Origin of the sequence: Kitasatospora sp. NPDC053057, from assembly GCF_044546945.1 — a bacterium.
In the GTDB taxonomy this organism is placed as follows: Bacteria; Actinomycetota; Actinomycetes; order Streptomycetales; family Streptomycetaceae; genus Kitasatospora.
Genome location: NZ_JBITZP010000018.1, coordinates 1 through 172443 on the forward strand (window position 1 = coordinate 1; position 172443 = coordinate 172443).

Below are 172443 nucleotides of genomic sequence, written 5' to 3' on the forward strand. Positions count from 1 at the left end.
CGTTTGCGGCCCCGTTCTACAACGGCGCCAGGTGTCAACGGGATTTCGCGTGTTGGGTGTCCCGGTCGGGCGGGGGGGCGGGGGTTTCGAGACGTCCCCCCCCCCGCGCCGGAAGGCCTTCGCCTCACGCGGCCGGCGCCGGTCGCCCGGAGCCGGCCCGCGACACGCCGACCCACGTGCCCGAACGGCCGTAGACCCTGATAGTCGGGAACGGTACCGAACCGGACCGTGCGGCGCTCCGCCGGAGTAGCCGGGCGGGCGCGTGCGCTCAGGCGGCGTGCAGGCTCAGCTGCTCACAGACCGGGGGCCTGGAAGTCGTTCAGGAACCAGAAGGGGGCGGCGTACCAGATCAGGGCGATCGTGGTGACGAGGACACCGCCGGCCAGGGGGAGTGCCCAGCCGGGCCAGCGGCGGTGCCGGACCACGATGACCTTGGCGACGAAGGCGCCGTAGAGGAAGCAGCCGGTGAGCGAGTGCAGCGCCACACGGGTGTCGGTGAATTGGACGCCGTAGGCGGTGATGCAGTGCCGAGCGATGGGCAGGGAGAGGAGGAAGGCGGTCAGGCCGATGAGGCGGTGCGTGGTGTGGACCCGGTGCGGTGCGGCTCGCAGCGCGGGCAGGCGGCCGTAGATCCACAGGGCCAGGAGTAGCTGGATCAGCGCCAGTCCCAGGAGTGCCGATCCCAGTTGGGCTTTCAGCAGCTGTGCGTCAGTGCCGCGATTCCCGAAGAGGCTGGTCTCGTAGTCGGGGGTGTGTACCCGGCCGTACCAGAAGAGGCCGGCTACCACCGCCACGGGCAGGAGGAGCCACAGGGTGTCATGGAGGCGTCGGTGGCCGGCGGGGGGAGCGAAGCCCTCCACGTGCTCGGCCGCCGCCGCTCTCGATTTCACCGCCGCCGCCAGCGAGGGTTGCCAGGCCACGACGATCAGCAGGGTGAGCGCCTCGGCGATGAGGCTGAGCACGGCCTGCGGGGCGGGTTGCAGGCCGTCCTCGGAGAACCCGAACAATCCGGTGGTGCGGGATGCGGCGAACCCGACGAGCGTGCAGATGGCGTTCGCGGCAGCGGCGATTCGCAGGAGCAGGGGTGCCGCCAGCAGAAGGAGTGCGGCCGCCGCGAAGGCGGTACTGGCCTGCAGCAGGAACAGCGGGCCGATGACGTGGACGAGGCGGTATCCGTCGATGTAGAGCTGGGCGTGGATGTATCCGCTCGCCGCGAGCGTGGCGGCGAGCGCCAGACGCAAGGCGACGGCGGGCAGGCTCCGGGTGTTCATGCGAGCTTTTCGTCCTTGACGGCCAGTGCGTGGTTGCCCTGCCAGTAATTGACGGTGCGGATGCCGAGTGCGTCCTTGAGGCGTCCGGCGGGCAGCACCTGCGGAAGCGGGGCGGGGCCCTGGCCGGGTTTGGGGAACGGGTAGCAGGTGGGGCGGGCCGAGTGGAAGGTGATGTTGCCCTCGGTCTTGCTGAACAGCTGGTGGACGTGCCCGTTGAGGCACGTGACCGAGGAGAAGCGGCGAAACATCGACAGCAGCTGCACCGCGTCGTCGGTGCCCCAGCCCCACGTCGGATACATCGCGAACAACGGGATGTGACTGAAGATCACGATGGGGGTGTCCGACGACAGACCGGCGATGTCCTTGCGCACGAAGTCGATCTGGTCGTTGCCCAGGTGGCCGAGTTGCTCCAGGTGCAGCGTGTTGACCAGCGCGATGAAGTGCACACCGTGGGTGTCGAAGCTGTACCAGCCGTCGCCCAGGGTGTTCTGGCCGAAAGCCTGCCGGTAGGCGCGTGGTCCGTTGTCTCCGATCGAGTCGTGCTCGCCCGGCACGGTGAAGACCCGGTCGGTGTCCAGTTGCGACAGCATCTGCTTGACCTGATCGAACTGGGCGGGGGTGGAGAGGTGCGTCAGGTCGCCGCTGTGCATGACGAAGTCGGGTCGGAAACCGAGGGAGTTGACGTGGTCGATCGCTGTGGCGAACGTCCCGGTGACGTCCATGTTGGCCGGGCCCTGGAAGCCGATGTGGCTGTCGGAGACCTGCACGAACCGCAGGTCCGCGCTGCTTGCCGGGGCCGCGTTCGCCGATCCGGGGATATGACTGATCACCTCTCCCGCGGCGACCGTCAGGACGACGGCACCACCGAACCAGGCGGAGTGCCGCACGAGCTGCCGGCGGGTCATGCCGTGCTCGCCGCCGCCGTCGGAGTCGTGTGTGTCCTCGCTCATGGCGTCACCTCGACGGTGGCGGTCATGAACGGATGGATGGTGCAGTAATAGGGGTAGGTGCCGGGTTGGGTGAACGTGTAGCTATAGGTGTCGTTGGTGGCCAGGGCCGCCGACTGCAGTGGCCCGCCCGATCCTTGCTTGCTGGTGACGGTGTGAGCGTCGGGGTCGGTGTTGGTCCAGGTCACCTTCGTGCCCGCCTTGACCGTCAGAGTGGGCGGGGAGTACGCGAAGTTCTTGATCGTCACCGCGTTGGCGGCCGCTGGAGCGGACGGCTGGCCGCTGGCAGGTGAGGGCGAGGACGTGCTCGGTGATGCGCTGACAGCGGCCGTACCGCTCGTTCCGGAGGCACCGGGAAATCCCGCCAGGGACGTCTGGCCGGGTCCGGGACTCAGAGCGCCGGTGGGTCCGGGGTGGGAGGATCCGCCGCACGCGCTGAGCAGTCCGAGTGCTCCGGCAACGGCGACAGCGGCCAGACACACCGTACGCGACCGCCGGACCGGCGGAGAGGAGCTCGCATTCATGACCATCGTTCCTTCTGCGCGTCCCCGGCCGCACGGGCGGGTGACATCCAGGACCAGTCCGGGATCGGTCGTCTCGGACAGACAGACGACCGCGTTACACCCGCCGGGGGATGCCGGAAGGGGGTGCGACCCGGCGGGTCACTCTATGTGAGCGGACAGCGCATTCCATGGAGCGAAACGAATGCCCCGGCGGAGTCCCGTTGTTTCACCCTGGCGGCGGGCAGTGGGACGCTCAAGCAGGTGAGGGACGTTCGGGCCGCTCGCAGGCCCTGGCAGCAACGCGGGCTTCGAGGATGCTCGAAGCCCGCGCCGAAGTGTCCGTCCCTCAGACGCCGTTGAGGGCGTAGTTGCGGAAGGTGGCCAGCAGGGGCAGGACCTCGGTCTTGCTCGGGTCCTCCGTGACGGCGCGCATGGCGTCGATGACGGTGTGGGCGATGATCTTGGTGACGGAGAGGTCGTCGGGCGCGGCGACCGTGCCCCAGGCCTTGAGGGTCTGGGTGAGCAGGGCGCTCATCCGCGCGCCGATGTTGGCGCTGACGGCGTCCGACAGCTCGGCGATCTCCTCGTCGCTCATGCTGGACCGCAGGCCGAAGGCCAGCGCCATCAAGGTGTCCATCGCGTGCTCGCCGTACTCGGCGACCAGCGCCGGCAGCGACCGCTCGTCAGCCCCGCCCGCCGCAAGGGCGGACAGGGCCTCGTCGTCGTCCTTCCACGCCGCCTCCAGGGCGGCCAAGGCCCGCAGGGCCTCGTCCATGGTCAGCCCGTCTGTCATGCCTGGAACGGTATTGAGCCGGTACCCCATGACGCACGGTTTGGGCGCCGGGATCACACCTTCGAGGGAAGCGGACCCTGTTCCGGTCGATGGACGTGTGCGAAGTGCTCCGCGTCCCAGTTGCCGCCCAGCTCAGGGGCGAGGGCCGAGAGCGCAAGGGTCGCGAAGTCCTCGGCCGCGCCCGCGCGTTCCGGCAGGGCGCCGAGCAGCGGGGCGCCGGCCGAGCGCGGCAGGTCGGCGAGGTTGCAGCGTTCGGCGAGGCCGGGGGTGGTCGGCCAGGAGCCGACCAGGACGCCGGCGAGCGGGAGTCCGCGGGCCGCGAGGGCTTCCGCCGTGAGCGCGACGATGTTCAGGGTGCCGAGCCCGGCGGAGGCGACCAGCAGCACTTCGGCCGGAAGACCGGCGTCGAGGACGGCGCGGGCCTGGTCGGCGAGCGTACGGCCCTGGTCGTCGTAGCGGACCAGCAGGCCGCCCGCGCCCTCGACCAGCACGAGGTCGTGGGTGGCGGCGAGTTCGGCGACCTCGGCGACGACCTCGGCGGGGGAGAGGTAGGGCAGGCCGGACCGCCGGGCGGCGGTGTCGGGGGCCAGCGGCTCGGGGTAGCGCGCCAGCTCACTGAACGTCAGTTCGCCTGCCAGGCGCCGCACTTCGGCCGCATCGCCCGGCTCGCCGGGAGCCACGCCGGTCTGCCCGGGCTTGAGCACGGCGACCTTCCGCCCGGCCCGCAGCGCCGCCGAGGCGACGGCCGCCGTGGCGACGGTCTTGCCGACGTCCGTGTTGGTGCCCGTCACGAACAGGATGCGCGCGCTCATCCGGCCACCGCCGCGGCGGTCACGGCGGCAGCGATCCGTGCCACGTCCTCGTCCTCCGTCACGTAAGGGGGCATGGTGTAGATGAGGTCCCGGAACGGCCGCAGCCAGACGCCCTCGCGGGCCGCCGCCTCGGTCGCCGCCGAGACGTCCACCAGGTGGTCCAACTGCACCACGCCGATGGCGCCTTGGACCCGTACGTCGCGAACACCCGGAACGTCCGAGGCCGCGGCGAGGCCCTCGACCAGCCCGGTCTCGATGCGCTTGACCTGTACCGCCCAGTCCTGCCCGAGCAGCAGGTCCAGCGAGGCGTTGGCGGCCGCGCAGGCCAGCGGGTTGCCCATGAAGGTCGGCCCGTGGGCCAGTACCGGCATCTCGCCGCGGCTGATCCCGTCGGCGATCTCGCTGGTGCACAGGGCGGCGGCGAGCGTCAGGTAGCCGCCGGTGAGGGCCTTGCCCAGGCACATCACGTCGGGGGAGACGCCCGCGTGGTCGGCGGCGAACAGTGCGCCGCTACGCCCGAAGCCGGTGGCGATCTCGTCGAAGACCAGCAACACCCCGTACCGGTCGCAGAGTTCGCGCAGCATCCGCAGGTACGCGGGGGAGTGGAACTGCATCCCGCCCGCGCCCTGGACCACCGGCTCGACGATGACGGCCGCCAGCTCACCGGAGTGACGCTCCATCAACTCCTCGAAGTGCGCCGCGTATTCAGGATCGAGCGGCGCGTCGAAACCGGCCGGCGGCTGCGGTGCGAAGAGCTGCCCGGGCAGCACCCCGCCCCACAGGTGGTGCATCCCGCTGTCCGGGTCGCAGACGGACATCGGATGGAAGGTGTCGCCGTGGTACCCGCCGCGCCAGGTGAGCAGCCGGCGCTTCTCCGGCCGTCCGATCGACTGCCAGTACTGCAGGCACATCTTCATGGCGACCTCGACCGCCACCGAGCCCGAGTCGGCCAGGAAGACGTGCTGCAGCGGCTCCGGGGTGATCTCCACCAGCTTCGAGGCCAGCCGGACGGCGGGCTCGTGGGTGAGCCCGCCGAACATCACGTGACTCATCCGCCCCAGCTGCTCGCGCACGGCCTCGTCCAGGACCGGGTGCCGGTAGCCGTGGATGGCCGCCCACCAGGACGACATCCCGTCGACCAGCTCGCTCCGCCCGTCCGCGACGGGCTCGGCGAGGCGCAGTCTGACTCCCGAGGCGGATTCGACCACGTACGGGGTGACGGTGCCGGGCATCGGGCCGTACGGGTGCCAGACGTGCGCCCGGTCGAGGGCGAGCAGCGTGTCCGCGGACAGCTGGGACATGGTGAGGTCTCTCCGAAGGGTCAGGCGCCGAAGGGTCAGGCGTTGGGCGCGAGTTCGGTGCCGGCGCCGCGGCGGCGGACCTTGACCAGGTCCTCGCGCAGCCCGTCGTTGCTCTCCTCGACGCTCTCCGCGACCGGGGTGGCCTCGGGTGCGCCGTGGCTGTGCCCGCCGCCGCACGGGCCGCAGCCGCCGCCGCTGCCACAGGCGGAGGCGGCGGTGCCGCAGGAGCCCGCGGCGGCAGCCGCCTCGGCGAGGTCGGCGCGGTGGCGCGGCAGGGTGGCCTCGCCGGCGCCCTCGACCTCGAAGCCGGCGTCCTTGATCATGTCGAGGTCGGCCTGACCGGCCTGGCCCTCGCTGGTGAGGTAGTCGCCGAGGAAGATCGAGTTGGCGATGTGCAGGCCGAGCGGCTGCATCGAGCGCAGGTGCACCTCGCGGCCGCCGGCGATCCGCACCTCGGTGTCGGGGTTGACGAAGCGGACCATCGCCAGGATGCGCAGGCAGCGCTGCGGGGTGAGGTTCCACTCCTTGGCGAGCGGGGTGCCCTCGAAGGGGATCAGGAAGTTGACCGGGACGGAGTCCGAGCCGAGCTCGCGCAGTGCGAACACCACGTCGACCAGGTCCTCGTCGCTCTCGCCCATGCCGGCGATCAGGCCGGAGCAGGCGGACAGCCCGGCGCCGTGGGCCTTCTGCACGGTGTCCACCCGGTCCGCGTAGGTGTGGGTGGTGGCGATGTCGCCGTAGGTGCCCTCGGAGGTGTTGAGGTTGTGGTTGTAGGCGTCGGCGCCGGCCGCCTTGAGCCGCTCGGCCTGGTTGTCGGAGAGCAGGCCGAGGCAGACGCAGATCTCGACCTCGGGGTCGGCGTCCTTGATGGCGGCCATGGTGTCGGTGACCCGGTCGATGTCACGGTCCGTCGGGCCGCGGCCGCTGGCGACCAGGCAGACCCGCTTGGCGCCGCCGGCCACCCCGGCGCGGGCGGCGTCGGCGGCCTGCTCCGGCTTGAGCCAGGTGTACTTGAGGATCTCGGCCTTGGAGCCCAGCCGCTGCGAGCAGTAGGAGCAGTCCTCGGGGCAGAGCCCGCTCTTCAGGTTCACCAGGTAGTTGAGCTTGACCCGGCGGCCGAACCAGCGGCGGCGCACCTTGCCGGCCGCGGCGACCACGTCGAGCAGCTCGTCGTCGGTGGTGGCGAGGACGGCGAGGGCTTCCTCGCGGGTCGGGATTTCGCCGCGCAGGCCCTTGTCGGTGAGGGTATCGAGCAGATCCATGGGGCCGATCCTGCCTGCTGGCGTCGGAACGGCGCCAGAGCAAACCCACCAGAAGATCCCCAGAAGGATGTGCCGATTGCCACAGTGTCGAAGCTCACGGCGTCGGCGCTGGTCACGCGCTTGACGGGGGCCCGGGAACGCGGTTACCGGCGGGTAGCGCGGGGGCGTGCGGGGAGAAGATCGACAACCCCCCACCCCGTGACCCAGGCCACCCGCGGGGTGCTTAGAATCTGCGCCATGACCACGCAGGGGGAGCGCACCCCGACTCCGGGAGAGGGCCAGGACGGCCGGGCAGGGCGGCGGACCGGCGGGGGCGCCGAACGGGCCGTCGGCATCGAGCGCAGGCGCGGCCGGCGGCTGAGCGGCCGCCGGGCGGTCGGCTGGATCGTCATGGTGGGCGTGGTCGCGGTCGGCGGATGGATCATCACCCGCCCGATGCCCGGCGACTACATACCTGGCCTCGGCCCCTCCACCAAGGACTCCGCCCGCACGCCCCCGGTGGTGGGCAACCCGCCGCCGACCACCGACCCCGAGGCTCTCAACGCCGGCAACCTGTTCCCCGCCCAGCGCCCGGTCGAGGTCGCCGGCTACAAGGCCCGGCGCGGCGGCATCCGGCAGGGCGAGAAGTGCGACGAGGTGCTCCAGGACCGTACCCAGGAGCTGCTCAAGGACAGCGGCTGCCAGGCCTACCTGATCGTCAGCTTCACCGGCGTCGACCACCCGGTGCGCAGCAGCGTCACCCTGCTGCGCTTCGCCGACCAGGCCGCCGCCGCCAGGGCCGCCGACACTCTGCGCGGCAAGCCCGGCGTGGTCGCCTTCATGCTCGCCGACACCAACATCGCGCCCGCCCCGTCCGCCGGCAGCGCCAAGCCGGGCAGCGAGGCCCGGGTCGAGGCGGTCGGCCACTACGTGACCGTCACCAGCTCCCGCCCCGGCGACGCCCGCCCGGCCGACACCGCCTCCTTGAACCCGGCGCCGTCCACCCCGGCGCCGACCGCATCCGGTTCAGGCGGTGAGCCGAACCTGGACGAGGCCACCCGGGCGCTGTCCTATGCGGCGGGTCAGCCGTTTGTGTGGATGTGACAAACGCCAAGGGGCCCGGCGCGCGCCGGGCCCCTTTTGACGTTCACTCAACCGTCGATCCTGACGGAGGGTCAGCCGTCGAGCCGGTCCACCGCGGTGACCCGCAGCACCGCCCGGCCCTCCTCGTCGGAGCCGTACAGGTCGACCTCGGCGCTGATGCCCCAGTCGTGGTCGCCCTCCGGGTCGTCGAAGATCTGCCGGACCTTCCAGGCGGAGTCCTCCTCCTCGATGATCAGCATCTTGGGGCCGCGCGCGTTCGGACCGGTGCCCAGGTCGTCGTACTCGTCCCAGTAGCCGTCCATGGCGTCCGCCCAGCGGTCCGCGTCCCAGCCGTACTCGCCGTCCAGCCCGCCGAGTTCGTCCCAGTGCTCCAGCGCGCACAGCTCGACCCGGCGGAACATCTCGTTGCGCACCAGCACCCGGAAGGCGCGGGCGTTGGCGGTGACCGGCGCCGGCTTGTCGTCCAGGGTGACCTCGGCGGTGGCCGCCTCGGTCGGGTTGGCCAGCTGCTCCCACTCGTCCAGCAGGCTGGAGTCGACCTGGCGGACCAGCTCGCCGAGCCAGGCGATGACGTCCTTCAGGTCGTCGGTCTTCACGTCCTCGGGGACGGTCTGCTCCAGCGCCTTGTACGCCCCGGCCAGGTAGCGCAGCACGATGCCCTCGGTGCGCGCCAGCTCGTAGAAGCCGACGTAGTCCGAGAAGGTCATGGCCCGCTCGTACAGGTCGCGGACCACGGACTTGGGCTGGAGCTGGTGGTCGCCGATCCACGGGTGGGCCCGGCGGTACACCTCGTACGCGTGGGTGAGCAGCTCCTCCAGCGGCTTCGGGTAGGTGATCTCCTGGAGCCGCTCCATCCGCTCCTCGTACTCGATGCCGTCCCGCTTCATCTCGCCGACGGCCTCGCCGCGCGCCTTGTTCTGCTGGGCGGCGAGGATCTGGCGCGGGTCGTCGAGGGTCGCCTCGACGACGGAGATGACGTCCATCGCGTAGGACGGCGAGGTCGGGTCGAGCAGCTCGAAGGAGGCCAGCGCGAAGGTGGACAGCGGCTGGTTGAGCGCGAAGTTCTCCTGGAGGTCCAGGGTGAGGCGGACGATCCGGCCCTCGGCGTCCGGCTCCGGCAGCCGCTCCACCACGCCGCCCTGCAGCAGCGAGCGGTAGATGGCGATCGCGGTGCGGATGTGCCGGCGCTGGGCGGACTTGTCCTCGTGGTTGTCGGTGAGCAGCTTGCGCATCGCCTCGAAGGCGTTGCCCGGGCGGCCGATCACCGACAGCAGCATCGCGTGGCTCACCTTGAACCGGGAGACCAGCGGCTCCGGGTCGGCGGCGATCAGCTTGTCGAAGGTCTCCTCGGTCCAGCCGACGAAGCCCTCCGGGGCCTTCTTCCGCACCACCTTGCGCTTCTTCTTGGGGTCGTCCCCGGCCTTGGCGATCGCCTTGTCGTTCTCGATCACGTGCTCCGGCGCCTGGGCGACCACCTGGCCGACGGTGTCGAAGCCGGCCCGGCCGGCCCGCCCGGCGATCTGGTGGAACTCGCGGGCGCGCAGGATCCGCACGCGCTGTCCGTCGTACTTCGACAGGGCGGTGAACAGCACCGTGCGGATCGGCACGTTGACGCCGACGCCGAGCGTGTCGGTGCCGCAGATCACCTTCAACAGGCCTGCCTGGGCGAGGCGTTCGACCAGCCGGCGGTACTTCGGCAGCATGCCCGCGTGGTGCACGCCGATGCCGTGGCGGACGTAACGCGACAGGTTGCGGCCGAACTTGGTGGTGAAGCGGAAGTTGCCGATCAGGTCGGCGATGGCGTCCTTCTCCGCCTTCGAGCACATGTTGATGCTCATCAGCGACTGCGCCCGCTCCACCGCCTCCTTCTGCGTGAAGTGCACGACGTAGACCGGCGCCTGGCCGGTCTGCAGCAGCTCCTCCAGGGTGTCGTGCATGGTGGTGCGGCGGTACTCGTAGAACAGCGGGACCGGGCGGGTCGCGTTGCGCACCACCGTGGTCGGGCGGCCGGTGCGGCGGGTCAGGTCCTCCTCGAAGCGGCGGACGTCGCCGAGGGTCGCCGACATCAGCAGGAACTGCGCCTGCGGCAGCTCCAGCAGCGGGATCTGCCAGGCCCAGCCGCGGTCCGGCTCGGCGTAGAAGTGGAACTCGTCCATCACCACCTGGCCGATGTCCGCCCGGGTACCGTCCCGCAGCGCGATCTGGGCCAGCACCTCGGCCGTGCAGCAGATGATCGGCGCGGTCGGGTTGACGCTCGCGTCACCCGTCATCATGCCGACCTGCTCGGTGCCGAACATCTTCACCAGGTCGAAGAACTTCTCCGACACCAGCGCCTTGATCGGCGCGGTGTAGAACGTCCGCTGCCCCTCGGCCAGCGCCGCGAAGTGCGCACCGGCTGCCACCAGGGACTTCCCCGAGCCGGTCGGCGTCGCCAGGATCACGTTGTTCCCGGAGACCAGCTCGATCAGCGCCTCCTCCTGCGCCGGGTACAGCGTGATCCCGCGCTCCTCCGCCCAGGCTGCGAAGGTCTCGTACAGCGCATCGGGGGTGGCGGGCTTCGGCATCAGATCAAGGAGGGTCACCCGGCTATCTTGCCTGCTCGCCGCCACCCCGGGCAAAGCCTCCGAGCGGCGGGAGGCGGGGCCCGGGTTGTCACGACCGGCCAGTGGGCCGCGCCGATCATGTGCTGAGTGGCACATTGAACCCCGTTCGCGGGGCGTGCCAGAGTGCCGGACATGACCCTCCCCCTCACCTCCGCATCGCACACCGCGGCCGAGCTCGCCCCCGCGCACGTCTTCGACTGGCTCGACGAGGCCGCCGAGCTGCGTGCCGACGCCGGGCTGACCCGTACGTTGCGCAGCCGGGCGGCGGAGGATCCGGTGCTGGACCTGGCCGGGAACGACTACCTGGGGCTGACCAGGCACCCGGTGGTGACCCGGGCGGCGGGGGAGGCGGCGCTGCGGTGGGGCGGCGGGGCGACGGGGTCGCGGTTGGTGACCGGGACGACGGCGCTGCACACCGAACTGGAGGAGGAGCTGGCCGAGTTCTGCGGTGTGGAGGCCGCGCTGGTGTTCTCCTCCGGGTACACGGCGAACCTCGCTGCGCTCACCGCGCTGACCGACCCGGACACCCTGATCGTCTCCGACGCCTACAACCACGCCTCGCTGATCGACGGCTGCCGCCTCGCCCGGGCCGACGTGCACCGGGCCCCGCACAGCGACCCGGCGGCGGTCGCCGAGGTGCTGGCCGGGCGGGCGCAGCGGCGGGCGCTGGTGGTCACCGACTCGGTGTTCTCGGTGGACGGGGACGCGGCGCCGCTGCGCGGGCTGTCCGAAGCCGTCCGGGCGCACGGCGCCGCGCTGCTGGTGGACGACGCGCACGGGCTGGGCGTGCTCGGCCCCGGCGGGCGCGGCGCACTGGCGGCGGCCGGGCTGGCCGGGCAGCCGGACACCGTCGCCACGGTGACGCTGTCCAAGTCGCTCGGCTCGCAGGGCGGCGCCGTGCTCGGCCCGCGCCGGGTGATCCGGCACCTGACCGAGACCGCCCGCACCTTCATCTTCGACACCGGCCTCGCCCCGGCCGCCGCCGGTGCCGCCCTCGCCGCCCTGCGCCTGCTGCGGGCCGAACCGGAGCGCGCCGAGCGGGCCCGCGAGGTCGCCCGCACCCTCGCCGCCCGCCTCACCGCCGCCGGTCTGCGGGCCTGCGAGCCGGACGCGGCCGTGGTCTCGGTCCGCGCCCCCGGCCCGGAGGCCGCCGTCGCCTGGGCCGCCGACTGCCGCCGGGCGGGCCTCGCGGTCGGCTGCTTCCGGCCCCCGTCCGTCCCGGACGGCGTCTCCCGGCTGCGGCTGACCGCGCGCGGGGATCTCACCGACGCGCAGATCGCGGACGCCGTCCGGACCATCGCCGAGTTGGCCCCGGCGGGCGCGCGCGGCTAGGCCTTCAGGTTTCGACGCGATCCGGGCCGCCGTCCGCCAGACGACGGCCCGGATTCGTTGCTGTTCCGGCCGTTCCTACGAAGTGCCGGCGCGCTGGCGGTGCTGGGCGGCCTTGGCGCGGTTGCCGCAGCCCGACATGGAGCACCAGCGGCGGCGGCAGCCGGGCGACTTGTCGTAGTACCGGGCGCTGCAGCCGTTGCCGGTGCAGATCTTGAGCCGGCGGCGGTCCTCGCCGCCGAGGAGTTCGGCGGCGTCCACGGCGATCCTGGTCAGGGCCGTGGTCGCGTCGGCGGGCCGGGGGGTGTGCCGCAGGGTCGGGAGGCCGTCCTGGACGGTGAGTCGGGGCGGGTGCTCGGCGGCCCTGGCCAGCCAGGAGTTGATGACCTCCGCCGCCTCCTCCGGGAAGGGGGTGCCGCCGACGACCGCCCGCAGGCCGGCGTCGACGGCTTCCCGGAGCCGTACCGCCTGCTCGCCCGACTCCCGCTCGTCGCAGCGGGATTCGCGCTCCTGGCGGTGCTGTGCACGTTGGCCTCCGGCGGGCAGCGGGTGGGCGAGCAGGGCGAGGAGGCCGAGGCGCCGGTCGAAGCGCGACGCCCGCAACGGGTAGGTGACTGAGTTCCCGGGGCGCCGGGGCCTCCTCGGCCGAAAGCCGTTCGGCGGAAGAGGCCCCGGAAGGCAGGATGGCGGCATGCCTGATCTGCTCTGGGACGACCACGTCGCGTGGCTGCTCGATCCGGCCCGCGATGGCTGGTTGCCGGACGGGTACGTCGCGGACACCACGCCGGCGGACTGGCAGGCCGTGCTGGACCTGGTGGTGGAGCGGGGCTGGGAGCGGACGTTCGTCGTGGGCTGCTTCGAGATGCCGTTGCCGCCGGCCGCGGAGGTCCTGTCCTGGCCGTCCGGTGCCGCGCGCCCGGTGCTGAGCGTGCGGCCCGGCCCGGGGGTCGGGGTGGTCTTCCGGTTCCGCAGCGCCGAGCGGATCGACTTCGACGTCGACCTCGCCCAACTCCGGGGCCAGGAAGGGCTGGACGCGCTGTGCGGCTTCCTGGCCGCGGTCGGACGGCGGCTGGGCAGGTCGGTGCCGACGTACGCCGAGGGCGGCAGTGGTCCGTTCCTCGGGTACGACTGCGAAGCCGACCGGGTCCTGGTGCGCTGACGTCGAAAGGCCCTACGGCTGCCCGACCACCAGCAGCGCCTCCGCGCCGACCGGTCGGTAGCCGGCGGCCTGGAAGGCGCGGACGCTGGGGGCGTTGCCGGGGGCCTGCTGGGCCCAGACGACGGCGCCCTCCGGCAGCAGGTGGCGGGCGGCGATGGCCAGCGCGCGGCCGAGGCCGCGCCCCCGGGCCTGCGGGTCGACCTCGACGGCGGCCTCCCAGCGCCCGGCCACGCCGCGGCCGAGGATCAGCACTCCGCCGTCGGCCTCGTACACCCGGACGTCCTCGCGGTAGCGCAACGCCCGTACCACCCGGGGGTGTTCGCGGTCCTCGACCGGGGTGAGCGGCAGCGGCGGGGCGCCGGGGAGGCGGTCGGCGACGGTGAGCAGGTCGATGTTGTTGACGGTCCGCCCGGTGCGCTCGGCGAAGGCGGTGAGGAAGGGCGGGCAGAGCGGCGCGGACAGCGGGTCGCCGCCGGCGGCGGCGAGCGTCTCGCGCACCCAGTCCGGGTCCTCGTCGGTGAACACCACGGCGTGCGCCGCGAAGGCCGCTACCCCGGCCTCACGCGGCGACGGCTGCGGCACCACCGTGACCGCCCCGTCCGGCGGCGGGACCACTCCGCCCGCCGCGTCCGCCAGGATCTCCGCCAGCCCCCGCACGCCCATGCCCGTCCCCTCCCGAAAACCGTCCCGCTCAGTTGATCACCGGTCGCGGCGATACGCCAGCAGGTATCGCCAGAACAGCAGCCGGCGCACCCGGAACCCCGGCAGGTGCTGCTCCGCGTACGCCCGGATCTCGGGCAGGGAGGTCTGCGGCATCGTGACCGGGGCCCGTACGCGGGACGGCGGCGCGCCGCGCTCGCGCAGGTGGACGACGAGCCGGCAGAGCGCGTTCACCGGCACCGCCGCCAGGCTGATCAGCCGGTCCCCGGCGGTGGTCTCCCGGTAGCAGCCCAGCACGACCAGCACCCCGCCGGGCGCCAGGGCGTCGCGCAGCCGGGCGAGGGTGTCGAGCGGGAGGTGGTGGAGGCTGGCCAGGCAGGAGATGAAGTCGTACTGGCCGGGCGGCAGTTCGAGCGCGGTGAGGTCCGCCTGCCGGAACTGGATCCGCGACGAGTCGGTGCCCGACCGGGCGGCGGTGAGCACAGGCTCGTCGCGGTCGACGGCGTCCACCTCAAGCCCCCGCCGGGCGAGCGCCCGGGCGAAGGTGCCGGTGCCGCAGCCGACGTCCAGTGCGCGGCGCGCTCCGGGCGGCAACGAGCGCAGCAGCAACCGGTGGTAGTGGTCGTTGTGGTCGAAGGGCATCCGGTCAGACTAGACCGACTTCCTGCGGGCCCGGCTCGGCTGGACCCGGGTCGGTTCGCCCGCGGCCTTCGGATGGTCGGGCGGGTAAGGGAGTTCGCCGAGGCCCTCGTCGTGCAGCTGCTTCTCGTACAGCTCCAGCAGGCCGTCCAGCCGGAACGCGTGGCCGTCCATCTCCGCGGTGAGGTCGCCGAGTTCGGCGAAGCGGGCCGGTACCGTCCGCAGGTCGAAGTCCTCCGGGGCGGCGTCGTCCAGCTCCTCCCAGCGCAGCGGGGTGGAGGCGGTGGCGCGGGGGCGGGCGCGCAGGGAGTAGGCGGAGGCGATGGTGCGGTCGCGGGCCATCTGGTTGTAGTCGACGAAGATCCGCTCGCCGCGCTCCTCCTTCCACCAGGCGGTGGTGACCTTCCCGGGCATCCGCTGCTCCAGCACCCGGCCGAGGGCGATCACGGCGTGCCGGCCGTCGGTGAAGGTCCACTCGGGCACCAGCGGGACGTAGACATGCAGGCCGCGCCCGCCGGAGGACTTGGGCCAGCCGCGCAGTCCGTGCTCCTCCAGCAGGGCGCGCAGTTCGTGGGCGGCGCGGACGGCGTCGTGGAAGTCGGTGCCGGGCTGGGGGTCGAGGTCGATGCGCAGCTCGTCGACGTGGTCGGTGTCGGTGCGCCGGACCGGCCAGGGGTGGAAGGTGAGGCAGCCCAGGTTGGCGGCCCACAGCACGGCGGCCGGTTCGGTGGGGCAGATCTCGTCGGCGGAGCGGCCGCTGGGGAAGTTGATCCGGGCGGTGGGCAGCCAGTCCGGCAGGCCCTTGGGAGCGCGCTTCTGGTAGAAGAACTCGCCGTCGACCCCGTCCGGGAAGCGCTGGAGGGTGGTGGGCCGGTCCCGCAGTCCGCGCAGCACCCCGTCGGCGACGGCCAGGTAGTACTGAGCGACGTCCAGCTTGGTGAAGCCGCGCTCGGGGTAGTACACCTTGTCCGGGTTCGACAGCCGGACGGTACGCCCGGCGACTTCCAGTTCGACGGCTGAGCCCATGCCCCTCACGGTAAGGGCGTGGCGCCCGGCGCGCGCCCCGAGCCCGTTGGCGCGAGGCTGGGACCCATGGACCTGCCAGTGATGCCGCCGGTGGCGCCGATGCTCGCCAAGTCGGTGGCCAAGATCCCGCCGGGGATGCAGTACGAGGCCAAGTGGGACGGCTTCCGCACGATCGTGTTCCGCGACGGCGATGAGGTGGAGCTCGGCAGCCGCACCGGCAAGCCGCTGACCAGGTACTTCCCCGAGCTCGTGGAGGCCTTCCGGCGGGAGCTGCCGCCGCGCTGCGTGCTGGACGGCGAGGTGGTGATCGCCCGGGACGGGCGGCTGCGCTTCGAGGAGCTGCTGGAGCGGATCCACCCGGCGGCGAGCCGGGTCAGGCTGCTCGCCGAGCAGACGCCCGCCTCCTTCGTCGCCTTCGACCTGCTCGCCCTCGGTGACGACTCGCTCGTCGACGAGCCGCTCTCGGTGCGCCGCCCGGCGCTGGAGGCGGCGCTGCGCAGGACGAAGGACCCGGTGTTCACCGCCCCCGCCGCCACCGACCTCGGCCTCGCGCAGACCTGGTTCGCCGAGTACGAGGGTGCCGGGCTGGACGGGGTGGTGGCCAAGCCGCTGGACCAGCCGTACCGGCCGGGGGAGCGGACCATGTACAAGATCAAGCACGAGCGCACCGCCGACTGCGTGGTGGCCGGCTACCGCGAGCACAAGAGCGGGCCGGTGGTCGGCTCGCTGCTGCTGGGCATCCACGACGAGCAGGGGAGGCTCCAGCACGTCGGAGTCTGCGCGGCATTCCCGATGGCCCGCCGCCGTGAACTGGTCGAGGAACTGGCCCCGCTCCGGATGGACGACCTCTCCCAACACCCGTGGGGCGCCTGGGCGGAGGAGTCCGCGCACGCCGAGGGCCGGCTGCCGGGGGCGGTCAGCCGCTGGACCGGCGGCAAGGACCTGTCCTGGATCGCGCTGCGCCCCGAGCGGGTGATCGAGGTGGCCTACGACCACATGGAGGGCAGCCGCTTCCGGCACACCGCGCAGTTCCGCCGCTGGCGGCCGGACCGCACGCCGGAGAGCTGCACCTACGAGCAGTTGGAGGAGCCGGTCTCGTACGATCTCCGCGAGGTGCTGGGGATCTGACGAGACGCCAGAGGCCCGACCCGGTACGACGGGTCGGGCCTTCGCCGGGCGAGGTGGACGGTCAAGCCCGCACGGTGGAGGGGAAGTGGCCGGACGGGAGCGAGGGCGAGCCACTGCCGGAGGCCGAGGGGGAGCCGGAGGCCGAGCCGGGACCCGAGGCCGAGCCGGAGGCCGAGCCGGGAGCCGAGGCCGAGCCGGAGGCCGAGGGGGAGCCGGAGGGCGAGCCGGGAGTCGAGGGCGCGGGGGTCGCGGGCGGGATGGAGTAGACGTTCTTCGGGGAGACGATCTTGGTGATCTCGTTCGCGAACAGCGAGGACGGCTCCGAACCCTGGTACAGCACATCGGTGTTGAGCAGCAGCACCAGGGTGCTCTGGGCGTCCGGCAGGTAGACGGCCACGCTCTCGTAGCCCGGCATCGAGCCGTTGTGCCCGATCCAGCCGTTGTTGTTGAACAGCCCGAAGCCGTAGGTGACGCCCGGGTCGCCGGTCGGCAGGGTCTTCAGTCGCTCGGCCTGGCTGGCCGGACTGATGATCGCGCCGGTGGCCATGGTCTTGGCCCAGCTCTGCAGGTCGGCGAGCTGGGAGATGACCGCCCCGGCGGTCCAGGCCCAGGACGGGTTCCAGTTGGTGGCGTCCTGGATGTCCCCGTTGGGCGTCTGGTCGGTGTAGCCGTGGGCGTGCGGGTCGGGGAGGGTCCCGTCGGTGGGAAAGCTCGTCTTGCCCAGCGAGGCGGGCGAGAACACCTGGGCCTGGAGGAAGTCGCCGGCCGACTGCCCGCCGACCTTCTCGATCAGCTTGCCCAGCAGGATGTAGTTGCTGTTGTTGTACTGGAACTTGGTCCCGGGCGGGAACACGGCGGGGTGCTTGTAGCCGTAGGCGAGCAGCTGGTCCGGGGTGAACACGTGCTGCGGGTCGTTGATCAGGGTGTTCACGAAGTCCGGGTCGGAGCTGTACGGGAACAGGCCGCTGCGCATGTCGCCGAGCTGGCGGACGGTGATCCCGTCGCCGCCGGGGACGCCGTCCACGTACTTGGAGATCGGGTCGTCCAGGCTGACCTTGCCCTGGTCCACCAGGCGCAGCACCGCCGTCGCCGTGAACGTCTTGGTCTCGCTGCCGATCCGGGTGAAGAGCCCGGGGTCCATCGGTGTCCTGGCGGTCTTTTCGGCGACGCCGAAGGACTTCTGGTAGTTGCCGCCGGGCGTGATCAGTCCGACGGAGATGCCGGGGACGGAGGTCTGGCTCATCACCCGCTGGATCGCCGCGTCCAGCCGCGAGGTGACGTCGGAGGTCAGCGGCACCACCGCGCCGGAGGACGCGTTCCCTGGGCTCGGCGAGGCGGTCGCGGACGGGCTGAGCGCGGCGGGTTCGGCGGTGACGGCAGGGCCGGCGCCCTGCTGGGGGGGCTTCGAGTCACCAGAGCAGGCCGTGCCGGCGAGCAGGCCGGACAGGGCCAGGGCGGCGGCGGCCGCGCGGCCGGCGGTGCGGGGAGCGGCCGGGCGCGGCCGTCGGGTCTTGGTCATGTGTCGAGGCGCCTCTCTGGGGCGAAGGGCCCCGGAGCGCCTGCTCCACGGGGCCGCACGGGAGCGTCGCCACCGTAAGCACCGGCCTCGAACACCCGCGCGCCGATCGCGGCCCGGCTGGCCCGAACGGACCCAACCCCCACCCGAGTGGCCCGTCCCGCTGGCGGCGCGTTGTCAAGTACCCGGGCCCGACGGCCGGTTGGTGTCGCCACCGGCGCCCCGCGCTCGGCCGGACGGGTGAGCACCGGCATGCCGCAGCCGCCCCCGCCCCCAGCTCGGGCACGATCGTTCAGCCCAGCTGTGGCCGCCCTTAAGAATTCCTCGATGGACCGCACCCCCTCCCACCAGGCAGATTTCTGCCTGCCGGAACGTGCCCGTCAGGAGCGGCCGAACCGCGCCCCTCGGCCTTGCTCGTATCCGAAGGCCGTCCCCGATCCGCACGTCAGGAGCCGTCGCCCGTGAAGGCACTCGTCAAGCAGAACGCCGAGCCCGGGCTCTGGCTGATGGACGTCCCCAAGCCCGAGATCGGCCCCGGTGAGGTGCTGATCAAGGTGCTGCGGACCGGCATCTGCGGCACCGACCTGCACATCCGCAAGTGGGACGGCTGGGCGCAGCAGACCATCAAGACCCCGCTCGTCCTCGGCCACGAGTTCGTCGGCGAGGTCGCCGAGATCGGCGCCGGCGTCGCGGACATCGCGATCGGCGACCTGGTCAGCGGCGAGGGCCACCTGGTCTGCGGCAAGTGCCGCAACTGCCTGGCCGGCCGCCGCCACCTGTGCCGCAACACCATCGGCCTGGGCGTCAACCGCGACGGCGCCTTCGCCGAGTACGTGGCCCTGCCCGCCTCCAACGTCTGGGTGCACCGGGTGCCGGTCGACCTCGACGTGGCCGCGATCTTCGACCCCTTCGGCAACGCCGTGCACACCGCGCTGTCCTTCCCGCTGGTCGGCGAGGACGTGCTGGTCACCGGCGCCGGCCCGATCGGCATCATGGCCGCCGCCGTCGCCAAGCATGCCGGCGCCCGCAGCGTGATGATCACCGACGTCTCCCCGTACCGCCTCGACCTGGCCCGCCAGGTCGGCGTGACGCTGGCGCTCAACGTCGCCGAGCACACCATCGAGGAGGGCCAGCAGAAGCTGGGCCTGCGCGAGGGCTTCGACGTCGGCCTGGAGATGTCCGGCCGCCCCGAGGCGATGCAGTCGATGATCGCCAACATGACCCACGGCGGGAAGATCGCCATGCTGGGCCTGCCGGCCGAGCAGTTCCCGGTCGACTGGGCCTCGATCGTCACCTCGATGATCACCATCAAGGGCATCTACGGCCGCGAGATGTTCGAGACCTGGTACGCGATGTCCGTGCTGCTGGAAGGCGGCCTGGACCTCAGCCCGGTGATCACCGGCCGCTACGCCGCCACCGACTTCGAGGCCGCCTTCGACGACGCCGCGAGCGGCAACTGCGGCAAGATCATCCTCGACTGGACCGCCTGAGCACCCCGCTGACGCCAAAGGAGCCTGTTGTGTTCGACAACGTGCGCGCCGACATCGCCACCACCCTCGACGAGATCCGCGAGGCCGGCCTGTTCAAGCCGGAGCGGATCATCGGCACCCCGCAGAGCGCGGCGGTCACCGTCACCGGTGGCGGTCGCCCGGGCGAGGTGCTGAACTTCTGCGCCAACAACTACCTCGGCCTGGCCGATCACCCCGAGGTGCTCGCCGCCGCGAAGGACGCGCTGGACCGCTGGGGCTACGGCATGGCCTCGGTCCGCTTCATCTGCGGCACCCAGGACGTGCACAAGGAGCTGGAGGACCGCCTCTCGGCCTTCCTCGGCCAGGAGGACACCATCCTCTACTCCTCGTGCTTCGACGCCAACGGCGGCGTCTTCGAGACGCTCCTGGACGCCAATGACGCCGTCATCTCCGACGCGCTCAACCACGCCAGCATCATCGACGGCATCCGGCTCAGCAAGGCCCGCCGCCACCGCTACGCCAACCGCGACATGGCCGACCTGGAGCAGCAGCTCAAGGAGACCCAGGACGCCCGCCGCCGCCTGATCGTCACCGACGGCGTCTTCTCGATGGACGGCTACGTCGCCCCGCTGCGCGAGATCTGCGACCTGGCCGACCGCTACAACGCCATGGTCATGGTCGACGACTCGCACGCCGTCGGCTTCGTCGGCGCCGGCGGCCGCGGCACGCCCGAACTGCACGGCGTGATGGACCGGGTGGACATCATCACCGGCACCCTGGGCAAGGCGCTGGGCGGCGCCTCCGGCGGCTACGTCGCCGCCCGCCGCGAGATCGTCGCCCTGCTGCGCCAGCGCTCCCGCCCGTACCTGTTCTCCAACTCGCTGGCCCCGGTGATCGCGGCCGCCTCGCTGAAGGTGCTCGACCTGGTCGAGCAGTCCAACGAGCTGCGCGAGAAGCTGGCGGCCAACACCGCGCTGTTCCGCAGCCGGATGACCGAGGCCGGGTTCGAGATCCTGCCGGGCGACCACCCGATCGCCCCGGTGATGATCGGCGACGCGGCCAAGGCCGGGCGGCTCGCCGAACTCCTGCTGGAGCGCGGCGTGTACGTGATCGGCTTCTCCTACCCGGTCGTCCCGCACGGCCAGGCCCGGATCCGGGTGCAGCTCTCCGCGGCGCACTCCACCGAGGACGTCGAGCGCGCCGTCGCCGCCTTCGTGGACGCGCGCGCCGCGCTGGGGGAGTGATCCTTCGATAGACCACCCGCGGGCCGGACCGCTCGGAACCGGTCCAGCCCGCGGGCTCACAACGTCCGTGCGGCGGTGGCGAATCGATTCACCACCGCCGCACGGCCACCAACCACCTGCCCCACCCTCCCGCTTCGGGGGTGGGACGCCGGCCCGCACCGGCGTCCCACCCCCGTTCGCGGTTCCTGCCGCAGCCGCAGCCGCCGCCACCTCACGTTACCGGCCAGTAATTTGGCTGATCATCACCTCCCCCGAGCTGTCGTCGGCTCGTTAGGCTCGCCGCGATCACATCGGGTGAACCCAGGGAGCAGAGCGTGATGGCACGACCCAACCGGACCGGCGGACACCGGGCATTGAGCGCCGTTCTCGTCGCGGCACTCGGGCTCGGCGCGGGGGCGGTGGCGGCCCAACCCGCCGTCGCGGCGCCCGCGTTCGGTGCTGCGTCGGCGTCGGCGTCATCGTCGGCGTTCGGAGGCTTCCGGCTGGCCGACATCACCGCCGCGGACGGAGTCGTCCTCAAGGCCGACGTGTTCACCCCGCCCGCCGGGACGCCTGGCGCGGACGCCCAGGGGCAGTACCCGGTGGTGGTGCAGCCGGCAAGTTGGGGGCAGAACGACCTGGAGTACGTCGCCCAGGGGCACCGTTTCGCGGCCGCCGGGTACGTTGTCGTGACGTACACCGTGCGCGGGTTCTGGGGTTCGGGCGGGGAGGTGGACGTCGCCGGGCCCAAGGACGTCGCCGACATCTCGACGGTGATCGACTGGGCGCTCGCCCACACCCCCGCGGACCCCGACCGGATCGGCATGGTCGGGCTGTCGCTCGGCGGCGGCCTCACCCTCCTCGGCGCCGCGTTCGACCCGCGGATCAAGGCCGTCGCCTCGCTGAGCGGCTGGGCCGACCTGACCGACGCGCTGTACAGCGGGCAGACCCGGCACACCCAGGCCGCCACCAGGCTGGCCACGATCGAGGGCCTGACCGGCCGCAAGAGCCCGGAGTTCGCGACCGCCCTGGACGATCTGTTCGCCGACCACGACCTGCCCGAGGTGGTCAAGTGGGCGAACGTCCGCTCACCGGCCACCTACCTGGACCGGATCAACGCCCACGGCACCGCCGTCTACCTCGCCAACGGCTGGAGCGACAGCTTCTTCAACCCCGGCCAGATGACGGACTTCTACCAGAAGCTCACCGTCCCCAAGCGCCTCGAACTGCGCCCCGGCGACCACGCGAGCCAGGAGTTCACCGGCCTGCTCGGCTTCTCCAATGCCACCTGGGACGGCGCCCGCACGTGGCTCGACCGCTACCTCAAGGGCGCCGCGGGCGCCCGCGACGGAGTCGACCTGGAGGTCCGCCCGACCGGTGCCCACGAGGCGTACCCGGACTGGAGCTCCGCCGGCTCCCGCACCGAGCAGCTGACCTTCGGCGACACGTCCACCGTGCGCGGCGACGAGCCCTCCGGTGCGAGCGGCGGCATCGTCCTGCTCTCCGGCCTGGTCGACCAGTGGCTGCACCAGCCGCCGACCGCCCTGGTGCCCCTGCTCGACCGCGACGCCGCCGCCGTCCGGCGGTCGGAGCGGTACTGGCAGGGCCTCTCCGTGCGCGGAGCCGTCCGGGTGCACAGCACCGTCACCGCCTCCGCGCCGCAGGGCACGGCCGTCGCCTACCTCTACGACACGGACGCCCTCGGCGTCGGGCGCCTGATCGCGCACGCCCCGCAGAGCTGGAGCGGACGGCCGGCGGGGCAGCCCTTCCCGCTGGACGTCACGCTGTTCCCCACCGCGTACGACCTCCCGGCCGGCCACCGGCTCACGCTCGTGCTCGGCACCCACGACGACCTGTACGGCGGCGAGACGCCGAAGGGCAGCACGGTGACCTTCGGTCCGGCGGAGGTCTCGCTGCCGGTCCGCTGAGGCCCCGGCGCCCACCACGGTCCCGCCACGGGGCGGGCCGTTGGTCAACAGCTGAGATGGATTCGATCAGGAAATACGTCAACTGCCGTAGACGGCGCGGGGGCGGGTGGCGGCCCGGCCCCGCGCCGGGGCGGGTCACAGCCGGCGCAGGAAGACGTCCAGGTAGGTGCTGGTGTCACCCGGCACCAGGTTGGCGTCCTCCGCGGTGAAGACCACGGTGTCGCCGGTGGCGTCGACGTACGGGCTGTCGGAGCCGCCGGTGCTCTGCGAGCCGTCCTGGGCGGCGCTGACCCGCTCGATCCGCCCGGTCCGCAGGTCCCGGCGGAACACGTCGTTCTGCTGGTTGGTGTCGTCGGGCACCAGGTTGTCGGCGCCGGAGTCGAAGTAGACCCAGCGGCCGTCGGAGGTCATGGCGGGGTCGTAGGCGCCCTCGGTGGTCGTGGTGCCGGGCAGGAAGGTGTTGATCCGGGTGATCGTGCCGGTGGCCAGCTCGCGGGCGTAGAGGTCCATCCGGATGCCGTGCGAGCCGGGCCGGCCGGCGACGTAGACCGGCAGGCCGTAGAGGGCGAAACGGCCGTCGGGGCTGATCCGGGCGTCGCCGCCGGCGCCGCGCAGCTCACCGGTGGTGTCGTCCAGGCTGGCGCCGGTGATCTTGCCGGTGTCGGCCTTCCAGACGTAGTACGGGTAGAAGCGGGGGCCGGCCAGCAGGTCCGCGGTGCCGGTGGCCGCCGTCGGGGTGGTCGCGGCGGGCTGCTGCGGGACGAGGTTGCCCGCCCGGGAGGTGAAGCCGACGGTGGCGCCGTCCGCGCTGATGGTCGGGCGGAAGGAGTTGTTGTCGGCGGTGGTGCCGTCGAAGCCGGTGGTGATCAGCCGGGTGGTGTGGGTCCAGCGGTCGGTGACGAAGACGTTCTCCTTGCCGCGGCGCACCCCGGGGGCCAGGTCGGTGCGGTTGGAGGCGTAGGCGACGTAGCGGCCGTCCCGGCTCAGGGTGGGGCTGTCGGCGCTGCGGATGGTCTCGTCGTCGCCGGTGGTGAGGCTGCCGCCGGTGATCAGCTCGGTGTGGCCGGTCCAGCGGTCGCGGACGTAGACGTCGCCGGCGTGCTTGGCCTGGCCGGGCACCACGTTGGTGGCGGTGGTGCTGAAGGCGACGTACCGGCCGTCGGCGCTGATCGAGGCGTCCGAGGTGGCGGCGTTCAGCGGGGAGCCGTCGTCGGCCACGCTGGCCCGCTCGATGTGGCCGTTGCGCAGGTCCCGGACGTAGACCTCGCTGGCGTTGGGGGTGCCGTCGACGGGCAGCAGGTTGGTCGCGGTCGAGGAGAACAGCGCGGAGCGGCCGTCGGCGCTCAGCCCGAGCGCGTACGAGTAGCCGTTGAGCTGCTCGCCCTTGGTGCCCTCGCTGACCCGGGCGGTGTCGCCCTTGGGCGGCCGGGCCTCGGCGGCCGGCACCACGGCACCGACCGCGAGGGCGGCCACCAGGACGCAGCCGGTGCGGGCCAGCCGGCGGCGGGAACGAGCGGTGGTCATGGAAATCCTCCCCGGATGACGAGTGCCGGGCCCTCGAATCCCCGTGAATCCCCAGCGGCCCGGCTCGGCCACGAGCCAAGCGCCGATCGAGCGCGACGGTCAACGGGCCGAAGCGATCTCCGCCGGAAATACGCCACCGGTGGTACTGCCGCCCGCGGACCCACCCGGAGGCGCCCGCGGACCCACCCGGACGTGCCCCCGGACTCAGCCGGACGGGTCAGCCGCGGCACGCTGGCAGAATTGGCCTGTGATCGACGCACGACGGCTGCGGACCCTCCGGGCCGTGGCGGACCACCGCACCGTGACCGCCGCGGCGGCCGCCCTCTACCTGACCCCCTCCGCGGTCTCCCAGCAGCTGGCCGCCCTGGAGCAGGAGACCGGCCACGACCTGCTGGCCCGGGAGGGCCGGGGCGTGCGGCTGACCGCCGCCGGGGAGATCCTGCTCGGCCACGCCGACGCGGTCCTCGCCCAGCTGGAGCGCGCCGAGGCCGACCTCGCCGCGTACAGTGCGGGCGTCGCGGGCGAGGTCACCGTCGCCTCCTTCGCCACCGGCATCTCGCACGTGCTGGCCCCGGCGATCGGCCTGCTCGCCGGGCGGGCGCCGGGCGTACGGCTCAAGGTGCTGGACGCCGAGGGCGACGCCAGCCTGCCGATGGTGCTGGACGGCCGGGCCGACCTCGCGGTGGCCGTCGAGTACCGGGGCGCCCCGCGCGCCGACGACGCCCGGCTCACCCGGGTCCCGCTGTACGCCGAGCCCTTCGAGGCCGTCCTGCCGCTGGCCCACCCGCTGGCCGCCGAGTCGGGGCCGCTCGCGGTGGCCGCGCTCGCCGACGAGCCGTGGATCGGCCCGTACCCGGGCAACCCCTGCCACGACGTGGTCCTGCTGGCCTGCGAGCACGCCGGCTTCCAGCCGCGTCTGCTGCACTCCTCGGACGACTTCCGCGCCGTCGTCGCCCTGGCCTCGGCCGGTTCGGGCGTCGCCCTCGTCCCGCGTTCGGCGCTGCGCGGGGTGGACCTGGCCCGGGTCGCGGTCCGGCGGGTGGACAGCGAGCTGGCCACCCGCCGGGTCTTCGCCGCCGTCCGGGCCGGCGCCGACGGGCATCCGCTGATCCGTCCGGTCCTGGACTCCCTCGCCGAGGCGGCCGCCTCGGGCGCGTGACGCCGGTGTTCTCCGCGGAACGCAGCCGGAGGCCGCTGAACGGAGGCGGGCCGCCGCGTCGCCTGCCGACTCCGTGCGCCCAAGTCCCGCCCTGTAGGCGGGCCTTGGGCAGTCCCACGGCGCGCGGGGGCCGACGCCGCGGGTCGGCGAGCGTCGGGTTCTCCCCGCCGCCCCCAGCGGGCGAATGCGGCGGCCCGATAGGGTCGGGCAAAGGGTTCGTGTGCGAGCGGGGAGGGGAAGCGCCATGTCGGTTGCCGTGTGGGCGGCCCTCCGCCGCCGGCCGTCGGCCTTCCTGTGGTCGTGGTGGCCGCTGCGTGCCTGGGCGTTCCTGCTGACCGGCACCGTCCAGGGCGCCGTCTCGCTGCTGGTGCTGGCCGCGCTGCTGTTCGTCGGGGTCGGGCTGTCCCTGTTCGGCATCGGACTGGTGGTGCTGGCCGGGGTGGCCGTGCTCGGGGTGCCGCTCGCCGCGCTGGAGCGGCGCCGGCTGCTCCTGGTCGAGCCCGTCCCGCTGCCCGACCCGCACGGATCGCTGCCCGGCGCGGGTGCGGCGGCCTGGCTGCGGACCCGGCTGAAGGAGCGGGCGACCTGGCGCGAGCTGGCGTACCTGCTGATCCACACCGTGCTGTTCACGGCGAGCGGCCTCGGTTTCGTCGCGCTGCTGGGCCTGTCGCTGATGCTGCTGGCGACGCCGGTGATCGTGTGGGCGATCAGCCCGGACACCGTGATGCTGATCCCCGGCCGGCCGATCTCGGAGCCGCTCGCCGCGCTGCCCGGCAGCGCGGCGGGAGTGGTCGGGCTGGTGCTCTCCGCCTACGCCGGGTGCCTGCTGGCCGGGGCCCAGGTGTGGACGGCACAGTTCCTGCTGGCGATGCGGGACGAGGACCTCGGCGGCCGGGTCGTCGAACTCACCCGCTCCCGGGCCCGGTTGGTGGACGCCTTCGAGGCCGAGCGGCGCCGGATCGAGCGCGACCTGCACGACGGCGCCCAGCAGCAGCTGCTCGCCCTGAGCATGACCCTGGGCCTGGCCGAACTGGAGCTGCGCGGGCAGCACCCGGCCGCGGCCGGGCTGGTCACCCGGGCCCGCGGCGAGGCCAAGCAGGCCCTGGAGCAGCTGCGCACCCTGGTGCGCGGGATCCATCCCCAGGTGCTGACCGACCACGGGCTGCCCGCGGCGGTCGCCGAGGTGGCGCTGCGCAACCCGATCCCGGTCACCGTCGACATCGACCTGCCGCACCGGCTGCCCGGCCCGGTGGAGACGGCCGCCTACTTCACCGTCCGGCACACCAGTACCACCTGTGCCCGACCGCTCCCGGAGCCCGGTGGGCTTGGTGAGTGAGCACCCGTCCATTCCAGCCGCGCGGGGAGGTGACGTCATGACAGCCAGGTTGAGACCCGGTGGTCGGGTTTCCCCTACCATCCGTGCCCGCGGGGCCCCGTGATCGTGCCCGAACCGTCGCGGCGGGACCGCGTAGGGTGGCGGGAAGGAAGCCCGGCCGCACCCCCCAGGAGACACCTCATGCCCTCGACCGCTGTTCCCGCCGGCCCGCTGCCGGTCGGGGTGATCGGCCTCGGCGACATCGCGCAGAAGGCGTACCTGCCGGTGCTCACCGCCGTGCCCGGGCTGGACCCGCGGCTGATGACCCGGGACCGGGCCAAGCTGGACCGGCTGGGGGAGACGTACCGGATCGACGCCGAACGGCGGTTCGCCGACCTGGGCGAGCTGATCGACAGCGGCATCCGGGCCGCCTTCGTGCACGCGGCCACCGACCAGCACGTGCCCATCGTCGAGCGGCTGCTCGGCGCCGGGGTGGACGTGTACGTGGACAAGCCGCTGGACCACACCCTGGACGGCGCCCGGCGGCTGGTCGACCTCGCCGACCGCACCGGCCGCTCGCTGATGGTCGGGTTCAACCGGCGCCACGCGCCCGGCTACGCGCAGGCGCTGGAGCGCCCGCGTGACCTGATCGTGCTGCAGAAGAACCGCGAGGGCCTGGCCGAGGCCGCCCGGACGCTGGTCTTCGACGACTTCGTGCACGTCGTGGACACCCTGCGGTTCCTGGTGCCCGGCGAGGTCGAGCACGTGGACGTCCGGGCCCGGAAGGACCGGGACGGCCTGGTGGAGCACGTGGTGCTCACGCTCGGCGGGGAGGGGTTCACCGCGCTGGGGATCATGAACCGGGTCTCCGGCTCGACCGAGGAGGTGCTGGAGGTCTCCGGCGGCGACTCCAAGCGCGAGGTGCGCAACCTGGCCGAGGTGATCGACCATCGCGGCCAGCCCACCGTGCGCCGGCGCGGTGACTGGGTGCCGGTGGCCCGCCAGCGCGGGATCGAGCAGTGCGTCCTGGCCTTCCTCGACGCCGTGCGGGCCGGGAAGACCCTGGACGCCCACGACGCGCTGCGCACCCACGAGCTGTGCGAACTGATCGTGGAACGCATCGAGGCGGTCTGACCGGCCGGGCGGGGTGCGGCGCTTCATCGGCATGTCATCGGCCGCTGCCATGGTTCGTCCGTTGACCTGGGCCGACCGCGTGCCGCGACCGAGCGGGCGGGTCGGCCAACCTCGTGGGGAGGATCGAATGCAAGCTCGAAGGATCGCTGCCGCGTCGGCCGGACTCCTGCTGACCGTCGGACTGACGGTGGCTCAAGGAGCGACCGCACAGGCGGCCACCACGCGCGTGACCGCCCCGTGTGAGGGCACCTACACGATCGTCGTCGGGGGCACCGGCAGCTCGTGGAACAAGGACGGCTTCTCCGGCAACATCCAGCAGCACGTCGGGTACCCGACCCAGATCCCCAACGGCGCCAGCACGCGGGCGGGTGTCGACGAGCTGAACCGGCTGGTCCGCGACCAGCGCGCCGCGTGTCCGGGCCAGCACGTCAAGATGGCCGGGTACTCCCTGGGGGCCGGGGTGGTGCACGTCTGGGTCACCGAGAACTGGCAGACCTTCGACAACGTCAACGCCATCCTCATCGCGGACCCGAAGCGCCAGGGCCCTCCCGGCGCCAACGGCGGCGCGGTGCCCTTCGGTGGCATCATCGGCGCGCCGCTCGCCGGCGCCGACCGGTTCTTCGGCAACGTGCCGGTCAAGACGATCTGCCACTGGGACTACGTCTGCGACGAGTCCGCCGGCATCTGGACCTATCCGGCCAACCACGTCAACAACTACCCCGAAGATTTCAACATGGACCACCACAACGACAGCGCCAACGAGCAGTGGTACAACGGCGCCTGGTACCCGGCGAGTTGGTAGTCGTCGGCCGCCCGTCGGCCCGATCCTGAGCCGCGCTCCCACGCCACCCGCCGGGGGGCGGGGGAGCGCGTCATCGGGATGTCATCACCCCTCCCTAACGTGGCCGCGTACGGACAAGACCCGGACCGGCAGGGAGAGGACGGACCGATGGCGCTGAGCGCACTCGAACGGGAGGGCCCCGAGCGGAGGGGGCCCGGGCGGAGGGGACTCAAGCGGAGGCTGGCGGTGGCGGCCATCGCCGTCGTGCCGCTGCTGGGCCCGACGGCGGCCGCCGGATCGCCGGCCGTCGCACCGGCGCCGGACAAGCCGACGATCCGCTACACCGAGTACGGCATCCCGCACATCATCGCCGCCGACCTGGCGGGGCTGGGGGAGGGATACGGGTACGCGGCGGCCAAGGACAACATCTGCACCCTGGCCGACACCTACCTGATGGTCAACGCCCAGCGATCCCGCTACCTGGGCCCGGACGGCAAGGCGAGCCCCGGCCAGAACCAGAACACCACCACCAACCTCAACAGCGACCTGTACTTCCAGCGGATCAACGACAACCGCGTGGTGGAGGGGCTGATCGACCAGCCCGCGCCCAAGGGCCCGGAGCCGGAGGTCAAGGAGGCCATCCGCGGCTACGTCCAGGGGTACAACCGGTACCTGGCCGAGACCGGCGTGAACAACATCTCGGACCCGGCCTGCCGCGGCGCGGCCTGGGTGCGGCCGATCACCGAGCTGGACGTCTACCGGCACGCGCACGCCGAGATCATCATGGGCAGCGCCGATCCGCTGCTGGACGGCGAGGTGAACGCCGCGCCCCCGGGGGCCTCGGTCGCCGCCCAGTCGAGTGGGGCCCAGCCCGTGCCCTCCCCGGAGGAGACCGGCAACAGGATCCGCGAGGCGATGGCCGCCGCCCGCCAGCAGGGCGGCATGGGCAGCAACGCCCTCGCCGTGGGCTCCCAGGGCGTCTCCGGCGGCACCAGCATGCTGCTGGCCAACCCGCACTTCCCCTGGCAGGGCAAGAACCGGATGTGGCAGGCCCAGTTGACCATCCCGGGGCGGTTCAACGTCTCCGGGGCCAGCCTGCTCGGCCTGCCCGCCGTGAACATCGGGCACAACGACGACGTCGCCTGGACCCACACCGTCGCCACGGTGGCCCCGTTCGGGCTGTTCGACGTCCAGGTGGACCCGCTGCACCCGACCAACTACCTGGTGGACGGCACCTGGCAGCCGATGACCTCGCAGCAGGTCGGCGTCGACGTGCTGAACCCGGACGGCTCCGTCGGCAGGGTCACCAGGACGCTCTGGTCCACCCGGTACGGCCCGATCACCACCTCGATCCTCGGCAACCCGCTGCCCTGGGTGGTGAGCGCGCATGCGGTGCGCGACGCGAACATGGACAACCTGCGGGCGTTGAACACCTGGTTCCACCTCGACCAGGCCAAGGACGTCAACGACGTGGTGAACTCCCTGGAGACCACGGAGGGCGTCCCCTTCTTCAACACCGTCGCCTCGGACCGCAAGGGCAACGCGCTGTACGCGGACATCCAGGCCGCCCCGAACATCACCGACGCCCACGCGCAGTCCTGCCTCACCCTGACGGGTCAGGTGCTGTTCAACCAGCAGCTGCGGCTGCCCAACGTGCCGCCGGTCTCCATCTTCGACGGCAAGCGCAGCGAGTGCGACTGGCCGAACGACCCGAACGCGGTCGCGCCCGGACTGATGGACCCGCACGCGCAACCGCGCCTGATCCGCTCCGACTTCGTGGGCAACGCCAACGACAGCGCCTGGCTGGCCAATCCCGAGCAGCCGCTGTCCTTCCCCCGGGTGATGGGCGACACCGCGCAGCCGCGCTCGCTGCGCACCCAGGAGCTGATCCTGACCGCGCAGAACCGGATCAACGGCAACGACGGCCTGCCGGGCCGGGGCTTCACGCCGGAGAACATGCGGCAGCTGCTGTTCGCCGACAACAGCAGGGCGGCCGACCTGGCCCTCAACGCCACGGTGAGCGCCTGTCAGGGCGCGCCGTTCGGGCTCGTCCTGGTGGACGGGAACCTGGTCAACATCAGCGAGGCGTGTCCGATCCTGGCCGCCTGGAACCACAAGTACACGGCGGACAGCCGGGGTTCCTGGCTGTTCGAGAACTTCTGGTTCTACCTGACCAACGGGCAGGCGATCGAGAAGCTGCCGTGGCGGGTCCCCTTCGACCCCAAGGACCCGGTGCACACGCCCAATTCGCTGGACGCCGGGAACGACAGCGTCCGCAACTCGCTCGCCCGGGCCGTCCTCGCGCTGCGCAACGCGGGCATCGCGTTGAACGCGCCGCTGTCGGACGTCCAGAAGGTCACCCGCAACGGCGAGCAGATCCCGATCCACGGCTCGATCCACGAGCTGGGCGTGCTGAACGTGGTCACGCCCGGCACGGTCGACGGCAAGCTCGACATCACCTTCGGCTCCAGCTTCATCCAGGAGACCAGGTTCACCGCCGACGGCCCGCCCGAGTCCGCGTCCGTACTGGCCTACTCCCAGTCGGCCAACCCGAACTCGCCGCACTACGCCGACCAGACCAAGCTGTTCTCGGCCGGCCAGTGGGTGACCGAGCGGTACACCGAGGACCAGATCGCGGCCTCCCCGGCGCTGGAGGTCAAGGTCCTCGACTGAGGCCGCGCCGCGCACCACCACGACCACGACCACGAGGGGGAACACCGTGACGAGGACACTTCACCGCTGGCGAACGGTGGTGGCCCTGCTGGCCGCCGTCGTCGGCTTCATCGGGACGGCCGCCACGGTCGCTCCCGCCCGAGCCGCCGGCACGGGCGCACCGCCGCGGATGACGGACGGGTTCGGCCTGACCCAGGTCGACCCGACCGTGGGCGGTCCCACCGACTTCTACCTCACCGTGACCACACCCGAGGTCACGGGCAAGCACCACATCAAGATCATCCTGCCGAGCGGCTACTACGACGACCCGGCCCGGCGCTACCCGGTGCTGTACTTCCTGCACGGATCGCCCGACGACCCGATCCGGCAGAACTACCCGGCGCTGACGACCTCCAACGCGATGATCACCGTCATCCCGGACGGCGGCGCCCGCGGCTGGTACGCGAACTGGCTGAACCAGAACACCCAACTCGGGGCCCAGAACTGGGAGAACTTCCACCTCAACCAGGTGATCCCGTTCATCGACGCGAACCTGCGGACCATCCCCACGAGGAAGGCCAGGGCCGTCGCCGGGGTCTCGATGGGCGGGTTCGGCGCCCTCCACTACGCCCAGGACCACCCCGAGCTGTTCAGCCAGACCGCGTCCCTGTCGGGGGACATCGACCTGTCGGCCGACTCCATGGACCTGCGGCTGGCCGTCGTCGCCTCCCTCATCGACGGGCAGGGCGCGATCTGCGGCTCGTCGTCCGGGGTCTGCGACCCCGACAACGACCCCTACAAGCCGGGCGTGGACAGCGACGCCCTGTTCGGCTCGCCCTACCCGGTGTTCAACGCGGACTGGCGGTGGAACGCGGCCGACCCGTCCCAGCACATGGACAAGCTCGCCGGCGTCGGGGTCTCCATCTACGTGGGCAACGGCCACGGCTCGCCCACCGACCTGGAGTTCTGGCTCGAAGGCGCGTCCAAGCACGTCAAGGACCACATGGACGCCCTGGGCATGCCCTACTACTACGTCGACTACGGCGACGGCTCCGCCTGGGGCGGCCAGTGCAACGGCGGCCACAACGGCGGCTGCTGGGAACAGGACCTCCGGGACCTGATCCCCCGGCTGGAGCGGGCCTTCGCCTCCTGACCGCGTCACGGAGCCCGGGGGCTCCACCGGGCTCCACCGCGCTCCACCGGGGAACCGTCCCGGTGGAGCCCGGCGTCCGACCGGTCAGCGCGCTGCTCCGGTGCGGTCCGGGCCCGCCTGGGCGCCGCGCAGGATCAGCTGGTGCGTGCGCCGCAACACCGGACTCGGCGGCACCCCCAGGTCCTCGGCGAGCCGGCGGCGCGTGCGGTCGAACACGGCCAGTGCGTCGGCCTGGCGACCGCCGCGGTACAGCGCCTCCATCAGCATCGCCGCCACCGGCTCGTTCAGCGGGTGCTCGGCGGACAGCGCGACCAGCTCCGCGATCGCCCCGGTGAACTGGCCCAGCGCCAGCCGCCATCGCGACCGCCGCTGGGCGACGGTGATCCGGCGCTCGGTCAGTCGTACCCGCTCCAATTCGGCGAGCGGGCCGGGCAGTCCGGCCAGCGGCTCCCCGCGGAACAGGTCCAGCGCCTGGGAACAGAGGCGGACAGCCTCGGGCAGATCGCCCGCCCGATCAGCCGTACCGGCGGCGCCGACCAGGGCCTCCATGTCGGCGAGGTCCACCTCGGTGGCGCCGACGGCCAGTCGGTAGCCGTACCGGTCGTGTTCGATCACCGAGCCCGGGCAGTCCCCGGTCCGCAGGGTCTTGCGCAGCCGGTAGACGTGGACCGGCACCACGTTGGTGACCGGCGGCTCCGAGCCCCACACGCCGTCGAGCAGCTCCTGCCGGCTGACGGTCCGTCCCCGGTGGAGCGCCAGCGCCGCCAGCACGGCCTGCTGGCGCAGGTGCCCGAGGTCGAGGGGCCGTCCGTCGTGCCAGGCCCGCAGCGGTCCGAGCACGGAGATCCGCACCTTCGGGCCGGCCGTCCGGCCGCCGGTGCCCCGCGGCACCGGGTCCGCGCCCCGGGTGCGGGGGCCGCGGCCGGGGGCGACGAGTCCGCAGTCGAAGGCGTGGACGATGGCGGCGGCCCGGTCGCGCAGGCCGAGCTTCCCGAGGATCCGCGCCAGGTGCCCGGCCACGTCCTCCTCGGAGACGCCGAGGGCGGCGGCGACCTCGTCGTCCCGCAGGCCGCAGCCGACCGCATGGAGCACCTCGCGCTCCTGCTGCCCGAGGACGGCGGCGCTCGGCCGGGTCGTGGTGGCGGTCGACGGCATCGCTGCTCCCTGCGCTCCGGGCCCGCCGGTCCGGCGGACGCCGTCGACAAGCTAGCCGGGGGCACGGCGGGCCCGGAATCCGGAACGATCCGGAGGAGTGCGCGGAACGGCCCGCGCCGGTACCCGTCGGTACGCGCCGGTTCCCGTGGCGATCCGCCGTGCAGGTCAGGGGCAGTCGGCGAGGGTGGGGCGGTCCTTGGTGCGGACGGCGGGCAGCCAGGCGGTGGTGGCGGGGCCGGGGAGGTGCACGCGGTACCAGAGGGTGGAGGAGCTGTCCTCCTCGTCGATGATGGGCAGGCCGGTGGCGAGTTGGCAGTCGGCGTCGAGGGTGTCGTTGTGCCAGACGCGGGTGGGGACGACGTTCTCGGCGGTGTAGGGGCGCCGTGGGTCGACGGCGAGGCCCAGGCTGCACGCCGGGTCGCGGTCGGTGCGGTCCCGGCAGCCGCGTTCGGCGTTGAAGACCCGGATCCGTCCGGGGTGTCCGGCCTGGTCGGAGTGCGGCCAGAGGGCGGCGACGGTGGCAGTGGCCGCGGCGCAGGCGGCGAGGGCGAGCAGGCCGGCGCGCACGCGCGGGCGGCTCCGGCGGCGCGGACGGCGGCCGGACTGGTGGGCGCGGATGCGGGCGAGCAGGCTCTCGGCGGTGTGCGGGGCGCGGGCGGCGTGGGTGGGAGCGAGGCAGTCGGCGGCGAGGGCGCGCCAGAACGGGGGGACGTCGGGGGCCAGCCGCAGGGCGGCGCGGCCCTCGGCGTACTGCTGGGCGGCGGCGCTGCGGGCGGTGGGGGTGGCGCCGGGGAAAGGCGGGACGCCGGCGGCGAACACCTCGTGGATCATGATGCCGAGCGCCCAGATGTCGGCGGTGGCGCGGATCTTGACCCCGTGCTCGCCGAGCGGCTCCTTCCAGCGTTCCGGCGGGAGGTAGTCGGGGGTGCCCATGGGGGCGCAGTGGCCGTGGGTGCCGGTGAGTTCGATGGCGAGGCCGAAGTCGGACAGGCGCACCTCGCCGTCGCGGCCGATGAGGACGTTCTCGGGCTTGAGATCGGTGTGGACCCAGCCGGAGCGGTGGAGGTGGGCCAGGCCCTCGCAGATGCCGGCGATGATCCGGCCGCCCAGGGCCTCGTCGACGGCGGTGGCGAGCAGGTCGCGCAGGGTGCCCCGGGCGCGTTCCATGACCAGGACGATCGCGCCGTCGAGCGCGGGGTGGTCGGGGGCGGTCAGGGTGAGGGTGTCGAGCAGCGGGACCAGCCGGGGGTGCGGCGCGGTGCGGGCCAGCTCGATCTCGCGGCGGGCGGTTTCGGCGACGTTGCGGGCCTGGCGGGGAGCGAGTCCGGCGGTCGGCAGCACCTTGAGTGCGACCGTGTCGTCCACCTCGGGTGCGTCCTCCGGTTCGGACCGCGTGGCTCGGTGGGCGGCGTAGACCGTCGCCCAGCCGCCTTCGCCGATGGGTTCGACGACGGTCCACTCGCCGACCCGGTGGCCGGGTGGCAGCAGTTCCTCGCCGTCCCCGTGGAAGGCCGGGTCGTGCGGCATCGAGGTCCCTCCCTACCGTCCGGGCTCGGCGGCTTCGGGACGCGGCAGCAGCGCGAGGTGCTCCTCGCGGACGATGCCGAACTTCAGGGCGAGTCCGACCACCGCCTCGCGCTTGCCGTTGCGGCGCTCCGTGCGGTCCGTGCCGTCGGGCACGTCGATGCGGAGCTTCTCGTCGGCGAGGTAGTCGATGTGCGAGCTGACCGCGCGGGCGGTGAGCCGGGCGCAGGCCGGGTGGCTGCGCAGCCGCGCGACCACCTGGGGGGTGGTGGGCACGGCGGCGGGGGAGCGGTCGCGCAGCCACGGTTCGCAGAGCGCGACCAGAACCAGGAAGTAGGTGGCGGTCTCGTCCAGGGAGTACGCCGTCATGGTGCGGCTCTCCCAGGAGCCGACGCGGGCGTGCGGGTCCAGGTAGACGTGGTCGGGCGCGAACACCTGGAAGGACAGCGGCGTCTCGCGCCGCGAGGGCAGCACGACCCGGGAGAACTCGAACGGGATCGGTGCGCCGATCCGCCGGGGCGGCACGCGCAGGTACTCGCCGGCGCCCTCCGGGTTCTCCACCAGGTAGGTGTGGGTGTTGCTGAGGTTGCTCAACTGCCAGTGGTCGTCGGTCGCGTGGATCTCCCCGGCGAGTCGGGAGACCGTCTCGTCGCCGAACCGGAGCTCCACCGGCGTGGTGGCGGAGCCGCGGCCGAAGCGGGCCCGCTCTCCCGGACCGAGCCGCAAGGTGACCGCTTCGGCACCGTTCCCCTCCGGCAGGTGGACGAGAATCCCGCTCACCGTTCCTCCGTCCCGCGCACCGCTCCCCCGTTTCGCCTTCCGGCCCTTGCCGGACGGACGAACGCTACCTCTTTGAGCATGACAATAAACCGTATGGTGACACAGACCATTTGACGGCGAGTCAGCGGGACGGATGCGGAACGGGTGGACAGGGCGGTCAGCGCCCCGGGGCGGCACGGCCCGCAGGCGGGAGCACGACTGCTCCCGCCCGCGGGTGACCGCCGTGGTGATCAGTTGACGGCCGGTCCGGCGGTGGTGTTGAGCCAGGCCCAGTCGGACCAGGTGGAGAAGCCGGTCTGCCACTTGTGGTAGACGCCGGCGCTGCTGGCGCCGAAGACCTCGATCCGTCCGTCGGCGTCGGCGGTGGCGAAGATCTCGGTGCCGCCGCCGCCGAAGGTGTCCCACTGGCCGTAGGACGCGTTCACTCCGGTCTGCCAGATGTGCTGCGCGGTCGTGCCGTTGATGGCGAACGCCTCCACCCGGCCGTCCGGCGAACGCTCACTGCTGATCCGGGAGTCGGCCGGTCCGCCGGCTGCTTCCCAGTCGGACCAACCGGTGGGGCTGGTCTGGTACTTGTGGAAGATTCCGGCCGGGCCGGAGGCGAGGACTTCGAGGCGTCCGTCCTGGTTGTGGTCGACGGTGAGGGCGTGTCCGCCGCCGCCGAAGGTTTCCCAGTTGGACCAGCCGCCGTTGACGGCGGTCTGCCACTGGTGCTGGAAGGTGCCGCTGTTGAGGGCGAAGACTTCGAGTCGGCCGTCGGGGGCCTTGCCGAGGCGGACCTCGCTGTCGGCGGGTCCGCCGCCGGCGGTCTCCCAGTCGGACCAGCCGCTGTTGGGCGCGGTCTGGTACTTGTGGAAGATTCCGGCCGGGCCGGAGGCGAAGACCTCCAGTCGGCCGTCCTGGTTGGCGCCGACGGCGAGGTCGTGTCCGCCGCCGCCGAAGGTCTCCCAGTTCGACCAGGTGCCGGAGGGCTGGAGCTGGTAACGGTGCTGGAGGGTGCTGCCGTTGAGCGCGAAGACTTCGAGGCGGCCGTCCGCGTCCGGGCCGATGGCCAGTTGCGCGCCGCCGGGGCCGCCCAGGGACTCCCAGTCCGACCAGGCGCCGTTCACCGCCGTCTGCCAGGCGTGCGAGACGCCGTTGGCACCGGCCGCGAACACCTCCAGGCGGCCGTCCGCCGACCGCGTGGACACTACCCGCCCGGACTTCGCCGGATACACCAGCGGCGCCGGGCCGGGGTCGTGGTGGCCGAGCCGGTCCGCGGCGGCCTGCGCCGCGCTCAGGTAGCGCTGGTGCGCGCCCTGGTTGTAGGTCGACCAGGGCTGCCAGTTGGTGCCGCCGTTGGAGATGCGGTACGCCGCGTTGGCGTTGCACTGGGCGTCGAAGGCGCAGGCGTCGCTGACCTCGGGGTGCCAGTAGTCGTTGATCTCCCACAGGCCGCGGTCGCGGGACGGCGGGGTGTTGTTCTGGACGTTGGACGCCAGTGGGTCGCAGCTGGACTCGGCCATGCCGACGGCGATCGCGGTCACCAGGGCGTCGCCCCGGAAGCCAGCGTCGTAGCCGACCTCGGCGCACAGGTCGATGCCGGTGGCGGCCGGCGCGGGCGTGGCTCCGGCGGGGACGGTCGGCACGGTGACCGGCAGCAGCAGGGAAGCGGTGGCCAGGGCCAGGCGCGAGGCGCGGAGGGAGAGGGAGGGGAACACCGGGGTGCCCCTCACGCCTTGCGCAGGCGGTCGATGATGCCGTCGATGTCCTGCCGCGTCAGGTCGGGCCGGATGACGTGGCCGCCGGGCACCTTGCGGAAGTTCGCCTCGACCCTACGGGTGGGGTGGTGCGCGGTCAACGTGACCTCCTGGGAACGCGTGACGGCGGTCCGTCCGGACCGCCCGGTGTCGAGCGGTTGGGACGGTAGCCACGCGCCGCGCCGCGCAGAACCCGGAACCATACGGACTGACAGGAGCGGACCGGGCGTACTCGCGCCGCACCCACGAGCTGTGCGAGCCGACCGTGGAGTGGATCGGGCAGCCGGGCAAAGGCGGGGTCACGCCGGGTGAAAGCCAGGAGGAGCCTGGTGATGGACTGAATTGACGCTTCGTCAAGTCACCTGGCCGGAACCGACAGTTCACTGACGCGGTCTTGTCGGGGCACTCTCTACCTCTGATCTCGGCCGGTGCTCCGGATCAGGCCGTGAGCCCGCGGCTATAGTGCCTCCGCTGCCGGTGGTCGCCGGCAGCGGAGGCACTTTCGTAGCACGGGGGACGGCATGGAGTACCGGATCGAGCGGATCGGCCGGGAGGACTGGCAGCGGCTGCGCACCATCCGGCTGGCCCAACTCCTCGACACACCAATGGCGTTCGGTGAGCCCTACGAGTACGCCCGGATCCAGGGCGAGGGCAACTGGCGGGCCCGGACGGACTGGCTGAACGAGCCCGGCCGGATCGGCCTGGTCGCCGTGGACGAGACCGACCAGTGGGTCGCCACCATGCTCTCGACCCCCAGCATCAAGGTCGAGACCGTCGACCTGATCGGCGTCTGGGTCGACCCGGCGCACCGCGGCCGCGACCGCGGTGTCGCCGACACCCTGCTGGACGCCGTCATCGCCTGGGCCCGGGACGGCGGCGCCAAGTGGATGCTGCTCGGCGTGCACGAGGTCAACCACCGCGCCGCCGCCTTCTACCGGCGGCGCGGCTTCACGTACACCGGCGGCGAGACGCCGTACGTGCTGGACGAGGAGGCCCGGATCCTGGAGATGCGCCTCCCGCTCGAATAGGGCCCCTCAGCCGGTCACGTACTGCGCCAGGTGCTCGCCGGTCAGCGTCGAGCGGGCCGCGACCAGCTCGGCCGGGGTGCCCTCGAAGACCACCCGGCCGCCGTCGTGTCCGGCGCCCGGGCCGAGGTCGATGATCCAGTCCGCGTGCGCCATGACCGCCAGGTGGTGCTCGATCACGATCACCGACTTGCCGGAGTCCACCAGCCGGTCCAGCAGGCCGAGCAGCTGCTCGACGTCCGCCAGGTGCAGACCGGCGGTCGGCTCGTCCAGGACGTAGACCCCGCCCTTGTCGCCCATGTGGGTGGCCAGCTTCAGCCGCTGCCGCTCACCGCCGGACAGCGTGGTCAGCGGCTGGCCGAGGCTCAGGTAGCCGAGGCCGACGTCGGCGAGCCGCTCCAGGATCCGGTGCGCCGCCGGCAGCTTCGCCTCCCCGGCGCCGAAGAACTCCTCCGCCTCGGTCACCGACATCGCCAGCACCTCGCTGATGTCCCGGCCGCCCAGCCGGTACTCCAGCACCGAGTCCTGGTAGCGCCTGCCCTCGCAGTCCTCGCAGGTGCTGGCCACCCCGGCCATCATCGCCAGGTCGGTGTAGACCACGCCCGCGCCGTTGCAGGCCGGGCAGGCGCCCTCCGAGTTGGCGCTGAACAGGGCCGGCTTCACGTCGTTCGCCTTGGCGAAGGCCTTGCGGATCGGGTCGAGCAGCCCGGTGTAGGTCGCCGGGTTGCTGCGCCGGGAGCCCTTGATCGCGCCCTGGTCGACGTACACCACGCCCTCGTCGGAGGCCCCTGTCCGTCGACCCAGCGAGCCGTGGATCAGCGAGCTCTTGCCGGAGCCCGCGACCCCGGTGACCACGGTGAGCACCCCGAGCGGCACGTCCACGTCCACGTTCCGCAGGTTGTGGGTGTCCGCGCCGCGGATCGCCAGCTTGCCGGTGGGCGTGCGGACTGCCTCCCGCAGCGAGGCCCGGTCGGACAGGTGGCGGCCGGTCACGGTGCCGCTGTCGCGCAGCCCGGCCACGCTGCCCTCGAAGCAGACCGAGCCGCCCGCCGCACCGGCCCCGGGGCCGAGGTCCACCACGTGGTCGGCGATCACGATCGTCTGCGGCTTGTGCTCCACCACCAGCACCGTGTTGCCCTTGTCCCGCAGCCGCAGCAGCAGGTCGTTCATCCGGCTGATGTCGTGCGGGTGCAGGCCGGTGGTGGGCTCGTCGAAGACGTACGTGGTGTCGGTGAGCGAGGAGCCCAGGTGGCGGATCATCTTGACCCGCTGCGCCTCGCCGCCGGAGAGGGTGCCGGAGGGTCGGTCCAGCGAGAGGTAGCCGAGGCCGATCTCCACGAAGGAGTCCAGGACCTGCTGCAGCGCGGTGAGCAGCGGCGCCACCGAGGGCTCGTCCAGTGCGCGGACCCAGTCGGCGAGGTCGCTGATCTGCATCGCGCAGGCGTCGGCGATGCTGAGCTTCTGGATCTTCGAGGAGCGGGCGGCCGCGCTGAGCCGGGTGCCCTCGCACTCCGGGCAGGCGGTGAAGGTGACGGCGCGCTCCACGAAGGCCCGGATGTGCGGCTGGAGGGCGTCCTTGTCCTTGGACAGCATGGACTTCTGGAGCTTGGGGACCAGGCCCTCGTAGGTGAGGTTGACCCCGTTGACCTTGACCTTGGTCGGCTCCCGGTACAGGAAGTCCTGGAGCTCCTTCTTGGTGTACCTGCGGATCGGCTTGTCCGGGTCGAGGAAGCCCGAGTTGGCGTAGACGCCGACCGTCCACCAGCTGTCCGGCTTCCAGCCCGGGATGAGGATCGCGCCCTCGGTGAGCGACTTGGTGTCGTCGTACAGCTGGGTGAGGTCGATGTCGGAGACGCTGCCCCGGCCCTCGCAGCGCGGGCACATGCCGCCGGTGATGCTGAAGCTGCGCCGCTCCTTGACCGTCTTGCCGCCGCGCTCGACGGTCACCGCGCCGGCGCCGCTGATCGAGGGGACGTTGAAGGAGAAGGCCTTGGGGGAGCCGATGTGCGGGGTGCCGAGCCGGCTGAACAGGATGCGCAGCATCGCGTTGGCGTCGGTGGCGGTGCCGACGGTGGAGCGCGGGTCGGCGCCCATCCGCTGCTGGTCGACGATGATCGCGGTGGTCAGCCCCTCCAGGACGTCCACCTCGGGGCGGGCCAGGGTGGGCATGAAGCCCTGGACGAAGGCGCTGTAGGTCTCGTTGATCAGCCGCTGGGACTCGGCGGCGACGGTGTCGAAGACCAGCGAGCTCTTGCCGGAGCCGGACACCCCGGTGAACACCGTCAGCCGGCGCTTGGGGATGTCGACGCTGACGTCCTTGAGGTTGTTCTCGCGGGCGCCGTGCACCCTGATCAGGTCGTGGCTGTCGGCGACGTGCGGCTCGGCCATCGTTCTCTTCGCTCCCTGGCGGTCGGGCGGGCTCTCCGGGCGGACGCATCGGGGCCCGCTCCGGCCTGTGGCGGTCGGGGCGGGCCCGGGCGACTCAGCGCACTTCGTTGAAGCGGACCATGTTGCCCGCCGGGTCGCGGAAGGCGCAGTCGCGGATGCCGTACGGCTGCAGGGTCGGCTCCTGGACGAGCTCGGCGCCGCCGGACTTCAACCGGTCGAAGACCCCGTCCAGGTCGGCGGTGGCGAGCACCAGCCGGGCGTACGTTCCCTTGGCCATCATCTCGGTGATGGTACGCCGCTCGTCCTCGGTGATGCCCGGGTCCGCGAACGGCGGCTCCAGCACCAGCGAGACGCCGGGCTGGTCCGCGGGCCCGACGGTGATCCACCGCATCGGGCCGCCGCCGACGTCCTGGCGGACCTCGAAGCCGAGCAGGTCCCGGTAGAAGGCGAGGGAGGCCTCGGGGTCGGTGTGGGGGAGGAAGGTCCAGTGAATGGTGATGTCGTTCATGACCGCAACGCTAGGCGCGGCCCCCGGGCGGGCGCTTCTCGAATCCTGATCGGTCTCCGGCGGGGCGCCTCCCGCACCTCTGTGAGGGCGCTCGCCCGACCCCCCGATCGGGCGAGCGCCCGCTGCGGAGCGCCCGCTATCCGGTGCCCGGGCGAGCGCCGGGCCCGCCGCTCAGGCGCGGCAGCGCAGCAGTTCCAGCGGCGGGTGGGCGAGCGCGTCCGCCCAGAAGTCCTCGCCGAACTCGCGCAGGCCCTCCTCGGAGATCCGCAGCGGCACCCACTCCAGGTCACGGAACCCGGCCGCCCGCAGGGACTGCTCGTAGACCTCGCGGCGCGGACACGTGGCGACGATGCTGATCGGCTGGGGGTCGAGGAGCGCGGTGACCCGCACCCGAGGACCGGCCTCGGCCTCCTCACCGGTCGGCTCGCAGCGGAACCCGTACCGCTCCAGGGACGCGCAGTCGAACCGGTAGTCCGGCTTCTGGGCGAACACGAAGAACTCCCCGCCCGGCACCAGACTGCGGTGGATGTTGCGGCACATCCGCTCCAACGCCGCCACGTCCTCGGCGTAGTTGAGGCACTGGACCGCCAGCCCGACGTCGAACTGCCGCTCCAGCTGCCGCAGTTCGGCCACGTCGCCGACCTCGTAGCGCAGTCCCAGCGGGTCGCGTCGCTCCAAGGCCTCTGCCGCGGAGATCATTTCGGTGGAGATGTCGATCCCGAGCACCTCCGCGGCGCCGCGCCGCCGGAGTTCCCGGCTGTAGAAACCGGTGCCGCAGGCCAGGTCGAGGACGGTCTTGCCGCGCACGTCCCCGACCAGGGCCAGGACGCTCGGCACCTCCCCGTACCGCACCAACGGCAGGGCCTTGAAGCCCTCGAACGCCTCGCCGATCCGGTCGTACTGCTGCACGCTCATCGCGCCGTCCTCCCCTGTGGTCGGCCCTGTTCGGCCGTCTGTTGCGGCCACGGCCCGGGACGCGCCGTGGCCTCCGCCGGGAAGTCTTCCGCAGCCCGGCGGGGCCGGCGTACTGGCAGAAGCCACGAATCAGCGGCGGCGGGCGAGGTGCGCGGTGATGTCCGCGTCCAGTTCGACGCGCTCCGGCAGCACCGCCAGGATCCGGCGGAACACCTCGTTCCGGGCGTCCTCCGGCAGCACCAGGTAGGCCGAGACGGTCGACAGCAGGCCGACGTACTCCTCCGCACTCCTCGTCAGACTCCGCTCGATCACGGCCTGTCGGACGTCGGTGAAGAGCTCGCAGCGCTGCAGCTCGGTGCCCGGCCACCGCAGTTCCTGCCCCGGTGGCGTCCCGTCCGGGGCGAGGAGCTCGTCGCTCTCCAGGAACGGCGCGCGCCGCCCGGACGGCCTCCTCGACGGCCGGGTCGCCTTGCCCGTCCCTGCGTCGACCTCCAGGGCGCTCCGTACCGGCCGGCCCGCGTACTGCGCGACGAGGTCGAAGAGCTTCGCGGGATACCCGGGCCGGTACCGCTCGTAGGCGTCCGCCACCGTTCCGAAACTCAGCGCACGTTCAGGCATTCCGGACACCCGGCAGCGCCAGCCACTCCTCCCACGTGATGTCGCGCCCCAGGAAGCGCGGCCGCCGGAACGGCCAGTCGGCGGCGATCCACTGCGGCACCAGCGCGTCCAGCGCCCGCTCCACCTCGCCGCCGACCAGCTCGTCCACCACCCACCAGGAGATCTCCCCGTCGGCACCGGCCCGCTCCGGCGGGTCGATGTACACGCACCCGCGCACCGCCGTCTCGGCCCGGTCCAGCAGCACGTAGTTGAACGACTCGTGCGCGGCGATCTCCCGCTCGTGCCGCGCCAGATCGATCCGGTTCGCCTCCGCCGTCATCGACTCCGACGGCCACCCCCAGGCCGGCCCGAAGGTGCCGAACAGCCGCTCGCGCGAGCCCATCACAGCCGGATAGTCCATCGGCGCATCCGCCTCCCGGATCGGCCGCAGATGGTGCGCGCCGCCGGGCAGCGGAACGTGGACGGGGTGGACGAAGTCAGCGGGCAGCCAGGTCATGCCGGCGAGGCTATCCAGCGGCGAGCGGTCGGCGCACGGAATATCGTTCCCGACCCGGGAGTGACGCGGCGTTAAAACAAGCAGGCATGATTGCTTTTTTCCTTGGCCGGTGCCACGCTGCTGCCCGGCGACATGCGTGCGGGGTGTCGTCAACCCACCGGCAGGGGAGGCGCTTTGGCGCGCACGGGCTCGGTACTGCGGATCGGCAACGCCTCGGGGTTCTACGGGGACCGCTTCGCGGCGGTGCGGGAGATGCTCACCGGCGGGCCGCTGGACGTGCTCACCGGGGACTACCTCGCCGAGCTGACCATGCTGATCCTGGCGCGGGACCGGCTGAGGGATCCGTCGCTCGGATACGCCCGGACCTTCCTGCGGCAGATGGAGGAGTGCCTCGGCCTGGCCCAGGAGCGGGGCGTGTCGATCGTGGTGAACGCGGGTGGCCTCAACCCGGCCCGACTCGCCGACCAGTTGCGGGAGTTGGCGCACCACCTGGGCGTCCCGACCGCCGTCGCCCACGTCGAGGGCGACGACCTGCTGCCGCGCCGGGCCGAACTCGGGCTGCCCGATGGCGCCCTGGCCGCCAACGCCTACCTCGGGGGGTTCGGGATCGCCGCCTGCCTGAGTGGTGGCGCGGATGTGGTGGTCACCGGACGGGTGACCGACGCCGCGCTGGTCGCGGGGCCCGCGATCGCCCACTTCGGCTGGACCGCCGCCGACCTCGACGCCCTCGCCGGGGCGGTGGTGGCCGGGCACGTCCTGGAGTGCGGCGCGCAGGCCACCGGCGGCAACTACGCCTTCTTCCGCGAGCACGACGTGGACCACCCCGGCTTCCCGCTGGCCGAGCTGCACGCGGACGGCTCCAGCGTGATCACCAAGCACCCCGGCACCGGCGGCGCCGTCACCATCGGCACCGTCACCGCCCAACTCCTCTACGAGACCGGCGGATCGCACTACCTCGGCCCCGACGTCACCGCCCGGCTGGACACCGTCCGGCTCACCGAGGACAGCCCGGACCGGGTGCGGATCGACGGCGTGCGCGGCGAGGCCCCGCCGTCCACCCTGAAGGTCGGCTGCAACCGGCTGGGCGGCCACCGCAACGAGGTGGTGTTCGTCCTCACCGGCCTGGACATCGAGGCCAAGGCCGCCCTGGTACAACGCCAGTTCGCCGCCGCCCTGCCGCCCGAGGCCCGCCCGGCCGAGTTGCGCTGGACCCTCGCCCGCACCGACCACCCGGACGCCCCCGCCGAGGAGCCCGCCTCGGCTCTGCTCCGGCTGACCGCCCGCGACCGGGACCCGGCCAAGGTGGGCCGCGAACTGGGCAAGGCTGCCGTGGAGTTGGGCCTCGCCGGTTACCCAGGCTTCCACCTCACCGCCCCACCCGGCCCGGGCGCGCCGTACGGGGTGTTCACCGCCGCGTACGTGGACGCCCAGCTGGTCGAGCACACCGCCGTGCTGCCGGACGGCCGCCGGATCGCCGTCCCGCCCGCCCCGCTCACCGGCCAACCCGTCGATGTGGAGCAGGAGTTGCCCGAACCGCTGCCGCCGGGCCCGACCCGCCGCGCCCCGCTCGGCCTGCTGCTCGGCGCCCGCAGCGGCGACAAGGGCGGCGACGCCAACCTCGGCGTCTGGGCCCGCACCGAGGACGGCTGGCGCTGGCTCGCGCACACCCTCACCGTCGACAAGCTGCGCGAACTGCTCCCCGAGACCGCCGAGTTGCCCGTCACCCGGCATCTGCTGCCGAACCTCAGGGCGGTCAACTTCACCCTCACCGGCCTGCTCGGCGAGGGCGTCGCCGCCCAGCACCGCTTCGACCCCCAGGCCAAGGCCCTGGGGGAGTGGCTGCGCTCACGCCACGCCGACCTACCGGAGGTTCTGCTTTGACCGCCCTGCCCACCCGTGTCGACCCGGCCGGGCCCGAGTACGCCGAGCACCGGGCCGCGATGATCGCCAAACTGGCCGCGCTGGACGGCGAGCACGCCAAGGCGCTGGCCGGCGGCGGCCCCAAGTACGTTGAGCGCCACCGCAAGCGCGGCAAGCTGCTGGCCCGCGAGCGGATCGAGCTGCTGGTCGACCAGGACTCGCCGTTCCTGGAGCTGTCCCCGCTGGCGGCCTGGGGCAGCGACTACCCGGTGGGCGCGGCGCTGGTCACCGGCATCGGCGTGATCGAGGGCGTCGAATGCGTGATCACCGCCAACGACCCGACGGTGCGCGGCGGCGCCAGCAATCCGTGGACCCTGCGAAAGGCGCTGCGGGCCAACGAGATCGCGCTGGACAACCGCCTCCCGCTGGTCAACCTGGTCGAGTCCGGCGGCGCCGACCTGCCCAGCCAGAAGGAGATCTTCATCCCCGGCGGTGCACTGTTCCGCGACCTCACCCGGCTGTCCGCCGCCGGAATCCCCACCGTGGCCGTGGTGTTCGGCAACTCGACGGCCGGCGGCGCCTACGTGCCGGGGATGTCCGACCACACCGTGCTGGTCAAGGAGCGCGCCAAGGTCTTCCTCGGCGGCCCGCCGCTGGTCAAGATGGCCACCGGCGAGGAGGCCGACGACGAGTCGCTGGGCGGCGCCGAGATGCACGCCCGCACCTCCGGCCTGGCCGACCACTTCGCGGTGGACGAGGCGGACGCGCTGCGGATCGCCCGCCGGATCGTCGCCCGGCTCGACCACCGCAAGCCGGGCCCCGACCCGGACCGGTTCGCCGAGCCGCCGAAGTACGACGAGGAGGAACTGCTCGGCATCGTTCCCGGCGACCTCAAGGTGCCCTTCGACCCGCGCGAGGTGATCGCCCGGATCGTCGACGGCTCCGACTTCGACGAGTTCAAGCCGCTCTACGGCACCAGCCTGGCCACCGGCTGGGCCCGGTTGCACGGCTATCCGGTCGGCATCCTGGCCAACGCCCAGGGCGTGCTGTTCAGTGCGGAGTCCCAGAAGGCCGCCCAGTTCATCCAGTTGGCGAACCAGCGGAACACCCCGCTGCTGTTCCTGCACAACACCACCGGCTACATGGTCGGCAAGGACTACGAGCAGGGCGGCATCATCAAGCACGGCGCGATGATGATCAACGCCGTCGCCAACTCCACCGTCCCGCACCTGTCCGTGCTGATGGGCGCCTCCTACGGGGCCGGCCACTACGGCATGTGCGGCCGGGCGTACGAGCCGCGCTTCCTGTTCTCCTGGCCGAGCGCCAAGTCCGCCGTGATGGGCCCGCAGCAGCTCGCCGGGGTGCTGTCGATCGTCGCCCGCCAGTCGGCCGCGGCCAAGGGACAGCCGTACGACGAGGACGCCGACGCCGCGATCCGGGCGATGGTCGAGCAGCAGATCGAGGCGGAGTCGCTGCCGGTCTTCCTGTCCGGCCGGCTCTACGACGACGGCGTGATCGACCCGCGCGACACCCGTACGGTGCTCGGCCTGTGCCTGTCCGCGATCCACAACGCGCCGGTCGAGGGCGCGCGCGGCTACGGCGTCTTCCGTCTTTGAGAGGGCTACCGACCATGACTCCCAAGACTTCGATCGGCAACCTGCTGGTCGCCAACCGGGGCGAGATCGCCCGCCGGGTGTTCCGCACCTGCCGGGAGCTCGGCATCGCGACCACCGCGGTGCACTCCGACCCGGACGCCGGCGCCCCGCACGTGCGGGAGGCCGACGCCGCCGTCCGGCTGCCCGGCGCCGCGCCCGCCGACACCTACCTGCGCGGCGAGCTGATCGTGCGGGCCGCGCTGGCGGCCGGGGCCGACGCCGTCCACCCGGGGTACGGATTCCTCTCCGAGAGCGCCGAGTTCGCGCGGGCCGTGCTGGACGCGGGCCTGGTGTGGGTCGGCCCGCCGCCGGCCGCGATCGCCGCGATGGGCTCCAAGACCGCCGCCAAGCGGCTGATGGCCGGTGCCGGGGTGCCCGTCCTGGGCGCGCTCGACGAGCCGACCGAGGCCGACCTGCCGGTGCTGGTCAAGGCCTCGGCGGGCGGCGGCGGCCGCGGCATGCGGATCGTCCGGAACCTCGCGGACCTGCCTGCCGGGATCGAGGCCGCCCGGGCCGAGGCGGCCAAGGCCTTCGGCTCGGACGAGGTGTTCTGCGAGCGCTACCTGCCCACCGGCCGGCACGTCGAGGTCCAGCTGCTGGCCGACGCCCACGGCACGGTCTGGGCGGTCGGCGACCGCGACTGCTCGCTGCAGCGGCGGCACCAGAAGGTGATCGAGGAGGCCCCGGCCCCCGGCCTGCCGGCGGATCTGCGGGCCGAGTTGCACGCGGCGGCGGTGAACGCCGCCCGGGCGATCGGCTACGTCGGCGCCGGTACCGCCGAGTTCCTGCTCGGCGAGGACGGGCGGTTCTTCTTCCTGGAGATGAACACCCGCCTCCAGGTCGAGCACCCGGTCACCGAGGCGGTCACCGGCCTGGACCTGGTCGCGCTCCAACTCGCCGTCGCCGAAGGGGAGAAGCTGCCATCGACCACCCCGCCGCCGACCGCCGGCCACGCGATCGAGGTCCGGCTGTACGCCGAGGACCCGGCCAAGGACTGGCAGCCCGCCACCGGCACCCTGCACCGGCTGGAACTCCCCGTCGAGCACACGGAGTTCACTGACGGCGCGGTGCGGCTGGACTCCGGTGTCGAATCCGGCAGCGAGATCACCCCGCACTACGACGCGATGCTCGCCAAGGTGATCGTCCGGGCGCCGACCCGCGCCGCCGCCGCCCGCCGGCTGGCCGACGTGCTGGCCCGCGCCCGGATCCACGGGCCCGCCACCAACCGGGAGTTGCTGGTCCGCGCGCTGCGGCACCCGGCCTTCCTCGCCGCACGCCTGCACACCGGCTTCCTCGACGAGCACGCGGCCGAGCTCACCGCCCCCGACGGCAAGGGCGCCGGGCGCGCCGCCCTGGCCGCCGCCCTCGCCGACGCCGCGACCCGCCCGGCGGCCCTGCCGTCCGGCTGGCGCAACCTGCCCTCCCAGCCCCAGTCCAAGCGCTACCGGGCGGCGGACGGAGGGGAGTTGGAGGTCCGCTACCGCCGGACCAGGGCCGGTCTGGAGGCCGATGACCACCCGGACGTCGAACTCGTCGAGGCCGCGGCGGACTTGGTCGTGCTGCGCGAGGGCGCGGTCCAACGCCCGTACGCCGTCGCCCGCTACGGCGACCGGGTGTACGTCGACACCCCGACCGGCAGCACCGCGCTCACCGCGCTGTCGCGCTTCCCCGACCCCACCGCGCGGACGGAGCCGGGCGCACTGCTCGCCCCGATGCCCGGCACCGTCCTGCGCACGGCCGCCGACGTCGGCGACACCGTCACCGCCGGGCAGCCGCTGCTCGTGCTGGAGGCGATGAAGATGGAGCACCGCGTCACCGCCCCGGCCGACGGCATCCTGGTCGAACTCCGCGTCACCCCCGGCGAACAGGTCGAGCTCGGCACCCTGCTCGCCGTCGTCAAGTCCCCCGAAGCAGTCTGAGCAGGCCCTCCGAACGAAGCTGCGCAAGCCCCCCAAGAAGCCTGAGGAAGGACCCCCGCATGTCCGGCATCGGCAGTCAGCTCCTCGAAACCCCCGAACGCACCGCCCTGCGCAAGGCCGTCGGCGACCTCGGCCGCCGCTACGGCTCCGCCTACTACCTCGCCAAGGCGCGGGCCGGTGAGCCCGCCGACGAACTGTGGGCGGAGGCCGGCAAGGCCGGCTACCTGGGCGTCAACCTGCCCGCCGAGTACGGCGGCGGAGGCGGCGGCATCAGCGACCTCGCCATCGTCCTGGAGGAACTCGGCACCGCCGGCTGCCCGTTGCTGCTGCTGATCGTCTCCCCGGCGATCTGCGGCACGGTGATCGCCCGCTACGGCACCGAGGAGCAGAAGCAGCGCTGGCTGCCCGGACTGGCCGACGGCAGCCGCCGGATGGCCTTCGGCATCACCGAGCCGGACGCCGGCAGCAACTCGCACCGGATCTCCACCGTCGCCCGCCGGGACGGCGAGGACTGGCTGCTGACCGGCCGCAAGGTGTTCGTCTCCGGCATCGACCACTCGGACGCCGTGCTGTTCGTCGCCCGCACCGAGGACGCTCGCACCGGCAAGCTCAAGCCCTGCCTGTTCGTCGTCCCGCGCGAGACCCCCGGGTTCGAGTACCGGGCCATCCCGATGGAACTCGTCGCCCCCGAGAAGCAGTTCCAGGTCTTCCTGGACGACGTCCGGCTGCCCGCGGACGCCCTGGTCGGCGACGAGAACGCCGGCCTGCTCCAGCTGTTCGCCGGCCTCAACCCGGAGCGCATCCTCACCGCCGCGTTCTCGCTCGGCCTGGCCCGCCAGGCGCTCGGCAAGGCGGTGGAGTACGCGAAGACCCGCACCGTCTGGTCCACGCCGATCGGCGCCCACCAGGGCCTGGCGCACCCGCTGGCCCAGTGCGCGGTGGAGATAGAGCTGGCCCGGCTGATGACCCAGAAGGCCGGGCTGCTCTACGACGCGGGCGAGGACGTCGCCGCGGGGGAGGCCGCCAACATGGCCAAGTACGCCGCCGGCGAGGCCGCCGCCCGGACGGTCGACCAGGCGGTGCAGACCCTCGGCGGCAACGGCCTCACCCAGGAGTACGGCCTCGGCGCCCTGCTGGCCGCCACCCGGGTCGGCAGGGTCGCCCCGGTCAGCCGGGAGATGGTGCTCAACTACGTCGCCCAGCACACCCTCGGTCTGCCGAAGTCGTACTGATCCGGCGAACTGGTCTAGCGGCCCCCTCTAGCGGACCCCCGACAGGTGGGCGAACACCACGGTGTTGGACTCGTAGCCGGTCTTCCGGTCGAATTTCCCGCCGCAGGTGATCATCCGCAGCTCGGCCCGCTCGGTGGCGCCGTACACCAGGGCGTCCGGGAAGTCCCGCTTCGGGAAGACCCGGACCGAGTCCACGGTGAACACCGCCGTGCGCCGGTCCTTGCGGGTCACCTCGACGGTGTCGCCCGGGCGCAGCAGTCCGAGCCGGTAGAACACGGCTGGTCCGGTGTGGTTGTCGGCGTGGCCGACGACCAGGGCGTTCCCGGCCGCGCCGGGCGAGGTGCCGTCCCGGTACCAGCCGGCCAGGTTGCGCTGGTCCATCGGCGGGGTGTTCAGCTGCCGGGCGGCGGTCAGCCCCAGGCCGGCCACCGGGGCGTCGACCTTGATCGAGGGGATCCGGATCCGGGTCGGCACCGAGGCCGACAGCGGTGGGAAGGCGGGTTTCGGGGTCGGGGCCGGTTTCGCGGTCGGTGACGGCCCGGCGGTCTGCGAGTCGGCGGGGGCGGGCGGCAGCGGCGGCCCGTTCCGGCCGGTGGTGCCGTCGTGGACCAGCCAGGCGCCGCTCGCCGCCAACGCGAGCGCGGCGACCCCGGCCCGCCAGGGGCCGGGGCCACCGCGCGGCGCGCGGGTGGGGCGGTCAGGACTCGGCATTGCGCCCGGGGCGGCGGCGCATCGCGCGGAGGCCCAGGCCGCCCGCGCCGATGACCAGTGCGACGCCGCCGAGCACCTCGGCGGCGTCGGCGCCGGAGGTGCCGCCGCCACCGGTGCCGACCCCGCCGTGCGGTCCGCCGCTGGGCGAGGGGTTCGGCGAGTGGCCGGGGGACACCGAGGGCGAGTGCGAGGGAGACGGGGAGGAGGTGGCGCAGGAGACCTCGAAGACCTTCTGCTTCGCCGTGCCGCTCTCACCCGCGAACGTCCATTCGAGCTTGTAGTGCCCGTTCGGAAGGGTGAACACGCTGGTCGCGCCGGTGCCGTTGGTGAGGGTGATGGATCCGGCCAGCACCAGTGCGGTGCCGGTCGGCGGGTTCTGCTCGATCGTCCAGTTGACCCGCTGGACGGTGTCGAAGTTGAAGGCGTCCAGGTAGAACTTGCAGACCTTGGTCTGGTTGCTCTGGTCGGTCACCGGAGTGGTGCTCTCGTGCACCTTGACGTCGCCGTTGTCGCCCGGTGCGGCCAGCGCGACCGGCGCGGCACCGAGGGCGAGCGCGGCCGCGGCGGTGGCGGTGGCGAGCAGGCGGCGGGCGGACGGCAGGGTGGCGGGGGTGGGTCTCACGGGGGGTTGCGCCAGGGTCCGGGGCCGCACCCGGGGGCGGGCGGCCGTGGTGCAACACCGTCCGGGTGGGCGCCCCTCGGAGCAACTGCGCCACGCGTGCTCCGGCTCCGGTTCCCCACAATGGCCCAGCCACCCCCCTGACGGTCCGTATGCTCCTGAACGCGCCCCGAAACCAACTAGTTGTCGCGTCAACTTCCTTGCTGGAGGCATGCCTTGGTGTTCCGAAGCGAGTTCCCGGACGTCCCCGACGTCGACCTGCCGATCCATGAAGCGGTGCTCTCGTCGGCCGCCCGGTACGGAGACCGGACGGCCCTGATCGACGGCCTCACCGGGGAGCGGGTCAGCTACGCCCGGCTCGCCGCCTCGGTCGAGCGGGTCGCCGCCGGGCTGGCCGAGGCAGGGGTGCGCAAGGGCGACGTGGTGGCGCTGTTCAGCCCCAACTCGATCGCCTACCCGACGGCCTACTACGGCGCCACCCGGGCCGGCGCCACCGTGACCACGGTGTCCTCGCTGAGCACCCCCGGCGAACTGGCCGGCCAGCTGGGCGACAGCGACGCGCGCTGGCTGATCACCGTCTCGCCGTTCCTGCCGGCCGCCCGGGCGGCCGCCGACCTGCTCGCCGCCGCCGGCCGCCCGCTGACCGGGACGGTCGTCCTGGACGGCGCCGAGGGCCACCCCTCGCTCGCCGACCTGCTGGCCGCCACCGGCCCCGCCCCCGAGCCGGCCATCGACCCGGGCCAGGACATCGCCGTCCTGCCGTACTCCAGCGGCACCACCGGCCTGCCCAAGGGCGTGATGCTCACCCACCGCTCGATCGCCACCAACCTCGCCCAGACCGACGCCCTCTACCGCCCCGCCGTGGGCGAGCGGGTGCTCGCCGTGCTGCCCTTCTTCCACATCTACGGCCTGACCGCGCTGCTCAACCAGCCGCTGCGGTGCGGCGCCACCGTGGTCGTGCTGCCCCGCTTCGACCTGGAGCAGTTCTGCCGCGCGATCGAGCAGCACCGGGTGCAGGGCCTGGTGGTCGCCCCGCCGATCGTCCTCGCGCTGGCCAAGCACCCGCTCGTGGACCGCTTCGACCTCTCCTCCGTCGAGTACCTGCTGTGCGCGGCCGCCCCGCTGGACCAGGAACTCGCCGAGGCCTGCGCCCGCCGACTGGGCCTGCCGCACCTGCTCCAGGGCTACGGGATGACCGAGCTGTCGCCCGTGACCCACGTGGTCTCCCCGACCGAGCCGGACCCCTCGCCCGGCTCGGTCGGCCGGATCGTCCCCTCCACCGAACTGCGGGTCACCGCCCTGGACGGCTCCGACGACGACCTCGGCCCGGGGGAGCAGGGCGAGCTGCTGATCCGCGGCCCCCAGGTGATGAAGGGCTACTTCGGCCGGCCCTCCGACACCGCCGCCATGGTCGACGCCGAGGGCTGGCTGCACACCGGCGACATCGGCTACGTGGACGAGCGCGGCTACCTGTTCGTCGTCGACCGGGTCAAGGAGCTGATCAAGTACAAGGGCTACCAGGTCGCCCCCGCCGAACTGGAGGCCGTGCTGCTCGGCCACCCCCAGATCGCCGACGCCGCCGTGATCGGCGTCCCCGACGCCGACGGCATGGAGTGCCCCAAGGCCTTCGTGGTCCGCGCCCCGGGCAGCGGCCTGACCGCGGAGGAGGTCACCGGCTACGTAGCCGGGCAGGTCGCCCCGTACAAGAGGGTGCGCGCGGTGGAGTTCGTGGACGCCGTCCCCAAGTCCGCGGCCGGCAAGATCCTGCGCCGCGAACTGCGCGCCCGCGAGGCCGCCCGGGCCGGAGCCGCCGCCTGAAGGCCGGGGCCCCCGGCGGACGAAGACCGCGGCCGGTCTGTGAGGATCTACCCGCCGCGACCCCACCCGAACAGACCCCATCGATACAGGAACCGCCACCCGCCATGACCAGCCACCCCGCCGTCCGCACCCCCCAGCAGGAGCGCAGCCGCGCGACCCGGGCCCGGCTGCTCGCGGCCGCCGTGGACTGCCTGGCCGAGCTCGGCTGGCAGGGCTCCACCGTCACCGTGGTCGCCGAACGGGCCGGCGTCTCCCGGGGCGCCGCCCAGCACCACTTCCCGACCCGCGAGGACCTCTTCACCGCGGCCGTCGAGCAGGTCACCGCCGAGCGGCTGGCAGCCGTCCGCGCCCACGCGGACGACCTGCCGGCCGCCAGCCCCGACCGCACCCGGGCCGTGGTCGACATGATCGTCCGCCTCTACACCGGCCCGCTGTTCCGCGCCGCCCTGCACTTGTGGACCGCCGCCGCCACCGAGGAGGGCCTGCGCGAGCGGATCATCGCCCTGGAGGGCCACGTCGGCCGGGAGGCCCACCGGGCCGCCGTGGAGTTCCTGGACGCCGACGAGAGCCGCCCCGGCGTGCGCGAATCGGTGCAGGCCACCCTCGACCTCGCCCGCGGACTCGGCCTGGCCAACCTGCTCACCGACGACAGCCTTCGACGTTCCGGGGTGATCCGGCAGTGGGCGGGCGTTCTGGAGAGTACGCTGCGGCCGGTACGCCCATGACGCCCGTACAACCGAGCGACCGGAGGCCCCCTGACCAAGGGGTCGCCGGGCGGCGGATGTCCGTGCAGTCTGGAGAAGAAACCCGGCCGGCACGGACCGTGAGGCCCATCCGGCCGGGCACGAGCCGAACCGGGGTGCTGCCTGAATGCACGGACACGAGTGGGAAGCGACCGCCGCCGCCGGCCCCGCGCCGGACGACGATCCCGCACGCCCGGAAGGCCACCGCCTCGTCCCGCTCGCCACGGCCCTGCTCCAGGCCGACGGACTGATCCTGCACTGGAGCGAGGACGCCGAGGCCCTGCTCGGCTACCCCGCCGAGGAGGCCGTCGGCAGCTACGCCGCCCAACTGCTCACCGACGAGACCGACCGCCCCGCCGTGCTCGGCCTGTTCCAGCAGATCATGGCCGGCAGCGGCGCCTCCTTCGTCTTCCCGGTCCGCCACCGCGACGGGCACCGGGTCGAGCTGGAGTTCCGCACCTACCCGATCGCCGGACCGGCCGGCACCCTGCTGCTGCTCGCCACTGCCTCGGACACCCGGGCCATCCACGCGATCGAGGCCGACCTGGCCGTGCTGGACGGCATCTTCGGCCGCTCCCCGATCGGCATGGCCGTCTACGACACCGAGCTGCGCTTCGTCCGGATCAACGAGGCGCTGGCCCGGATGAACGGCGTCCCGGTCGCCGCCCACCTCGGCCGACGGATATCCGCCGTGCTGCCCGGCATCAACACCGCCGAGATCGAACAGACCATGAGACAGGTCCTCAAGAGCGGCAAGCCCGTGGTCGACGCCCGCTCGCACGGCCGCGTCCCCGGCGACCCCCGGCGGGACCACGCCTGGTCCGCCTCCTACTTCCGGCTGGAGGACTCCACCGGCAAGGTCTTCGGCGTCTGCTCCTCGATCATCGACGTCACCGAGCGCTTCCAGGCCGAGGCCCGCGCCGCCCGCGCCCAGGAGCGGCTCGCCACCATCGCCGAGGCCACCGCCCGGATCGGCACCACCCTCGACCTCCAGCGCACCGCCGAGGAGCTGATCGAGGCGGTCGTCCCCCGGTTCGCCGACTTCGCCACCGTCGACCTGCTGGAGCCGGTGCTGCGCGGCGCCGAGCCCACCCCGATCCCCTCCGACCGCTCCGTCACCCTGCGCGCCGTCGCCGTCGGGGAGAACTACGACACCGGCCTCGCGCACGCCGTGGACGTCGTCGGCGAGACCTCCGAGTACGCCCCCGACCGCAGCTACACCCAGTGCCTGCGCAGCGGCCGGCCGCTGCTGCGCAGGCACGTGGACGAGGAGGTGCTGCGCGGTCTGGTGTCCAGCGAGGACCGGGTCGCCCCCGGGATGGCCGCCGGCATCCACTCGTACCTGATGGTCCCGATCACCGCCCGGGGCATGGTGCTCGGCGGCTCCGAGTTCATCCGGATGCGCAACCCCGAGCCCTTCAACGAGGCCGACGTCGCACTCGCCGAGGAACTCGTCGCCCGCACCGCCCTGGCCCTCGACAACGCCCGGCTCTACCGCCGCGAGCGGGAGACCGCCCTCACCCTGCAGCGCAGCCTGCTGCCGCAGGAGATCCACCGCACCCTCGGCCTGGAGATCGCCTACCGCTACCTGCCCAGCAGCGTGGTCAGCGAGGTCGGCGGCGACTGGTTCGACGTGGTGCCGCTGTCCTGCGGGCGGGTCGCCCTGGTGGTCGGCGACGTGATGGGCCACGGCATCCGGGCCGCCGCCACCATGGGCCAGCTGCGCACCGTCGCCCGGACCCTCGCCACCCTGGACATGCCGCCCGAGCAGGTCCTCACCCGACTGGACGAGACCGCCTCGGGGATCGGCGAGGGCCAGTTCGCCACCTGCATCTGCGCGGTCTACGACCCGCTGGAGCGCACCGTCCAGGTCGCCTCGGCCGGGCACCTGCCGCCGGTCTGGGTCGGCACCGACGGCGTGGCCCGCAGGGTCGAGGTGCCGCCGGGCGTGCCGCTGGGCGTCGGCGGGGTCGCCTTCGAGTCGATCGGGTTCACCCTCCCCGAGGGCGGCATGCTCGCCCTCTACACCGACGGCCTGGTCGAGCGGCGCGGCCAGGACCTGGACCACGGCATCGACCTGCTCGCCCGCACCCTGGCCGGGCCCGGCCGGACGCTGGAGGAGACCTGCGACGCCGTGATCGGCGCCCTGGTCACCGACGGCACCGAGGACGACATCGCGATGATCATGGCCAGGGCGCTGCCGGTGCCCGCCGACCGGATCGCCACCCTCCCGCTCACCGGCGGCGGCAAGCTCCCCGGCAAGGCCCGCCGCTTCACCCGCGCCACCCTGGAGGCCTGGGGCCTCAGCGCGCTCTCCGACTACGCCGAACTGCTGGTCAGCGAGCTGGTCACGAACGCCCTGCTGCACGCCGAGGCGCCGCGCCGACTGCGGCTGTTCCGCGACCGGGTGCTCACCCTGGAGGTCTCCGACGCCGGCGGCCAGACCCCGCAGCTGCGCCCCTTCGCCGAGCAGGACGAGGGCGGGCGCGGGATGTTCCTGGTCAGCGAGCTGGCCCAGCGCTGGGGCAGCCGGCTGACCATGGACGGCAAGGTGGTCTGGGCCGAGCTGGAACTGCCCTTCGGGGCCTCGTAGCCGATGCCCCCGGGGGCGAGAACGGCCGTTCCCGAATCGGGAACGGCCGTTCTCCTCCGCTCTCTACGCGTGCACCTGCTGCGGCTGCTCGGGCCGGGCGGCCTCGACCGGCTCGACCGGCTCGGCCGGCGTCGGCGCGGACCGCCCGCGCAGCAGCCACCAGGCCAGTGCGGCGGCGCCGACCAGCAGCACCCCGGCCAGCAGCCCGGCGCTGTTCATGCCGTGCACGAAGGAGTCCTTCGCGCTCGCCAGCAGCGGCTGAGCCAGCTCCGGCGACAGCCCCTGCGCCGTCTCCACGGCCGCGCCCAGCGACTCCCCGGCCCGGGCGGCGACCTCCGGGGAGGCCCCGGCCGGGACGGACAGCCCGTTCGCGTAGATCGAGCCGACCACCGAGCCGACCAGCGCGATGCCGAGCGCCGTGCCCAGCTCGTACGCCGTCTCCGAGACCGCCGAGGCGGCCCCGGCCTTGTCGGCGGGCGCGGCGGTCAGCACCAGGTCGGCGCCGAGCGTGTAGACCACGCCCTCGGCGGTGCCGGTCACCAGGAAGGAGACGGCCAGCAGCAGGTAGGTTGTGTCCTGCTCCAGCCAGCCCAGCGCGCCCGCGGCCAGGCCCATCGCCAGCAGGCTGACGGCCAGCGCCCAGCGCGCGCCGAAGCGCCGGGCGATCCGGGCGGTGAGCAGCCCGCCGGCCACCGAGCCGGCGAAGGCCGGCAGCTCCGCCAGGCCTGCCTGGAGCGGCTGGTAGCCGCGCACCAGCTGGAGGTACTGGGAGACCACGAAGATCACGCCGGACAGACCGACCAGCGAGATCAGCGAGGCCGTCACGGCGGCGGTGAACCGGCGGTCACGGAACAGCCGGACGTCCAGCAGCGGGGTCTCCAGCCGCAGCTGGCGGCGGACGAAGAGGGTCAGCGCGGCGGCGCCCAGCAGGAAGGTGACCGGGACGTCCCAGCGGGCGAGGCCGTGCGCGGCGCACTCCTTGATCGCGTACACCACGCCGATCACCCCGGCCATCGACAGCGCGACGCTCAGCACGTCCCAGCGCCCCGGCTTCGGGTCCCGGGACTCGGGCAGCAGCCAGGCGCCGGACACCAGCAGCAGGATCAGCACCGGGATGTTCAGCAGGAACACCGAACCCCACCAGAAGTGCTCCAGCAGCAGCCCGCCGACCACCGGCCCGAGCGCGGCACCGGCGGTGGCGGCCGCGCCCCAGATGCCGATCGCGGTGGCCCGCTCCCGGTCGTCCGGGAAGAGGCTGCGGATCAGCGAGAGGGTGGAGGGCATGATCGTCGCCCCGGCGACGCCGAGCAGCGCCCGGGCCAGGATCAGCCAGCCCGGGCCCGGCGCGTACGCGGCCAGCAGCGAGGCGGCGCCGAAGGCGGTGGCGCCGGTCAGCAGCAGCTTCTTGCGGCCGATCCGGTCGCTCAGGGCGCCCATGCTGACCAGCAGGCCGGCCAGCACGAAGGAGTAGGAGTCGCCGATCCAGAGCAGCTGGGTGCCGCTGGGGCGCAGCGTCTCGCTGATGGAGGGGAGGGCGAGGGAGAGCACGGTCGCGTCCAGGGCGACCACGGTGACGGCCAGCACCAGGACGGCGAGGCCGGTCCAGCGCTGGCGGGCGGTCAGGGCGGCGGTACTGCTCATGCGCCCACCCACCTCGCTGCGCTCGGCAGACGCTTCGCTCGATGCGCTGCCCTTGATGATTCGCTCGCTCATGGGGTATCGGTTTCCGGTTTCCGGTCCGAGGTGTGATGGGTCGAAGGAACGGGGTCCCGGCGCAGCGCGCCGCCGAGGAACAGCTCGGCGAGCGAGAAGGCGGCGTCGCGCGGGGCGAGCCGGCCGTCCTGGATGGCCCAGCCGATCCCGGCCACCAGGTCGAAGAAGGCCTCGCTCAGCCAGGCGGCGCTCAGTTCGATCCGGAAGACGCCCTCGCGCTGCCCGCGCAGGAAGAGCGCGTGCAGCCGGTCGATCTGGACCTCCCAGAGGTCGTTGATGTCGTCGTGGTCGTAGAGCTGGTTCTCGCCGGCCAGGAAGGCGCAGAGCATGGCGTCCGGGACGGCGGCGTCCACCAGGCGGCGCAGCGCCGCCTGGGCGTCGCCCTCTTCGACGGCGGCGGTGTCCAGGGCGGCGGCGAAGCGCTGCAGCCCGAGCAGGCCGACGTCGCGGATCAGCGCGTCGCGGCCGGGGAACAGCCGGTGCAGGGTGGCCCGGCTGATGCCCGCGGCGCGGGCGATCTCGTCCAGGTGGGCGGTGGGGCGGCGGGACAGCACGCCGACGGCGGCTTCCAGCACGGTGTCGCGGTCGGTGGCCATGGGTCGAGTGTAAGCCAAGTGAGACATCTATGTCTCAGAATTATTCTCGGGGACTCACCTGAGTCATTCGCTAACCGCGTCCGGACGGCAAAAACCGGGGACGGCTGGTGTGCCGTCCCCGGTGGAGTGCTGCGGGCCGTTCGGCCCGCGCTGTTCCGGTCAGCTCTGGTTGTAGAACCCGGTCTCGTCGAGCGGGCGGTCGATCACCATCACCTCGACGTCCGCCGGGGTGAGCAGGAAGACCCGGCGGGCGATCCGCTCGATGCCGCCCCGGGTGCCGAAGATCAGCCCGGAGGCGAAGTCGACCATGCGCTTGGCCTCGGCCTCGTCCATCTCGGTGAGGTCCATGACCACCGGGGTGCTCGCCCGGATGTGCTCGCCGACCGTGCGGGCCGCCTCGAAGCCCGTCGGCCGCAGGGAGACGATCTTCGCGGGCGCGGGGACGGCGGGCACCGTCTCCTGATCCACCCACTCGTCGTCGTACACCGCGGCCGGGTAGTTCCCGGAGGGCATCAGCCACCCGTTGTGGTGTTCGTCGCGAAGTGCTCCCATGCCGCGCCTCCCTGCCTCGTCCCGTCTGGTCCCCCCGGGGTGCGTGTCCTTTTTGACACGTCATCCACTCGTCGGAACTGTCCGAGTATCGCACTGTTCACCGGTCCCGTGCCCGCTCGCGGCCTCCGTACGAGTCGTGCCGCACCGGAACCCCGGGCGAACCCGGGTGAAGACATCGACGCGGCGCAGCTCGGTACGGTTGCGCGCGTAGACCATATCGGTAGCGGTCGCCGCGTAATTGACCTTCTGTCAACAATGCAGAAACGATTTCACTCGCCGGTCGAGCCGTCCACCAGTTCGCGCAACAAATCCGCATGCCCGTTGTGTCGCGCGTACTCCTCGATCATGTGGACGAGGATCCAGCGGAGCGTCACCTCCTCGCCCCGGCGCAGCCGCTTGCCGACGGTGTCCAGCGGGAGACCGGCCGACGCCCGGCGGGCGGCCTCGATCTCGGCGCGCCAGGTCGCGAAGTCGGCGGCGACGTCCGCGGTGTCGACGCGGTCGAAGTCGCCGTCCGGGTCCGCCTCGCTCCAGTAGTGGCCGGTGGCGACCTCCTCGCCGAGCAGGATGCCCTGGAACCAGTGCCGTTCGACCTCGGCCATGTGCCGGACCAGGCCGAGCAGGGAGAGCGTGGACGGCGGGACGGAGCGCAGCCGCAGCTGGTCGTCGGTCAGACCCTCGCACTTGAGGGCGAGCGTGCTGCGGTGGTAGTCGAGCCAGGAGGTGAGCATGGCGGCCTCGTCGGCGGCCATCGGCGGGTCCACCCGCGGGGTGAGTTCGGTCATGCCGGACATCCTGATCCCCGACGGCCCACGGTGCGACCGATTTGTCAGGCGGTCCTGGCCCGGCGGCGGGCGGCGGCCGCCCGCCAGAGCCCGACCAGGCTGCCGACCACGAGCAGGGCGATCACCCCGGCGGAGACCAGGAAGGCCGCCGAACCGGGCTGGTCCGCGCTGGCGGCGGCGATGACGTAGACGGCCGTGGTCGGGACGACGCCGATCGCGGTGGCGAGGAGGAAGGGGACGAAGCGGACCCCGGAGAAGGCCGCGCCGTAGTTGCCCGCCTGGAAGGGCAGACCGGGGAGCAGCCGCAGCACCAGCACGCTGCGGAAGCCCTGGTCGGTGAAGCGCTGGTCGAGGGCGCCGAGCACCTTGCCGCGCAGGTAGGGCTTCAGGGCCTCCCGGCCCAGGCCCCGGCCGAGCGCGAAGGCCATGGCCGCGCCCAGGGTGGTGCCGAGCACGGCGAGCAGCACGCCCTGCTGGACGCCCAGCAGCAGGCCGGCGACGGCGTTCAGCGCGGGGCGCGGCACGAAGGCGAGCGTCCCGATCGCGTAGACGAGGGCGAACAGCGGGGCGAACCAGTAGCCGGGCATCCGGTCCGCCAGCCCGCCCGAGAGCAGGTCCGTCGGGCTCCACAGCAGCAGCGAGCCGGCGCAGGCCCCCAGCAGCACCACCAGCAGGCCGAACCGCCACCAGGCCGAGCGGGCCGGGCGGGCCGGGTGCTGCGGGTCGTGGGCGGCGGGTTCGGCGGGCTCTTCGGTGGTCGGCGCGGCGGAGGCGGTCAGGGCTGCGGGCACCGCCAGAGCCTAACCCGTCCCCGGAGCGGGCCGGTTCGTCGGTCGGGTCGGTTCGTCGGTCGGTCCGGTCGAGGCTCGACGCCGGTGATCGTGATCGGCATGATGGCGGACGGGGATCTTGCCGCGGTCGTACTGGCCGGCTGTCCGGCTGGGCCCACAGCTGGGTGGGGCTGGCCACACTCCTGGCCCGGGCCGGGGCGGACGGGGGTTCCGCGCGGTGCACAGTGGGTGCACCGACGGAAGGCGAGGAAGGGCCATGGGGAAGTTCGGCCGGTGGGCGGCGGGGGCCGCGACGGGGTTCCTGCGGGCGGTCGCGGTCGCGGCGGTGACCCTGCTGGTCCCGGCCGTGTGGGCGGGCGCGGTGGCGCTGGGGTGGTCCTGGGGGCCGGCCAACCCGTGGTCGTGGCTGCTGCCGCTGGTGCTGGTGTGCGTGGGCACCCTCGCGCTGAGCCGCCCGGTGTGCCGGTCCGTGCGCGCCCTGGTCGCGCGCTGGGGCGGCACCGTTCTGCCCGCCGGCTACCGGCAGGCCCCGCCGGTGACCCGGATGTCCACCGGGTTCTGGTGGAACGGCTTCACGTACGAGAAGACCCGCCGCGACGCCCTGATGGACCAGCACTGGAGGGTCCGCTGGCGCGACCCCGCCAACCTGCGCGACCTGCGGTTCGTCGCGGTCGCGGCGCTCACCGCGGGCCCGGTCGCCGCGCTGCCGCCGGCCGCGCTGGCCGCGGCCGTGCTCGGGTTCGCCCGGCCGCAGGCCACCGCCCGGCTGGTCGGGGCGCTCGGCGTACTGCTGGCCGTCGGCAGCGCGCCGTACGCCTGGCGGGTGGTGACGCCGGTGGCCGAGCGCTTCCTGCGGCCCTCGCGGGCGATGGCGCTGGCCGAGCGGGTGGCGGAGCTGACCGCCCAGCGGGCGGACGCCACCGTCGCCCAGGCCGCCGAGATCCGCCGGATCGAACGGGACCTGCACGACGGGGCGCAGGCCCGGCTGGTGGCGCTCGGGCTCTCGCTGGCCACCGCCCAACGGCTGGTGGAGCGCGACCCGGAGCGGGCCAAGGCGCTGATGCGGGACGCCCAGGACGGCGCGAAGGCCTCGCTGGCCGAACTGCGCGACCTGATCCAGGGCATCAGCCCGCCGGTGCTGACCGAACGAGGACTGGTGGACGCCGTCCGCGCCCTCGCCCTGGACCTGCGGCTGAAGGTGACGGTCGACGCAGCGGCCCTGGTGCGGGTGGACGCGCCGATCGAGTCCGCCGTGTACTTCGGTGTCGCCGAGCTGCTCACCAACGCCGTCAAGCACGGCGGGGCGACCCGGGCCGGCGTCACTTTCCGCCAGGACGAACACGGGCTCGTCGTCGAGGTCGAGGACGACGGCTCGGGCGGTGTCCGGGAACGGCCCGGCGGCGGGCTCGCGGGCCTGCGCCGCCGCCTCGACGCCTTCGACGGCTCCCTTGAGATCACCAGTCCGCCCGGCGGACCGACCCACGTCAGGATGACGGTGCCATGCGAATCCTCGTAGCCGAAGACCTCTACCTGCTGCGCGAGGGGATGGTCCACCTGATCGAGGCGTGCGGGCACGAGGTGGTGGCCACCGCCTCCACCGGGCCCGAGACGCTCGACGCGCTGCTGGCCCACCGCCCGGACGTCTCCGTGGTCGACGTCCGGATGCCGCCGACCCAGTCGGACGAGGGCCTGCGGGCGGCGCTCGCGGCCCGCCGCGAGCTGCCCGGGCTGCCGATCCTGATCCTCTCCCAGCACGTCGAGCAGCTGTACGCGCGGGAGTTGCTGGCGGACGGCTCCGGCGGGGTCGGCTACCTGCTGAAGGAGAGCGTGTTCGACGCCGACCAGTTCATCGGCTCGCTGGAGCGGGTCGCGGCCGGCGGGACGGCGATGGACCCGGCGGTGATCGCCAAGCTGCTGTCCGCGAGCCCGCCGGAGCGGGGGCTCGGCCAGCTCACCGAGCGCGAGTACGAGGTGCTCGGGCTGATGGCGGAGGGGCTCTCCAACCAGGCCATCGGACGGCGGCTGTTCCTGAGCGACAGCGCGATCAGCAAGTACACCACCTCGATGTTCGGCAAGCTCGCCATCGCCGATGACGACGACACCAACCGGCGGGTCCGGGCCGTCCTCACCTACCTGAACCAGCCGTGACACTCCGTTCGGCGCGCGGGGCGGTCCGTCGGTGGATGGTCCCGCCGGGGGCGTACCAGCCGGCCTTCGTCCGGACGGCCGGACTCCGGTCCTGAGCGTGGGACGTCTGCGGGGCGGCGACGGCGCGGACGCTGGAGCGCGCCCGACGGCCGGCGACATCAGCGGGAATTCCCCGGTGAATTGTCGATCATATTGTGGAGAGATCTTTTCCGGACGTGTTTTTCGGTGACATCGCGGCCGCATTGCCGTCGGTGGAATTCGGTTCGGCCCGGCGCAGTGCCCCGGCGCTCAGCAGCAGGGCGAAGGCGAGCAGGGTGACCAGTCCGAAGGAGACGGTGAGCGAGGTGGCCTGGGCGAGGGTGCCGATCACGGCGGGGGCGATCAGGCCGGAGGTGTAGGTGACGGTGGCGACGCCCGCGATGGCCTGGCTGGGGTTGCCGCCGATCCGTCCGGCGGCGGCGAAGGCGAGCGGCACGATCACCGCGACGCCGACGCCGATCAGGGCGAAACCGGGGATGGCCAGCGCCGGGTGGTCGGCGGCCACCACCAGGACGCCGCCGAGGGTGGCGATCGCCCCGCCCAGCCGGGTGGCCGGGACGGCGCCGAGGCGGCGGATCACCGCGTCCCCGGCCAGGCGGCTGACCGCCATGGTGAGCGAGAAGGCGGTGTAGGAGGCGGCCGCGAGGGTGGTGGAGGCGCCGGTGATGTCCTTGAGGTAGACGCCACTCCAGTCCATCGAGGCGCCCTCGCCGAACACCGCGCAGAAGCCGACCAGCCCGATCACCAGCGAGCTGCGCGGCGGCAGGGCGAAGCGCGGCGGCTCCTCTGCCTCCTCGGGCGCCCGCAGATCCGGCAGGCTCCGGCAGATCGGCTGGGCGAGGGCGAGCAGCACCAGTGCCGTGACGGCCAGTTGGAGCCGGGCGTCGAGGTTCAGGTGGGCGGCCAGGATGCCGAAGCCGGAGGCCAGCAGGCCGCCCGCGCTCCACATCCCGTGCAGCCCGGACATGATCGACCGGCCGAGCCGCTGCTCGATCTCCACGCCCTGGGCGTTCATCGCGACGTCCGCCATGCCCGCCGTGGCGCCGTACGCGAGCAGCACCGCGCACAGTGCCGGCAGCGAGGGGGCGAGCGCGGGCAGGGTGAGGGCCAGGCACCAGAGCGAGATCAGCCCGCGCACCGCGGCCCGGCCGCCGTAGCGGTGGACGAAGCGCCCGGCGAGCGGCATCGCGAGGGAGGAGCCGATGGCGGGCATCACCAGGGCCAGGCCGAGCTGGCCGGGGGAGAGGTCCAGCCGGTCCTGGATCCACGGGATGCGGGTGACGAAGGTGCCGCTGACGGCGCCGTGCACGCCGAAGACCAGCGCGATGCTCAGCCGGGAGCGGCGTGGGTCGGCGAGTGGTTCGGGGGTCGTGACTGTCATGCGGCGTTCCCTCCCGGTCGCGCGTGGTGGGGCGCGACGGTGCCCTGTGGGTGGTCTACGTGCAGGCCGATGGGTCCGCGCGGCGGAGTCGTCCGTCCGGCGGATCGTGCGATCGGTTCGATAAATTATCAGGAAGGGACCCTGATAGAAACACTCTGGAAGGATGATCGGCCATGACCACCGCGCGTACGGCCACGCCGAGCACCGCCCGGGCGATCAACGACCGGCTGGCGCTCAACCTCCTGCTCGAACAGGGCCCGCTCACCGCGACCGAGCTGCGCGACCTCACCGGCCTGTCCCGGCCGACCGTCGCCGACCTGCTCGACCGCCTCCAGCGCACCGGCCTGGTCGCCGTCGTCGGCGAACGCGGCGAACAGCGGCGCGGCCCCAACGCCCGGCTCTACGCGCTGGTCGCCTCCCGCGCCCACATCGCCGCCTTCGACGTTCGCGAGGGAGGTGTCAGCCTGGTCGTCGCCGACCTCGCCGGGCGCACCCTCGCCACCGCCGAGGTGCCGGTGGAGGCGTCTGCCGAGGGCGCTGCCGGGCCGTCGGCCGAGAGCGCGGCCGGGACGATCGTCCGCACCCTGCTGGAGACCGCGCGCGGCGCCGGCGTCGAGCAGCTGCACACGATCGCGGTCGGCGCCCCCGGCCTGGTCGACCCCGCCACCGGCCGACTGCACAGCACCGGCAAGCTCCCCGGCTGGCACGCCGAACTCCTCGCCGCACTACGGGAGTTGCCCGGCACCGACGTCATCCTGGAGAACGAGGTCAACCTGGCCGGCCGGGCCGAGTACCGGGTCGGCGCCGCGCGCGACCGCGACACCTTCGTGCTGATGTGGCTCGGCCACAGCGTCGGCGCCGCCGTCATCCTGGACGGGCGGCTGCGCCGCGGCTTCTCCGGCGGCACCGGCGAGATCTGCTTCCTGCCCGTCCCCGGCACGGTCGGGCTGCCCACCGCCGACAGTTGCGAGGGCGGCTTCCACGGCCTGGTCGGCAGCGCCGCCATCTGCGCACTCGCCCGGGCCCACGGGCTGCCCGCCGACCCGGCCGGGGACGCGTCGGCCGCCGAGGCCGCCGTGCGCGCCGCACTGGCCGCCGGCACGGCGGGTGAAGCGTTCCTGGACGAGCTGGCCGAGCGGATCGCGCTCGGCGCGGCGGCGCTCTGCGTGGTGCTCGATCCCGGCTGCCTGGTGCTCGGCGGCGAGATCGGCCGGGCCGGCGGCGCCGAACTGGCCGGCCGGGTCGAACGGCGGCTGGCCGGGTTCTCCCCGCTGCGCACCGAGGTGCGGGCCGGTACGGCGGGCGGCGGGGCGGTGCTCGCCGGGGCGGTCCTCACCGCCGGGGACGCCGTGCGGCGGGACCTGTTCGGCGAACCCTAGCGTCCGCGCCCGTGGGCTGGTCCGGGGCCGTTTCCCGTCGGCGTCCCCGGTACGGCAGGATGGCGGACGGGGGGCGCGTACCCCGTACCTCGAACCACCGTCAGGAGTCGCACATGGGCCAGCCCGAGGTGCCGGTGAACCCGTACCGCATCGGTGAGGCGGCGGCGCTGCTCGGCGTCAGCGCGGACACCATGCGGCGCTGGGTGGACGCCGGGCGGCTCGCCGCCGTGCGCGACGAGCACGGGCACCGGATCATCCCCGGCGCCGAGCTCGCAGCCTTCGCCCGCGAGCTGGCCCGGCCGGAGAACGCCGAGGCAGAGGGGCGACCGTCCTCGGCGCGCAACCGCTTCCCCGGGATCATCACCCACGTGGTGCTCGGCGACGTGGCCGCGCAGGTGGAGGTGCAGGCCGGGCCGTTCCGGGTGGTGTCGCTGATCAGCCGGGAGTCGGCGGAGGAGCTGAACCTGGTGCCGGGCGCGCCCGCCACGGCGGTCATCAAGTCGACCAATGTGATGATCGAACGGCGCTAGCCCCTCCCCGCCGATACCCGCCGACGACGAGTCCCGACCGAGAGGCCCGGATGCCGCCCCCGCACCTGCCGACCACCCAGAGCGCCGTGTTCGCGATCGAAGCGGTAGCCGCCCGGCACGGCCGTACCGTGCGCGCCCAGCACGACATCGGACGCGACCAGACCTTCGCCGGACTGGTCGGCCACGACGACGGACCGGACGCCATCCCGCACGAGGCGCTGCTGGAGTTCGACGGCAGCCCGCGGACCGCCGTCCGGCTGTTCAGCCACGACGAGGTGACCGTGACCGTCGAGGGCATCCCCTTCGACGTCCCGCGCGACAGCGTCCCGGCCTTCCTGAACTCCGTCTGGTCCGGCCTGGTACACGTCAAGGCGCGGACCTTCCCGCCCTCCACCACCCTGATCGTCACCGTCCCGGGGGAAGCCGGCTACCGCGAGGCCCTCGGCGTCCACGACCTCACCCCCTGGCTGTCCGGAAGGATTCGATGAGCCCCGCCGACCCCGCCGCCCCCGCCGACCGCCGTCCGGTGCTCGCCGTCGCCCACCGCGGCGACCCGTACCGCCACCGCGAGAACACCCTGCCCTCCGTCGAGTCCGCGCTCGCCGCGGGGGCCGACGCCGTCGAGGTGGACGTCCAGCTCACCCGCGACAAGGTGCCGGTGCTGCTGCACGACCCCACCCTGGAACGGCTCTGGGGCGACCCGCGCTCGATCGGCCGGGTCACCACCGAGCAGCTGGACGAGCTGCGCCAGGGCGCGCTGGCCGTCCCCACCCTCGCCGAGGCGATCAAGGCCGTGGCGGCCGCGAACGGCCCGCGCCTGCTCATCGACCTGGACGAACCCGGCCCGGCCGCCGCCACCTGGTCCGTCGTCACCGAGCTCGGCGCCGAAGGACTGGTCGCCTTCTGCGGCTCCACCACCGCCATGCTCGCCGTGCGCGAGCTCAGCCCGGACGCCGAGATCGCGCTCACCTGGAAGCAGCCCCGGATGCCCTCGCCCGCCCTGCTGCGCGACCTGCGCCCGCGCTTCCTCAACCCGCCGTTCGGCCTGGTCACCCCCCGGTTCGTCGAGGCCGCGGCGGACGAGGGGCTCGCCGTCTCCACCTGGACGGCCGACCTGCGCCGCACCATGCGCCGACTGCGCGACACCGGGGCCGCCTCCATCACCACCAACCGGATCTCCGTGCTGCGCTCCGTCGTGGACGGCCGCCGGTGACGGTGCTCGGCACCCGGGCGCTGGGCCGCGCCCTGCTGGCCCGTCAGCACCTGCTCGCCCGTACCGACCGGGCACCCCTGGAGGTCATCCACCACCTCGGCGGCCTCCAGGCCCAGGCCGTCCCCCAGCCGCCGTACCTCGGGCTGCTCTCGCGGCTGGAGGGCTTCACCCCGCCGCAGCTCACCGAGCTCATCGAACAGCGGGCGGTGGTCCGGATCGCGCTCCAGCGCGGCACCATCCACCTGGTCACCGCCGAGGACTGCCTGACCCTGCGCCCGCTGCTCCAGCCCGTCCTGGACCAGGCGCTGCAGAGCACCTACGGCAAGCGGCTGGCCGGGCTCGACCTGGCCGCGCTGGCCGCCGAGGCCCGCACCCTGGTCGAGGAGGAGCCGCGCACCTTCCAGCGGCTCGGCGCGCTGCTGGCGGCCACCCGCCCGGACCGCGACCCGGCGGCGCTGGCCCAGGCCGCACGGTGCCTGCTGCCGCTGGTCCAGGTGCCGCCGCGCGGGCTGTGGGGGCGCGGCGGCCCGGCCGCCCACACCACCGCCGAGGCCTGGCTCGGCCGCCCGCTCGACCCCTCGCCCGCGCTGGACGGCCTGGTGCTGCGCTACCTCGCGGCCTTCGGCCCGGCCAGTGCGGCGGACCTGAGGAAGTGGTGCGGCCGCACCGGGCTCGGCCCCGTGCTGGGGCGGCTCGCGCCGCGGCTGCTGACCTTCCGGGACGAGCAGGGCCGGCTGCTGTACGACCTGCCGCAGGCACCGAGGCCCGAGCCGGACGCCCCGGCGCCGGTGCGGCTGCTCGCGCCGTTCGACAACCTGCTGCTCTCGCACGCCGACCGGAGCCGGGTGCTGCCGGAGGAGTACAAGAGGCGGGTGATGACCCAGAACGGGCTGGTGCTCGGCACCCTGCTGGTGGACGGGCTGGTCGCCGGGACGTGGCGGCTGACGGGGGATCAGGAGGTGGCCGTCCAGCCGTTCGTCCGGTTGGCGCGGGCGGACCGCGAGGCGGCGGAGGCGGAGGCGCAGCGGGTGCTGGCCTTCGCGGGCGGGGGCGGGTCCGGGGCGGTGCGGATCGAGGCGGTGGGCTAGCCGCCACAACGGGCGGATCGTCAGATTCTCTGTTGAGATGGGTCGGTTCGGACTCAACGACGACCCCCGCCGGAGGCTGCCGTGTCCGTGGAGCGCCCGCCCGGTGGGCAGCCCGACCACCGCAGGCCGTACCTGATGCTGCCGCCCGCCGTGCGGTGGGCGGCGGCCTGGTCGGTGGCGGTGATCCTGCTGATCACCGTCGGCTCCCTGGTGGTCTTCGCGCTGGTCGAGCTGCGGGCCGCCACCGTGCCGTTCATCCTGGCGCTGCTGGGGGCCTCGCTGCTCCATCCGGTGGTGCCCTGGCTGGTCCGGCGGGGCGTGGGCCGGAGCCTGGCGGCCGGGCTGACCTGCCTGGTGCTGGTGGTCGCGGTGGTCGGGGTGATCGCCCTGCTGGTCAACTCCCTGGTGCACAGCGCCCCGCAGATCGCCGCCTCGCTCCCGGCCGCCGGGCAGCGGCTGGCCCAGTGGCTCGGGCCCTTCGGGGCGAAGATCCAGCACGCGCTGGAGAACGCCAAGGGCGAGACCAACTCGCTGGTCTCGACGCTGACCAACGGCGTGCTCTCGGGGCTCGGCCTGCTCACCCAGCTGATCACCGGCGGGGTGCTGGCCCTGGCCCTGGTGTTCTTCTTCCTGCGCGACGGCCACCGCACCGGCGACGCCATCCGCGCCACCGTGCCCGGGCGCGGCGCCGACACCGTGGTCGCCTGCGCCGACCGCGCCTTCGACGCGATGGCCGGCTTCATGCGGGGCACCACCCTGATCGCCCTGATCGACGCGGGCTTCATCACCATCGGCCTGCTCGCCCTCGGCGTCCCCGGCGCGCCGGGCCTGGGTGCGCTGGTCTTCATGGGGGCGTACATCCCGTTCGTCGGGGCGTTCCTGTCCGGCACGGTGGCGGTGCTGGTCGCGCTGGCCGACGGCGGCCTCGGGACGGCGCTGTGGGCGCTCGGCGTGGTGCTGACGGTCCAGATGATCGAGGGCAACATCCTCCAGCCGGTCATCCAGAGCCGCACCGTGGAGCTGCACCCGGCGACCATCATGGTCGCCGTGGTGGCGGGCTCCGGCATCGCGGGCATCATCGGCGCCCTGCTGGCGGTGCCGGTGTGCGCGGCGGGCATGGGCGTGATCTCGGTGCTGCGGGGGCTGGCGGACGGGCGCGAGTAAGTCGGTTGCCCAGGAAGGGCGGGTGTGCGAGCATCGCTAATGCGACGAGAGTCGCGATAGGGATGGAGGGGTGCGGGTGGAACTGTTCGAGGTGGCCGGCGCGGGGGACGGTCCGTACGGGGTGGTGGTCGGGCCGGACGGAGGTGTGTGGTTCACCCTGGTGCACGCCGGGGAGGTCGGGCGGCTGGCCGCCGACGGGGCGGTGGAGCGGTTCGGACTGGGGGCGCCGGGGTGCGGGCCCTCGGTGATCACCGCGGGGCCGGACGGGGCGCTGTGGTTCAGCCGGATGCGGGACCACCGGATCGGGCGGATCACGATGGACGGCGAGGTCTCGTCCTTCGGGCTGCCGACCGGGAACGCCGGGCCGTACGGGATCGCCGCCGGACCGGACGGGGCGCTGTGGTTCACCGAGCTCAACGCCGATCGGGTCGGGCGGATCACCGTCGAAGGAGAGGTGACCGAGTACCCGCTGCCGTCGGCCGGGGCCTTCCCCTCGCTGATCACCGCCGGGGCGGACGGCGCGCTGTGGTGCACCCTCAACCAGGCCGACGCGATCGCCCGGGTGAGCGTCCGGGGCGAGGTGACCGTCCACCGGCTGCCCACGGAGGGCACCGCGCCGGTCGGCATCACCGCCGGGGCCGACGGGGCGCTCTGGTACGTCGGGATCGGCGGCGGACTGGTCGGGCGGATCACGGTGGACGGGCAGGTGACCGAGTACCCGCTCGCCGACCGGGCGGCCAAGCCGCACGCGATCGCCGCCGACCCCACCGGCCGGCTGTGGTTCACCGAGTGGGGCGCCGGCCGGATCGGCGTGCTCACCCCGGACGGACGGCTGGACGGCCACCCGATCCCCGGCCCCGGCGCCGAACCGCACGGGATCGCCGTCGGCCCGGACGGGGCGGTGTACGCGGCCCTGGAGCGCGGGCAGATCGCCCGGCTGGCGGGCTGAACCCCGTGCCGGGGCAACGGGCGCGCAGGCGCAAGCAGGCGGAGGAACGGCAGCGCTGGATCGAGAAAAGCCGCAATGGGGTCGTTGGGCCCTGGGCCCGTACCGCCACCCGGGGGATGATGCGGTGGGCCCCGCTGTTCGTGTGCGGGGGTGACGAGGGCGGAGCCGCGTGATGGCGACCATGGCGGAGGGTGCCGGGGCTTCGGCGCCGGTCCGGGTGTTCCTGCTGGACGACCACGAGGTGGTGCGTCGCGGGGTGCACGACCTGCTGGACGGCCAGCCGGACCTGATGGTGGTCGGGGAGGCCGCGACGGCGGCACAGGCACTGGTCCGGGTACCGGCGCTGCGGCCCGACGTGGCGGTGCTGGACGTCCGGCTGGGCGACGGGGACGGGGACGGGGTGACGGTCTGCCGTGAGCTGCGGTCGCGGATGCCCGACCTGGCCTGTCTGATGCTGACCTCCTTCGACGACGAGGAAGCGCTGCTGGACGCCGTGATGGCGGGCGCCGCCGGGTACGTGCTGAAGCAGATCAGCGGCACCGACCTGGTCGCCGCCGTCCGGACCGTCGCCTCCGGCCGCTCGATGCTCGACCCCGGCGCGGCCACCCGGCTGCTGAACCGCCTGCGCAGCGACGCCGAGCCGGCCCGGCCGGTGACCGCCGGACCGGGCCTGACGGCGCGCGAGCAGGAGGTGCTGGCGCTGATCGGGGAGGGCCTGACCAACCGGCAGATCGGCGAGCGGCTCTACCTCGCCGAGAAGACGGTGAAGAACCACGTCTCCCGGCTGCTCGCCAAGCTCGGCGTGGAGCGCCGGGTGCAGGCGGCGCTGATCGCCACCGAGTTGCGGCAGTCCGCCGCCGTCCAGTCGTCCCCGCTGCGCGCCGGCCGGGGCCGGCCGACGGGCTGAGGGGACTGGCGCCGAGCATCGTGGTGGGGGCGATTTTGAGCCCCAACTCCTCTAGCAATGCGGTGAGTTCGGTGTGCTTGTCGCCGAGGTAGCGCGTCACGACCCTAGCGGCGCCTCCCACACCAGCCGGGTGCCGCCGCCCTCGCCGTCCGCCGGGCCGAGGGTGAGGGCCCCGCCGGCCCGTTCGGCGCGCTCGGCGAGGTTGCGCAGCCCACTGCGCCGGCCTCCCTCGGGGATGCCGATCCCGTCGTCCTCGACGCTGAGCACCACCCGCCCGGCCAGGGCGCGCAAGGTCACCTCGACCCGGGTGGCGCGGGCGTGCCGGGAGGCGTTGCTGAGGGCCTCCGCCAGTACGGCGACCACGTGTTCGGCGAGTTCCTGCGGGACGTCGGTGTCGAGCAGGCCCTCCATGCTCAGCCGGGGCGCGAGGCCGAGCGGGCCCTGCGCCTCGGTGACGACCCGGGTGGCGCGGGCGCGCAGGCCGCGGTCGGGTTCGCTGTGGGCGCGCAGGCCGAAGATGGTCGAGCGGATGATCTTGATGGTCTCGTCCAGGTCCGCCACCGCGCGGGCGACCCGGTCGGCGGCGGCCGGGCTGTCGATCAGCCGGCCCGCGCTCTGCAGCGTCATCCCGGTGGCGAACAGCCGCTGGATGGCCAGGTCGTGGAGGTCCCGGGCGATCCGGTCGCGGTCCTCCAGCAGGTTCAACTGCTCGGCGTCGCGCCGCCGTTCGGCCAGCTCCAGGGCCAGCGCCGCCTGGTCGGCGAAGCCCAGCAGCGGGCCGGTCTCCTCCGGTCCGAAGACGGGCTGCCCCTGCGCCCGGGCCAGCAGCAGCACGCCGCGCCCGTACCCGGTGCCGGTGCCCAGCGGCACCGCGACCGCCGGGCCCAGCCCGTCGAAGCGGCCCGCCGGACCGGCCGCGAAGCGCGCGTCGGAGGCCAGTTCGTCGCTGGTCACCGGCGAGCCGGAGGCGTACGCGGCGCCGGAGAGCGTGCCGTCCACCGGCACCGTCACCCCGAGCCGGGCCGGGGGCTCGGCGCCGAGCGCGACCTCCACCGCCAGCTCCTCGGCCCGCTCCTCCGGGCCGGCCAGCGCCACCGAGACGTCCGCCAGCTCGGCGCCGGCGATCTCCCGGGCCCGGCGGGCGATCAGCTCGACCACCTCCAGGCGCGGCGCGCCCGACAGCAGGCTGCGGGTGATCTCGGTGCTCGCCCGCAGCCAGCGCTGGCGCAGCTGCGCCTCCTCGTACAGCCGGGCGTTGTCGATCGCGACCCCGGCCGCGACCGCGAGGGTGGCGATCACGGCCTCGTCGTCCTCGTCGAAGTCCAGCCCGCCGCGCTTGTCGGTCAGGTAGAGGTTGCCGAACACCTCGCCGTGCACCCGCACCGGCACCCCCAGGAAGGTGTGCATCGGCGGGTGGTCGGGCGGGAAGCCGACCGAGGCCGACCGGCCGGACCGGCTCGGGCGCAGTCCGACCAGCGGGAATGTCGTGTCCACACGGTAGTGCCCGGGTGTCGGCGGGGTGGAGGCCGGGGTCGCCCGTAGTGTTCCGGCCGTCGGGTCTTTCGTCCCGCGGGCAGGGGGCTTGCGGCCTCTGGTGGCGGGCCGTCGGCGGACGACAGGGTGGGAGCAGAGCGGACGGGGCGTCAGCGCGCGCCGTCCCCGGCACCGAACAGTGGAGGAACTCTGATGACGTCAACCGTGGTGGCCGGGGTCGACGGCTCGCCGGCGAGCACCGCCGCCGCCCAGTGGGCGGCCGAGGAGGCGCGGCGCCGCGGGGCGACGCTGCGACTGGTGCACGCCTGGCCGTGGCTGACCGACGGGGTGTCCTCCTTCGCCGAGTCCGACGACCTGCCGGCCGCCGCCCAGCGCATCCTGGCCGAGGCCGCCGACACGATCCGCGAACCGCACCCGGAGCTGACCGTGCACACCGACGCGGTGCTGGACGCCCCGGTGGACGGGCTGGTGGCGGCCGCCGCGGAGGCGGACCTGCTGGTGCTCGGCTCGCGCGGGCGCGGCGGCTTCACCGGGCTGCTGCTCGGCTCGGTCAGCATGGCGGTGGCCGGGCGCAGCGACACGCCCGTGGTCGTGGTGCGGGAGACCGGAGCCGGCCACGAGCCCTCCGGCGAGGTGGTGGTCGGCGTCGACGCCCACACCCCCGAGGAGGCGGTGCTCGCCTTCGCCTTCCGCGAGGCCGCCCTGCGCGGCGCCCGGGTCCGGGCGGTGCACGGCTGGGACCTGCCGCCGCTGTTCGGCTACGCGGGCGGGGCCGTACCGGCGGGGGAGATCGAGCAGTTGGAGGCGCTGGAGGCGAAGCTGCTGACGCTCGCCCTGGCCGGGCAGCGCGAGCAGCACCCGGCGGTCGAGGTGGTCGAGGACGTCCGGCTGGGTGCCGCCCGCGGCCTGGTAGAGACCTCCGCCGGGGCCGCCCTGGTGGTGGTCGGCCGGCGCCACCGCCCGATCGAGATCGGGCCCCGGCTCGGCCGGGTCGCACACGCGGCGCTGCACCACGCCGAGGCGCCGGTCGCGGTCGTCCCGCACGACTGACGCGGACGGCCCGGTGGGCGAGGAACCCGACCGGTTCCTCGCCCACCGGGCCGTCGGCTCAGCGCGGGCGCTCGCCCGGCGGCAGGACCCTGGCGGTCAGCCGCAGTGGCGGGCTGTGCCGGAAGGTGAGGGTGAAGCCCACCCACTGGCCGGGCTTCAGCGGGGGCGGGGCGGCGATCATCAGGTCGGCGTCCTCGGGGGACATCGCCAGTTCGCCCCGGCCGGGGACGGGCAGGGCGGAGACCGGCTCCCAGCGGCCCGCCGCGCCCTGGTGCAGGTGGCGCTTCAGGGTGATCGGTCCGCCGAACTCCCAGCTGGCGCCCGTCAGTTCGTCGGGGACATCGCCCGGGTTGCGGATCGTGAAGAAGGCCGCGGTGGCCGAGGCCGCGCCCGCCGTCGGCTGCAGCAGCCAGCCGGCCTCGGCCTCCATCGGGCGGGGGCCGCCGGCGCCGCCGACGGCCGTCCAGCCGGTGAGCAGGGCCAGCGCGAGCGCCGCCGCACCGACCGGCGGGCCGGCCAGCTTGAGCCGCTCCGCCGCCTTGCTGCGCTCCGCCATCTTGAACCGCTCCGCCGCCTTGCTGCGCTCCGTCACCTTGAACCGCTCCGCCGCCTTGCTGCGCTCCGCTGCCCTCACCGCCGGGCCCCCTTACGCTGCTGCCCGCGCCCCGGCTCCCAGGTGCGCAGCCGCAGGCTGTTGCCCACCACCAGCAGGGAGCTGAGCGACATCGCGACCGCCGCCAGCATCGGGTTCAGCAGCCCGACGGCGGCCAGCGGGATCAGCACCAGGTTGTAGCCGAAGGCCCAGAGCAGGTTGGCCCGGATCGTCGCCAGGGTCTGCCTGGCCAGCCGCACCGCGTCCACCACCGCCTCGATCTCGCCGCGCACCAGGGTCAGCCCGGCCGCGCCGATCGCGGCGTCGCTGCCGGAGGCCAGTGCCACCCCGAGGTCGGCCGAGGCCAGGGCGACCGCGTCGTTGACGCCGTCGCCGACCACCGCCACCGTCCGCCCGGCGGCCCGCAGTTCGGCCACCACCTCGGCCTTGCGCTCGGGCGAGGCCGAGGCGTGCACCCGCTCGATGCCCAGCTCGGCGGCGACGGCCCGCGCGGCGCCCGGGCCGTCGCCGGTCAGCAGGACGGTCTCCAGGCCCATCCCGCGCAGCCGGTGGAGGGCTCGCCAGCTGCCCGAGCGCAGCGTGTCGCCGACCGCCAGTACGGCCGCGGCCCGTCCGTCCAGCTCCACCAGTACGGGGGTGCGGCCCGCGTCCCCGGCCGCCGTGACGGCCCGGGCGAGCTCCGAGGGCAGGGCGGCGCCGTCCGGCCGGACGGCCCGGACCGACCGGCCCTGGATCGTGCCGGACACCCCGAGCCCGGTCGTGGCGGCGAAGCCGTCCACCGGCGGCAGGGCCCCGCAGCGCTCCCGGGCGGCCGCCGCGACGGCCCGTCCGATCGGGTGCTCCGAGCGGTGCTCGACCGCGCCCGCCAGCCGCAGGACCTGCTGCTCGGTGAAGCCGTCGGCGACCGTCACCGCCGCCAGCTCCATCCGGCCGGTGGTCAGCGTGCCGGTCTTGTCCACCACCACGGTGTCCACCCGGCGCAGGCTCTCCAGCACCTCCGGGCCGCGCACCAGCACACCCAGTTCGGCGCCGCGGCCGGTCGCGGCGAGCAGCGCCGTCGGGGTGGCCAGGCCCAGTGCGCACGGGCAGGCGACCACCAGCACGGCGACCGCCGCCGTCACCGCCGCCTGCGGGGCCGCGCCCGCCCCCAGCCAGAAGCCCAGCACGCACACCGCGACGGTCAGCACGCAGGGCACGAACACCCCGGCGACCGCGTCCGCCAGCCGCTGCGCCCGGGCCTTGCCGGCCTGGGCGTCGGCCACCAGCGCGGTGATCCGGGCCAGTTGGGTGTCGGCGCCGACGGCCGTGGCCCGTACCACCAGCGCCCCGCCGACGTTCACCGTGGCCCCGGCGACCCGGTCCCCGGGGCCGACCTCGACCGGCACGCTCTCCCCGGTGAGCAGGCTCAGGTCGAGCGCCGAACCGCCTTCGACCACCACCCCGTCGGTGGCCACCCGTTCGCCCGGCCGAACCACGAACTCCTGCCCGGGCAGCAGGAGTTCGACCGGTATCAGATGCTCCTCACCGTCCTCCGCCCGGACGCACACCTGCTTGGCGCCCAGCTCGGCCAGCGCCCGCAGCGCGGACCCGCTGCGTCGCCGCACCCGGCCCTCCAGCAGCCGCCCGGCCAGCACGAACAGCGGCACGCCGACCGCCGCCTCCAGGTACACGTGCGCCGCGCCGCCGCCGTCGGCGGTCAGCGAGAACGGCATCCGCATGCCCAACTGCCCGGCCCCGCCGAGGAACAGCGCGTACGCCGACCAGCCGAAGGAGGCGACGACCCCCAGGCTGACCAGGGTGTCCATGGTCGCCGCGGCATGCCGCAGCCCCTGCAGGGCGCGTCGGTGGAAGCCCGCCGAACCCCAGGTCACCACCGGGACGGCCAGTGCGAAGCACACCCACTGCCAGGCGGTGAACTGCAGCGCGGGCACCATCGACAGCACCAGCACCGGGACGGCCGGCAGGGCGGTGACCAGCAGCCGCCACCGCTCGTCCGGCTCCTCCTCCGCCAACCCTCCGGGCACCCCGGCCGACGCCAACTCGGCCGTGTAGCCAGCCCGTTCGACCGCCGCGACCAGCTCCTCGACGGACACCCCGGCCGGATGCAGCACCCGGGCCCGCCCGGTCGCCAGGTTCACCCCGGCCGTCACCCCGTCGATCCGGCCCAGCCGTTTCTCCACCCGGCCGACGCACGCGGCGCAGGTCATCCCCCCGACCGCCAGATCGGTGGACACCAGCGCCCCGGAGTCCGCCCCCGCGACCGGGCTCACCGCATCCCGCCCATGTCGTGCCCACCCATCCCCGGCGACGCACCACCACCCCGGCTCGGCGTCAGCCCCGGAGCCACCGGCCCCGCCTGCCGCCCCACCCCGTACGCCACCACGAAGACCACCACCAGCAGCAGGGCGAACCCCGCCAACACACTCAACGGCCGGACACCCGGCGATTTCGCACTCACGCCCCACCAGTCGGACGACCGGAGCGGTTGGTTCCCGTACCTTCCGAAATCCCGGGAACCCGGACACTCCGGGGCCCGGTCGTGCCCGCGCCCAACTCACCTACCCGGGTGCGCAGTTCGCGGTCGGCGGTGACTACCAGGCAGGCCCGCGCCGGATGTTCGGCGCGGGCCTCGCGGACCAGTTCCACGATCCGGTCGTCCCCACTGCCGTCCGCCGACACCACTTGGACCTCGGGCAGACCGGTGACCCCCCGGGCCGCGCCCTCGACGACCAGCACCACCTCCAGCGGGCCGGGGTGCCCCGGCAGGCCCCGCGCGGCGACGCCGACCAGGGAGTCCCGCAGGCGTTCCGCGGCGCCGCGCCGGTCGCGCCACCAGCCGTCCGGGACCGAACCGACCACGTTCGCGCCGTCCACCACCAACAGGAGCGGCGGCGCGGCCTCGTACTGTTCCATGGCCGCCAAGCCTGCCACGGCGCGCGGCGGCCGGGCGTCACCGGACGGCAGCGGGCCGGGCCGACGCTCAGCCGAACCGGCGACACCGGCGGCATGTCCGCAGGCGCCTGCCGGGCGCCGGTGCGGCGGACCGGTAGGCAACGGGCCCATGGAAACCCGCATCGACGAGATCGCCGAACGCATCTACCGGGTCTCGACCCACGTCCCGGAGATCGCCCCGCCCGCCGGATTCACCTTCAACCAGTTCCTGGTCGACGCCGAGGAGCCGCTGATCTTCCACACCGGGATGCGGCAGCTGTTCCCCGTCGTGTCGGAGGCGATCGGCCGGGTGGTGCCGCTGGAGCGGTTGCGCTGGGTGACCTTCGGGCATGTCGAGGCGGACGAGTGCGGGGCGATGAACGAGTTCCTGGCGGCGGCGCCGCACGCCAAGGTGGCGCACAACACGCTGGGCTGCCTGGTGTCGTTGAACGACCTGGCCGACCGCCCGCCAGTGCCGATGGACGACGGCGAGGTGCTGGACCTCGGCGGGCGGCAGGTGCGTCGGCGGCTGCGCAACATCAATACCCCGCACGTGCCGCACGGCTGGGAGGCGCGGGTGCTGTTCGAGGAGCAGACCCGCACCCTGTTCTGCGGGGACCTCTTCACCCATCTCGGCAACGGCCCGGCCGTGACCGGGGCCGACCTGGTCGAACCCGCGCTGCAGGCCGAGCAGCTGTTCCGCCAGACCTCCTGCCTGACCGCCGCCACCGCCGCGCTGCGCGCCCTGGCCGAGCTGCGCCCGCGCACCCTGGCGGTGATGCACGGCTCCTCCTTCCAGGGGGACGGCGAGGCCGCCCTGAACGCCCTGGCGGACGCGATGGAGGAACGATTCAGCCCGGAGTGGGAGTTCGCCGGCGTGCCCAGTGTGTCGGCGAACCCGCACCCGTAGGGCGGTCAGTCCGCCAGGGTGATCCGGATGCCGACGGTGCCGCGCTCGCCGCGGCGCAGTCGGCTGCCGAGCAGGGTGAGCACGCCGAGCAGGCCGTACTTCTGCCGCAGCAGGGTGCGGTAGGCGGCGGTGCGCTCGGGGCCGAGGATCTCGGCGGTGGCGGGGTACTGCTCGCCGGTCGGGTTGCCCTTGACGTCGCAGGGGCCGACCAGGACGTCGGCGCGGTTGCGGATCCGCTTGACCTTCCAGGAGTCCGCGACGGTCCAGATACCGAGGGCCTCCCCGTCGCGGACCACCCACACCGGGGTCGGCACCTGGGTGCCGTCCCTCTTGTAGGTGGTGACGAGCAGGTAGCTGCCGGAGGAGAGGCTGACGATCCGGGCGAGCCGGTCCGAGGCGGCGGGGTCGGGCGTGGTCATGGCCGGAATTCTAGGCCCTGATGCCTGGGAGCTACCCCGATCAGCCGGCCCGGCCGGAGCGGCGGCCCAGCAGGGCGCGGGCGCGGCGGGTCAGCCGCCGGTGGCTGCGGCCGCCGACGCCGGTGGAGCCGATGCCGATGGTCCCGGCGCCGGTGGGACCGCCGACGATCCTGATCGCCGTCGGTGCGGCAGACGCGGCGGAGGCGGCGGCGCGGCGGCGGGCGACGGTGTGGGCGGTGCCCCAGACGGCGAGACCGGTGGCGATCACGGCCCCTGACCACAGGGCGGGAGCCAGCCCGGGGCTGCCGTGGAGGACGGGCGGGCGGGACCACGGCGGCAGCGTGGCGTCGCCGGCGGCCTGCGGGGCACCGCCGGACGGGGTGCCGGCCGTGCTGGCCGTGGCGCCGGCGGCGGCCTTCGGGGCGAGGTCCTCGACCAGCTGCCCGACCGGCTGGACCTTGCCCGCGGCCGCGAAGCCCCAGTCGAGCAGGCTGGCGGCCTCGTCGTACACCTTGCCCTGGGCCTGGGGGTGCATCACCGTCACCAGCAGGGTGCGGCCGTCGCGTTCGGCGGCGCCGGTGAAGGTCGCGCCCGCGTTGGTGGTGTAGCCGTTCTTGACGCCGATCAGGCCCGGGTACTTGCCGAGCAGCCGGTCGGTGTTGGCGATGTCGAAGGTGGTGCGCTGGCCGGTGGTCTTGTCCAGGCCGCCGGGGAAGCGCGCGGTGCGGGTGGAGCAGTAGGAGCGGAAGTCGGCGTTGCGCAGCCCGGCGCGGGCGAACAGGGTGAGGTCGTACGCGGACGAGACCTGGCCGTCCATGTCGTAGCCGTCGGGGGAGATCACCTTGGTGTCCCGGGCCTGGAGCGACTGGGCGCGGGCCTGCATCTCGCTGACGGTCTGCGGGACGCCGCCGTTCATGTGTGCCAGGACGTGCACGGCGTCGTTGCCGGAGCTGAGGAAGACGCCCCGCCAGAGGTCCTCGACCCGGTACGGCAGATCCTCCTTGACGCCGACCAGGCTGCTGCCGACGCCGAGGTTGGCGAGGTCGGCCGCGGTGACCTGGTGCTCCATCGAGCGGTCGAACTTGGGCAGCACGGTGTCCGCGAACAGCATCTTGAGGGTGCTGGCCGGGGGCATCGGCTGGTGGGCGTTGCGGGCGGCCAGCACCTCGCCGGTGCCGGCGTCGGCGACCAGCCAGGAGCGGCCGGTCAGTTCGCGGGGCAGGGCGGGGGCTCCGGCCAGCGGCGCGACCTGGACGTCCGAACGGCCCAGCCGCTCCCCGCCGACGGCGGAGGAGGCGGTGTCCTGGGCGAGGACCGCCGGGGCACCGGCGGCGAGCACCAGGGCCGAGGCGGCGGAGGCGGCCGCGATCCTGGTGACGGACGGTGACTTCTGCTGCACACGCTTTGGCTGCACACGGCGAACGTACCGGCGCCGCCGCCGGGCCGCCGTGCCTGCTGCTCCGTCCGGAGCCACCGGCCCCTTCCGGAGCCCGTGAGCCCTTTGCGGAGCTCGCCCGCCCCTCCGGAGCCCGCCCGCCCCTTCCGGTGCCCGTGTGTCCAGTGGCACGACCCGGGGAGGGGGCCGCGACTTTGGTGATCGCCGGTCGCGCCGAAAGTCGGTTGGGCGGGCGGCGGCGGGTTCCTAGGCTCAGGGGTATGAAGAACCTGCTCGGCTACCTCGGTTTCGTGCTGATCCTGGGCGGCGGCTCCGGCCTGCTGTCCGACCGGCTCGGGGGTTTCCGGCTGTTCGGGTTCGTCCGCTTCCTGGTGCCGGACGGCCACGAGACCGCCGGGTACGCCGTGCTGCTGGTGCTCGGCGTCCTGCTGGCGATCCCGGCCGCCCGCCAGGGCTGAACCAACACGCCCGCGAGGGCTGACCCGGCAGGCCCGCGAGGCACAGCGCCGGGCCCCCAGGCTCAGCGCCCGGCCCCCGAGGCCACCCCGTCGAGCAGCACCGCGAGTCCGGTGCGGAAGGCCTCCCGGCCGCTGTCCTCGGGCGCGCCGCCGCCGGTGCTCTGCAGGGCGGTCAGCAGCGGGAAGCGCTGCGGGAAGTCCGGTGCCAGTTCGGCGAGTCGGGCCGAGCGGGCGTTCCACCAGTCCTCGTCGGCGACGCCGGTGGCGGCCGCCGCGCCGCGCGCGTCGGCGGTGGTGGCGGCCGTGCCGCGGACGAACTGCCAGAGCGCGGCGACCGCCCCGCGCAGTTGGTCCGGGGCCAGTGCGGCCGGCTGGAGGGCGGTCAACAGGCTTTCCATGGCGGCGAGTTCGGCCGGGCCGAGGACGGGGCGGGCCTGTGAGACCTGGAGCACCCAGGGGTGGCGCAGGTAGCAGGCGTACAGCTGCTCGGCCCAGGCGGTGACGGCGACCCGCCAGCCGTCCGACAGCGGGAGTTCGTGCGGGAGTTCGGCGAGCGCGCGGTCGTGCATCAGGTCGAGCAGTTCGGCCTTGCCGGGTACGTAGGTGTAGAGCGCCATCGCGGTGCGGCCGAGCCGTTCGCCCACGGCGCGCATCGACAGGGCGGCCATCCCCTCGGCGTCGGCCACCGCGATTCCGGCGGAGACGATCGCGTCCACACTCAGGCCCGGTTTCGGGCCGCTGCGCCCGGTGCGCGGTTCCTCGGCCCGGCCCCAGAGCAGGGCGAGTGAGCGATCGGCGTCTCCCTGCCCGGCGTAGACGGTCATCCAGGCAACTCCTTATGGCGTAAAGTAACCACCCGGCGGCAACTCTTTATGCCGTAAGGTTATCAGGATTCCGTACCGAAGGGGTTTCGCGATGACACTGCCCGTCACCTTCGTCGAGGTCGTGGCGGTCGACCGGATCACGCCGCGCACCGCCCGGGTCACCTTCGAGGCCGAGGCCCTGGCCGACACCGTCGGCACGGCGCCCGACCAGCAGCTCAAGCTCTGCTTCCCGCGCCCCGGGCAGCGCCGGCCGGTGCTGCCCGCCCAGCAGGACGACCCGATGGGCTGGTACCAGGCCTACCTGGCGATCCCCGAGGCCGAGCGCCCGCTGCTGCGCAGCTTCACCCTGCGCCGCCGGCACCCCGGCACCCGCCGGATCGAGGTCGACTTCGTGCTGCACGGTGACACCGGTCCGGCCGCCGCCTGGGCGCTGCGGGCCGCGCCGGGGGACCGGCTCGGACTGGTCGGACCGTCCGCGCTGTACGCCCCGCCGGTCCCGTTCGCCGAGGCCGCGGCGGAGGCCGACTGGGTGCTGCTGGCCGGGGACGAGACGGCGCTGCCGGCCATGGCGACGCTGCTGGAGGCGCTGCCCGAGGGGGTGCGGGCACATGCCTGGATCGAGGTCGCGGATCGGGCGGAACGTCAGGAGCTGCGGAGCCGGGCCGAGCTGGAGGTGCGGTGGCTGTACCGCGACGGCGCGGCCCCGGGCAGCGTGCTGACCGAGGCGTTCCGGGGCGGCGTGCTGCCGGGCGGTCAGCCCTTCGTCTGGCTGGCCGGGGAGGCGGGGGCGGTGCGGGCGGTGCGCCGGTGCCTGGTCGAGGAGCGGGGGGTGCCGAAGGAGGACATCGACTTCACCGGGTACTGGCGGCACCGACTGACCCAGGACGACGCCCCGACGGCCGAGGACCTGGCGGACGCCCGGGAGCGGCTGGCCGCCTTCTCCTGACGGACGGAAACCGTCGGGCGGCCGGGGTGCGTGGACGAACTCCCCGGCGCCCGCTCGGCGGCGCCGCAGTGCGTTGTTTCGACCGTGGTCGACGGGGAAGGAAGGGTCGCAGTGTCGACAAGTAGGCAGCCGGTGGCGAGGTTCCGCCTGTGGCCAGAGTTCGCCACTGGCACTTTTGCTGGTCGATCGGTCAGTTCTCACCGTTCTCTGACCGTCCCTGATCGGTGAAAAAGGGGCGGACGCGGCCGGATTTATACTGTGTACTTTACTTTCCGATGGTCATTTTTACTTTCTGATGGGGATTTCCCCCCTTGTCGTGGTCGTGTCGGATGCGCTGGAATGCGACCGCTGTCGGGACGCGCGGTCCGGGGCACACGCGTCCGACCAGGATCCGGGTACGCTCAGCCGTGCAACCTGACGTCTCATCAGACGAAAGGATGTCCATTGATCGGCTGGCGCAAGACCCAGCTAGCAGCCGCCGTCACCGTCACCGCCGCGTCCATGGTCCTGAGCCTCGGGACCATCGCGAGCGCAGCTCCGGCCCAGGACCCGCAGAACGCCCAGGCGGCGTCCTCGGACGGGGCGCCGGCACCGGTGATCGTGATCCTGAAGGACCAGATAGCGGACACCCCGGCCGACCACGGCCACCTGGGCGCCCGCCAGCAGAAGACCGCCAGCTCGCAGGCGCCGCTGCTGGACAAGGTCAAGGCCAACGGCGGCACCAACGTCAAGAGCTTCGTGGTCGGCAACGCCTTCTCGGCCACGGTCAGCCCGGCCCTGCGCGCCTCGCTGCAGGCCGACCCGGCGGTCGCCTCCGTCGTCGCGGACACCCAGGTCCAGGTCGCCCCGGTCGCCGCGGCCAAGGCCAAGAAGGACGCGGACACCGCGGCCGCCGCGTCGGGCGACTCCGCCGGCGCTTCGAAGGCCGTTACGGGCAGCAACGGCCAGGCCTCCCAGGAGAACGCGACCAACACGGTCTGCCCCTCCGACCCGGCCAAGCCGCTGATGGAGCCCGAGGGCCTCTACTCGGTGCACGCCTACACCGGCAACGGCAACCCCGGCGTGGAGAACCTGGCCACCGGCAAGGGCGTCAAGGTCGCCTACATCGCCGACGCGCTCGACCCGGACAACCCGGACTTCATCCGGGCCGACGGTTCGCACGCCGTGGTCGACCACCAGGACTTCTCGGGTGAGGGCTGGAACACGCCGAGCGGTGGCGCCGAGGCCTTCGGCGACGCCTCGGCGGTCATCGCCCAGGGCCGTCAGACCTACGACGTCTCGCAGTGGGTCAACGCCTCGCACCCGCTGCCGGCCGGCTGCAATATCCACGTCCGCGGCCTCGCCCCGGACGCCGACCTGGTCGCCCTGAAGGCCGGCGGCGAGATGATGTCCAACTCGTCGATCCTGCAGTCCATCGACTACGCGGTGCGGGTCGCCCACGTGGACGTGCTGAACGAGTCCTTCGGCGGCAACGTCACCCCGGACAGCGGCGCCCACGACACCATCGCGCTCTTCAACGAGCAGGCCGTCAAGGCCGGTGTCACCGTCGCCGTCTCCACCGGTGACGCGGGCCTCAGCGGCACCATCGGCACCCCGGCCACCGACCCGTACGTGATCTCGGTCGGTGCCTCGACGGACAACCAGAACTACCAGCAGACCGGTTACGCGGCCTCCAAGTTCTCCAACGGGACCTGGAGCAACAGCCGGATCTCCGCGCTGTCCTCGGGTGGCTTCACCCAGGCCGGCCGGACCCTCGACCTGGTCGCCCCGGGCGAGTCGGACTGGGCGCTGTGCACCGCCGACACCTCCAAGTTCGCGGACTGCACCAACTTCAACGGCAAGCCCACCAACATCCAGTCGTTCGGTGGCACCAGCCAGGCCGCCCCGTTCGTCACCGGTGCCGCGGCCCTGGTCATCCAGGCCTACCGCGACACCCACGGCGGCGACTCGCCGTCCCCGGCGCTGGTGAAGAAGTTCATCACCGGCACCGCCACCGACCTCGGCGTTCCGGCCGAGGAGCAGGGCGCCGGCCTGCTGAACGTCCGGGCCGCCGTCGAGGCCGCCCGCGGCTACGACGACGGCGACGGCACCGACGGTGCCCGCACCGTCGTGGTGAACACCGGCCAGGTGAGCATCTCCGGTGCCCCGGGCTCGACCCACACCGCCGACGTCTCCGTCACCAACACCAGTGACGAGACCCAGTCGGTGAGCGCCACCACCCGCAGCTTCGCGCCGCAGGCCAACAACCAGCAGACCGTCAAGCTGGACTCGGCCGCGACCGACACCTTCAAGTACGCCACCAACGGTGTCGACTGGGTGCAGAAGCAGGTCAAGTTCACCGTTCCGGCCGGTGCCGACCGCCTCGCGGCGTCGATCGCCTGGCACGGCGGCCCGAACCCGGTCACCAACGGCCCCGTGGTCCGCATGACGCTGCTCGACCCGTCGGGCCGCTTCGAGACCAACACCCGTCCGCAGGGCGGCGCCACCCCGGCCAACTACGGCCTGGTCGACGTCCCGCACCCGGTCGCCGGTGAGTGGACCGCGGTCCTCTACACCCCGGCGGGCAAGGCCGGTTACACCGGCGACGTCCAGTTCGGCACCTCCACCCAGCGCGCGGTTCCGGCCGGCGCGGTGAGCCCGAACACCACCGACCTGCAGCCCGGTGAGACCAAGACCCTCAAGGTCCAGCTCACCACCCCGGCGACCAGCGGTGACAGCAGCGAGGCCGTCGTGGTCTCCAGCTCGAACGGCAACACCACCAGCGTTCCGGTCGTGCTGCGCAGCCTCGTCCCGGTCAAGGACGGCAAGGGCACCTTCACCGGCACCATCACCGGTGGCAACGGCCGCGGCTCCTCGCCGACGCAGATGTTCGCCTACGGCTTCGACGTCCCGAAGGGCCAGAAGGACCTGCGGGTCGGCGTCACCGTCGCCAAGGACGCGAACCTGTTCATGCAGGGCGCGCTGATCAGCCCGAACGGCACCCCGGTCGACATCGAGGGCAACGCGCTGTTCGACGCCCAGGGCAACGTGACCGCCTCGGCCAACGGAGTCTCGGCCACCACGGTCAACCCGGCCGAGGGCCACTGGCGCTTCGTCCTGAACGTGCTCGGCCCGGTCAGCGGCCAGGAGCTCTCGCAGGACTTCGCCGGCACCATCGCGTTCAACCAGAACCAGGCCACCGCGGCCGGTCTGCCGAACGACGCGAAGACCAAGCTGGAGGCCGGCAAGCCGGTCACCGTGAACGTCAACTACACCAACAACACGGTCGCCACCCAGTCGATCGCGGCCGAGGGCCGCCTCGACAAGCGCGTCGACCTGCCGCTGGTGCCGCAGGGTTCCTCGGCCAGCGTCAACCTGCCGCTGAGCCTCACCTCCGCGGTGCCGAGCTTCCTGGTGCCCCCGGGCACCGACCAGCTCAAGGCCGTGGCGGCGTCCTCGACGCCGGCGCAGATCGAGCTGAGCGCCACCACCGCCTCGCCGGACCTCTTCGGTGACCTGAAGAAGGCCCAGGACGGCTCGGCCATCTCGGTCGTCACCGACAAGGGCACCGCCGAGCAGCAGGTCGTCCCCGGCGCCTGGAGCACCTTCGTCCAGCAGATCGGCCCGTTCGGCCCCGCCGGCGCGCCGAAGGGCACCTCCACCATCACCGCCACCGCGCACACCCTGGCGTTCGACCCGGCGCTGACCTCCAGCACCGGTGACCCGTTCGCCTCCGGTGTCAACGCCTCGGCCCCGGCCGCCGCCCCGGTGACCGTCGCCCCCGGCGCCACCGGCTCGCTGCAGGTGACCGTCACCCCGACCGGCCCGAAGGGCAGCACGGTCAAGGGTGTGCTCTACCTGGTGTCCGGCCCGACCTTCGTGCCGACCGCCAACAACAGCCTCGGCACCACCGGTTCGGTGCTCGCGGCCATCCCCTACAGCTACACGGTGAACTGACGCTCAATCAGTTCAGCGCTGCATAGCTGAGGCCGAGGCCGTCCCGGAATTCCGGGGCGGCCTCGGCTGTTTCGGCTTCCAGGACGTTCCGGACCCGCCGCGTTGGGCAGGTTCGAAACGAACTGACCTTCTGTCGGGCCGAACCGGGAGCTGAAGTTGAACGACGCGATCAAGCACAGTCACGTCGAGGTGAACGGCGTACGGCTGCACCTCGCGGAACAGGGTGAGGGGCCGCTGGTCCTGCTGCTGCACGGCTTCCCGGAGAGCTGGTACTCCTGGCGGCACCAGTTCGCACCGCTCGCCGCGGCCGGGTACCGGGTGGTCGCCCCCGACCAGCGCGGCTACGCCCGCAGCTCGCAGCCGGAGGACGTGGACAAGTACACCCTGCTGCACCTGGTCGGCGACGTTACCTCGCTGATCGGCGCGCTCGGCGCCGAGCAGGCCGTGGTCGTCGGGCACGACTGGGGCGCGCCGGTCGCCTGGGCCACCGCGGCACTGCGGCCGGACCTGGTGCGCGGCGTTGCCGGGCTGAGCGTGCCGCCGCTGCCGGCCGGACCGGGGCCGCTGCAGGCCGCGCGGGAGAACTTCGGCGAGGGCTTCTACCAGATCTACTTCCAGGAACCGGGCCGTGCCGACGCCGAGTTGGCGGCCGACGTGAAGTCCAGCCTGCGCCGCATCCTGTGCGGCATCCTGCCCAGCGGCGAGCCGCGACCCTGGGTCGTCCCCGAGGGCGCCAAGCTGCTGGACACCGTCCCGGAACCGGAGCGGCTGCCGGACTGGCTCACCGACGCGGACCTCGACGCGTTCGCGGCCGACTACGCCCTGCACGGCGCGCGGGCCTTCACCGGGGGGCTCAACTGGTACCGCAACATCGACCGGAACAACGAGCTGCTGACGGCGTTCGTCGGCCGGCGGATCGAGGTTCCCGCGCTGTACGTGGCCGGCGAGCAGGACCTGGTGAACGCGATGATCGCGCCCGAGGTGGTGGCGTACCTGCTGAAGGAGCTGACACCCAGGCTGCACCGGCACGTCCGGCTGCCGGAGACCGGGCACTGGACGCAGCAGGAGCGCCCGGCCGAGGTGACCGCGGCGCTGCTGGACTTCCTGAAGAGCCTGGACGGTTAGGGCCTGTCCGGCGGTATTTGCCCTAGCCGCCCCGTCCGGCCTGGTCGCCGTTCCCCGCGCGGGCGGTGACCGGGCCGGTCTCGTAGGCCGCCCCCCCCGCGACGGGGCCGGGCTCTGGACGATCCCTAGACGGGCAGCAGGCGGGCGATCAGTTCGCCGAGGCGGCGGGCGTTGCGGCAGGAGTGCATCTCCACGACACCCGCGTAGGCCGGGGCGGCGGAGTCGCCGGTCGACCAGAGCGCGGGTTGTTCGGGGTTGAGCCAGAAGACCCGCCGGGCCCGGCCGGCGATCCGGCGCAGGGCGTCGAGGTTGGGGTCGCGGTGGTTGTTGCGGGCGTCGCCGAGGACGAGCACGCAGGTGCGCGGGCCGACGGCGTCCAGATGGTGGTCGGCGAACTCGCCGAGCGCGGAGCCGTAGTCGCTGTTGCCGTGGTAGCCCATCACCTTGGCCTCGGCGAGGATCCGCGCGGCGAGGCGGGCCGGGTCGTCCTGGCCGCGCCGCAGCAGGTCGGTGACCTCGGCGGTGCGGTTGACGAACGCGAACACCCGGACCTTGCTGAACTGTTCGCCCATCGCCTGGACCAGCAGCATGGTGAAGTCGGCGAAGCCCGCCACCGAGCCGGACACGTCGCACAGCAGCACCAGCTCCGGCCGGGCCGGGCGGCGCAGCCGGTACGCCGGGCGCAGCGGGACGCCGCCGGTGGTGAGCGAGCGGCGCAGGGTGCGGCGCAGGTCGATCTGCCCGCGGGCGGCGCGGCGGCGCCGGGCGGCCAGTCGGGTGGCGAGTTTGCGGGCGAGCGGGTGGACGGTGCGGCGCAGTTCGGCGAGCTGCTCGCGGCCGGCGTACAGGAAGTCGATCCGGTCGGCGGTGGGGGCGACGGCGCGCTCCGCGATCCGCTCGGCTCCGCGCAGTTCGGCGACCCGGCGGCGGGCCTCGCCGGTGACCAGGGCGCGGAAGTCGCGGATGCGGCGGCGGACCTCGTCGGCGAGGACGCGGTCGGAGAGGTCGGGATCGGCCGGGTTCTCCCGCAGGGCGGCGAGGATCCGGGCGAGCAGGGTCTCGGGGGAGAGGCGGCCGAGCGCCTGGTGGGCGGACCAGCCGTCCGATCCGGGGGTGCTGCCGGTGCCGTACCGGCCGAAGGCCTCGATCACCTCGCCGGCCAGCCGGGCCTGGGCGGCCCGGTCGTCGGCGGCGAGGGCGGCGGCGAGGCGCTCGCGCAGCTGGTCGCGCAGCGGGTCGGGGCGGCCGAAGCGGGGCGGCTCGGGGTCGTCCGGTACGGGTGGCGGGTCGGTGCGCAGGGCTTCGGGGGTGCCGACGCCGAGCGGGAAGAACAGGTCGAAGGTGGCGTCGAAGACCGTCCGCTGGCCGTCCGAGCGCAGCAGGGCGGCGGCCAGGCCGGCCCGCATCTGCTCGCGGTCGGTGAAGCCGAGCACGTCGAGCACGGCGGCGGCGTCCACCGTCTCGGCCGGGCCGATCCGCAGGCCGTGCCCGCGCAGGGCGCGGACCAGGCCGGTCAGCCGGGCGGCGGTGTCGGTGGGGCCTTCAGCGGTCATGCGAGGGTGAGCTTCTGGGCGGCCTTGCGGATGTCGTCCTGGTGCTTGAGGATCACCCCGAGGGTGTCCCGGACGACGGCCTCGTCCAGGGTGTCGGCGCCGAGCGCGAGCAGGGTGCGGGCCCAGTCGATGGTCTCGGCGACGGACGGCGCCTTGCGCAGTTCCATGGCGCGCAGTGCGCCGACCACCCGGACCAGCGAGGCGGCCAGGGTGTCGTCCAGGCCGGGCACCTTGAGCCGGACGATCTGTCGCTCCAACTCGGCGTCCGGGTAGTCGAGGTGGAGGAAGAGGCAGCGGCGGCGCAGTGCCTCGGAGAGCTCGCGGGTGGCGTTGGAGGTGAGCAGTACGAAGGGGCGGCGGCTGGCGGTGATGGTACCGAGCTCGGGGACGGTCACCTGGAAGTCGCTGAGCACCTCCAGCAGCAGCGCCTCGACCTCGACGTCGGCCTTGTCCATCTCGTCGATCAGCAGCACCGTGGGCTCCTCGCCGCGGATGGCGGTGAGCAGCGGGCGGGTGAGCAGGAACTCCTCGCCGAAGATGTCGCCGCGGGCCTGGTCCCAGCCCTCGTCGCGGCCGGCGGTGATCCGCAGCAGCTGCTTGGCGTGGTTCCACTCGTACAGGGCGCGGGCCTCGTCGATGCCCTCGTAGCACTGCAGCCGCACCAGTCGGGCCCGGCCCAGTTCGGCGACGGCCTTGGCGAGTTCGGTCTTGCCGACCCCCGCGGGGCCCTCGACCAGCAGCGGCTTGCCGAGCCGGTCGGCCAGGAAGACGGTGGTGGCCACGGCGGTGGAGGCGAGGTAGCCGGTCCGGGCGAGCCGCTCGGCGGTGTCCGCCACCGATGCGAAGAAGCCCGTGCCGTCGCCGTTCCCGCTGCTGCCGCTGGTCATCTGACGCGCCCCGTTCCGGTTCGCCGGGCCGTTCCGTCGGGCCCGCGCGGCGCCACCCTACCGGCCGGTCACCTGCTTGTCGCGGGGGTCGGCGCGCGCGGTGGAGCGGCGTACGGCGGGGTGCTGCCCGCCGTCCGCCGCTCCGGTGGATCCGCAGGTCCGGGGCGTCAGTTGACGTACAGGACCGGGTTGCCGGCGGCCGAGCTGTCGGTGACCGGGCCGTAGGTGGCGCTGAAGTAGCCGGTCGAGAAGCACAGGCCGGGTCCGGAGACCAGGGTGGCCGGCTGGTTGGCGAAGCTGATGGAGTTGTCGCTGTTCGAGGTGGAGCCGGTGATGCCGTTGGGGCTCTGGTAGACGCAGCTGATGGTGCCCAGGAGGGTGTTGAGCACCACCGTGATGCCCACCGGGCCGGCGCTGGTGCCGTTGAGCGAGACGCCGCCGGAGCCGGAGGTGACGGTGTTGGTGTACGGCAGGCTGGTGGCGGTGACGCTCTGCACGCCCATGACGCCCAGGACGCTGGAGGTGCAGGAGTCGAAGGACTGGCTGTTGAGCTGCTCGGTCGCGCTGCCGGGGGCGGCCGGGTTGGACGTCACGGTGGCGGAGAACGAGGAGTTGGCACAGCTGACGCCGTTGGTGCTGCCGGCGCCGTCGGTGAAGGTGGCGGCGGTGCCGGAGGCCAGGTTGGCGACCAGGGTGTCGCCGACGGCGATGGCCGGGCCGGTCGCGCTGCCCTGGGTCATGACGGCGGCGGCGTCGGCCTGGGCGGGTGCCACGGCGGCGCCGGTGAGGGCGATGGCGGCGAGGGATGCGGCTGCGAGCGTGCGACGGATGCGCATGAGGGTGCCTCTCTCCGTCCGGGGACGGGTGGGGGAATCCCCGCGTGTGGGTGTGGTGGTGTGCACGGCGGGGGAGGTGCATGGCGTACCGGAGGCCCGGCGGACCGCGGGTAGGGGCGGGCCCGGCGCCACGGGCCCGCTCGTGCGGTACGGCGGTGTTGCGTGCGGTGCGGCGGTGTTGGAGTCGGCCGGTGGTGGCCTGCGCACCGACCGGTTGGAAACCTGGCAGTGTTGTAAACCGGGCGTTGCGTCAATGTCAATACAGGACACAGGAGTTGGTGATGGATCCCAAGCACCTCCGGAGTTCCGACGTGCTCCTTCTGCCGGGTGCCCGGACCGGCCGCGATCCGGCCAGGTCGATCAAGCCGGGCCCGCGTCGGCTGCCCGCCGGAGTGGTCGCCGCGACCCAGCGCGAGCGGCTGCTGGACGCGCTGGTCCGGACGGTGGCCGAACGCGGCTACCAGCACGCGACGGTGAGCGACATCTGCCGGGCGGCGGGGGTGACCAGGCCGGTCTTCTACGAGCTGTTCAGCGGCAAGGAGGACGCCTTCCTGGCCGCGCACCGGTACGGCACCGGGGTGGTGATCCGGCGGATGGCGGCGGCCTTCGCGGCCGAATCCGACTGGTGTGCCGGGATCCGGCAGGCGCTCGGGGCGATGCTCCAACTCCTCGCCGGGACACCGTCCTTCGCGACCATGGCGGTGATCGAGATCGAGGCGGTCGGGCCCGCCGGTCGACGGGAGCGTGATCAACTCCTCATCCGTTTCCGGGCGTTCTTCGCCGAGGCGCCCCAACTCCCGGGCGGCGTAGGGGTGCAGGAGATGGTGGACGCGGTGGTCGGCGGCGTGTACAGCGCGGTCTACGGCCGGATCGCCTCCGGCCACACCGATCAACTGCCGGAACTGCTACCGGTGTTGAGCATGTTTTGCCTCGCGCCCTTCCTCGGGCCCGCCGAGGCGGACCGGCGGCTCGGGTCGAGGATTGGTGAAGATCCTTCGTGCACCCGTATTGACCCGGCCACTACCGGGCAGTAGCTTCCGAGTTACTCACCGCGCCCCTACCGGACCCACCCCGCCGCCGGGCGGCGGACGGCCCAGCCGGGACGCGCAACGCTGTCCGCGCCAGGGCAACGTGCCAGTGCCTGCACACCCATTCCATCCACAGGGAGCACACATGGCCATGTCCGAGGACGCCGCCGCCGCGGCGGAAACCCCGACACCGACCGGGACCAGAAGAGGCCGGGTACGGATCAAGCGCACCGCCCTGATGGCCGTACCGGCCGTCGCGGTCGGGGGCATCCTGATGACCCTCACCGCCCAGGGCGTGCTCGCCGCGCAGTTCTCCATCTCCGGCATGCCGTTCACCATCACCGCCGACAAGCTCGACGGCGACGGCTTCGCCCAGTTCGGCTCGCTGGACCACATGATCCCCGGCAGCCCCAACCAGGGGCACACCGGCGGTCAGGTGCTGGTCGCGGTGTCGGCGATCAAGACCGCAGAGATCACCAACCTGTGCCAGAGCGTCGACCTCGGTGGCGTCAACCTGGTGATCCACGCGGGCGACAACGGCACCCCCGTCTCCGCCTCCGACCTCACCACCGACTCCGATCTGCTGTCCGGCGACGCGGAGTTCAAGAACATCGAGATCGGCGGCGACGCCAGCACCTACACCAAGGCCGGCGACGTCGGCAAGGGCGGAAAGGGCGTCTTCGGCCAGCAGGCCGACCACGTCCAGCTGACCCACCTCAACCAGCACAACTACGCGAGCACCGCCGTCGGGTTCAAACTGCCCAACCTGCGGCTGAGCTTCAGCTCCAAAGGCTGCTGAGCATGACGGAGTCCGTACCGGAGCCGGCCGCGACCGGCGAGGGCGCAGTGGCGCGGAGCGAGGCGGTGACGGCCCAGGGGACGGCCGCCACCCCCGCCGCGGCCGCCACCCCCGCCGCGGCCACCACCCCCGCCGCGGGCCCCGCCGCAGCTCCCGCTGCGTCCGAATCGTCCGCTCCGACCGCTGCGCCCGCGAGCCTCGCGGGCCCGGTCAGGCGTGACTGGCGGGGCAGACGACCGTTCTGGGGCGGGCTGCTGGTGACGCTCGGCGGCGCCGAGATCCTGTTCACGCTGTGGGCCCCGCTGCCCCTCCTGCTGCACATCTCGCTGGTGGGCCTGGCGGGGTACCTGGTGCCGTCGGTGATGCTGCTGTGCGGCCTGCTGATCCTGTTCAACCCGACGCAGCGGCTGTTCTACTCCATCCTCGCGGTGCTCACCTCGCTCGCCAGCTGGGTGACCTCCAACCTCGGCGGCTTCCTGATCGGGATGCTGCTCGGGGTGGTCGGCGCCTGCCTGACCTTCGGGTGGCTGCCCGACCAGCCGCTGCGCCGTGGGCGGCAGCGGCGGGAGGACCGGCGCGCGCAGCGCCGGGCGGCGGGGGCCGGGGTCTGACGGCAGCGGGGTTCGCCGGGCGCCATCGGCGGCGCCCCGCGCGACTGGTGGTGGGAGAGCACCGGTTGCGCGGGGCGTTCCGTCCGGCTGCGCGCCTCGCTGATCGGCCGTTGGCGCGGTGCGGTTCGACCAGGTGCTCGCCCGGTAGCCCTCGCTCGCCGGTAACGCCGCCTACCGGTAGCAGTAGGAGTCCGAGGAGGCGTCCCCGCCCGCCAGGTGGGTCTGGTGGACGCGCAGCCCCCGGAAGTCGTCACCGTGCGGGAAGAAGCGCTCGTCGATGCTGAGCCCGCCGGTGACCGGGTCGGCGTCCAGCTTGACCAGCCAGGGCGAGATGCCGTCCGGGTAGAACTGGTCGTCCCAGGCGCCGTAGAGGGAGTTGGTGAGGTAGAGCCGCCGCCCGTCCCGGCTGATCTCCACCATCTGCGGCGCCCCGTTCAGCGGCCGCCCCGGCTCGGCCGGGTGCGGCGTCCGGGCGGTGACCCCGCCCAGGCGCACCGAGGAGGCCAGCCGGGGGTGGAACGGGTCCGAGACATCGTACTGGAGCAACTCGCCGGTGCCCCACGCCGACACGTACAGCCAGCGGTCGTCCACCGACAGGTTGATGTCCGTCACCAGCGGCGGCACCGCCCCGAACGGCCGCAGCGCTGGCGGCAGTTCATCGGCCGAGGCGGGTTCGGCCGGGATCTCGATCACCTTGCGGGCGGTGAACGCCGGGCCCTCCCGGTACCAGAGCCACACCGAGGAGGAGAGGTCCTCGACGTTCACCACCACACCGGCGAAGCCCCACTCCGCCTGCGGGTCGTGCGCCGGGCGCAGCTCCAGCACCATCTGGTACTGGTCCCCGAGGTCGACCCGCTGGAGGTGCCGCCCGGTGCCCAGCTCCCAGAAGTGCAGCGCGTGCCCGTACTTGCGGCCGAGCAACTGCTCGGGCAGCACCCCGTCCTCGACCATCCACGGGGTGCCCCACTCGCTGGTCACCCCGACGTTCGTCCCGAGGTGCCACCAGACGTCGTAGGCGAAGTGCTGCGGCCCGCGTTCCGTCTCCCAGGGGCGCAGCACGTCGAAGGTTGTGTGGTCCAGCAGCGCCACCCCGCCGGGCCCGTCGCCGCCGTCCCCGTCCCCGAGGCAGGACAGGAAGACGCCGTCCGGCCCGCAGTGCAGGGTGTGCGGCCGCGAGTAACCCGCCTTCGCCGCAAGCTCCTTGGCCTCCACCGTCTTGACCAGCCGGGGCCGGACCGGGTCCGGGCGGGTGTCCATCACGTGCAGCCGCGACGACCGCAGCCCCGGCAGCAGCAGGAACCGCCGCTCCGGGTTCTCGTGGCAGGCGTGCGCCAGGGCGCTGGAGCAGGCGTTCCACCCGAAGTGGTGCAACTCATCACCCAGGGTGGGCAGTTCGGCGAAGTTGAGCACCTTCCCGTAGCTCGCCGACTCCGGATCGGTGTCGACGGTGAGCAAGGCGTCCGGCCGTTCCCCCGCCCGGTCGAACCCGGCCACATACGCCAAGGTCTCCGGCGGCGCCGCGATCGCCTCGGCGGCCGACCGGTAGAGCGACGAATCCATCTTTTCTCCCCAACTCGCCGTGTCCGTCCGGGCAGCGTTCCACACGACCACCGGCGCACAGCAGGCGCACGAGAAGCGGCCAGGAGGCGCGGACGACTACCGTGACCGGGTGCACAACAACATCCGCGCGGGGGGATCCGCGGCACCGCCACCCAGATCGAGACCGAGACCGCGAACGTGACGATCGGCGCCCGCCCACCCGCGATCGCCGGCCTCCTGCTGCTCCCGTCCACGTTCACCGGCCGTGACCAGGCCCTCACCGCCCTCGGCCGTCCCGAGGACACTGCGGACGCCCATCGCCGGATGGAGCGCGCGCCGGCAGCTGCCGACGGTTCACCCGTCGAAAGCATTGCGATGATCACATGGCACCAGGCCGTGGATGCCCCGGACCGCAATGGATGAGCCAGTACAGTCAGGCCCATGGAGTTTCGGGAAGACATCCTGGGTGCCCCCTACGAGGCGGCGGAGCTGGAGCTGCGGCCGGATGACGAGGGGGCGGTGTGCGCGACCCTCGTGCGGCGGCTGGTGCCGGGGGCCGAGCGGGCCGTGCTGTACATCCACGGGTACAACGACTACTTCTTCCAGACCAACCTGGCCGACTACTACGCCGCGCTCGGGTTCTCGTTCTACGCCCTGGACCTGCGCAAGTACGGGCGCTCACTGCGGCCGCACCAGTCGCCGAACTTCGTCCGGGCCCTCGCCGAGTACGACGAGGAGATCGACGAGGCGGTCCGGATCATCCGGGATGTCGACGGCCACCGGCAGCTGCTGCTGAACGGGCACTCGACCGGCGGCCTGGTCGGCGCCCTGTGGGCGGGGCGCCGGGCCGGGCGGGGCGTGGTGGACGGGCTGTTCCTGAACAGTCCCTTCCTGTCGATGCCCGCCGGGGCGGCCGTGCGGACCGCCGGCGGCCCGGTGGTGACGGCGATCGGGCGGCTGAAGCCGACCCGGGTCCTGCCCTCCTCGCTCAACCCGCACTACACCCACAGCCTGCACCGGGACCACAAGGGCGAGTGGGACTTCGACCTCAGGCTCAAGCCCGCCGAGGGCTTCCCGCTGTACGCGGGCTGGCTGTCCGCGATCCACCAGGGCCACCGGCAGCTGCGGCACGGGCTGGGCATCGACGTGCCGGTGCTGCTGATGGCCTCGACGAGGTCGATCTCCACCACCACGTGGCACAACGCCCTGCACCACGCCGACGCCGTGCTGCGGGCCGACGACATCGCCGCGCAGGGGCCGAAGCTGGGCCGCCACGTCACGGTCGTCCGGATCGAGGGGGGCATGCACGACCTGGTGCTCTCCGGCGAGGCGGCCCGTACCAAGGTGTTCGCCGAACTGGACCACTGGCTCGCCGCCTACCTGGACGTCCGGCCGGTGGACGTCCGGCCGGTGGACGTCCGGCCGGTGGGGGAGAACGCGTGACGGACGGACCGGCGACGGACGGACCGGCCACGGACGAGCCGCTGCCGGTCGGCCGGAACACCGACCTCGGCTTCGCCAAGCTGATGCCGGACATCGACCGCGACGGCGGCTGGCTGCTCACCCTCGACGGCACCCCGCAGTCGTACGTCAACCTGGCCGACCCGACCCACCTCGAGTTCGAGTACACCCGGCGGATCGGCCACCTCGCCGACGCCCTCGCCCCCGCCGGCCGTCCACTGGACGTGCTGCACCTGGGCGGCGGCGCCCTCACCATGCCGCGCTACCTGGCCGCCACCCGTCCCGGATCGCGCCAGCGGGTGGTGGACGTGGACGGGCCGCTGCTCGACCTGGTCGCCGAACACCTGCCCTGGCAGGGCCCCGGCGCGGACATCACCGCGACGGTCGGCGACGCCCGGGCCGCGCTGGCTGCCACCCCGGCCGGCTCGCAGGACCTGGTGATCGCGGACGTCTTCCACGGCTCCCGCACCCCGGCCCACCTCACCTCGGTGGAGTTCCTGCGGCTGGCCGCGGCCGCCCTGCGCCCCGGCGGCTGCTACGCCGCCAACCTGGCGGACGGCCCGCCGCTGGCCTTCGCCAAGGCCCAGGCGGCGACGGTGCGGTCGGTGTTCCCGTACGTCTTCCTGGTCGCGGAGGCGCCGGTGCTGCGCGGGCGCCGGTACGGCAACATCCTGCTGGCCGGCTCCACGGCCCCGCTGCCGACGGCGGAGCTGACCCGCCTGCTGGCGGGCGACATCTTCCCGGCCCGGCTCACCGAGGGCGAGGAGCTGGCCGCGCTGGTCGGCCGGACGGCCCCGGTCACCGACGCGGACGCCACCGACTCCCCGCCCCCGCCGGACGGCGCCTTCAGCGTCGGCTGAGGCGTCGAACTCGTCGGCGCGTTCCGCTGGTTCAGGCCGTGCTGTCGACGCCGTCCAGGTTGTCCAGCACGGCGCGGAGGAGGCCGGGGAAGCGCTCGTCGAATTCCTCGGCGCGCAGCCGGGCGCTCTGCTGCTGCCCCTGGTGGGTGCGGAGGATCAGCCCGCACTCGCGCAGGACCCGGAAGTGGTGCGAGGCGTTCGACTTGCTGATGCCCAGGGCGTTGTAGATCACCGAGCACTCGGTCTCGCCCTGCCGGGCCAGCAGTTCGACGATCCGCAGCCGCAGCGGGTCGCTGAGACCGTGCATGGCCGCGGCCAGGCTCACGTTGGCCAGTTCGGCGTGGAACGCATCTCGCATGGCTCGATTCTAAGGGGGGCTTTCCAATGGTTCAACGAATCTTGTACCGTCAAACCATGAATCCACGGATCCACCTCCTCGCCCTGGGCACGTTCACGGTGGGCACCGAGGGCTACGTGATCGCCGGAGTGCTCCCGGACGTCGCGCACGACCTGCACACCTCGGTCTCCGTGGGCGGGCAGATGGTCACGGTGTTCGCGCTCGTGTACGCCCTGGCCGGCCCGCCCCTGATCGGCCTGTTCCACCAAGTCCCGCCCAAGCGGCTGCTGATGGGGGCCGCCCTCTTCTTCGCCGCCGCGAACGCGCTCGCCGCGCTCGCACCCGACTTAGCGGTACTGACCGTCGCCCGGGTGCTCGCCGCCCTCGGCGCCTCCCTCTTCGCGGCCCCCGCCGCCGCCACCGCGGCCGCGCTCTGCGCCCCCGAGGAACTGCCCCGGGCCATCTCGGTGACCGCCGGCGGCAACGCGGTGGCACTCACCCTGGGCGCCCCGATCGGCACCGTCATCGGCTCGGCGCTCGGCTGGCGCGCCTCGTTCTGGTTCGTGACGCTCCTCGCCGTCGTCACCGCCGTCGCCGTCTGGACCGGCCTGCCCGACGTCCCACCGGGCGGCAACTCCGCCGCCGGACGGCTCGACCTGCTGCGCCGCACCCCGATCCGCTGGGGCCTGCTGACCACCTTCGGGCTCTTCCTGGCCGCCTACTGCGTCTACACCTACCTGGACCCGGTGGCACACCGGGCCACCGGGCTCGGCAGCAACGGCGTGGCCGCGCTGATGATCGTGTTCGGCGCCGGCGGCCTGCTCGCCGGACGGGCCGTCAGTCGCCTCATCGCCAGCCACGGCGTCGCCCCCGTCCTGCGCGGCGCCCTCACACTGATCACCGGCCTGCTCGCGGTGCTGACCGTCACCACCGTCTCCCACACGCCGCTGCTGTCCACGGTGATCTCCTTCCCGCTGATGTTCGCCTTCGGCTCTGCCTGGTGGTCGGGCGGCATCAGCCAACAGACCCGCCTGGCCGGCCTGGCCCCGACCCAACGCGCCCAGGCCCTGGGCCTGCACTTCTCGGCCCAGTTCCTCGGCGTGGCCGTCGGCGGCGCCCTCGGCGGCCTCGCCCTGTCGGGAGTCGGCCCCACCGCCGTGCCCATCGTCGGCGCGGCCATCGCCCTGCTCACCCTCCTGACCATCCGCCACGTCACCCCCACCGCCGACCCGGCACCCGCCCGCGAGACCCAGGTCATCCGGTGACCCGGGCGTCCCGCAAGTGAACCGTCGGGAGGCCCGAAGGCTGACGGCCGCCGCCCAAGCGGACTGGCACAAAGGCCACGCCTGCGGCCGGCCCGGCGGCTGATGGCCGGTGTCCGAACGAATGTGCTCAGTCGGGTACGCGGACCCAGGCTGGGTGCCGCCACCTCGTCGCGCAGCCAAGGGCCCCGCCATCGCCGGAGGCCCTTGGCTGCTACGACAAGGTCGGGACTTGAACTCGAATCACCCGGGCGGCCTTCAGGGGACCATGACCCGGCGTCCGCGGGTGTGGCCGGCTTGGCTGTCGATGTGCGCCGCCGCGGCCTCGGCGAGGGTGTACGACTTCTCGACCGGGATGTGGAGCTTTCCCCGCGAGATGAGGTCGGCGGCCACGGCGAGCGCTGCCGGCATGCTCCCCGGCACGCCGGAGAAGCGGACACCGAGTCCCGGCGCACCGAGATCGGCGATGGTGATCACCTTCTGCGGGTTCCCGGTCAGTTCGACGAGCTCGCGGATCACGCCCGTGCCGGCCAGATCGAGGGCCGCGTCGACGCGGCCGAGCTGCCGCACCCGCTCGACCCAGCCCTCGCCGTACGTCGTCGGGAGGGCGCCCAGGCTGCGCAGGTAGTCCTGGTTCGCGGCCCCGGCCGTGCCGATCACCGTGATGCCGCGGTCGCGGGCGATCTGCAGCACCGCTGAGCCGACGCCGCCGGACGCGCCGCTGACCAGCAGCGTCTGCCCGGGCTGCACGCCGACCTCGCGGATGATGCGCAGCGCGGTCTCCACCACGGAGGGGTATCCGGCCGCCTCTTCGAACGTCAGCCCCTCGGGCGTGCGGGCCCAGGCCGACAGCACGGCGAACTCGGCGTAGGTGCTGGAGCCTTCGCCGAACACGTGGTCACCGACCTCGACTCCTTCGACGCCCTCGCCGACCTCGTCCACCACCCCGGCGGCGTCCTGCCCGACTCCGGAGAGCAACTCGGTCGGATGGGCCCCCAGCTTCTGGCCTTCGCGGATCCTCCAGTCGACGGGGTTCACGCCCGCCGCCCGCACGGCGATGCGTATCCGGCCCGGGCCCGCGTGGGGCTCCTCGGCGTCGATGAGGCGCAGGACGTCCGGACCGCCGAACTCGGCGAAGCTCACTTTCTTCATGCGGTGGACCGTAGCACTAACAGTTAGCGTTTTGGAACTGTTGCAGGTTCGTACCTGATAGTGTCAGCTCATGACCGAGCCGCCCGGACGCCGTGAGCGCAAGAAAGCCGCGACCCGCCAGAAGATCGCCGACACCGCCCTCCGACTCTTCCTGGAGCGCGGGTACGAGGCGGTGGGCATCCGTGACGTGGCCGCTGAGGCCGACGTGGCCGTCACCACGCTCTTCTCCCACTTCGCCTCGAAAGAGGCCCTGGTGTTCGAGCGGGACGACGACTTCGAGCAGCGCCTCACCCAGGCGGTCACCGGCCGGGCGCCGCACGAGCCGCTCATCCCCGCGCTGCGCCGCGAGATCCACGCCCTGGTCCGGCACTGCACGGCGGACAGCGCCGCCCCGATCTGGCGCATGATCGATGAGTCCCCCGCCCTGCGGGAGTACGAGGAGTCGATGAGGCTGCGCCACGCGGAGTCGCTGGCAACGGCCATCGCCGCCGATCCGGGACTGTCACAGACCACGACGGCGAGCCGGACGATCGCGAGGTTCGTGATCGACGCCTACTCACTGGCCCGCGAGGCCCCGGACCCGGACGCCGCGTTGGACGAGATCTTCCGGATGATCGAGGCGGCCTGGGCCGTCACCCGGCCCTCCGGACAACCCGTCGGCACGGCCGGACCGTAGCCAGGACCCGGCCCCCGCCGCCTGGGGCCGGGCGGTTCGGCGCGTCGGGGGGAAGGGGGGCGCGGGGTGGGTGTCAGAATCGGCGGGTTCGGGCCGGGGTTGTCCACGGAGGAGTCGATATGAGCGGCGCGGAACGGCCGGAGTTGGGGCAGGTGCCGGAGACGGCGCTGTGGACGCTGTGGCACCGGGCGCTGGAGGCGCGCCGGCCGGACGCCGTGCTCCACGACCCCAAGGCCGTCGAGCTGGTCGACCGGATCGGCTACCCCTTCGCGGAGCGGTTCGGCGCCAGCGGAATCCAGGCCCAGCTCCAGGCCCTGCGCGTGGCCTGCTTCGACCGCGAGGTGACGGACTTCCTGGCACGGGAGCCGCGCGGCACCGTGGTCTGCCTGGGCGATGGCCTGGAGACCCAGTACTGGCGGGTCGACAACGGGCGGGCCCGCTGGCTGAGCGTGGACCTGCCCGACTCGGTGGCGCTGCGCGAGGAGTTGCTGCCGCCCGGCCCGCGTCAGCGCTACCTGGCCGCCGACGCCACCGAACTGGGGTGGGCCGACGAGGTGGACCGCGACCGTGAGGTGCTGATCAGCGCACAGGGATTGTTGATGTACCTGCCGCCGGCACGGGTGAGATCCCTGATCGCGGGCTGCGCGGAGCGGTTCCCGGGCGGTTCGCTCGTGCTGGACGCCGTGCCGCGCTGGTTCGGCCGACTCACCCTGACAGGGAAGATGCGTGGCCACGGGTACCGGGTGCCGCCGATGCCGTGGGCGATGGACGCGGATGAGCGGGACAAGCTCCGCACCGCCAGTCCGGCGGTGGTGGCGGTGCGGGACGTCCGGCCGACCGGCGGACGCGGACTCCTCGGCGCCCTGCTGCCACTGGCCATGACCACCCCGCCACTGGCCACCCGCCGTCTCTCCGTCACCGTCCTGAACTTCGCCGAGCGGACCGGGCAGGCATAGCCGGGACGGGACGGGTCAGCCCATGGTGAAGACGAAGCTGTCGGAGTTGTAGTAGTCCGGCAGGTGCACCAGGAGCGATCCCGGGCGCGGGGGGTCCGCCTTCGGCCAGTCCTGCGGGCCCAGCAGGTGCGCGGAGTAGTCGCTGGCGGGGACCCGTGGGACGAACATGAGGCGGAAGGTGCCCTCCTGGGCGTCGGGTGCGAACCGCCAGAGCTGCTCGGCGCGCCCTGCGTCGGACCGGCAGGTCTGGAGGGTGACGGTGACGTTGTTTCCGCCCGCGGTGGTGCCGTCGAGACAGGTTCCGGTGGCCGTGTTGCGCAGCTGGTAGCTGTCCTGTCCGGCCGGTAGCCGTTGCCAGTGCTGGGCGGCCTGGCCGTTGCACTGCTGGAGCTGGAGCTGAACGGGGCCGGCGGCCTGGGTGCTGGTCGCGAGGCCGATGCAGAGCCCCGAGCTGTGGTTGACGAGCGGAAGCCCGGCGGCGATCGGTGGCGTGGGGGACGGGGAGGTGTCGACCGACGTGGCGGCTGCCGGCTGCGCGGCAGGTGCGGGGGTGCCGGTGGGCGCCGCGGCCGAGGGGGATGCGGTAGGCGAAGCGGTGGCCATCGCGGCGGAGCCGATTTCCGGCGACTCGCCGTCGAAGCCCTGGGCCGGGAGCGTCCTGACGGTGGCGGACAGGGTCGGGGCGTCGACCGGCAGGGGGTGTTCGCCGGCCCCCTCGACCGTGCTGAGGAGGAGGCCGGCGATGGCGAGTGCGGCGAGGGCGCCGGCGGTGGCCGAAGCAAGGGGTATGAGCAGCCGTCGGCCGGTGCGACCATCGGTGCGCGCCGGTCGGCGCAGGCGCCGGCTGCGGTCGTGGGCGACGGGCGCGGCACCGTCGGATTCCGAACCGCTGGGCTGGTCCGGGGGTTGCTGCTCGGGTGCGAGGGCCGCGGCCGATGGCGATGGCGATGGCGATGGCGATGGCGCCGCTTCCCACAGCACCAGTGCCCTGAGCAGGGCGGGTCGCTGCCAGGTGCGAATGGCGTCCAGGTCCGCCCGCAGACTTCGGCAGCTCGCGCACCCCGCGAGGTGGCGGTCGAGTTCACCGGCTTCGCCGCCGCCGGCGTGGCGGACGTGGTCGCCGAGTCGTGCGGCCAGGTGTCGGCAGGAGCGCTGAGGAGCGCGGGAGGCGTACGCCTGGAGGCAGGCGTCCTGGAGGCGACGCCCGGCGGGGCTGTCGGTGTGCGGGGCGGGTGACCCGGTGGTGTCGTCGAGGTGCCGCCACAGGTCTTCCTGCCGTGCGGCGGGCAGGCTTTCGAACGCGGCCAGGATGAGCGAGTCCGCTTCCGCCGCGGCGAGCGCCGCGCGCGCCGACGCGTCCGCGCCCCCCGACGACGCCGACGCGTCCGCGCTCCCCGCGCCCTCCGGCGCGTCCGCGTCGTCGGGCCTGGGAAGCCTCGTGAGCCAGGCGGTGAAGGCCGGGCTCAGTTCCGGTCCACGTCCCGTGTCGGCCCACTCGGCCGCCGTCCTGGTCACCTCGGCCAGCAGACGCAGGCGCCCCGGCGCCGGGTCGCCGGTGGAGCCACCGGCTTTCGCCGCTCGCTGCCACGCGTCGTTGGCGAGCTCCTGGGCAGCGCGGCTGTCGGCGCAGCACGTCCTGGCGTACGCGGACACGGCTTCCCGGTGGTGGCGCGCAGGCTGGGTGATGGTGGGCTCGTCCGGCTGCGGGCGGCCTGGAATTCGGTCGGCCGAATCGGCTTCCGGGATCGTCGCGGTTCCCGAATGTGGCATTTTCACTCCTGAGCATGCCGGTGGGAAGGCATGTGGTCGAACAGTCACTGCTCGGCCCCGGGCGCGGAGGTGGGCCGGGTGCCGCGGGCAGACCGGAGAATGCCGCGGGTTGGGCACCCGCTCCGGCGCATGACCAGTGGTTTATCACGGCGGTGGGGAAAAAATGATCATCAGTCAGTTCACGAAGTAGAAAGAAGTGTGAGACGTTCTGTCAGCAAAGCGTTCGTCCGCAACAGTTCGGGCGGCGTGCGTGCACGGGAATTGAGCCCGGCCGCGTCCGGTGCTCAGCCGTGTCGGCTGCGTGGTTTCTGCGCTCCCCGGCGGCGGGTTCGGTGCCAGGGGCGACGCGAGGGTCGCCGGTGTTCGGCCGCCAGCGCGAGGTCCACCTCCACCCGTGCTCCGCCCAGCGGGCCGCCCCCGATGCGGAGGCGGCCCCGGGTCGATTCGGCCGCGCTGCGCGCGATGTCCAGCCCGAGGCCGGTCGATCCGGCGCCGCTGGCGCCCCGGGAGAGCGCGGCGACCGGATCCGCGATGCCCGGCCCGTCGTCCTCGACCACGAGGACGACGCTCTGCGCGGTCCGCCGTACGCTCACGGCGAAGCGGGTGCCGTCCGGGGTGTGCCGGAAGACGTTGCCCACCAGCGCGTCGACCACCGCGGCGACGTGGTCGCCCGGAAGCTGCACGGGCGTCGGTTCGTCCGTCGCCTCGAAGGTGCAGACCCGGCCCTGTTGCTCGGCGAGGACGGCCCAGAAGCCGACCCGGTGGGCGGCGACCTCTGACACCTGGCAGGACTCGTCCGGGGCCGGGCCGGTCAGCCCGGTGCCCGGGGCGCCGGTCGCGGTGCCGGAGTGCGCCCCGACGGGCCTGGTGGACAGGGGCGTGCGGGCGGCGACGATGATCGCGTCCAGTTCGTCCTCCAGTTGTTCGACCGCCTTCGCCAGCTGGGGTGCGGCCGGTGCGGGGCCGATCCGTTCGGCGGCGAGGCGCAGCGCGGTCATCGGGGTGCGGAGCCGGTGCGACAGGTCGGCGACTAGCTCCCGCTCGGTCGCCAGCAGCTGCCTGACCCGGTCGGCCATGGTGTTGAAGGCGTCGCCGGCCGCCCGGAGTTCGGGCGGGCCGGCGGGTTCGACGCGGACGGCGAGGTCGCCCGCGCCGAGGGCTGCCGCCGCGTGGGAGAGCTTGCGCGAGGCGCGCACCAGGCGGGCGCCGAGTCGGTCGGCGACCAGCACCGATCCGATCACCAGGCCGGTGGCGAGCAGGGCCATGACGGTCCAGGCCCGGGTCAGTCCGCGGTTCAGCTCGGTGTCGGGCACGAACTCCTCGATGACGGCGACCTGGTCGTGGTCCAGCAGGACGGGCTGGAGGTAGTCCCGGCCTCCGGGAACGTCGCCGGTCAGGGCGGTCCTGCCCTGCACCGCCCGGTCCAGCAGCTGGGTGCCGGCCCGGGTGGTGCCCAGTAGGCTGCCGTCGGGCAGGTGGATGCAGAGCTGGCCCGTGGTGTCGGTGCGGGCCACCGCCGCGGCGAGACCGGCCTGGTCGGGGCCCAGTGCGAGCAGCGGAATCGCGGAGTCGACACGCTGTTCGGCGGCGAGCATCGCCTCGGTCTGGACGTGGGTGCGCAGCAGCAGGGCGAGCGGGACGAGGAACGACACGGTGACCAGGACCGTCACCGCGAGCGCCACCGTGGCGAGGGCGGATCTCACCGGGGCGACACCAGCTTCACTCCGACGCCCCGGACCGTGTGAAGGAAGCGCGGGCGGGCCGCGCGCTCGCCCAACTTCCGGCGCAGGCAGGACAAGTGGACGTCCACGGTCTGCTCGTCCACGTACGGCTGCCGCCACACTTCGGCGAGCAGCTGCCGTTTGGAGACGACCCGGTCGGCGTTCAGCGCCAGGAACGACAGCAGGTCGAACTCACGCCGGGTCAGGCCTATCTCGCGGCCGGCCAGGTGGACGGTACGGGCGAGCGGGTCGATCCGCAGCTCGCCCAGTACCTGCGGCCCGCGATCCGCGTCGGGGGCCCCGCCGCTCCGGGAGCCGAAGGCGTGGGCCGGGCCCGCGCAGCGACGCAGGACGGCGGTCAGCCGGGCGAGCAACTGCCCGCCGGAGAACGGCTTGACCAGGTAGTCGTCCGCGCCCGCGTTGAGCAGCTTGATGATCTCGGCGTCGTCGTCCCGCGCGGTCGCGACCAGCACCGGGACCTGGGACAGTCCGCGGATCATCTTCAGGGCGTCGGCGCCGTCGAGGTCCGGCAGGCCGAGGTCCAGCACCACCGCGTCCGGCTGCCACTGGGCGACCTCGCGCAGCGCGCCGAATCCGTCGGGGGAACTGCGCACCACCAGCTGATGGCCGGCCAGCAGCTCGATCAGGGAGGCGCGGATGGCGGGGTCGTCTTCCACGACGAGGACGGTCGTCATGGCGCACACCGTAGCCGACGGGCGGAGCCGGTCGAGCTGACTTCGAACCGGTGGGCGGGCAGGGGCGGGCGCACCCGGGGCGGCCGGCCGGCCAGGGCTCCGGATGCGATGCGTTTTTGCTGGTCAGACGGGGTGTGGGGGCGGGAGTTCGGGGAAGTTTAGCCGAGTCTTAGCTGTTCCTTAAACAGCGGTCCGGCAGACGGCTCCGGCCTTGCTCGTGTAGGGGACCGGTGGGCGCCGCGGGTGCCGCGCCCACCGGGGGGGATGCCCGGCCGGGCCGGTCAGGACACCTTGAGGGCGGTGTCGTCGATCACGAAGCTGGTCTGCTCGGCGCCCGTGGCCTCGACACCGGTGAAGGTGATCGTCACCTTCCGGCCTGCGAAGGCGGAGAGGTCGAAGGTCTTGTGGACGTAGCCGTCGGCGGCGTCCCGGTTGGTGTAGGTGGCCAGGGTGGTCGAGTTGGCGGTGACGGTCAGGGTGTCCGCGCCGGTGGACGGGTTGTTGCTCTCGACGTGCAGCCAGAAGCTGAGGACGGCCTTGCAGCCGGCCGGGACGGTCACCTGCTGGGAGAGAGTGTCGGTCGCGGGGGAGAAGTAGCCGCCGAGCCAGGCCTCCCAGTTGCCCGAGTGGGGCTGCCTCCCGCCGGTGTCGATCACGGCGGGGGTGGCCGTCCAGGGCGAGGCGTCGCCGGTCTCGAAACCGGGATTGCCGAGCAGTTGCGCCGGGGTGCAGGTGGCGGACGGCCGAGTGGGGCTCGGCGCGGCGGTCCGGGTCGCGGTGGGCTTCGCAGTGGCGGTGGCGGTGGCGGTGGGCCTCGCAGTCGGGGTGGAGCCGGCGGTGGGGCGGGTGCTCGGGGTGGTGGCGGTCGGTGTCGGCTGCCGGCAGCCCAGGGTGGTGACGGAGGCGGCGAGGCGCTGGGTGAGGAAGTCGAAGAGGTTCTGGCCGTCCTGGGGTGAGGGGACGGCGGCGGTGAACTGCTTGTCCAGGTCGATGCGTTGGGCGCCGAGGGTGGTGAGGTTGGTGCAGTAGGCGGTCGGGTCGCCGTTGGCGGCGGTGCCGAGTGCGGGCTGGTCGACGCCCGCCCGGTAGAGGTTGGTCTTGTTCCGGTTCTGCTGGTTGTTCTCGTTGGTCATGGGGTCGCTGAGGGGAACGATCGCGACGGGCGCCGCCTGGAACTTGGCGGCCTGGAGTTCGTTGAGCGCGAGCGAGGTGACCCTGCTGCCGGGGTCGGCGAGGTCGGGGGCCGTCCACGGGGTGCAACCCAGGGCGGGGTCGAGGAAGTTGTCGAGCAGCAGGTTGTCGCTGCCGTTGAGCAGCGCGGTGGGTTGCGCCGCCCCTCCGCCGCCCATGGCGGCGAGGTTCTTCGCGTTCTTCTGGGCGGTCGTGCCCTGGGCGGTGGCCAGGTACTCGGTGGTGACGTTGTCGCTCTGGTCCTGGTCGACCACGCCGAAGTCGCGCGTGGTCGGGCAGGGCCTGCCGTCGCGGGCGGTGCCCAGCGGCGGGACCGCGAGCCTGCCCGCCGCCTCGGCGGCGTTGGCGGCGGTGAAGAAGGCGGGGGCGTTGCAGTAGGCGAACTGGCCGAAGGGCTGGCCCCCCGGCGTGCCGCCGACGCACTTCCCGGCGGCGGTCTGGCCGGTCAGGGTCAGGACGTTGCCGTTGTAGCCGAACCAGATCCCCACCACGGCGTTCGCGGGCAGTACGGGGACGACCGGCGCCACGGCGGGGACGGTCCCCTGGTCGATGACCAGGGGGCTGTAGACGGAGACCGCGCCCGTGGCCGGGTCGAGGACGGTGGCCTGGACGAAGGCCGACTGGTTGCCGTTGGACTCGTGGCAGGCGCCCTGGGCCGGATCGGCGGCCTCCAGTGTGTAGGGCGTGGCCAGGCCCTGGGCGGTGAGCGGGTTGGCCGGGACCTTGATGGTGCAGTTCGGGTTGGGCTGGACCGGCGCCGCGGCTTGCGGGGCGGCCGGCGTGGTGGCGGCGAAGGAGACGCTCAGGAGGGCGACGCCCGTGCTGAGTACGGCGGCGAGGCCGAGTCCGAGCCTGGTCACCCGGCGGCTTCGGCCGCGAGAACGGTGATGAGCTGATCGTGAAGTCATGTGAGACCTCCGGCAGGTGGCCGTGACGGCGCGATGAGGGGAGTGGGGAGCAGCCGCACGTGGACCGGTACTCGGGTTCCACGGGGAAGTCCGCGTCGGGGACGGCAGGCGGAGAGCTGTTCTCAACCTGCCCAGGCCCCAGGTGAGTTCGATCGTACGAGGCGGGACGTGCGGATTCCTCCGGCGACGGGATCCCCTAAAAGTCGCCTAAGGAACAGCTCATCCGGCGGACCGTCGTCGGTGCTGCGCGGGGCTCTGGGGCACCGAAGTGAGCCCGGCGTGAGCGCTCCCTTAGGGAAACCGAAAGTTCCGCGCTGACGGTGTTTCCGACGGGCCGACGGGCCGTACGGTCTCTCTCACCGAGCCCGGCACCACAGGCATCACGGCGACCGCGGTGGTGCCGCTTTCCAGCGCGGCTGTCGAATCCCCTCGTTCGGCCCAGGCCACGTCGGGCAAGCAGACCGCACCCGCGTCGCTGGAGAGCGGCCCGTCGGGCCGCCCCGCGGCCGTCGGGTCCGGCCGGCCGCCGGTGCAGCAGGCAACCGGGCAGGCGCAGACGGGCGACGAGAACTCCTATCCGTTGGCCGCTGCCGGATGACCACCGAGGCCGGACCGGCCCCGCCCCGCTGGTCGGATTCGGTTGGCTCCGGCTCCGGTTCCGGCTCGTACCGCACTCACAGCACTCATCGGAATCGCTCATCCCGAAGGGACCGCAGCATGGAACTCTCATCCCGGACCACTTCTCTCCGCCCCCGCGGCGGAGGCGGCCGAGCGCTCGGCCGCCGACGGATCTCGTACCTCCTCCTCGCCGTCGGGACCTCGCTGCTGGCCGTGGCGTGCACTCCCACCGTCCCGACGGCCGCTCCGTCCGCCGTCCCGTCCGCCGCACCGACGCCGTCGGATGCCGGGACCAACGACATGCCGCCCGCAGCGCCGAGCGACGCACCGTCCGGGATGCCGGCCTCCGAACCCGCGGGAACGCCGACCGGGATGCCTGCCGTCACGCCGACCGGAATGCCCGCCACCACACCGGTCGGAATGCCGACGACGAAGTCGGGCGGAAAGCCCACCAGGCCGCCCGGCCCGCCCACCGCTCGGCCGACCACCGGGCCGGGTGATCTGCCGACCGCCATGCCGACGTCCGGCCGGACCGATCCGTCCACCGGCATGCCGACTCCGGGCACGACCCGCCCGCCCACCGGCATGCCGACCGCGACGGGCGGCACCCCCACGCCGGTCTACGGCGGCCACTGGTAGAGCGGCGCCCGCCAACCGCCCACCTTCATGCGCACCGCGTCCACGCCGACCGCCGTGCCGCCACCTCTCTTGGACAAGGACAGAGCTTGAGGAATTCGACGAGGCCACGCCGCCGGTCCCCGCGGTACACCGCGGTGAGACTTCGCGCGGCCGCCGCCGGCACCGCACCGGAGCTGCCGAAGCCCCCAGGGTCGATCCTGGCCGCCGCCGCCGCCGTCGTGGTGGTGCTCGCCGTGGTCGCCACGGTGCTGCAGGCGCTCCAGCTCCCCGCGACCGCGCACAACCGCAGCGGCACGGAGGCGGTGCACCGGTTCGTCGACTTCTTCTTCGGCGTGCTGACGCTGATGGCGCTCAGTGGCAGCGTCACGCTCGGACTGCTGGCCGCCGAGCGGAGGCTGCTGACGCCGCGCCACCGGGTCGCCGTGCAGGCGCTGCACCGCGCCGTCTCGGTGGCCGCGGTGGTGACGCTGGTGATCCACATCGCCGACAAGGTTGCCGAGGGGCACGCCGCTCCGGCGGCGGCGGTGGTGCCGTTCGCCTCCGGCACCAGCTTCGTGGTCGGCGTCGGCACCGTGGCCGGGGAGCTCCTGGTCCTGGCCGCGGTGACCGGCGCCCTGCGCGGCCGCTTCGCCGACGACCCCCGTCTCACCCGGCTGTGGCGACCGCTGCACTGGGTCGCCTACGCCTCGTGGCCGCTCGCCCTCGCGCACGGGCTGGAGGCCGGGCGGCCGGCCAGGGCCTGGGTGGTGTGGTCGTACGGCATCAACATGGCCGCCGTGGCGCTGGTGCTGCTCATCAAGTTCCTGCACGGAGCGGGACGCAACACCACCGGCATCGGCGTCAACCGCCGCCTGATGGCCGTGGACCTGATCGGTACGGGGGAGGAGGCGGACCGCCCGCCGATCGGCGACCAACTGCCCGTCTTCGGCGAGTCCTCCGCCCTGCTGGCCCTGGACGTGGAGGTACCGGACGCCCGACCGGCGGTGACGCCGGAATCCGCGCCGGTGGCCACCGCTTTCGCCCCGCCGCTCACGGACCCGGCCGCCATGGCGTGGGACACCGGCGAGCTGAACGCCCTTCTCGACGCCGGCCGTCAGCAGTACCTTGCCGAGCAGGCGGCCTTCCAGCAGCGGCACCTGGCCGAGCAGACGGCGTTCCAGCAGCGACTGCCGCCGCAGCAGGCGCAGTTCACCGCGGATGTCTGGTACGCCGGTGAACGCGTCGCGATGCCCGGCGTCGGGGGCCAGCAGTACCGCGTCGAGCCGACGTGGTACCCGCAGCAGGCCGAGTACCTGCAGCCGCAGCCGTATGCCCGGCCGTACCCGCCCCAGACGTTCACCGAGTACTCCGGCTACCTGGCCGACTACCCCGGGTACCCGCAGGGCCCCGACACCGCCACGTCGTTCCCGCCCGCAGAAGCGGCCTGGTCCAGCCCTGGTTACTGGTACCAACCCGTGCAGACCCAGCCCTTCGAGTCCGGCGCCGACTCCTGGCAGGACCGATGACGGCCGCCGGCACGGAAGGCCCCGAGGTGATCCGGATGGGTCCGCCCCGGCTCACCGCCGGGCTCGACCAGTACATCCGGATGGGCTACGAGGCCCATCTCGCCGTCCACGGCCCGCTGCCCCGGTACGGCGCGCCGGAGCTGGTCGAGCTGGCCCGGCGGATCGGGTTGAGCGGCAAGGGCGGCGCGGGCTTCCCCTTCGCCCGCAAGCTCCAGGCGGTGATCGACTCCGCCCGGCGCCGGCGCCTGCCCGCGGCCGTCGTCGTCAACGCCACCGAAGGCGAGCCGGGCAGCGCCAAGGACCGGATGCTGCTCGCCCGCGCCCCGCACCTCGTCCTGGACGGCGCGCTGCTGGTCGGCGAGGCGCTGCGCGCCGAGAGCGTCGCCGTCGGCGTGGACGAGGGCAGCCCGGGTGTCGCCTCGATGCCCTCGGCGGTCGCGGAACGCCGCTCCCGGCTGCCGATCCGGGTCGTGCAGCAGCCGGCCCGCTTCGTCTCCGGCGAGTCCGGTGCGCTGGTCCGCGGGATCAACGGGCTGGTCGCCCTGCCGCCGAGCCGCAAGGTCCGCTCCTCCGAGGGCGGGGCCGGGGGCGTCGACGGGCTGCCGACGCTGCTGTCCAACGCCGAGACGTACGCCCAACTGGCCGTCGCCGCCCGACTCGGAGCGGAGGCGTACTGCGCCGTCGGCCCGGCGGACGAGCCGGGAACGGTGCTGCTCACGGTCAACCGCCCGGGCGCCCGCCGGCCCGTGGTGGTGGAGGCCCCCGCCGGGACCCCGCTCGGCGCGGTGCTGGACGCCTGCGGGACCGGGCCGGGGCAGGGCGTGCTGGTCGGCGGCTACCACGGGATGTTCCTGGACGCGGCGTCGGCGGCGTCCGCTCCCTGCTCGCGGGCCGGGATGCGGGAGTCCGGCGGAACGTTCGGCGCCGGGATCGTCATCCCGCTGCCCGAGGACACCTGTCCGCTGGGCGAGGCGCACCGGATCGTCCAGTGGCTGGCCGCGGAGTCCGCGGGCCAGTGCGGTCCCTGCCGACGCGGACTGCCGGAGCTGGCGCGGGCCTTCGGCACGATGGTCGTCGGCGGCGGCATCCGGGCGGTGGAGGAGGTCCGCCGGCTCGCGGCCTCGGTGGTGGGTCAGGGAGCCTGCTCCCACCCCGACGGCTCCGCCGGGTTCGTCCGGTCCGCGCTCAGCGCGTTCGCCGAGGACGTCCGCCTGCACACCGAGCGCGCCGGGTGCGGGCGGCGGGTGCGCGCCGTGCTGCCGACCGCACCCTGGAGCCCGGACCGGGACGCTGCCCGGGTCGGACGGGTGAGCCTGAAGGTGGACTGGGCGCTGTGCGACGGACACGGTCTGTGCGCGGACGTCGCCCCGGAGCTGATCGCCCTCGACCGGCACGGCTTCCCCGTGGTCGGTGAGGGCCCCGTGCCGGTCTGGTCGCTACTGTCCGTCAAGCGCGCGGTCAACCGGTGCCCGGCGCTGGCCCTGCGCCTCACCGCCCCCGGGTCCTGAACCGGGCGGCTGACAGGATTCTTCCTCCAACCGGCCGACGGGCGAGCAGGAGCAGGAGCAGGAGCAGGGAGCACGGGCCGGTGGTGGATCATGCAGGGCTCGGCGGGGGCCGCAAGGAGTTTTGCCTAATCTTGGAGAAAGGCTCGTCAGGCTGGAACTATTGGCGCGGGGGCGCACGTCGTAACCAGGGTGATCGGCCAGGGGGACGGGCCGCCCGGCACGTTAGGCTGCGCCCCGGGGGGAGCGGCCAGGGTGCCGCCATCGGACTACCGCCGGGACGGGTGTTCGGCTCCACGGGGAGCCGGGGCCGTTCCGACCTGCCACGGAGGTGCTGGCCTTGCACATCGACGCCTGGATCGAGAGCGTCCCACCGACTGCGGTGTACGCCCTGATCGGTCTGATCATCGGGATCGAATCGCTGGGCATCCCGCTCCCGGGTGAGATCGCGCTGGTCACGGCGACCCTGATGGCGGTCAAGGGCGTGGTGAGCCCGTGGGGGATCGCGGCCTGCGCCATCGCGGGCGCGATCATCGGCGACTCGATCGGGTACTCGATCGGCCGCAAGGGGGGCAAGCCGCTCTTCGAGAAGCTGGGGCGGAAGTTCCCCAAGCACTTCGGGCCCTCGCACCTGGTCACCGCCGAGCGCTCCTTCCAGAAGTGGGGCATGTGGGCGGTCTTCTTCGGCCGCTTCATCGCGCTGCTGCGCATCTTCGCCGGTCCGCTGGCGGGCGCGCTGAAGATGCCGTACTGGAAGTTCCTGATCGCCAACATGCTGGGCGGCGTGATCTGGGCCGGTGGTACGACGCTGCTGGTCTACAAGGTGGGCAAGGCCATCGAGCCGTGGCTGTCCCGGTTCTCCTGGGCGGGTCTGGCGGCGGCCGTGGTGGTGGGTGCCGTCTCGGCGTGGGTGATGAAGCGCCGGGCCGCGAAGACCCACGCGAAGATCGAGGCGGAGGAGGCGGCGAAGGCCGCCGAGACCGCGAAGGCCGCCGTCGCGGAGTAGTACGGAGAGTGACGACGGCTGTCCCGGCGTCGTCGGGCCCCCGGAGTAGCATCGGCTGGAACCTGCCGATCTTGCACCACTGGAGGGCCCGATGACGCAGTCGACGCAGCAGACGTGGAACGCCGTGGACGCGTACTTCGCCGAGCAGCTGGTCGGGCACGACCCGGCGCTGGAGGCCGCCACGGCGGCCGCCGACGCCGCCGGGCTCCCGAAGATCGCGGTGGCGCCCAATCAGGGCAAGCTGCTGCACCTGCTGGCGCTGACCCAGGGGGCGCGCCGGATCCTGGAGGTCGGCACGCTCGGCGGCTACAGCACGATCTGGCTGGGCCGGGCGCTGCCCGCGGACGGCACGCTGATCTCCCTGGAGCTCGATCCCCGGCACGCCGAGGTGGCGCGTGGCAACCTGGCCCGCGCCGGGCTGGGGGAGGTCGCCGAGGTGCGGGTCGGCCGGGCCGCCGACTCGCTGGCGGCGCTGGTGGAGCAGGGCGCGGAGCCCTTCGACGTGGTGTTCATCGATGCGGACAAGCCGAGCAACCCCGAGTACTTCCGCCGGGCGCTCCAGCTGACCAGGCCGGGTTCGCTGATCATCGTCGACAACGTGGTGCGCGGCGGTGCGATCGCCGACGCCGCCAGCACCGACCCGGCGATCGTCGCCACCCGCGCCCTGCACGAGCTGATCGCCGCCGAGCCGAGGGTCACCGGGACGTCCGTCCAGACGGTCGGCAGCAAGGGCTACGACGGGTTCACGCTGGTCCGCGTGCAGAGCTGAACCACCGCAGGAACGCACACACAGGAACGGAGACATCGTGCGGATCGGACTGCTGGGCACCGGCACCTGGGCCGAGCGGGTGCACGCGCCCGTGCTGGCGGAGCACCCCGGGCTGGAGTTCACCGGCGTCTGGGGCCGCCGGCCGGAGGCGGCCGAGGCGCTGGGCGCGGCGCACGGTGTGCCCGGGTACGGCGACCTCGACCGGCTGCTGGCCGAGGTGGACGCGGTCTCCATCGCGCTTCCGCCGTCCGTTCAGGCGGGCCTCGCCGTACGGGCCGCCGAGGCGGGCTGCCACCTGCTGCTGGACAAGCCGGTCGCGTTCACCGTGCCGGACGCCCACGCGGTCGCCGAGGCGGTGCGCAAGCACGAGGTGGCCTCCGTGGTGTTCTTCACCGTCCGCTTCGGCGGCGAGCAGATCCCGTGGATCGAGCGGCAGACGGAGCTCGGCGGCTGGTTCACCGGCCGCTCGGACTGGCTCGGCTCGGTGTTCGCGCCGGGCAGCACCAGCCCGTACGCGTCCTCGCCGTGGCGCCGGGACAAGGGCGCGCTGTGGGACGTCGGCCCGCACGCGCTGTCCGTGCTGCTGCCGGTGCTCGGCGACGCGACGCAGGTCACCGCGGTGGCCGGGCCGCTGGGCACCGTGCACCTGGTGCTGCGGCACGACGGTGGCGCGTCCAGCACGCTGGCACTCAGCCTGACGGCTCCGCGCGCGGGCGGCGGCGTCACGATGGAGCTGCGCGGCGAGCACGGGGTGGCGCAGCTGCCCGAGCGAGGCGAGGCCCCGACCGTCGCCCTGCACCGGGCGGTGGACGCCCTGCTGGCCTCGGTCACCTCGGGTGAGCCGCACCCCTGCGGGGCGGACTTCGGCCTGCGGGTGGTGGAGGTCCTGGCGGGCGCCGAGCGCTCGCTGGCCGACGGCGGCCCGGTGGCGCTGTGAACCCCCTGGACCTGGACCATGTCGTCCCGGGGCAGCTGCTGCGCTGGAACTTCCACTTCGGCGGGCAGCTGACCAGCTGCCTGCCGATGCGGGTGGTCGAGCGCGGCCCGGACGGGCTACTGCTCTGTCTGGCGGCCCGGTCGCCGCTGTGGAAGGCCGAGCTGCCCGGCGGGCGGCACATCCGGGACATCCCGCCGGAGAGCCACCCGGCCGGCGGCTACCCGCTGGTGGCCGGAGAGTGGGACGCGGTCAGCGCGCTGATCCACCAGCCGGCCGGTGAGCCGTACGCGGTCTGGTGGATCTTCAAGCCCGGCACCGGCTTCTCGCACTGGTACGTGAACCTGGAGCGCCGGGAGTACCGGGGCGAGGAGATCGACGTCCACGACCTGGAACTGGACCTGGAGGTGGACGCCGAACGCCGCTGGCGCTGGAAGGACGAGGAGTCCTTCGCCGCCAAGACCGGACACCCGGCGTTCTGGAGCGCCGCCGAGGCCGGTGCGATCCGGGCGGGCGGCGAGGCGGTGGCGCGGTTGGTGGAGGCGGGGGCCTTCCCCTTCGACGGCACCCACCGCGACTTCGCCCCGCCCGCCGACTGGCCCCTCCCGGAGCGGCCCGCCCGGCCGTACTAGTCGGCGTCAGACCGGCGGCAGCGTGGGCCGGGAGTTCTCCGGCCGGCGGTCGGTGGGCCGGGCCGGCGGGATGACCGGGGCGTGGAAGTCGCGCGGGCCGGTCCACAGCGCGGGTACGGAGTCGCTGCGGCGGGCGAGTTCGTACGCCAGGGCCTCGTAGTTGACGCGCCAGCCGTGGAAGTGCCGCCAGGCGTCCTCGACCGGGCGTTCGCGCGGGAAGCCGGCGGCGGTGATCATGGCGACGGCGCCCAGGTACTCGGCGTAGGTGAGGCGGATCGGGGTTTCCGGATCCGGGTCGTCGTCGAAGCCGACGCGCAGCGAACGGCCGATGTCGCGCATCGCCGTGAAACCGGCCCGGATCACCAGCCGGGCCTCGGGCGGGGCCGAGCGCGGGCAGAGGGCGAGGTGCAGGGCCGCGGCGTCCATCACCGCGATCAGGCCGACCACCCAGCTGCGATTGGGCTGCGGGGAGCGGAAGGACAGCAGCACCGGGTAGTTGGAGTGGCTCTCGCCGATGTCGGCGGCGAGGCGTTCCCAGTCGCGGTAGAGCTGGGGGAGCGCCGTCTCGGTGTCGACCAGGGACTGGCGGGCGAGCAGTTCCGGGCCCCAGGCGGGCTCGCCGGCCCGGGACTGGAGCAGTGTCACCTCGGTCTCGCGCCGCTGGTAGGCGGCGTACAGGGTGGGCAGGTAGGCGATCTGCAGGGCGATCACCAGGGGCCCGCTGGCGGCGGCCAGGAAGTCGATCGCGGACAGCTGCAGCCGCTCGCCGCTGGCGTAGCCGAGGGTGAAGAGGCTGGATCCGGCCTCCCGGATGGACACCGACCAGCTGAGCTCGGAGGTGCCGTGCAGCAGCAGGGTGTAGGCGAGCAGCATCCCGCTGAGCCACACCCCGAGCATGCCGAGCAGCACCAGCGGCGCCAGCCAGGTCAGCGCGCGGTCCTGCGCCCGGTAGTTGCCGAACGGCGCGGCCCACAGCCGCAGCACCGTGCGCAGCACCCGCCAGAGCCGGTGCACCAGGGCCGAGTAGAGACCGCGCGGGACGACCAGGGTGCGCAGGATGCTGCCCACGACGAGCAGGAGCAGCAGCACGCCGAGCAGCGTGTGGATCAACCTCATGACGCCATTGTGGGGGTAGGCCGCAGGGGGCGCGGGGCCGGGCGCCCCGCTGGTGGCGGTCGTGTCCGGACCCTCCGATCGGGTGTCGCGGAGGGGTTCCGCACGGGTTCCACAGAGGTTCCTCATACCGCTATGAGCATGATCACACCGGTTTCGCCCGTCCATCGGACCGGTCAATCGGCGTCTAACCCAGTGGAGGGGTCTGTCCCACGAGCGAAGCGGAGAGCGGCCTGTGAGTGAACACCAGGATGGGGAAACCGGGGAGCGGACGGCCGGGCGCCGACGATGGCGTGTGCTGCGGCGGATCGACTACCCGCGCGGCGGGCGGCGCGGGGTGCGCCGCTGGCTCCCGTCCTGGCGGCAGCTGCTCGTGGTGGTGGGGGTCCCCGTGGTGGTGCTGACGGGGCTGGGAGCCTGGTTCTACGCGACCACCGAGGTCCCGGAGGACCTGAACTCCTTCGCCACCCAGCAGAACAACGTCTACTACTGGGCGGACGGCACCGAGATGGCCCGGATCGGCGACACCAACCGGCAGGAGGTGCCGCTGGACCAGGTGCCGGAGTCGGTGCAGTGGGCCGTGCTGTCCGCCGAGAACGAGACCTTCTACACGGACCCGGGGATCTCCCTCAAGGGCATCAGCCGCGCGGTCTACGAGATGCTCTCGGGCGGCGACACCCAGGGCGGCTCGACCATCACCCAGCAGTACGTGAAGAACATCTACCTGAACCAGCGTCAGGACGTCTCCCGCAAACTCAGCGAGATGGTCATCGCGATCAAGCTGGACCAGCGGATGAGCAAGCGGGACATCCTGGCCGGCTACCTGAACACCAGCTGGTTCGGGCGCGGCAGTTACGGCATCGAGCGCGCCGCGGCGGCGTACTACGGCAAGGACGTCTCGCAGCTGAACCCGAGCGAAGGCGCCTTCCTGGCGGCCCTGTTGAAGGGGGCCGGGCAGTACGATCCGGCGCTGAGCGAGGCCAACCACGAGCGGGCCGAGGAGCGGTGGTCCTGGATCCTGGACCGGATGGTGGACGTCGGAAAGCTGTCCGCCGCCGAACGCGCCAAGTACACGGTGTTCCCGGAGCCCAGGCCGCAGCCGAAGGCGGCCGGGCTGAGCGGGCAGGTCGGGTACCTGGTGGACATGGCCAGGAGCTACGTGGAGAGCCACAGCGACATCACGCCCGCCCAGTTCGACCTCGGCGGCCACCAGATCTTCACCACCTTCGAGAAGCCGAAGGTCAACGCCCTGGCCACGGCGGTGCAGGAGGCCACCAAGGGCATCGACCCCGGCAGCCGGGAGGCCGACAAGCTGCTGAAGGTCGGAGCCGCGTCGGTGGCCCTCGACGGACGGATCGTCGCGCTCTACGGCGGCCCCGACTACCTGAAGCAGGGCTTCAACAACGCCAACACCTCGACGGTGCCGATGGGTTCGGCCTTCACCCCGCTGGTGTACGCCGCCGGGCTCAGCCAGGGCGTGCAGCGCCAGCGCGGCGGCAACCGGACCCCGGTGACGCCCGGCACCACCTACGACGGCGACAACGGGGTGAACGTGATGACCCCGGAGGGCCCGTACTGGGGGCGGGACGGGAAGATCGTGAAGACCGCCAACGACGGCAAGCGGAACTGGGGCCCGGTGACCCTGCGCAGCGCCGTGGAGCAGTCCGTCAACGGGCCGATGATGCAGCTCGGCATGGACGTCGGCCTGGACAAGGTGCAGGAGACCGCCGCCGCCCTGGGCCTGCTGCCGGACAGCATGGGCGAGTTGGTGCCCGCCTTCGGGGTCGGCAACTCCAGGCCGAGCGCGATCCGGGCCGCCGACGCCTACGCCGCCTTCGCGGCCGGCGGCCGCCACACCGACCCGTACTCGGTGCTCAGGATCACCCGCAACGGAACGCAGCTCGAACTGCGGCTGCCGACCGCCGCACAGGCGCTGCCCCCGTCGGTGGCGGCGGACGTGGACACGGCGCTCAAGGGGGCGGTGCGCGGCGGCAGCGCGCAGGCGGTGGCGGAGGCGGGCTCGGGCCTGGCGGCCAAGCCCGGCACCACCGCGGACCGTACGGCCGGCTGGACCGTCGGCTACAACGGGCAGCTGTCGACGGCGGTCACGGTCTTCCGGGCGGACCTCAAGGACATGAAGCTGCTCTCCCTGGAGGGCCTCGGCGGGGCCGCGCCGGACACCCCGGACTCCGAACTGCCGGGCCGGATCTGGACCTCGTACATGAAGGACGCGACGAAGGACGCGGCGAAGGCCGCCGGGCAGCGGTAGAGGCCCGCAGGACACTAGGGGGTGGGCGCGGGCACGTAGGTGTAGGTCGCGGTGGCGGTGCCGGCAGAGGTGATGACGGTCAGGTTCGCGGGACCTGCCGTCCCAGGCGGGGACTGGAGAGTGAGGATGGTGTCCGAGATGACGTTGAACGCCACGGGCACACCGCCCAGGGTCACCTGGTTGGTTGTCGTGAGGCCGGTACCGGTGAGGGCGATCGGTGTACCGCCGGAGACCGGTCCGGAGCCGGGGCTGAGGGCCGTCACCGTGGGGGCGTCCAGATAGGTGTAGGTGAGGTTGCGGGCCGTTCCGCCGGCGGTGGTGACGCTGACGGGGACGGACCCTGCGGCGGTGCCCGGCGGGGTGGTGACGGTCAGCTGGGTGTCGGAGACCACGGTGGGACGCGCCGGGGTCGCCCCGAAGGTGACCGATTGGGCGGTCCGCAGGCCGATGCCGGAGATGGTGACGCTGGTGCCACCGGCGATGGGCCCGGATATCGGGTCGATGCCCGTCACCGTCGGAGGGGGGACGTACTGGAACAGCGCCTGGTTGCTGGTACCCCCGGGCGTCACGACCGTGACCGGGACCGTACCGGAACCAGGTGGGCTGATGACGGTGAGCTGGTTGGCCGTGTCAGCGATGACGGACGCCTGACGGGGACCGAAGTTCACGGCGGTGGCGGCCGCCAGGTTGACCCCGGTGATGGTGACCACGGTGCCGCCTTCGATGGGGCCGGCATTCGGGCTGATGGCACGGAGCTTCTCGATCACGGTGACGGCGTTCGCGCCGTTGTCGGTCACATAACTGGACAGCCCGTTGGGAGTGATGGCCACCCGGGAGGGGGAGGCGCCCACAGTGAGGCTGTCCGTCACGGTGTTGGTGGCCGTGTCGATCACGCTCACCGAGTTCGAACCGAAGTTGACCACCCAGATCTGGGAGCCGTCCGGGCTGCTCGCCGCGCCGGCCGGGTTGGTGCCCACCGGGATGGGGGAGCCGACCACGGTATCGGTGGCCGTGTCGATCACACTCACGGTGCCGTCGCCGTTGTTCGCCACATAGACGTGGCTCCCGTCCGGGGTGACCGCCACCCCGATGGGGTTGGCACCGACCGTGATGGTGGCGGTGACCGTGTTGGTGGCGGTGTCGATGACGCTGGCGGTGCCGGAGCCGTGGTTGGCGACGTAGCCGAGCGTCCCGTCGGGTGTGAGTGCCACCTCGAACGGACTGCTTCCCACCGTGATGGTGGCGGTGACCGTGTTGGTGGCAGTGTCGATGACGCTGACGGTGCCGGAGCCGGCATTGGTCACGTAGGCGCTGGTTCCGCTGGGACCGAGGGCCACACCCACGGGGCCGGCGAGACCGGGGATGGTAGCGACCGTGGTGAAGAACGCGGTGTCGATCACGCTCACGGTGCTGTCGCCGTTGTTGGCGACATACGCGTGTCGCCCGTTCGGTGTGATGGCGATTCCGATGGGACCGGCTCCCACAGGCACGGTGGGACCTTCCACCAGTGGTCCCCAACTGAGTATCGCAGGCATGACGTTCCCCTTCGTTCACGGGGCCGTCGACCGCTGTCGGCCGCCGCGGACGCGGCAGCCGACAGCAGACCAGAAATCCTCACCGGGGCGCCCGCAGCTGCCGAACCGGGAACACCGATGTCTCCGGATGGTTCGACCATGTCCCCCGGCAAGGGATGGGCGGCCCACCGGATGTACTTGCTCCAAGTAGCGCGCTGATAGCGCTGGCTGACTAGCAGAATGGTCGCATCTCATCCGTTTGGCCGAGTGCGCGCGTCCACCGCACGCTGTCCGTGCGCGACGGTGACACCCGGTCACCTCCTGTCGGCTGTCCTGGGCCGTCGAGGAGGTCTTCGGCGTCGGGCCGGACCTACTCAACGACGACCGGCTCGCCCGCGCGCTGGACGCCATCGCCCCGCACCTGGACGAGGTCACGGCTCCATCAGCGTCCAGGCGATCGCGGAGCTCGGCATCAACATCACCCAGCGGACCTCACGGCGGCGACGATACGACGGGAACTCACCGCCATCGCCGGCGAACTGCACTGCACCGCGGTACGGATCACCGGCGACGACATGGCCAGGATGCGGCAGGCCGCCGAGACGGCCGTCGCGCTCGGCCGCCCGGCCGTGCCTCCTGCTTCTGGTCGGCCACCGCGGGCCGTGCCGCCGTCACTTCACCAGGCGGGACCAGTCGGCCGGCTGGCCGGGGTCGAGCTGGCGCAGCTTGTCGAGGACCTTCGGGTCCTGGGCGTCCAGCCAGTCGGCGACCTGGCGGAAGGAGACGCAGCGGACGCCGTCCCGGTGGCAGACGTTCTTCACCACGTCCTCGATGGCCTGCATGTAGATGCCGCCGTTCCAGTCCTCGAAGTGGTTCCCGATGAACAGCGGGGCCCGGCTGCCGTTGTAGACCCGTTCGAAGCCCGCGAGGTAGCTGTCCCGGGCCTCCTTCTCCCACTCGTCGAACTTCTTCGGGTCGCCCTTGGTGGTGTTCCCGGACTGGCCGGCGAGGAAGTTGAAGTCCATCGACAGGCCCTGGCTCTCCCGGGCCGGGAAGGGCAGCATCTGGAGGGGGAAGTTCCAGAGGCCCTCCTTCTTGCTCGGCCAGACCTGGAACTCGCCGGGGGAACTGGCGTCGTAGCGAAAGCCCGCCGCCTTCTCGGCCGGGAGGAGGTTCTTCTGCCCCTCCAGGCAGGGGGCGCGGCCGCCGGCCAGCTCCTTGGTGTAGTCGAAGGGGAGCGGCGGGAGCTCCTTGTAGCCGGTGTTGGTCTTCCAGTTGGTGACGAAGGAGACGGCCTGGTCCAGCTCGCTCTTCCACTCGTCGGTGCTCCAGTCGCCACCGCCCTTCTTCCCGCAGAAGTGCCCGTTGAAGTGGGTGCCGATCTCGTTGCCGTCCAACCAGGCCAGGCGCAGCTGCTCCAGGGTGTCCTTGATGTGGGCGTCGGTGGCGTAGTCGATCGAGGCGGTGCCCGGGTCGTGCTGGGGCGGGTGGTAGAGGGTGCGCTTGGACTTGGGCAGGGTGTAGATGCCGCTCAGGAAGTACGTCATCTGCGCGTTGTTCTCCGCGCCCAGCTTGCGGAAGCGGGAGAACAGGTGGTCGTCACCCTCCAGGCCACCGTCCCAGGAGAAGACGACGAACTGCGGTGGCTTCTCGCCCGGTTTGAGCTTCTCGGGCTTGGGCTGCTTGGGCTGGGGGCCGGTGTAGGAGGTGGAGCCGTCACCGATGACGTGGACCTGGCCGTCCCAGGTCGGCGTCGGGGTGGGAGTGGGGGTGGAGGCGCCGGCGGGTTCCGGCTCCGGCTCCGCTTCCGGGGCTGTGGGATCGGGGGCGGCGGCGTTCGGTCTGCCCTGTGAGAAGGAGTCTCCCGTGGTGAGCGTGAGGGACGCGACGACCCCCACGGCCAACAGGACGGCCGCACCGCGAGCAGTCCGCACCGATTCCCCTTCTCTCGACCTGCAGTTCGATCAAACAGAACACTCATTTGATCGATGACTTGTGAGGCGGAAAAGGTTGCACGATTCGCGGAGAAAGTTCCCCGCGCTGCGGAGGCTGCCCGCCCGCGGCAGGCAGCCTCCGCTTTGGCACTACTGGGTGAAGTTCACGTCGATCACCTGGTAGAAGGCGTGGCCCGTGTCGGCCACCTCCCACACACCGAGGATCACGTGGTAGCCGGAGCGGTTCGGCAGCTTGACCGGGTGCGGCTTGTCGAGATGCGGGTCGTCGTGGGCTTCCGGCATCTTGTCGTACGGCATGTCGCCGTACGGCTTGTAGGTCGCGAACGGTTCACGCTCGAACTGGGCGCGGCTCAGCGGAGCACTCGGGTCCCAATCCTCCTTGGTCACGAAGTAGTTGTAGCGGCGCGTCCGGTGCTTGGCCGAGAAGCCCCACTGGAAGGGCACCTCGACGCCCGCCCGGAGATCGACCTTCGGCCAGTCCCGCACCTCATCGAGCACCGCGCCGGCCGGCTCGCTTCCGCCGCTGGCGATCTTCCCGTCCGGCGGCACCACCTTGGGGCCGCTGGGGATGTCCGTCGGCACGTCCGGGTCCGGCAGCCCCACCTGCGTCGCCGGGAAGAACTTCCCGGCTTCCAGCCCGTTGGACGGCCAGCCGCCCTTGAAGTGAATGTCGGCGCGCGAGCGAGGATTCGTCAGCCGCCCGTGCCGGGGGGCCGCCTCACCGTTTTTTGCTGCCATTTCCATCTCCTCTCGGAGCCGATGCGCCGGGCAGGGGCATGACAGCTCGGCGGGCAGGATGCACCAGCGCGGGAGCAATCATTCGTTGCCCGGCGGAATTTGATGCTTCGTAGGCTACCCGTCCGATCTCGGCGGACGTCGTCACGCCACTCGCAAGAGCTTGTCGTGTTGTGGAATCGGCGGGCGCGGGCCTAGTTGCTGAGGCTCTGGCGGAAGTCCTCGGCGGCGGCGCGGGTGTAGAAGCGCCTGATGCGGGAGGAGGAGCCGGGCGCGCGCAGGTAGGCGTGGTGCGTCGGGTCCCAGAGGCCCCAGCTCTCGACCTGGAGGAAGTGCGGGCTCATGGTGTCGATCAGGCGGATCTCGTAGTGGCCGGTGGTGGGGGTGTTGGTGCGGGTCCAGGCGTGGGCCTGGGCGTACGAGTAGAAGCGGAGCGGCTCGTCGGCCGGGGGGAGGGCCTTCACGAGGTAGCCGGTGGCGCGGTCGCGGACCACCCAGGCCTGGTAGGAGGTGCCGGGCGGGGAATCGGCGGGGACGATGGCGTAGCGGTCGGTCATCGCCGGGCCGCCACCTGGATGAAGCCCGAGGCCTTCTCCACGCGCTCGGCGAACTCGTTGAACTCGCCGTCGATGGGGGAGATGGTCGCCCTGGTGGGGACGAGGATCGCGCCGGCTCGGTGGTCGATGAGGCGCTGGAGGGCGGCCCGGAGCATGGGCCGGTGCTCGGGCCCCTTCGTGTCGGCTTCGTCGTCGACGACGATGAGGGAGATGTCCCAGTTGAAGGTGTTGGCGTAGGACTCGCACATGCGCAACTCGCGCTCGGGGAAGGCGGAGTTGGTCTTGGCGAGGTAGACCACCACCTCAACTCGGCTGGTGTGCGGGGGCTGGGGGCAGGACATGGCTGCTCCTCTCCGTAGTTGGGAGACTACCGGGAGTGCTTACTGTCCGCTAAGCTTGGCAATCGTTCAACTTGCCTGCGTTTCAAGTGGAATCGGGTGTGAGCCGTGAACCGCAAGGAGCTTGACCCAACGGCATCCCCGCGCGAGTCCTTCGGAGCGTTGCTCCGCAGCTCGCGCGAGGCACTGGGCTGGACCCAGCAGGATCTGGCTGCGGCGATGGGTTACTCGGACAGTTACATCTCGGCCGTGGAAACAGGTCGCAAATCCACCAGCCGGGACTTCGTCAGAGCGGCCGACAAGGCACTCGGGACGGGCCAGACGCTTGAGCTGATGTGGGTCGGGATGCGAAGGAAGGGGTTTCTGGAGGGGTTCCCCGAGCATGCTGCGCAGGAGGCTCGTGCGTCCGAAGTGCGGATCTTCGAACCCAACCTCATTCCTGGGCTCTTCCAAACCAAGGCGTATGCTTCCGCGATCGAGGCCGGAGCGGTGCAGCGAGGAAGTAGCACGCAGGACCAGGCTGAGGAGCGAGTGAGGTTCCTCGCGACGCGACAGCGACTCCTCAAGCGCGCCCAGCCTCCAGTGGTCCATGCGGTGATAGACGAGAGTGCCATCCGGCGACCGGTGGGGGGTAGCGCGACCATGTGTGCGCAGCTTGATCACTTGGCTGAGATGGCGACCAGGCCTCATGTGATCTTCCAGGTGGCCCCGTTCAGCCTGGCTGAGCACGCCCCGTTTCGTTCCTTCGTCACTTTGTTGACGTTTGCCGACCGTTCTGTGGTCGGCTACACGGAAACGGCGGATCACGGCTTTGTCGTGCGGGAAGACAGGACTGTCAGGGCGTGGGAAAAGGCCTACGATCGGTTGCAGGTGGAAGCGCTGACCCGAGCCGCATCCCTTGACCTGATTCGCAAGGCCCGAGAGGAACTTTGATCCATGACCCGCCCAGACCTGTCCCGCGCTTCCTGGTTCAAGTCGTCGCACTCCGGTAACGGCGGTTCCTGCGTAGAAGTCTCGCCCGACTTCCCCGGTGTCGTCCCGGTTCGCGACTCGAAGGACCCTGAAGGCCCGGCGCTCCTCTTCCCTGCCGAGGCGTGGAAGTCCTTCCTCGCCGCGACCATCTCCGGGGAGTTCGGCGACATCTGACCGTACGCCGATCAGCAAGCGCTCGGCCGGCCCCCGGTCGCCTCGCGGTGCAGGGCCTGGACGATCTGCGCGAGGGCCGGCGGGCGAGGGCCGGGAAGGCGGGCGAGGACGACCCGCCGGTGTTCGGCGGGGCCTCCGTGGACCTCGACCAGCCGGACGCCCGCGGGGACCGCGTCGGCGAGCCCCGCGGGTACGGTGGTGATGCCGCAGCCTGCCGCCACCAGGTGCAGCTTGGTCAGCCAGTCGCGCGCGACATGAGCGATGCGCGGTCGCCCGGGCAGACCCGGCCAGACACCCATCATCGGCTCGGCGGCGGGACTGGAGGAGCCGGCGATCCAGTCCTGCTCGGCCAGTTCCTCCAGGTCCACCGCGGCTCGGTGGCCCAGTGCGCCGTCGGCCGGCACCGCGAGCAGGAGCTTCGTCTCCAGGAGGGTCTCGCAGTCCAGCCGCGGAGTCTGGTCGTCCAGGGGCCGGTAGGGCGGTCGGACCGCCACGATGGCCAGGTCGATCGTGCGCGCCCGCAGCGCGCGTACCAGCGCCGGGGTGGTGGCCTCGCGTGTCGTGACGCGGATGCCGGGTTGGGTGCGGCGTAGTGCGGCGAGCGTGCGCGGCAGGATCAGCGCTCCGGCGCTGGGGAAGCTGCCGAGTCGCACGACACTTCGCTCGGGTGCCAGGCCCTTCAGCTCGCGCTCGGCCGCGGCGAGCGCGTCCAGTGCGACGACCGCGTGCCGCAGCAGGGTCAGGCCGGGCGCGGTGAGGGCGACGCCGCCGGGTCGGCGGTCGAACAGTTTCACTCCGGCGGCGCGTTCGAGGGCGGCGACCTGCCGTGACACCGCGGACTGGGTGTAGCCGAGTTCTGCGGCGGCCGCGGTGAAGCTGCCGCGCTCGGCGATCTCGCGCAGGACCCGCAAGCCGGTCAGTGAGGGCTCCATGACGTTCATGCATGCCCACCATGCCAGACTTTCGCTGGCCGCATGGAGGGGCTCTGCCTAGCGTTGTCCGTGTCAGCCGCGCCGAACCGCGCCGGCACCCATCCCACTTCCGTCGAGGAGCACCTCCATGCCATTCGTCGAGATCTACCTGCGCAAGGGCAGGACCCCGGAGTTCCGCAAGGCCGTCTCGGCCGCGGTCCACGCGTCGATGCAGGAGGTGTTCCGGATCCCGGAGGACGACTACTTCCATGTCGTGCACGACATGGAGCCGGGTGACATCCTGCACGAACCGATGTTCTTCGGCATCGAGCGCAGCACCGACTCGGTGATCATCCGTATGACCTTCAACCGCCGACCCCCAGCTCAGAAGGCGGCACTGTTCGAAGCCGTCGCCGACCGCCTCGCGGCCACCACGGGGCTGCGCCGCCAGGACATTCTGATGACCGTCCTGGAAACCGCTGCGGAGAACTGGTGGGTGGAGGGCCGGACCATCGACCCCGAGACCGGGTTCGACACCCGGATGAGCCCCGAGGCCATGCGGGCCGGCCGAGTCGGCTGAGCCACGGGATCGACCTTCCGCCACGGCCCCCGGACTGGCCAGTCCGGGGGCCGTGGCATTGACAGGGGACCTCCTCCGGCTGAATGCTAAGCAAGCGCTTAGTCATCCCTTTGCCACCCGAGGAGCCGCCCGATGCCCGAGACTCCCGCCGATCCGCCCGGCCTGGATCTGGGCCGCCTCCGTTCCCACCTGGACCGGGAGCTGCCCGACGCCCTCCACGGGCCGCTGCGGGCCTCGCTCATCGAGGGTGGCCGCTCCAACCTCACCTACGTCCTCAGCGACGACTCCCGCCGCTGGGTGCTGCGCCGTCCGCCGCTCGGGCACGTCCTCGCCACCGCCCACGACATGGGCCGCGAGTACCGGGTCATGTCCGCCCTGCGCGACACCGACGTCCCCGTACCGCACATGCTGCTGATCGACCACGAAACCGACGTGCTCGGCGCCCCCTGGTACCTGATGGAGCACGTCACCGGCATCGCGCACCGCGACCGCGGGACGCTGGCCGCCCTGGGCGAGCACCGTGTGGCGGCCCTCGGCCGCAGCCTGGTCGAAACCCTCGCCGCCCTCCACAGGATCGACCCGGCCGCCGTCGGCCTCGCCGACTTCGGCCGCCCCGACGGATACCTGGAACGCCAGCTGAGCCGCTGGTCCAAGCAGCTCGCCGCCTCCCGCAGCCGTGACCTCCCCGACCTCGACCGGCTGCACGCCCTCCTCTCCGAGCGGCTCCCCACCTCGCCCGCGCCCGCCCTCGTGCACGGCGACTACCGCCTCGACAACGTCCTGGTCGACGACTCCGACACGATCACCGCCGTCCTCGACTGGGAGATGTCCACCCTCGGCGACCCGCTCACCGACATCGGCCTCCTGGTGATGTACACCGAGCTGGCCGGCGTCGGCGGCGGCATCATCCCCTCCGCGATGACCGCCTCCGGCTTCCCGAAGGCCGACGAAATCGTCTCGTACTACGCAGAGTTGACCGGCCGCCAGGCCGCCGATCTGGACTGGTACGTGGCCTTCGCCTCCTTCAAACTGGCCGCCGTTGCCGAGGGCATCCACTACCGCTTCCAGCAGGGCCGCACCCTGGGCGCCGGTTTCGAGCGCGCGGGTGAGATGGCCCCGATCCTCGCCCGGCACGGGCTGAGCACCCTCAAGGAGAGCTGAATGGACTTCGCCTACGACGCCCGGACGAACGAGCTCCGCGAGCAGCTGCTCGCGTTCATGGACCAGCACGTCCACCCCGCCGAGCCCGTCCTGGCCTCCCAGCTCGCCGACCCCGCCCGCGAGCCCTGGGCCGTCCCGCCCGTGGTCGCCGACCTCCAGGCGGAGGCCCGCAAGCAGGGCCTGTGGAACCTCTTCATCCCGGGCGAGCACGGCGCCGGCCTCACCAACCTCCAGTACGCGCCGCTCGCCGAGATCACCGGCCGCAGCATCCAGCTGGCCCCGCCCGCGCTCAACTGCGCGGCCCCCGACACCGGCAACATGGAGCTGCTCGCCCAGTTCGGCAGCGCCGAGCAGAAGGAGCGCTGGCTGCGCCCCCTGCTGGATGCCGAGATCCGCTCCGCGTTCGCGATGACCGAGCCCGAGGTCGCCTCCTCGGACGCCACCAACATCGCCACCCGGATCGAGCGCGACGGCGACGAGTACGTCATCAACGGCCGCAAGTGGTACATCACCGGCGCGATGAACCCGGACTGCAAGCTGTTCATCGTGATGGGCAAGACCGACCCGACCGCCGAACCGCACCGCCAGCAGAGCATGGTGATCGTCCCGCGCGACACCCCGGGCGTCACCGTCAAGCGCGGCATGACGGTCTTCGGCTACGACGACGCCGACCACGGTGGCCACGCCGAGGTGCTGTTCGACGACGTCCGCGTCCCGCTGGAGAACCTGATCGGCGAGGAGGGCACCGGCTTCGCCATCGCGCAGGCCCGGCTCGGGCCCGGCCGGATCCACCACTGCATGCGGGCCATCGGCATCGCCGAACGCGCCCTGGAGCTGATGTGCCGCCGCGCGAGCGAGCGCGTGGCCTTCGGCCGTCCGCTGGCCGAGCAGGGCGTGGTGCAGGACTGGATCGCCGAATCCCGGGTGCGGATCGAGCAGTTGCGGCTGCTCGTTCTCAAGACCGCCTGGCTGATGGACACCGTCGGCAACCGTGGTGCCCACACCGAGATCCAGGCCATCAAGATCGCCACCCCGCGCACCGTCGAGTGGATCCTCGACAAGGCCGTCCAGGCGCACGGCGCCGCCGGGGTCAGTCAGGACACCCCGCTGGCCCAGCTGTGGGCGGGCAACCGCACCCTGCGCCTCGCGGACGGGCCGGACGAGGTGCACAAGCGCTCGCTGGCCCGACGGGAGCTCAAGCGGTACCGGTAGAGCAGGAATTGATCCCAGGACTGAGCCGACGGTGGTGGCGAGGGAGTCCGGGTCTGGTGTCACGGCCGATCTCCGGACTCCTCGCGTCATGTCGTGCGTGCCGCTGAGCAGGTCCTGCATCCTTCGTAGGAGACGGGGGCGGGACCCTGGGCCGATGTCTGACTGATCGGCACGGCCGTACGTTGATGCGCATGGAGATTCCCGAGCAGTACAAGTACGCCGTCATCCCGCACGTGATGATCGATGGAGCCGCTGAGGCGATCAAGTTCTACGCGGCCGCATTTGGAGCCTCCGAGCTCGTCCGGCTCGACGGCGATGACGGGCGAATCATGCATGCCGAGATCAGTGTTCACGGCTCCACCCTCATGCTCGGTGACGCCGATGCGCCGTTCTCGCCGCCGGGTGCCGGTGGTCCGTCCGTTGCTCTGCACGTCTACGTTCCGGACGTCGACGGCCTGACCACCCAGGCCGTGGCCGCCGGCGCCGAACTGCTCTCACCGCCGACCGACATGTTCTACGGTGCCCGGCAGTCGATGCTCCGTGACCCGTTCGGTCACATCTGGATCTTCCTGACGCCCATCTCCTGAGCCCGGACCGGTACCGGCCCGGGCAGGCCGACCCCCGGTATCAATCATCTAGTCTGACGAGATGACCGAGACCCTGATGAACCGCTATCGCCAGGCCGTCCAACCGCTGCTGGAGCCGGGCGAACAGCTGGTGGACGTGGCGAAGGTGATCCCGGTGGCCGGCGCGGAGGGGATCGGGGACGGGGCCGGGGCGGCGATCGGCAACGCGCTGGGCCGGATCGGCGCGGTGACCGGGGAGTCGGGCAGCCTCGCGCGCAGCTTCCCGCACGTGGAGGGCGGGGTGGCGGCCAAGCTGCTGGTGGTCACCGACCGCCGGACCGCGTTCGTCACGGTCGGGCCGGACATCCGCAAGACCGGCCGACTGCTGTGGCACGTTCCGCGCAACGCGATCCGGCGGGTGGAACGGCGCCCGCGCCTTCAGGCCATGGCGAGGTTCCGGCTGCGCTTCGCGGACGGCTCGGCGGTCTCGATGTACACGATGCGGCGCCGCACCGTCGAGGCCCTGGCCGACCACCTCGGGCGATGAGGCCCGTAGGGGTGGGGAGCTGCTCGGGATTTGGTCAACTCTATTGGGCATTAAGGTCTTTGAGTTGGTGTTATGTTCAATGTGTGAATCTCAAGGAATGGGCGATGGCGAACGGTGTGCACCCGCATACCGCCTATCGGTGGTTCCGTGAGGGGACGTTGCCGGTGCCTGCTCAGCGGGTCGGGCCGCGCACGATCCTGGTGAACATCGAGGCGAATACCATGCCGGAAGCGGACGGCGGTCTGGGACTGTATGCCCGCGTCTCCTCGCATGACCAGAAGTCCGATCTTGAGCGGAGGGTGGCCCGGCTGCCTCGCTGGGCCGCGACCACGGGACGCCCGGTGGTCCGGGTTGAATCCGAGATCGCGTCGGGTATGAACGGTGCCCGGCCGAAGGCGAAGCGACTGCTCTCAGACCCTGCCGTGACCGCGGTGGTGGTAGAGCACAGGGACCGGCTTGGCCGGATGAACGTGGAGCTGATCGAGGCCGCCCTTGCCGCATCGGGCCGTCGGCTGGTCGTGCTGGATGACGGCGAAGTCGAAGACGATCTGGTGCGGGACATGGTGGAGGTGCTGACCTCGTTCTGTGCCCGCCGCTACGGGCGCCGGTCGGCGAAGAACCGTGCTCGCAAGGCTCTGGAGGCGGCTGAGCATGGCTGAGCCGACCAGGAAGCCGCTGCGGCAGATCGCCCGGCCGTTCGTTGTCGACGGGCCGTGCGGCGTGAGCATCCGCGATCGTCTCAAGGGCCTGACCGGCGAGGACGAGAAGGTCTTGCGCCTGGTCGGCGAGCACATGGGCCAGTTGTCTTCCCGCGACCTGGCCCGCAGGTGCCGTGACGGCCTGGACCACTCCACGGACACGTGGGCGGCCCGTAAGAGGGAACTGACGGCGCAGTCGTCATCCCGCTGGGCCGGTTCGGTCACCTCCAGCACCCACGACCAGTGGGGCCTGTCCCGCCGCGCGCAGCATGCTCATCTGCAATCGCTGGACAGCGCTGTGCGCACGGTGCGGCACCGCTTGTCGCTGCCGGTCGGGGAGAAGGGAAGCCGGGGCAAGCCCGGCGGCTACCGCTCCAAGCATGAGTGGTTCGTCAAGACGCGCCGCCTGGCGATCCTGGAGGACGAGTACGAGCGCGTGGCCGCCGAGCGGGAGGCCGGGCGGGTCTCGGCGGTGCGGGGCGGTAGGCGACTGCTCAAGCAGCGCCACAACCTGGAGGCGGCGCAGAAGAGCGAGCCGCAGTGGCGTACGGAGTGGCAAGCTGCCCGATGGTTCCTGACTGCTGACGGCGAGTCCGGCAAGCGCTTCGGCAACGAGACGATCCGCATCACCCCGGACGGCGGGGTCAGCATCAAGCTGCCCGCCCCGCTCGCAGATCTGGCCAACGCCAAGCACGGCCGCTACGTGCTCACCGCGAAGGTATCGTTCCCGCACCGGGGCGCAGAGTGGCACGACCGCGTCACCGCGAACCGGGCCGTGGCCTACCGCATCCACTTCAACGCCACCTCCAGCCGCTGGTACCTGGATGCGTCCTGGACCCGCAAAGACCTGCCCGTCGTCCCCCTGGACACCCTGCGGGCCGGTGGCGTGATCGGCGTGGACACCAACGCCGACCACCTGGCCGCGTGGTTGCTGGACGAGCCCGGCAACCCGACCGGCGCACCCCGCCGTTTCGACTACCACCTGTCCGGCACCGCCACCCACCGCGATGCGCAGCTGCGCCACGCCCTCACCGGCCTCCTGCACTGGGCCAAAGCGACTGGCGTGCAGGCCATCGCGATCGAAGACCTGGACTTCACCGACTCCAAGACCCGCGAGAAGCATGGCCGGAAGAAGAAGTTCCGGCAGCTCATCTCCGGCATCCCCACCGGCAAACTCCGCGCACGCCTGCTGTCGATGTGCGCCGAGGCCGGTGTCGGCGTGATCGCCGTCGATCCCGCCTACACCTCGATGTGGGGCGCGGAACACTGGCAGAAACCCCTGGCCGGCAAAAGACGACAGACTTCCCGACACGCCGCCGCCTCGGTGGCGATCGGTAGGCGCGCCCTCGGGCACGCGATCCGGCGACGGACGGCACCGCCCCGCCAGCACCAGAGTGATGCCGGCGGGCATCGGACCGCCCAGGCCAGACCGCTTGACCGTGGACGTGAGGGAACCCGCCCCCGCGTACCCGGACCACGGACACGATCCGTGCAGCCGGACGCGGAGCGAACGCGGGCAACCAGCGCATCCAAAACCGTTCGGAATGCGCCAGATGACCAGGACTGGGTCCAAGACTCACTCCTGCTCACTGATTAGGAACGGTGTCATACCGAAGTACTCAGAGGGACTTGGCTCCTCGGTATGACGGCTTCGGTTTGCCCCGCCCGTAGCGTCTCCCTCGTCAACGGAGCACGACGAGGAGGCGGCAATGGGCAGGCGGGGACGGGCGGTGGCGGCGGTACTGCTGGCGGCGTCGGCGGCGCTGGGGGTGGCGGGCGCGCCCGGGGCGGTGGCGGTGCCGGCGGACGGCGGCGGTGGACACCAAACCACGGCGTGGCTGCCGCAGCCGACCGGGCCGTACCCGATCGGGACCACCTCGCTGCACCTGACCGACGCCGGGCGGGAGGACCCCTGGCAGCCCGGGCGCAAGCGCGAGCTGATGATCAGCTTCTGGTACCCGACCGCCCGCCCGGCCGCCGGGGAGCAGCGGGCCCGCTACATGGTGCCCGCCGCCGGGGAGCACTTCGGCGGCGACACCGGCGTGGGGAAGCTCAACTACGGTGTCCAGCCCGGCAGTACGGACTGGTCGGGCATCCTCACCCACGCTCGGCAGGACGCCCCGGCCCGCCCCGGCGGACCGCGCCCGGTGGTGCTGTACTCGCCCGGGCTCGGCGACCCGCGCAGCTGGGGCACGGCCCTGGTCGAGGACCTCGCCTCGCGCGGCTACGTCGTCGTCACCATCGACCACACCTACGAGGCCTCCGAAGTCGCCTTCCCCGGAGGCGACCTGGCCACCTCGGTGTTCCCCGCCATGCTGGGGCAACCCGGCCTGGACATCGGCGCCGTGCTGCGCAAGTCGCTGAGCACCCGGGTCGACGACACCCGCTTCGTGCTGGACGAACTCGCCGGGCTGCGCCGCGTCCCCGGCCTGCCGACCGGCCTCGCCGCCTCGCTGGACCTCGACCGGATCGGCATGGTCGGCCACTCTGCGGGCGGCTTCACCGCCCTGCAGACCATGCACGACGACCCGCGGATCGCGGCCGGGATCAACATGGACGGCCAGATGCACTTCCCCGGCCCGGACGGGCAGACCGGCGTCTTCCTGCCGAGCGTCGCCCAGGACGGCCTGGACCGCCCGTTCCTGCTGATGGGCACCCGGAGCGAGGACTCCGGCAGCTACCACGGGCAGCCCGGCTGGGACGCCCTCTGGCAGCACAGCACCGGCTGGCGCGCCGACCTCACCCTGGACGGCTCCCGGCACGGCTCCTACACCGACGCGGAGTCCCTGCTGCCCCAGCTCGCCCGCCAGGGCGCGATCACCCCGGACGAGCTGGCCGAGGAGGTCGGCACCATCCGCCCCGACCGCGCCGAACTCGCCACCCGCTCCTACGTGGCGTCCTTCTTCGACCGCTGGCTGCGCGGCCACGACGACCACCTGCTGGACGGGCCCTCGGCGCGCTTCCCGGAGATGACGTACGAGCGGTAGGGCGGGCAGGCCGATACGGCTCCGGGCCACCGTCGGCGGACGGTGGCCCGGTCCCGTCGGCTCAGGAGTGCAGGTGCGCCGCGACGTACGGGACGGCGATCTGGTCGATCCCTCGGGTGCGGCCGAAGGCCGGGTGGACGTTCACCTCGAAGACCACGCCGCCGCTCTCGGCAGCGAGGTCGACGCCGGCCAGCGGGAGCCCCAGGGACTTGGTCGCCAGGATCGCCAACTCCGCGAGACCCGGCGGGAGTTCGTCGGTCTCCAGGAGGATGGAGACGGCGCCCTGGCACTCGTTGCACGGCGCGTCCGGGTCTGCCTGGACGTGCTCCGTCGCGCGGACGACCCGGCCGCCGAGGACGACCACCCGGTACTGGTGGCGGCGCCCGTCGGCGATGAAGTTCCGGGCGTCCTGGGCGATCAGCCAGTCGGTGCCGAGATCCGCGTAGTGCCGTGCGGCGGCGGCGAGTTGGGTGCGAGTGGTGATGTGGAAGACGTCGTCGCCGCCCATGCCGACGCACGGCCGGGCCCAGACGTCGCCGCCGAGCCGCTCGAAGGCCTCGGCGGCGGCCTCCGGGCTCGGCCGGGAAAGCGTGATCGTCGGCATCTGCGGCACGCCGTCGCGGGTGAAGCGCTCGACCGTGCGGTCCTTCTCGGTCGCCGCGCGCCAGGCCTCGACGTCGGTGCCGAGCGAGCGGACGCCGGACGCGCGCAGCAGCCGCTGGCAGTGCGCGAAGGCGGGGCGCCGGTGTGGCGGGATCTCGTAGACGACCACCGCGTCCGTGGTCACGACGCGTCCCTCGGCCTCCAGGCGGACGGTTCCCCCGCCCTCGGCCTCGATCCGGCCGGTGCCGTTGACGCCGCCGGTGCCGTCCGTCATGAAGTGCCGCGCGTCCATCAGGACGGGCTCGCGGCCGGTCAGCCGCCGGGCGGCGGTGGCCATCGCCGCCCGGGTGCCCTCGGTCGAGCTGTGATCGGTCAGAAGAACGAGATCTCGTCGGCCCATGCGGCCATCGAAGCGGTACGTGCCCGTACCCGACAAGGATGCCTTGCGAGCCACCCGCGGGACGCTCTGGCCGAAACCGCCCTGCCGTCAGTCGACGGTGAGCACCAGCCTGCCGACGGCGCGCCCGGCCTCGCCGAGCTCGTGCGCCCTGGCGGCCTCTGCCAGCGGGAAGACGGCGTCGACGTGGACCTTCGGCAGGCCGGTCCCGACCAGCTCGGTGATCGCCGGCAGCGCGTGCCGGTCGGCTCGAGTCCGGAGAGCCTAACCAAGTTGCGTTTTTAACCAAGTAAGGATTTTATGGATGGCATGAATCTCACAGTCACTCCTCCCGTGCTCGTCACCGGGGCGACGGGCCGGATCGGCCGCATCGTCGTCGACCGACTCCTCGAAGCGGGCGTGCCGGTCCGCGCCCTGACCCATCGTTCCGAGGCGGCGGCGACGCTGCCGGCGCAGGTCGAGGTCTTCACCGGCGACCTGACCGTGCCCGAGTCGCTCGACCCGGCACTGAAGGGCGCCGGTGCGGTCTTCCTGGTCTGGACCGCCCCGCCTCGGACCGCCGCGGCGGTCATCCAGCGGCTGGCGGCCAACGTGCGGCGGGTCGTCTTCCTCTCCTCCCCGCATCAGACGCCGCACCCCTTCTTCCAGCAGCCCAATCCCATGGCGGCGCTGCACGCCGAAATCGAGCGGCTCATCGCGGCCACCGGACTCGAGTCGTCGATCATCCGGCCGGGGATGCTCGCGTCGAACTCGCTGGCCTGGTGGGCGCCCGCGATCCGGCTCGGCGAGGTCGTCCGATGGCCTTACGGTGCCGCGGAGACGGCACCGGTCGACGACCGCGACGTAGCAGCCGTCGCGGCACGGACGCTCTGCCAGGACGGGTACGCCGGAGGTGACTACGTCCTCACGGGCCCCGAACCGCTGACCCAGACCGCACAGGTGGCCGTCATCGGTGACGTCCTGGGGCGCCGGATCGCGTTCGAGGAGATGACGCCGGACGAGTTCCGAAGCCTGTCGGAGGATGCGGCGCTCAGCCCGGCCGTCGACATGCTGCTCGCCGCCTGGGCGGCGGCGGTCGGACCGCCCGCACACGTCACCACTGCGGTGGCCGACATCCTCGGCACGGCCCCGCGAACGTTTCGTCAGTGGGCCGCCGACCACGCCACCGCGTTCGCGCAGGGTTCGTGACCACCTCGACCGCGGCCGGCCGCGTCGTTCCCCGCTGGTAGTGCTCCGCTAGCGGATCTCCGCGCCGGGGTTGGCGTCGTCCCACTCCTGCCGGGAGGTGAGGATCGCGTCGTGGTGGGTGTAGGACCAGTCGACCATCGCCCGCACCAGGTGGGTGAGGCTGTGCCCGAGCGGGGTCAGCTCGTACTCGACCTGTGGCGGGACGGTCGGGTGGACGGTCCGGGAGACCAGGCCGTCGCGCTCCAGGCGGCGCACCGTCAGGGTCAGCATCCGCTGGGAGATCCCCGGCAGGGCGCGCTGCAGTTCGCGGAACCGCCTTACGCCCTGGGCGAGTTCGACCACGGCCAGGACCGACCAGCGGTCGCCCAGCCGGTTCAGCAGGTCGCGGATGCCGCAGTCGACGCCCTCGTCGCACCAGACCACCGGACGGGGAGTGGTTACCGCGGTGTGCCCTACTGACATGGAAGTGCCTCCTTACTCCGGACGCCCAGGCTACCGAGGATGGTCACGTCTTCAACGACCAGCCATCTGGAGGAGAAACATGCTGCTCGTCACCGGTGTCAACGGAGGTCTCGGCGCCCTCGTCCTGGAGCGCCTCGCGGGCCGTGCGGATGTCGTCGCCGGGAGCCGGACGCCCGAGAAGGTTCAGGGTGAACAGCCCGTCCGGCTGGTAGACTTCGACCGGCCCGAGACCCTGGCCGAGGCCTTCGAGGGCGTCCGGACGCTGCTGCTGATCTCGGCTGGCGCCGCCGAGGACGACGTGGTGACCGCCCGGCACGGCGTGGCGATCGAGGCGGCCGAGAAGGCGGGCGTCGAGCACGTCGTCTACACCAGCCTGTCCGGCGACGGCGACCACCTGCCCTACGCGCTGGCGCACCGCTGGACCGAGCGACGGCTGCGCGAGTCCGGCACCCTGCGCTGGACGGTGCTGTGCAACGGCCTCTACGCGGAGCTGCTGGCCGCGATCGCCGCGCCCGGCCTGGACGGGGTGATCACGGCGCCGCTGGGCGCCGGGCGGCTGGCGGCGGTGGCCCGGGCCGATCTCGCCGAGGTGGCGGTGAACGTCGCCCTGGCGCCCGCCGGGCACGCGGGCCGGACGTACGAGCTGGTGGGGGAGCGGGCGGTGGGCGGTGCGGAGGTGGCCGAGGTGCTCGGCGCCGAGTACCGCCCGGGCCGGCTGACCGAGGCCCGGACGGCGGTGGCGGCCTCGGACGCGTTCGACTTCCAGGTGCCGATGGTGGTGGGTACCTACTCGGCGATCGCCCACGGCTTCCTGGCCGGGCCGGGTGGGCCGGGCGACCTGGCGGCCCTGCTCGGTCGCCCGCCGCGCCCGGCCCTGGAGGTCATCGCCGGGCGTCAGTCGTAGCGCGCTGGGCGTCGATCCGGGCGTGGGCATCCGGCCAGGGGATCGGGAGCTGTTCGACCGGAGCGTCCCAGAAGGTGAAGGTGGACTCCCGCATGGTGGGGCGCAGGCCCCGCATGACGCTGCGGTGGGGCTCGGCGGTCGCGAAGGCGTTCAGGGCCTCGCGGCTCTCCCAGGCTGAGAGTGTGTAGAAGGTCCGATTGAGGGGCCGGGCGATCAGCGAGCCGCCCAGGGCGCCGGGTGCGGTGCGCAGTTGGCGCCAGACGGTCAGCGACCGGGCGAAGAAGCGCGGGACGTTGGCGAGCGACCGCACCTCGAACCGGGAGGCCATGACGACCGCCCGGGTGCCGGGGGCGGCGGGATTCGGCGTGGTCCAGGGCAGCGTGGGCATGGCTGACACTCCTCGTCGGGCAGAGGCGGAGGACGGAGGATGCGACACTGGGTAGTGGCACTATCTATGTTAGACAGTGCTGGTATCCAAAGGCCAGACGAAAGCGAGAACGGGTGTGCGCATCTCCGAACTGAGCCGCCGCAGCGGGGTCCCGACCGCGACCATCAAGTACTACCTGCGCGAGGGTCTGCTCCCGCCCGGTCGGGCCGTCGCCGCCACCCAGGCCGAGTACGACGAGAGTCACCTGCGCCGGCTGCGCCTGGTGCGCGCGCTGATCGGGGTGCGGGGCCTGAGCGTGAGCGCCACCCGGGAGGTGCTCGGCGCGGTGGCCGCGCACGCGGGGGAGCGGCACCAGGTGCTCGGGCTGGTGCTCGGGGCGCGCCCGGTGGACGAGGAGGAGGAACCGGCGCCCGCCCCCGGCGCCGCCGAGGTGGACGCGCTGATCGGCGAACTCGGCTGGGAGGTATCCGAGCACGCCCCCGCCCGAGCCGTGCTCGGCGAGACCCTGGAGACCCTGCGCTCGCTCGGCGCGGAGCTCGACCGCCCCGCACTGCTGGGCTACGCCGAGCTGGCCGAGCGGACCGCCGTCCTGGACCTCGACCAGCTCGACCCGGACGCCGACCCGCTGGAGCAGGCCGAGCGTGCCCTGTTGCGGACCGTCCTGCTGGAACCGGCCCTGCTCGCGCTGCGGCGGCTGGCCCAGGAGAACGAGTCCGCCCGCCGCAACGCCTGACCGTCAGTCCCCCAGAACGGCGATCCGGCCGGTGCTGCGCCCGTCGGCCACCAGCTGGACGGCCTCCGCCGCCCCGGCCAGCGGCACCCGGGCGCTGACCAGCGGCCGGACCACGCCCTGCTCGGCGAGCTTGGTCAGCTCGTCGTGGGCGGCCCGGACGGCGCGCGGGTCGTGGGTGTTGTAGAGGCCCCAGTGCAGGCCGAGGATCGCGTAGTTCTTCACCAGGGCGTGGTTGAGCGCCGGCGCCGGGATCTGCCCGGCGGCGAAGCCCACCACCACGATCCGGCCCTCGAAGGCCACGCACTTGGTGGAGCCGGTGTAGGCCTCGCCGCCGACCGGGTCGAAGACCACGTCCGCGCCGCGCCCGCCGGTGAACTCCTTGACGGCGGCGACGAAGTCCCCGGCCGTCCGGTCGACCACCAGGTCGGCGCCGAGCGCGCGGGCCGCCTCCGCCTTGGCCGGGCCGCCGACCACGGCGACCACCCGGGCCCCGGCGGCCCGGCCGAGCTGGACGGCCGCGCTGCCGACCCCGCCGGCCGCCGCGTGCACCAGCAGGGTCTCGTCGGCCCGCAGCCGGGCCCGGCGGTGCAGGGCGAACCAGGCGGTCTGGTAGCCGATGTGCAGCGCCGCCGCCTCGGCGTCGTCCAGCGCCTCGGGCGCCGGGAAAGCGGCCGCGGCGTCCAGCAGCGCGTACTCGGCGAAGGCGCCGTGCGGCAGCACCGGGTTGCCGATCAGCCGCTCGCCCCGCCGGGCGCCGTCCGCGACCTCGCCGCACAGCTCCACGCCGGGGGTGAACGGCAGCGGCGGACGGACCTGGTACTGCCCGCGCACCATCAGCGCGTCCGGGAAGTTCACCGCCGCCGCCCGGACCCGGACCAGCAGCTGCCCCGGGCCGGGCACCGGCCGCGCCGCGTCCTCGGCCAGCCGCATCACCGCGGCCGGCTCGCCGAGCTCGTGCACCTGCCAGGCCCTCACAGCGCCCCGCCCTTCTCCAGTTCCTGCTGGAGCCGGTTCATCCCGGCGATCCAGCGGTCCGGGTCGGTGGCCCGGACGCGGTAGTACTCGGCGGTCTCGGGGTGCGGCAGGATCAGGAAGCGCTCCTCGCGCAGCCCGTCCAGCGCCGCCTGGGCGACGTCCCCCGGATCCAGGGCGGTCGGCGCGAGCAGCGCCTCGCCGACCGGGCCGGTGGAGGCCAGCATGTCGGTGCGCACACCCTGCGGGCAGAGCGCGTGCACCTTGACGCCCCGGTGGCGGTAGGTGGCGGAGAGCCACTCGGCGAAGGCGAGCGCGCCGTGCTTGCTGACGGCGTACGGCGCGGAGCCGAGCATGGTGAGCAGCCCCGCGGCGGAGACGGTGGCCAGGAAGCGGCCCTGGCCGCGCTCCAGCCAGCGGGGGAGCAGCAATTCGGCGGCCCGCACGTGGGCCAGCACGTTGACCTCCCAGGCGCTCGCCCAGGCCGCGGCGGGCGCGTCGGCGCCGCCGACCGGGGCGACGCCCGCGTTGGCGCACCACACGTCGATCTCGCCGAGCTCCGCGCGGGCCCGGCCGACCAGGGTGGCCAGACCGGCGGCGGAGGCGGCGTCCCCGGGCAGGGCGGCGCCACCACAGTCTTCGGCGACCGCGTGGGCGGCCTCGGCATCCAGGTCGTTGACCACCACCCGGGCGCCGGCCGCGGCGAAGGCCCGGGCCAGCGCGGCACCGATGCCGCGGCCGGCGCCGGTTACCACCACGCCCTGGCCCTCCAAGGTCGTCACAGCCCACCGCCGAGGGTGACTCCGCCGTCCACCACGAGGGTCTGGCCGGTGATCCAGCCGGCGTCCGGGGAGAGCAGGAAGGCGACGGCGCCGGCGACGTCCTCGGGGACGCCGAGGCGGCCCAGCGGGTAGGCCTTGGCGACCTCCTCCTCGCGGCCCTCGTACAACGCCTCGGCGAACCTGGTCTTCACCACGGCGGGGGCGACGGCGTTGACCCGGATGCCCTGCGGACCCAGCTCGGCGCCGAGTTCGGTGGTGAGCCGGATCAGCGCGGCCTTGCTGACGCCGTACATGCCGATCCCGAGCGAGGCGCGGATGCCGGCGATCGAGGCGACGTTGACGACCGAGCCGCCGTGCTCGCCCATCCAGGCGGCGTGCGCCCGGCGAGTCCAGGCCAGCGGGCCGAGCACGTTGACGGCCATGATCTTGGCGGCGGCGGCCTCGTCGGTCTCCAGGACCGGCCCGTACACCGGGTTGATGCCGGTGTTGTTGACCAGGTGGTCGAGCCGGCCGAAGGCCTCCAGGGTGCGGGCGACGGCCTCCTCCTGGTGGGCCGGGTCATCGGCCTTGCCCGCGACGGCGATCGCGTTCTCCGGGCCGCCGAGGTCGCGGACGGCCTCGGCGAGCGGCTCGGGGTTGCGGGCGGTGAGACAGACCTTGGCGCCGCGCTCGACCAGTTCGCGCGCGATGCCGAGGCCGATGCCGCGGCTCGATCCGGTCACGACGGCCACCCGGCCCTTGAAGGAGTGCGCCACGGAGGGTCCTGCCTTTCCCGCGAGGGTCTGAGTTCGAGATTGCCGACCGAGTCGGCTGAGCTGACCGAGTCGACTGAGCTGACTAAGCGCTTGCTCAGCATGGTGTCGGTGCGGCAGCCTGTCAACAGTCCGCCGGACCGCACCGAACGGCCGACGGGAAAGCCCGTACGAATCCTCTGGGAGGATGGCGCCATGACCAGCACGCCGATCGCCGACCTCTGGCCGACCCTGCCCGGCGCCGACACCCGCCCCGAGGCGGCGTACCGGCTGCTCCAGGCGGCCGTGGAGTCGTTCGCGGAGCGCGGCTTCCACGCCACCACCACCCGGGACATCGCCACCGCCGCCGGGATGAGCCCCGCCGCGCTGTACATCCACTACCAGTCCAAGGCCGCCCTGCTTGCCGAGATCAGCCAGGCCGGGCACACCGCCACCCTCGCGCTGGTGCGGCAGGCGGCGGCCGGGGACGGCGGATCGGCGGAGCGGATGCGGCGACTGGTCGAGCAGTTCACCGCCTGGCACGCCCGGGCCCGGACCGTCGGCCGGGTGGTCAACTACGAGCTGCACGCGCTGCCCGAGGACGCCTACGCCGTCGTCGCGGCGCTGCGCCTGGACATCGAGCGCGAGGTCAGCACGCTGATCGCGGCGGGCGTGGCGGCCGGCGAGTTCGAGGTCGCGGAGGTGCGCACGGCGGCCCGCGCGGTCACCTCGCTGGGCATCGACGTCTCCCGCTGGTACACCGAGCGGTCCTCCGAGACGCCGGAGGAACTCGGCCGCCGCTACGGCGAGTTGGTGCTGCGGATGCTCGGCGCCCGGGTCTGACGTCCGGGCCCTTCGCCACACCCTTGACCAGCCCCGGGGGCGCGGGCAGACTCGTATACGAAGTACGTGTGCCTCGTAGGCGTACAGCGCCGACTTCCGGCGCGTTCCCGGTCCGGTCGGACGGACCCCGGCGCGACTTCCGTCACCGCGCATCCCAGCAACACCTTCCGCGGCGACCGCGCCCCGACCGGCGGCGCCGCCGGGAGCAGACCCCGACCCGGGCCGGCCGGCGGACCGGTCGTGTGCGTGGCGCGTCGGGCGCGGCCCGGGCGGAGGGAGAGGGGAGGCGCAAGCGATGCCTTCCCGGCAAGGAACCACCCCGCAACGATCGAGCCCGGTCCGGCCGTACCTGGGCGACTACATCCGGCTGATCGCCGTCGGCCAGGACTTCTACGGGATCTTCGCGGGCAACAACACCCCCGACAACGCCAACTTCCCGGTCGGCGTGACGTACCGGCGCAACTCCAACTTCACCACCCACCAACTGCTCGACACGGACGGGGTGTCCCCGGTGAACCCGTCCATCGACCCGTTCTTCCTCCACCGGGCTGCCTGAGCCACCGGGCTGCCTGAGCACAGTCGTTGAGGCGCCCGCCACGACCGGTCGTGGCGGGCGCCCCGCTGTCGGGCACTATGGCTGAGGGGGTGCGGGCGGCTGCGCGGGACCGGCGGTGGCCACGCAGAACTGCACCAGCCCGGCGTCCACGTCGAGGACGATCTGCTCCATCTCCGCCCACAGCGGGTGGAACTTCTTGCCCCACTCGACGGTGAAGCCGAGCACCTTGCCCTGTGCGGGGTCGACGAAGTGACGGGAGAAGACGTAGTCGTCGCTGGTCCCGCTGGTCGGGTAGAGGTGGAAGCCGGTCAGCGGTTTGTAGGCCGTGCCGCGCACGCCCTGGACGCCCTGGCAGAATGCCGTGGCGAGTTCGAGGGCGCTGTCGGCGTCGTCCTTGGGGATGTACTCGGCGTACGCGGCGTCGCCCGGGAGTCCGCGCTTGCCGTCGTACCGGGCGTTGCGGAAGTTCATCGACGGGTCGATCGACTGGTTGTCGTCGTCGCCCCAGTTGTAGAGCATGTCCTGGGAGTAGCTGTGCACGTCGACGAGCCACCTGGTCCGCGGGTGCTGGTCCAGCAGCCAGCGGACGTTGCGGGTCTCGGGCTCGGAGAAGGCCCTCGGGCCCTCGTAGACCTGCTGGTCGCACGGGTTGGTCGAGACCTGGGGGGTGGCGGTCGGGGCGAACGCGGTGGTGAAGTCGAAGAGGAAGTCGTAGTTGCGGTTGATGTCGACGCCGATGCAGTCGGGGTTCGAACTGCCGCCGGAGTTGGCCGGGTTGCGGTTCTTGCGCCACATCGGGTCGACGGTCTGGCTGTACAGCCGGCCGTCCGGGTTGACCAGCGGGAAGACCACCAGGTTCAGTCGCTGGAGCAGCGCCTTGACCTGGCCGGCGGTGAAGCTGGTGCCGCCGTAGCCGAGGCCGGTACCGGACTGGTAGGCCTCCAGCAGATCGGCGGCGAAGTGGACGAGGATCTCGCAGCTGCCCCACTCGCGGGCGTGCACGCCGCCGATCAGCATCACGCAGTCCTTGGGGACCGGGGCGGGTGCGCCGATTTGCAGAGCGTGGGCGGTGCGGCCCTCGATCGAGGGCTCGGGCAGGGTGATGAGCTGGGTGGTACCGGGGTAGGCGGCGGCCAGGCCGGCCACGGCGGATTCGACCTCGGTGATGTTCAGGTACGGCATGACGGGCCTCCCGGCTCAGCCGGCGAGCTTGGCGGCCAGGCCGCGCGGGACGGCGCCGGCGGCGAACCGGTCGCCGGTGCCGACCTCGGCCTGGGCGGCCCGTCCGGCCTCGCTGGCGTTACCGATCACGGTGACCGTGACGCCCTCGCGTTCGAGGGCCGCCGCCTGGTCGTCCGGGGCGTAGACGTCGATGCTGACGCGGCCGTCCGGCTCCACCTGCGGGCGTCCGCCGGTGTCGGGACGGGAATCGCGCAGCAGGGCGCGCAGGGTGTCCGCGTCCTTGGCGGTGACGCGGAGCTTGAGGATGTCGGGCCGGGTGGGTGGTGCGGATGGGACGGCGGACATGACGACCTCTTGCTGATGAGTACGGATATGTCCGACGTGTACCTCGTATCCTCAGGATCCGCCGCCGCCGTAGAAGGCGTCAAGGGGTGGCTCCGGCATCCCGTTCAGCAGGCTGTCGAGGCCGGCCAGCATCTCGGCCTGATCGTCGAAGTCGGCGAAGCGGGGGACCAGCGCGCGCAACCGCGGGTACTCGGTGGCGGACAGCCGGTGCAGGCCCAGCCGCAGTGCCGGATCCGGCTCCTCCGGATTGTCGACCACCTGGCGCTTGTCCACCAGCAGGCAGCCGAGGTTCCAGGCGACGAAGGTGCGGTAGATCGTCAGCGTGGTGGCGTCGTCGAAGCCGGCCCGCCCGAGCACCGAGAGGATGTGCTCGGTGAGTTCGAGCGCCGGGGCCGGCCGCCGGGACACCGGGACGGCCAGCGGGCGGGTCGCGACGAGCGGCAGGATCTCGGGGTGGGAGTGCGCCACGGCGGCGAAGGCCTGGGCGATCCGGCGCAGTTCCATCCGCCACTCGGGCTCGCGCGGGCCGCCACCGGCGGCGCTGGTGCGCAGCCGGGCGTTGATCTCGGTGAAGTAGGCCTCGGTCAGGCCGTCCAGCAGGGCTTCCTTGCCGGGGGTGTAGCGGTACAGCGCCATCGACTCGACGCCGAGCTCCGCGGCCAGCCTGCGCATGGTGAGCGCGCCGAGCCCCTCGCGGTCCACCAGTGCCACGGCGGCGTCGAGCACCAGTGGGCGGCTCAGGCGTCCCCGCTTCTCGGGGCCGTCCCGCTCAACCATGGCCGTACTCCTCCGAGTCGGTGCCGGGGCCGTCAGCCGGGCCGTGCCGGAGCCGGGCCGGTGGGGCAGGTTACGCAGCGGATACAGAACCAGGATACAAGGTACGAATAGGTGGAAAACAGGCCTGGGAGACGCCCGGATTGGTCACGGGTCGTAGTCGGTGGTGGGTCGTCGTCGGTGGCGGGGGAGTGGCGGTCCGGTTCAGCCGAGCAGCAGCCGGACGGCGAGCCAGCCCACCAGGGCGGCCGAGCCGAGGGCGGTCAGCAGCCGGCCGCGCGCGCCGGTCAGGGCCCGGCCGAGCAGGGCGCCGCCGGAGGCGAGCAGCAGTTGCCAGCTGGCGGAGGCGGCGAAGACGGAGGCGGCGAAGGCGGCGGCGGTGAACACGGCCGGGGAGAGAATGCCCGAAGTGCTGCCGCCCTGGCCGCGGCTGCCCAGGATCAGGGCGGCGAAGTAGAGCACGGTGAGCGGGTTGAGCAGGGTGATCCCGAGCAGGGTGAGGAAGGCCCGGGCGGGGCCGGGCGGAGCCCCGGGGGCCGGTGCGGTGGTGGAGCGGCGGCCGCGCAGGGCGGTGGCGGCGGTGCGGACGGCCAGGGCGAGCAGCACCAGCGCCGAGCCGATGCGCAGCGGGCGGGCGAGCGGTTCCAGCAGCGGCGCGAGGCCGGTGCCGCCGAGGACCGCGAGCAGCGCGTACAGCCCGTCCGCGGTGGCCACGCCGAGGGCGGCGCAGGCCCCGGTGCGCAGTGAGGTCCGCGCGGTGAGTGCCACCAGGTAGGCGCCGACGGCCCCGACCGGTACGGCGACGCCGTACCCGGCGAGCAGGCCGGCGACCAGCGCGGCCCTCACGCGCGTGCGCGGTCGGGCCTCCGGGCGCGGCCGGGCTGCTGCTGGACGGCGGCCGGGCGGGCGGCGGCGGTCACGGGCAGCGGGCGGGCGGGGGTGTCGGTCATGGGCCGATGGTGGCGGCCGCGGCAAGGGGCCGCAAGTGGTTTTGTCCGTGCGGGCGGGTAGCGTGGGGCGCTCCGGTGGACATTGGTTCGAGGAGGTACCGATGAGCAGTCAGAACAACCGCGTGGCTGAGCTGTTGGCCGAGGCGTGGGCGTCCTGGGCGGAGCGCGGCGCGGCCCTGAGCGCGGAGGACTGGGACCGGCCCACCCGGCTGTCCGAGTGGACCGTCCGGGACCTCTACGCGCACGTGGCGCCGGTGCCGGAGCAGTTCGCCGGGCTACGCGAGGCCGTGGTCGACGGCCCGGCCGGGATGACCGGCGGGGCGGAGATCCTGCGGACGTTCAACCAGCCGGGCGGGCTCGCCCACACCGCCGCCGGGCAGATCGCCGACATGGCCAAGGAGGCCGCCAAGGCGACCGAACCGGCCGCGCTGATCGCCCGGTTCGGCACCGAGGGCCCGGCCGCCCTGGCCGGGATCGCGGACCTCTCGCCCGACACGGTGGTGGAGCACCAGCTGCTCGGGAAGGTGACGGTGGGGGCGCTCGGCGAGGTGGCGCTGATGGAGGCCACCGTCCACCTGCTCGACCTGATCGCCGCCGTGGGCGGACCGGCGCCCGCCGAGGGGGCGCTGCACTTCACCCGCGGACTGCTGGCCGAGGCCACGGACCCGGTGGCCTTCATCGAGGCGGCGGCGGGGCGCAGTTCGGAGCCGGTGCTGCCGATCATCCGCTGAGGCCCGGGGTTCGCCTGTTCCCGGTCAACCGTCCGCGGCAGCGTCGCGCCGTCGGCGGACCAGCCGCTGCCGTGGTCGACGAACCAGTTGGCCTGGGCGGAGCCGGAGAGACGATATCGCGTCGCCGTACCGCCTCCCGCGCTTCCGGCGGTCGCTGGACGATACCGACCCGGAGCTGCTACCGCTGACCGGCCCCTGGTGCTGGGGCGCCAGCGTGGTCGCGCCGCACCTGCGAGCCGGCCGTGTGCTGGAGCTCACAGCGCTGGGCGGCGCGGCCCGCACCTCACGGTTCCAGCCCGAGCCGGGCGGGACCTGGACCGGGCTGGACGGCTACTGCGCGGGCGAGCCGTTGCGCGTGGTGCACCGGGCCGACGGCACGGTCGGCCACCTGGACCAGGCCGACTTCCTCCGCACCCGCACCCCGTACGACCGGCAGTCGAGGTGTCGGGCGGCGTCGATACGCAGGGCTGGCAGGCGGGCTGACTATCGCTCAGGTCGGCGTGCCCCGGGGCGGGCGCGCCGGGCCCGAACCCGCGACCCGTACGGCGCGCCATCGGGCGGTGGCCGCCGAACTGGGCCCGGCGGCCCGCACTGATACGCACTCATAGGGACGTTATCGCATCGTTATCAAGCACTATTGTGGATCATTCGGGCAATCCGGCCGGGCCGTGATCCAGCTCACGATGGCTTGTGCTATTGGCTCTGTGCCGTTTACGGTCCTTCTCGTTCGTCTCCGTACGAAACGAACCCCGCTCTCCGGAACGCCGAATCCTGCCGCTGGATCGGGCGGGCACGTGCATCCATGAAGCACCGCGGCAGGGGCGGGGGACCCACAGGTAAGTCGCCTCATCCGGACTGGTTCCGGCGGGGCTAGGGGTGAAGCCGCGTCTCTGCGCGGCCGGGCAACTCCAGCCCGAACCCGACAGCTCACCTCGTAGGCGTGTGAGAGGAATCGCACTTCATGCTGCCCGTCAACGCTCGCCCCAGCCTGTTCGCTGTCGGTTCCGTCAAGCGCATCGTCGCGGCCGCCGTGGTCGTCGGCGTCGGCGCCGGCATCCCGGTGGTCGCCGCCACCGCCGCGAACGCCGCCCCCGTCAAGCCCGCCCCGGCGCACTCGGCCCCGGCCGCCCCGCAGGCGCCCGCTGTCTACACCGTCCAGAGCGGTGACTCCCTCACCAAGATCGCTACCACGCACAACGTGCAGGGCGGCTGGCAGAAGCTCTACGACCTCAACAAGTCCGTGCTGACCAAAGGCCCGGGCAAGATCTACCCGGGCCAGCACCTGACCCTGGGCGGGGCCGCCCCGGCTCCGGCCAAGCCGGCCGCCACCAGCCCGCTGGCCGCCACCCCTGTCGCCAACACCCCGGCCGCGCTGCAGGCGCTCGCCGCCTCGATCGTCCCGGCGAACCAGCTGGCCTCGTTCGACCAGATCATCAGCCACGAGAGCGGCTGGAACATCCACGCCACCAACCCGAGCTCGGGTGCCTACGGCCTGCCGCAGGCGCTGCCCGGCAACAAGATGGCCTCGGCCGGTTCCGACTGGCAGAACAACCCCGCCACCCAGCTCAAGTGGGCCCTGCAGTACATGAACACCGTCTACGGCAGCCCGAACGCCGCCTGGGCGTTCTGGCAGGTGCACAGCGCGTACTGATCGGACCTCTCCCGATCGGTACGGCCTGATCGGACCTGATCGGCCTGTTCGAACCGATGGGTCCGGGCGAGTACCGCCCGTCGGCCGGATGCCCGGCGGCTGATGGGCTGCCAAGCGGCCACCTGACCGGCCCGGTTCACATCGCGGTGCGTGAGCCGGGCCGTCGGCGTACCCGCGATGACGGCGGCCTCGGGCAGGCCGGGCCGGAAGGTGCGGTAGGCGCTCGCGGCGCCGGGGAAGAGGGGCATGTTCGTGGCTCCAGATCGGTTCGGGCCGCTCGGTTCGGGCGGAGGTGGCAGAGAGTCAGGGGGCGGGGGTGCCGGGCTCGGCGGCGGAATCGTCCGCCTGCGGCCCGGGTCCCGCCCGGAACCCCCCTGGCACCCTCGCGACCGCCGGGGCTCGGCACACCCTCGACAGCGTCTGAACCACGGGACTAAGCTCGCGCGCAGCAGCTATTCAATTTGTTGACTATGGAGCCCGCCGTGCACCCCTTCCGCACAGCCGTCGAGGCCGGCGACCACGACGGCATCGAGGCCCTCCTGGCCGAGGACGTCGTCTTCACCAGCCCCGTCGTCTTCAAGCCCTACCCGGGCAAGGCCATGACCGCCGCGATCCTGCGCGGTGCCGGACGGGTCTTCGAGGACTTCCACTACGTCCGCGAGATCAACGGCGCCGACGGCCGCGACCGCGCCTTCGTCTTCAAGGCCACCGTCGACGGCCGCGAGGTGCACGGCTGCGACTTCCTCCATTTCGACGAGGACGGCCTGATCGACGAGTTCACGGTGATGGTCCGTCCCCTCTCGGGCGCGCAGGCACTTGCCACCGCGATGGGCGCGCAGTTCGAGCGGATCACCGCCGAGGCGCTGGGCGCATCCGAGGCGTGAGCGCGACGACGGGCTTCCGCCGCTACGTCGCGGTCGGCGACAGCCAGACCGAGGGCCTGGGCGACGGCGACGAGACGACCGGCTGGCGCGGCTGGGCGGACCGACTGGCCGAGACGATCTCCGAGCAGGAACCCGACCTGCTCTACGCCAACCTCGCCGTCCGCGGCCGGCTCGCCGGCCAGGTGCGGGCCGAGCAGCTCTCCCCCGCCCTCGCGCTGCGGCCGGACCTGGTCACCGTGGTCGCTGGGATGAACGACCTGATGCGGCCGGGCTTCGACGCGGGCGCGGTCGTGGCGGAGCTGGACACGATGTTCGCCGCCTTCACGGCCACCGGGGCGCGGGTGCTCACCTTCACCTTCCCCGACATCGGCCGGATCGCGCCGTTGGCCGGCGGCCTGCGACCTCGGGTCCTGGACCTCAACGCACGCATCCGCGCCACGGCCGACCACCACGGCGTCGTGGTCGTCGACTTCTTCCCGCACCAGGTGACGACCGATCCGCGCATGTGGAGCGCGGACCGGCTGCACGCCAGCCCGCTCGGCCACGCCGGGATCGCCGCGGCGGCGGCCGACGCGCTCGCGTTGCCCGGCAGCGACAGCGGGTGGGCAGAGCCGCTGCCGCCGCTCCCGGCGGCGGGGCTCCGGCAGCGGGCCGCCCAGGAGGCCGCCTGGATCGGCACCTTCCTCGGACCATGGCTGATGCGCCGCCTGCGCGGCCGCTCCTCCGGCGACGGGCGGGTCGCGAAGCGCCCGGAACTGCGCCCCCTCAAGGCTCCCCGCCCGCTCCACTGAGCGGTCGGCCCCGGCGACCGTCAGGCCGGCCCCCGCACGGGGGCCGGCGCGGCGGCGCGCCGCTCCAGGACCGCGAGTGCCTGCTCACACCAGCGCTGGTTCTCGCGCTCGAACGACAGTCCGCGCATCAGCGTCAGATACGGCCCGATCCGTTCGGCCGTGGCGAGGTAGTCGTCCTCGAAACGCCCGTCCAGCAGCCGCGCCCGCAGACGCTCGTAGCGGGCGATCTTGGCCTGCGCCCACGTCAGACGTTCGAGCAGCGCCGCGCGCACGGCGTCCGGGTCGCCCGCGTCCACGGCCTGCACCTGGACGAGCAGCTCGTCCCGGATCGCGGACGGGCGTGGCGGCGCGGCCGTGAACGACCGCAGCGCGGCGCGGCCCGCCTCGGTGAGCGAGAACAGCCGCTTGTTCGGCCGCCGCTCCTGCTCGACGACCCGAGCGCTGATCAGCCCCTCGGCCTCCATCCGGTCCAGCTCCCGGTAGAGCTGCTGCGGTGTGGCCATCCAGAAGTTCGCCACCGACGCGTCGAACGCCTTCGCCAGGTCGTACCCCGACGCCTCGCCCTCCAACAGGGCCGACATGATCGCGTTGCGCAGTGCCATGCCGCCAGCCTAGCGAGCGCCGCTGCGCGCCGGCCACAGATGTGAATAATCAAGAAGTTGCTCATTGATCTCACCGACCTGGTCGAGGGCGAGGACAACGCGAGCCGGGCCCGGGAGGGCAGCAGGCTGATCCTCGTCCGTCTTCCCGGCCGAACGGGAGGCGGACCGTCAGCCGAGCCGGACTGTCAACTCGGCCCGGAGCGTGCCGAGCAACTCGCCACCGAACACGACCGCGCCGACACGGCCGCCTGCGAGCATCGGCGCCGCTCACCGACGATAGGGGAGCACAGCCTCGCCGACCTCAAGAGCTGGCGGCCACACCGTGAAGCCGTGTCACATGGCGCCGGCCGCCATGGCCCGCGTCCCGACGCCTGATTCGCAGCTCGCAGGCTGTGGCACCATGCCCCGGAAGCCGACATTTTCGAGGAGAGGATCAGCCATGTCCGACACCGCCACGGGGCCCGGCGGGGCGCCCGCCTTCCGTATCGCGACCCTCGCCGACGTACCGGCGCTGGTCGAGCTGGTCGAGTCCGCCTACCGGGGCGAGGCCAGCAAGGCCGGCTGGACCACCGAGGCGGACCTGCTGGACGGACAGCGCACCGACGCGACGAGCGTCGCCGAGGCTGTCGAGGACCAGGACGGGGTGGTGCTGCTGGTCGAGCGCGACGGCGAACTGGTCGCCTGCTGCCAGCTGGAACGGCGCCCGGACCGCGCCTACTTCGGCATGTTCTCGGTGCGCCCGACGCTGCAGGGCGGCGGGATCGGCCGGGTGGTGCTGGCCGAGGCGGAGCGGGTGGCCCGGGAGGAGTGGGGCGTCGGACTGCTGGAGATGAAGGTGGTCGAGCAGCGCGGCGACCTGATCTCCTGGTACGAGCGGCGCGGGTTCCGCCGCACCGGCGTCTACAGCCCCTTCCCGTACGGCGACGAGCGCTTCGGCATCCCGCGCCGGCCGGACCTCCGGTTCGAGCTGCTGACCAAGGAGCTGAAGGAGGCCTGAGGGCGGTCGGATCGGGGCCGCGCCGGGGTCGATTCGTTGATCGTTTCGTCATCTCCGGCTTCCTGATCACCGGCCTGCTCACCGGCCGGCCGCCCGGCCCGTGGGACTTCGCCGCCCGCCGCGCCCGACGCATCCTGCCCGCCGCCGCCGCCGCCACCGCCGCCGCCACCGCCGCCACCGCCACCGCCACCGCCACCGCCGGCGGCGCCGGCCCGCTGGCCACCCTGGCCGTGCCAGGTGCTGGCGCCCCGGCTGGACAAGGGCTGCTGGGCGCGCCGTGATCAGTCCTGGCGGATGAGGGAAAGGCGCTCGGGCGCGCCCGCCCATGAGGCCCCGATCCCCGGGAACGACCGGCGTTCCCGGGTCGGCGAAGGCCCGACCGTGAGACAGGCCGCCGTCGGGCTCGGCTCAGCCGTAGAACCCCCGGCAGAGGCGGGCCTGCTCCGAGCCGGCCGGCCAGCGGCCGATGCGTTCGGCCTGGTCGCAGATGGTGCCCGGGCCCAGGGAGGGGATCGCCGGGGCTCCGCCGTTCGGGGCCGGGCGGGTGCCGGGGCTCGGGTGCGGGGTGCGGCCGGACTTGGGGTGGGCACTGGGGGTGGTCGGGTGCCGGCCGTCGGTGCGGTCCGGCCCGGCCTGGGCGGCCGCCGGGGTGGCCGGGTCGTCGCCGCTCGCCCGGGCGGCCTCCGAGGTGCTCCCCGGGGCGGGGGAGGGCAGCGGGGAGGGCGTGGGCGTGCCGTCCGTCAGGGAGTCCGACGGGGTGGCGGAGGGCGAGGCGTCGGGCATGGTCACCACCCGGACGTCGTCACCCGAGCCCGGACCGCACATCACCAGCACCGCCGCCAGCACCGCCAGCGTCCCGCCCGCCGCCACCGCCCACGCCTTCCGCGAACGGCGCGGCGGCTCCGGGACGGGGGCCACCGGCGGACCGACGCGGGTCGGGCCCGCCTGGGGCGGAATGGGGACCGGCGGCGGCTGCCAGGCGTTCGGCGGCCACTGCCACTGTCCTCCGGTGGGCTGCCCAGTCATCTGCTCGTCCTTCCAGCGCGCCCCCCGCCGTACCTTTCCGGTGCTCAACGAGTGCGCGGACGCCGGGACATGACCCGGAAGAGGGGTCTGAACGGGCGTGGATTGCCGCCGCGCCACATGCTGGGGGTCATGGAGACCAACAGCACGACCGCACACCTGGTCGAGGTGGCCGAGTTCCGGACCGACAGCCGCTACCGCCTCGTCCACTTCGAGGGCCACGGCTGGGAACCGCTCGCCCCCGAGGAGTTCGAGCCACGGATCCACCAGCTCTTCCCCGACCTCGACCCGCGCGACCCGGCCAAGGTGCACTGGGCCGACCGCCCCTGGGAATGGCCGGCCTGGCACCCCGGTGAAGCCTGATCCACTGATCGCCGAGCTACCGTTCGCTACGCTTTCCGGGTGAGCGTGGATCACTTCTGGCGTCGCCTGCCGGGTCAGGCCGTGGACACCTGTTCGCCCGAGGAGCTCGGCGAGCTGGTGCCCCGGAGCCGCGACCTCCGGTACGACCGGCTGGTCGCCGACGGACTCGCCCTCGGGGTGCGGCAGACCGCAGCCCTGATGGAAGTCGCGCTCACCGAGAACGGACTGCATCCCGACCCGGCCGCCCGGCTGCCCGTCTACGGCGGCGCCCGCCCGGCAGCCGGGGCCGAGATGCTGGTGCTGCGCCCCGAACAGGTCGCCGCCGCCTTCACCTTCCTGCGCGACTCGGCGCTCGGCGAACTCGTCCGCCAGCAGGGCACCGTGCTCGCCCGACGGGTCGCCCAGCTGGACTCCGTGCCACCCTGGTCCGAGACCTGGGCCGCCCGCGTCGTCAACGACCTGCGCGAGCTACGGGACTTCTTCGCGGGCGCGGCCGCCGCCGGGGATGCTGTGGTCGTACGGGAGTCGGAGGGAGCGGCCCAGTGAGCAGTGGGAGCAGGGCGGGCGCCGGGAGCACGGCGGGGGCGGTCAGCACGGCGGGCGCGGGGAGGACTGCGGGCACCGAGGGCACCGCGAGCACGGCCGGTTACGGCGAGGCGGCGGAGCAACTCGCCGTCCAGTACGAGAGCGTGTCCTTCACCGAGGTCCACCGGTCGCGCCTGCACCTCTACCCGGCCGCGCCCGCCGCCGTCCTGGACATCGGCGCGGGCACCGGGCGCGACGCCGCCGCCCTCGCCGCCCTCGGCCACCGGGTGGTGGCGGCCGAACCGACGCCCGAACTGCGGGCCGTGGGCGAACGCCTGCACCCGGACGCGGGCATCCGGTGGGTCGCGGACGAGCTGCCCGCGCTGCCCCGACTGAGCGCCGAGGGTGAGCGCTTCGACCTCATCCTGCTCACCGCGGTGTGGATGCACCTCACCCCCGCCGAAGGCCCGTCCGCCATGGACGCCCTGGCCCGCATGCTCGCCCCCGGCGCCCGCCTCGCCCTCACCATCCGCCACGGCCCCGTCCCACCCGGCCGCCGGATGTTCGACCTCCCACCCGAGCACACCATCACCCTGGCGCAGGCCCGCGGCCTCCGACTGCTCCACCGCAGCGCCCGCCCCGACCTGCACGGCCGGGAGGACGTCAGCTGGACCGAGCTGGTCTTCGGCCGCGGGCACTGACCGGCGGCTCCGGGCATGAGCCGGGGGCGCCGGTGGCCGTGCACGTCAGCGCCAGAACTCGGTGAGGTGCCCGGCAAGGGCCCGGCCCTGGTCGTAACCGGCTCGGGCGGCCGGCGGACGCGCGGCGGGTCAGCAGCGCAGTTCGGGCGGGAAGCCCGTCCAGCGCAGCTCTTCGGGCAGGTGGCTCTGGTCGTTCAGGAGCAGGACGGACGAGGGGCGTCCGGGGGTGAAGCGCAGCACGGTGAGGGCCGCGTTGGCGGCGTTGAGGCCGAGCCAGCGCCACCTGGGGGCGTCCAGGGTGTGGCGGACCAGCCAGCCGACCAGGAACGCGTGGGTGACGACCAGTTCGTGCCGCTCCTCGCCGCCCGGGACCGGCCCGGTGAACCGTTCGACGGCCCGGCGGGCCAGCTCCGGGCCCCGGGGGGCGGCCTCGCCGTGGCGGGCGAGGTAGAGGTAGCGGGTGGCGGTGTCGGGCACGGGCAGGCTCCGGGGCTTCGCTGGGGAACGATGGTGTCCCTCAGCGACGCCCGCGGAGCCGCCGCCGGTTCCGGGTCAGCCGGTGTGGGCCTGGTCCAGCAGCGCGAGTTCCTCCGCCGTCAGCCGTACCGCGCCCGCGGCGATGTTGTCCTCCAGGTGCGCCACGTCGCCGGTGCCCGGGATGGCGAGGACGTGCGGGCCGCGGTGCAGCGTCCAGGCGAGCCGGACCCGGGCCGTGCTGATCCCGCGGGCCTCGGCCACCGCCCGTACCTGGGCGGGTTCGGCCTCGCCGGCGCCGTCCTGCCGACCGGCGCCCGCGATGGCGTAGAAGGGGACGAAGGCGATGCCCTGCTCGCCGCACAGCCGCAGCAGCTCGTCCTGGGCGGGGGAGGCGCCGATGCCGTACGGGTTCTGCACGCAGGTGACCGGGGCGATGGTCCGCGCCTCGGCGAGCTGGTGGGGGTGGATGTTGGACAGGCCGAGCCGGCGGATCAGGCCGGCCTGCCGCAACTCGGCGAGTGCGCCGAAGCGTTCGGCGATCGAGTCGGTGCCGAGGATGCGCAGGTTGACCAGGTCGAGGTGGTCGCGGCCGAGTTGGCGCAGGTTCTCCTCGACCTGGGCGCGCAGCCCGGCGGGGGTGCGGGCGTGCTCGCTCCACTCGCCGTCGGGGCCGCGGGCGGGACCGACCTTGGTGGCGATCACCAGGTCGTCGGCGTACGGGGCGAGAGCCCGGTTGATCAGCTCGTTGGCGGAGCGCAGCGGGGAGAAGTAGAACGCGGCGGTGTCGATGTGGTTGACGCCCAGTTCGACGGCGCGGCGCAGCACCCGCAGGGCCTGCTCGCGGTCGCGCGGCACGGCGTCGGGCATCAGGGCCGGGCCGGTCTGCGGCAGGCGCATTGTGCCGAAGCCGATCCGGTGGACGGCGCGGTCGCCGAGGTTCCAGGTGCCGGAGGCGGCGGCGGTCACGGTGGTGTCGGAAGTCATGCCGGTCATGATCGGTTCTGGACTAGCCTGACCGCCACTGATTCGCGAATGTGCGAATCCATTGGGCATGTTCGGGGGGCGGGTGTTGGCGGAGCTGCGGTTCACGGCGGGCGACCTGGCACGGATGCGGTTCGCGGTCGCACCGATGTGGGAGGTCGGACCGAGCCTGCGCCTGTTGCGCTCGGGGCTCCCGCACGCCGTCCACGGGCCCTGGGCGGAGCAGGTGCGGCCCCGGCTGACGGCGCTCGGCCCGGCCTTCGGACTGCTCGCCGAACTCGTGCCGCCCACCGGCTACGTGCCGGACTTCATCAACCCGGCCCCGGCCGGCCCGGCGCCGACCCTCGACGAGGAACTCGCCTCGATCCGCTCCACCCCCGCCGGGCAGGTCCGGCGCGACCTCGACCGGCTCGCGGCGGAACACGGCGCGCTCGGGCCCCGGCTGCGCGCCCTGCACGCCGATCCGGCAGCCGGGCTGGGGCGCCTCGCCGAGGCGATCGAGGCGTACTGGGAGCTGGCGCTCGCGCCGTACTGGGCGAGGATCCGCGCGGTGCTCGACGCGGACGTGCTGCACCGGGCCCGGCAGGCCGCCGAGCACGGCGCCGCGCGGGTGCTGAACGACCTGCACGCCGAGCTGCGGTGGGCGGAGGACACCCTGAGGCTGAGCCGCCGCTCCCGCCCGATGTCCCGCCGGACGGCCGGGCCGGGCCTGCTGCTGATCCCGTCCGCCTTCACCGGCCCCGGCCTGTACACCCTGTTCGCCCCGCCGGACCCGCCCCAACTCGCCTACCCGGCCCGGGGGATCGGCGGCCTGTGGGCGGCGAAGGCGCCCACGCCCGGTACGGCGGCTCTCGCGGCGGTGCTCGGCCGCTCCCGCGCCCTGCTGCTCGCCGAACTCGCCGCCCCCGCCTCGACCACCGAACTCGCCCGCCGCACCGGGCTGTCGCCCTCGGCCGTCTCCCAGTACCTGACGGCGCTGCGCGACGCCCGCCTGGTGAGCGCCCACCGGGCGGGGCGCTGGGTGCTGTACGCCCGGACGGCCACGGCGGAGGCACTGCTGATCCCCGAGGGCTGACGCCCGTTAGGCTGCGAGGCATGGAACCCGTCGAGCAGCAGCCACAGGGCCCGTTGACCGCCTTCGACGGACGCCTCGTCCTCGACCCCGACGCCCGGACCGCCACCGTGGACGGCCGGGAGGTCCGGCTCACCTACCAGGACGTCCGGGGCCTGCGCACCCTGATCGAGCTGGGCGAAGGGGTGCACGATCCGCTGGACATCCTGATGCGCGGCTGGGGCGTCTGCCTCGACCCCCGGGAGCTGCGGTACCCGATGGCCGTCCTGCGGATGAAGCTCGGCGAGCCGCGGTGGATCGTCCGGGTCGGGGACCGCTACGGCCTGCGGCCCCCGGGCCCATCGTCGTCTGGGAAGCTGACGTCATGACGCTTCCGATGCTTCGCTGCGCCGTCCTGGACGACTTCCAGGGCGTCGCCACCAGCTCTGCCGACTGGTTGCCGATAGCCGACCGGGTCCAGGTGACCTCCTTCCGCGAGCACCACGGCTCGGAGGAGGAACTGGCCGCCGCGCTCGCCGGGTTCGACATCGTGGTCACCCTGCGCGAGCGGGTGCCGTTCCCCGCCACGCTGTTCGACCGGCTGCCGAGGCTCAAGCTGCTGATCGCCTCCGGCATGCGCAACTCCGTCATCGACCACACGGCCGCCGCGGCGCACGGCGTCACGGTCTGCGGCACCGCCAGCTCCGGCACCCCGCCCGTCGAGCTGACGTGGGCCCTGCTGCTCGGCCTGGCCCGCGGCATCGTCCAGGAGAACACCGCGCTGCGCGAGGGAGGACCGTGGCAGAGCACCGTCGGAGCCGACCTGCGCGGGCGGACGCTCGGACTGCTCGGCCTCGGGCGAATCGGCGCGCTCGTGGCCCGGGTGGGGCTCGCCTTCGGGATGGACGTGCTCGCCTGGAGCCGGAGCCTGACGGACGAGCGGGCGGCCGAGGCGGGCGTGCGCCGGGCGGGCTCCAAGGAGGAACTGCTGCGGGAGAGCGACTTCGTCTCGGTCCACCTCGCCTCGAACGCGGGCACCCGGGGGCTGATCGGCGCCGCCGAGCTCGCCCTGATGAAGCCCGACGCCTACCTGGTCAACACCTCCCGGGCGGCGATCGTCGACCAGGACGCGCTGCTCGCCGCGCTCACCGACGGCCGGATCGCGGGCGCCGCCCTGGACGTCTTCGACGTCGAGCCGCTGCCCGCCGACCACCCGCTGCGCAGCGCGCCCCGGCTGCTGGCCACCCCGCACCTGGGCTACGTCTCGCGGGACAACTACCGTCGGTACTTCGGCGAGGCGGTGGAGGACATCGCGGCCTTCCTCAAGGGTGAGCCGATCCGCCGTCTGGGCTGACACGGGCCCCGTGCTCCGGCTCCCGGTCGCATACTGACCGCATGGCGAGCGGAGACGGCTACGGGTACCGGGGGACGGGCCGACGCGGGGTGCTGCGGGCGGGGGCGGCGGCGGTGCTGCTGGGGGCGGTGGGGTGTTCGAGTGGGGGCAAGTCCGTGACATCGGCCACGAGTTCCGCCGCTTCACCGACCGTAACCCCGACCGCGACGCCCACGCCGACCCCGACCCCGACCCCGCTGCCCAACCCGCCGCTCTGGCAGCCCGGCCCCGGCGAGATCCAGCCCGACGTCAAGCGCCGCGCCGTCGAGCTGGTCGCCGCGCTCGGGGCCTGGCCGCCCGGCGGGCAGGGCGGGGAGGCGGCCAGGGCCCGGGTGGCCGCGCTCGGCCTGCCGCCGGGCCTGGCGGACCAGGCCGGGCGGCTCGCCCCGGCGGCGGCCGAGGCGAGCCTGGAGGTGATCGACGCCCAGTACGGCGGGATCCTGGCCGACTCGGCGAGCGTGCTGGTGGTCTGCCGCCAGTGGACCCGGCAGCCGGACGGCTCGGTGGCCCCGGGCGGGATCACCGTGGACGTCCGGCTGAGCCGGGCCGAGCCGCGCTGGAACGTCACCGACCTGCACCCGGGCGATCCGGGCCCGCCCGCCGCCTCGCCCTCCCCGGCGGTGGCCAAGGTGCTGGCCGAGCCGAGGATCGAGCTGCCGCCCGAGGCGGCGGCCGACCTGCTCAGCGGCAACGTCCACGACACCGTGCCGACGGCGATGCTGCGGCTGGCCGGCCCGTACACGCTGTCGGTGAGCGTGGTGCGCAGCGGCCACCCGTTGGACGTCTTCGGGACGAACCGGCCCAGCGACCATCCGCTGGGCCGGGCCTTCGACGTCTGGCGGATCGACGGCCGTGCGGTGGTGGACCCGGCCACGCCCCGGCAGCTGATCGAGTCCTTCATGCGGGACGCGGCGGCGGCCGGCTCGTACAACGTGGGCGGGCCGGTGGCGATCGCGGGTGTCGGCAACCAGTTCTTCACCGACGACACCCACCACGACCACGTCCACATCGGGTTCAACCGCTAGCTGTGGAAGGCTAGTTGACGATGACCGCGCTCCAGGCCGCGGCGACCGCGTTGTACTCGGTGCTGCCGGCGCCGTACAGGTCGCGGGCGGCGTTGAGGGAGGCGGCGCGGGCGCCCTTGTAGTTGGTGGTGGAGGTCATGTAGACGGTCAGCGCGCGGTACCCCGTCTACGCTGCCATCGTGACGATCGACTACCGGTGGCGCGGCGCGGGGCTGTTGGGGCTCCGGTCCGAGGTCTAGGCTCTCGGCCCATGGACGGATGGGTGGGGGCCTGGACCGGCGGGCGGGCGGCGGTGCACATCGGCAATGTCGCGGACTTCAACGCGCAGTTCTTCGCCCCCGGCATGGACGCGGAGCAGCGGGCGCGGCGGCTGCGGCAGGCGCACCACTACGCCTGCCTCGCCGTCGGGTACAGCCCGGAACCGGCCGTGCTGGTGCTCCCCGCCGAGGTCGACCGGGAGTGGACCGACTGGCTGGCCCGGGAGTTGGAGTGGGGACCGGTCGAGGTGCACAGCGGGCTGGCGGCCGGTCAGACGCTCGCCGAGGCGCTCGCCGCCCGGCCTGCCCTCTCCGCGCGGATCGCCGACTCCGGTCACCCGGTGGTCAGTTGGGGCCGCACGGCCGCGCAGGGCGAGGCGCCGGAGCTGGCCGCCGTCCGCCGCTACGAGTCCAAGACCGCCGCGCACGGACTGTTCGCCGCCCTGGCGGCCGAGCACCCCGGCATCGTCGTCCCCGCGCAGGAGCATCTGGACAGCCGCCGCCGTGCGGCGAGGAGGCTGACCACCCGCGCCGCCCGGGGGCTGACCACCGTACTGAAGAGCCCGCACGGCGTCGGAGGCTACGGCACCGTCGTGGTGGAGCCAGCCGAGCTGTTCGCCGCGGGCGGCGGGGGCGCCCTGCTGCGCGGCCTGGTCCGCTCCGAAGTCCTGCCGCCGCAGGGCGAGTTGCTGCTGGAGGAGTACGTGGACCCGGGCCCGGCCGCCCGGCTGCGCGACCTCACCTACGACGCCGTGGTCGGCCCGGACGGCACCGTGCACCCGGTCGGGGCGGGCGCCATGGACGTCGCCGGCACCCGCTACCAGGGCGTCACCGTCGGCCCAGGCGCCGTGCCCCGGGCCGCCGCCGAGACGGCCCGACGGTTCGCCCTCGCGGTGGGGCAGCGGCTCGCCGCGGACGGCTACCGGGGCTGGTACGACGTCGACTTCGTCACCGACCGGCAGCGCCGGCTCGCCCCCACCGAGATCAACCTGCGGCTCACCGGCCCCGCCATCGCCTTCGTGCTGCGCGAACGCCTCGACCGGGTGCGCGGCCCGGGCCACCTGGTCCGCACCCTGGACGCGATGCCGCTCGGCGCCCGGCTCGCCCCCGAGGCGCTGCACGACCACCTCGACCGGCTGCGCCCGCGCTGCGCCCGGCTCGGCGTGACCCTGCTGCCGCTGATCCCGACGGCGGGCCACGATCCGGAGCCCGCCGTCGGCCTCGCCCTCGCCGGGCCGGACGCCGAGGCGCTGGACGCCGCGCAGGCGGTGGTGGAGGCGGCCAACCACGCGCTGACCGGGATGTTCGAGGCGCTGCGCTGAGACCTACTTCTTCGCCTTCGGTTTCGGCTTCCGGAGCAGGAAGACCACGACCACCACCGCGGCCAGCATCAGTGGGATGTTGAAGACGTAGATCATCGCGGTCTCGCGCGGCCAGTCGGTGGCGGAGGTCAGCCGGTACAGGTTGTCCTGCGGCCACCAGGAGGCGAGCAGCCAGAACACCGAGAGGTGGGTCAGCAGGGACAGCCGGAGCGAGCGGCCCTGCCGCAGCAGCGCCGGGAGGCCGGTGAAGAAGAAGGCCAGCCCGGCGCCGAAGGCGGCGCACTCGCCCCAGTAGAGCAGCCCGAACCAGAAGTGGTAGCCGGAGGGCACCCCCGAGAGGTCCGTCGAGCCGGGGAAGAAGTGGTCGGTGGTGGCCCGGGAGACGAGGGTGGCGGCCACCGTGATGAAGAGCGCGAAGCAGCCCGTCACGTCCTTGTCGGGTATCCCGCCCCCGGCCTTGCCGCCGCCCTTCCTGCTGCCACCCGCCTTGGCGGAGCGCGGCCCGGTGTGGGCCGGCGGGGCCGGCAGCGGCAGCGCGGAGCGGTCCAGCTTCCCGGCCCGGGTGCGCGGCAGCTCCGGGACGGGGATGACGGCGGCGGGTGCGGAGCAGCCCTTGAGCTGCTCCGCCAGGTACTGGGTGAGTGACCAGCCGTCCGTCGCCTCCGGCGTCCCCTGGGCAGGCACCGCGTAGCCGACCAGCACCCGCTGCCCCGGGGCCGGCTCCACCTCGACCACGGCAGCCTCCCGCACCGCGGGGTGGGCGCGCAGCGCGCCCTCCGCCCGGGCCGCGGCCTTGACCCGGGTGCTCACCGTGGTCGCCCGGTCCGGGCCGAGCGGACCGACCACGGTCGCGGCCCGGCCGACGAACTCCAGCACGCCGTCCGCCCGCAGCAGCCCGAGGTCGCCGGTGAGCAGCACCCGCCCGTCCGGGTCGAAGTCCGCCCGGAGGAAGCGCCGGGAGGTGTCCGCCGGCCGGTTGAGGTAGCCGCGGGTCAGGCCGCCTCCCGCGATCGCGATCTCGCCGACCCGCCCGGGCGCCACCGGGGCGGCGTCGGGGCCGAGCACGTACACCCGGGTGCCGGGGAAGGGCCGGCCGATCAGCGAGACCCGCTCCGCCCCCTCGGCGACGGCCGTGCCGCGCACGTCGAAGTAGGTGCTGTCGACGGTGGCCTCGGCCAGGCCGTAGACGTTCAGCACCCGGGTGAAGTCGCCGAGCAGCCGCTGCAGGCTCACCTGCTCGTCCAGGTACCACTTCTCGGCGCCGACGGTGAGCAGCCGCACCCCGGGCAGCCCGGCGCCGCTCGCCTCCAGCAGGCCGGTGAGGCGGCGCGCGGTGCGGACGTTCAGCTCCATGACCGTGATCCGCTCCTCCGTCACCAGGGCGGGCAGGGCGGCGAGGTCGGCGGTGCGGTCCAGGGTGAGGTTGAACGGGGTGACCACCAGGGTGGCGCCGGTACAGAGCGCCCGGACCCAGTCGGCGGTGAAGACGTCGAACTCCAGGCTCGCGGTCTGCAGGATCCGGTCCTCGGCCGTCAGCCCGTACACCTCGCGCCAACCCGCGTACGCCGCCAGCAGGTTGCGGTGCTCGACCAGGGCGCCGGTGGGCAGGCCGGTGGAGCCGGAGGTGTAGAACACGCAGGCCAGGTCGCCGGGTTCGACCTCGGGGTGCTCGAACTCCCGGTCCGGCGAGGCCGGTTCGTCCACCTCGTCGGCCTGGTCGATGCAGACCGCCCGCGACCCGCCCGCGTCCGCCAGTCGCGCCCGGTGGCGCTGCTCGGTCAGCACCAGGTCAGGCGCCGCGTCGGACAGCACGTGCCGCAGCAGCGCGTCGGGCGCGGTCGGCTCGACCGGCACGAACGCGGCGCCCGCCTTGAGCACCGCCAGTAACGCGACGTACACCTCGGTGCCCCGGCCCAGCGCGACCGCCGCCCGGCCGCCCGGGGCCAGCCCGCGCCGCGCCAGTACGGCGGCCAGCCGGCCGGCCCGCGCGTCCAACTCCCCGTACGTCAGCTCCGCCCCGCCGCAGCGCACCGCCACCGCCTGCGGGGCCCGGCGGGCCTGCCGCTCGACCAGCCCGTGCAGGGTCTCCGGCCGCTCCTCGTCCGCAACCATCACGCCTCCCCCTCGTCCCCCTGCGGAAAGGCACAATGTTCCTCCCAACTCCCCTCGCGCAACAGGGTTCTGCTGAGTCCGCCCTCGTCCACCCATCGGACGACCGGACTCCGCTCCGGCCGACGGTTGTACGGTGCACACGGACGATCGGCGCCGGCCCGTCCGGTGCGGCGCCCCGCCCGCACCCTGCCCGGCGCCATGAATTCGGAGTCCCCCATGAGCCCGTCCTACGACGGCCCGCTGCTGCGCACCCAGGACGTGGACGTCGTGCGCGACGGCCGGCACCTGCTGCGCGGCATCACCCTGGAGATCCAGCCCGGCGAGCACTGGGCGCTGCTCGGCCCCAACGGGGCGGGCAAGTCCACCCTGCTCGCCCTGCTCGGCGCGGTCTCCCACCCCACCCGGGGCACGGTGGACGTGCTCGGCCGCCGGCTCGGCCGGGTGGACATCCGCGAGCTGCGCGCCCACCTCGGGCACGTCAACCCGCGCCACCCGTTGCGCTCGCCGCTGACCGTGCGCGAGGTGGTGCTCACCGGGTTCACCAACACCATCGAGCCCGAGTGGCACCGCAAGCCCGCCCCCGAGGCGGTGGAGCGCGCCGAGCAGCTGATCGAGACGCTCGGCATGGGCGCGATGGCCGAGGCCGCGTGGACCACCCTCTCCCAGGGCGAGCGCGGCCGGGCGCTGATCGCCCGCGCGCTGATGCCCAGCCCCCGGCTGCTGCTGCTCGACGAACCCGCCACCGGGCTGGACCTGACCGCCCGCGAGCTGCTGCTGGACAGCCTGGACCTGCTGCGCCACCAGCACCCGGAGCTGGCCAGCGTGCTGGTCACCCACCACCTGGAGGAGCTGCCGGAGAGCACCACCCACGCCCTGCTGCTGCGCGGGGGCGAGTGCGTGGCGGCCGGTCCGGTGGACGAGGTGATGACCACCGAGCTGATCAGCGAGACCTTCGGCCACCCGATCCGGATCAGCCGCCACGAGGGCCGCTGGACGGCTCGCGCGGCCGCTGGTCGCACCCCGAGGACGCAGCGGCTCCGGGGGTAGGGGTTCGGGGCGGGGCCGGGGGGGCGGGTATCGACGGTAAAGAGTTCTTACGTAAGGTATGCCTTAGCTAAAAAGGAGGCACCGGCCTGGTCGGTGCTTTACCCGACCTTGGCACCCCCATGCCCTTTTCCGTTGGAGCCCCCATGCCCGCCCGCCGCCGTTCCACCGCAGCCGCGCTGCTCAGCCTCGCCGTGGCGACCGCCGCCCTGGCCGGCTGCGCCTCGAAGAAGGACGACAAGGCGGGCGGCGCGGACGCGGTCAAGGTCAACGCCACCGACACGGCCTGCGAGGTCTCCACGACCAGCTTCCCGGCCGGCCACGTGGTGCTGGACATCAGCAACAAGGGCTCCAAGACCACCGAGGTCTACGTCTACGCCGCCGGCGACAAGATCGTCACCGAGCGGGAGAACATCGGCCCCGGCACCAAGGCCGGCATCAACGCCGAGATCAAGGCCGGCTCCTACGAGATCGCCTGCAAGCCCGGCATGGTCGGCGACGGCATCCGGCAGAAGATCACCGTGACCGGCGAGGGCGGCAGCACCGCCCCGGCCGACCCGCGCCTGGCCGCCGCCGTCGACGCCTACCGGAAGTACGCCCAGGAGCAGGCCGACGCCACCATCCCGGCCGTCGAGGCCTTCGCCGCCGCGATCAACGGCGGCGACCTGGTGAAGGCCAAGTCGCTGTACGCGCCCTCGCGCACCGGCTGGGAGCGCACCGAGCCGGTCGCCGAGAGCTTCGGGGACGTCGACCCCAAGACCGACACCCGCGAGGACAAGCTGGAGCAAGGCCAGCAGTGGACCGGCTGGCACCGGCTGGAGAAGGCGCTCTGGGCCGACGCGAAGATCGGCGAGGACGAGAAGAAGCTCGCCGACCAGCTGGTCAACGACCTCAAGGACTGGCAGAAGAAGATCCCCGAGGCGGAGATCACCGCGACCAGCATGGCCAACGGCGCCAAGGAACTGCTGGACGAGGTCGCCACCAACAAGATCACCGGCGAGGAGGACCGCTACAGCCACACCGACCTCGCGGACTTCCAGGCCAACGTCGAGGGCGCCCAGAAGGCCTACGAGCTGCTGAAGCCGGTCGCCGCCGAGAAGGACCCGGAGCTCGCCAGGACGCTCGACTCCGAGTTCGCCGCCATCAACACCCTGCTCGCCAAGTACCAGCAGGCCGACGGCACCTTCACCCCCTACGGCAAGGTCACCGAGGCCGAGCGCAAGACCTTCTCCGACGCGGTGAACTCGCTGGGCGAGCCGCTGTCGAAGCTGGCCGCCGCCGTGGTCGTCAAGTAGATCGTCCGCCCGGTCCTCCGCCCGGCCGTCCGCCATGTCGTCAAGTAGCCGGTCACCGGCCGCAGTTCAGTAGTTCCGCAAGAGTGAGAAGGGCCCGCCCGCCGATGGACGCCGAGAACGAGCAGCAGAACGGCACCCCGGCCGCTGCCACCGCCACCACCACCAACCGGTCCGCGGTCAGCCGCCGCGCCGTCATCGGCTGGGCCGGTGCGGGCGTCGCGCTCGGCGCCGCCGCCGTCGGCTCGGTCGCCGCGGCCGTCCGGCAGGACGACGACCCGGTCCCGGCGGCGAACGCCGTGGCCGGTGGGGAGGTGCCCTTCTACGGCGAGCACCAGGCGGGCATCTCCACCCCGGTCCAGGACCGGCTGCACTTCGCGGCCTTCGACATCTCCGAGAAGGCCACCCGGGAATCCCTGGTCAAGCTCCTCAAGGAGTGGACCAAGGCGGCCGCCGCGATGACCGGCGGCCGCGAGGTCGGCACCGGCGCCGTCCCCGCTTCCGCCGAGGCGCCGCCGGACGACACCGGCGAGGCGCTCGGCCTGCCGGCCTCCCGGCTCACCCTCACCATCGGCTTCGGGCCCAGCCTGTTCGAAAAGGACGGCGTCGACCGCTTCGGCCTCAAGGCCCAGCGCCCCGACGCCCTGATCGAGCTGCCGAACTTCAAGGGCGACAAGCTCGACCCGCTGCGCAGCGGCGGCGACCTGTGCGTCCAGGCCTGCGCCGACGACCCGCAGGTCGCCGTGCACGCGATCCGCAACCTGGCCCGGATCGGCATGGGCACCGTCAACATCCGCTGGTCCCAGCTCGGTTTCGGCAAGACCTCCTCGACCACCCCGGACGAGCAGACCCCGCGCAACCTGATGGGCTTCAAGGACGGCACCCACAACATCGCGGGCACCGACACCGCCAACCTGTCCGAGCACGTCTGGGCCGCCCCCGGCGACGGCCCGGAGTGGATGACCGGCGGCTCCTACCTGGTCGCCCGGCGGATCCGGATGCACATCGAGACCTGGGACCGCGCCTCGCTCAAGGACCAGGAGGACACCTTCGGCCGCACCAAGGGCGAGGGCGCCCCGTACGGCAGGGCCAAGGAGCACGACGCCCCCGACCTCAAGGCGATGCCCGCGACCTCGCACGTCGCCCTGGCCCACCCCGACGCCAACAACGGCCTGATGATCCTGCGCCGCGGCTTCTCCTTCACCGACGGCACCGACGGCCTCGGCCGCCTCGACGCCGGACTGTTCTTCCTCGCCTACCAGCGCGACACCCGCAAGGCCTTCGTACCGCTGCAGCAGCGGCTCGCGGCCTCCGACAAGCTCAACGAGTACATCCAGCACGTCGGCTCCGCCCACTTCGCCTGCCCGGCGGGCGTGCGCAAGCCGGGGGAGTGGTGGGGCCAGGCCCTCTTCGGCTGAGCCCGTCCACCCGCCCCCACCACCCCGAGGAGTCAGCCGTGTTCGGCAACTACCTGATCGGCCTGCGCGAAGGCCTCGAAGCCAGCCTGGTCGTCTGCATCCTGATCGCCTACCTGGTCAAGACCGGCCGCCGGGACAAGCTGCCGCCGGTGTGGCTCGGCGTCACCGCGGCCGTGGTGCTCTCCATGGTCTTCGGCGCGGTGCTGCAGTTCGGCTCCTCGCAGCTCACCTTCGAGGCGCAGGAGGCGCTCGGCGGCTCGCTGTCGATCATCTCGGTCGGGCTGGTGACCTGGATGGTGTTCTGGATGCGGCGCACCGCCCGGCACCTGAAGACCGAACTGCACGGCAAGCTGGACGCGGCGATCGCGATGGGCACGACGGCCCTGGTGGTCACCTCCTTCCTGGCGGTCGGCCGCGAGGGCCTGGAGACCGCGCTGTTCATCTGGTCGGCGGTGCAGGCCACCGATGACGGCTGGAACCCGCTCGTCGGCGCCGCGCTCGGCCTGCTCACCTCGGTGGTGCTCGGCTGGCTGTTCTACCGGGGCGCGCTGAAGATCAACCTGGCGAAGTTCTTCACCTGGACCGGCGCGATGCTGGTCGTGGTCGCGGCCGGCGTGCTCGCCTACGGCGTGCACGACCTCCAGGAGGCTGGCTGGCTGCCCGGCCTGCACTCGCTGGCCTTCGACATCTCCAGCACCATCCCCAAGGACAGCTGGTACGGAACCCTGCTGAAGGGCGTGTTCAACTTCCAGCCGGACCCGACCGTGCTGCAGCTGGTGGTCTGGCTGGCCTACCTGCTGCCCACCCTGGCCGTCTTCTTCAACCTGTTCGGTGGAAAGGCGAAGCCCGTCACCGCCAAGCCGGCCGCCTGACCCGGCGGTTCGACCGCACCCCACCGCCCCGCCCGGCACCCGCCGGGCGGGGCGGTGTCGTGTGAACGACCCTAGAGAGCGTGGGCCTTGGACATGAAGAAGAGGATGAGCAGCAGCCCGAAGCCGGCCGCGATGAACGGGCCGAGCGCGAGCTGCCGGTGTATCCCGGAGGCGTTGTGTTCACTCCACAGGTGCGATTCGGCTGTTTCGCGCGCGCCCCAGGACACCCGCCGCTGGTAGTCGCAGCTGCCGCACTCCACATAGCGCTCGTTGTCCCCGCGCGACACGATCATCGCCGTGTGCTGGTACCCGTGCGCGTCCGTGCCCGTGAACCGGCTCGTGATCACGGCCCACCCCCCTTGAGACGTAGCTTCCGTTCGCAGTGATCCTTGCACGTATCACTGAATCAATTCCCCACCGCCCGTGGAACCAAGCCGGTCGTCCAACTCCTGGTCTGCGCCGCCGGACTGACCACCGGCTCGCCACAACCCTCCAACCGGGGCGTGGTGTTCAGCGGCCCGTGATGCGACGGAGCCCCGGACGGTGCGAACCGTCCGGGGCTCCGTCCCGGTGCGAGGTGACCGTCCGTGAGCACCAGTGTTCGTACGCACCTCCCGGGGTCCCCGGGTGGAGTGGCACCTCCGGACTCCCGTGGTCATGCTGGGAGGTGGACGCCTCCGCTCGACCTGCGTACCTCGCTCACTCTGCGTACCCATGGAGAGAACATGAACGTCCACAGACCCTCCCGACTGCTCGCGTTCGGCACCGGCACGCTCACCGCCACCCTCCTGCTCACCGTGTGCGGCAGTGCGGGAGCGCAGACGCAGACGTCGACGTCGACGGCGGTCGCCAAGGGCACCGCCACCGTGGCGACGGCTGCCCGGTCGACCGTCGCCCGCTGCACGACCGGCGAGCTCAGGGCCACCGTGCAGCTCCAGGCCGCCGGCTCCGCGATGGTGATCCTGGAGAACAAGGGCGGCCACACCTGCACCCTGTTCGGTTACCCGGGCTACCGTGGCCTGCGCGCCGACAACCGTCCGGAGGCGCTGGCCGTCAAGCGCGCGCCGCACCCCGGTCCGCCGGAGAAGGTCACCCTCAAGCCGGGGACGGCCGCCTTCGCCGGTCTCAAGTGGTCCGCCTGCCAGAAGTCGGACCGGAGCTGCCACGTGATCTCCGGGCTGCAGCTCACCCCGCCGGACGAGACCAAGCAACTGACGGCCAAGGTGCTCGGCCTGGACGGCAAGCCGGTCACCCAACTCACCGTGTCCGCAGCGGGGCTGACCACCGGCTCGCTGCAACCCGTCAGCCAGGGCGTGGTGTTCCGCCCTGGATCGTGACGCGCATCCTCGCCTGACGCGACGGAGCCCCGGGACGGTGCGAACCGTCCGGGGCTCCAGCAGGGCGAAGCCCGTCACCGCGAAGCCGGCCGCCTGACCGGCCGGCCGACCCCGTGGAGCCGCCCCGCCCGTCGGCGGGGCGGTTTCGTCATGAGTACGTCACAGCCGCAACCGGGTCGGTCGTGGGTCTCGTACTCCCCGGTGGAAGTTCCGTACCGAACACGTACCCATGGGGGGACCATGACCGTCCGCAGGCCAGCCAAGCTCGTCGCCACCGGTGTGACCGCGCTCGCCGCCGCGCTGTTGCTGACAGCGTGCAACGACGACGCCGGGACCGGGGCGCAGCCGGCACCGACGGTGACCGTCACCGGTGCGGCGCCTGCCCAGCCGACCGGAGCCGGCAGGACGGCAACCGGCAAGGCGACCGTCCCGGGGGCCGCGCCCACCGGTCCGATGGCCACCCAGCCGGTCGGCACGCGGTGTAAGGCCGACGAACTCGCCGTCACCGTTCAGCTCCAGGACGCCGGATCGGCCATGGTGCTGCTCACCGCCAAGGATGGTCGCACGTGCACCCTGTTCGGCTACCCGGGGTACGGCGGACTGCGCGCCGACAACAGCGTGGACCCGCTGACGGCCAAGCGGGAGCCGTACCCCGGGGCGCCCACGGCGATCACCCTGAAGCCGAACACCACCGCCTTCGCCGGCCTCAAGTGGAACTCCTGCGACAAGGCCGACCCGAGCTGCCACGTGATCACCGGTCTGCAGCTCACCCCGCCGGACGAGACCAAGCCGGTGACCACCCAGGTGATCGGTCTCGACGGCCAGCCGGTCACCCAACTCCTGGTCTCCGCCCAGGGCCTGACCACCGGCAGCCTGCAGCCCTCCAACCAGGGCGTGGTCTTCCCCAAGTCGTGAGGCGCGGGAGCCCCCCGGGGGGCGGTTCCATCGAACCGCCCCCCGGGGGGCTCCCGTCTTACGCCCGGACTACTGGCTCTTGATCGCGTCCAGGATGTCCAGCTTCGCCGCCCGGTGGGCCGGCCAGAGCGCGGCCAGCAGGCCGATCACGGCGGCCGCGAGCAGGAAGCAGACGATCTGCACCGGCGGCACCACGGTGCCGAGGCCCTTGAGGTCGCCCGCCAGCGTACGGATCGTCGCCCAGGCCGTCAGGATGCCCAGGCCGACCCCGACCAGCCCGCCGAACAGCGCGATCAGCAGCGACTCCAGCCGGACCATCCGGCGGATGCCGAGCCGGTCCAGGCCGATCGCCCGCAGCATGCCGATCTCCCGGCGGCGCTCGAACACCGACATCGCCATGGTGTTGACCACACCGAGCACCGCGATCACCACGGACATGCCGAGCAACCCGTACATCAGGTTCAGGATGTCGGTGATGGCCTGGCGGCTCTCCGCCTTGATGTCCTTGTCGCCCTTGACCGCGATCAGCGGGTTGCCGCCGGTGGCGTCGCGCAGTGCCTGCTTGAGCTCCGGGGTGGCGCCGTTCGCGCCCTTGACCAGGACCTTGTTCAGGCCGGAGCCGGGCAGCGCGTGCGGGCCGACCACGGACTCCGGGGCCATCACGGTGGCCAGCGCGGTGTCGGGCTCCAGGATGCCGCCGACGGTGAGCGTGCCCTTGGCGCCGTCCGGGTAGGTGACGGCGAGGACGTCACCGAGCTTGTAGCCGGCGTGCTCGCTGCGGCTGGAACTCACCAGCAGCTTGCCCTGCTTGAGGGCGTCCGCCGAGCCCTCCTTGATCCTGATGGTGGTGAGCTGGTCGATGGTCGCCGCGTCCACCGCGGTCACCCACTCGGTGTCGCCCTCGTTCCCGCCGAGCGTGACCGGGACGCCGCGGTCGGCGCTCACCGCGCTGACGCCGGGGGTCTTGGCGATCTGGGCGGCGACCTCGGGGGAGAGCATCGAGCCGTTCTGCATGGCCACCGTGTAGTCGGCCTTGAGCTCGCTCGACGAGGAGTCGTCCACGGCCTTGTTGACCGAGGCGCCGATCACGGTCAGCGAGGTGATCAGGGTGACGCCGATGGTCAGCGCCGAGGCGGTGGCGGCGGTGCGGCGCGGGTTGCGGACGGCGTTCTCCCGGGCCAGCTTGCCCGGGGTGCCGTACACGGCGCGCAGCAGCGGGGCCAGCAGGGCGATCAGCGGCCGGGACAGCAGCGGGGTCAGCACGAACACGCCGAGCAGCAGCGCGGCCGCGCCGAGGCCGACCAGCTTGACCTCCTTGCCGCTCGCACCGGCGGCCAGCACGCCCAGCCCGGCCACCGAGAACAGCAGTCCGACGGTGTTGCGGACCACCAGGCTCTTCTGGGTGGCGGGCTGCTCGGTGGCGCTCATCGCCGCCACCGGGGCGATCCGGGAGGCCCGGCGGGCGGGCAGCCAGGCGGCCACCAGCGTCACGAGCACGCCGACCGCGAGCGCGGTCAGGACGGTGGTGGGGGCGATCACCAGCGGGCCGTCCGGCAGGTTGGCGTCCAGCGGGCCGTTGAGCAGCGCCTTGAGCCCGACGGCGATCCCGACGCCGGCCAGCAGGCCGCCGACCGAGGCGGTCAGACCGACCAGTACGGCCTCGACCTTCACCGAGCGGGTGATCTGCCGGCGGGTGGCGCCGACGGCGCGCAGCAGGGCCAGTTCCCTGGTGCGCTGGGCGACCAGCATGGTGAAGGTGTTGGCGATGATGAAGATCCCGACGAACAGGGCGATGGCCGCGAAGCCCATCAGGAAGGTGCTCAGGATCTTGGTGCCCTGGGCGATCATCCGGTCCTGCTCGGCGGCCAGCTCGCGGCCGGTCCTGGCCTCGATGTTGTCGCCCTGGGGCAGCGCCTGCTTCACGGCGGTGAGCAGCGCGGCGTCATCGGTGCCCGGCTTGGCCTTGACGTCCAGCTCGGCGAAGCGGCCGGGGCTCAGGTAGAGGTCCTGGGCGGTGGCGCCGTCGAAGGCGGCCAGCGAGCCGCCGGCCATCACGCGCGGGTCGTTGGTGTGCAGGGTGCCGGTGAGCTTGAGCCGCATCACCGGGCCGTTGACCGCGACCCGGACGGTGTCGCCGACCTTGAACCCGCCCTTCTCGGCGGTCCTGGTGTCCAGCGCGATCTCGGCGGCGTCCTTGGGGCCGCGGCCCTCGACCAGCGGGTAGCGCGGGTCGGTGCCGTCGGCGCCCGGCACGTAGTTGGTGCCGGTGGTGGAGAAGCCGTTGCCGATCAGCGCGCCCTTCTTGTCGGCGATGCCGGCGAAGCCGCTGACCACGCCGCGTGCCTCGGCGGCGCCGGGCAGGGCGGCGATCTTCTTACGGGTGTCCTCGGTGAGGGCCGGGCCGGTGGTGCTGTCGGCGCCGTGGTCGTAGCCGCGGCCGACGGCCGAACTGTCGCTGACCGTGACGGCGATGTCGGCGTAGCTCTTGGAGTTCTGGGTCCTGAGCGCTTGGCCCATGGTGTCGGTGAAGACGAGTGTGCCGGCGACGAACGCGGTGCCGAGCATGACGGCCAGCATCGTCATCAGCAGTCGGCCCTTGTGGGCCATTACGTTGCGCAGTGCGGTGCGGAACATGAGGTGTCCTGGGGAGGTTCGTGGGCGTCGGGCTCGTGGGCCGGGTGTCAGCTGGTGCGGCCCTTGGCGTCGAAGCGGCGCATGCGGTCCA

Annotated in this window: 163 protein-coding genes, 3 pseudogenes and 1 riboswitch; of the genes and pseudogenes, 89 read left to right on the forward strand and 77 right to left on the reverse strand. The window is 73.0% G+C overall.

Annotated features, from left to right (window positions below):
- Window positions 1–293 precede the first annotated feature (293 nt).
- From ACIG5E_RS19875 to bioB, 7 genes are all read right to left on the reverse strand, one after another.
- A complete protein-coding gene (locus tag ACIG5E_RS19875) occupies window positions 294–1271 on the reverse strand; it encodes a DUF6529 family protein (RefSeq protein WP_396534974.1) in 978 nt (325 codons plus the stop codon).
- A complete protein-coding gene (locus ACIG5E_RS19880; protein WP_396534976.1) occupies window positions 1268–2221 on the reverse strand; it encodes a metallophosphoesterase family protein in 954 nt (317 codons plus the stop codon). The genes ACIG5E_RS19875 and ACIG5E_RS19880 overlap by 4 nt, the downstream gene beginning before the upstream one ends.
- Window positions 2218–2748, reverse strand: coding sequence for a cupredoxin family copper-binding protein (locus ACIG5E_RS19885; protein WP_396534978.1), 531 nt, complete (start codon window positions 2746–2748; stop codon window positions 2218–2220). Before ACIG5E_RS19885 ends, ACIG5E_RS19880 begins: the two co-directional genes overlap by 4 nt.
- A 319-nt stretch (window positions 2749–3067) precedes the next feature.
- Complete coding sequence (locus ACIG5E_RS19890) at window positions 3068–3514, reverse strand: hypothetical protein (protein ID WP_396534980.1); 447 nt, start codon at window positions 3512–3514, stop codon at window positions 3068–3070.
- A 53-nt stretch (window positions 3515–3567) separates the two neighbouring features.
- Complete coding sequence (gene bioD / locus ACIG5E_RS19895; RefSeq protein ID WP_396534982.1) at window positions 3568–4326, reverse strand: dethiobiotin synthase; 759 nt, start codon at window positions 4324–4326, stop codon at window positions 3568–3570.
- On the reverse strand, window positions 4323–5627 hold the full coding sequence (locus tag ACIG5E_RS19900) for an adenosylmethionine--8-amino-7-oxononanoate transaminase (protein ID WP_396534984.1): 1305 nt from the start codon (window positions 5625–5627) through the stop codon (window positions 4323–4325). The genes bioD and ACIG5E_RS19900 overlap by 4 nt, the downstream gene beginning before the upstream one ends.
- 35 nt (window positions 5628–5662) lie before the next feature.
- On the reverse strand, window positions 5663–6889 hold the full coding sequence (gene bioB / locus ACIG5E_RS19905) for a biotin synthase BioB (protein ID WP_396534986.1): 1227 nt from the start codon (window positions 6887–6889) through the stop codon (window positions 5663–5665).
- Window positions 6890–7126: 237 nt separating this feature from the next.
- Between bioB and ACIG5E_RS19910 the strand changes: the two genes are divergently transcribed.
- Window positions 7127–7972, forward strand: coding sequence for a hypothetical protein (locus ACIG5E_RS19910; protein ID WP_396534988.1), 846 nt, complete (start codon window positions 7127–7129; stop codon window positions 7970–7972).
- Window positions 7973–8043: 71 nt separating this feature from the next.
- On the opposite strand, the gene ACIG5E_RS19915 is transcribed toward ACIG5E_RS19910, so the two are convergent.
- Window positions 8044–10536 carry a DEAD/DEAH box helicase gene (locus tag ACIG5E_RS19915; protein WP_396535281.1) on the reverse strand — a complete coding sequence of 831 codons (2493 nt, stop codon included), beginning with the start codon at window positions 10534–10536 and terminating at the stop codon, window positions 8044–8046.
- A 171-nt stretch (window positions 10537–10707) separates the two neighbouring features.
- Between ACIG5E_RS19915 and ACIG5E_RS19920 the strand changes: the two genes are divergently transcribed.
- Window positions 10708–11907 carry an 8-amino-7-oxononanoate synthase gene (locus ACIG5E_RS19920; protein ID WP_396534990.1) on the forward strand — a complete coding sequence of 400 codons (1200 nt, stop codon included), beginning with the start codon at window positions 10708–10710 and terminating at the stop codon, window positions 11905–11907.
- 75 nt (window positions 11908–11982) lie between these two features.
- On the opposite strand, the gene ACIG5E_RS19925 is transcribed toward ACIG5E_RS19920, so the two are convergent.
- A complete protein-coding gene (locus tag ACIG5E_RS19925; protein ID WP_396534992.1) occupies window positions 11983–12507 on the reverse strand; it encodes a CGNR zinc finger domain-containing protein in 525 nt (174 codons plus the stop codon).
- An 88-nt stretch (window positions 12508–12595) separates the two neighbouring features.
- Here ACIG5E_RS19925 and ACIG5E_RS19930 point away from each other — a divergent pair, with 88 nt between their 5' ends.
- Window positions 12596–13063 carry a hypothetical protein gene (locus ACIG5E_RS19930; RefSeq protein ID WP_396534994.1) on the forward strand — a complete coding sequence of 156 codons (468 nt, stop codon included), beginning with the start codon at window positions 12596–12598 and terminating at the stop codon, window positions 13061–13063.
- A gap of 12 nt (window positions 13064–13075) precedes the next feature.
- Here ACIG5E_RS19930 and ACIG5E_RS19935 read toward each other — a convergent pair whose 3' ends face one another.
- The 3 genes from ACIG5E_RS19935 to ligD are packed head-to-tail and all read right to left on the reverse strand — an operon-like array spanning window position 13076 to window position 15388.
- Window positions 13076–13726 (reverse strand): GNAT family N-acetyltransferase, encoded by a 651-nt coding sequence (locus ACIG5E_RS19935; RefSeq protein ID WP_396534996.1) that lies wholly within the window; start codon window positions 13724–13726, stop codon window positions 13076–13078.
- Window positions 13727–13762: 36 nt separating this feature from the next.
- The gene (locus ACIG5E_RS19940) at window positions 13763–14365 is read right to left on the reverse strand and encodes a class I SAM-dependent methyltransferase (protein WP_396534998.1); all 603 of its coding nucleotides are present in this window, start codon (window positions 14363–14365) and stop codon (window positions 13763–13765) included.
- Between the two features lie 9 nt (window positions 14366–14374).
- Window positions 14375–15388 carry a non-homologous end-joining DNA ligase gene (ligD, locus tag ACIG5E_RS19945; protein WP_396535000.1) on the reverse strand — a complete coding sequence of 338 codons (1014 nt, stop codon included), beginning with the start codon at window positions 15386–15388 and terminating at the stop codon, window positions 14375–14377.
- A gap of 66 nt (window positions 15389–15454) precedes the next feature.
- Between ligD and ACIG5E_RS19950 the strand changes: the two genes are divergently transcribed.
- A complete protein-coding gene (locus tag ACIG5E_RS19950; RefSeq protein WP_396535002.1) occupies window positions 15455–16516 on the forward strand; it encodes an ATP-dependent DNA ligase in 1062 nt (353 codons plus the stop codon).
- A gap of 61 nt (window positions 16517–16577) precedes the next feature.
- Here the strand turns inward: ACIG5E_RS19950 and ACIG5E_RS19955 are convergent, their stop codons facing one another.
- On the reverse strand, window positions 16578–18035 hold the full coding sequence (locus tag ACIG5E_RS19955; protein WP_396535004.1) for a serine hydrolase domain-containing protein: 1458 nt from the start codon (window positions 18033–18035) through the stop codon (window positions 16578–16580).
- 458 nt (window positions 18036–18493) lie between these two features.
- Here ACIG5E_RS19955 and tdh point away from each other — a divergent pair, with 458 nt between their 5' ends.
- The 3 genes from tdh (at window position 18494) to ACIG5E_RS19970 (ending at window position 22652) form a co-directional block, all read left to right on the forward strand.
- The gene (gene tdh / locus ACIG5E_RS19960) at window positions 18494–19522 is read left to right on the forward strand and encodes an L-threonine 3-dehydrogenase (RefSeq protein ID WP_396535006.1); all 1029 of its coding nucleotides are present in this window, start codon (window positions 18494–18496) and stop codon (window positions 19520–19522) included.
- Between the two features lie 29 nt (window positions 19523–19551).
- Complete coding sequence (locus ACIG5E_RS19965; RefSeq protein WP_396535008.1) at window positions 19552–20745, forward strand: glycine C-acetyltransferase; 1194 nt, start codon at window positions 19552–19554, stop codon at window positions 20743–20745.
- A gap of 317 nt (window positions 20746–21062) precedes the next feature.
- The gene (locus tag ACIG5E_RS19970; protein ID WP_396535010.1) at window positions 21063–22652 is read left to right on the forward strand and encodes a CocE/NonD family hydrolase; all 1590 of its coding nucleotides are present in this window, start codon (window positions 21063–21065) and stop codon (window positions 22650–22652) included.
- A gap of 135 nt (window positions 22653–22787) precedes the next feature.
- Here ACIG5E_RS19970 and ACIG5E_RS19975 read toward each other — a convergent pair whose 3' ends face one another.
- On the reverse strand, window positions 22788–24176 hold the full coding sequence (locus ACIG5E_RS19975; RefSeq protein ID WP_396535012.1) for a TolB family protein: 1389 nt from the start codon (window positions 24174–24176) through the stop codon (window positions 22788–22790).
- Between the two features lie 247 nt (window positions 24177–24423).
- On the opposite strand from ACIG5E_RS19975, the gene ACIG5E_RS19980 reads away from it, so the two are divergent.
- The 6 genes from ACIG5E_RS19980 to ACIG5E_RS20005 all read left to right on the forward strand — a co-directional run bounded on the left by ACIG5E_RS19980 (window position 24424) and on the right by ACIG5E_RS20005 (window position 32370).
- The gene (locus ACIG5E_RS19980) at window positions 24424–25335 is read left to right on the forward strand and encodes a LysR family transcriptional regulator (protein ID WP_396535014.1); all 912 of its coding nucleotides are present in this window, start codon (window positions 24424–24426) and stop codon (window positions 25333–25335) included.
- Between the two features lie 244 nt (window positions 25336–25579).
- Window positions 25580–26671 (forward strand): sensor histidine kinase, encoded by a 1092-nt coding sequence (locus ACIG5E_RS19985; RefSeq protein WP_396535016.1) that lies wholly within the window; start codon window positions 25580–25582, stop codon window positions 26669–26671.
- Window positions 26672–26881: 210 nt separating this feature from the next.
- Complete coding sequence (locus ACIG5E_RS19990) at window positions 26882–27784, forward strand: Gfo/Idh/MocA family protein (protein WP_396535283.1); 903 nt, start codon at window positions 26882–26884, stop codon at window positions 27782–27784.
- Window positions 27785–27911: 127 nt separating this feature from the next.
- Window positions 27912–28586 (forward strand): cutinase family protein, encoded by a 675-nt coding sequence (locus ACIG5E_RS19995; RefSeq protein WP_396535018.1) that lies wholly within the window; start codon window positions 27912–27914, stop codon window positions 28584–28586.
- Between the two features lie 225 nt (window positions 28587–28811).
- A complete protein-coding gene (locus ACIG5E_RS20000; RefSeq protein WP_396535020.1) occupies window positions 28812–31238 on the forward strand; it encodes a penicillin acylase family protein in 2427 nt (808 codons plus the stop codon).
- A 46-nt stretch (window positions 31239–31284) separates the two neighbouring features.
- Window positions 31285–32370, forward strand: a complete 1086-nt coding sequence (locus ACIG5E_RS20005; protein ID WP_396535022.1) for an alpha/beta hydrolase — start codon at window positions 31285–31287, stop codon at window positions 32368–32370.
- 84 nt (window positions 32371–32454) lie between these two features.
- Here ACIG5E_RS20005 and ACIG5E_RS20010 read toward each other — a convergent pair whose 3' ends face one another.
- The 5 genes from ACIG5E_RS20010 to ACIG5E_RS20030 form a co-directional block, all read right to left on the reverse strand.
- Window positions 32455–33525, reverse strand: coding sequence for a BTAD domain-containing putative transcriptional regulator (locus tag ACIG5E_RS20010; RefSeq protein ID WP_396535024.1), 1071 nt, complete (start codon window positions 33523–33525; stop codon window positions 32455–32457).
- 165 nt (window positions 33526–33690) lie between these two features.
- Window positions 33691–35052 (reverse strand): serine/threonine-protein kinase, encoded by a 1362-nt coding sequence (locus ACIG5E_RS20015; RefSeq protein WP_396535026.1) that lies wholly within the window; start codon window positions 35050–35052, stop codon window positions 33691–33693.
- Between the two features lie 12 nt (window positions 35053–35064).
- The gene (locus ACIG5E_RS20020) at window positions 35065–35829 is read right to left on the reverse strand and encodes a serine/threonine protein kinase (RefSeq protein WP_396535028.1); all 765 of its coding nucleotides are present in this window, start codon (window positions 35827–35829) and stop codon (window positions 35065–35067) included.
- Window positions 35830–36059: 230 nt separating this feature from the next.
- A complete protein-coding gene (locus tag ACIG5E_RS20025; RefSeq protein WP_396535030.1) occupies window positions 36060–37529 on the reverse strand; it encodes a hypothetical protein in 1470 nt (489 codons plus the stop codon).
- An 11-nt stretch (window positions 37530–37540) separates the two neighbouring features.
- On the reverse strand, window positions 37541–37669 hold the full coding sequence (locus ACIG5E_RS20030) for a hypothetical protein (protein ID WP_396535032.1): 129 nt from the start codon (window positions 37667–37669) through the stop codon (window positions 37541–37543).
- Between the two features lie 420 nt (window positions 37670–38089).
- On the opposite strand from ACIG5E_RS20030, the gene ACIG5E_RS20035 reads away from it, so the two are divergent.
- Complete coding sequence (locus ACIG5E_RS20035) at window positions 38090–38596, forward strand: GNAT family N-acetyltransferase (protein ID WP_396535034.1); 507 nt, start codon at window positions 38090–38092, stop codon at window positions 38594–38596.
- 6 nt (window positions 38597–38602) lie between these two features.
- Here the strand turns inward: ACIG5E_RS20035 and ACIG5E_RS20040 are convergent, their stop codons facing one another.
- The 5 genes from ACIG5E_RS20040 to ACIG5E_RS20060 all read right to left on the reverse strand — a co-directional run bounded on the left by ACIG5E_RS20040 (window position 38603) and on the right by ACIG5E_RS20060 (window position 43518).
- The gene (locus ACIG5E_RS20040; protein WP_396535036.1) at window positions 38603–40981 is read right to left on the reverse strand and encodes an ATP-binding cassette domain-containing protein; all 2379 of its coding nucleotides are present in this window, start codon (window positions 40979–40981) and stop codon (window positions 38603–38605) included.
- Window positions 40982–41075: 94 nt separating this feature from the next.
- Window positions 41076–41489 carry a VOC family protein gene (locus ACIG5E_RS20045; RefSeq protein ID WP_030278851.1) on the reverse strand — a complete coding sequence of 138 codons (414 nt, stop codon included), beginning with the start codon at window positions 41487–41489 and terminating at the stop codon, window positions 41076–41078.
- 171 nt (window positions 41490–41660) lie between these two features.
- Window positions 41661–42404 carry a class I SAM-dependent methyltransferase gene (locus ACIG5E_RS20050; protein WP_396535038.1) on the reverse strand — a complete coding sequence of 248 codons (744 nt, stop codon included), beginning with the start codon at window positions 42402–42404 and terminating at the stop codon, window positions 41661–41663.
- Window positions 42405–42533: 129 nt separating this feature from the next.
- Window positions 42534–43022: a hypothetical protein gene (locus tag ACIG5E_RS20055; RefSeq protein WP_396535040.1), complete on the reverse strand. Its 489-nt coding sequence runs from the start codon at window positions 43020–43022 to the stop codon at window positions 42534–42536.
- Window positions 43015–43518, reverse strand: a complete 504-nt coding sequence (locus tag ACIG5E_RS20060) for an N-acetyltransferase (protein ID WP_396535042.1) — start codon at window positions 43516–43518, stop codon at window positions 43015–43017. The genes ACIG5E_RS20055 and ACIG5E_RS20060 overlap by 8 nt, the downstream gene beginning before the upstream one ends.
- A gap of 132 nt (window positions 43519–43650) precedes the next feature.
- Between ACIG5E_RS20060 and ACIG5E_RS20065 the strand changes: the two genes are divergently transcribed.
- Genes ACIG5E_RS20065 through ACIG5E_RS20080 form a run of 4 tightly spaced genes read left to right on the forward strand, consistent with a single transcriptional unit; the run spans window position 43651 to window position 50184 of the window.
- Window positions 43651–45399, forward strand: a complete 1749-nt coding sequence (locus ACIG5E_RS20065) for an acyclic terpene utilization AtuA family protein (protein ID WP_396535285.1) — start codon at window positions 43651–43653, stop codon at window positions 45397–45399.
- Window positions 45396–46994, forward strand: coding sequence for an acyl-CoA carboxylase subunit beta (locus ACIG5E_RS20070; protein WP_396535044.1), 1599 nt, complete (start codon window positions 45396–45398; stop codon window positions 46992–46994). The genes ACIG5E_RS20065 and ACIG5E_RS20070 overlap by 4 nt, the downstream gene beginning before the upstream one ends.
- Before the next feature lie 14 nt (window positions 46995–47008).
- Window positions 47009–48952 carry an acetyl/propionyl/methylcrotonyl-CoA carboxylase subunit alpha gene (locus ACIG5E_RS20075; RefSeq protein WP_396535046.1) on the forward strand — a complete coding sequence of 648 codons (1944 nt, stop codon included), beginning with the start codon at window positions 47009–47011 and terminating at the stop codon, window positions 48950–48952.
- A gap of 59 nt (window positions 48953–49011) precedes the next feature.
- Complete coding sequence (locus tag ACIG5E_RS20080) at window positions 49012–50184, forward strand: acyl-CoA dehydrogenase family protein (protein WP_396535048.1); 1173 nt, start codon at window positions 49012–49014, stop codon at window positions 50182–50184.
- Window positions 50185–50211: 27 nt separating this feature from the next.
- Here the strand turns inward: ACIG5E_RS20080 and ACIG5E_RS20085 are convergent, their stop codons facing one another.
- Together ACIG5E_RS20085 and ACIG5E_RS20090 are read right to left on the reverse strand one after the other, a co-directional pair.
- Complete coding sequence (locus tag ACIG5E_RS20085; protein WP_396535050.1) at window positions 50212–50895, reverse strand: class F sortase; 684 nt, start codon at window positions 50893–50895, stop codon at window positions 50212–50214.
- A complete protein-coding gene (locus ACIG5E_RS20090; RefSeq protein ID WP_396535052.1) occupies window positions 50882–51517 on the reverse strand; it encodes a hypothetical protein in 636 nt (211 codons plus the stop codon). Before ACIG5E_RS20090 ends, ACIG5E_RS20085 begins: the two co-directional genes overlap by 14 nt.
- 213 nt (window positions 51518–51730) lie before the next feature.
- Between ACIG5E_RS20090 and ACIG5E_RS20095 the strand changes: the two genes are divergently transcribed.
- The 3 genes from ACIG5E_RS20095 (at window position 51731) to ACIG5E_RS20105 (ending at window position 56668) form a co-directional block, all read left to right on the forward strand.
- Window positions 51731–53332: a 4-coumarate--CoA ligase family protein gene (locus tag ACIG5E_RS20095; RefSeq protein WP_396535054.1), complete on the forward strand. Its 1602-nt coding sequence runs from the start codon at window positions 51731–51733 to the stop codon at window positions 53330–53332.
- Window positions 53333–53436: 104 nt separating this feature from the next.
- Window positions 53437–54057 (forward strand): TetR/AcrR family transcriptional regulator, encoded by a 621-nt coding sequence (locus tag ACIG5E_RS20100; RefSeq protein WP_396535056.1) that lies wholly within the window; start codon window positions 53437–53439, stop codon window positions 54055–54057.
- A gap of 145 nt (window positions 54058–54202) precedes the next feature.
- Window positions 54203–56668, forward strand: a complete 2466-nt coding sequence (locus tag ACIG5E_RS20105) for a SpoIIE family protein phosphatase (protein ID WP_396535058.1) — start codon at window positions 54203–54205, stop codon at window positions 56666–56668.
- 63 nt (window positions 56669–56731) lie between these two features.
- Here ACIG5E_RS20105 and ACIG5E_RS20110 read toward each other — a convergent pair whose 3' ends face one another.
- The 5 genes from ACIG5E_RS20110 to ACIG5E_RS20130 all read right to left on the reverse strand — a co-directional run bounded on the left by ACIG5E_RS20110 (window position 56732) and on the right by ACIG5E_RS20130 (window position 61105).
- Window positions 56732–58309, reverse strand: coding sequence for an MFS transporter (locus ACIG5E_RS20110; RefSeq protein WP_396535060.1), 1578 nt, complete (start codon window positions 58307–58309; stop codon window positions 56732–56734).
- A gap of 68 nt (window positions 58310–58377) precedes the next feature.
- Window positions 58378–58977 (reverse strand): TetR/AcrR family transcriptional regulator, encoded by a 600-nt coding sequence (locus tag ACIG5E_RS20115; protein ID WP_396535062.1) that lies wholly within the window; start codon window positions 58975–58977, stop codon window positions 58378–58380.
- Between the two features lie 159 nt (window positions 58978–59136).
- Window positions 59137–59529, reverse strand: a complete 393-nt coding sequence (locus ACIG5E_RS20120) for a cell division protein SepF (RefSeq protein WP_050366974.1) — start codon at window positions 59527–59529, stop codon at window positions 59137–59139.
- A gap of 269 nt (window positions 59530–59798) precedes the next feature.
- The gene (locus ACIG5E_RS20125) at window positions 59799–60314 is read right to left on the reverse strand and encodes a DinB family protein (RefSeq protein ID WP_396535064.1); all 516 of its coding nucleotides are present in this window, start codon (window positions 60312–60314) and stop codon (window positions 59799–59801) included.
- Between the two features lie 44 nt (window positions 60315–60358).
- Complete coding sequence (locus ACIG5E_RS20130) at window positions 60359–61105, reverse strand: TVP38/TMEM64 family protein (protein ID WP_396535066.1); 747 nt, start codon at window positions 61103–61105, stop codon at window positions 60359–60361.
- Between the two features lie 256 nt (window positions 61106–61361).
- Here ACIG5E_RS20130 and ACIG5E_RS20135 point away from each other — a divergent pair, with 256 nt between their 5' ends.
- Together ACIG5E_RS20135 and ACIG5E_RS20140 are read left to right on the forward strand one after the other, a co-directional pair.
- A complete protein-coding gene (locus tag ACIG5E_RS20135; RefSeq protein ID WP_396535068.1) occupies window positions 61362–62621 on the forward strand; it encodes a sensor histidine kinase in 1260 nt (419 codons plus the stop codon).
- The gene (locus tag ACIG5E_RS20140; protein WP_396535070.1) at window positions 62606–63253 is read left to right on the forward strand and encodes a response regulator; all 648 of its coding nucleotides are present in this window, start codon (window positions 62606–62608) and stop codon (window positions 63251–63253) included. Before ACIG5E_RS20135 ends, ACIG5E_RS20140 begins: the two co-directional genes overlap by 16 nt.
- A 187-nt stretch (window positions 63254–63440) precedes the next feature.
- Here the strand turns inward: ACIG5E_RS20140 and ACIG5E_RS20145 are convergent, their stop codons facing one another.
- Window positions 63441–64673: an MFS transporter gene (locus tag ACIG5E_RS20145; protein WP_396535072.1), complete on the reverse strand. Its 1233-nt coding sequence runs from the start codon at window positions 64671–64673 to the stop codon at window positions 63441–63443.
- Between the two features lie 173 nt (window positions 64674–64846).
- Between ACIG5E_RS20145 and ACIG5E_RS20150 the strand changes: the two genes are divergently transcribed.
- From ACIG5E_RS20150 to ACIG5E_RS20185, 8 genes are all read left to right on the forward strand, one after another.
- Window positions 64847–66052 (forward strand): ROK family transcriptional regulator, encoded by a 1206-nt coding sequence (locus tag ACIG5E_RS20150; protein WP_396535074.1) that lies wholly within the window; start codon window positions 64847–64849, stop codon window positions 66050–66052.
- Window positions 66053–66165: 113 nt separating this feature from the next.
- Window positions 66166–66582 carry a molybdopterin-binding protein gene (locus ACIG5E_RS20155; RefSeq protein WP_396238723.1) on the forward strand — a complete coding sequence of 139 codons (417 nt, stop codon included), beginning with the start codon at window positions 66166–66168 and terminating at the stop codon, window positions 66580–66582.
- Between the two features lie 50 nt (window positions 66583–66632).
- The gene (locus ACIG5E_RS20160; protein ID WP_396535077.1) at window positions 66633–67070 is read left to right on the forward strand and encodes a hypothetical protein; all 438 of its coding nucleotides are present in this window, start codon (window positions 66633–66635) and stop codon (window positions 67068–67070) included.
- Window positions 67067–67795 carry a glycerophosphodiester phosphodiesterase gene (locus ACIG5E_RS20165; RefSeq protein ID WP_396535079.1) on the forward strand — a complete coding sequence of 243 codons (729 nt, stop codon included), beginning with the start codon at window positions 67067–67069 and terminating at the stop codon, window positions 67793–67795. The genes ACIG5E_RS20160 and ACIG5E_RS20165 overlap by 4 nt, the downstream gene beginning before the upstream one ends.
- Window positions 67792–68883, forward strand: coding sequence for a winged helix DNA-binding domain-containing protein (locus ACIG5E_RS20170; protein ID WP_396535081.1), 1092 nt, complete (start codon window positions 67792–67794; stop codon window positions 68881–68883). The genes ACIG5E_RS20165 and ACIG5E_RS20170 overlap by 4 nt, the downstream gene beginning before the upstream one ends.
- A gap of 81 nt (window positions 68884–68964) precedes the next feature.
- Complete coding sequence (locus ACIG5E_RS20175) at window positions 68965–70047, forward strand: AI-2E family transporter (RefSeq protein WP_396535083.1); 1083 nt, start codon at window positions 68965–68967, stop codon at window positions 70045–70047.
- 70 nt (window positions 70048–70117) lie between these two features.
- Window positions 70118–70996 (forward strand): virginiamycin B lyase, encoded by an 879-nt coding sequence (locus tag ACIG5E_RS20180; protein ID WP_396535085.1) that lies wholly within the window; start codon window positions 70118–70120, stop codon window positions 70994–70996.
- 172 nt (window positions 70997–71168) lie between these two features.
- Entirely contained in the window at window positions 71169–71903 is a 735-nt protein-coding gene (locus ACIG5E_RS20185; protein WP_396535087.1) for a response regulator, read from the forward strand.
- Window positions 71904–71999: 96 nt separating this feature from the next.
- Here ACIG5E_RS20185 and ACIG5E_RS20190 read toward each other — a convergent pair whose 3' ends face one another.
- Entirely contained in the window at window positions 72000–73397 is a 1398-nt protein-coding gene (locus ACIG5E_RS20190) for a GAF domain-containing protein (RefSeq protein WP_396535089.1), read from the reverse strand.
- Window positions 73398–73589: 192 nt separating this feature from the next.
- On the opposite strand from ACIG5E_RS20190, the gene ACIG5E_RS20195 reads away from it, so the two are divergent.
- Entirely contained in the window at window positions 73590–74447 is an 858-nt protein-coding gene (locus tag ACIG5E_RS20195; RefSeq protein ID WP_396535091.1) for a universal stress protein, read from the forward strand.
- 58 nt (window positions 74448–74505) lie between these two features.
- Here the strand turns inward: ACIG5E_RS20195 and ACIG5E_RS20200 are convergent, their stop codons facing one another.
- From ACIG5E_RS20200 to ACIG5E_RS20215, 4 genes are read right to left on the reverse strand one after another with little or no spacing between them, the layout of a single operon-like run.
- A complete protein-coding gene (locus ACIG5E_RS20200) occupies window positions 74506–75081 on the reverse strand; it encodes a copper chaperone PCu(A)C (protein ID WP_396535093.1) in 576 nt (191 codons plus the stop codon).
- Window positions 75078–77330, reverse strand: coding sequence for a heavy metal translocating P-type ATPase (locus tag ACIG5E_RS20205; RefSeq protein WP_396535095.1), 2253 nt, complete (start codon window positions 77328–77330; stop codon window positions 75078–75080). The genes ACIG5E_RS20200 and ACIG5E_RS20205 overlap by 4 nt, the downstream gene beginning before the upstream one ends.
- Window positions 77327–77488, reverse strand: a complete 162-nt coding sequence (locus tag ACIG5E_RS20210; RefSeq protein ID WP_396535097.1) for a hypothetical protein — start codon at window positions 77486–77488, stop codon at window positions 77327–77329. Before ACIG5E_RS20210 ends, ACIG5E_RS20205 begins: the two co-directional genes overlap by 4 nt.
- A gap of 26 nt (window positions 77489–77514) precedes the next feature.
- Window positions 77515–77973, reverse strand: a complete 459-nt coding sequence (locus ACIG5E_RS20215) for an NTP pyrophosphohydrolase (RefSeq protein WP_396535099.1) — start codon at window positions 77971–77973, stop codon at window positions 77515–77517.
- A gap of 148 nt (window positions 77974–78121) precedes the next feature.
- Here ACIG5E_RS20215 and ACIG5E_RS20220 point away from each other — a divergent pair, with 148 nt between their 5' ends.
- On the forward strand, window positions 78122–78901 hold the full coding sequence (locus tag ACIG5E_RS20220) for an MBL fold metallo-hydrolase (RefSeq protein ID WP_396535101.1): 780 nt from the start codon (window positions 78122–78124) through the stop codon (window positions 78899–78901).
- A gap of 5 nt (window positions 78902–78906) precedes the next feature.
- Here ACIG5E_RS20220 and ACIG5E_RS20225 read toward each other — a convergent pair whose 3' ends face one another.
- Both ACIG5E_RS20225 and ACIG5E_RS20230 read right to left on the reverse strand, forming a co-directional pair.
- Entirely contained in the window at window positions 78907–79320 is a 414-nt protein-coding gene (locus ACIG5E_RS20225; RefSeq protein WP_396535103.1) for a PPOX class F420-dependent oxidoreductase, read from the reverse strand.
- 40 nt (window positions 79321–79360) lie between these two features.
- Window positions 79361–80734 (reverse strand): D-alanyl-D-alanine carboxypeptidase family protein, encoded by a 1374-nt coding sequence (locus tag ACIG5E_RS20230; RefSeq protein ID WP_396535105.1) that lies wholly within the window; start codon window positions 80732–80734, stop codon window positions 79361–79363.
- Window positions 80735–80976: 242 nt separating this feature from the next.
- Between ACIG5E_RS20230 and ACIG5E_RS20235 the strand changes: the two genes are divergently transcribed.
- Window positions 80977–81174: a hypothetical protein gene (locus tag ACIG5E_RS20235; protein ID WP_030278751.1), complete on the forward strand. Its 198-nt coding sequence runs from the start codon at window positions 80977–80979 to the stop codon at window positions 81172–81174.
- Window positions 81175–81236: 62 nt separating this feature from the next.
- On the opposite strand, the gene ACIG5E_RS20240 is transcribed toward ACIG5E_RS20235, so the two are convergent.
- Window positions 81237–81998 (reverse strand): TetR/AcrR family transcriptional regulator, encoded by a 762-nt coding sequence (locus ACIG5E_RS20240; RefSeq protein WP_396535107.1) that lies wholly within the window; start codon window positions 81996–81998, stop codon window positions 81237–81239.
- 91 nt (window positions 81999–82089) lie between these two features.
- Between ACIG5E_RS20240 and ACIG5E_RS20245 the strand changes: the two genes are divergently transcribed.
- The 3 genes from ACIG5E_RS20245 (at window position 82090) to ACIG5E_RS20255 (ending at window position 88005) form a co-directional block, all read left to right on the forward strand.
- Window positions 82090–82944: a siderophore-interacting protein gene (locus tag ACIG5E_RS20245; protein ID WP_396535109.1), complete on the forward strand. Its 855-nt coding sequence runs from the start codon at window positions 82090–82092 to the stop codon at window positions 82942–82944.
- Window positions 82945–83388: 444 nt separating this feature from the next.
- Window positions 83389–86880: a S8 family serine peptidase gene (locus tag ACIG5E_RS20250; RefSeq protein ID WP_396535111.1), complete on the forward strand. Its 3492-nt coding sequence runs from the start codon at window positions 83389–83391 to the stop codon at window positions 86878–86880.
- 156 nt (window positions 86881–87036) lie between these two features.
- Window positions 87037–88005: an alpha/beta fold hydrolase gene (locus ACIG5E_RS20255; RefSeq protein ID WP_396535113.1), complete on the forward strand. Its 969-nt coding sequence runs from the start codon at window positions 87037–87039 to the stop codon at window positions 88003–88005.
- Between the two features lie 125 nt (window positions 88006–88130).
- Here ACIG5E_RS20255 and ACIG5E_RS20260 read toward each other — a convergent pair whose 3' ends face one another.
- From ACIG5E_RS20260 to ACIG5E_RS20270, 3 genes are all read right to left on the reverse strand, one after another.
- Window positions 88131–89558 carry a VWA domain-containing protein gene (locus ACIG5E_RS20260; protein ID WP_396535115.1) on the reverse strand — a complete coding sequence of 476 codons (1428 nt, stop codon included), beginning with the start codon at window positions 89556–89558 and terminating at the stop codon, window positions 88131–88133.
- Window positions 89555–90445: an AAA family ATPase gene (locus tag ACIG5E_RS20265; RefSeq protein WP_396535117.1), complete on the reverse strand. Its 891-nt coding sequence runs from the start codon at window positions 90443–90445 to the stop codon at window positions 89555–89557. Before ACIG5E_RS20265 ends, ACIG5E_RS20260 begins: the two co-directional genes overlap by 4 nt.
- Window positions 90446–90612: 167 nt before the next feature.
- On the reverse strand, window positions 90613–91281 hold the full coding sequence (locus tag ACIG5E_RS20270) for a Tat pathway signal sequence domain protein (RefSeq protein WP_396535119.1): 669 nt from the start codon (window positions 91279–91281) through the stop codon (window positions 90613–90615).
- 281 nt (window positions 91282–91562) lie between these two features.
- Between ACIG5E_RS20270 and ACIG5E_RS20275 the strand changes: the two genes are divergently transcribed.
- The 3 genes from ACIG5E_RS20275 to ACIG5E_RS20285 all read left to right on the forward strand — a co-directional run bounded on the left by ACIG5E_RS20275 (window position 91563) and on the right by ACIG5E_RS20285 (window position 93719).
- A complete protein-coding gene (locus tag ACIG5E_RS20275; RefSeq protein ID WP_396535121.1) occupies window positions 91563–92315 on the forward strand; it encodes a TetR/AcrR family transcriptional regulator in 753 nt (250 codons plus the stop codon).
- 139 nt (window positions 92316–92454) lie between these two features.
- Complete coding sequence (locus ACIG5E_RS20280; RefSeq protein WP_396535123.1) at window positions 92455–93108, forward strand: DUF6230 family protein; 654 nt, start codon at window positions 92455–92457, stop codon at window positions 93106–93108.
- A gap of 2 nt (window positions 93109–93110) precedes the next feature.
- Window positions 93111–93719: a DUF6114 domain-containing protein gene (locus tag ACIG5E_RS20285; protein ID WP_396535125.1), complete on the forward strand. Its 609-nt coding sequence runs from the start codon at window positions 93111–93113 to the stop codon at window positions 93717–93719.
- A 171-nt stretch (window positions 93720–93890) separates the two neighbouring features.
- On the opposite strand, the gene ACIG5E_RS20290 is transcribed toward ACIG5E_RS20285, so the two are convergent.
- Complete coding sequence (locus ACIG5E_RS20290; RefSeq protein ID WP_396535127.1) at window positions 93891–95279, reverse strand: selenium-binding protein SBP56-related protein; 1389 nt, start codon at window positions 95277–95279, stop codon at window positions 93891–93893.
- Between the two features lie 177 nt (window positions 95280–95456).
- On the opposite strand from ACIG5E_RS20290, the gene ACIG5E_RS20295 reads away from it, so the two are divergent.
- From ACIG5E_RS20295 to ACIG5E_RS20305, 3 genes are all read left to right on the forward strand, one after another.
- On the forward strand, window positions 95457–95681 hold the full coding sequence (locus tag ACIG5E_RS20295; RefSeq protein ID WP_396535129.1) for a hypothetical protein: 225 nt from the start codon (window positions 95457–95459) through the stop codon (window positions 95679–95681).
- Window positions 95682–95699: 18 nt separating this feature from the next.
- Window positions 95700–96701, forward strand: coding sequence for an alpha/beta hydrolase (locus ACIG5E_RS20300; protein WP_396535131.1), 1002 nt, complete (start codon window positions 95700–95702; stop codon window positions 96699–96701).
- An 83-nt stretch (window positions 96702–96784) separates the two neighbouring features.
- On the forward strand, window positions 96785–97579 hold the full coding sequence (locus ACIG5E_RS20305) for a spermidine synthase (protein WP_396535287.1): 795 nt from the start codon (window positions 96785–96787) through the stop codon (window positions 97577–97579).
- A 31-nt stretch (window positions 97580–97610) separates the two neighbouring features.
- Here the strand turns inward: ACIG5E_RS20305 and ACIG5E_RS20310 are convergent, their stop codons facing one another.
- Complete coding sequence (locus ACIG5E_RS20310; RefSeq protein ID WP_396535133.1) at window positions 97611–97937, reverse strand: ArsR/SmtB family transcription factor; 327 nt, start codon at window positions 97935–97937, stop codon at window positions 97611–97613.
- A gap of 56 nt (window positions 97938–97993) precedes the next feature.
- On the opposite strand from ACIG5E_RS20310, the gene ACIG5E_RS20315 reads away from it, so the two are divergent.
- Window positions 97994–99181, forward strand: coding sequence for an MFS transporter (locus tag ACIG5E_RS20315; protein WP_396535135.1), 1188 nt, complete (start codon window positions 97994–97996; stop codon window positions 99179–99181).
- Between the two features lie 255 nt (window positions 99182–99436).
- Here ACIG5E_RS20315 and ACIG5E_RS20320 read toward each other — a convergent pair whose 3' ends face one another.
- Window positions 99437–100330 carry an NADP-dependent oxidoreductase gene (locus ACIG5E_RS20320; protein ID WP_396535137.1) on the reverse strand — a complete coding sequence of 298 codons (894 nt, stop codon included), beginning with the start codon at window positions 100328–100330 and terminating at the stop codon, window positions 99437–99439.
- Window positions 100331–100400: 70 nt separating this feature from the next.
- Here ACIG5E_RS20320 and ACIG5E_RS20325 point away from each other — a divergent pair, with 70 nt between their 5' ends.
- Together ACIG5E_RS20325 and ACIG5E_RS20330 are read left to right on the forward strand one after the other, a co-directional pair.
- Window positions 100401–101006: a TetR/AcrR family transcriptional regulator gene (locus tag ACIG5E_RS20325; protein WP_396535139.1), complete on the forward strand. Its 606-nt coding sequence runs from the start codon at window positions 100401–100403 to the stop codon at window positions 101004–101006.
- Window positions 101007–101125: 119 nt separating this feature from the next.
- Window positions 101126–101962 carry a class I SAM-dependent methyltransferase gene (locus ACIG5E_RS20330; protein ID WP_396535141.1) on the forward strand — a complete coding sequence of 279 codons (837 nt, stop codon included), beginning with the start codon at window positions 101126–101128 and terminating at the stop codon, window positions 101960–101962.
- A gap of 15 nt (window positions 101963–101977) precedes the next feature.
- On the opposite strand, the gene ACIG5E_RS20335 is transcribed toward ACIG5E_RS20330, so the two are convergent.
- From ACIG5E_RS20335 to ACIG5E_RS20355, 5 genes are all read right to left on the reverse strand, one after another.
- Window positions 101978–103732, reverse strand: coding sequence for an RICIN domain-containing protein (locus ACIG5E_RS20335; RefSeq protein ID WP_396535143.1), 1755 nt, complete (start codon window positions 103730–103732; stop codon window positions 101978–101980).
- 284 nt (window positions 103733–104016) lie between these two features.
- Complete coding sequence (locus ACIG5E_RS20340) at window positions 104017–105435, reverse strand: sensor histidine kinase (RefSeq protein WP_396535145.1); 1419 nt, start codon at window positions 105433–105435, stop codon at window positions 104017–104019.
- The gene (locus ACIG5E_RS20345; RefSeq protein WP_396535147.1) at window positions 105432–106148 is read right to left on the reverse strand and encodes a response regulator transcription factor; all 717 of its coding nucleotides are present in this window, start codon (window positions 106146–106148) and stop codon (window positions 105432–105434) included. Before ACIG5E_RS20345 ends, ACIG5E_RS20340 begins: the two co-directional genes overlap by 4 nt.
- A gap of 281 nt (window positions 106149–106429) precedes the next feature.
- On the reverse strand, window positions 106430–108199 hold the full coding sequence (locus ACIG5E_RS20350; protein WP_396535149.1) for a hypothetical protein: 1770 nt from the start codon (window positions 108197–108199) through the stop codon (window positions 106430–106432).
- 731 nt (window positions 108200–108930) lie between these two features.
- Window positions 108931–109416 carry a hypothetical protein gene (locus tag ACIG5E_RS20355; RefSeq protein WP_396535151.1) on the reverse strand — a complete coding sequence of 162 codons (486 nt, stop codon included), beginning with the start codon at window positions 109414–109416 and terminating at the stop codon, window positions 108931–108933.
- 222 nt (window positions 109417–109638) lie between these two features.
- Here ACIG5E_RS20355 and ACIG5E_RS20360 point away from each other — a divergent pair, with 222 nt between their 5' ends.
- The 6 genes from ACIG5E_RS20360 (at window position 109639) to ACIG5E_RS20385 (ending at window position 115855) form a co-directional block, all read left to right on the forward strand.
- A complete protein-coding gene (locus tag ACIG5E_RS20360; RefSeq protein WP_396535153.1) occupies window positions 109639–111009 on the forward strand; it encodes a hypothetical protein in 1371 nt (456 codons plus the stop codon).
- Window positions 111010–111044: 35 nt separating this feature from the next.
- Window positions 111045–112517, forward strand: coding sequence for an NADH-ubiquinone oxidoreductase-F iron-sulfur binding region domain-containing protein (locus ACIG5E_RS20365; RefSeq protein ID WP_396535155.1), 1473 nt, complete (start codon window positions 111045–111047; stop codon window positions 112515–112517).
- A 337-nt stretch (window positions 112518–112854) separates the two neighbouring features.
- Window positions 112855–113520 carry a DedA family protein gene (locus ACIG5E_RS20370; protein ID WP_396535157.1) on the forward strand — a complete coding sequence of 222 codons (666 nt, stop codon included), beginning with the start codon at window positions 112855–112857 and terminating at the stop codon, window positions 113518–113520.
- Between the two features lie 91 nt (window positions 113521–113611).
- Window positions 113612–114289, forward strand: a complete 678-nt coding sequence (locus ACIG5E_RS20375) for an O-methyltransferase (RefSeq protein WP_396535159.1) — start codon at window positions 113612–113614, stop codon at window positions 114287–114289.
- 37 nt (window positions 114290–114326) lie between these two features.
- Window positions 114327–115226, forward strand: a complete 900-nt coding sequence (locus ACIG5E_RS20380; RefSeq protein WP_396535161.1) for a Gfo/Idh/MocA family protein — start codon at window positions 114327–114329, stop codon at window positions 115224–115226.
- A complete protein-coding gene (locus ACIG5E_RS20385) occupies window positions 115223–115855 on the forward strand; it encodes a DUF402 domain-containing protein (protein ID WP_396535163.1) in 633 nt (210 codons plus the stop codon). Before ACIG5E_RS20380 ends, ACIG5E_RS20385 begins: the two co-directional genes overlap by 4 nt.
- A gap of 6 nt (window positions 115856–115861) precedes the next feature.
- Here ACIG5E_RS20385 and ACIG5E_RS20390 read toward each other — a convergent pair whose 3' ends face one another.
- Entirely contained in the window at window positions 115862–116971 is a 1110-nt protein-coding gene (locus ACIG5E_RS20390) for a hypothetical protein (RefSeq protein WP_396535165.1), read from the reverse strand.
- A 232-nt stretch (window positions 116972–117203) separates the two neighbouring features.
- On the opposite strand from ACIG5E_RS20390, the gene ACIG5E_RS20395 reads away from it, so the two are divergent.
- On the forward strand, window positions 117204–119237 hold the full coding sequence (locus ACIG5E_RS20395; RefSeq protein WP_396535167.1) for a transglycosylase domain-containing protein: 2034 nt from the start codon (window positions 117204–117206) through the stop codon (window positions 119235–119237).
- Between the two features lie 14 nt (window positions 119238–119251).
- Here ACIG5E_RS20395 and ACIG5E_RS20400 read toward each other — a convergent pair whose 3' ends face one another.
- The 5 genes from ACIG5E_RS20400 to ACIG5E_RS20420 all read right to left on the reverse strand — a co-directional run bounded on the left by ACIG5E_RS20400 (window position 119252) and on the right by ACIG5E_RS20420 (window position 124339).
- The gene (locus ACIG5E_RS20400) at window positions 119252–120772 is read right to left on the reverse strand and encodes an IPT/TIG domain-containing protein (protein ID WP_396535169.1); all 1521 of its coding nucleotides are present in this window, start codon (window positions 120770–120772) and stop codon (window positions 119252–119254) included.
- Window positions 120773–121422: 650 nt separating this feature from the next.
- The gene (locus ACIG5E_RS20405; protein ID WP_396535171.1) at window positions 121423–122685 is read right to left on the reverse strand and encodes a hypothetical protein; all 1263 of its coding nucleotides are present in this window, start codon (window positions 122683–122685) and stop codon (window positions 121423–121425) included.
- Between the two features lie 150 nt (window positions 122686–122835).
- Window positions 122836–123444, reverse strand: coding sequence for a lytic polysaccharide monooxygenase auxiliary activity family 9 protein (locus ACIG5E_RS20410; RefSeq protein WP_396535173.1), 609 nt, complete (start codon window positions 123442–123444; stop codon window positions 122836–122838).
- A 191-nt stretch (window positions 123445–123635) separates the two neighbouring features.
- Window positions 123636–123998, reverse strand: a complete 363-nt coding sequence (locus tag ACIG5E_RS20415) for a hypothetical protein (RefSeq protein WP_396535175.1) — start codon at window positions 123996–123998, stop codon at window positions 123636–123638.
- A complete protein-coding gene (locus ACIG5E_RS20420) occupies window positions 123995–124339 on the reverse strand; it encodes a hypothetical protein (RefSeq protein WP_396535177.1) in 345 nt (114 codons plus the stop codon). Before ACIG5E_RS20420 ends, ACIG5E_RS20415 begins: the two co-directional genes overlap by 4 nt.
- Window positions 124340–124444: 105 nt before the next feature.
- Between ACIG5E_RS20420 and ACIG5E_RS20425 the strand changes: the two genes are divergently transcribed.
- Together ACIG5E_RS20425 and ACIG5E_RS20430 are read left to right on the forward strand one after the other, a co-directional pair.
- Window positions 124445–125269, forward strand: coding sequence for a Scr1 family TA system antitoxin-like transcriptional regulator (locus ACIG5E_RS20425; RefSeq protein WP_396535179.1), 825 nt, complete (start codon window positions 124445–124447; stop codon window positions 125267–125269).
- Window positions 125270–125272: 3 nt separating this feature from the next.
- Window positions 125273–125482, forward strand: a complete 210-nt coding sequence (locus ACIG5E_RS20430) for a DUF397 domain-containing protein (protein WP_396535181.1) — start codon at window positions 125273–125275, stop codon at window positions 125480–125482.
- 11 nt (window positions 125483–125493) lie between these two features.
- Here ACIG5E_RS20430 and ACIG5E_RS20435 read toward each other — a convergent pair whose 3' ends face one another.
- On the reverse strand, window positions 125494–126414 hold the full coding sequence (locus tag ACIG5E_RS20435) for a LysR family transcriptional regulator (protein ID WP_396535289.1): 921 nt from the start codon (window positions 126412–126414) through the stop codon (window positions 125494–125496).
- Window positions 126415–126541: 127 nt separating this feature from the next.
- Between ACIG5E_RS20435 and ACIG5E_RS20440 the strand changes: the two genes are divergently transcribed.
- From ACIG5E_RS20440 to ACIG5E_RS20475, 8 genes are all read left to right on the forward strand, one after another.
- Entirely contained in the window at window positions 126542–126973 is a 432-nt protein-coding gene (locus tag ACIG5E_RS20440) for a tautomerase family protein (protein ID WP_396535183.1), read from the forward strand.
- Between the two features lie 132 nt (window positions 126974–127105).
- Window positions 127106–128134 (forward strand): phosphotransferase family protein, encoded by a 1029-nt coding sequence (locus ACIG5E_RS20445; protein WP_396535185.1) that lies wholly within the window; start codon window positions 127106–127108, stop codon window positions 128132–128134.
- Complete coding sequence (locus ACIG5E_RS20450) at window positions 128135–129346, forward strand: acyl-CoA dehydrogenase family protein (RefSeq protein WP_396535187.1); 1212 nt, start codon at window positions 128135–128137, stop codon at window positions 129344–129346.
- Between the two features lie 191 nt (window positions 129347–129537).
- Complete coding sequence (locus tag ACIG5E_RS20455; RefSeq protein WP_396535189.1) at window positions 129538–129933, forward strand: VOC family protein; 396 nt, start codon at window positions 129538–129540, stop codon at window positions 129931–129933.
- A gap of 61 nt (window positions 129934–129994) precedes the next feature.
- Window positions 129995–130459: a hypothetical protein gene (locus ACIG5E_RS20460; RefSeq protein WP_396535191.1), complete on the forward strand. Its 465-nt coding sequence runs from the start codon at window positions 129995–129997 to the stop codon at window positions 130457–130459.
- An 83-nt stretch (window positions 130460–130542) separates the two neighbouring features.
- Window positions 130543–131118 (forward strand): IS607 family transposase, encoded by a 576-nt coding sequence (locus ACIG5E_RS20465; RefSeq protein WP_396535193.1) that lies wholly within the window; start codon window positions 130543–130545, stop codon window positions 131116–131118.
- The gene (locus ACIG5E_RS20470; RefSeq protein ID WP_396535195.1) at window positions 131111–132754 is read left to right on the forward strand and encodes an IS200/IS605 family accessory protein TnpB-related protein; all 1644 of its coding nucleotides are present in this window, start codon (window positions 131111–131113) and stop codon (window positions 132752–132754) included. The genes ACIG5E_RS20465 and ACIG5E_RS20470 overlap by 8 nt, the downstream gene beginning before the upstream one ends.
- A gap of 112 nt (window positions 132755–132866) precedes the next feature.
- The gene (locus tag ACIG5E_RS20475; RefSeq protein WP_396535197.1) at window positions 132867–134144 is read left to right on the forward strand and encodes an alpha/beta hydrolase family protein; all 1278 of its coding nucleotides are present in this window, start codon (window positions 132867–132869) and stop codon (window positions 134142–134144) included.
- A 61-nt stretch (window positions 134145–134205) separates the two neighbouring features.
- Here ACIG5E_RS20475 and ACIG5E_RS20480 read toward each other — a convergent pair whose 3' ends face one another.
- Both ACIG5E_RS20480 and ACIG5E_RS20485 read right to left on the reverse strand, forming a co-directional pair.
- Window positions 134206–135147: a RimK family alpha-L-glutamate ligase gene (locus tag ACIG5E_RS20480; protein ID WP_396535199.1), complete on the reverse strand. Its 942-nt coding sequence runs from the start codon at window positions 135145–135147 to the stop codon at window positions 134206–134208.
- A gap of 87 nt (window positions 135148–135234) precedes the next feature.
- Window positions 135235–135381: pseudogene (locus tag ACIG5E_RS20485) on the reverse strand (zinc-binding dehydrogenase); the annotation flags it as partial.
- Window positions 135382–135453: 72 nt separating this feature from the next.
- Between ACIG5E_RS20485 and ACIG5E_RS20490 the strand changes: the two are divergent.
- Window positions 135454–136332, forward strand: coding sequence for an SDR family oxidoreductase (locus tag ACIG5E_RS20490; RefSeq protein ID WP_396535201.1), 879 nt, complete (start codon window positions 135454–135456; stop codon window positions 136330–136332).
- A 48-nt stretch (window positions 136333–136380) separates the two neighbouring features.
- Here the strand turns inward: ACIG5E_RS20490 and ACIG5E_RS20495 are convergent, their stop codons facing one another.
- A complete protein-coding gene (locus ACIG5E_RS20495) occupies window positions 136381–136794 on the reverse strand; it encodes a winged helix-turn-helix transcriptional regulator (protein ID WP_396535203.1) in 414 nt (137 codons plus the stop codon).
- Between the two features lie 79 nt (window positions 136795–136873).
- Here ACIG5E_RS20495 and ACIG5E_RS20500 point away from each other — a divergent pair, with 79 nt between their 5' ends.
- Window positions 136874–137698: an NAD(P)H-binding protein gene (locus tag ACIG5E_RS20500; protein ID WP_396535205.1), complete on the forward strand. Its 825-nt coding sequence runs from the start codon at window positions 136874–136876 to the stop codon at window positions 137696–137698.
- Here the strand turns inward: ACIG5E_RS20500 and ACIG5E_RS20505 are convergent.
- Complete coding sequence (locus ACIG5E_RS20505) at window positions 137676–138086, reverse strand: DUF3291 domain-containing protein (protein ID WP_396535207.1); 411 nt, start codon at window positions 138084–138086, stop codon at window positions 137676–137678. The genes ACIG5E_RS20500 and ACIG5E_RS20505 overlap by 23 nt on opposite strands.
- A gap of 115 nt (window positions 138087–138201) precedes the next feature.
- On the opposite strand from ACIG5E_RS20505, the gene ACIG5E_RS20510 reads away from it, so the two are divergent.
- Window positions 138202–138819 carry a MerR family transcriptional regulator gene (locus ACIG5E_RS20510; protein ID WP_396535209.1) on the forward strand — a complete coding sequence of 206 codons (618 nt, stop codon included), beginning with the start codon at window positions 138202–138204 and terminating at the stop codon, window positions 138817–138819.
- A 3-nt stretch (window positions 138820–138822) separates the two neighbouring features.
- Here ACIG5E_RS20510 and ACIG5E_RS20515 read toward each other — a convergent pair whose 3' ends face one another.
- From ACIG5E_RS20515 to ACIG5E_RS20525, 3 genes are read right to left on the reverse strand one after another with little or no spacing between them, the layout of a single operon-like run.
- Window positions 138823–139794, reverse strand: a complete 972-nt coding sequence (locus ACIG5E_RS20515) for an NADPH:quinone oxidoreductase family protein (protein WP_396535211.1) — start codon at window positions 139792–139794, stop codon at window positions 138823–138825.
- The gene (locus ACIG5E_RS20520) at window positions 139791–140573 is read right to left on the reverse strand and encodes an SDR family NAD(P)-dependent oxidoreductase (RefSeq protein ID WP_396535213.1); all 783 of its coding nucleotides are present in this window, start codon (window positions 140571–140573) and stop codon (window positions 139791–139793) included. The genes ACIG5E_RS20515 and ACIG5E_RS20520 overlap by 4 nt, the downstream gene beginning before the upstream one ends.
- A complete protein-coding gene (locus ACIG5E_RS20525; protein WP_396535215.1) occupies window positions 140570–141328 on the reverse strand; it encodes an SDR family oxidoreductase in 759 nt (252 codons plus the stop codon). The genes ACIG5E_RS20520 and ACIG5E_RS20525 overlap by 4 nt, the downstream gene beginning before the upstream one ends.
- 192 nt (window positions 141329–141520) lie before the next feature.
- Here ACIG5E_RS20525 and ACIG5E_RS20530 point away from each other — a divergent pair, with 192 nt between their 5' ends.
- Together ACIG5E_RS20530 and ACIG5E_RS20535 are read left to right on the forward strand one after the other, a co-directional pair.
- Window positions 141521–142147, forward strand: coding sequence for a TetR/AcrR family transcriptional regulator (locus ACIG5E_RS20530; RefSeq protein ID WP_396535217.1), 627 nt, complete (start codon window positions 141521–141523; stop codon window positions 142145–142147).
- A gap of 295 nt (window positions 142148–142442) precedes the next feature.
- Window positions 142443–142703 (forward strand): hypothetical protein, encoded by a 261-nt coding sequence (locus tag ACIG5E_RS20535; RefSeq protein WP_396535219.1) that lies wholly within the window; start codon window positions 142443–142445, stop codon window positions 142701–142703.
- A gap of 75 nt (window positions 142704–142778) precedes the next feature.
- Here ACIG5E_RS20535 and ACIG5E_RS20540 read toward each other — a convergent pair whose 3' ends face one another.
- From ACIG5E_RS20540 to ACIG5E_RS20555, 4 genes are all read right to left on the reverse strand, one after another.
- Complete coding sequence (locus ACIG5E_RS20540) at window positions 142779–143885, reverse strand: M14 family metallopeptidase (RefSeq protein WP_396535221.1); 1107 nt, start codon at window positions 143883–143885, stop codon at window positions 142779–142781.
- 15 nt (window positions 143886–143900) lie between these two features.
- Window positions 143901–144230 (reverse strand): hypothetical protein, encoded by a 330-nt coding sequence (locus ACIG5E_RS20545; protein WP_396535223.1) that lies wholly within the window; start codon window positions 144228–144230, stop codon window positions 143901–143903.
- 51 nt (window positions 144231–144281) lie between these two features.
- Entirely contained in the window at window positions 144282–145007 is a 726-nt protein-coding gene (locus ACIG5E_RS20550) for a TetR/AcrR family transcriptional regulator (protein ID WP_396535225.1), read from the reverse strand.
- Between the two features lie 201 nt (window positions 145008–145208).
- Window positions 145209–145850: a LysE family transporter gene (locus ACIG5E_RS20555; protein WP_396535227.1), complete on the reverse strand. Its 642-nt coding sequence runs from the start codon at window positions 145848–145850 to the stop codon at window positions 145209–145211.
- A 205-nt stretch (window positions 145851–146055) separates the two neighbouring features.
- On the opposite strand from ACIG5E_RS20555, the gene ACIG5E_RS20560 reads away from it, so the two are divergent.
- The 4 genes from ACIG5E_RS20560 to ACIG5E_RS20575 all read left to right on the forward strand — a co-directional run bounded on the left by ACIG5E_RS20560 (window position 146056) and on the right by ACIG5E_RS20575 (window position 150011).
- Window positions 146056–146685, forward strand: coding sequence for a maleylpyruvate isomerase N-terminal domain-containing protein (locus tag ACIG5E_RS20560; RefSeq protein ID WP_396535229.1), 630 nt, complete (start codon window positions 146056–146058; stop codon window positions 146683–146685).
- Window positions 146686–147437: 752 nt separating this feature from the next.
- Window positions 147438–147639, forward strand: a riboswitch (cyclic di-AMP (ydaO/yuaA leader).
- A 7-nt stretch (window positions 147640–147646) separates the two neighbouring features.
- Window positions 147647–148336 (forward strand): LysM peptidoglycan-binding domain-containing protein, encoded by a 690-nt coding sequence (locus tag ACIG5E_RS20565; RefSeq protein WP_396535231.1) that lies wholly within the window; start codon window positions 147647–147649, stop codon window positions 148334–148336.
- A gap of 482 nt (window positions 148337–148818) precedes the next feature.
- Complete coding sequence (locus tag ACIG5E_RS20570; protein ID WP_396535233.1) at window positions 148819–149220, forward strand: nuclear transport factor 2 family protein; 402 nt, start codon at window positions 148819–148821, stop codon at window positions 149218–149220.
- Window positions 149217–150011: an SGNH/GDSL hydrolase family protein gene (locus ACIG5E_RS20575; RefSeq protein WP_396535235.1), complete on the forward strand. Its 795-nt coding sequence runs from the start codon at window positions 149217–149219 to the stop codon at window positions 150009–150011. Before ACIG5E_RS20570 ends, ACIG5E_RS20575 begins: the two co-directional genes overlap by 4 nt.
- 20 nt (window positions 150012–150031) lie before the next feature.
- On the opposite strand, the gene ACIG5E_RS20580 is transcribed toward ACIG5E_RS20575, so the two are convergent.
- Complete coding sequence (locus ACIG5E_RS20580; protein WP_396535237.1) at window positions 150032–150613, reverse strand: PadR family transcriptional regulator; 582 nt, start codon at window positions 150611–150613, stop codon at window positions 150032–150034.
- 57 nt (window positions 150614–150670) lie between these two features.
- Here ACIG5E_RS20580 and ACIG5E_RS20585 point away from each other — a divergent pair, with 57 nt between their 5' ends.
- Both ACIG5E_RS20585 and ACIG5E_RS20590 read left to right on the forward strand, forming a co-directional pair.
- Window positions 150671–150988 carry a hypothetical protein gene (locus tag ACIG5E_RS20585; protein ID WP_396535239.1) on the forward strand — a complete coding sequence of 106 codons (318 nt, stop codon included), beginning with the start codon at window positions 150671–150673 and terminating at the stop codon, window positions 150986–150988.
- Between the two features lie 64 nt (window positions 150989–151052).
- Entirely contained in the window at window positions 151053–151610 is a 558-nt protein-coding gene (locus ACIG5E_RS20590) for a GNAT family N-acetyltransferase (RefSeq protein ID WP_396535241.1), read from the forward strand.
- 408 nt (window positions 151611–152018) lie between these two features.
- Here the strand turns inward: ACIG5E_RS20590 and ACIG5E_RS20595 are convergent, their stop codons facing one another.
- Entirely contained in the window at window positions 152019–152636 is a 618-nt protein-coding gene (locus ACIG5E_RS20595; RefSeq protein WP_396535243.1) for a hypothetical protein, read from the reverse strand.
- 129 nt (window positions 152637–152765) lie between these two features.
- Between ACIG5E_RS20595 and ACIG5E_RS20600 the strand changes: the two genes are divergently transcribed.
- From ACIG5E_RS20600 to ACIG5E_RS20610, 3 genes are read left to right on the forward strand one after another with little or no spacing between them, the layout of a single operon-like run.
- Window positions 152766–152996: a hypothetical protein gene (locus ACIG5E_RS20600; RefSeq protein ID WP_396535245.1), complete on the forward strand. Its 231-nt coding sequence runs from the start codon at window positions 152766–152768 to the stop codon at window positions 152994–152996.
- Window positions 152997–153035: 39 nt separating this feature from the next.
- Window positions 153036–153542 (forward strand): hypothetical protein, encoded by a 507-nt coding sequence (locus ACIG5E_RS20605; protein ID WP_396535247.1) that lies wholly within the window; start codon window positions 153036–153038, stop codon window positions 153540–153542.
- A complete protein-coding gene (locus tag ACIG5E_RS20610; RefSeq protein WP_396535249.1) occupies window positions 153539–154222 on the forward strand; it encodes a class I SAM-dependent methyltransferase in 684 nt (227 codons plus the stop codon). The genes ACIG5E_RS20605 and ACIG5E_RS20610 overlap by 4 nt, the downstream gene beginning before the upstream one ends.
- Before the next feature lie 129 nt (window positions 154223–154351).
- On the opposite strand, the pseudogene ACIG5E_RS20615 reads toward ACIG5E_RS20610, so the two are convergent.
- Window positions 154352–154723, reverse strand: a pseudogene (locus ACIG5E_RS20615) (histidine phosphatase family protein); the annotation flags it as partial.
- A gap of 51 nt (window positions 154724–154774) precedes the next feature.
- Complete coding sequence (locus ACIG5E_RS20620; protein ID WP_396535251.1) at window positions 154775–155683, reverse strand: aldo/keto reductase; 909 nt, start codon at window positions 155681–155683, stop codon at window positions 154775–154777.
- Window positions 155684–155750: 67 nt separating this feature from the next.
- Between ACIG5E_RS20620 and ACIG5E_RS20625 the strand changes: the two genes are divergently transcribed.
- The 4 genes from ACIG5E_RS20625 to ACIG5E_RS20640 are packed head-to-tail and all read left to right on the forward strand — an operon-like array spanning window position 155751 to window position 159149.
- Complete coding sequence (locus ACIG5E_RS20625) at window positions 155751–156755, forward strand: DUF5937 family protein (protein ID WP_396535291.1); 1005 nt, start codon at window positions 155751–155753, stop codon at window positions 156753–156755.
- Window positions 156756–156775: 20 nt separating this feature from the next.
- A complete protein-coding gene (locus ACIG5E_RS20630; RefSeq protein WP_396535253.1) occupies window positions 156776–157120 on the forward strand; it encodes a hypothetical protein in 345 nt (114 codons plus the stop codon).
- A complete protein-coding gene (locus ACIG5E_RS20635; RefSeq protein ID WP_396535255.1) occupies window positions 157117–158085 on the forward strand; it encodes a D-2-hydroxyacid dehydrogenase family protein in 969 nt (322 codons plus the stop codon). The genes ACIG5E_RS20630 and ACIG5E_RS20635 overlap by 4 nt, the downstream gene beginning before the upstream one ends.
- A 41-nt stretch (window positions 158086–158126) precedes the next feature.
- Entirely contained in the window at window positions 158127–159149 is a 1023-nt protein-coding gene (locus tag ACIG5E_RS20640) for a hypothetical protein (RefSeq protein WP_396535257.1), read from the forward strand.
- A gap of 10 nt (window positions 159150–159159) precedes the next feature.
- Here the strand turns inward: ACIG5E_RS20640 and ACIG5E_RS20645 are convergent.
- A pseudogene (locus ACIG5E_RS20645) lies at window positions 159160–159309 on the reverse strand (M4 family metallopeptidase); the annotation flags it as partial.
- 90 nt (window positions 159310–159399) lie between these two features.
- Between ACIG5E_RS20645 and ACIG5E_RS20650 the strand changes: the two are divergent.
- Complete coding sequence (locus ACIG5E_RS20650; RefSeq protein ID WP_396535259.1) at window positions 159400–160728, forward strand: hypothetical protein; 1329 nt, start codon at window positions 159400–159402, stop codon at window positions 160726–160728.
- Between the two features lie 3 nt (window positions 160729–160731).
- Here ACIG5E_RS20650 and ACIG5E_RS20655 read toward each other — a convergent pair whose 3' ends face one another.
- Window positions 160732–162840 carry an amino acid adenylation domain-containing protein gene (locus ACIG5E_RS20655; protein WP_396535261.1) on the reverse strand — a complete coding sequence of 703 codons (2109 nt, stop codon included), beginning with the start codon at window positions 162838–162840 and terminating at the stop codon, window positions 160732–160734.
- Between the two features lie 198 nt (window positions 162841–163038).
- Here ACIG5E_RS20655 and ACIG5E_RS20660 point away from each other — a divergent pair, with 198 nt between their 5' ends.
- The 4 genes from ACIG5E_RS20660 (at window position 163039) to efeU (ending at window position 167466) form a co-directional block, all read left to right on the forward strand.
- Window positions 163039–163887: an ABC transporter ATP-binding protein gene (locus ACIG5E_RS20660; protein WP_396535263.1), complete on the forward strand. Its 849-nt coding sequence runs from the start codon at window positions 163039–163041 to the stop codon at window positions 163885–163887.
- Window positions 163888–164030: 143 nt separating this feature from the next.
- On the forward strand, window positions 164031–165179 hold the full coding sequence (gene efeO / locus ACIG5E_RS20665; protein ID WP_396535265.1) for an iron uptake system protein EfeO: 1149 nt from the start codon (window positions 164031–164033) through the stop codon (window positions 165177–165179).
- A gap of 104 nt (window positions 165180–165283) precedes the next feature.
- Window positions 165284–166594 (forward strand): iron uptake transporter deferrochelatase/peroxidase subunit, encoded by a 1311-nt coding sequence (gene efeB, locus ACIG5E_RS20670; protein WP_396535267.1) that lies wholly within the window; start codon window positions 165284–165286, stop codon window positions 166592–166594.
- Window positions 166595–166632: 38 nt separating this feature from the next.
- Window positions 166633–167466 (forward strand): iron uptake transporter permease EfeU, encoded by an 834-nt coding sequence (efeU, locus tag ACIG5E_RS20675; protein ID WP_396535269.1) that lies wholly within the window; start codon window positions 166633–166635, stop codon window positions 167464–167466.
- A gap of 71 nt (window positions 167467–167537) precedes the next feature.
- Here the strand turns inward: efeU and ACIG5E_RS20680 are convergent, their stop codons facing one another.
- Window positions 167538–167813 carry a hypothetical protein gene (locus ACIG5E_RS20680; protein WP_396535271.1) on the reverse strand — a complete coding sequence of 92 codons (276 nt, stop codon included), beginning with the start codon at window positions 167811–167813 and terminating at the stop codon, window positions 167538–167540.
- A gap of 42 nt (window positions 167814–167855) precedes the next feature.
- Here ACIG5E_RS20680 and ACIG5E_RS20685 point away from each other — a divergent pair, with 42 nt between their 5' ends.
- The 3 genes from ACIG5E_RS20685 (at window position 167856) to ACIG5E_RS20695 (ending at window position 169718) form a co-directional block, all read left to right on the forward strand.
- Window positions 167856–167990 carry a hypothetical protein gene (locus tag ACIG5E_RS20685; RefSeq protein WP_396535273.1) on the forward strand — a complete coding sequence of 45 codons (135 nt, stop codon included), beginning with the start codon at window positions 167856–167858 and terminating at the stop codon, window positions 167988–167990.
- 201 nt (window positions 167991–168191) lie between these two features.
- On the forward strand, window positions 168192–168803 hold the full coding sequence (locus ACIG5E_RS20690; protein WP_396535275.1) for a DUF4232 domain-containing protein: 612 nt from the start codon (window positions 168192–168194) through the stop codon (window positions 168801–168803).
- A 240-nt stretch (window positions 168804–169043) separates the two neighbouring features.
- Complete coding sequence (locus ACIG5E_RS20695) at window positions 169044–169718, forward strand: DUF4232 domain-containing protein (RefSeq protein WP_396535277.1); 675 nt, start codon at window positions 169044–169046, stop codon at window positions 169716–169718.
- A 69-nt stretch (window positions 169719–169787) separates the two neighbouring features.
- Here the strand turns inward: ACIG5E_RS20695 and ACIG5E_RS20700 are convergent, their stop codons facing one another.
- Entirely contained in the window at window positions 169788–172352 is a 2565-nt protein-coding gene (locus tag ACIG5E_RS20700; RefSeq protein ID WP_396535279.1) for an ABC transporter permease, read from the reverse strand.
- Between the last annotated feature and the right edge of the window lie 91 nt (window positions 172353–172443).

What these genes read in the sequence shown, in the direction of transcription:
- ACIG5E_RS19970 (WP_396535010.1), top strand. Translation starts at nt 21,063, where the DNA reads ATGGCACGACCCAACCGGACCGGCGGACACCGGGCATTGAGCGCCGTT.
- ACIG5E_RS20165 (WP_396535079.1), top strand. Translation starts at nt 67,067, where the DNA reads ATGAGCCCCGCCGACCCCGCCGCCCCCGCCGACCGCCGTCCGGTGCTC.
- ACIG5E_RS19940 (WP_396534998.1), bottom strand. Translation starts at nt 14,365, where the DNA reads ATGCCCTTCGACCACAACGACCACTACCACCGGTTGCTGCTGCGCTCG.
- ACIG5E_RS20330 (WP_396535141.1), top strand. Translation starts at nt 101,126, where the DNA reads ATGAGCGGCGCGGAACGGCCGGAGTTGGGGCAGGTGCCGGAGACGGCG.
- ACIG5E_RS20455 (WP_396535189.1), top strand. Translation starts at nt 129,538, where the DNA reads ATGGAGATTCCCGAGCAGTACAAGTACGCCGTCATCCCGCACGTGATG.
- ACIG5E_RS20120 (WP_050366974.1), bottom strand. Translation starts at nt 59,529, where the DNA reads ATGGGAGCACTTCGCGACGAACACCACAACGGGTGGCTGATGCCCTCC.
- ACIG5E_RS20595 (WP_396535243.1), bottom strand. Translation starts at nt 152,636, where the DNA reads ATGACTGGGCAGCCCACCGGAGGACAGTGGCAGTGGCCGCCGAACGCC.
- ACIG5E_RS20080 (WP_396535048.1), top strand. Translation starts at nt 49,012, where the DNA reads ATGTCCGGCATCGGCAGTCAGCTCCTCGAAACCCCCGAACGCACCGCC.
- ACIG5E_RS20215 (WP_396535099.1), bottom strand. Translation starts at nt 77,973, where the DNA reads ATGGAACAGTACGAGGCCGCGCCGCCGCTCCTGTTGGTGGTGGACGGC.
- ACIG5E_RS20655 (WP_396535261.1), bottom strand. Translation starts at nt 162,840, where the DNA reads ATGGTTGCGGACGAGGAGCGGCCGGAGACCCTGCACGGGCTGGTCGAG.
- ACIG5E_RS20495 (WP_396535203.1), bottom strand. Translation starts at nt 136,794, where the DNA reads ATGTCAGTAGGGCACACCGCGGTAACCACTCCCCGTCCGGTGGTCTGG.
- ACIG5E_RS20245 (WP_396535109.1), top strand. Translation starts at nt 82,090, where the DNA reads ATGACACTGCCCGTCACCTTCGTCGAGGTCGTGGCGGTCGACCGGATC.
- ACIG5E_RS20075 (WP_396535046.1), top strand. Translation starts at nt 47,009, where the DNA reads ATGACTCCCAAGACTTCGATCGGCAACCTGCTGGTCGCCAACCGGGGC.
- ACIG5E_RS20355 (WP_396535151.1), bottom strand. Translation starts at nt 109,416, where the DNA reads ATGCCGGTGGACGGATCGGTCCGGCCGGACGTCGGCATGGCGGTCGGC.
- ACIG5E_RS20420 (WP_396535177.1), bottom strand. Translation starts at nt 124,339, where the DNA reads ATGTCCTGCCCCCAGCCCCCGCACACCAGCCGAGTTGAGGTGGTGGTC.
- ACIG5E_RS20450 (WP_396535187.1), top strand. Translation starts at nt 128,135, where the DNA reads ATGGACTTCGCCTACGACGCCCGGACGAACGAGCTCCGCGAGCAGCTG.
- ACIG5E_RS20335 (WP_396535143.1), bottom strand. Translation starts at nt 103,732, where the DNA reads ATGCCACATTCGGGAACCGCGACGATCCCGGAAGCCGATTCGGCCGAC.
- ACIG5E_RS20470 (WP_396535195.1), top strand. Translation starts at nt 131,111, where the DNA reads ATGGCTGAGCCGACCAGGAAGCCGCTGCGGCAGATCGCCCGGCCGTTC.
- ACIG5E_RS20125 (WP_396535064.1), bottom strand. Translation starts at nt 60,314, where the DNA reads ATGACCGAACTCACCCCGCGGGTGGACCCGCCGATGGCCGCCGACGAG.
- ACIG5E_RS20480 (WP_396535199.1), bottom strand. Translation starts at nt 135,147, where the DNA reads ATGGGCCGACGAGATCTCGTTCTTCTGACCGATCACAGCTCGACCGAG.
- ACIG5E_RS19955 (WP_396535004.1), bottom strand. Translation starts at nt 18,035, where the DNA reads ATGACCAAGACCCGACGGCCGCGCCCGGCCGCTCCCCGCACCGCCGGC.
- ACIG5E_RS19975 (WP_396535012.1), bottom strand. Translation starts at nt 24,176, where the DNA reads ATGACCACCGCTCGTTCCCGCCGCCGGCTGGCCCGCACCGGCTGCGTC.
- ACIG5E_RS20375 (WP_396535159.1), top strand. Translation starts at nt 113,612, where the DNA reads ATGACGCAGTCGACGCAGCAGACGTGGAACGCCGTGGACGCGTACTTC.
- ACIG5E_RS20115 (WP_396535062.1), bottom strand. Translation starts at nt 58,977, where the DNA reads ATGGCCACCGACCGCGACACCGTGCTGGAAGCCGCCGTCGGCGTGCTG.
- ACIG5E_RS19885 (WP_396534978.1), bottom strand. Translation starts at nt 2,748, where the DNA reads ATGGTCATGAATGCGAGCTCCTCTCCGCCGGTCCGGCGGTCGCGTACG.
- ACIG5E_RS19930 (WP_396534994.1), top strand. Translation starts at nt 12,596, where the DNA reads ATGCCTGATCTGCTCTGGGACGACCACGTCGCGTGGCTGCTCGATCCG.
- ACIG5E_RS20300 (WP_396535131.1), top strand. Translation starts at nt 95,700, where the DNA reads ATGGAGTTTCGGGAAGACATCCTGGGTGCCCCCTACGAGGCGGCGGAG.
- ACIG5E_RS19880 (WP_396534976.1), bottom strand. Translation starts at nt 2,221, where the DNA reads ATGAGCGAGGACACACACGACTCCGACGGCGGCGGCGAGCACGGCATG.
- ACIG5E_RS20550 (WP_396535225.1), bottom strand. Translation starts at nt 145,007, where the DNA reads ATGGTTGAGCGGGACGGCCCCGAGAAGCGGGGACGCCTGAGCCGCCCA.
- ACIG5E_RS20310 (WP_396535133.1), bottom strand. Translation starts at nt 97,937, where the DNA reads ATGCGAGATGCGTTCCACGCCGAACTGGCCAACGTGAGCCTGGCCGCG.
- ACIG5E_RS20040 (WP_396535036.1), bottom strand. Translation starts at nt 40,981, where the DNA reads ATGGCCGAGCCGCACGTCGCCGACAGCCACGACCTGATCAGGGTGCAC.
- ACIG5E_RS20150 (WP_396535074.1), top strand. Translation starts at nt 64,847, where the DNA reads ATGACCACCGCGCGTACGGCCACGCCGAGCACCGCCCGGGCGATCAAC.
- ACIG5E_RS20290 (WP_396535127.1), bottom strand. Translation starts at nt 95,279, where the DNA reads ATGGATTCGTCGCTCTACCGGTCGGCCGCCGAGGCGATCGCGGCGCCG.
- ACIG5E_RS19890 (WP_396534980.1), bottom strand. Translation starts at nt 3,514, where the DNA reads ATGACAGACGGGCTGACCATGGACGAGGCCCTGCGGGCCTTGGCCGCC.
- ACIG5E_RS20110 (WP_396535060.1), bottom strand. Translation starts at nt 58,309, where the DNA reads ATGAGCAGTACCGCCGCCCTGACCGCCCGCCAGCGCTGGACCGGCCTC.
- ACIG5E_RS19915 (WP_396535281.1), bottom strand. Translation starts at nt 10,536, where the DNA reads ATGCCGAAGCCCGCCACCCCCGATGCGCTGTACGAGACCTTCGCAGCC.
- ACIG5E_RS20415 (WP_396535175.1), bottom strand. Translation starts at nt 123,998, where the DNA reads ATGACCGACCGCTACGCCATCGTCCCCGCCGATTCCCCGCCCGGCACC.
- bioB (WP_396534986.1), bottom strand. Translation starts at nt 6,889, where the DNA reads ATGGATCTGCTCGATACCCTCACCGACAAGGGCCTGCGCGGCGAAATC.
- efeO (WP_396535265.1), top strand. Translation starts at nt 164,031, where the DNA reads ATGCCCGCCCGCCGCCGTTCCACCGCAGCCGCGCTGCTCAGCCTCGCC.
- ACIG5E_RS19910 (WP_396534988.1), top strand. Translation starts at nt 7,127, where the DNA reads ATGACCACGCAGGGGGAGCGCACCCCGACTCCGGGAGAGGGCCAGGAC.
- ACIG5E_RS20225 (WP_396535103.1), bottom strand. Translation starts at nt 79,320, where the DNA reads ATGACCACGCCCGACCCCGCCGCCTCGGACCGGCTCGCCCGGATCGTC.
- ACIG5E_RS20600 (WP_396535245.1), top strand. Translation starts at nt 152,766, where the DNA reads ATGGAGACCAACAGCACGACCGCACACCTGGTCGAGGTGGCCGAGTTC.
- ACIG5E_RS20400 (WP_396535169.1), bottom strand. Translation starts at nt 120,772, where the DNA reads ATGCCTGCGATACTCAGTTGGGGACCACTGGTGGAAGGTCCCACCGTG.
- ACIG5E_RS20240 (WP_396535107.1), bottom strand. Translation starts at nt 81,998, where the DNA reads ATGACCGTCTACGCCGGGCAGGGAGACGCCGATCGCTCACTCGCCCTG.
- ACIG5E_RS20270 (WP_396535119.1), bottom strand. Translation starts at nt 91,281, where the DNA reads ATGCGCATCCGTCGCACGCTCGCAGCCGCATCCCTCGCCGCCATCGCC.
- ACIG5E_RS19995 (WP_396535018.1), top strand. Translation starts at nt 27,912, where the DNA reads ATGCAAGCTCGAAGGATCGCTGCCGCGTCGGCCGGACTCCTGCTGACC.
- ACIG5E_RS20590 (WP_396535241.1), top strand. Translation starts at nt 151,053, where the DNA reads ATGTCCGACACCGCCACGGGGCCCGGCGGGGCGCCCGCCTTCCGTATC.
- ligD (WP_396535000.1), bottom strand. Translation starts at nt 15,388, where the DNA reads ATGGGCTCAGCCGTCGAACTGGAAGTCGCCGGGCGTACCGTCCGGCTG.
- ACIG5E_RS20195 (WP_396535091.1), top strand. Translation starts at nt 73,590, where the DNA reads ATGACGTCAACCGTGGTGGCCGGGGTCGACGGCTCGCCGGCGAGCACC.
- ACIG5E_RS19985 (WP_396535016.1), top strand. Translation starts at nt 25,580, where the DNA reads ATGTCGGTTGCCGTGTGGGCGGCCCTCCGCCGCCGGCCGTCGGCCTTC.
- ACIG5E_RS20620 (WP_396535251.1), bottom strand. Translation starts at nt 155,683, where the DNA reads ATGACTTCCGACACCACCGTGACCGCCGCCGCCTCCGGCACCTGGAAC.
- ACIG5E_RS20185 (WP_396535087.1), top strand. Translation starts at nt 71,169, where the DNA reads ATGGCGACCATGGCGGAGGGTGCCGGGGCTTCGGCGCCGGTCCGGGTG.
- ACIG5E_RS20105 (WP_396535058.1), top strand. Translation starts at nt 54,203, where the DNA reads ATGCACGGACACGAGTGGGAAGCGACCGCCGCCGCCGGCCCCGCGCCG.
- ACIG5E_RS20145 (WP_396535072.1), bottom strand. Translation starts at nt 64,673, where the DNA reads ATGACAGTCACGACCCCCGAACCACTCGCCGACCCACGCCGCTCCCGG.
- ACIG5E_RS20035 (WP_396535034.1), top strand. Translation starts at nt 38,090, where the DNA reads ATGGAGTACCGGATCGAGCGGATCGGCCGGGAGGACTGGCAGCGGCTG.
- ACIG5E_RS20135 (WP_396535068.1), top strand. Translation starts at nt 61,362, where the DNA reads ATGGGGAAGTTCGGCCGGTGGGCGGCGGGGGCCGCGACGGGGTTCCTG.
- ACIG5E_RS20660 (WP_396535263.1), top strand. Translation starts at nt 163,039, where the DNA reads ATGAATTCGGAGTCCCCCATGAGCCCGTCCTACGACGGCCCGCTGCTG.
- ACIG5E_RS20580 (WP_396535237.1), bottom strand. Translation starts at nt 150,613, where the DNA reads ATGGCACTGCGCAACGCGATCATGTCGGCCCTGTTGGAGGGCGAGGCG.
- ACIG5E_RS20540 (WP_396535221.1), bottom strand. Translation starts at nt 143,885, where the DNA reads ATGCCGTACCTGAACATCACCGAGGTCGAATCCGCCGTGGCCGGCCTG.
- ACIG5E_RS20630 (WP_396535253.1), top strand. Translation starts at nt 156,776, where the DNA reads ATGGAACCCGTCGAGCAGCAGCCACAGGGCCCGTTGACCGCCTTCGAC.
- ACIG5E_RS19920 (WP_396534990.1), top strand. Translation starts at nt 10,708, where the DNA reads ATGACCCTCCCCCTCACCTCCGCATCGCACACCGCGGCCGAGCTCGCC.
- ACIG5E_RS20285 (WP_396535125.1), top strand. Translation starts at nt 93,111, where the DNA reads ATGACGGAGTCCGTACCGGAGCCGGCCGCGACCGGCGAGGGCGCAGTG.
- ACIG5E_RS20365 (WP_396535155.1), top strand. Translation starts at nt 111,045, where the DNA reads ATGGGTCCGCCCCGGCTCACCGCCGGGCTCGACCAGTACATCCGGATG.
- ACIG5E_RS20100 (WP_396535056.1), top strand. Translation starts at nt 53,437, where the DNA reads ATGACCAGCCACCCCGCCGTCCGCACCCCCCAGCAGGAGCGCAGCCGC.
- ACIG5E_RS20700 (WP_396535279.1), bottom strand. Translation starts at nt 172,352, where the DNA reads ATGTTCCGCACCGCACTGCGCAACGTAATGGCCCACAAGGGCCGACTG.
- ACIG5E_RS20505 (WP_396535207.1), bottom strand. Translation starts at nt 138,086, where the DNA reads ATGCCCACGCTGCCCTGGACCACGCCGAATCCCGCCGCCCCCGGCACC.
- ACIG5E_RS20280 (WP_396535123.1), top strand. Translation starts at nt 92,455, where the DNA reads ATGGCCATGTCCGAGGACGCCGCCGCCGCGGCGGAAACCCCGACACCG.
- ACIG5E_RS20010 (WP_396535024.1), bottom strand. Translation starts at nt 33,525, where the DNA reads ATGCCGTCGACCGCCACCACGACCCGGCCGAGCGCCGCCGTCCTCGGG.
- ACIG5E_RS20690 (WP_396535275.1), top strand. Translation starts at nt 168,192, where the DNA reads ATGAACGTCCACAGACCCTCCCGACTGCTCGCGTTCGGCACCGGCACG.
- ACIG5E_RS20435 (WP_396535289.1), bottom strand. Translation starts at nt 126,414, where the DNA reads ATGGAGCCCTCACTGACCGGCTTGCGGGTCCTGCGCGAGATCGCCGAG.
- ACIG5E_RS20500 (WP_396535205.1), top strand. Translation starts at nt 136,874, where the DNA reads ATGCTGCTCGTCACCGGTGTCAACGGAGGTCTCGGCGCCCTCGTCCTG.
- ACIG5E_RS20560 (WP_396535229.1), top strand. Translation starts at nt 146,056, where the DNA reads ATGAGCAGTCAGAACAACCGCGTGGCTGAGCTGTTGGCCGAGGCGTGG.
- ACIG5E_RS20345 (WP_396535147.1), bottom strand. Translation starts at nt 106,148, where the DNA reads ATGACGACCGTCCTCGTCGTGGAAGACGACCCCGCCATCCGCGCCTCC.
- ACIG5E_RS20235 (WP_030278751.1), top strand. Translation starts at nt 80,977, where the DNA reads ATGAAGAACCTGCTCGGCTACCTCGGTTTCGTGCTGATCCTGGGCGGC.
- ACIG5E_RS20445 (WP_396535185.1), top strand. Translation starts at nt 127,106, where the DNA reads ATGCCCGAGACTCCCGCCGATCCGCCCGGCCTGGATCTGGGCCGCCTC.
- ACIG5E_RS20635 (WP_396535255.1), top strand. Translation starts at nt 157,117, where the DNA reads ATGACGCTTCCGATGCTTCGCTGCGCCGTCCTGGACGACTTCCAGGGC.
- ACIG5E_RS20050 (WP_396535038.1), bottom strand. Translation starts at nt 42,404, where the DNA reads ATGAGCGTGCAGCAGTACGACCGGATCGGCGAGGCGTTCGAGGGCTTC.
- ACIG5E_RS20545 (WP_396535223.1), bottom strand. Translation starts at nt 144,230, where the DNA reads ATGTCCGCCGTCCCATCCGCACCACCCACCCGGCCCGACATCCTCAAG.
- ACIG5E_RS20060 (WP_396535042.1), bottom strand. Translation starts at nt 43,518, where the DNA reads ATGACCTGGCTGCCCGCTGACTTCGTCCACCCCGTCCACGTTCCGCTG.
- ACIG5E_RS20085 (WP_396535050.1), bottom strand. Translation starts at nt 50,895, where the DNA reads ATGCCGAGTCCTGACCGCCCCACCCGCGCGCCGCGCGGTGGCCCCGGC.
- ACIG5E_RS19900 (WP_396534984.1), bottom strand. Translation starts at nt 5,627, where the DNA reads ATGTCCCAGCTGTCCGCGGACACGCTGCTCGCCCTCGACCGGGCGCAC.
- efeB (WP_396535267.1), top strand. Translation starts at nt 165,284, where the DNA reads ATGGACGCCGAGAACGAGCAGCAGAACGGCACCCCGGCCGCTGCCACC.
- ACIG5E_RS20430 (WP_396535181.1), top strand. Translation starts at nt 125,273, where the DNA reads ATGACCCGCCCAGACCTGTCCCGCGCTTCCTGGTTCAAGTCGTCGCAC.
- ACIG5E_RS20410 (WP_396535173.1), bottom strand. Translation starts at nt 123,444, where the DNA reads ATGGCAGCAAAAAACGGTGAGGCGGCCCCCCGGCACGGGCGGCTGACG.
- ACIG5E_RS20475 (WP_396535197.1), top strand. Translation starts at nt 132,867, where the DNA reads ATGGGCAGGCGGGGACGGGCGGTGGCGGCGGTACTGCTGGCGGCGTCG.
- ACIG5E_RS20015 (WP_396535026.1), bottom strand. Translation starts at nt 35,052, where the DNA reads ATGCCGCACGACCCGGCCTTCCACGGGGACGGCGAGGAACTGCTGCCA.
- ACIG5E_RS20565 (WP_396535231.1), top strand. Translation starts at nt 147,647, where the DNA reads ATGCTGCCCGTCAACGCTCGCCCCAGCCTGTTCGCTGTCGGTTCCGTC.
- ACIG5E_RS20265 (WP_396535117.1), bottom strand. Translation starts at nt 90,445, where the DNA reads ATGACCAGCGGCAGCAGCGGGAACGGCGACGGCACGGGCTTCTTCGCA.
- ACIG5E_RS20320 (WP_396535137.1), bottom strand. Translation starts at nt 100,330, where the DNA reads ATGAAGAAAGTGAGCTTCGCCGAGTTCGGCGGTCCGGACGTCCTGCGC.
- ACIG5E_RS20315 (WP_396535135.1), top strand. Translation starts at nt 97,994, where the DNA reads ATGAATCCACGGATCCACCTCCTCGCCCTGGGCACGTTCACGGTGGGC.
- ACIG5E_RS20275 (WP_396535121.1), top strand. Translation starts at nt 91,563, where the DNA reads ATGGATCCCAAGCACCTCCGGAGTTCCGACGTGCTCCTTCTGCCGGGT.
- ACIG5E_RS19935 (WP_396534996.1), bottom strand. Translation starts at nt 13,726, where the DNA reads ATGGGCGTGCGGGGGCTGGCGGAGATCCTGGCGGACGCGGCGGGCGGA.
- ACIG5E_RS20055 (WP_396535040.1), bottom strand. Translation starts at nt 43,022, where the DNA reads ATGCCTGAACGTGCGCTGAGTTTCGGAACGGTGGCGGACGCCTACGAG.
- ACIG5E_RS20305 (WP_396535287.1), top strand. Translation starts at nt 96,785, where the DNA reads ATGCCGGACATCGACCGCGACGGCGGCTGGCTGCTCACCCTCGACGGC.
- ACIG5E_RS20390 (WP_396535165.1), bottom strand. Translation starts at nt 116,971, where the DNA reads ATGAGGTTGATCCACACGCTGCTCGGCGTGCTGCTGCTCCTGCTCGTC.
- ACIG5E_RS20440 (WP_396535183.1), top strand. Translation starts at nt 126,542, where the DNA reads ATGCCATTCGTCGAGATCTACCTGCGCAAGGGCAGGACCCCGGAGTTC.
- ACIG5E_RS20695 (WP_396535277.1), top strand. Translation starts at nt 169,044, where the DNA reads ATGACCGTCCGCAGGCCAGCCAAGCTCGTCGCCACCGGTGTGACCGCG.
- ACIG5E_RS20160 (WP_396535077.1), top strand. Translation starts at nt 66,633, where the DNA reads ATGCCGCCCCCGCACCTGCCGACCACCCAGAGCGCCGTGTTCGCGATC.
- bioD (WP_396534982.1), bottom strand. Translation starts at nt 4,326, where the DNA reads ATGAGCGCGCGCATCCTGTTCGTGACGGGCACCAACACGGACGTCGGC.
- ACIG5E_RS20650 (WP_396535259.1), top strand. Translation starts at nt 159,400, where the DNA reads ATGGACGGATGGGTGGGGGCCTGGACCGGCGGGCGGGCGGCGGTGCAC.
- ACIG5E_RS20530 (WP_396535217.1), top strand. Translation starts at nt 141,521, where the DNA reads ATGACCAGCACGCCGATCGCCGACCTCTGGCCGACCCTGCCCGGCGCC.
- ACIG5E_RS20140 (WP_396535070.1), top strand. Translation starts at nt 62,606, where the DNA reads ATGCGAATCCTCGTAGCCGAAGACCTCTACCTGCTGCGCGAGGGGATG.
- ACIG5E_RS20260 (WP_396535115.1), bottom strand. Translation starts at nt 89,558, where the DNA reads ATGACCGCTGAAGGCCCCACCGACACCGCCGCCCGGCTGACCGGCCTG.
- ACIG5E_RS20220 (WP_396535101.1), top strand. Translation starts at nt 78,122, where the DNA reads ATGGAAACCCGCATCGACGAGATCGCCGAACGCATCTACCGGGTCTCG.
- ACIG5E_RS20065 (WP_396535285.1), top strand. Translation starts at nt 43,651, where the DNA reads ATGCGTGCGGGGTGTCGTCAACCCACCGGCAGGGGAGGCGCTTTGGCG.
- ACIG5E_RS20535 (WP_396535219.1), top strand. Translation starts at nt 142,443, where the DNA reads ATGCCTTCCCGGCAAGGAACCACCCCGCAACGATCGAGCCCGGTCCGG.
- ACIG5E_RS20045 (WP_030278851.1), bottom strand. Translation starts at nt 41,489, where the DNA reads ATGAACGACATCACCATTCACTGGACCTTCCTCCCCCACACCGACCCC.
- ACIG5E_RS20460 (WP_396535191.1), top strand. Translation starts at nt 129,995, where the DNA reads ATGACCGAGACCCTGATGAACCGCTATCGCCAGGCCGTCCAACCGCTG.
- ACIG5E_RS20640 (WP_396535257.1), top strand. Translation starts at nt 158,127, where the DNA reads ATGGCGAGCGGAGACGGCTACGGGTACCGGGGGACGGGCCGACGCGGG.
- ACIG5E_RS20625 (WP_396535291.1), top strand. Translation starts at nt 155,751, where the DNA reads ATGTTCGGGGGGCGGGTGTTGGCGGAGCTGCGGTTCACGGCGGGCGAC.
- ACIG5E_RS19950 (WP_396535002.1), top strand. Translation starts at nt 15,455, where the DNA reads ATGGACCTGCCAGTGATGCCGCCGGTGGCGCCGATGCTCGCCAAGTCG.
- ACIG5E_RS20490 (WP_396535201.1), top strand. Translation starts at nt 135,454, where the DNA reads ATGAATCTCACAGTCACTCCTCCCGTGCTCGTCACCGGGGCGACGGGC.
- ACIG5E_RS20155 (WP_396238723.1), top strand. Translation starts at nt 66,166, where the DNA reads ATGGGCCAGCCCGAGGTGCCGGTGAACCCGTACCGCATCGGTGAGGCG.
- ACIG5E_RS19875 (WP_396534974.1), bottom strand. Translation starts at nt 1,271, where the DNA reads ATGAACACCCGGAGCCTGCCCGCCGTCGCCTTGCGTCTGGCGCTCGCC.
- ACIG5E_RS20325 (WP_396535139.1), top strand. Translation starts at nt 100,401, where the DNA reads ATGACCGAGCCGCCCGGACGCCGTGAGCGCAAGAAAGCCGCGACCCGC.